Source organism: Pectobacterium sp. S5 (assembly GCF_051707265.1).
GTDB lineage: Bacteria > Pseudomonadota > Gammaproteobacteria > Enterobacterales > Enterobacteriaceae > Pectobacterium > Pectobacterium polare.
The window spans coordinates 1-229,394 of the sequence record NZ_JAULSZ010000006.1 but is presented as its reverse complement, the minus strand read 5'-3'; the positions used below and the strand labels follow the sequence as shown (position 1 = coordinate 229,394).

202 protein-coding genes, 1 tRNA gene, 3 rRNA genes and 1 pseudogene are annotated in these 229,394 nt (G+C 51.8%); 109 read left to right on the top strand and 98 right to left on the bottom strand.

The window, feature by feature from the left end; all coding sequences use genetic code 11:
* Together QWJ20_RS19590 and rrf are read left to right on the top strand one after the other, a co-directional pair.
* Positions 1 to 184 (top strand): 23S ribosomal RNA (locus QWJ20_RS19590); the annotation flags it as partial.
* Between the two features lie 120 nt (positions 185 to 304).
* A 5S ribosomal RNA gene (gene rrf, locus QWJ20_RS19585) occupies positions 305 to 420 on the top strand.
* 189 nt (positions 421 to 609) lie between these two features.
* Here rrf and mobB read toward each other — a convergent pair.
* Complete coding sequence (mobB, locus tag QWJ20_RS19580; RefSeq protein WP_109413027.1) at positions 610 to 1,134, bottom strand: molybdopterin-guanine dinucleotide biosynthesis protein MobB; 525 nt, start codon at positions 1,132 to 1,134, stop codon at positions 610 to 612.
* Positions 1,124 to 1,702, bottom strand: a complete 579-nt coding sequence (gene mobA / locus QWJ20_RS19575) for a molybdenum cofactor guanylyltransferase MobA (protein ID WP_433993283.1) — start codon at positions 1,700 to 1,702, stop codon at positions 1,124 to 1,126. The genes mobB and mobA overlap by 11 nt, the downstream gene beginning before the upstream one ends.
* A gap of 212 nt (positions 1,703 to 1,914) precedes the next feature.
* Here mobA and QWJ20_RS19570 point away from each other — a divergent pair, with 212 nt between their 5' ends.
* The 5 genes from QWJ20_RS19570 to QWJ20_RS19550 all read left to right on the top strand — a co-directional run bounded on the left by QWJ20_RS19570 (position 1,915) and on the right by QWJ20_RS19550 (position 7,400).
* Positions 1,915 to 2,184 carry a YihD family protein gene (locus QWJ20_RS19570; protein ID WP_005968263.1) on the top strand — a complete coding sequence of 90 codons (270 nt, stop codon included), beginning with the start codon at positions 1,915 to 1,917 and terminating at the stop codon, positions 2,182 to 2,184.
* Positions 2,185 to 2,262: 78 nt separating this feature from the next.
* A complete protein-coding gene (locus tag QWJ20_RS19565; protein WP_433993277.1) occupies positions 2,263 to 3,249 on the top strand; it encodes a serine/threonine protein kinase in 987 nt (328 codons plus the stop codon).
* Between the two features lie 24 nt (positions 3,250 to 3,273).
* Positions 3,274 to 3,897 (top strand): thiol:disulfide interchange protein DsbA, encoded by a 624-nt coding sequence (gene dsbA / locus QWJ20_RS19560; RefSeq protein WP_095701095.1) that lies wholly within the window; start codon positions 3,274 to 3,276, stop codon positions 3,895 to 3,897.
* A 503-nt stretch (positions 3,898 to 4,400) separates the two neighbouring features.
* Positions 4,401 to 7,190: a DNA polymerase I gene (gene polA, locus QWJ20_RS19555; RefSeq protein ID WP_433993276.1), complete on the top strand. Its 2,790-nt coding sequence runs from the start codon at positions 4,401 to 4,403 to the stop codon at positions 7,188 to 7,190.
* Positions 7,191 to 7,352: 162 nt separating this feature from the next.
* The gene (locus QWJ20_RS19550; protein ID WP_071892919.1) at positions 7,353 to 7,400 is read left to right on the top strand and encodes a spot 42 RNA, inhibition of DNA synthesis; all 48 of its coding nucleotides are present in this window, start codon (positions 7,353 to 7,355) and stop codon (positions 7,398 to 7,400) included.
* Positions 7,401 to 7,605: 205 nt separating this feature from the next.
* Here the strand turns inward: QWJ20_RS19550 and yihA are convergent, their stop codons facing one another.
* Complete coding sequence (gene yihA / locus QWJ20_RS19545; RefSeq protein ID WP_072012453.1) at positions 7,606 to 8,241, bottom strand: ribosome biogenesis GTP-binding protein YihA/YsxC; 636 nt, start codon at positions 8,239 to 8,241, stop codon at positions 7,606 to 7,608.
* 203 nt (positions 8,242 to 8,444) lie between these two features.
* Here yihA and yihI point away from each other — a divergent pair, with 203 nt between their 5' ends.
* From yihI to QWJ20_RS19525, 4 genes are all read left to right on the top strand, one after another.
* Positions 8,445 to 8,999 carry a Der GTPase-activating protein YihI gene (gene yihI / locus QWJ20_RS19540; RefSeq protein WP_109413031.1) on the top strand — a complete coding sequence of 185 codons (555 nt, stop codon included), beginning with the start codon at positions 8,445 to 8,447 and terminating at the stop codon, positions 8,997 to 8,999.
* A 3-nt stretch (positions 9,000 to 9,002) separates the two neighbouring features.
* Entirely contained in the window at positions 9,003 to 9,179 is a 177-nt protein-coding gene (locus QWJ20_RS19535) for a hypothetical protein (protein ID WP_162847971.1), read from the top strand.
* Between the two features lie 146 nt (positions 9,180 to 9,325).
* Complete coding sequence (hemN, locus tag QWJ20_RS19530; protein WP_433993275.1) at positions 9,326 to 10,699, top strand: oxygen-independent coproporphyrinogen III oxidase; 1,374 nt, start codon at positions 9,326 to 9,328, stop codon at positions 10,697 to 10,699.
* 74 nt (positions 10,700 to 10,773) lie between these two features.
* Positions 10,774 to 11,022: a hypothetical protein gene (locus QWJ20_RS19525; protein WP_433993274.1), complete on the top strand. Its 249-nt coding sequence runs from the start codon at positions 10,774 to 10,776 to the stop codon at positions 11,020 to 11,022.
* 53 nt (positions 11,023 to 11,075) lie between these two features.
* Here QWJ20_RS19525 and QWJ20_RS19520 read toward each other — a convergent pair whose 3' ends face one another.
* The 4 genes from QWJ20_RS19520 to glnA all read right to left on the bottom strand — a co-directional run bounded on the left by QWJ20_RS19520 (position 11,076) and on the right by glnA (position 15,453).
* Positions 11,076 to 11,198 carry a YshB family small membrane protein gene (locus QWJ20_RS19520; protein WP_010298130.1) on the bottom strand — a complete coding sequence of 41 codons (123 nt, stop codon included), beginning with the start codon at positions 11,196 to 11,198 and terminating at the stop codon, positions 11,076 to 11,078.
* A 143-nt stretch (positions 11,199 to 11,341) separates the two neighbouring features.
* Positions 11,342 to 12,754 carry a nitrogen regulation protein NR(I) gene (gene glnG / locus QWJ20_RS19515; RefSeq protein WP_039487448.1) on the bottom strand — a complete coding sequence of 471 codons (1,413 nt, stop codon included), beginning with the start codon at positions 12,752 to 12,754 and terminating at the stop codon, positions 11,342 to 11,344.
* An 8-nt stretch (positions 12,755 to 12,762) separates the two neighbouring features.
* On the bottom strand, positions 12,763 to 13,812 hold the full coding sequence (gene glnL, locus QWJ20_RS19510) for a nitrogen regulation protein NR(II) (RefSeq protein WP_010298136.1): 1,050 nt from the start codon (positions 13,810 to 13,812) through the stop codon (positions 12,763 to 12,765).
* A gap of 231 nt (positions 13,813 to 14,043) precedes the next feature.
* Entirely contained in the window at positions 14,044 to 15,453 is a 1,410-nt protein-coding gene (gene glnA / locus QWJ20_RS19505) for a glutamate--ammonia ligase (protein ID WP_119888944.1), read from the bottom strand.
* A gap of 369 nt (positions 15,454 to 15,822) precedes the next feature.
* Between glnA and typA the strand changes: the two genes are divergently transcribed.
* The 4 genes from typA to fabY all read left to right on the top strand — a co-directional run bounded on the left by typA (position 15,823) and on the right by fabY (position 20,002).
* On the top strand, positions 15,823 to 17,646 hold the full coding sequence (typA, locus tag QWJ20_RS19500) for a ribosome-dependent GTPase TypA (protein WP_095701099.1): 1,824 nt from the start codon (positions 15,823 to 15,825) through the stop codon (positions 17,644 to 17,646).
* A 162-nt stretch (positions 17,647 to 17,808) separates the two neighbouring features.
* Positions 17,809 to 18,420 (top strand): glucose-1-phosphatase, encoded by a 612-nt coding sequence (yihX, locus tag QWJ20_RS19495; RefSeq protein ID WP_433993273.1) that lies wholly within the window; start codon positions 17,809 to 17,811, stop codon positions 18,418 to 18,420.
* Between the two features lie 64 nt (positions 18,421 to 18,484).
* Positions 18,485 to 18,922 carry a D-aminoacyl-tRNA deacylase gene (dtd, locus tag QWJ20_RS19490; RefSeq protein ID WP_010281657.1) on the top strand — a complete coding sequence of 146 codons (438 nt, stop codon included), beginning with the start codon at positions 18,485 to 18,487 and terminating at the stop codon, positions 18,920 to 18,922.
* A gap of 138 nt (positions 18,923 to 19,060) precedes the next feature.
* A complete protein-coding gene (fabY, locus tag QWJ20_RS19485; RefSeq protein ID WP_095993243.1) occupies positions 19,061 to 20,002 on the top strand; it encodes a fatty acid biosynthesis protein FabY in 942 nt (313 codons plus the stop codon).
* 98 nt (positions 20,003 to 20,100) lie between these two features.
* Here the strand turns inward: fabY and QWJ20_RS19480 are convergent, their stop codons facing one another.
* The 7 genes from QWJ20_RS19480 to gmk all read right to left on the bottom strand — a co-directional run bounded on the left by QWJ20_RS19480 (position 20,101) and on the right by gmk (position 29,349).
* Positions 20,101 to 21,792: an AsmA family protein gene (locus QWJ20_RS19480; RefSeq protein WP_433993272.1), complete on the bottom strand. Its 1,692-nt coding sequence runs from the start codon at positions 21,790 to 21,792 to the stop codon at positions 20,101 to 20,103.
* A gap of 152 nt (positions 21,793 to 21,944) precedes the next feature.
* Positions 21,945 to 23,333 (bottom strand): nucleobase:cation symporter-2 family protein, encoded by a 1,389-nt coding sequence (locus QWJ20_RS19475; protein ID WP_433993271.1) that lies wholly within the window; start codon positions 23,331 to 23,333, stop codon positions 21,945 to 21,947.
* Between the two features lie 166 nt (positions 23,334 to 23,499).
* Positions 23,500 to 25,581 (bottom strand): ATP-dependent DNA helicase RecG, encoded by a 2,082-nt coding sequence (gene recG / locus QWJ20_RS19470; RefSeq protein WP_174870204.1) that lies wholly within the window; start codon positions 25,579 to 25,581, stop codon positions 23,500 to 23,502.
* Entirely contained in the window at positions 25,581 to 26,273 is a 693-nt protein-coding gene (trmH, locus tag QWJ20_RS19465; RefSeq protein WP_095993239.1) for a tRNA (guanosine(18)-2'-O)-methyltransferase TrmH, read from the bottom strand. The genes recG and trmH overlap by 1 nt, the downstream gene beginning before the upstream one ends.
* Positions 26,274 to 26,278: 5 nt before the next feature.
* Entirely contained in the window at positions 26,279 to 28,378 is a 2,100-nt protein-coding gene (gene spoT / locus QWJ20_RS19460) for a bifunctional GTP diphosphokinase/guanosine-3',5'-bis pyrophosphate 3'-pyrophosphohydrolase (RefSeq protein WP_095701104.1), read from the bottom strand.
* Positions 28,379 to 28,396: 18 nt separating this feature from the next.
* Complete coding sequence (rpoZ, locus tag QWJ20_RS19455) at positions 28,397 to 28,672, bottom strand: DNA-directed RNA polymerase subunit omega (protein ID WP_005968230.1); 276 nt, start codon at positions 28,670 to 28,672, stop codon at positions 28,397 to 28,399.
* 53 nt (positions 28,673 to 28,725) lie between these two features.
* A complete protein-coding gene (gene gmk, locus QWJ20_RS19450) occupies positions 28,726 to 29,349 on the bottom strand; it encodes a guanylate kinase (RefSeq protein ID WP_095701105.1) in 624 nt (207 codons plus the stop codon).
* A 321-nt stretch (positions 29,350 to 29,670) separates the two neighbouring features.
* Here gmk and ligB point away from each other — a divergent pair, with 321 nt between their 5' ends.
* The 4 genes from ligB to QWJ20_RS19430 all read left to right on the top strand — a co-directional run bounded on the left by ligB (position 29,671) and on the right by QWJ20_RS19430 (position 34,479).
* A complete protein-coding gene (ligB, locus tag QWJ20_RS19445; RefSeq protein ID WP_433993270.1) occupies positions 29,671 to 31,362 on the top strand; it encodes an NAD-dependent DNA ligase LigB in 1,692 nt (563 codons plus the stop codon).
* 255 nt (positions 31,363 to 31,617) lie between these two features.
* Positions 31,618 to 33,297 (top strand): kdo(2)-lipid A phosphoethanolamine 7''-transferase, encoded by a 1,680-nt coding sequence (eptB, locus tag QWJ20_RS19440; RefSeq protein WP_433993269.1) that lies wholly within the window; start codon positions 31,618 to 31,620, stop codon positions 33,295 to 33,297.
* Between the two features lie 131 nt (positions 33,298 to 33,428).
* Positions 33,429 to 33,505, top strand: a tRNA-Pro gene (locus QWJ20_RS19435).
* Between the two features lie 449 nt (positions 33,506 to 33,954).
* Complete coding sequence (locus QWJ20_RS19430; RefSeq protein ID WP_095701108.1) at positions 33,955 to 34,479, top strand: Ail/Lom family outer membrane beta-barrel protein; 525 nt, start codon at positions 33,955 to 33,957, stop codon at positions 34,477 to 34,479.
* Between the two features lie 43 nt (positions 34,480 to 34,522).
* On the opposite strand, the gene QWJ20_RS19425 is transcribed toward QWJ20_RS19430, so the two are convergent.
* From QWJ20_RS19425 to QWJ20_RS19405, 5 genes are all read right to left on the bottom strand, one after another.
* Positions 34,523 to 36,127 (bottom strand): EAL domain-containing protein, encoded by a 1,605-nt coding sequence (locus QWJ20_RS19425; RefSeq protein ID WP_433993268.1) that lies wholly within the window; start codon positions 36,125 to 36,127, stop codon positions 34,523 to 34,525.
* A 211-nt stretch (positions 36,128 to 36,338) separates the two neighbouring features.
* Positions 36,339 to 37,121: a carboxymuconolactone decarboxylase family protein gene (locus QWJ20_RS19420; RefSeq protein WP_219679054.1), complete on the bottom strand. Its 783-nt coding sequence runs from the start codon at positions 37,119 to 37,121 to the stop codon at positions 36,339 to 36,341.
* 10 nt (positions 37,122 to 37,131) lie between these two features.
* Positions 37,132 to 37,617, bottom strand: a complete 486-nt coding sequence (locus tag QWJ20_RS19415; RefSeq protein WP_433993267.1) for a (R)-mandelonitrile lyase — start codon at positions 37,615 to 37,617, stop codon at positions 37,132 to 37,134.
* A gap of 185 nt (positions 37,618 to 37,802) precedes the next feature.
* A complete protein-coding gene (locus QWJ20_RS19410; protein WP_433993266.1) occupies positions 37,803 to 37,961 on the bottom strand; it encodes a hypothetical protein in 159 nt (52 codons plus the stop codon).
* Between the two features lie 42 nt (positions 37,962 to 38,003).
* Entirely contained in the window at positions 38,004 to 39,206 is a 1,203-nt protein-coding gene (locus tag QWJ20_RS19405) for an NAD(P)/FAD-dependent oxidoreductase (protein WP_433993265.1), read from the bottom strand.
* A 278-nt stretch (positions 39,207 to 39,484) separates the two neighbouring features.
* On the opposite strand from QWJ20_RS19405, the gene pitA reads away from it, so the two are divergent.
* On the top strand, positions 39,485 to 40,990 hold the full coding sequence (pitA, locus tag QWJ20_RS19400; RefSeq protein WP_039487480.1) for an inorganic phosphate transporter PitA: 1,506 nt from the start codon (positions 39,485 to 39,487) through the stop codon (positions 40,988 to 40,990).
* Between the two features lie 186 nt (positions 40,991 to 41,176).
* Here the strand turns inward: pitA and uspB are convergent, their stop codons facing one another.
* Entirely contained in the window at positions 41,177 to 41,512 is a 336-nt protein-coding gene (uspB, locus tag QWJ20_RS19395; RefSeq protein WP_010281678.1) for a universal stress protein UspB, read from the bottom strand.
* 557 nt (positions 41,513 to 42,069) lie between these two features.
* On the opposite strand from uspB, the gene uspA reads away from it, so the two are divergent.
* The 3 genes from uspA to QWJ20_RS19380 all read left to right on the top strand — a co-directional run bounded on the left by uspA (position 42,070) and on the right by QWJ20_RS19380 (position 45,630).
* On the top strand, positions 42,070 to 42,507 hold the full coding sequence (uspA, locus tag QWJ20_RS19390; RefSeq protein ID WP_095701112.1) for a universal stress protein UspA: 438 nt from the start codon (positions 42,070 to 42,072) through the stop codon (positions 42,505 to 42,507).
* A 291-nt stretch (positions 42,508 to 42,798) separates the two neighbouring features.
* Positions 42,799 to 44,142, top strand: coding sequence for an NADP-specific glutamate dehydrogenase (gene gdhA / locus QWJ20_RS19385; protein WP_014913653.1), 1,344 nt, complete (start codon positions 42,799 to 42,801; stop codon positions 44,140 to 44,142).
* Between the two features lie 174 nt (positions 44,143 to 44,316).
* Positions 44,317 to 45,630 (top strand): NAD(P)/FAD-dependent oxidoreductase, encoded by a 1,314-nt coding sequence (locus QWJ20_RS19380; protein WP_433993264.1) that lies wholly within the window; start codon positions 44,317 to 44,319, stop codon positions 45,628 to 45,630.
* Positions 45,631 to 45,719: 89 nt separating this feature from the next.
* Here QWJ20_RS19380 and QWJ20_RS19375 read toward each other — a convergent pair whose 3' ends face one another.
* From QWJ20_RS19375 to prlC, 3 genes are all read right to left on the bottom strand, one after another.
* Positions 45,720 to 47,615, bottom strand: a complete 1,896-nt coding sequence (locus QWJ20_RS19375) for a bifunctional metallophosphatase/5'-nucleotidase (protein ID WP_433993263.1) — start codon at positions 47,613 to 47,615, stop codon at positions 45,720 to 45,722.
* Between the two features lie 150 nt (positions 47,616 to 47,765).
* Positions 47,766 to 48,512, bottom strand: coding sequence for a 16S rRNA (guanine(1516)-N(2))-methyltransferase RsmJ (rsmJ, locus tag QWJ20_RS19370; protein ID WP_433993262.1), 747 nt, complete (start codon positions 48,510 to 48,512; stop codon positions 47,766 to 47,768).
* Positions 48,509 to 50,551 (bottom strand): oligopeptidase A, encoded by a 2,043-nt coding sequence (gene prlC / locus QWJ20_RS19365; protein ID WP_095993229.1) that lies wholly within the window; start codon positions 50,549 to 50,551, stop codon positions 48,509 to 48,511. The genes rsmJ and prlC overlap by 4 nt, the downstream gene beginning before the upstream one ends.
* Before the next feature lie 323 nt (positions 50,552 to 50,874).
* Here prlC and QWJ20_RS19360 point away from each other — a divergent pair, with 323 nt between their 5' ends.
* The 4 genes from QWJ20_RS19360 (at position 50,875) to QWJ20_RS19345 (ending at position 56,250) form a co-directional block, all read left to right on the top strand.
* A complete protein-coding gene (locus QWJ20_RS19360) occupies positions 50,875 to 53,424 on the top strand; it encodes a TonB-dependent hemoglobin/transferrin/lactoferrin family receptor (protein ID WP_433993261.1) in 2,550 nt (849 codons plus the stop codon).
* A 179-nt stretch (positions 53,425 to 53,603) separates the two neighbouring features.
* Positions 53,604 to 54,116 carry a sigma-70 family RNA polymerase sigma factor gene (locus QWJ20_RS19355; RefSeq protein ID WP_010296516.1) on the top strand — a complete coding sequence of 171 codons (513 nt, stop codon included), beginning with the start codon at positions 53,604 to 53,606 and terminating at the stop codon, positions 54,114 to 54,116.
* Complete coding sequence (locus QWJ20_RS19350; protein WP_224072822.1) at positions 54,113 to 55,102, top strand: FecR domain-containing protein; 990 nt, start codon at positions 54,113 to 54,115, stop codon at positions 55,100 to 55,102. Before QWJ20_RS19355 ends, QWJ20_RS19350 begins: the two co-directional genes overlap by 4 nt.
* A gap of 326 nt (positions 55,103 to 55,428) precedes the next feature.
* Complete coding sequence (locus tag QWJ20_RS19345; RefSeq protein WP_433993260.1) at positions 55,429 to 56,250, top strand: TonB family protein; 822 nt, start codon at positions 55,429 to 55,431, stop codon at positions 56,248 to 56,250.
* 10 nt (positions 56,251 to 56,260) lie between these two features.
* On the opposite strand, the gene QWJ20_RS19340 is transcribed toward QWJ20_RS19345, so the two are convergent.
* Positions 56,261 to 56,554 carry a DUF2623 domain-containing protein gene (locus tag QWJ20_RS19340; protein ID WP_005968196.1) on the bottom strand — a complete coding sequence of 98 codons (294 nt, stop codon included), beginning with the start codon at positions 56,552 to 56,554 and terminating at the stop codon, positions 56,261 to 56,263.
* Between the two features lie 219 nt (positions 56,555 to 56,773).
* On the opposite strand from QWJ20_RS19340, the gene QWJ20_RS19335 reads away from it, so the two are divergent.
* A complete protein-coding gene (locus QWJ20_RS19335; protein ID WP_433993259.1) occupies positions 56,774 to 58,465 on the top strand; it encodes an Hsp70 family protein in 1,692 nt (563 codons plus the stop codon).
* 39 nt (positions 58,466 to 58,504) lie between these two features.
* Here the strand turns inward: QWJ20_RS19335 and QWJ20_RS19330 are convergent, their stop codons facing one another.
* Complete coding sequence (locus QWJ20_RS19330) at positions 58,505 to 61,228, bottom strand: molecular chaperone DnaJ (RefSeq protein WP_433993258.1); 2,724 nt, start codon at positions 61,226 to 61,228, stop codon at positions 58,505 to 58,507.
* Complete coding sequence (locus QWJ20_RS19325; RefSeq protein WP_433993257.1) at positions 61,228 to 61,956, bottom strand: DUF1266 domain-containing protein; 729 nt, start codon at positions 61,954 to 61,956, stop codon at positions 61,228 to 61,230. The genes QWJ20_RS19330 and QWJ20_RS19325 overlap by 1 nt, the downstream gene beginning before the upstream one ends.
* Before the next feature lie 383 nt (positions 61,957 to 62,339).
* Here QWJ20_RS19325 and QWJ20_RS19320 point away from each other — a divergent pair, with 383 nt between their 5' ends.
* The 5 genes from QWJ20_RS19320 to QWJ20_RS19300 all read left to right on the top strand — a co-directional run bounded on the left by QWJ20_RS19320 (position 62,340) and on the right by QWJ20_RS19300 (position 68,039).
* Complete coding sequence (locus QWJ20_RS19320) at positions 62,340 to 63,695, top strand: alkyl sulfatase dimerization domain-containing protein (protein ID WP_433993256.1); 1,356 nt, start codon at positions 62,340 to 62,342, stop codon at positions 63,693 to 63,695.
* Positions 63,696 to 63,816: 121 nt separating this feature from the next.
* Positions 63,817 to 64,200, top strand: coding sequence for a TfoX/Sxy family protein (locus QWJ20_RS19315; protein WP_433993255.1), 384 nt, complete (start codon positions 63,817 to 63,819; stop codon positions 64,198 to 64,200).
* Between the two features lie 278 nt (positions 64,201 to 64,478).
* A complete protein-coding gene (locus tag QWJ20_RS19310) occupies positions 64,479 to 65,321 on the top strand; it encodes a 23S rRNA (adenine(2030)-N(6))-methyltransferase RlmJ (protein WP_433993254.1) in 843 nt (280 codons plus the stop codon).
* Positions 65,322 to 65,449: 128 nt separating this feature from the next.
* On the top strand, positions 65,450 to 66,802 hold the full coding sequence (gorA, locus tag QWJ20_RS19305; protein ID WP_010296544.1) for a glutathione-disulfide reductase: 1,353 nt from the start codon (positions 65,450 to 65,452) through the stop codon (positions 66,800 to 66,802).
* A 331-nt stretch (positions 66,803 to 67,133) separates the two neighbouring features.
* Positions 67,134 to 68,039, top strand: a complete 906-nt coding sequence (locus tag QWJ20_RS19300; RefSeq protein WP_433993253.1) for a siderophore-interacting protein — start codon at positions 67,134 to 67,136, stop codon at positions 68,037 to 68,039.
* A gap of 33 nt (positions 68,040 to 68,072) precedes the next feature.
* Here the strand turns inward: QWJ20_RS19300 and dsbG are convergent, their stop codons facing one another.
* A complete protein-coding gene (gene dsbG / locus QWJ20_RS19295; RefSeq protein ID WP_433993252.1) occupies positions 68,073 to 68,828 on the bottom strand; it encodes a thiol:disulfide interchange protein DsbG in 756 nt (251 codons plus the stop codon).
* 266 nt (positions 68,829 to 69,094) lie between these two features.
* On the opposite strand from dsbG, the gene QWJ20_RS19290 reads away from it, so the two are divergent.
* Positions 69,095 to 69,718, top strand: coding sequence for a LysE family translocator (locus QWJ20_RS19290; RefSeq protein WP_349926308.1), 624 nt, complete (start codon positions 69,095 to 69,097; stop codon positions 69,716 to 69,718).
* A 43-nt stretch (positions 69,719 to 69,761) separates the two neighbouring features.
* On the opposite strand, the gene QWJ20_RS19285 is transcribed toward QWJ20_RS19290, so the two are convergent.
* From QWJ20_RS19285 to QWJ20_RS19250, 8 genes are all read right to left on the bottom strand, one after another.
* Positions 69,762 to 70,073: a LysR substrate-binding domain-containing protein gene (locus tag QWJ20_RS19285; protein ID WP_433993251.1), complete on the bottom strand. Its 312-nt coding sequence runs from the start codon at positions 70,071 to 70,073 to the stop codon at positions 69,762 to 69,764.
* 119 nt (positions 70,074 to 70,192) lie between these two features.
* Positions 70,193 to 70,630: an RICIN domain-containing protein gene (locus tag QWJ20_RS19280; RefSeq protein ID WP_233968216.1), complete on the bottom strand. Its 438-nt coding sequence runs from the start codon at positions 70,628 to 70,630 to the stop codon at positions 70,193 to 70,195.
* 407 nt (positions 70,631 to 71,037) lie between these two features.
* Positions 71,038 to 72,171 (bottom strand): alkylhydroperoxidase domain protein, encoded by a 1,134-nt coding sequence (locus QWJ20_RS19275; protein ID WP_433993250.1) that lies wholly within the window; start codon positions 72,169 to 72,171, stop codon positions 71,038 to 71,040.
* Positions 72,168 to 73,202 (bottom strand): putative FMN-dependent luciferase-like monooxygenase, encoded by a 1,035-nt coding sequence (locus QWJ20_RS19270; protein ID WP_224072812.1) that lies wholly within the window; start codon positions 73,200 to 73,202, stop codon positions 72,168 to 72,170. The genes QWJ20_RS19275 and QWJ20_RS19270 overlap by 4 nt, the downstream gene beginning before the upstream one ends.
* A 32-nt stretch (positions 73,203 to 73,234) precedes the next feature.
* Complete coding sequence (locus QWJ20_RS19265; RefSeq protein ID WP_224072811.1) at positions 73,235 to 74,923, bottom strand: dipeptide ABC transporter ATP-binding protein; 1,689 nt, start codon at positions 74,921 to 74,923, stop codon at positions 73,235 to 73,237.
* Entirely contained in the window at positions 74,920 to 75,780 is an 861-nt protein-coding gene (locus tag QWJ20_RS19260) for an ABC transporter permease (protein WP_174866987.1), read from the bottom strand. The genes QWJ20_RS19265 and QWJ20_RS19260 overlap by 4 nt, the downstream gene beginning before the upstream one ends.
* Entirely contained in the window at positions 75,777 to 76,721 is a 945-nt protein-coding gene (locus QWJ20_RS19255) for an ABC transporter permease (RefSeq protein WP_014913681.1), read from the bottom strand. The genes QWJ20_RS19260 and QWJ20_RS19255 overlap by 4 nt, the downstream gene beginning before the upstream one ends.
* A gap of 27 nt (positions 76,722 to 76,748) precedes the next feature.
* Positions 76,749 to 78,386, bottom strand: coding sequence for a TIGR04028 family ABC transporter substrate-binding protein (locus QWJ20_RS19250; RefSeq protein WP_433993249.1), 1,638 nt, complete (start codon positions 78,384 to 78,386; stop codon positions 76,749 to 76,751).
* A 321-nt stretch (positions 78,387 to 78,707) separates the two neighbouring features.
* On the opposite strand from QWJ20_RS19250, the gene QWJ20_RS19245 reads away from it, so the two are divergent.
* Complete coding sequence (locus tag QWJ20_RS19245; protein ID WP_433993248.1) at positions 78,708 to 79,910, top strand: serine hydrolase; 1,203 nt, start codon at positions 78,708 to 78,710, stop codon at positions 79,908 to 79,910.
* Between the two features lie 117 nt (positions 79,911 to 80,027).
* Here QWJ20_RS19245 and ghrB read toward each other — a convergent pair whose 3' ends face one another.
* Positions 80,028 to 80,990 (bottom strand): glyoxylate/hydroxypyruvate reductase GhrB, encoded by a 963-nt coding sequence (ghrB, locus tag QWJ20_RS19240; protein WP_433993282.1) that lies wholly within the window; start codon positions 80,988 to 80,990, stop codon positions 80,028 to 80,030.
* 340 nt (positions 80,991 to 81,330) lie between these two features.
* On the opposite strand from ghrB, the gene QWJ20_RS19235 reads away from it, so the two are divergent.
* A complete protein-coding gene (locus tag QWJ20_RS19235; protein WP_174870687.1) occupies positions 81,331 to 83,292 on the top strand; it encodes a methyl-accepting chemotaxis protein in 1,962 nt (653 codons plus the stop codon).
* Between the two features lie 20 nt (positions 83,293 to 83,312).
* Here QWJ20_RS19235 and QWJ20_RS19230 read toward each other — a convergent pair whose 3' ends face one another.
* The gene (locus QWJ20_RS19230; protein WP_174870152.1) at positions 83,313 to 83,786 is read right to left on the bottom strand and encodes an N-acetyltransferase; all 474 of its coding nucleotides are present in this window, start codon (positions 83,784 to 83,786) and stop codon (positions 83,313 to 83,315) included.
* A complete protein-coding gene (locus QWJ20_RS19225) occupies positions 83,783 to 84,346 on the bottom strand; it encodes a DNA-3-methyladenine glycosylase I (protein ID WP_127156571.1) in 564 nt (187 codons plus the stop codon). The genes QWJ20_RS19230 and QWJ20_RS19225 overlap by 4 nt, the downstream gene beginning before the upstream one ends.
* Before the next feature lie 242 nt (positions 84,347 to 84,588).
* On the opposite strand from QWJ20_RS19225, the gene QWJ20_RS19220 reads away from it, so the two are divergent.
* The 8 genes from QWJ20_RS19220 (at position 84,589) to QWJ20_RS19185 (ending at position 94,377) form a co-directional block, all read left to right on the top strand.
* Positions 84,589 to 85,395, top strand: a complete 807-nt coding sequence (locus QWJ20_RS19220; RefSeq protein ID WP_433993247.1) for a sulfite exporter TauE/SafE family protein — start codon at positions 84,589 to 84,591, stop codon at positions 85,393 to 85,395.
* Between the two features lie 126 nt (positions 85,396 to 85,521).
* On the top strand, positions 85,522 to 86,436 hold the full coding sequence (glyQ, locus tag QWJ20_RS19215; protein WP_010296573.1) for a glycine--tRNA ligase subunit alpha: 915 nt from the start codon (positions 85,522 to 85,524) through the stop codon (positions 86,434 to 86,436).
* 9 nt (positions 86,437 to 86,445) lie between these two features.
* Positions 86,446 to 88,515, top strand: coding sequence for a glycine--tRNA ligase subunit beta (gene glyS / locus QWJ20_RS19210; protein WP_433993246.1), 2,070 nt, complete (start codon positions 86,446 to 86,448; stop codon positions 88,513 to 88,515).
* Between the two features lie 328 nt (positions 88,516 to 88,843).
* Positions 88,844 to 89,560 (top strand): DUF3053 domain-containing protein, encoded by a 717-nt coding sequence (locus QWJ20_RS19205; protein WP_226301072.1) that lies wholly within the window; start codon positions 88,844 to 88,846, stop codon positions 89,558 to 89,560.
* A 435-nt stretch (positions 89,561 to 89,995) separates the two neighbouring features.
* Positions 89,996 to 91,906, top strand: a complete 1,911-nt coding sequence (locus QWJ20_RS19200; protein ID WP_174877814.1) for a PTS mannitol transporter subunit IICBA — start codon at positions 89,996 to 89,998, stop codon at positions 91,904 to 91,906.
* Positions 91,907 to 91,967: 61 nt separating this feature from the next.
* The gene (locus QWJ20_RS19195; protein ID WP_174877813.1) at positions 91,968 to 93,116 is read left to right on the top strand and encodes a mannitol-1-phosphate 5-dehydrogenase; all 1,149 of its coding nucleotides are present in this window, start codon (positions 91,968 to 91,970) and stop codon (positions 93,114 to 93,116) included.
* A 117-nt stretch (positions 93,117 to 93,233) separates the two neighbouring features.
* Positions 93,234 to 93,800, top strand: a complete 567-nt coding sequence (locus tag QWJ20_RS19190) for an MltR family transcriptional regulator (RefSeq protein ID WP_141210017.1) — start codon at positions 93,234 to 93,236, stop codon at positions 93,798 to 93,800.
* A gap of 214 nt (positions 93,801 to 94,014) precedes the next feature.
* The gene (locus tag QWJ20_RS19185; RefSeq protein ID WP_039483242.1) at positions 94,015 to 94,377 is read left to right on the top strand and encodes a YibL family ribosome-associated protein; all 363 of its coding nucleotides are present in this window, start codon (positions 94,015 to 94,017) and stop codon (positions 94,375 to 94,377) included.
* A gap of 99 nt (positions 94,378 to 94,476) precedes the next feature.
* On the opposite strand, the gene QWJ20_RS19180 is transcribed toward QWJ20_RS19185, so the two are convergent.
* The 3 genes from QWJ20_RS19180 to fdhD all read right to left on the bottom strand — a co-directional run bounded on the left by QWJ20_RS19180 (position 94,477) and on the right by fdhD (position 98,443).
* Positions 94,477 to 96,369, bottom strand: a complete 1,893-nt coding sequence (locus QWJ20_RS19180) for a methyl-accepting chemotaxis protein (protein WP_433993245.1) — start codon at positions 96,367 to 96,369, stop codon at positions 94,477 to 94,479.
* 378 nt (positions 96,370 to 96,747) lie between these two features.
* Positions 96,748 to 97,374: a superoxide dismutase [Mn] gene (gene sodA, locus QWJ20_RS19175; protein ID WP_095993198.1), complete on the bottom strand. Its 627-nt coding sequence runs from the start codon at positions 97,372 to 97,374 to the stop codon at positions 96,748 to 96,750.
* 235 nt (positions 97,375 to 97,609) lie between these two features.
* Entirely contained in the window at positions 97,610 to 98,443 is an 834-nt protein-coding gene (gene fdhD / locus QWJ20_RS19170; protein ID WP_174866974.1) for a formate dehydrogenase accessory sulfurtransferase FdhD, read from the bottom strand.
* 346 nt (positions 98,444 to 98,789) lie between these two features.
* Here fdhD and exaC point away from each other — a divergent pair, with 346 nt between their 5' ends.
* The gene (gene exaC, locus QWJ20_RS19165; RefSeq protein WP_433993244.1) at positions 98,790 to 100,325 is read left to right on the top strand and encodes an acetaldehyde dehydrogenase ExaC; all 1,536 of its coding nucleotides are present in this window, start codon (positions 98,790 to 98,792) and stop codon (positions 100,323 to 100,325) included.
* A 219-nt stretch (positions 100,326 to 100,544) separates the two neighbouring features.
* Complete coding sequence (locus tag QWJ20_RS19160) at positions 100,545 to 101,537, top strand: acyltransferase (RefSeq protein ID WP_174870679.1); 993 nt, start codon at positions 100,545 to 100,547, stop codon at positions 101,535 to 101,537.
* Positions 101,538 to 101,694: 157 nt separating this feature from the next.
* Here the strand turns inward: QWJ20_RS19160 and xylB are convergent, their stop codons facing one another.
* Together xylB and xylA are read right to left on the bottom strand one after the other, a co-directional pair.
* Complete coding sequence (gene xylB / locus QWJ20_RS19155; RefSeq protein ID WP_433993243.1) at positions 101,695 to 103,149, bottom strand: xylulokinase; 1,455 nt, start codon at positions 103,147 to 103,149, stop codon at positions 101,695 to 101,697.
* A gap of 73 nt (positions 103,150 to 103,222) precedes the next feature.
* A complete protein-coding gene (xylA, locus tag QWJ20_RS19150) occupies positions 103,223 to 104,542 on the bottom strand; it encodes a xylose isomerase (RefSeq protein ID WP_433993242.1) in 1,320 nt (439 codons plus the stop codon).
* 352 nt (positions 104,543 to 104,894) lie between these two features.
* Here xylA and xylF point away from each other — a divergent pair, with 352 nt between their 5' ends.
* From xylF to xylR, 4 genes are all read left to right on the top strand, one after another.
* Complete coding sequence (xylF, locus tag QWJ20_RS19145; protein WP_039483224.1) at positions 104,895 to 105,890, top strand: D-xylose ABC transporter substrate-binding protein; 996 nt, start codon at positions 104,895 to 104,897, stop codon at positions 105,888 to 105,890.
* A 136-nt stretch (positions 105,891 to 106,026) separates the two neighbouring features.
* Positions 106,027 to 107,568, top strand: coding sequence for a xylose ABC transporter ATP-binding protein (locus QWJ20_RS19140; protein ID WP_433993281.1), 1,542 nt, complete (start codon positions 106,027 to 106,029; stop codon positions 107,566 to 107,568).
* A 28-nt stretch (positions 107,569 to 107,596) separates the two neighbouring features.
* Positions 107,597 to 108,727 (top strand): xylose ABC transporter permease XylH, encoded by a 1,131-nt coding sequence (xylH, locus tag QWJ20_RS19135; protein ID WP_433993280.1) that lies wholly within the window; start codon positions 107,597 to 107,599, stop codon positions 108,725 to 108,727.
* Between the two features lie 136 nt (positions 108,728 to 108,863).
* Entirely contained in the window at positions 108,864 to 110,042 is a 1,179-nt protein-coding gene (gene xylR, locus QWJ20_RS19130) for a D-xylose utilization transcriptional activator XylR (protein WP_039483217.1), read from the top strand.
* 83 nt (positions 110,043 to 110,125) lie between these two features.
* On the opposite strand, the gene QWJ20_RS19125 is transcribed toward xylR, so the two are convergent.
* Entirely contained in the window at positions 110,126 to 110,701 is a 576-nt protein-coding gene (locus QWJ20_RS19125) for a DJ-1/PfpI family protein (RefSeq protein WP_109410903.1), read from the bottom strand.
* Between the two features lie 412 nt (positions 110,702 to 111,113).
* On the opposite strand from QWJ20_RS19125, the gene argG reads away from it, so the two are divergent.
* Both argG and QWJ20_RS19115 read left to right on the top strand, forming a co-directional pair.
* Positions 111,114 to 112,460, top strand: coding sequence for an argininosuccinate synthase (argG, locus tag QWJ20_RS19120; RefSeq protein WP_433993241.1), 1,347 nt, complete (start codon positions 111,114 to 111,116; stop codon positions 112,458 to 112,460).
* 267 nt (positions 112,461 to 112,727) lie between these two features.
* The gene (locus tag QWJ20_RS19115; protein WP_095993188.1) at positions 112,728 to 113,381 is read left to right on the top strand and encodes an acyl-homoserine-lactone synthase; all 654 of its coding nucleotides are present in this window, start codon (positions 112,728 to 112,730) and stop codon (positions 113,379 to 113,381) included.
* On the opposite strand, the gene QWJ20_RS19110 is transcribed toward QWJ20_RS19115, so the two are convergent.
* From QWJ20_RS19110 to ftrA, 3 genes are all read right to left on the bottom strand, one after another.
* Positions 113,359 to 114,096, bottom strand: a complete 738-nt coding sequence (locus tag QWJ20_RS19110) for a helix-turn-helix transcriptional regulator (protein ID WP_095993187.1) — start codon at positions 114,094 to 114,096, stop codon at positions 113,359 to 113,361. The two genes, QWJ20_RS19115 and QWJ20_RS19110, sit on opposite strands and share 23 nt — an antisense overlap.
* 379 nt (positions 114,097 to 114,475) lie before the next feature.
* The gene (pemB, locus tag QWJ20_RS19105; RefSeq protein WP_433993240.1) at positions 114,476 to 115,678 is read right to left on the bottom strand and encodes a pectinesterase PemB; all 1,203 of its coding nucleotides are present in this window, start codon (positions 115,676 to 115,678) and stop codon (positions 114,476 to 114,478) included.
* 4 nt (positions 115,679 to 115,682) lie between these two features.
* On the bottom strand, positions 115,683 to 116,678 hold the full coding sequence (gene ftrA / locus QWJ20_RS19100) for a transcriptional regulator FtrA (protein ID WP_433993239.1): 996 nt from the start codon (positions 116,676 to 116,678) through the stop codon (positions 115,683 to 115,685).
* 119 nt (positions 116,679 to 116,797) lie between these two features.
* On the opposite strand from ftrA, the gene QWJ20_RS19095 reads away from it, so the two are divergent.
* On the top strand, positions 116,798 to 117,187 hold the full coding sequence (locus tag QWJ20_RS19095; RefSeq protein WP_039483193.1) for a rhodanese-like domain-containing protein: 390 nt from the start codon (positions 116,798 to 116,800) through the stop codon (positions 117,185 to 117,187).
* Positions 117,188 to 117,231: 44 nt separating this feature from the next.
* Here the strand turns inward: QWJ20_RS19095 and QWJ20_RS19090 are convergent, their stop codons facing one another.
* Entirely contained in the window at positions 117,232 to 117,573 is a 342-nt protein-coding gene (locus QWJ20_RS19090) for a GlpM family protein (protein ID WP_010284221.1), read from the bottom strand.
* A gap of 201 nt (positions 117,574 to 117,774) precedes the next feature.
* Here QWJ20_RS19090 and QWJ20_RS19085 point away from each other — a divergent pair, with 201 nt between their 5' ends.
* The 13 genes from QWJ20_RS19085 (at position 117,775) to QWJ20_RS19025 (ending at position 131,749) form a co-directional block, all read left to right on the top strand.
* Positions 117,775 to 118,788 (top strand): ketoacyl-ACP synthase III, encoded by a 1,014-nt coding sequence (locus tag QWJ20_RS19085; protein WP_039483187.1) that lies wholly within the window; start codon positions 117,775 to 117,777, stop codon positions 118,786 to 118,788.
* A complete protein-coding gene (locus QWJ20_RS19080) occupies positions 118,785 to 119,813 on the top strand; it encodes an NAD-dependent epimerase/dehydratase family protein (protein WP_433993238.1) in 1,029 nt (342 codons plus the stop codon). Before QWJ20_RS19085 ends, QWJ20_RS19080 begins: the two co-directional genes overlap by 4 nt.
* On the top strand, positions 119,806 to 120,612 hold the full coding sequence (locus QWJ20_RS19075) for an MBL fold metallo-hydrolase (protein WP_095993183.1): 807 nt from the start codon (positions 119,806 to 119,808) through the stop codon (positions 120,610 to 120,612). Before QWJ20_RS19080 ends, QWJ20_RS19075 begins: the two co-directional genes overlap by 8 nt.
* Positions 120,609 to 121,895 (top strand): F390 synthetase-related protein, encoded by a 1,287-nt coding sequence (locus QWJ20_RS19070; protein ID WP_433993237.1) that lies wholly within the window; start codon positions 120,609 to 120,611, stop codon positions 121,893 to 121,895. The genes QWJ20_RS19075 and QWJ20_RS19070 overlap by 4 nt, the downstream gene beginning before the upstream one ends.
* Complete coding sequence (locus QWJ20_RS19065) at positions 121,892 to 122,548, top strand: phosphatase PAP2 family protein (RefSeq protein ID WP_433993236.1); 657 nt, start codon at positions 121,892 to 121,894, stop codon at positions 122,546 to 122,548. Before QWJ20_RS19070 ends, QWJ20_RS19065 begins: the two co-directional genes overlap by 4 nt.
* A 4-nt stretch (positions 122,549 to 122,552) precedes the next feature.
* Positions 122,553 to 123,677, top strand: coding sequence for a sterol desaturase family protein (locus QWJ20_RS19060; RefSeq protein WP_433993235.1), 1,125 nt, complete (start codon positions 122,553 to 122,555; stop codon positions 123,675 to 123,677).
* The gene (locus tag QWJ20_RS19055; protein ID WP_433993234.1) at positions 123,670 to 124,809 is read left to right on the top strand and encodes a fatty acid desaturase family protein; all 1,140 of its coding nucleotides are present in this window, start codon (positions 123,670 to 123,672) and stop codon (positions 124,807 to 124,809) included. Before QWJ20_RS19060 ends, QWJ20_RS19055 begins: the two co-directional genes overlap by 8 nt.
* A complete protein-coding gene (locus QWJ20_RS19050) occupies positions 124,806 to 125,906 on the top strand; it encodes a fatty acid desaturase family protein (RefSeq protein ID WP_433993233.1) in 1,101 nt (366 codons plus the stop codon). Before QWJ20_RS19055 ends, QWJ20_RS19050 begins: the two co-directional genes overlap by 4 nt.
* Positions 125,907 to 125,965: 59 nt before the next feature.
* On the top strand, positions 125,966 to 126,895 hold the full coding sequence (locus QWJ20_RS19045) for a lysozyme inhibitor LprI family protein (RefSeq protein WP_174866961.1): 930 nt from the start codon (positions 125,966 to 125,968) through the stop codon (positions 126,893 to 126,895).
* Between the two features lie 284 nt (positions 126,896 to 127,179).
* Positions 127,180 to 128,619: an aldehyde dehydrogenase gene (gene aldA / locus QWJ20_RS19040; RefSeq protein ID WP_174870664.1), complete on the top strand. Its 1,440-nt coding sequence runs from the start codon at positions 127,180 to 127,182 to the stop codon at positions 128,617 to 128,619.
* Positions 128,620 to 128,706: 87 nt separating this feature from the next.
* Positions 128,707 to 129,867: an FMN-dependent L-lactate dehydrogenase LldD gene (lldD, locus tag QWJ20_RS19035; RefSeq protein WP_039285051.1), complete on the top strand. Its 1,161-nt coding sequence runs from the start codon at positions 128,707 to 128,709 to the stop codon at positions 129,865 to 129,867.
* A 103-nt stretch (positions 129,868 to 129,970) separates the two neighbouring features.
* Positions 129,971 to 130,471: a GrpB family protein gene (locus QWJ20_RS19030; protein ID WP_433993232.1), complete on the top strand. Its 501-nt coding sequence runs from the start codon at positions 129,971 to 129,973 to the stop codon at positions 130,469 to 130,471.
* Between the two features lie 93 nt (positions 130,472 to 130,564).
* Complete coding sequence (locus QWJ20_RS19025) at positions 130,565 to 131,749, top strand: AI-2E family transporter (RefSeq protein ID WP_174870127.1); 1,185 nt, start codon at positions 130,565 to 130,567, stop codon at positions 131,747 to 131,749.
* A 69-nt stretch (positions 131,750 to 131,818) separates the two neighbouring features.
* Here the strand turns inward: QWJ20_RS19025 and QWJ20_RS19020 are convergent, their stop codons facing one another.
* Together QWJ20_RS19020 and QWJ20_RS19015 are read right to left on the bottom strand one after the other, a co-directional pair.
* The gene (locus QWJ20_RS19020) at positions 131,819 to 132,181 is read right to left on the bottom strand and encodes a DUF596 domain-containing protein (RefSeq protein WP_433993231.1); all 363 of its coding nucleotides are present in this window, start codon (positions 132,179 to 132,181) and stop codon (positions 131,819 to 131,821) included.
* A 31-nt stretch (positions 132,182 to 132,212) separates the two neighbouring features.
* Positions 132,213 to 132,599: a hypothetical protein gene (locus QWJ20_RS19015; protein WP_433993230.1), complete on the bottom strand. Its 387-nt coding sequence runs from the start codon at positions 132,597 to 132,599 to the stop codon at positions 132,213 to 132,215.
* Between the two features lie 126 nt (positions 132,600 to 132,725).
* On the opposite strand from QWJ20_RS19015, the gene QWJ20_RS19010 reads away from it, so the two are divergent.
* Positions 132,726 to 133,271 (top strand): hypothetical protein, encoded by a 546-nt coding sequence (locus QWJ20_RS19010; RefSeq protein ID WP_120358227.1) that lies wholly within the window; start codon positions 132,726 to 132,728, stop codon positions 133,269 to 133,271.
* A 42-nt stretch (positions 133,272 to 133,313) separates the two neighbouring features.
* On the opposite strand, the gene QWJ20_RS19005 is transcribed toward QWJ20_RS19010, so the two are convergent.
* From QWJ20_RS19005 to QWJ20_RS18990, 4 genes and pseudogenes are all read right to left on the bottom strand, one after another.
* Positions 133,314 to 133,871 (bottom strand): hypothetical protein, encoded by a 558-nt coding sequence (locus tag QWJ20_RS19005; RefSeq protein ID WP_433993229.1) that lies wholly within the window; start codon positions 133,869 to 133,871, stop codon positions 133,314 to 133,316.
* A gap of 329 nt (positions 133,872 to 134,200) precedes the next feature.
* A complete protein-coding gene (locus tag QWJ20_RS19000; RefSeq protein ID WP_433993228.1) occupies positions 134,201 to 135,616 on the bottom strand; it encodes a Fic family protein in 1,416 nt (471 codons plus the stop codon).
* 119 nt (positions 135,617 to 135,735) lie between these two features.
* Positions 135,736 to 136,038 (bottom strand): hypothetical protein, encoded by a 303-nt coding sequence (locus QWJ20_RS18995; protein ID WP_249683810.1) that lies wholly within the window; start codon positions 136,036 to 136,038, stop codon positions 135,736 to 135,738.
* A gap of 610 nt (positions 136,039 to 136,648) precedes the next feature.
* A pseudogene (locus QWJ20_RS18990) lies at positions 136,649 to 136,933 on the bottom strand (endoribonuclease YicC domain-containing protein); the annotation flags it as partial.
* Between the two features lie 56 nt (positions 136,934 to 136,989).
* Here QWJ20_RS18990 and abiEi point away from each other — a divergent pair.
* Positions 136,990 to 137,514, top strand: coding sequence for a type IV toxin-antitoxin system AbiEi family antitoxin (abiEi, locus tag QWJ20_RS18985; RefSeq protein WP_433993227.1), 525 nt, complete (start codon positions 136,990 to 136,992; stop codon positions 137,512 to 137,514).
* 28 nt (positions 137,515 to 137,542) lie between these two features.
* Positions 137,543 to 138,430, top strand: a complete 888-nt coding sequence (locus tag QWJ20_RS18980; RefSeq protein WP_205557395.1) for a nucleotidyl transferase AbiEii/AbiGii toxin family protein — start codon at positions 137,543 to 137,545, stop codon at positions 138,428 to 138,430.
* A gap of 104 nt (positions 138,431 to 138,534) precedes the next feature.
* On the opposite strand, the gene QWJ20_RS18975 is transcribed toward QWJ20_RS18980, so the two are convergent.
* The 10 genes from QWJ20_RS18975 to ycjG form a co-directional block, all read right to left on the bottom strand.
* A complete protein-coding gene (locus tag QWJ20_RS18975) occupies positions 138,535 to 139,398 on the bottom strand; it encodes a YicC/YloC family endoribonuclease (protein ID WP_219679604.1) in 864 nt (287 codons plus the stop codon).
* A gap of 98 nt (positions 139,399 to 139,496) precedes the next feature.
* Positions 139,497 to 140,405: a LysR family transcriptional regulator gene (locus QWJ20_RS18970; RefSeq protein ID WP_127156606.1), complete on the bottom strand. Its 909-nt coding sequence runs from the start codon at positions 140,403 to 140,405 to the stop codon at positions 139,497 to 139,499.
* A gap of 213 nt (positions 140,406 to 140,618) precedes the next feature.
* On the bottom strand, positions 140,619 to 141,566 hold the full coding sequence (locus QWJ20_RS18965; protein WP_039483119.1) for an isoaspartyl peptidase/L-asparaginase family protein: 948 nt from the start codon (positions 141,564 to 141,566) through the stop codon (positions 140,619 to 140,621).
* 59 nt (positions 141,567 to 141,625) lie between these two features.
* Positions 141,626 to 142,447: a M55 family metallopeptidase gene (locus QWJ20_RS18960; protein WP_174870725.1), complete on the bottom strand. Its 822-nt coding sequence runs from the start codon at positions 142,445 to 142,447 to the stop codon at positions 141,626 to 141,628.
* A 26-nt stretch (positions 142,448 to 142,473) separates the two neighbouring features.
* Entirely contained in the window at positions 142,474 to 143,550 is a 1,077-nt protein-coding gene (locus QWJ20_RS18955) for a P1 family peptidase (RefSeq protein WP_433993226.1), read from the bottom strand.
* 8 nt (positions 143,551 to 143,558) lie between these two features.
* A complete protein-coding gene (locus QWJ20_RS18950; protein ID WP_433993225.1) occupies positions 143,559 to 144,458 on the bottom strand; it encodes an ABC transporter permease subunit in 900 nt (299 codons plus the stop codon).
* A gap of 8 nt (positions 144,459 to 144,466) precedes the next feature.
* Positions 144,467 to 145,387: an ABC transporter permease gene (locus tag QWJ20_RS18945; protein ID WP_014913740.1), complete on the bottom strand. Its 921-nt coding sequence runs from the start codon at positions 145,385 to 145,387 to the stop codon at positions 144,467 to 144,469.
* An 18-nt stretch (positions 145,388 to 145,405) separates the two neighbouring features.
* Positions 145,406 to 146,947, bottom strand: coding sequence for a glutathione ABC transporter substrate-binding protein (locus QWJ20_RS18940; RefSeq protein ID WP_039513385.1), 1,542 nt, complete (start codon positions 146,945 to 146,947; stop codon positions 145,406 to 145,408).
* An 83-nt stretch (positions 146,948 to 147,030) separates the two neighbouring features.
* Positions 147,031 to 148,902, bottom strand: a complete 1,872-nt coding sequence (locus tag QWJ20_RS18935) for an ABC transporter ATP-binding protein (RefSeq protein ID WP_433993224.1) — start codon at positions 148,900 to 148,902, stop codon at positions 147,031 to 147,033.
* A 44-nt stretch (positions 148,903 to 148,946) separates the two neighbouring features.
* Entirely contained in the window at positions 148,947 to 149,912 is a 966-nt protein-coding gene (gene ycjG, locus QWJ20_RS18930) for an L-Ala-D/L-Glu epimerase (protein ID WP_433993279.1), read from the bottom strand.
* Positions 149,913 to 150,116: 204 nt separating this feature from the next.
* On the opposite strand from ycjG, the gene rph reads away from it, so the two are divergent.
* Entirely contained in the window at positions 150,117 to 150,833 is a 717-nt protein-coding gene (gene rph / locus QWJ20_RS18925) for a ribonuclease PH (protein WP_014913743.1), read from the top strand.
* 57 nt (positions 150,834 to 150,890) lie between these two features.
* Positions 150,891 to 151,532: an orotate phosphoribosyltransferase gene (gene pyrE / locus QWJ20_RS18920; RefSeq protein ID WP_095993161.1), complete on the top strand. Its 642-nt coding sequence runs from the start codon at positions 150,891 to 150,893 to the stop codon at positions 151,530 to 151,532.
* Between the two features lie 227 nt (positions 151,533 to 151,759).
* On the opposite strand, the gene slmA is transcribed toward pyrE, so the two are convergent.
* The 3 genes from slmA to coaBC all read right to left on the bottom strand — a co-directional run bounded on the left by slmA (position 151,760) and on the right by coaBC (position 154,198).
* Positions 151,760 to 152,356: a nucleoid occlusion factor SlmA gene (gene slmA, locus QWJ20_RS18915; RefSeq protein ID WP_005967978.1), complete on the bottom strand. Its 597-nt coding sequence runs from the start codon at positions 152,354 to 152,356 to the stop codon at positions 151,760 to 151,762.
* Between the two features lie 128 nt (positions 152,357 to 152,484).
* Entirely contained in the window at positions 152,485 to 152,943 is a 459-nt protein-coding gene (gene dut, locus QWJ20_RS18910) for a dUTP diphosphatase (protein WP_010285710.1), read from the bottom strand.
* On the bottom strand, positions 152,921 to 154,198 hold the full coding sequence (gene coaBC / locus QWJ20_RS18905) for a bifunctional phosphopantothenoylcysteine decarboxylase/phosphopantothenate--cysteine ligase CoaBC (RefSeq protein ID WP_433993223.1): 1,278 nt from the start codon (positions 154,196 to 154,198) through the stop codon (positions 152,921 to 152,923). Before coaBC ends, dut begins: the two co-directional genes overlap by 23 nt.
* A gap of 153 nt (positions 154,199 to 154,351) precedes the next feature.
* Here coaBC and radC point away from each other — a divergent pair, with 153 nt between their 5' ends.
* From radC to QWJ20_RS18880, 5 genes are all read left to right on the top strand, one after another.
* A complete protein-coding gene (radC, locus tag QWJ20_RS18900) occupies positions 154,352 to 155,017 on the top strand; it encodes a RadC family protein (RefSeq protein ID WP_095701190.1) in 666 nt (221 codons plus the stop codon).
* Positions 155,018 to 155,254: 237 nt separating this feature from the next.
* Positions 155,255 to 155,491 (top strand): 50S ribosomal protein L28, encoded by a 237-nt coding sequence (gene rpmB, locus QWJ20_RS18895; protein ID WP_039278630.1) that lies wholly within the window; start codon positions 155,255 to 155,257, stop codon positions 155,489 to 155,491.
* A gap of 11 nt (positions 155,492 to 155,502) precedes the next feature.
* The gene (gene rpmG / locus QWJ20_RS18890) at positions 155,503 to 155,670 is read left to right on the top strand and encodes a 50S ribosomal protein L33 (protein WP_002208990.1); all 168 of its coding nucleotides are present in this window, start codon (positions 155,503 to 155,505) and stop codon (positions 155,668 to 155,670) included.
* A gap of 213 nt (positions 155,671 to 155,883) precedes the next feature.
* On the top strand, positions 155,884 to 156,693 hold the full coding sequence (gene mutM, locus QWJ20_RS18885; protein ID WP_433993222.1) for a bifunctional DNA-formamidopyrimidine glycosylase/DNA-(apurinic or apyrimidinic site) lyase: 810 nt from the start codon (positions 155,884 to 155,886) through the stop codon (positions 156,691 to 156,693).
* A 67-nt stretch (positions 156,694 to 156,760) separates the two neighbouring features.
* The gene (locus tag QWJ20_RS18880; RefSeq protein WP_433993221.1) at positions 156,761 to 157,735 is read left to right on the top strand and encodes a glycosyltransferase family 9 protein; all 975 of its coding nucleotides are present in this window, start codon (positions 156,761 to 156,763) and stop codon (positions 157,733 to 157,735) included.
* A gap of 8 nt (positions 157,736 to 157,743) precedes the next feature.
* Here the strand turns inward: QWJ20_RS18880 and coaD are convergent, their stop codons facing one another.
* The 19 genes from coaD to rfaD all read right to left on the bottom strand — a co-directional run bounded on the left by coaD (position 157,744) and on the right by rfaD (position 175,986).
* The gene (gene coaD / locus QWJ20_RS18875) at positions 157,744 to 158,223 is read right to left on the bottom strand and encodes a pantetheine-phosphate adenylyltransferase (protein WP_125233303.1); all 480 of its coding nucleotides are present in this window, start codon (positions 158,221 to 158,223) and stop codon (positions 157,744 to 157,746) included.
* Positions 158,224 to 158,251: 28 nt separating this feature from the next.
* Entirely contained in the window at positions 158,252 to 159,529 is a 1,278-nt protein-coding gene (gene waaA / locus QWJ20_RS18870; RefSeq protein WP_127156613.1) for a lipid IV(A) 3-deoxy-D-manno-octulosonic acid transferase, read from the bottom strand.
* A gap of 227 nt (positions 159,530 to 159,756) precedes the next feature.
* A complete protein-coding gene (locus QWJ20_RS18865) occupies positions 159,757 to 160,617 on the bottom strand; it encodes a glycosyltransferase family 32 protein (RefSeq protein WP_433993278.1) in 861 nt (286 codons plus the stop codon).
* A gap of 71 nt (positions 160,618 to 160,688) precedes the next feature.
* A complete protein-coding gene (locus QWJ20_RS18860; protein WP_433993220.1) occupies positions 160,689 to 161,459 on the bottom strand; it encodes a glycosyltransferase family 2 protein in 771 nt (256 codons plus the stop codon).
* A gap of 73 nt (positions 161,460 to 161,532) precedes the next feature.
* Entirely contained in the window at positions 161,533 to 161,952 is a 420-nt protein-coding gene (locus QWJ20_RS18855; RefSeq protein WP_433993219.1) for a cupin domain-containing protein, read from the bottom strand.
* Positions 161,921 to 162,655: a glycosyltransferase family 2 protein gene (locus QWJ20_RS18850; protein WP_205557416.1), complete on the bottom strand. Its 735-nt coding sequence runs from the start codon at positions 162,653 to 162,655 to the stop codon at positions 161,921 to 161,923. The genes QWJ20_RS18855 and QWJ20_RS18850 overlap by 32 nt, the downstream gene beginning before the upstream one ends.
* 12 nt (positions 162,656 to 162,667) lie before the next feature.
* Positions 162,668 to 163,288, bottom strand: a complete 621-nt coding sequence (locus tag QWJ20_RS18845) for an HAD family hydrolase (RefSeq protein WP_433993218.1) — start codon at positions 163,286 to 163,288, stop codon at positions 162,668 to 162,670.
* Positions 163,275 to 163,904, bottom strand: a complete 630-nt coding sequence (locus QWJ20_RS18840) for a phosphodiesterase (RefSeq protein WP_433993217.1) — start codon at positions 163,902 to 163,904, stop codon at positions 163,275 to 163,277. Before QWJ20_RS18840 ends, QWJ20_RS18845 begins: the two co-directional genes overlap by 14 nt.
* A gap of 4 nt (positions 163,905 to 163,908) precedes the next feature.
* A complete protein-coding gene (locus QWJ20_RS18835; RefSeq protein WP_205557422.1) occupies positions 163,909 to 164,667 on the bottom strand; it encodes a glycosyltransferase family 2 protein in 759 nt (252 codons plus the stop codon).
* A gap of 29 nt (positions 164,668 to 164,696) precedes the next feature.
* Entirely contained in the window at positions 164,697 to 165,635 is a 939-nt protein-coding gene (locus QWJ20_RS18830) for a hypothetical protein (RefSeq protein WP_433993216.1), read from the bottom strand.
* A gap of 284 nt (positions 165,636 to 165,919) precedes the next feature.
* Entirely contained in the window at positions 165,920 to 167,005 is a 1,086-nt protein-coding gene (locus QWJ20_RS18825) for a WavE lipopolysaccharide synthesis family protein (RefSeq protein WP_433993215.1), read from the bottom strand.
* A gap of 177 nt (positions 167,006 to 167,182) precedes the next feature.
* Positions 167,183 to 168,151, bottom strand: coding sequence for a hypothetical protein (locus tag QWJ20_RS18820; RefSeq protein ID WP_433993214.1), 969 nt, complete (start codon positions 168,149 to 168,151; stop codon positions 167,183 to 167,185).
* Between the two features lie 56 nt (positions 168,152 to 168,207).
* Complete coding sequence (gene waaO, locus QWJ20_RS18815; protein ID WP_433993213.1) at positions 168,208 to 169,227, bottom strand: lipopolysaccharide 3-alpha-galactosyltransferase; 1,020 nt, start codon at positions 169,225 to 169,227, stop codon at positions 168,208 to 168,210.
* 74 nt (positions 169,228 to 169,301) lie between these two features.
* Entirely contained in the window at positions 169,302 to 170,426 is a 1,125-nt protein-coding gene (locus tag QWJ20_RS18810) for a glycosyltransferase family 4 protein (RefSeq protein ID WP_433993212.1), read from the bottom strand.
* Complete coding sequence (rfaQ, locus tag QWJ20_RS18805) at positions 170,423 to 171,493, bottom strand: lipopolysaccharide core heptosyltransferase RfaQ (protein ID WP_433993211.1); 1,071 nt, start codon at positions 171,491 to 171,493, stop codon at positions 170,423 to 170,425. The genes QWJ20_RS18810 and rfaQ overlap by 4 nt, the downstream gene beginning before the upstream one ends.
* Positions 171,494 to 171,684: 191 nt before the next feature.
* Positions 171,685 to 172,938: an O-antigen ligase family protein gene (locus QWJ20_RS18800; protein WP_433993210.1), complete on the bottom strand. Its 1,254-nt coding sequence runs from the start codon at positions 172,936 to 172,938 to the stop codon at positions 171,685 to 171,687.
* Positions 172,939 to 172,964: 26 nt separating this feature from the next.
* Positions 172,965 to 173,948 (bottom strand): lipopolysaccharide heptosyltransferase RfaC, encoded by a 984-nt coding sequence (gene rfaC, locus QWJ20_RS18795; protein ID WP_433993209.1) that lies wholly within the window; start codon positions 173,946 to 173,948, stop codon positions 172,965 to 172,967.
* Positions 173,945 to 175,030, bottom strand: coding sequence for an ADP-heptose--LPS heptosyltransferase RfaF (gene rfaF, locus QWJ20_RS18790; RefSeq protein ID WP_433993208.1), 1,086 nt, complete (start codon positions 175,028 to 175,030; stop codon positions 173,945 to 173,947). The genes rfaC and rfaF overlap by 4 nt, the downstream gene beginning before the upstream one ends.
* Positions 175,031 to 175,053: 23 nt before the next feature.
* Positions 175,054 to 175,986: an ADP-glyceromanno-heptose 6-epimerase gene (gene rfaD, locus QWJ20_RS18785; RefSeq protein ID WP_039513415.1), complete on the bottom strand. Its 933-nt coding sequence runs from the start codon at positions 175,984 to 175,986 to the stop codon at positions 175,054 to 175,056.
* A 242-nt stretch (positions 175,987 to 176,228) separates the two neighbouring features.
* Between rfaD and QWJ20_RS18780 the strand changes: the two genes are divergently transcribed.
* Both QWJ20_RS18780 and tdh read left to right on the top strand, forming a co-directional pair.
* Positions 176,229 to 177,425 (top strand): glycine C-acetyltransferase, encoded by a 1,197-nt coding sequence (locus tag QWJ20_RS18780; protein WP_433993207.1) that lies wholly within the window; start codon positions 176,229 to 176,231, stop codon positions 177,423 to 177,425.
* Between the two features lie 10 nt (positions 177,426 to 177,435).
* The gene (gene tdh, locus QWJ20_RS18775; protein WP_433993206.1) at positions 177,436 to 178,467 is read left to right on the top strand and encodes an L-threonine 3-dehydrogenase; all 1,032 of its coding nucleotides are present in this window, start codon (positions 177,436 to 177,438) and stop codon (positions 178,465 to 178,467) included.
* 51 nt (positions 178,468 to 178,518) lie between these two features.
* On the opposite strand, the gene QWJ20_RS18770 is transcribed toward tdh, so the two are convergent.
* Both QWJ20_RS18770 and envC read right to left on the bottom strand, forming a co-directional pair.
* Positions 178,519 to 179,466 carry a divergent polysaccharide deacetylase family protein gene (locus QWJ20_RS18770; RefSeq protein ID WP_433993205.1) on the bottom strand — a complete coding sequence of 316 codons (948 nt, stop codon included), beginning with the start codon at positions 179,464 to 179,466 and terminating at the stop codon, positions 178,519 to 178,521.
* A 2-nt stretch (positions 179,467 to 179,468) separates the two neighbouring features.
* Complete coding sequence (envC, locus tag QWJ20_RS18765; protein WP_039483037.1) at positions 179,469 to 180,770, bottom strand: murein hydrolase activator EnvC; 1,302 nt, start codon at positions 180,768 to 180,770, stop codon at positions 179,469 to 179,471.
* Between the two features lie 245 nt (positions 180,771 to 181,015).
* On the opposite strand from envC, the gene QWJ20_RS18760 reads away from it, so the two are divergent.
* The 5 genes from QWJ20_RS18760 (at position 181,016) to pagP (ending at position 185,098) form a co-directional block, all read left to right on the top strand.
* Complete coding sequence (locus tag QWJ20_RS18760; protein ID WP_039310321.1) at positions 181,016 to 181,447, top strand: rhodanese-like domain-containing protein; 432 nt, start codon at positions 181,016 to 181,018, stop codon at positions 181,445 to 181,447.
* A gap of 238 nt (positions 181,448 to 181,685) precedes the next feature.
* Entirely contained in the window at positions 181,686 to 182,156 is a 471-nt protein-coding gene (gene secB, locus QWJ20_RS18755; RefSeq protein WP_010283737.1) for a protein-export chaperone SecB, read from the top strand.
* Entirely contained in the window at positions 182,156 to 183,175 is a 1,020-nt protein-coding gene (gpsA, locus tag QWJ20_RS18750; protein ID WP_433993204.1) for an NAD(P)H-dependent glycerol-3-phosphate dehydrogenase, read from the top strand. Before secB ends, gpsA begins: the two co-directional genes overlap by 1 nt.
* 142 nt (positions 183,176 to 183,317) lie before the next feature.
* On the top strand, positions 183,318 to 184,139 hold the full coding sequence (gene cysE, locus QWJ20_RS18745; RefSeq protein WP_095701205.1) for a serine O-acetyltransferase: 822 nt from the start codon (positions 183,318 to 183,320) through the stop codon (positions 184,137 to 184,139).
* Positions 184,140 to 184,444: 305 nt separating this feature from the next.
* The gene (gene pagP, locus QWJ20_RS18740) at positions 184,445 to 185,098 is read left to right on the top strand and encodes a lipid IV(A) palmitoyltransferase PagP (RefSeq protein WP_433993203.1); all 654 of its coding nucleotides are present in this window, start codon (positions 184,445 to 184,447) and stop codon (positions 185,096 to 185,098) included.
* A 232-nt stretch (positions 185,099 to 185,330) separates the two neighbouring features.
* Here pagP and QWJ20_RS18735 read toward each other — a convergent pair whose 3' ends face one another.
* Positions 185,331 to 185,789 (bottom strand): hypothetical protein, encoded by a 459-nt coding sequence (locus tag QWJ20_RS18735; RefSeq protein WP_174870102.1) that lies wholly within the window; start codon positions 185,787 to 185,789, stop codon positions 185,331 to 185,333.
* A 294-nt stretch (positions 185,790 to 186,083) separates the two neighbouring features.
* Here QWJ20_RS18735 and QWJ20_RS18730 point away from each other — a divergent pair, with 294 nt between their 5' ends.
* Positions 186,084 to 186,983, top strand: a complete 900-nt coding sequence (locus QWJ20_RS18730; RefSeq protein WP_174870101.1) for a carboxylate/amino acid/amine transporter — start codon at positions 186,084 to 186,086, stop codon at positions 186,981 to 186,983.
* Here the strand turns inward: QWJ20_RS18730 and metR are convergent.
* Positions 186,889 to 187,824: an HTH-type transcriptional regulator MetR gene (metR, locus tag QWJ20_RS18725; protein WP_095701211.1), complete on the bottom strand. Its 936-nt coding sequence runs from the start codon at positions 187,822 to 187,824 to the stop codon at positions 186,889 to 186,891. The genes QWJ20_RS18730 and metR overlap by 95 nt on opposite strands.
* A 104-nt stretch (positions 187,825 to 187,928) precedes the next feature.
* On the opposite strand from metR, the gene metE reads away from it, so the two are divergent.
* The 3 genes from metE (at position 187,929) to QWJ20_RS18710 (ending at position 194,893) form a co-directional block, all read left to right on the top strand.
* Entirely contained in the window at positions 187,929 to 190,193 is a 2,265-nt protein-coding gene (metE, locus tag QWJ20_RS18720) for a 5-methyltetrahydropteroyltriglutamate--homocysteine S-methyltransferase (RefSeq protein WP_095993142.1), read from the top strand.
* Positions 190,194 to 190,928: 735 nt separating this feature from the next.
* A complete protein-coding gene (locus tag QWJ20_RS18715; RefSeq protein ID WP_323636365.1) occupies positions 190,929 to 192,551 on the top strand; it encodes a methyl-accepting chemotaxis protein in 1,623 nt (540 codons plus the stop codon).
* A gap of 680 nt (positions 192,552 to 193,231) precedes the next feature.
* On the top strand, positions 193,232 to 194,893 hold the full coding sequence (locus QWJ20_RS18710; protein ID WP_433993202.1) for a methyl-accepting chemotaxis protein: 1,662 nt from the start codon (positions 193,232 to 193,234) through the stop codon (positions 194,891 to 194,893).
* Positions 194,894 to 194,995: 102 nt separating this feature from the next.
* On the opposite strand, the gene QWJ20_RS18705 is transcribed toward QWJ20_RS18710, so the two are convergent.
* Positions 194,996 to 195,823: a dienelactone hydrolase family protein gene (locus QWJ20_RS18705; RefSeq protein WP_249687857.1), complete on the bottom strand. Its 828-nt coding sequence runs from the start codon at positions 195,821 to 195,823 to the stop codon at positions 194,996 to 194,998.
* A gap of 326 nt (positions 195,824 to 196,149) precedes the next feature.
* Between QWJ20_RS18705 and udp the strand changes: the two genes are divergently transcribed.
* The gene (udp, locus tag QWJ20_RS18700; RefSeq protein ID WP_010283777.1) at positions 196,150 to 196,920 is read left to right on the top strand and encodes a uridine phosphorylase; all 771 of its coding nucleotides are present in this window, start codon (positions 196,150 to 196,152) and stop codon (positions 196,918 to 196,920) included.
* Between the two features lie 236 nt (positions 196,921 to 197,156).
* Entirely contained in the window at positions 197,157 to 197,939 is a 783-nt protein-coding gene (locus tag QWJ20_RS18695; RefSeq protein ID WP_433993201.1) for a tyrosine-protein phosphatase, read from the top strand.
* 156 nt (positions 197,940 to 198,095) lie between these two features.
* On the opposite strand, the gene ppc is transcribed toward QWJ20_RS18695, so the two are convergent.
* Positions 198,096 to 200,735 carry a phosphoenolpyruvate carboxylase gene (gene ppc / locus QWJ20_RS18690; protein ID WP_095701218.1) on the bottom strand — a complete coding sequence of 880 codons (2,640 nt, stop codon included), beginning with the start codon at positions 200,733 to 200,735 and terminating at the stop codon, positions 198,096 to 198,098.
* A 240-nt stretch (positions 200,736 to 200,975) separates the two neighbouring features.
* A complete protein-coding gene (locus QWJ20_RS18685) occupies positions 200,976 to 202,364 on the bottom strand; it encodes a PTS transporter subunit EIIC (protein WP_039482998.1) in 1,389 nt (462 codons plus the stop codon).
* Positions 202,365 to 202,686: 322 nt separating this feature from the next.
* Between QWJ20_RS18685 and QWJ20_RS18680 the strand changes: the two genes are divergently transcribed.
* Positions 202,687 to 203,886 carry a starvation-sensing protein RspA gene (locus QWJ20_RS18680; RefSeq protein WP_433993200.1) on the top strand — a complete coding sequence of 400 codons (1,200 nt, stop codon included), beginning with the start codon at positions 202,687 to 202,689 and terminating at the stop codon, positions 203,884 to 203,886.
* Positions 203,887 to 203,892: 6 nt separating this feature from the next.
* Here the strand turns inward: QWJ20_RS18680 and QWJ20_RS18675 are convergent, their stop codons facing one another.
* Positions 203,893 to 204,606, bottom strand: a complete 714-nt coding sequence (locus tag QWJ20_RS18675; RefSeq protein WP_095701220.1) for a GntR family transcriptional regulator — start codon at positions 204,604 to 204,606, stop codon at positions 203,893 to 203,895.
* 54 nt (positions 204,607 to 204,660) lie between these two features.
* Positions 204,661 to 205,812, bottom strand: a complete 1,152-nt coding sequence (gene argE, locus QWJ20_RS18670) for an acetylornithine deacetylase (RefSeq protein ID WP_433993199.1) — start codon at positions 205,810 to 205,812, stop codon at positions 204,661 to 204,663.
* A 202-nt stretch (positions 205,813 to 206,014) separates the two neighbouring features.
* On the opposite strand from argE, the gene argC reads away from it, so the two are divergent.
* From argC to hemB, 12 genes are all read left to right on the top strand, one after another.
* Complete coding sequence (gene argC / locus QWJ20_RS18665) at positions 206,015 to 207,019, top strand: N-acetyl-gamma-glutamyl-phosphate reductase (RefSeq protein WP_015842152.1); 1,005 nt, start codon at positions 206,015 to 206,017, stop codon at positions 207,017 to 207,019.
* Between the two features lie 37 nt (positions 207,020 to 207,056).
* Positions 207,057 to 207,830 carry an acetylglutamate kinase gene (gene argB / locus QWJ20_RS18660; protein WP_039278775.1) on the top strand — a complete coding sequence of 258 codons (774 nt, stop codon included), beginning with the start codon at positions 207,057 to 207,059 and terminating at the stop codon, positions 207,828 to 207,830.
* 61 nt (positions 207,831 to 207,891) lie between these two features.
* Positions 207,892 to 209,265 carry an argininosuccinate lyase gene (argH, locus tag QWJ20_RS18655; RefSeq protein ID WP_103158410.1) on the top strand — a complete coding sequence of 458 codons (1,374 nt, stop codon included), beginning with the start codon at positions 207,892 to 207,894 and terminating at the stop codon, positions 209,263 to 209,265.
* A 220-nt stretch (positions 209,266 to 209,485) separates the two neighbouring features.
* Positions 209,486 to 211,048, top strand: coding sequence for a DNA recombination protein RmuC (gene rmuC / locus QWJ20_RS18650; protein ID WP_433993198.1), 1,563 nt, complete (start codon positions 209,486 to 209,488; stop codon positions 211,046 to 211,048).
* 132 nt (positions 211,049 to 211,180) lie between these two features.
* Positions 211,181 to 211,936, top strand: coding sequence for a bifunctional demethylmenaquinone methyltransferase/2-methoxy-6-polyprenyl-1,4-benzoquinol methylase UbiE (gene ubiE, locus QWJ20_RS18645; RefSeq protein WP_010283801.1), 756 nt, complete (start codon positions 211,181 to 211,183; stop codon positions 211,934 to 211,936).
* Positions 211,937 to 211,948: 12 nt separating this feature from the next.
* Positions 211,949 to 212,572: a ubiquinone biosynthesis protein UbiJ gene (gene ubiJ / locus QWJ20_RS18640; protein WP_433993197.1), complete on the top strand. Its 624-nt coding sequence runs from the start codon at positions 211,949 to 211,951 to the stop codon at positions 212,570 to 212,572.
* Complete coding sequence (ubiB, locus tag QWJ20_RS18635) at positions 212,569 to 214,209, top strand: ubiquinone biosynthesis regulatory protein kinase UbiB (protein WP_433993196.1); 1,641 nt, start codon at positions 212,569 to 212,571, stop codon at positions 214,207 to 214,209. Before ubiJ ends, ubiB begins: the two co-directional genes overlap by 4 nt.
* Positions 214,210 to 214,291: 82 nt before the next feature.
* Positions 214,292 to 214,552 carry a Sec-independent protein translocase subunit TatA gene (gene tatA / locus QWJ20_RS18630; protein ID WP_039364213.1) on the top strand — a complete coding sequence of 87 codons (261 nt, stop codon included), beginning with the start codon at positions 214,292 to 214,294 and terminating at the stop codon, positions 214,550 to 214,552.
* 3 nt (positions 214,553 to 214,555) lie between these two features.
* The gene (tatB, locus tag QWJ20_RS18625; protein WP_095701227.1) at positions 214,556 to 215,146 is read left to right on the top strand and encodes a Sec-independent protein translocase protein TatB; all 591 of its coding nucleotides are present in this window, start codon (positions 214,556 to 214,558) and stop codon (positions 215,144 to 215,146) included.
* Between the two features lie 3 nt (positions 215,147 to 215,149).
* Positions 215,150 to 215,902: a Sec-independent protein translocase subunit TatC gene (gene tatC, locus QWJ20_RS18620; RefSeq protein ID WP_095701228.1), complete on the top strand. Its 753-nt coding sequence runs from the start codon at positions 215,150 to 215,152 to the stop codon at positions 215,900 to 215,902.
* Positions 215,903 to 216,008: 106 nt separating this feature from the next.
* On the top strand, positions 216,009 to 216,791 hold the full coding sequence (gene tatD, locus QWJ20_RS18615; RefSeq protein ID WP_433993195.1) for a 3'-5' ssDNA/RNA exonuclease TatD: 783 nt from the start codon (positions 216,009 to 216,011) through the stop codon (positions 216,789 to 216,791).
* A gap of 17 nt (positions 216,792 to 216,808) precedes the next feature.
* On the top strand, positions 216,809 to 217,831 hold the full coding sequence (gene hemB / locus QWJ20_RS18610; RefSeq protein WP_010283816.1) for a porphobilinogen synthase: 1,023 nt from the start codon (positions 216,809 to 216,811) through the stop codon (positions 217,829 to 217,831).
* Positions 217,832 to 217,974: 143 nt separating this feature from the next.
* On the opposite strand, the gene rfaH is transcribed toward hemB, so the two are convergent.
* Positions 217,975 to 218,463: a transcription/translation regulatory transformer protein RfaH gene (gene rfaH, locus QWJ20_RS18605; protein ID WP_039364226.1), complete on the bottom strand. Its 489-nt coding sequence runs from the start codon at positions 218,461 to 218,463 to the stop codon at positions 217,975 to 217,977.
* A 200-nt stretch (positions 218,464 to 218,663) separates the two neighbouring features.
* Between rfaH and ubiD the strand changes: the two genes are divergently transcribed.
* Together ubiD and fre are read left to right on the top strand one after the other, a co-directional pair.
* A complete protein-coding gene (gene ubiD / locus QWJ20_RS18600) occupies positions 218,664 to 220,160 on the top strand; it encodes a 4-hydroxy-3-polyprenylbenzoate decarboxylase (RefSeq protein WP_039482959.1) in 1,497 nt (498 codons plus the stop codon).
* Positions 220,161 to 220,212: 52 nt separating this feature from the next.
* Entirely contained in the window at positions 220,213 to 220,914 is a 702-nt protein-coding gene (gene fre, locus QWJ20_RS18595) for an NAD(P)H-flavin reductase (protein WP_095701230.1), read from the top strand.
* Between the two features lie 97 nt (positions 220,915 to 221,011).
* On the opposite strand, the gene fadA is transcribed toward fre, so the two are convergent.
* On the bottom strand, positions 221,012 to 222,175 hold the full coding sequence (gene fadA / locus QWJ20_RS18590) for an acetyl-CoA C-acyltransferase FadA (protein ID WP_433993194.1): 1,164 nt from the start codon (positions 222,173 to 222,175) through the stop codon (positions 221,012 to 221,014).
* Positions 222,176 to 222,186: 11 nt separating this feature from the next.
* Positions 222,187 to 224,376: a fatty acid oxidation complex subunit alpha FadB gene (fadB, locus tag QWJ20_RS18585; protein ID WP_433993193.1), complete on the bottom strand. Its 2,190-nt coding sequence runs from the start codon at positions 224,374 to 224,376 to the stop codon at positions 222,187 to 222,189.
* Positions 224,377 to 224,561: 185 nt separating this feature from the next.
* On the opposite strand from fadB, the gene pepQ reads away from it, so the two are divergent.
* The 5 genes from pepQ to QWJ20_RS18560 all read left to right on the top strand — a co-directional run.
* On the top strand, positions 224,562 to 225,893 hold the full coding sequence (pepQ, locus tag QWJ20_RS18580) for a Xaa-Pro dipeptidase (protein WP_433993192.1): 1,332 nt from the start codon (positions 224,562 to 224,564) through the stop codon (positions 225,891 to 225,893).
* A complete protein-coding gene (locus QWJ20_RS18575; protein WP_014913789.1) occupies positions 225,893 to 226,504 on the top strand; it encodes an IMPACT family protein in 612 nt (203 codons plus the stop codon). Before pepQ ends, QWJ20_RS18575 begins: the two co-directional genes overlap by 1 nt.
* A gap of 42 nt (positions 226,505 to 226,546) precedes the next feature.
* Positions 226,547 to 227,998 (top strand): Trk system potassium transporter TrkH, encoded by a 1,452-nt coding sequence (gene trkH / locus QWJ20_RS18570; protein WP_010298674.1) that lies wholly within the window; start codon positions 226,547 to 226,549, stop codon positions 227,996 to 227,998.
* A gap of 21 nt (positions 227,999 to 228,019) precedes the next feature.
* On the top strand, positions 228,020 to 228,559 hold the full coding sequence (gene hemG, locus QWJ20_RS18565) for a menaquinone-dependent protoporphyrinogen IX dehydrogenase (RefSeq protein ID WP_095993123.1): 540 nt from the start codon (positions 228,020 to 228,022) through the stop codon (positions 228,557 to 228,559).
* Between the two features lie 544 nt (positions 228,560 to 229,103).
* Positions 229,104 to 229,394: ribosomal RNA gene (locus tag QWJ20_RS18560) — 16S ribosomal RNA — on the top strand; the annotation flags it as partial.

Here is a 229,394-nt window from a genome sequence, read left to right as displayed (position 1 = left end):
TAGCTAAGTGCGGAAGAGATAACCGCTGAAAGCATCTAAGCGGGAAACTTGCCTCGAGATGAGTCTCCCTGGGCACTAGATGCCCCTGAAGGGCCGTTGAAGACGACGACGTAGATAGGCTGGGTGTGTAAGCGTAGCGATACGTTGAGCTAACCAGTACTAATGACCCGAGAGGCTTAACCTTACAACACCGAAGGTGTTTTGAGACGACTCAAAAAACAATACTCAGCTTGTTCAAAGATTGGTTCTGATGGTTGTGCGAACGCGTAAGCAACGCATAACGGTTAGAATGAAACAGAATTTGCCTGGCGGCGATAGCGCGGTGGTCCCACCTGACCCCATGCCGAACTCAGAAGTGAAACGCCGTAGCGCCGATGGTAGTGTGGGGCTTCCCCATGTGAGAGTAGGGAACTGCCAGGCATCAAATAAGTGGAAAGCCCCTGTCGAAAGACAGGGGCTTTTTGCTATGCGAATTTTGGGTGGATTTACAAAAGCCTGCAGATCGCATGATGGATACAGCGCATGGGAAAGTTTGGTTTTTGGGTTCAGAAGCCCATTTTCTACCAGACATTACCTAATGGATCAGCGTGAACGGTAGCCTATTCCGCACTACCGACGGTTATTTTTGAGCCATTGGTGGATAAAAGTAGCAACCTGCTCTGGTTGATTGATATCAAGCACTGGAAGCATGGTGTCGATCTCACCATCTGCTGCAATCGCGATGACATACTCATCGAGCAAATCACTTAATTCTCTACCCAACGATTGGCGAAATAAGGCTATTTTAGCGATCTTCTCATGTTTGAACCCCTCAACCAGCACCAGATCGAGAGCTGATGCATCCATTTTCTCTGCTAGATGGTAAATATTGGGTTCTTCCTGTTCAGGAGTCTCCGTCATTAGCGCCCACCTTTGGCTGCTGGCGACAATCGTTTGTGCTGCGCCAGCCTTACGGAGCTCATAGCTATCTTTACCTGGCGTATCAATATCCATCTGATGATGCGTATGTTTAATGAGTCCGACTCGAACACCATGATGAGTCAGTAGCAGCGGGATGACGTGTTTAAGTAATGTCGTTTTACCTGTACCGCTATAAGCAGCAATAGCGAGCAAGGGGACACGATTAGGATTCACGGTGTTGATCCTCCCAATTGGATAAATCTTCAGGCGAATTCATATTGCGAAAGGCTTTAGGCTGATCGCTAAATGAAACTGCGTTTGCTCCAACCTGTTCCATAAATAGCATCAGCTTACGGTTTCCAAGATGCAGATAAGCTTCCAGCGTCTCAATAAGGTTTCTATTGATTAGGAGTAATGTGGGATGTGGACGTTCTCCGTCTGTGGCATAAGTCGCATTTGCTTCCCCACGTGCTTGCCATAAGCGGTGCACCAGATCGAGGGGGAGTGCGGGGACATCGCAAGGGACAAATACGACCCATTCGGATGGAGAAGCATGTAACCCACTCAGAATGCCCGCCAACGGGCCTGGAAAGCTTGCATCAAAGTCACCAATAATGCGGCAGCCACTTTGTGCATACACAGCCTGATTGCGATTAGCGCTGATCATGACCTCATCGACCTGTGCTTTAAGCCGAGACAGAACGTGCTGGTATAGCGGTACTCCGTTCAGTGTTATCAGACCTTTATCGTGCCCGCCCATGCGTGTTGCCCGTCCGCCTGCGAGAATAACGCCAGTAATCATTTTACTTTCCAAGTATCTATGCTCACTTTCTTCTGTTCTGAATGCTTTGAGGGATAAACCATGCGTTATTCTCTAAAAACTTTCGCTGAAGACCAAGTTCTTTCCTCATGTGCACAAGGCTGTTATTTTTATCACTATATGCTCAATATCGTTCAAACGGCTTCCGGCATATTGAAATTTATTGAGTACAAATCGTTTTTAAGGAGAAAAAAATGAAATGCCATCGCGTTAATGAGCTGATTGAACTGCTGCATCCAGCCTGGCAAAAAGAACCCGATTTAAATCTGGTGCAATTTTTACAAAACCTTGCACAGGAGGCGGGGTTCGAGGGGCAGTTAAATGAACTGACTGATGATATCCTTATTTACCATCTAAAAATGCGTGATGCAGATAAAGAACAAGTCATCCCCGGTTTGAAGAAGGACTACGAAGAAGATTTTAAGACAGCTTTGCTTCGTGCCCGGGGAGTTATTAAAGACTAGTGGAAAGGAATAACACGTTCATGATGCTAACTATTGCACGCATATCTCTTATGTCGCCTCTAACCATTTGTGGCCGTGATGAATAGTTCGATATTTAATTTCCAGACGCTATTCCCCGATCTGATCGTGGATGCCTTGCTGGATGTTGGGCTGCGCGTTGATTCTGGTTTGACGGCATTAAACAGTTATGAGAATCGGGTGTACCAGTTTGCGGATGAAGATCGTAAACGATTCGTGGTGAAATTTTATCGCCCGGAACGGTGGAGCGCGGCACAGATTCAGGAAGAGCATATTTTTGCCCAGCAATTGGCAGAAGATGAAGTCCCTATTGTCGCGCCCGTCTCGCTTAATGGGCAGACGTTGAATGTCTATGAAGGATTTCATTTTGCCGTATTCCCCAGCGTGGGCGGGCGACAGTATGAAATGGATAATGAAGACCAGCTAGAGTGGGTTGGTCGTTTTCTCGGCCGGATTCACCAGACGGGTCAGAAATCGTTATTCACCGAGCGTCCTACGATCGGGGTAAATGAATATCTGCATGAACCTTATCGGCTGTTGGAGACATGTCCGCTAATACCGAAAATACATCGACATGATTTTTTACAGGCGATCCGTCAACTGATTGATACAGTTGAAACTTATTGGCATAACGACTGGCGACCACTGCGTCTGCATGGGGATTGTCATCCAGGCAATATTTTGTGGCGTGATGGCCCGATCTTTGTGGATTTGGATGATGCCCGCAATGGTCCAGCAATTCAGGATTTATGGATGCTGTTGCATGGTGATCGTCGTGAACAACGTATTCAACTGGATATCTTGTTAGAAGCCTATAGCGAATTTGCGGAATTTCAGGAGAAAGAGCTCGCGCTGATTGAGCCTCTTCGTGCGATGCGGCAGGTTTATTATCTAGCCTGGGTTGCTCGTCGCTGGGAAGATCCTGCTTTTCCAAAAAATTTCCCCTGGATGACGGATGCTGATTTCTGGTTGAAGCAAACGGCAATATTTATTGGGCAAACTCAGCTGTTGCAGGAACCTCCTCTACAGCTAATGCCAATGTACTGAAATTAAATGGAGAGAGTGAAATTTATGAAAAGATTATGGCTTGCGCTGATTGGCGTTGTTCTGGCATTTAGTGCTTCTGCTGCAGAGTTTTCTGACGGCAAGCAATATGTAGAATTAGATAAACCTGCAACCCAAGAGCCCCAGGTTCTTGAGTTCTTCTCATTCTATTGCCCACACTGCTATCAATTTGAACAGGTTTACCACGTTCCAGATGCAGTAAAAAAAGCGTTGCCAGAGGGTACGAAGATGACACGTTATCACGTGGACTTCTTGGGCCCGTTGGGTAAAAACCTGACGCAGGCATGGGCTGTCGCTATGGCGCTGGGCGTTGAAGATAAAATTACCCCGCTGATGTTTGATGCCGTTCAGAAAACACAGACTGTACAAAAACCGGATGATATTCGCGAAGTCTTTGTGAAAGCTGGCGTGAGTGCGGAAGAATTTGATGGTGCTCTGAATAGCTTTGTTGTGAAATCTCTGGTTGCTCAGCAGGAAAAAGCGGCGGCAGATTTACAATTACGCGGTGTTCCAGCCATGTTCGTTAACGGTAAATATATGATCAAGAATGATGGTCTTGATACCAGTTCAATGGATGGATATGTAAAACAGTACGCTGACGTGGTGAAGTTCCTCATTACCAAGAAGTAATTATTTAATAAGTCATGCGGGTAAAACCGCATGACTTTATATACCCGTCATATTTCAAGTTGCCTGTGCGTTGGCTGCGTTCACTCACCCGAATCACTTACTCAAGTAAGCTCATCGGGATTCCTTCCCTTGCCGCCTGCCTGAAACTCGAATTATTTAGGGTATACCTTCCCGTTTTTCATCTTCTTATCTTTTATATCTCATCAGTTCGCAATATCTATTTATCTTTTTGTTTATATCCACAAATTGGATGACGGTTTTTCATGCCTTAAAAACAAACAGGTTATATTATAACTTCATGAAATTAATGAATATAAAAAAATAGCTTAAGATAATAGGAAAAATTAGCAATTAAGCGGGGGAAACTATTCACAAAGTTATCCACAGGAAGATCTTGCGAGGATCCATGCAAAATCAGCCAATATCTCACGTTAAGGATCGTCTCTTTCCCTGACCTATGGCATGCTTAGCGCTATGACAGACAACAACGATCACGGCAGGCTATGGCTCAGATTGCAGAAAACCCTTTAATACTGGTAGACGGTTCATCCTATTTGTATCGTGCTTATCACGCTTTCCCTCCGTTAACAAACAGCGCGGGAGAAGCAACTGGTGCAATGTATGGCGTACTGAATATGCTACGCAGTTTGCTGTTGCAATATCAGCCCAGCCACGTTGCCGTTGTTTTTGATGCGAAAGGGAAAACGTTTCGCGACGAGCTGTTCGAAAACTATAAAGCTCACCGTCCACCTATGCCGGAGGATCTACGCGAACAGATAGAGCCTCTGCATAAGATGGTGAAAGCGATGGGACTACCGCTTCTGGCGGTTTCCGGCGTAGAAGCGGACGATGTGATCGGTACGCTCGCCGTTCAGGCGGAAAAAGTGGGTAAGCCAGTGCTGATTAGTACCGGCGATAAAGATATGGCGCAGCTAGTGACGCCAAGCGTGACGCTCATTAATACCATGAATAACTCGATTCTTGGCCCACAGGAAGTGTGTGATAAGTACGGTATCCCCCCTGAGCTGATTATCGATTTTCTTGCGCTGATGGGAGATGCATCGGATAACATTCCCGGTGTACCAGGCGTGGGTGAAAAAACGGCTCAAGCGCTATTGCAAGGGCTCGGCGGGCTGGACTCGCTATATGCCAATCTTGATAAAATTGCCGGGCTTTCCTTCCGTGGTGCGAAAACCATGGCGCCGAAGCTTGAACAGCACAAAGACGTGGCCTACCTCTCTTATCAGCTCGCGACAATTAAAACGGATGTCGAGCTGGAACTTAGCTGCGATCAGCTCACCGTTAACGAGTTGGATGTGGATGAGTTGCATCGTCTTTTTTCCCGTTATGAATTTAAGCGCTGGTTATCAGATATTGAATCAGGCACTTGGATGCAGGGTAAAAAGAGTAGCCAGCCTGTTCAGGCGGCGAGTAACGCGGTGGTTGAGAAAGTTGCTGAAGAAAACAACGCACCTACGCTTTCTGCTGACGGTTATGTCACGATTCTTGATGAAAAAACGCTGCTCGATTGGGTTGAGCGTTTAAAACAGGCTGAGGTTTTCGCTTTTGATACGGAAACCGACGGGCTGGATACACTCACGGCTAATCTGATTGGTTTGTCATTTGCGATTAAGCCGGGTGAAGCGGCTTATTTGCCATTGGCCCATGACTATCTGGACGCGCCGGAACAGTTGGATCGCACCAAGATATTGGCCTTGTTCAAACCGCTGCTGGAAGATGAGAAGCTGCTTAAGATTGGCCAGAATCTCAAATTTGATAAAGGCGTGATGCAGCGGTATGACATCGATTTACGCGGCATCGCGTTTGATACCATGCTGGAATCTTATGTGCTCGACAGCGTGGCGGGCCGCCATGATATGGATAGCCTGGCCGAACGCTATTTGAATCATAAAACCATTACCTTTGAAGAGATCGCGGGTAAGGGTAAAAATCAGCTGACGTTTAATCAGATTGCGCTGGAACAGGCTGGGCCTTATGCCGCCGAGGATGCGGACGTTACGCTGCATCTGCACCAGAAGCTCTGGGGGAAACTCCAGCCGCATGCCGATCTGTGTCAGGTCTTCCAGACTATCGATATGCCGCTGGTGCCGGTTTTATCCCGCATCGAGCGTACAGGCGTACTGATCGATCCCGTCATTCTGGCTGAACACTCAAAAGAGCTCACAGCACGCCTGGCGGAGCTGGAAATCCAAGCGTATGAGCTGGCGGGTGAAGAATTCAATCTCTCATCGACCAAGCAGCTACAGGGCATTCTGTATGAAAAGCAAAAGCTGCCGATTCTGAAGAAAACGCCAAAAGGCGCGCCATCAACCAATGAGGAAGTGCTGGCTGAGCTGGCGCTGGATTACCCTCTGCCGAAGCTGATCCTGGAATATCGTGGCTTAGCCAAGCTGAAATCTACTTACACCGATAAGCTGCCGCTGATGATCAATCCGGCGACGAAGCGTGTTCATACGTCTTATCATCAGGCTGTTACTGCGACCGGGCGTTTGTCTTCCAGCGATCCGAACCTGCAAAATATCCCGGTGCGTAATGACGAAGGGCGCCGTATTCGTCAGGCATTCATTGCGCCTAAGGGCTACAGCATTGTTGCGGCTGACTACTCGCAGATCGAACTGCGCATCATGGCGCACTTATCGGGTGATAAAGGGCTGTTGAACGCATTCGCGAACGGGCTGGATATCCACCGGGCAACGGCGTCAGAAGTGTTTGGTATCGCGCTGGATAAGGTGACATCCGAACAGCGTCGCAGTGCTAAAGCGATCAACTTCGGCCTGATCTACGGCATGAGCGCGTTTGGCCTGTCGCGTCAGTTGAATATTCCGCGTAGCGAATCGCAGAAATACATGAACCTGTATTTTGAGCGTTACCCTGGTGTGCAGGATTACATGGAGCGGACGCGCCAACAGGCTGCTGAGCATGGCTATGTGTCCACGCTTGACGGTCGCCGTCTCTATCTGCCCGATATCCATTCTCGTAATGCGATGGCGCGTAAAGGCGCAGAACGTGCGGCGATTAACGCCCCAATGCAGGGCACTGCTGCTGATATTATTAAGAAAGCGATGATCGCAATTGACGATTGGCTACAGAAAGACACGCCGAAGGTGAAGATGATCATGCAGGTTCACGATGAGTTGGTTTTCGAGATTCATGATTCGGTTATTGAGGAATCCATTAGTAAAATCAAAGCATTAATGGAAGGTTGTATGCAATTGAATGTTCCGTTACAGGTAGACATCGGTACAGGCATGAACTGGGATGAAGCACATTAATGGCCGATTTTTATGCTATTTCTGTAATTAAATAACAGTATTGTGTGACCTGGTTTAACTTTGTGTAATCGATAACCATTTTCTATGAAAGTAAACAACAAAAAAGCCTTTGTTCCCGTGAAAAAATAGGGTAGAGTTAAAGACGTAGGGTACAGAGGTAAGATGTTCTATCTTTCAGACCTTTTACTTCACGTAATCGGATTTGGCTGAATATTAGCCGCCCCGCTCAGTTTTGAGCGGGGCGTTTTTTATGGGCTTTATCCAGGATTTTTGCCCTTAAAACGCGAGTAACTGCCTGATCGATAGCTGTGAGTCATCACGGTTTCGCGTGTGAAGAGAACGTCTCTGGTGGGCGATCATTGCGGGAAAGTGGGGGCGTGATGCGAGTGATGATACACTGCACCACGTGAAAGGATTATTCTGCTTCTTGTTCTTCTTCAGCGTGTGGCAGCGTGCTGAACCAGTTGTCCAATTTCTGCTGTAGTTTATCGACGCCGAGTTTTTTCAGTGACGAAAATGCTTCGACCTGAATATCACCCATAAATGGCAAGACAGCCTCGCGAACCATATTCAACTGTGTCTTACGTGCGCCTGAAGCCAACTTATCGGCTTTGGTCAGCAGCACTAAGACTGGAAGTTCAACATCGACAGCCCACTGAATCATTTGCTGATCGAGATCTTTCAGCGGATGGCGAATATCCATCAGTACAACCAGACCTTTAAGGCTGTTACGCTTTTGCAGGTATTCACCGAGCGCACGTTGCCATTTGATCTTCATTTGCTCCGGCACTTCGGCATAGCCATAGCCGGGAAGGTCGACCAAACGTACGCCGTCTACCACCTGGAACAGGTTAATCAACTGAGTACGGCCTGGTGTTTTACTGGTTCGTGCCAGGTTTTTCTGGTTGGTCAGCGTGTTCAGTGCGCTGGATTTTCCGGCATTAGAGCGCCCAGCAAAGGCCACTTCAATACCGCTATCTGTTGCCAGATGGCGAATATCCGGGGCGCTGATGATAAAACGCGTCATGTGGTAGTTATATTGCTGGGTCACGGTGGTTATCTCTATCTGGATCTCTGTCTGGTTGGGGATTATACCTGTAACTGACAATAAAGGCGGCTTTATCTGTCTCGAAATGCAGCAGACTGATGCGAAAAGAAAAGCCCAGCTGTCTGATGTGGACGCTTTTTTATTCGCGGGCTTTCTGCTAGATTCCGCCGCACTTCCCTTATATCTGTGTACCTGAGAACAATATTATGAACCGACCTGTCAAAGGGGCTGCCGATCAGGCAGGGAAACCCAAAGTAAAAAGAAAGACCCGCGAAGAGCTGGAGCGTGAAGCGCGCGAGCGCAAAAAAGATAAAAAGCATCGTGGCCACGCATCAGGCAGCCGAACTCAGGAAAAAGCATCCGCCGATCAGCGTTCTGGTCAGCGTAAAGTCGCCGATCCGCGTATCGGCAGCAAAAAGCCTGTACAGCTTGGCGTGTTGGATAGCGATATCGCTAAACCGAAGCCTAAGTCAAAGCCTTCTGAGCCTGTGGAGAAAGTCGTTGCTGCCAAGCCGACGATGTCACCGGAAGAAGAGCTGGAAATGTTAGAAAACGATACGCGCCTGGATGCCTTGTTGGATCGTCTGGATAGCGGCGAGACGCTGAGCGCCAAAGAACAATCATGGGTTGATGAAACGCTGGATCGTATCGACATCCTGATGGAAGAGCTTGGAATCGAGCTGGGTGATGATGACGAAGAAGAGCAGCAGGAAGATATGCTGCAGCTTTTGAAACGTAATAACCCGAAAGACACGTTCTAATCAATGAAATGGCTGTTTCTGTTCCTGATATTGCTGGTTGCGTTTTATCTGCTCTGTCTGTTCAGTAAACTATGGCTATTGTCTAAGCGTAAGCACCGGCTGCATCGCGCCCTGTTTAACGGGCGCGTGAATCAGGTTCGACGCCTACGCCCGAGACAAAAACGCCGGGAGCGTTTTTGAACGCCACAACGTGACGGCCCTTAGGGCGAGTCTCAGGGATGAGACGAGTAACAAAACGCCGGGAGCGTTTTTGAACGCCATTTTTTGGTGATCTGAAGGAGGGGAAGGATAACCCACCGAGTAAAAACTGGAAGGAGTGAGCGAATATGTCGATACCGTCCGTTGACTGGGATCTGGCCCTGATTCAAAAATATAACTATTCTGGGCCGCGTTATACGTCTTATCCCACAGCGTTAGAATTCAGTGAAGCTTACGATGAGCCTGCGTTTCAGCATGCCATTGCCCGTTATCCGCAGCGACCGCTGTCGCTGTATATCCACATCCCTTTTTGCCATCGGCTGTGCTATTTCTGCGGCTGCAATAAGCTGGTTACGCGTCAGCAGCATAAAGCGGATGAATACCTTGATGTGCTGGAGCTGGAGATTCGCCAGCGTGCGCCGCTATTCGTTGGACGAACGGTGACGCAATTGCATTGGGGTGGCGGTACACCAACCTACCTGAATAAAGTACAAATCAGTCGGCTAATGTCGCTGCTGCGTGAGCTGTTCTCTTTTTCCGATCAGGCTGAGCTGTCGCTTGAAGTCGATCCGCGAGAAATTGAGCTGGACGTCCTCGATCATCTGCGGGCTGAAGGATTCAACCGCCTTAGCATGGGCGTGCAGGATTTTAATAAAGACGTTCAGAAGCTGGTCAATCGTGAGCAGGATGAAGACTTTATTTTTGCTCTTATTGAGCGGGCAAAAGTGCTTGGCTTCACTTCAACCAATATTGATTTGATTTACGGCCTGCCGAAACAAACGCCGGAAAGCTTCGCCTTTACGCTACAGCGCGTTGCGGAATTAAACCCGCACCGGCTTAGCGTCTTTAACTATGCGCATTTACCCAGCCTGTTCGCCGCGCAGCGCAAGATTAAAGAAGCGGATTTACCGAGCGCGGAGCAAAAGCTGGATATTCTGCAACAGACGATTGGATCGCTGACGCAGTCGGGCTATCAGTTTATCGGGATGGATCACTTTGCTCGGCCGGACGATGAACTGGCGGTGGCACAGCGAGAAGGGAAACTGCATCGCAATTTCCAGGGCTATACGACACAGGGCGATAGCGATCTTCTCGGTATGGGTGTGTCGGCGATTAGTATGATCGGTGATAGCTATGCTCAGAACCAGAAAGAGCTGAAGCAGTATTATGCGCAGGTCAAAAATCAAGGGAATGGTTTGTGGCGTGGGTTACAGCTGATGCGTGATGACTGCCTCCGCCGCGATGTGATTAAGACGCTCATTTGTAATTTCCAGCTCAGCTATGCGCCCATTGAAGCGGAATACGCTATCGATTTTAAAACCTACTTTGAGCAGGATTTAGCGCTGCTGGCACCGCTGGTGGCCGATGGACTGGTCGATAGTCAGGAGGACGGGCTGGTGGTGACGCCGAAGGGACGGTTGCTGATCCGCAATATCTGTATGTGCTTTGATGTCTATCTACGTAGCAAGCTCAGAACGCAGCAATTTTCCCGCGTGATTTAGCTTCCTGAAGGCACCTTGCTGGAAATATGTGGCTATTCTGGGAGGAAAAAAGACTTTAATGACAAGGATATCGCATGTTTTCAGATAAAGAGATTGCCAGAGAATATCGGGATAAGGCGCTTAACCTCGTTAACCTCATGTACAACGAGGTAAGAACATTACAGGGGAAAGTGCCTGAAGACGAGCACAAGAAATTTCGCGGCATTGTTGGGAATGGCATCGTGGACGTATTCGATAAGCTGATTAAAGAAATTGAAGCGATGCATCCTGACCTGAAAGTGGCTGACATGCCAGCCTATGCGGACGCTGAAAAGCGTAAATAAAAAACAGCCAGTCGATGCAAACATCGACTGGCTGTTCTCGAACATTTATTGGATTAACTAAAGAAGTTAATCAGTGCAGCACACAAAACGGCGGCAATAGCAGCCTGCGGCGAATGGCTTGCCGCGGAGCCAATTTCAGCGCCATGTGTTGCCGCGGAAATCAATGAGTCCAGCATGGTGTTCCTCCCGAATCAGCGACACGATCATACTGCTGACTCGAGGCAAGTAAAGTACAAATTAATGACAATTTCGTGCGCCAGATTGTATTTTTTATCACCAAATTACTTGTTAACAATTGAGCAATAAAAAAGCAATCCCGCTACTCCATTCCCAGCTCTTTTAATTTACGCGTCAGGGTATTTCTGCCCCATCCGAGTAATCTTGCCGCTTCCTGTTTATGCCCCTGCGTGTGCCGCAGTGCCGTCGTCAGCAATGTCCTTTCCATTTCCGGTTGGGCTTCTGCCAACAGGTTTTGATGACCGGAACGCAGCGCGCGATCGGCCCATTGTGCCAATAGCGTGGCCCAACTGTCCGGCAGAATATGCACGGTGGAATCCGGTGCGGTGGTCTCGAACAATTCAGGCGGCAGATCCTGAATCAGCACTTCCTGACCGGCGGCCATGACTGTCAACCAGCGACAGGTGTTTTCCAATTGGCGCACGTTGCCGGGCCACGGTAAACGGGTTAGCGCTGTTTCCGCTTCTGAATGTAGATTCTTCGGCTCGACGCCCAGTTCTTTGGCCGTAGCCTGCAAGAAATAACGTGCCAGGCGAGGGATATCTTCCCGACGTTCACGTAGCGGTGGCAGATGAACGCGGATTACATTCAGGCGGTGAAACAGGTCATCGCGGAATTTGCCTTCCTGCACGCGTTGTTCAAGATTTTGGTGCGTTGCCGCGATAATACGAACATCCACTTTTACCGCGGCATAACCGCCAACGCGATAAAACTGCCCGTCTGCCAATACGCGTAACAGACGTGTTTGTACGTCTAGCGGCATATCGCCGATTTCATCCAGAAACAGCGTACCGCCATCGGCTTGCTCAAAGCGGCCCTGACGAATCTGGTTTGCGCCCGTAAACGCGCCTTTTTCATGGCCGAACAGTTCTGATTCGATCAGATCCTTGGGAATGGCTGCCATATTCAGCGCGATAAAAGGGGCTTTGGTACGTGGGCTGTGGCGATGCAGGGCATGTGCCACCAGCTCTTTACCGGTTCCCGATTCGCCATTAATCAGCACGCTGATCGACGAGCGAGACAGGCGGCCGATGATGCGGAAAACATCCTGCATCGCGGGGGCTTCGCCAATAATATCCGTTGTCGGGCCATTGATCGGCTGGTTGCGTACCGGCTGCTGCTGTTCCAGATAATGGCTGATCGCGCGCTCAACCAGCGCAACGGCTTCATCAATATCGAACGGCTTCGGCAAATAGTCGAACGCACCCTGTTGATAAGCGCTGACGGCGGCATCCAGATCGGAATGTGCCGTCATAATGATGACCGGGAGCATTGGGTGGCGCTGTTTGATTTGCTGTAAGAGCGCTAATCCATCCATCCCTGGCATACGGATGTCGGACAGCAGAACGTCGGGCGTTTGTGTCGCCAGCGCATGCAGTACCTGATTTCCGTTCTCAAACGTTGCGCAGGTTAAACCCGCACCAGCAAGCGCGCGCTCAAGCACCCAACGGATGGAGCTATCGTCATCGACAATCCAGACTATCCCTCGTTGCATTGTGAACCTCACTGGCGAATGGGCAGGTAAACCGAGAATTCGGTGTGTCCTGGCCAACTGTTAAATTCAATTTTACCGGAGTGTTGGTCGATAAGACTGCGGGCGATGGAAAGCCCTAAACCGGTTCCCCCTTCGCGTCCGCTCACCATCGGGTAAAACAGTGTGTCCTGTAGTTGAGCAGGTACGCCGGGGCCGTCATCTTCCACGTCAATACGAGCGGCGAGACGATAGCGCACACCGTGTAACGTGAGCTGAAAAGCCGTGCGGGTACGTATCGTAATCGTTCCGCCTTCCTCGCCCAGCGCCTGTAGCGCGTTGCGGGTGATATTCAGCAGTACCTGTTCAATCTGATCGGGGTCGTGCGTCAGCTCTGGCAGGCTGGGGTCATAGTCTTTCACCAGCGTTACGTTATCCGGCTTCTCCAGTGAGACAAGCTGGCAAACGCGTTCAGCGACCTGATGGATACTTTGGGTGACGTGCAGGCCGGGCTGCTGTGGCCCGAGCAGGCGATCAACCAGATTACGCAGGCGATCCGCCTGTTCGATAATGACCTTGGTGTATTCCGTCAACGCTGGGTCAGGCAGTGCTTTAGCAAGCAACTGCGCGGCACCGCGCAATCCGCCAAGCGGATTTTTTATCTCATGCGCCAGACCTCGGACCAAATCACGGGCGGCCTGCTGTTGTGCATGTTGAAGCTGTTCCTGACTGAGACGGCGCTGGTTATCCATCGGTGCCATTTCCAGTAGGATAAAATCGTTCTGTACCCGCTGAGCGGTGAGCGACATGATGTGCGCTTTGCCATCTACGACGATGGTGACTTCGTTATCCGTAAAACCTTGCCCTGAATCCAGACTTTCACGCAGTAAATCGATATTCAGAGAAAAATATCCCAACAAATCGGGCAGCGGCGTGCCGGATAGTTTACGCGAACTTTGTGCCAGTAATTGCTGTGCTGCCGGGTTGGAATAGTGAATCGCCAGATCGTTATCCAGCAATAAGATGCTGTTTATCAGGGAATTTAGGATCTGCCCAGCATCGGGCAGCGTGCCTGTTGCCATAACGCAGACTCCCGCACCGTCGTGGTGCATTGTAGTGTGGATGATGGATGTTACGTCGCAACGGCCAATGCCGGTGGTGAAAAAAGCCCATCCGAAGATGGGCTGAAGCGTTTCCACGGCAACAAAACAAACTTCTTAGTATTCTGTTGTTTATCGGTCATGGTCGGGTATCAGCACACCCAACCACGCCGAGGTAGAGATTAGACGCTGTAGTTATTAGACGCTTAGCTATTAAACGCTGTAGTACAGTTCGAACTCAACTGGGTGCGGAGTCATACGAACGCGGTCGATCTCTGGTTTACGCAGTTCGATATACGCTTCGATAGCGTCATCAGTGAACACACCACCACGGGTCAGGAACTCGCGGTCTTCGTTCAGTGCAGCCAGGGCCTCGTCCAGAGAACCAGCAACTTTTGGAATCTCTGCTTCTTCTTCCGGCGGCAGGTCGTACAGGTTTTTGTCCATCGCATCGCCAGGGTGGATTTTGTTGATGATGCCGTCGAGGCCAGCCATCAGCAGTGCAGCGAAGCACAGGTACGGGTTAGCTGCTGGATCTGGGAAGCGCGCTTCGATACGACGTGCTTTCGGGCTAGCAACCACTGGGATACGGATTGAAGCAGAACGGTTACGGGCAGAGTAAGCCAGCATAACAGGGGCTTCGTAGCCTGGGACCAGACGCTTGTAGGAGTTGGTGGTCGGGTTCGCCAAGGCGTTGATGGCTTTAGCGTGCTTGATAACACCGCCGATGTAGAACAGCGCCATTTCAGACAGGCCGCCGTATTTGTCGCCAGCGAACAGGTTAGTGCCGTCTTTAGACAGAGACATGTGGCAGTGCATACCAGAACCGTTATCACCGAACATAGGTTTTGGCATAAAGGTCGCGGTTTTACCGTAGGCGTGAGCCACGTTGTGCACGACATATTTGTAGATCTGAATTTCGTCAGCTTTTTTGGTCATGGTGTTGAAGCGGGTAGCCACTTCGTTCTGACCAGCGGTAGCCACTTCGTGGTGGTGAGCTTCAACAACTAGACCCATTTGCTCCATGGTCAGACACATAGCAGAACGGATGTCCTGTGATGAATCGACTGGCGGAACTGGGAAGTAGCCGCCTTTCAGACCTGGACGGTGACCTTTGTTACCGCCTTCGTATGCTTTACCTGAGTTCCAGTAAGCTTCGATATCATCGATAGCTACGTGGGAACCGGAAGTGCTGCTGCCGAAACGGATATCATCGAACAGGAAGAATTCTGGCTCAGGCCCGAACAGGACGGTATCGGCAATGCCGGAAGAACGCAGGAAATCTTCCGCACGTTTCGCGATAGAACGCGGGTCGCGGTCATAACCTTGCATCGTGCCTGGCTCGAGGATGTCGCAACGAATGATCAGTGTAGAATCTTCGAAGAACGGATCGATCATTGCGGTGCTGGCATCGGGCATCAGAACCATGTCTGACTCGTTAATACCTTTCCAGCCGCCAATCGAAGAACCATCAAACATTTTACCTTCTTCGAAGAAGTCGGCATTGACTTGATGAGCCGGAATGGTGACGTGCTGCTCTTTACCTTTAGTATCAGTGAAGCGTAAATCAACAAACTTCACTTCGTGCTCATTCAGCATCGTCAAAACATGTTCTGCGGACATACTTGGTTCTCCCGATTGGTCATTTATCGTCGTGGAACGAATATCGTTGTGGATTGATGTTGTTGCCGTGAGTAGACTAAAGCTAAAAGTGTGCCAACTTTTTAAATGTGTGCAATGTGTTGCTCCTTGGGGCTTTCTCACGTAAACCCACTGCACCATTATAGTCTAAAGCACCAAAATGGTGCTCCATATGTGAATTATTGCACTTATTTGGTGCATTCATGTTCGCTTGTAGCGCTTTTGCACCGTGAAAGGGATCACAAAGCAGGCAGCTCTAGGTTGTTTATCATAGATGCTTGTGATCTTGTTTAGTCCCTCGATTAATACGTGTACAATAGCGCGCTATTTCTAAATGCCTGAGGCAAAGCTGTGATCGAAAATTTGCGTAACATCGCCATTATTGCGCACGTTGACCATGGGAAAACCACCCTGGTTGACAAGCTGTTGCAACAATCCGGAACGTTCGGTGAACGTGTCGAAGCAACCGAGCGTGTAATGGACTCCAACGATTTGGAGAAAGAGCGTGGAATTACCATCCTCGCAAAAAATACCGCCATTAATTGGAAAGACTACCGTATTAACATCGTAGATACCCCGGGACACGCCGACTTCGGCGGCGAGGTTGAGCGTGTAATGTCGATGGTTGACTCGGTACTGCTGGTTGTTGATGCGATGGATGGCCCGATGCCGCAAACGCGTTTCGTGACCAAAAAAGCATTTGCCAACGGTCTGAAGCCAATTGTGGTTATCAACAAAGTTGACCGTCCTGGTGCGCGTCCTGACTGGGTTGTCGATCAGGTATTCGACCTGTTCGTGAACCTGGATGCGACTGACGAGCAACTGGATTTCCCGATCATTTATGCTTCTGCGCTGAATGGTATCGCGGGTCTTGACCATGCTGACATGGCGGAAGATATGACTCCGCTGTATCAGGCGATTGTCGATCACGTTTCTCCGCCTCAAGTTGAGATGGATGCGCCGTTCCAGATGCAGATCTCTCAGCTGGACTACAACAACTATGTTGGCGTTATCGGTATCGGCCGTATCAAGCGCGGTAAAGTTAAGCCTAACCAACAAGTCACTATTGTTGATAGCGAAGGCAAAACCCGTAACGCTAAAGTCGGTAAAGTCCTGACTCACCTGGGTCTGGAGCGTATCGACGCGACTGAAGCGGAAGCAGGCGATATCATCGCGATCACCGGTCTGGGCGAGCTGAACATTTCCGACACCATCTGCGATCCGCAGAATGTCGAAGCGTTGCCAGCACTGAGCGTCGATGAACCTACCGTTACTATGTTCTTCAACGTTAATACTTCACCATTCTGCGGTAAAGAAGGTAAGTATGTTACGTCGCGCCAGATTCTGGAGCGTCTGAACAAAGAGCTGGTGCACAACGTTGCCCTACGCGTTGACGAAACCGAAGACGCTGATGCGTTCCGCGTTTCTGGCCGTGGTGAATTGCACCTGTCAGTTCTGATCGAAAACATGCGTCGTGAAGGCTTTGAACTGGCCGTATCACGTCCGAAAGTTATCAACCGCGTTATCGACGGTCGTAACCAAGAGCCGTTTGAAAACGTGACGCTGGACATCGAAGAACAGCACCAGGGTTCAGTCATGCAAGCCATGGGTGAGCGTAAAGGTGATGTGAAAGACATGATCCCAGATGGCAAGGGTCGTATCCGTCTGGATTACCTGATCCCTGCTCGTGGCCTGATCGGTTTCCGTACCGAATTCATGACCATGACGTCTGGTACTGGTCTGCTGTACTCCACGTTCAGCCACTACGATGACGTGCGTCCAGGTGAAATCGGTCAACGTCAGAACGGCGTGCTGGTTTCCAACGGTCAAGGTAAAGCAGTCGCGTTTGCACTGTTCAGCCTGCAAGATCGCGGTAAACTGTTCCTCGGACACGGTGCAGAAGTGTATGAAGGCCAGATCATCGGTATTCACTCACGTTCTAACGATCTGACAGTAAACTGTCTGACCGGTAAGAAACTGACCAACATGCGTGCATCGGGTACTGATGAAGCAACCACACTGGTTCCGGCGATCAAAATGTCTCTGGAACAAGCGCTGGAATTCATTGATGACGACGAATTGGTTGAAGTTACGCCACAGTCTGTCCGTATTCGTAAGCGTCACCTGACCGAAAACGATCGTAAACGCGCTAGCCGCGGCAGCAAAGACGTCTAATTTCAGACGGATTTGTCTTGTTACGCAACAGGGCACCTTCGGGTGCCCTGAATTTTATGCGCTTTCTTCCACTTTAACCTTTCCTTTATATTTCCTCTCTGTTCAGTTTCTCCATTTCCCGCTACAGTGAAAATCCTACGATTACGTCAGGAGGTCACTGCCATGCTGTATATCTTTGATTTAGGCAATGTCGTCATAGATATTGATTTCAATAGAGTATTGGGTGTCTGGAGTAATCTGAGCAGCGCGCCGCTCGCGACGTTGCAAGAGCGTTTTGTCATGGGCGAAGCGTTTGAACAGCATGAGCGGGGTGAGATCAGCGACGAGGAATTTGCCACCAGACTGTGCCAGGAAATGGGCATCGCTCTGAGCTTCGAACAATTCACCGCTGGCTGGCTGGCTATTTTTGTCGCGTTGCGTCCTGAGGTTATCGACATCATGCAACGCCTGCGTCAGGAAGGGCACCGCGTGGTGATTCTGTCGAATACCAATTGTCTCCACTGTTCACACTGGCCTGCGCTATTCCCTGAAGTGGCGACGGCGGCCGACAAGCTCTACCTGTCGCAAGATATTGGATTACGTAAGCCGGAGCTGGCGATTTACCAATATGTCCTGACAGAGGAAGGCGTTCCGCCTGCGCAAGCCGTCTTTTTTGACGATAATGCCGCGAACGTCGATGCGGCACAAAGCCTAGGCATTCACAGCATTCTGGTGACCGATCGTCTGGTGGTGCCGGATTTTTTCGCCATGCAGGCGACGACGGCTAAAGCATGATTTATATCGTAGGGGCGGGCACAGCCCCTATTGGGAATGATAACATCAGGAGTAGTTGGGTTTTATGATTGCGCTAATTCAACGAGTATCCAGCGCCAGCGTTACGGTAGAAGGCAGTGTGGTTGGGGAAATCGATAAAGGTTTACTGATCTTGCTGGGCGTTGAGCAGGGCGATGACGAACAAAAAGCCACGCGACTCTGTGAACGCGTGTTGGGTTACCGCATATTCGGCGACGATGACGGAAAAATGAATCTCAATGTTCGTCAGGCAGGCGGCAATGTGCTGGTGGTTTCGCAGTTTACGCTAGTTGCCGATACGCAGCGTGGCATGCGGCCTGGTTTTTCTCGCGGTGCGCATCCCTCAGAGGCCGATCGCCTCTATCAATATTTTGTCGGACAGTGTCGTGAGCAAGGCGTTCACACGGAAACGGGGCAGTTTGCGGCAGATATGAAAGTGGCATTGGTTAATGACGGCCCGGTGACGTTCTGGCTACAGACATAGCGTTGTCGCGTCATAGGTCTGTAATGTCATGGTGTTGTAACATGCTATTACCGTTGCCATTCCGCGTATAAATTTGCTTCAACAGTCTGATTTCATGAACCCTGATGCAATGAGGCATCTCGGTATAGAGGAAGGGTTATGTATCATTTGAGAGTACCTGAAAGCGCTGAAGAACTGGATGCGTACTATCAATTTCGCTGGGAAATGCTGCGTAAACCTCTGCACCAACCGCTGGGCTCCGAACGTGATGCCTATGATGCTCTGGCACATCACCAAACTGTGGTGGATGAACAGGGAAGGCTGGTTGCGATTGGGCGTCTTTCTATCAATGCGGATAATGAAGCGGCAATCCGTTTTTTAGCTGTTCACCCCGACGTCCGAGGGAAAGGGTTAGGCACGCTGCTTGCGATTACCCTGGAGTCAGTCGCGCGTCAGGAAAGCGTCAAGCGCGTGGTCTGTAGCGCCCGTGAAGACGCAATAGATTTCTTCTCCAAGCTGGGTTTTGTGAATCAGGGAGAGATCACCGCGCCACAAACCACACCTGTGCGGCACTTCCTGATGATTAAACCGGTGGCGACGCTGGATGACATTTTGCATCGTCCTGATTGGTGCGGACAGTTGCAGCAGGCGTGGTACGAGCACATTCCCCTGAGTGAAAAAATGGGTGTGCGGATAAGCCAGTACACTGGAAAGCAATTTATTACCACCATGCCTGAAACGGGCAACCAGAACCCGCATCACACGCTTTTTGCTGGCAGCATGTTTTCTCTCGCTACGCTCACCGGGTGGGGATTAATCTGGCTGTTGCTGCGTGAACGACACCTCGGTGGAACGATCATTCTGGCGGATGCGCACATTCGTTACAGTACGCCGGTGAGTGGCCGCCCGAACGCCATCGCTGATTTAGGGTCGCTCAGTGGCGATCTGGATCGTCTTGCGCGCGGTCGCAAGGCGCGTGTGCAGCTCAATGTTGAGCTCTTCGGTGATGACAATAAAGGGGCGTTGTTCGAAGGGGTTTATATCGTGCTGCCTGCTCAACCGGATGCGCCGCTGGAAGAAGGTGGCTCAGTAGTGGATTAACCCTAATCTCGATCGCTTAAAGATCGAGATACCGGGGGCTACCACGGTGCGAGGCATCCCTGCGGAAGCCTCATCACCGTGTTTTGAAAACGTAATAATTACGGCGTTTCTGTCACGGTTCCCTGATGCATTTGCTGTCTGATGGGATGATCATTGCTATCTACACCTTGCAGCGTGCCGTTTAGTGTCGGCTTCAGTGGCGTATCTGCGGCAAGTCGCCCATTCAACTGCAATTGCAGATTCGTATTACCCGTCGGTGCGGTTGCGGGTTCTGGCCATCCCCAACGCGTCAGAACATCCAGCGGTACAGCGCGTCCTGTCAGTGACAGGGAGAAATTGCGAGTAGGTTGCTGGTTGATCGTTGCCTTGGCATCCATCATGCCATTTTGCGTAAATGCGCTGAGTTCGTTAATGGAGATCTGATTATCGTCGGCTACCAGTGCCATCGAAGGACGGCGCACATCGGCTTTATTAAACGTCGCGTCGCTGGCATTAAGATTCAACGATCCTGTCCACATTCCCCACTGGTGGTTGCGAGCCAGCAGCAAATCGCTGCCGTAGCCATCCAATGCGGTTAGCTGGAAGGGGAAATCTGGGTTGATATCGATCAGCAGATTGCGGTTCGCCGTGAATTTTCGCACATTCACTTCTGCTAGCCATGATGGCAGAGTCGCTTGCCAGCGCTGACGCCAATCGCCGGGGAGGGTGTACTCCATCCCTGCGACAACAAATTCATTCAGCTGTAAACGGTGGTTACTGCGCTGCCAACTGCCGTTTGTTCGCAGTAAACCGCCTTCCCAGCGCGTAGAGAACTGCTTGATGTTAATGCCTGCCGGTGACAAATCCAGATTCACGATAGGGTCGATAAGGTGCATGTTGCCGTTCACAATGTCGGTCGCATTGAATGACAGCGTTCCCCCTTCGCTCTGCCAGTCATTCTGCTTGAACGTGACATTTTGCAGGGCAACATCAAGGTCGATAAACGCCCATCCCGGCCCTTCAATACGGGCATCAATCAGATCAAAGCGGTCAACGGTAACAGAAGGCAGTTCGGTAACGGGCTCCCAGAAGGCCTCCGGCGTTCTCTGCGTTTGCAAACGGACATTGCTGAGTCGCAGGCTACCGATCTGCCAGCTGCCGTCTTCTGCGCGGCTGGCGTTGCCTGTTAGCTGCCCTTGAGCAACATCCGCGCCGAAATTGCTCAGAATCAGCTGGTTGTGATTGATTTCGCCCTGAACCAATACCTGACTGGCGGGAATATCGTTGAGTTCGAGTGAACGTGCGCTGAGCTGGAACTGTCCCTGTTTACCCAGCAGGTAGCCGGCTTCGGGCTGCCACGGCATCATTCCGCCGTTGATCTGTTGACCATTCAGACGCCAATCGCCGTCCTTTGCCTGCAACGCCATGGTACGCAGCTGTAGCACATCGGCTTCGATAGGGAGTGTGGCGGCCTGTGAGGAAAGGTTTAGCGTGCCGCCTTCCAGTTCAAGACTGGCGAAATGGCGCGGCTCGGTAATTTGACGGGCGCTAAACCCAGCTGAAATCTGCTTTGCAGTGAGTGTCGGCGGCTGATTTTTCTGGCCAAAACTGACATCGGTGAGTTGGATATGATCGGCTGTTGACCAGTCATGATTAATTTTGCCCAGTGACAACTGGTAGTCGGTATTCTGGTTTACCCAATTGCTTACCCAGCCAGCTGCCCAACTGGTTTGCAGCAATACATATACGACCACCAGCGCTAAAAAGGCCAGCAGCAGTAGGGTCAGCAATAATTTCCCGATAAATTTCATCGTGTCAGTCCATGCCAATCGTCAGGGAGAACTGTTCTTATGCCGCAATTTCCCTGAAGGCTCAATAGGTAATGCTGTTACAGACAGTAAAAAGCGAGCGGTGTTGCATCACCGCTCGCTTTTACATGAACTGAAATTATTGCGGGCTGGCGCTATTTTTCTTCGTGTGGGAAGACGATATTCAGCACGATTGCGGTAATCCCGCCAGCGGCGATACCGGAAGACAGTAATGTTTTAATCCAATCCGGCGCGAATTGCAGAATCAGCGGCTGCTGCGATACGCCAAGACCAACAGCCAGCGACAGCGCAATAATCATGATCGCACGACGATTCAGCGGCTCACGGGACACAATGCGCACACCAGAAGCGGCGATCGTACCAAACATCACGATAGTGGCACCGCCCAGAACTGGTTCTGGAATATGCTGCACAAATCCACTAACGGCAGGGAACAGCCCCAGCGCGATCAGCATCAGTGAAACCACGAAGCCTACATAGCGGCTGGCAACACCGGTAAGCTGGATGACGCCGTTATTCTGGCCGAAGCAAGAGTTAGGGAAAGTATTGAATACGGCAGAAAGGCAAGAGTTCAAGCCGTTTGCCAGCACGCCGCCTTTTAAGCGTTTCATGTACAGCGGGCCTCTGACTGGCTGCTCAGAAACGTCGGAGGTTGCGGTGATGTCACCGATGGTTTCTAACGATGTCACCATGAAGACCAGCATCAGCGGAATCAACAGGTTCCAGTCAAAGCCTAGACCGTAATGCAGCGGCGTAGGCACCATAATAATCGTCTCATTTTGAGCAGGGGCGCTTTCCGGCAGCATTCCCATCAACCAGGCACCCAGGTAACCCACCGCCATGGCAATCACCAGCGAGGCGACGCGCAGGTAAGGATTACGTTGGCGGTTAAGCAGAATAATAACCAGCAGCACTGCACCCGCTAATAGTAAGTTCTTGGGCGCGCCGAAGGTGTTATTACCCATTGCGGCATAGCCGCCGCCGATGGAGGTCAGGCCGACCTGAATCAGTGATAGACCAATGATCATCACCACAATGCCGGAAACCAGCGGGGTAATGATGCGGCGGGTTAAATGCAGGAAGCGTGAAAGAATGATTTCGGTGAAGGAAGCGACCATCAGCGTACCGAACAGTGCTGCCATCATCGTGGGAACATCCGCTCCGCCGTTTTTCAGCGCCAGTCCACCCATAATCAGCGGCGTCACGAAGTTAAAGCTGGTGCCTTGAATAGACAGCAGACCAGAACCAACAGGGCCCCAGGTTTTAATTTGTAGAATAGAGGCCAGACCGGAAGCGAAAAGCGACATGCTGATGATGCGCTGCGTATCCTCAGCGGGTAAACCTAATGCCTGGCAGATCAGTAGCGCGGGGGTAATCACCGCAACAAACATGGCAAGCAGGTGCTGACTGGCGGCGAACAGCGTTTGCGGCAGCGGCGGTCTGTCTTCAAGATGATAGATGAGTTCACTGCGCTGAGGTGCGGCAGCGGCTTCTGTTTGGGACGTTTCCGTGGTGGTAGTCATGATGTAAGTTGGCGTTCCTGAAACGACAAAGAGCGCATTTTAATGATCTCTTTGCTGAAAGCAAACGTTTGCTAACTCATCTTTTCGATATGAATTTTGTCTGGCAAGCAAGGCCTTATTATTTAAAGGGATACTTTTAAGAAAAATGAAGAATGCGCTGCTGTGATTAGGCGTTGGTGTACCGTGCGCGCTCTGGTAGCCAGCGTTCGATTAGCGCGATGGCATGCTCGGGATAGTGCTCATGAAGATGGCGAGCAACGCGCTGCACCTGTGGGATCAGTTCCTGATCGCGCAGGAGGTCGGCCACTTTAAACTCGGCATTGCCCGTCTGGCGCGTACCTAATAATTCACCGGGTCCGCGAATTTCTAGATCGCGCTGCGCGATAACAAAGCCATCGTTGCTGTCGCGTAGAACCTGAAGCCGTTTTTGTGCGGTCTTGCTCATTGGCGTTTTGTAGAGCAGCACACAGTGAGATGCCACCGCGCCGCGACCTACGCGCCCACGTAACTGGTGCAGCTGCGCCAGACCCAGACGCTCCGGGTTTTCAATGATCATCAGGCTGGCATTGGGTACATCTACACCCACCTCGATGACGGTAGTCGCCACCAGCAGTTGCAGCTCGCCCTGTTTGAAGGCCTGCATTACTGCCTGCTTTTCCTGTGCTTTCATGCGACCGTGGACCAATCCGACCTTGAGATTCGGCAGGGCTGCCTTCAGTTCTTCGCTGGTGGCTTCTGCTGCCTGTGCTTCCAGAAGGTCGGATTCTTCGATCAGCGTACACACCCAATAGGCCTGCCGTCCTTCCTGCTGGCAAGCATTGCTCACGCGCTCGATAATGTCGCTGCGGCGTGAATCCGGTATCGCGACCGTAGTGACTGGCGTTCTGCCCGGCGGCAGTTCATCAATGACGGACGTATCCAGATCGGCATAGGCCGTCATCGCCAGCGTACGGGGAATCGGTGTCGCGGTCATAATCAATTGATGGGCATGAAAGCCCTGTTCTTCGCCTTTTTCCCACAGCGCAAGGCGTTGATGCACGCCAAAGCGGTGCTGTTCGTCAATGATGACCAATGCCAGCCCGTTGAATTTCACCTGCTGCTGAAAAATAGCGTGCGTCCCGACAACCATGGAAACCTGACCGTTGGCGATGGCATCCTGCTGCGCCTGACGCGCTTTCCCTTTTTGTTTGCCAGCTAGCCAGCCCACTTCAAGCCCTAGCGGTTCAAACCACTGACGGAAATTATGGGCGTGCTGTTCGGCCAATAGCTCTGTTGGCGCCATCAACGCAACCTGTTTGCCGTTGGCAATGGCACGTAATGCTGCCAGCGCAGCGACCAGCGTTTTCCCTGAACCGACATCGCCCTGCACCAGACGCATCATCGGGAAGTCTTTCGCCATATCCGTTTCAATTTCGGCTACAACACGTTCTTGCGCCTGTGTGGGTTTGAACGGCAGGGCAGCGAGCAACTGTTGCTTTAAGCCGTCTTGCGCCTGTAGCGGCGAGGCTTTATGCCGCTGCTCCCCCGCTCGCACGGCGAGCATACTCAGGTTATGCGCTAACAGTTCTTCCATAATCAGCCGCTGTTGCGCCGGGTGTTTCCCGTGCTCAAGCTCGCTGAGCTGCATATCCGGCGGAGGACGATGTAACGTGCGCAGCGCATCCGGCAGGCTAATGAGCGATCGGCTTAGAGATTCAGGTAGCAGCTCATCGATGTGGTTTGCATCGAGCAATGCCAGCGCCTGATCGGTCAGTTTGCGGAGCGTCGCCTGACGAACGCCCTCTGTGGAGGGGTAAACCGGCGTGAGCGATTCTTGTAACTCGACCTGCGTACTATCTCCCTGAACACGATATTCAGGATGGATGATTTCCGCACCGATTTTGCCACGCTTGATTTCGCCATAAGCGGTAACGCGCTGTCCCGGTGCGAGGCTGTTTTTCATCGCGGCGCTGAAATTGAAGAAGCGCATGGTCAGCATGCCGCTGCCATCGCTGATTTGGCAGGTCAACATGCGACGGCTGCCAAAGGTGATGTCGTTGCGTAGGATTTCACCTTCCACGGTGGCATACATACCGGGGAGGAGGTCGCCAATCGGGTAAAGATGCGTGCGGTCTTCGTAGCGCAGAGGTAAGTGCAGCAGGAGGTCCTGCACGGTTTCCAGCCCAAGTCGTGCGAGCTTCGCTGCCTGACTTGCACCCACGCCGGTAAGTGTACTCAGCGGTTGGGTGTTCAGCAGGCGGCCTTTCATCAGCACTCCGACGATTGCATCGCGGCCCACCACGGGGTATCCGCTACAATCTGACCCTGATGGTCAATATAAGGGCGAGGCAGCCCTTTACGTTTTGCGACGCGCGCCAGTACCGGGTAGCCCCCTTCAAAAAGCAGGCGCTGCTGCTCTTCTTCATCAAGCGGGCTGTCTTCACGCTGGTACATACCGGCGATTTGACGTTGGCGCTGGGCTTCATACAGGATCAACGCCGAGGCTACAGACACATTCAGCGACTGCACCATGCCAGTCATCGGAATGATGATATCCCGATCGGCCAGTTTGAGCGCTTCGGCTGTAATACCGGTTTTTTCTTGTCCGAGCAGAATACAGGTCGGGCGGGTGTAATCAATTTCCCGAAAATCGACCGCGTGCTCAGACAAATTGGTCGCCAGAACCTGCATGCCTTCGGCCTTCAGGTGGCCAACCGCATCACCTATGTTGCGATGGGTTTTAACCTGCACCCAGCTATTGCTGCCTGCGGCGGAGGAGACCAGCGTTTTCATCCGGCTGGTGGGCCAAATCGCATGGACTTCATGCACTCCGACGGCATCCGCCGTACGGATAACCGCAGAAACGTTATGAGGCTTATGCACCTGCTCCATGCAAATCGTCAGATCGGGCTGACGACAGTTGAGCATTTCTTTTATGCGTGCATAACGTTGAGGAGTCATGACGATTAATTTCGGTTACGGTTAACTTTGATGACATCCGGCATCACGCGAATTTTACGCATAATATTGGCCAGATGAACGCGATCGAGGGTAGTGAGGCGGATGAAGACGCTGTATACGCGGCCGTCTCTCTCTTCCGTGTTTATGCTCTGAATATTGGAGTTTGCAGCGTTGATCGCGGCCGTCAGATTCGCCAGTGCGCCCTGATGGTTGAACATATCCACTTTTATTTCGGCGATGAACTCTTGTTCCGTCACCTTATCCCACTCTACCGCCATGAATTTTTCAGGTTCTTTCTGATAGCCGCGAATGTTGCGGCAGGATTCATGGTGAATAACGAGCCCTTTACCGGGGCTGACGTGGGCAATAATCGGGTCGCCAGGGATAGGGCGGCAGCATTTGGCAAATGAGATCATGACGCCATCTGCGCCCTTGATCGGCAACTTGCGCAGCCCGGTTGTGCCTAGTTCAGATTGTTCGTTCAGCAGATTTTTCGCTACAACGACGCTCATGGCATTACCCATACCAATTTCCGCCATCAGATCGTCCAGCGTGGCGAGCTTCATGCGCTCAAGCTCAAGCTGAATCGACTTTTCAGGGATGTCGGAGAGTTTGCGGCCATTGCCTAATGCATGGTTCAGCAAGCGGCGGCCGAGACTCACGGAATCATCACGCTTGAGGTTTTTCAGCATCTGGCGAATTTTGGAGCGCGCTCTGGAGCTAACCACAAAGTTAAGCCACGCGGCATTCGGTCTGGCGCCAGGTGCGGTAATGATTTCAACGGTTTGACCGCTGGTGAGCGACTGTGACAGCGGGTAAGGCTGGCGGTCGACGCGTGCGCCGACGCAGGCGTGGCCAATATCGGTGTGTACTGCGTAGGCGAAATCGACGGGCGTCGCGCCTGCGGGGAGTTCCACAATACGGCCTTCTGGCGTAAAGACGTACATCTCGTCAGGGAAGAGATCGGACTTAACGCTTTCGATAAATTCAAACGAGCTACCGGCACTTTGCTGGAGTTCTAGCAGGCTTTGCATCCAGCGTTGGGCGCGTACCTGTGCGGTGGTGCTACTTTCACCTTCTTTATAGGCCCAGTGCGCGGCGACACCCATTTCCGCCATTTGATCCATATCATCGGTGCGAATCTGCACTTCGACTGGCACGCCGTGCGGGCCAATTAGAGAAGTATGCAGTGATTGATAGCCGTTGGCTTTGGGAATGGCTATATAGTCTTTTACCCGGCCCGGGCGGGGTTTATACAGGCTGTGAACCTGACCGAGCACGCGATAACAGGTGTCCTGCTCTTTCACGATGACCCGAAACGCGTAAATATCCATGATGGAATGAAAACGCTGCTCTTTCAGGTGCATTTTGCAGTAGATGGAGTACAGGTGTTTTTCGCGACCGCTCACGCGGCAGGCAATCCCGGCTTCAGTCAAACGTCCTTCGATTTCCGACAGGATTTTCTGAATCATTTCCTTGCGGTTACCGCGTGCGGCCTTGACGACCTCTTTAATGACGCGATAACGGTTCGGATACAGCGCCTCAAAACCCAGCTCTTCCAGCTCGGTTTTGAGGTGATGGATACCCAACCGGTGTGCCAGCGGGCTGTATATTTCCAGCGTTTCGCGGGCAATGCGGCGGCGCTTGTCCGGGCGCAATGAGCCCAGCGTGCGCATGTTATGGGTACGGTCTGCGAGTTTGATCAGGATGACGCGAATATCCTGCACCATCGCCATGATCATTTTGCGAAAGTTTTCAGCCTGCGCTTCTTTCTTATCGCGGAACTTCAGCTTGTCCAGCTTGGACACGCCCTCTACCAGTTCAGCAACGCTTTTACCGAAAAGCTGTTCCATGTCCTGATAGGTGGCGGGGGTGTCTTCTATGACATCATGCAGCAATGCTGCCATCAGCGTTTCGTAATCGAGACGCATCTCCGCCAGAATACAGGCGACGGCAACGGGGTGCGTGATATAGGGTTCACCGCTGGAGCGAGTCTGCCCCTCGTGAGCATCACGTGCAACTAAGTAAGCCTGCTGTAAACGTTTGATCTGATCTTCTGGCAGATAACGTTGAATCAGCAGATTAAGGCTTTCGAAAATGTACAAGGGCGACTCGTGGTGTGATTAACGACGGCCTTCAGCAATTGCGGTAACCGCCTGAATCTCTGCGGCTTCCTGCTCTTGCTGTTCCTGACGGTCACGAACATCCAGAATCTGGTTGTTGATCAGACCTTCTTCGATTTCACGCAGTGCGATCACGGTGTACTTATCGTTTTCTTCAGGAACCAGCGGATCTTTGCCGCCAGTCTGGATTTGACGGGCGCGACGAGCAGCCACCAACACCAGATCAAAACGGTTACCAATTTTCTCTACAGCGTCTTGAACAGTTACGCGTGCCATAATGTGCTACTCCACAGGAAATAAAATGACTGGGCATCATACTGAAAGAGGCGTCAGTCTGCCAATAGTTTGGTGATTAATGCATCATGCCGAACCTTTTGTCTGCTCAAACGCAGACGTTCGGCGCGAATAATGGTTTTTAGATCGAGCAGCGCCAGATCAAAATCATCATTCACAATCAGGTAATCATACTCGCCGTAGTGCGTCATTTCAGCCACAGCCTGAGACATACGACGGGCAATGACTTCATCGCTGTCCTGTCCACGGCCACGCAGGCGGCGAGCCAGTTCTTCTTTTGACGGCGGCAGAATGAAAATACTGCGCGCGTGCGGCATTTGGGCGCGGATTTGCTTGGCACCTTGCCAGTCGATATCCAGAAAAACATCAACGCCAGTCGCTAATACCTGCTCAATTGCTGGCCGAGATGTACCGTAGTAATTACCGAAGACTTCAGCGTGTTCCAGAAATTCACTGTTCTGAATCATACGCTTGAATTCATCGACTTCGACGAAGAAATAGTGTTCGCCGTGGTTTTCTCCCGGTCGTTTAGCTCGCGTGGTATGCGAAATCGATACCTGAGTGTCGTAAAGCGGCTGAGTTTTTAATAACGCCTGAATCAGGCTGGATTTCCCAGCTCCACTGGGAGCAGAAACGATATATAACGTGCCTTGAGCCATAATGAAGTTTTATTAACGGTTACGGTGGTGAATGGTGATATGCAGCAGAAAAATGTGCATTTCCCCGCATTATACACGCCTATATGTCATCAGTCGCGCTGCGATAAATTCTCCGGTGACTGTTTTTTCGTTATGCCATCGGGAAAACTTTTTGCCAACGTTTCTTTTTTAGATTGCGAAGCGCGTTCCCGTCTTTTTTATTGCTGCTGCAAACGATGAATCATCTTGCGGCGCGTTTGGCATTTCTCCTTTTTCCACCTCGTATTTTTCTCTCCGTTGCTATGTACTGCGGCCATTCGCTAATGGATGGCAGGAGGTTCTATGTGGCTCAGGATCCGCACATTTTTGATCATCATCGTCGTTGGGGGTATCAGCAGTTTCCCAACTGTGGCTGCGGTGTGCCCTGATTGGGATAACACACGGGCTGGCAAAGAAATTGATGCATTGCGTCATCAGTTAGAACAGTGGGATGACGTGTATTACACCGAAGGGAAAAGCCCGATAGAAGATGACGTTTATGATCAGCTGCGGGACCAGTTAAACCAGTGGTTAGGCTGTTTTCAGTCCCAAAACTCGATTCCCGTACGGTTACCCGATAATGGCAAGCAGCCTCATCCTGTTGCTCATACGGGACTGAAAAAGTTGTCCGATCGTCGGCAACTGGTGCAATGGATCGCACTGCGTGAGGATTTATGGATTCAGCCAAAAGTTGATGGAGTGGCTGTCACGCTCGTCTATCAGCACGGCAAGCTCATGTCCGCAGTTAGCCGAGGTAACGGTCTGCAAGGTGAAGACTGGACGGAAAAAGTCCGCCAGATTCCGGGAATTCCTCATCTATTAACCGATGCGCCTTCCTCATTAGTATTACAAGGGGAACTATTCCTGAAGATGACCGATCATCGTCAGCGTACTCAGGGCGGTGTTAATGCCCGCTCGGTCGTGGCCGGTGAGATGCGTCGTCATCAGCCATCTCCTGTGTTGCCGCAGATTGGTCTATTTGTCTGGGAATGGCCGGATGGACCAAAGACGATGCCCGAGCGTCTGGAGAAATTGAAGGAAATGGGGTTTGCGATGACGGCGGACTATACCCATGCTATTGGGTCATTCGCTGATGCGGAGAAATGGCGTCATCACTGGTACCACAACCCACTGCCTTTTGTGACGGATGGTGTGGTTATCCGCCAGACTAAAGAGCCGCAGGGGCGCTATTGGCGTAATACATCGGCCGACTGGGCGATCGCATGGAAATATCCGCCTGTTAATCAGGTTGCGGAAGTGGCTGATGTAGCGTTTTCTGTCGGACGAACGGGTAAGATCGCCGTGGTGTTAAAACTCAATCCTCTTAAATTGGATGACAAATCGGTCAGCCGGGTGAATGTGGGCTCGCTGTCTCGTTGGAAACAGTGGGACGTGTTGCCTGGCGATCGGGTGAGCGTCAGCCTGGCGGGGCAGGGGATTCCACGTCTGGATAATGTGGTATGGCGTGGCACTGAGCGGCCAGCCATCGTTTTTCCCAGTGAACATGATTTCCATGCTTTTAGCTGTTTTCGGTATAGCGTGGTTTGCCAGCAGCAATTTCTGGCGCGCTTAGTCTGGTTGAGTGGCGAGCATGGATTAAATCTGGCGGGAGTGCGTGAAGGGATGTGGCTGCGCCTGATACAACATGATTTACTGGAGGATGTGCTGTCATGGCTATCTCTGACGGAGGCACAGCTTAATGCGGTCAATGGCATGGGCGATAAGCGGGCACGAGATATCTATGATAGCTTACAGTCGGCACGGCAGATGCCGTTATCCCGCTGGCTACTTGCGCTGGGTATTCCTGTTCCTCGCTCCGCCATTAGCGCATTGGATGATGTGGATTGGCTGGCGTTACAGCAGTGGACGGCGCAACAGTGGCGACAGTTCTCCGGTATTGGAGAGCGACGTGCAGAAGAGATTATGGCGTTCCTGAAGCACCCTATCGTGGTGGGATTAATGACCCGATTAGATCGTGAAGGCATACAGAGATAAGCGGTGATGATTTTTCAGAATAGGTTGGGAGCGCATCTTTTATTTTTTCGTGGATTCATTCACATAAAAGGACAATTTTTTTCTGTTCTCTCTACTTAATCATAAGTAAGATTTATCAATTAAAGATCTACGCCTATTTGCTGTTTTGCGATATAGAAATGCCTGATAGTCTGATTATTTCCGTTGAACTCAGGCATACGGATGTTGTCGTATAGCTTCAGATAATAAGAAAGGTTTGTTGGAGCACTTGTCATAATGAAGTTTGTAGCATCTTTTTCGCAACCCAGATTATCGTTTGTCCTGGCAGTCTATATTGGTCTTTTTCTCAATATCTCAGTGTATTATCGCCGGTTTGATTATTTTTCACTCTCTGCTGGTAGCCAGGTTCCAACGTTTATTCCCGCTCTTGTCGAATTGACCGCGAGTATCTTATTTACCTTTTTCCTGATGAGGATTATTTCACTCGGGGGACGTCGTTTTTATCGGATAGTCGCTTCTCTCTTGGTGCTGATTTCCGTTGCCGCCAGCTATTACATGACGTTTTTTAATGTCGTAATTGGCTATGGCATTATTGCGGCGGTCATGACTACGGATATTGATCTTTCTAAAGAAGTTATTGGTTTTCGTTTTTTCCTGTGGATGCTGGTGGTGAGTGCGCTGCCGCTGTTTTTGATCTGGAAAAATTCGCTGCGTCATACGCTGATCGAACAGCTTAAATCACCGGGAAAGCGTTTAGTTCCTCTTCTGGTTCTTGTCGCCGTCGTTGCACTGGTTTGGATGCCGCTTCGCTATATGGACAACGTTCAGTCAGTGTCCGAGCGAGAATCCAATGTGGATTTGCCCAGCTATGGGGGTGTAGTGGCGCACTCGTATCTTCCGTCTAACTGGTTGTCTGCATTAGGATTATTTGCATATACCAAGTATGACGAGAACCAGGATTCCTCCAATCTTTTCGATCCGGCTCAGCATTTTACCTATGTCCCGCCGAAAGGCATTGACGATACCTACGTGGTTTTCATTATCGGCGAAACAACCCGCTGGGATCATATGGGGCTGTTAGGCTACGAGCGAGACACGACGCCGAAGCTATCAAAAGAAAAAAACCTGGTCGCATTCCGTGGTCAGTCGTGTGATACCTCAACCAAGCTTTCCATGCGCTGTATGTTTGTGCGAGAAGGCGGTACGGAAGACAACCCGCAGCGAACGCTGAAAGAACGGAATATCTTTTCCGTACTGAAAGAGCTGGGCTTTACCTCTGAGCTGTTTGCTATGCAAAGTGAGGTATGGTTTTACAATAGCATCGAGGCAAACAACTATTCTTTCCGTGAAATGATTGCGTCAGAGAAACACAATGACGGTAAGTCGGTGCAGGATATGTTGCTGGTCGATGAAGTTAAGGAATCGCTGGCACGCTACCCCAAAGGTAAACACTTGATTGTGCTGCATACCAAAGGTTCTCACTACCTGTATTCCATGCGATATCCCCGCAGCTATGCGCGCTATCAGCCAGAATGTATGGGCGTTGATGCCTCTTGTACGCGTGAGCAACTGATTAATGCTTTCGATAATAGCGTGCTCTATACCGATAGCTTTATTGATAGCGTGATCGACCAGGTGAGGGATAAGAAAGCGATTGTATTTTATGCCTCCGATCACGGTGAATCCATCGATGATAACTATCATCTGCACGGCACGCCGCGTCAGATGGCACCGCCTGAACAGTTCCGTTCACCGATGATGGTTTGGACATCGGATAAGTTTCTGGCTGACGCCGATAATCAGCATGCGTTCGAGCAGTTGAAGGCTCAGCAGCGCGTTGGCAAAACACATCGCCATGAAGAGCTGTTTGATACGATTCTTGGATGTGTGGGATACACATCGCCTGACGGTGGTATTAACCCTAAAAATAACTGGTGTCAGAAACCAGCTAATTGATATGAATCACGGACAAGGACGTCGGTTTCAGGCTGTAAATACAAGAGATGGACACTTTAACGGCAGCTGAAATCCTTTTGCTAAAAAGGTATTGACGCTCTAATAAGGTAGCAGTAATATGCGCCCGCATTCGGCGAGTAGCGCAGCTTGGTAGCGCAACTGGTTTGGGACCAGTGGGTCGGAGGTTCGAATCCTCTCTCGCCGACCACCACCCTCCTTCAGTGAATCATTCTCAGCTTTTCTCCTGTTTTAATTATCGTCTGCTCACACTATCTGTTTAAAAAAACACTATCTGTTTAAAAAATAGTCTCACTTAAAAAACGTTTCGTTTAAAAAATAGCCGCTTGTAAGAAACCTTTATAAACTTAGGGTTTATTTCAATATTCTTTGGCGTCGAAAATTTCCATATTCCCTCTATATTCAGTTCAGAATCCTCCCAAAAACATCGGGAAAAATCGCGCGTTAATTATCAAAAATAATGTCTATATTTTTGTTTTTTAATGATTTATTTGAAATAAATCTCAGTTGTTTAAAAATAAGACTGACTTTACCTCTCTGTATTTAAATGTAAGTTTGTGTGCGGCCAACATTCGCGATACTTATATATTCGCTTTGTTGAAACCGTCTTTTTATTCAAATATGGAAGATGTTTCGATCATGAAAAAAACAACACTGCTACTCTCCACTTTGATTGCTTGTGCCATGGGAATGTCTGCTGCTCAGGCGACACAAACGGTGTCTTTGGGTTATGCTCAGGCGAAAGTCGATGGCTTTAAAGATCCAAAAGGGATTACGGCCAAATATCATTATCAGGGCGATTCTGCACTTGGTATTATCGGCTCTTTCACTTATGTGAGCGCGGAACAAACTGAGTATTATCAGAATTCAAGCAGTGATGTTTATAAGCTGAAATACTCTTCACTAATGGCTGGTCCGTCTTACCGTTTTAACGAATATGTCAGCGTTTACGGCTTAGCGGGTATTGGATACGGAAAAACCAGTTGGGAAGAAGGGGATGCCTTCCGCCAATCTGGTAGTGAAAGTAAATCTAGCTTCGCCTATGGTGCCGGTATTCAAATTACGCCAGTAGCTAACTGGGCGATTGATATTGGTTACGAAGGCACGAAGATTTATGAAACGCGTGTAGACGGCTTTAATATTGGCGTCGGTTACCGTTTCTGATTTGCCGATTATTGAATACCGGTGGACAAGTTTCTGCCGGTTATTACTGCTTTTTCCCTTCTTTTTTTTTATTTATAAAGCTCTCAATCGATTTATTGCCATTATAGTGAAGCCAGACCAGCAACGATTCATTGTCCATTGGCTTGGCATAAAGGAATCCCTGTATATATTTGACGCCGCGCCGTTGTAAATACATGAGCTGTTGTTCGGTTTCCACACCTTCCGCTACGGATTGAAGCTTGATGCGATGGCTCAAAGTAATAATGGCATCAAGAATAGGGGCTTCTTCATCCGGTGATGAAACCGCGCCGACGAATCCCTGATCTATTTTCAGGCAATCCAGCGGAAAATTTTGCAGATAAGAAAGTGAACAGTGGCCGGTGCCGAAGTCATCAATGGCAATCATAAAGCCATCTTCACGCAGCTGATGCAGGCGCTGTATGATTTCAGGACCGTTGCTGATGAGGTTACGTTCTGTCAGTTCCAGCGTAATGCTTAATGAATGAGCGGCGACTTTCTCTGCGAAGCGGTGTACATCTGATACGAAACTCGGGTGATGCAAATGCTCTGCTGCAACGTTGAGCCCCAGATGAAATCCCGGTTTTACCTGCCAACTGGCGATATCTGACGCCACCAAATCAAATAAATGTCGAGTGATGGGAATGATCATACTTTCTGCTTCGGCGGCAGAGATAAATATATCGGGTCTAATCCACTGGCCATCGCTGCGTCGCCAGCGCAGTAGCGTTTCTACTCCAGTACAGGCTTGTGATTCCGTGTCATAGATCGGTTGGTAATAGACGGAAAACTCGCCGTTAGCGATGCCCTTACGGATTTCTTCGCGGAAGAATAACTTACGTTTTTGCCAGTACCACATCGCCGTAGTGAAAAGCAGAGAGAGAATAATGGCCAGTGGCAGAAACGTGAAAAATGCCTGCTTCCAGTTGGTGATTTCTTGGGTGGCAGGGGCGGTAACATTGAGGGTAAGCGGAAAGCGGCTCGACTTGATTTCAAGCGCAGAGGTAGAAAACAGGCTCCTGTGCGGCGTAATGGTTGGGCCCGTTTGAATCGGGTGACCGTTATCCATTTGCAGGATAAGTTGATAGCCGCGAATCTTGCTAATCGCAGTCATGAGGTCGATCAGATATTGCGCATCGACCATGGCGTAAGCGCCGTATCCCGTAGGAGGCATCTGGACGAAGATCAGCGCCGGGCGTTCTTTCACGTTGTCTGAACCGGAAATCGATAGGCTCCAGCGTTCAGAATAGGTCTCCGGTAGCGGCTGTTGAATGACGCGGCTGAGTGGCGTCAGCGTGCTGCCAAATGTTGAAGAGCAATAGACGTCGGTATTATGGATAACGCCGATAGCGCGGAAGTAAGAAAAGACCGAACCAAGACGTTGCAGTTCATCGCCGATGACGTCGCAGGGCTGACCATGAAAGCGCTGGAGGCGATCTACCATCTGCCATGCCTGTGTCGAAATATTCTCGGCATGATTCATTGCGATTTGCGCAGTGGATTCCAAATCGCGCTTTACCATTAATCTGGACTCAACAAAAGTGAACAATAATCCAAGCAGCAGTGGCAGCATGCCTGCAACCAGTAGCAGCAATATGTTGATTTTATGTTCACTACGTCTGGGGCTCATTCACATCTCCTGTCTGGCAGCAGAGGCCTATGTAGAGACGTCCTTTTCTCCATGAATCAAAGGAGAGTGCTGAATAGAGATTATTATAGTGGTTATTTGCTGAAAGAGATTCGGCGACAATAAAGTTTGTAACCTGAATAAGCGGGGGTTGGATTACTGTTCACACGAGCTGAATGTTGCCCTGTGCATTACACAGGGCATCTTGCGATCGTCAGCTTCCGTTACGGGACGTGACGACCTCTTTAAATACCGGCAGCGCGGCAAATACTTTTGGCCAACCAGCAATAAAGGCCAACTGGGTAAGCGTTTCGGAAGCCTGCTCTTTGGTGAGCCCGCTATCCATTGCCCGGTTCAGGTGGTAAGGCAGTTGGGCTGACTGGCCCTCAGTGATGAGTGAGCTGACCGTGATCAGGCTGCGGTCTCGCGGAGCCAGCCCCGGCCGCAGCCACAGATCGCGGAAAAGAGCCTCAGTGGTGTACTTCTCCACGCCAGGCGCCAGATTGCCCAGGCTTTCTGATGCGAGTTTGACGCGTCGAGCTTCGGCAGCTTCATCAATTTGAAGCAATTTGACGTCAACACTTGGAAGCTGCTCTGAGCGGATCCCCCGGCTGGCAAACACGCTGCTTGTGACCACCGCAGCTGAGGATGCGTTAGGCCAGCCAGCATAAAACGCCAGATGCGTAAGCAGCTCTGAAATTTCGGACGGCTTCACGCCATTATCCAGCGCCACATTCAGGTAATGAGGCAGAAGGGTGGTATTGTCGCGGGTAACAAGCGCGGCGAGAGTGACCAGACTACGGTCACGGGCGGAGAGCTGCTGTCGCTGCCAAAGTTCGCCATCGGTCAGCTTTTGTGTATAAGCGCTCATGGCGGGTGCCGCTGTGCGAACGGCAGTATTAACGTCTGGTTGAGCAGGGAAATTATGCTGCCCTTGTGTCGCGCAACCAGACAGGAAAAACGCGGCGGCGATCAGTGAAAGGGATGTTTTTTTCATCGCGTTCTCCTTAATGTCCGTACTGCTCGTCGGAAACTTTCTCCATCCACTGAACGTTTTTCCCTTCAGCGTCGCTTTCCTGAATCGCAAGATGCACCATTCCGGTTGTTGCGGTCGCGCCGTGCCAGTGCTTCACGCCCGGTGGGCAGGAAACCACGTCACCTGCGTTGATCACTTTTTTCTCCCCGCCCCACTGTTGAATCCAGCCGGTTCCAGAAGTGACCACCAGCGTCTGGCCTAGAGGATGAGTATGCCAAGCCGCGCGTGCGCCGGGCTCAAAGGATACGTAAGCGCCTGTCGTGCGCTGAGGCGACTGCGCTTTGATGAACAGCGGATCAATCCAGGCTCTGCCGGTGAAGTTTGCTTCCGGGGCGCGGATAAACTCCCGGCTTCCACTTTCAGAAATTGTCATTTGGGCGTCTGCCGCCAGAGCCGTTGGTACAGCAAAGGCTGAGAACAGAAATGCACCAGCGATCGAAGAGGTTTTAAAATTCATTACTAACTCCGTTAGAGGGAAAAGAAATAATGGGGCGGATATTTATGAAATTAAGTTTTGTACTACCCCAGTGATATTTAGCAGAGTTGGTATGAAAGATAATTAATGAAAATCGATAGCCTTTATGAGTTTATCTCATCAATCAGGCTGGTCTGTGCGAACGTTTTGGTGAGGATTGGTTTAAGTTATGACCGCATACCCGATGGGGAAGTCTGCTTGCGCAGGGCGGTAATCTCTTTCTTGGCTGGAACGCCGAACAAACGGCGGTATTCGCGGCTGAATGGCGAAGGGCTGTCATAACCCACTTTGGAAGGATGACTGCTGTTGAGGCTCGCAAGGTACATTGAACCGTTTGCCTTGCTCGCCTTATATCAATTCTATGTCTATCAGCTTTCTACAAAAGGCAGCGCCTGCGCACATGCCCATGCAGAGCTCCACGCCCATTGGAAGTTATAGCCGCCGAGCCAGCCGGTCACATCGACCACTTCACCGATGAAATACAGCCCCGGCACCGCGCTGGCTTCCATGGTTTTGGAGGATAGCGCGCGGGTGTCAACGCCGCCGATGGTGACTTCGGCCGTGCGATAACCTTCCGTACCGTTTGGCTGCACGCGCCACTGTTGCAGGCTCTGTTCAATCTGCGTTTGCTGTGCGCTGTTGAGCTGTTTCAACGTGACGTCCGGCAGTTGTCCTAACTCCTGTAGGCATTCAACCAGTCGTTTAGGTAGCCACTGTGCCAGCGTGTTTTTCAGGCTTTGGTTCGGGTGAGCGGTGCGCTCGTCATTAATAAGCTGGGTAAGATCGCGGTCAGGCAGCAGATTGATGGTGACGAATTCACCCGCTTGCCAGTAGCTGGAGATCTGCAAAATAGCCGGGCCAGACAGCCCGCGATGCGTAAACAGAATGTTTTCACGGAACGTCACGCCGTTTTCTGCGGTGACGACAGTCGGCACCGAGACGCCGGAGAGCGTTTGCAGCTGTTCGAGCAGCGGCTTGTGCAGCGTAAAGGGCACCAGTGCAGCGCGAGTTGGGAGCACGTTGATACCGAACTGTGCGGCAAGCTGGTAGCCAAACGGCGTCGCGCCCAGGCCGGGCATCGACAGGCCGCCACAGGCAACGACTAACGATGCGCTCTGGAATGATGTGCCGTTGCTTAGCTGGACGGTGAACAAATCGTCTGATTTCTCCACCGAGGTCACTTCGCTGCGCAGACGCAGGGTGACGTTCGCCCGCTCGCACTCTGTGACTAGCATGTCCACGATTTGCTGTGCGGAATCATCGCAGAATAGCTGACCGAGCGTTTTCTCGTGATAAGCGATGCGGTGGCTGTTGACCAGGCTGATGAAATCCCATTGGGTATAACGCGCCAGTGCCGATTTACAAAAGTGAGGATTGTGAGACAGATAGGCCGCTGGCTCTGCATACATATTGGTAAAGTTGCAGCGTCCGCCGCCGGACATCAATATTTTCCGGCCAGCCTTCTTGCCGTTATCGAGCAGTAGAACACGCAGTCCGCGTTGTCCTGCCTGTGCTGCACAAAACATGCCTGCTGCACCGGCACCGATAATGACAGCGTCAAACTGTTCCACAATGCATTTCTCCGATGAGTGATTTTATCTTCTTGGATTGCCGCAGGCCGATAAGCCGTAGGGCGGCAAATTGTAGTGTTGGTTTTTGTTCGATACCAGCGTAACAATTTGCATATTTTAGTAAAAATATATAATTATTTGATTTTTATTGATTAAGTGCTTTGTTCATCGATCGTTGTCACATATTAAGTCAAAAAAATGTCATATTTCGCTTTTCCAGACCCCTGCTTGTCGCCGATAATGCGCCGCGTTCATGACCACTAAATGGCCTAACGTTTATGCTACATTTATTTGCCGGTTTGGATTACTACACTGGCCTGATGTTGATATTGGCTTTGTTGTTTGTACTGATGTATGAAGCCATCAACGGTTTTCACGATACTGCGAATGCCGTTGCCACTGTTATTTATACCCGAGCTATGCGCGCCGAGTTTGCCGTTGTTATGGCGGGTGTCTTTAATTTCTTCGGTGTATTGCTGGGCGGCCTGAGCGTGGCCTATGCAATTGTTCACCTTCTCCCCACTGATTTATTGCTGAACGTGAGTTCGGCGCACGGTCTGGCGATGGTCTTTTCCATGCTGCTGGCTGCCATTATCTGGAATCTGGGTACCTGGTATTTCGGTATTCCTGCCTCCAGTTCTCACACGCTGATCGGCTCCATTATCGGTATTGGTTTGACCAACGCGCTGTTGACGGATACCTCCGTCGTGGATGCGTTGAACGTGCCGAAAATGATCAGCATTTTCCTGTCGCTGTTGCTCTCGCCGATTGTGGGGATGGTGGTTGCAGGCCTGCTGGTGCTGGTGCTGCGTCGGTTCTGGAACGACAGTAAAAAACGCAAACGCGTGCATCTGACGCCTGTCGATCGCGAAAAGCAGGACGGCAAACGTAAGCCGCCGTTCTGGACGCGTACCGCGCTGATTTTATCGGCGATTGGGGTGAGTTTCTCTCACGGTGCAAACGACGGTCAGAAAGGTATCGGCTTGATTATGCTGGTGCTGATTGGCGTCGCGCCAGCCGGGTTTATTGTCAACATGAACGCGTCTGGCTATGACATCAGCCGTACCCGTGATGCTGTTGTCAATTTGCAGGAATACTACAAGCAGCACGGCGACGCGTTGACGCACGTTATCGACCTGTCTCCGCCAGTGATACCTACGCCAGAAAGCACGATACCTGGCAACGGTCAGAAAGAGTTTCACTGTGACAGTTCACGCGTGATGATTGCGATTGACCGTACACAGGGCCTGCTGAATAACCTGAAAAGTTACGACCAGTTGAACCCTGACGATCGTAGCAGAGTACGTCGTTTGCTGATGTGTATCTCTGATACGATGGATCGGGTGATCAAGCTGCCAGAAACGTCAGGCGAAGATAAGCGCTACCTGAGCAACCTGCGTAAAGACATGCTGCAGACGGTTGAGTATGCGCCTCTTTGGATTATCGTCGCTGTCGCATTGGCGCTGTCTCTGGGCACCATGGTGGGCTGGAAACGCGTGGCTGTGACCATCGGTGAGAAGATTGGTAAGAAAGGCATGACCTACGCACAGGGCGTTTCGGCGCAGGTGACGGCGGCCCTGTCGATTGGCGTTGCCAGCTATACCGGTATGCCGGTTTCCACCACGCACGTATTGTCCTCGGCGGTTGCCGGGACGATGATTGCGGACGGTGGTGGCGTACAGGGCAAAACGATCAGAAGTATTCTGCTTGCCTGGGTGTTGACGCTGCCGGTCTCAATGCTGATGTCCGGTACGCTGTACTGGCTGGCGTTGAAGCTGATCTAACGGCGGTAACTCATCACGCATCAAAAAACGTAGGGAACGTTTTTCAACGTCGCTTACGTTATAAAAAAGGCGATTCTGTGGGGAATCGCCTTTTTACTTTTTATCGACGTTCATGGTTGTCATACCAATGAGGGTGTTAATAACAATAGCTATGTTAATGCCAGAGAATTGTGTCAGTACCCGCGTTTAATACCATATCGTCATTGCAAACAGACTGATGACGATAAGGCCACACAGGGCGGTCGTAAGTAGAAACTGTCCCCGCACTCGCTCGCAACGGCGAATAAACTCAGGGTCGTGATGATCAAGATAGCGTTGCGCGTAGATATAGCGTACCAGCCGGATTTGTTTACTTGGCTGGCCGTGCGATGTAAAGAAGCCACCCCCGTCAACGTATTGGTAAAGCAGCGGGTCACAATCACGCAAAATCAGCAGTAACACGCGTAATGAAGAGTAGTACCTCGCCATATTGATGATGCAGACGATACATAAAGCCCAGAAAAGCGCAAATGTACTAATCATGCTTCCCTCCCGGTCGTTCTATTCGTCAGATACGATGGCCATGCCTTCCGATTGCCCACCTGTCACCGATGATAAGCGCTACTCTTTATTTATCCGCGACGCTTATCGACGACGTTTGTCTGTGACATTTTTCTACGAATAGTTATGCCACGCGCTTGCGCACGATTTTATTGTCATTTTGGATAGCCAACGGCATCACGGCTAGCCCCATTCTCGTTTTCCATCCCAGGGTGCAGCGGACAGGCTCGCCGCTCCCTACTTCTAGTGTAGAAGAAGAATGTTCGTTTGTGCCAGAGAGGCTGGCGCAAACGGCATGAAGGACGATTTTCGACGAGATAACGCCCTTTCTGAAAGGAGAAGCTGCGCGATTTAACTGTGAAAAGGAGCAGTTTCTACTACACTTATCAATAGAATTAACAGGTTTGAAAACAGGTTGTGATCGACTGAACATACCGATAGCGCGGACGAGTGCTATCCTATAATCCGCTGTTAAGTATCAGATTGGCAGGAGAAATATCTGCTAACCCTTAATTAGTCTTTACGGAAGGAGTCTTATTATGGCTTACAAACACATCCTTATTGCTGTTGACCTTTCTCCAGAAAGCAAAGTGTTAGTGGAAAAAGCGGTTTCAATGGCAAGACCGTACAATGCGAAAGTGTCGTTAATCCACGTCGATGTGAACTACTCCGATCTCTACACCGGGCTGATTGACGTCAATCTGGGTGACATGCAACAGCGTATCTCCGAAGAAACCCAGAACGCGTTGGCTGAGCTGTCCGAGAATGCGGGCTACCCTATCAGCGAAACGCTGAGCGGCAGCGGCGATTTAGGGCAGGTGCTGGTTGATGCGATTAAGAAATACGATGTCGATCTCGTGCTGTGCGGTCACCATCAGGACTTCTGGAGCAAACTGATGTCTTCTGCTCGCCAGCTGATTAATACCGTACATGTCGACATGCTCATCGTGCCGTTGCGCGATGAGGAAGACGAATAAAAATTAGCTTTTTTTGCATTTTTTTTCAGTGACGAAAGGCACGGCTTCTTAGCTGTGCCTTTTGTTATATAACAAAAACTTATAGCAAATTTCTCTTCTCAAATCGCCAAAAAACCCTTCCTATCCCATTGGATTATAACGTTTATCTGAAAAGAAAACGCTTGCTTAAATATCCATCGCCAGTGTTATAGTCCAGAGGACACAACATCATTTTCACCGATCCCACAAGCTTCTGCGTGTCTAAAAATAAAGAAGCAGACGGGAACTTATTCGTTCAATCAGGAGCTGTTCATGGCACAAATCGTATCTCTGGCAAGTTTTCTTGATTCTGTTCAACAACGCGATCCGCATCAGCCTGAGTTTCTACAGGCCGTTAATGAAGTCCTTTCCACTCTGTGGCCTTTTCTGGAACAGAACCCTCACTATGCGGATTACAGCCTGCTGGAACGATTGGTAGAACCGGAACGCGTGATTCAGTTCCGCGTCGCATGGACGGACGACAAAGGTCAGGTACAGGTGAACCGCGCCTGGCGTGTTCAGTTCAGCTCTGCGATCGGTCCGTACAAAGGCGGCATGCGTTTCCATCCGTCCGTTAACCTGTCGATTCTGAAATTCCTCGGATTCGAGCAGACCTTCAAAAATGCGCTGACGACGCTGCCAATGGGCGGCGGCAAAGGCGGCTCGGACTTTAACCCGAAAGGGAAAAGCCAGGGCGAAGTCATGCGCTTCTGTCAGGCGCTGATGACGGAGCTGTATCGTCATCTGGGTGCGGACACAGACGTTCCGGCGGGCGACATCGGCGTGGGCGGCCGTGAAGTCGGTTTCATGACTGGCATGATGAAGAAACTGACCAACAACACCGCGTGTGTCTTCACTGGTAAAGGATTATCGTTCGGCGGCAGTCTGATTCGTCCTGAAGCGACGGGCTACGGCCTGATCTACTTCACGGAAGCGATGCTGAAACGCCACGGTCTGGGCTTTGAAGGCATGCGTGTCGCGGTGTCCGGTTCCGGTAATGTGGCGCAGTACGCGATTGAAAAAGCGATGGAACTGGGTGCACGCGTGGTTACGGCATCGGATTCTAACGGCACGGTGGTGGATGAGAGCGGGTTTACCCCAGAGAAACTGGCGCTGCTGGAAGAGATTAAAAACAAACGCTATGGCCGCGTGGAAGATTACGCGCGCGAAGCGAAGCTGACCTACCTCGCAGGCAAAACGCCGTGGGAAGTACCGGTAGACATCGCGCTGCCGTGTGCGACGCAGAATGAGCTGGATCTGCCTGCGGCGCAGACGCTGATTGCTAACGGTGTGAAAGCCGTGGCAGAAGGTGCCAACATGCCAACCACGATCCCAGCAACCGACGCGTTCCTGGATGCTGGCGTGCTATTTGCGCCGGGCAAAGCGGCTAACGCGGGCGGCGTGGCGACATCCGGTCTGGAAATGGCGCAGAACGCAGCACGTTTGGGCTGGAAAGCAGAGAAGGTGGATGCGCGTCTGCACCACATCATGCTGGATATTCACAATGCCTGTGTGCAGTACGGCGGTGAAAACAGCCAGACTAACTACGTGCGCGGTGCCAACGTGGCGGGCTTTGTAAAAGTGGCCGACGCGATGCTGGCGCAGGGCGTCGTGTAACGCCTTAGTCCTTCTGAGCGCCTGTATTCGCAGGCGCTTTGATTTCTCACTTATTTCTCTAAGTTTTAGCGACATTTCTTGCTGGACACCGCTTCCCGCCTTTCTTTATCTTAATCAGCATTACGTATCGTCAGTCTTCTGGTACAACCCGTTCTCTTCAAGGCTTACACCACTGTGAAAATCAAACATCTTCCTTTCGATCAGAATCGTAATGGCTGGTCGGCAGATCTTATCGATAAACCGAATTACCCGCAGCAGCGTGGAAAAACAACGGCAGACTGGCTGGTGATCGGCGCTGGCTATGCGGGGATCGCCTTTGCACAGCGTCTGGCTGAGCTGCGCCCGGATAAACACATTATCCTGCTGGATGCGGGCGAGATTGGCGACAATGCCTCCGGGCGTAACTCCGGTTTCGTTATCGATTTGCCGCACAACATCGGTAGCTCGACGGCCGAACTGGAAAAAGCGGCGGCGTATCGTCGCCTGTTGCAGTCCGGCGTGGCGCATCTGAAAGAGAAGGTGGATCGCCATGCGATTGCGTGCGACTGGAGCGTGGCGGGGAAATATCACTGCGCCGTCAGTTCAACGTTTAACGGCCTGATCGATACCTATGTCCGTGAATTGAACGATCTGGGTGAACCCTATCAGGTGGTGGAAAAAGACGAGCTTGCTCGCCGCCTCGGCACGTCTTTCTATCATCGCGCCGTGTATACCCCCAATTGCATTCTGCTAAACCCAGCGGCGCTGGTGATCGGGTTGGTGGCGAATCTGCCGAAGAACGTGACGGTTTACGCCCATTCACCTGCGCTGAATATCGAAACCGGATCGCGCATTCGCGTGGAAACGCCGTACGGCGAGATTCAGGCAGATAAGCTGATGATGGCGATTAACGGCGCGGCGCGCGGCCTGCCGCTGTTCAATGGCCGGGTGTTTGCCGTGGCGACCTTCGCGACGCTGACAGAACCGCTGAACGCAGAGCAGATAGCACGCATGGGTGACATGCCGGACTGGGGGCTGACGCCGGTCAATGCGCTGGCCAGTGCGACGCTGCGCTATACGCGCGACCATCGCTTCCTGATTCGGGAGCATGTGAAATTTACCCCGGAGCTGGTCAATAGCGCGGTAGAAACCGGACGCCACGCGCGTCGTCACGCGGCTATTTTTGCCCGGATGTTCCCGCAGTTGAGCGATGTGAAGATGGCGCATACCTGGTCAGGTTTGATTAGCGTAACGCGCAACGGCGCGCCAATTTGGGGGCAGTTAAGCGACAATGTGTACGCGTCCGCAGGCTGTAACGGGGCGGGGCTGTCGAAGCAAACCGCTGCCGGACATATTCTGGCGGATTTGGCGCTGGGTGAAGACAACCCGCTGATCGCCGATATGCAATCGCTCGGACAGGCTAACTACCTACCGCCGCGTCCTTTCCTGGATGTGGGCGTGAACGGCTACCTGACGAGCGAACGCTGGAAAGCCCGCAGCGAGAGATAACACAGCCTGCCAATGGCAGGCTGTGATCTATCCATTATCACTGCTCGACGCACGTTGTCAGCGGTCTTGGATTCCCGCTGAGGCGTCGGTTAGTTAATGGCTGCGATAATCGTCAGCTGATCGTTCAGCCGCTGTTTGGTCAACGCGTTGGTGGCGCTGTCGCGCTGTTGCGTCAATTCCGCCACGCGTTTCTCCTTCTGCGCGGCATCCGGCAGCAATAATGCTTTCACGTTGATGGATTGCACGTTGCTGTAGCGGCCATCGTCTGAGGTCAGTACGCTGATTTTTCCGCTGTTGAGCAGCGATTCAACGATGTGGCGTTCGCGCTCATAGCCCTGCAATCCCGCCAGCTTCCAGCGCTGCGGCACCGTACCCTCGTATTGGCCTTTTTTCACCTCGGTCAGATAACGGATGGTCAGGTTACGAATCGTGCCGGCCTCTTCGCCATATTTTGCTTTGGTATCCGACAGCACTGGGAACTGCATCCCTTCCAGCACGCCGCCTTTCTGCGTCAGGTGGCCCATGCGGTAACTGTTCATACCCAGACGAATTGGCATGTCGTCGGTAACGGGCATGCCGTTATTCATTTTCAGGTCGGTGATGCGCTGCCCGGCGGGTTTCGTCAGGTCGATGGTGTACGTCACGCCGTCGAAGAAATCGTTAGTGGAATACTTGGACGCGCGGCGCTGCGGATTGAAGCTGTAAGTCACATCGCCGTCCTGTAGTTGGTTGAAGTAACCCGCTGACCATTCCATGTATTTCTTCAGCTCTTTACCGGTGAGCTGATAAACCGTGATCTCGCCGCCAGCGTATTGATAGTTAAAGGCAATGTCCTTCGCGGCGATGGTGCCGACGTTCAGCTTGGGCCGATCGTTATCAATTTGCAGTGCGATAACCTGCGCTTTAGGAGCGTAATAGCGGCTGGCCTCCTGGAACAGGGCGCTGATACCGGTGTCCTGAACGTGTACCTGAGGAATGCCTTTCACGGCATCTTGCGGCACCAGATCGTGCCCGAGGAGTTGCGCAATCGGGCGGTTAGCGTTGGCGCGCAGAGTATTATGATAAGGCTCGTAGATGTCTTCCATCTTGCGGTCAGAATCCACGTCCTTGATCGAATAGGTATAGCTGTCTTTGTTGATCAGCACGTACTTGCCGTTCTGCTGCTCAAACTGCAAATCGATGCGCGACAGTGCACGGCCATATCTGTCCGGTTCGGTGACGATCACGCCATTAATCACCTCTTTATCCACTTTTACGTGCATATGGCCCGCGACGATGGCGGCTAATTCAGGATTTGCGCGAGCGATATCACCAACGCCGGTGCCCGGTCGCTGGTTCTCGTTATCGATTCCCATATGGGCGACCAGCACAATGGCATCCACTTTGCCGTGGAGTTGCTGTATAACGGTTTTTACTGCTCCGACAGGATCGGTAAAGTTCAGCCCTTTCACACGGTCAGTGCCTTTGGCGAATTCCGCGGTCATCGGCGTATCCATACCGATGATGCCAATCTTCACGCCCTGCCGTTCGACAATTTTATAGGCGGGTAAGTAAGGTTTACCGCTTTCCCAAAAAATGTTGCCCGCTAGCGCGGTGCCTTTGAATTGGTCAAGCGAGGTGGAAAGCACGTTCAGGCCGAAATCGAACTCGTGGTTGCCCAGTACCCAGACATCATAATTCAGGGCGTTAAAACCGAGGATCATCGGGCTGGTGTTGTCATTCTTAAAGGTTTCGACAAAGTTGCCCTGAATGGTATCGCCCGCATCAACCAGAATCACATTCGGCTGCTGTGCGCGAACTTTATGCACCTGTGTTGCGATTTGACTCAGGCTGCCAGCCATGTTGGCGGTGTCGGTAGCGTAATCCCAGGGAACAAAGGTGCCATGCAGATCGGATGTCCCCAGAATCGTAATATTGACGGGTTCTTGAGCGGCCATAGCAGAAGTACTCAAACAAAGCAGAAGTGACAGAAGCGTTTTTTTCATTATGTCATCTTAGTGTCATAAATGGTGATAGCGCGGAATTATGCGATTTGCTTCCCATTTGTGCTATAGACTTTGCAAAAACAGCATAGAAAATGCGAAGCAGGGTAAGTTTTTAGCCGCCGATGCGCTTAGCGGCGCAGCGGCGAGGGGTCAGGCGGGGAGATAGAAATCGAAGCGGTGGCTTTTGGTTTCCAGCATAGACTGTGCCGGTACGCCAGCCAGCGGCGGTGCATAGTCTGGTCGCTTCACCACGACGCGTTTTTTCGCCAGCGCACGGGCGGGTTCCAGCAGCGCATCGGCATCGTCATCTGCACCCACCAGCGACTGAAACACCCGCATTTCTTTCTTCACCAGCGCGCTCTTTTGTTTGTGCGGAAACATCGGATCGAGATAAACCACATCCGGTGGCGGCGTGATATCGCGCAGCGCAGTCATGCTTGACGCGTGCAGCAGCGTCAACCGCTCCCGTAGCCACGGGCCAATTTCTGCGTCCTGATAGCCACGCTGTAGCCCGTCATCCAGCAGTGCCGCAACCACCGGATTGCGCTCCACCATACGTACGTGGCAGCCTAATGCGGCCAGCACAAAAGCATCGCGACCTAGCCCGGCCGTCGCATCCACGACATCCGGCAGGTAATCTTTTTTGATACCAACCGCTTTAGCGACGGCCTCGCCGCGTCCGCCGCCAAAGCGACGACGATGCGCCATCGCCCCACCAACGAAATCGACGAAGATAGCGCCAAGCTTCGGTTCGTTCTGCTTGCGCAGTTCCAGACGTTCCGCAGTCAGCACCAGCGCCATGACCGCATCGGGATCGGAAACCAGCCCCCAGCGTGCGGCCAGAGAAGATAAGGCGCCACTATCGGCGCCTTCTTCTGCGATTAAGCAGATGCTCATCCTTTGATGCCGTAATGCGCGAGCATGGCATCCAACTGCGGTTCACGGCCACGGAAGCGTTTGAACAGCTCCATCGGCTCTTCGGAACCGCCGCGGGTCAGGATGTTATCCAGGAATGACTGACCAGTTTCACGGTTGAAGATACCTTCTTGCTCGAAGCGGGAGTAAGCATCCGCCGCCAGCACGTCCGCCCACAGATAGCTGTAGTAGCCTGCGGCATAACCGCCAGCGAAGATGTGGCTGAACGCGTGCGGGAAGCGACCCCAGCTTGGGCTTGGCACCACGGCCACCTGCGCTTTGATTTCAGCCAGCGTTGGCAGAATCTGTGCGCCTTTCGCAGGATCAAACTCGGCATGCAGGCGGAAATCGAACAGGCCGAATTCCAACTGACGCAGAATGAACAGTGCAGCCTGATAGTTCTTCGCCGCCAGCATTTTATCCAGCAGTTCCTGTGGCAGCGGTTCACCGGTTTCGTGGTGGCCGGAGATAAAGGCCAGCGCTTCCGGTTCCCAGCACCAGTTTTCCATGAACTGACTCGGCAGTTCGACTGCATCCCACGGTACACCGTTGATGCCCGCGACACCGGCGGTATCGATCTGGGTCAGCATGTGGTGCAGGCCGTGACCGAATTCGTGGAACAGCGTGGTGACTTCGTCGTGGGTGAACAGCGCTGGTTTGCCGTTGACCGGACGGTTGAAGTTACAGACCAGATAAGCGACCGGTTTTTGCAGTTCGCCGTTGCCTTTACGCAGTTTACCCGCACAGTCGTCCATCCAGGCACCGCCGCGTTTGTGTTCACGGGCGTACAAATCGAGGTAGAAGCTACCGCGCAGCTCACCGCTTTCATCGAACAGATCGAAGAAGCGAACGTCCGGGTGCCAGACATCGACGTCTTTACGCTCTTTGGCGGTGATGCCGTAGATGCGTTTGACGACTTCGAACAGGCCGTTCACCGCGCGTTCTTCCGGGAAGTACGGACGAAGCTGCTCATCGCTGATGGAATACAGATGTTGCTTCTGCTGTTCGCTGTAGTAGGTGATATCCCAAGCCTGCAATTCATCTACACCGTAGTGTTCTTTGGCGAAGGCACGCAGCTGCGCGAGTTCTTCTTCAGCCTGTGGACGGGCGCGTTTAGCCAGATCGGTCAGGAAATCGAGCACCTGCTGCGGGTTTTCCGCCATTTTGGTCGCCAGCGACTTGTGCGCATAGCTGTCGAAGCCTAGTAGCTGTGCCAGCTCGTGACGCAGTGCCAGCTCTTCTGCCATCACCTCACTGTTGTCCCACTTGCCCGCGTTCGGCCCCTGATCGGACGCGCGGGTGCCGTAGGCGCGGTACATCTCTTCGCGCAGCGCCTGATTGGTGCAGTAGGTCATCACTGGCAAATAGCTTGGGATATCCAGCGTCAGCAGCCAGCCGTCTTGTTCTTTCGCTTCGGCCTGCGCTTTGGCCGCTGCCAGCGCGCTTTCCGGCATGCCATCCAGCTCGGCGACGTCGGTAATCAGCTTGCTCCAGCCCATAGTGGCATCCAGCACGTTGTTGCTGTATTGCGAACCGAGTTCGGACAGACGAGCGGAGATTTCACCGTAGCGTTTCTGTTTTTCTGGCGACAGGCCGATACCGGACAGTTCAAAATCGCGCAGCGCGTTATCAACGGATTTCTTCTGCGCCACGCTCAGTGCGGTGTAGTGCTCGCCGTCACGCAGGCTGCGGTAAGCCTGATACAGCCCGGCATGTTGGCCGACCCAGGTGCTGTGCTCGGACAGCAGCGGCAGACATTCTTCATAAACCGCACGCAGCTCTGGGCTGTTCTTCACCGCATTCAGATGGCTGATGGGTGAAAAGATGCGGCCAAGACGATCGTCGCTGTCTGCCAGCGGTTGGCACAGATTATCCCATGTAAACGGCCCCGCTTGCGCCACCACGCGTTCTACTGTCTCGCGGCATTCATCCAGTGCGGACTTCACCGCAGGGACAATATCTTCCGTTTTGATACTGGAGAACGGGGGCAGGGTAAATGAGGTCAGTAATGGATTCGTCATGGTGCCGTCCTGATAATTGTGGGTGATCTCGTTGCCGGTAAGTGAAATCCGTTGCAGAGAGAAACCGGCAAGGCGGATATCTATTGCGGATTAATCACTAAGATGAGGTCAAGCGCCGTGAAAATCAATGGCGGAGGGGATGCCGTTCGTGACCGAAGGTGCGTTTTTCGGCCGAAGAGAAGCCCCGTTTGTCACCTGAACACGGCTGCTTACATCGCATTGAAGAGGTTTTCCTGAAAATTTTTGCACTTTTTCTGCCCGATTTGGTTTTTCGCGTGACCTACCTGATGTGTCTTTTTTTTCAATACTTCAGGGGAATGACAATGGCGATAAATAATCATAATGGCGGGCGCTTCGCGCACAAACCCGCCTTGACGGTGGCGCGGGCAGTGCATCTGGCACTGTCTGGCGTGTTGATCTTGGGTGCCGGAACGGTCGGCTCGGCGCTGGCGGCGGAAACGACCGCTTCTGCCACAGCACCGACAGTGGCGTTTTCCATTCCGGCGGGGCCGCTCGGCACCACGCTACAGGCCGTTGCCAGCCGCGCCAATGTCATTCTCACGTTTTCTCCCGATCAAACACAGAATAAAACCAGCGGGAGCGTACAGGGAACCTACACCGTTCAGGCCGCGTTTGCGGCTGCACTGGCCGGAACGGGGCTGAGTGCGGTCCAGACGGCCACGGGCTATCGGCTGGAATCTGCGCTTGCCGCTGAGGGACGCGACGGTAGCCTGATGATCCCGACGCTTTCGGTTGTTGGCGGCACATCGGACAGCGCTGCCGCCGGACGTTCCGTGCTACGTCAGGCCGATGTTGACCGCGTGCAGGCCGATAATATTGCCAGCCTGCTCGATAAACTCCCCGGCGTGTCGATGGCGGGGTCACCCCGTCCGGGTGGGCAGAGCCTGAATATCTGGGGCATGGGCGATATGGAAGACGTCAAAGTCGTGCTGGACGGCGCGCCGAAAGGCTTTGAGAAATACCGTCAGGGCTCGGTATTTATTGAGCCTGAGCTGATTAAACGTATTGATGTTGATAAAGGGCCGCATGATATTCGCAGCGGCAACGGCGGCTTCGGCGGCACCATTCACGTTGATACCAAAGACGCCAGCGATCTGCTGATGCCGGGAGAAAATTTCGGTGGGATGGTCAAATACAGCTATCACACCAACGATCGGCAAAATATCTACAGCGGCGCGCTGTATGGCCGCACGGAAGAGGGAATGGCTGACGGCCTGCTCTACATGAGCAAGCGCGATGGCGACAACATCGAACGCCCTGACGGCACACGCTTTGTCTACTCGACCAGCGACATGGCGTCCTACTTACTGAAGACCAACATCTATCTAACGGATGCTCAGACGCTGACGCTCTCTGCGATGCGCTCCGAATCTGACGGCTGGCAGCCGTTTGCCGCTAAGCGTGACGACATGGCGTCGCCCACACAAGCGGAAATTACTCGCTACGGCTGGGAAGAGGCCTGGCGGCGTAAGCTGGTTTACCGCGATCAGGTGGATAAGAACTACTCGTTGAAATGGAATATTGCACCGGAGGATCAGCCGTGGCTGAATCTGACGGCGTCATTTGCCACCTCAAAAACCGAACAGCATGACCGACGCCCTGATTCAGCTTCACAGAGTAGCTATCTGGGCTCGCTGGGGAACGAAAGCTGGGTGAGCTACAAGGATCAGCTTGCGGAGGTCAGTAATGAAAGTCTGTTCACTACCGGCCCGCTCGATCATAAGCTGCTGGTGGGTATGCGCTGGCATCAGCATAAGCGCGACACGCTGATCTACTATCCATCCGGTAAGAATAACGCCGAGTATAACTACGGCTATTTCCAGCCTTACTATATGCCGGCTGGGGAACAGGAAACCCGCAGCCTGTATGTACAGGATGCGGTGACGCTGGGTAGCGTGACGATCACGCCGGGCGTACGTTATGACCACGTGACGAACACGGGGAAACCCAACGCGGCACCACGTTATAACAGCAGCATTCCGGCTGCAGGGCATGACTACAGCAGTGTGACCTACACCGGCTGGTCGCCGCGTATTGGTGCGCTGTGGAAGGCGACGGACAATCTGTCGCTGTTTGCCGATGCCAGCCGTACCTGGCGCGCGCCTGTCGTCGATGAACAGTATGAAGTGCAGTCTGCCGCGTCCAGCGTGCCGGGAACCAGCCGTAATCTGCAAGTGGAAAGCATCAAAGCATTTCGTCTGGGCGCGATTCTGGACTTCAACAACCTGATGCTGGAAGAAGACAGTCTGCAAATCCGCACCACGCTGTTCCGTAACCGCGGTAAAAACGAAATTTTCTACCGTCGCGGTATCTTGTGTGAAGCGCAGACGCAGAGCGGTACGTCATCATCTTGTGGGCAGCCGCTCTCTAACTACCGTAATCTGCCGGGTTATACGATTGAAGGGGTAGAGATTGAATCCTTCTACGACAGCCGCTGGCTGTTTGGCAGCCTGTCCTTCTCCTCAATTCGTGGCGAGCGCGATGCGTCACCGCGTAATCCGTGGGGCAATAAAACCTGGATCGCCGAGATTCCACCGACGACAGCACACGCCACGCTGGGCACCAAAATCCCAAGTCTGGATATGGCGGTAGGCTGGACGGGTGATTTTGTGCGTAAGCAGGATCGTTCACCTGCCGATGGCGATCCACAGGCCGATATTTGGGCGTTGCCGAAGAGTAAGGGATACGTGCTGCATGGCCTATTCGCCAGCTGGCAGCCGCAGGCGATAAAAGGATTTGAAGCACGTGTGACGGTCGATAACCTGCTGAATACCGATTATTACCCGTATCTGGGCGAATCCGTATCTGGCGTAGGACGTAACGTAAAAATCAGCGTGTTACAGCGTTTCTGATTGCGATGCTCGGGGCGGCTAGGAACGCCGCCCCGTTAGCGGATGATGTTGCATGGGCGTAATGCAAATTCAGCAAATTTGAATAATTTTCGTTTCGGAACTTGACAGTCAGAGGGAAAAAACATAAATAAGAACGATTATCATTCTTATGTTTAAATAGTGCTCTGGGGTAAAGTTCGATGGTGAGGAAAGCGACGGCCAGCGTTAATGACTTTGCCCAGCAGCTCTATTTCGATCACCACCGCTGGTTGTGTAACTGGCTGCGCCATAAACTGGACTGCGCCCAGCATGCGGAAGATCTGGCACAGGACACATTCCTGAGCGTGCTGATGAACCCAGAACTGCTCACGATTCGCCAGCCGCGCCCGTTTCTGGCTACCGTGGCCCGCCGTTTGGTCGCCAATCATTATCGTCGTAAAAAGATTGAAGATGCCTATCTGGATGTGTTGAGCACGCAGCCGGATGCCTGTATGCCATCCCCGGAAACGCGTCTGCTTACCCTCGAAATTCTTGAACAGCTTGATGCCGCATTGGACGGCCTGCCAGCACCGGTCAGGGAAGCGTTTCTGCTCGCACATCTCCACGGCATGCGCTACAGCGATATTGCCGAACGCTTGCGGGTTTCCAGCAGTTCGGTGAAACAGTATCTGCAACGCGCCAACCTCCAGTGTTTCTTTGCGCTACCGCTATGAACGATCGCACTTTTTATCGTGACAGACAGGGTCAGCCGATTCAGCCGGACAGCGCTCGTGAAGCCGTGGCGTGGCTGACGCAACTGATGTCCGACAGCGTTACGGAACAGGATCGCCGCGAGTGGCAGCGTTGGCGGGACGCTTCGCCGGATAACGAACAGGCGTGGCAGCATATCGAATCCGTGTGTGCCAATCTGGGTCAGCTTAATGCACGGGCGGCACACCAGAGCCTATCAACACTTAACGGTATGCAGCGCCGTAGCGTACTCAAAGCGTTGGCGATTCTCTGTCTGACCGGAGGCGCTGGCATGGCGGGATCGCGTACCGACCTCTGGCAGTCGTTGACGGCGGATTACCAGACGCAGGTGGGCGAACAGCGCCATGCGCTATTGGACGATGGCACGACGCTGTTGCTGAATACGCAGACGGCGCTGAATGTGGCCTACGGTGACGATCTACGCCAGCTCACGCTGATTCGTGGTGAAGTCATGATCGAAACCGGCCAGGCGGAGAAGGCCGCGTTGTATCCACGTCCTTTCATTGTGACGACGGCACAGGGAAAAGTGCAGGCGCTGGGGACGCGCTTTAGTCTGCGAGTGCAGGATGAACACACACAGGTAGCGGTGTATGACGGCGCGGTGAGGCTGCATCCGCAGCAGAACGGTCAGGATGTACAGGTGGTGAAAAGCGGACAAATTGCGACGTTCACTACGCAGCGCTGCGGCCAGATCGAGACGGCGAAGGCCGAGCCTGTGTGGGTGAAAGGACAGCTGCTGGCGGATAATCAGCGTCTGGTGGATTTTGTTGATGAACTGAGCCGCTATCGCAGCGGTGTCATTCGTTGCCAGCCCGAGGTGGCGAGTCTGCGGTTTTCCGGCGTCTTCCCGCTATCGGATACCGATAATATTTTAGCGGCGCTGGTGGAGGCGCTGCCTGTACAGGTGCGTTATTTCTCTCGCTACTGGGTTCAGATTGCTGCGCGATAAAATATCCTGCTAAAACGTAATAACATTACTTTTTATGCTGTTTTCACTTTTTTTCTGCCCGATCCTCGTAGCTGGACGACCTACTATTATCAGCTGCCCATTTTATACTCGTCATACTTCAAGTTGCTTGTGCGTTGGCTGCGTTCAGTCACCCGAATCACTTACTTGAGTAAGCTCATCGGGACTCCTTCGCTTGCCGCCTGCCTGAAACTTGAATTATTTAGAGTATGTACCTAACGATGTGATGAAGAACGTATGATGATCTCCTCGGAACCCCATTCATTGAGAGTGCAGCCCCTGTCTCCACGGCGAGGGGCGGTAGATTAATGGCTGCACAGACGCTGCAATACAATACGGTTCGGCCCGCCACGACGGTTCGTTGGGGGAGTGGCTGGCTGTTGGCATTGGCGCTACATGCGGGACTGATTGTCTGGGTTAGTTACCATGCGCTTGATTCCTCCATTGAAGCACCGCCGCCCGCCATGATGTTAATGGTGGCGGATAGCGTGCAATCGACTCCCAGCCCTCAGGATGCGCCAGTCGGCCCGCAGCAGACGCTGTCCACGCCGCAAGAAGCGACGGCTCAACCGGAAAAAATGATGCAGGATGCGCCGCCGCTCACGCCTGCACCGAAGCCAGTTATTACTACGGCGCAAAAGGAAAAGCCGCAGCCGCAGAAAAAAGTGCAGAAAAAAATGGAAAAGCCGGTGCTGGAGACGACACCACAGGAAGAGATTGCGCCATCGGAAAAACCGCCTGCTCCCGTTACCAGCGCGCCGCTGCCGGGCAGCAGCCAGCAAGTTGCTGCGCCGTATAACAGCGATGCCGCGCAGATGCGTAAAGGGGTGGCGGACTGGAGCAGCCAGCTACTGGCACACCTGAGCCGCTATAAGCGTTACCCGGCGCAGGCGGTGCGGCAGCGATTGCAGGGCGTCGCCCAGATTCGCGTGACGTTGGATCGGGCTGGGAATGTGCTGGCCGTCTCGTTAGCCAGCAGCAGCGGCGTGATGCCGCTGGATAAGGAGTCTGTCGCCTTGCCGCAGCGTGCTCAGCCGCTTCCTGCTCCACCAGCAGAGGTGATTGGGGATAATGCGCAGCTCACCATCACAATCCCCATTAGCTTCGATTTACGCGACGTGCGCCGCTAGCGGGTATCTACTAGCGCGGCGTGTGCGCATCATAGCCCGCATAAAAAAACCGAATCGCGTACGGGTTACCTTGTTCGGTAAAGAACTCTGCGACTCTCTCCCGCTCCAGCCCATAGCGGCGTGACAACAATCCTGCCTCGAAGGCGGCCTGTTGGCGGTCGCCTTTAGTTTCCGCCAGATTGTGGGCATAGCCACAGATATAGCCGCGCCGATAGTCGTAGCAGTAGGGATTAATGTCGTTGGTGGATTTTGGATTGGCCGATCTCAGCCCCGCGAGGACGCCCCGCTCAAAATGGTTTCCCATGATAATGCTCCGTGAATGATCGTTATGTAGTAAATAATATAGCGCTTATTTATCACTCACCAGATCTGTTGAAAAATATTCCTGAATCCGTCGTGCGAGGTCTTTCCCGATCAGTATGTATATACTGTTGCCCTGCTCGCCGAACAGGCTAGCGATCTGCGCCTGATGGGCACTCTGGGAATAGTTAGTGTACGGAATGGTTAAATAAGGAATAACAGCATGACGCACCCGCAAGACGCTTCTCTGGCGATTGGTATCGATCTGGGCACGACGAACAGCCTGATTAGCGTTTGGCAAAATGGCGAGGCCCGCCTGATACCGAATGCGCTGAATGACAACTTCACTCCCTCGGCCGTCAGTATTGATGAAGACGGCAGCATTCTGGTCGGCAAACCCGCGATTTCCCGTTTGACTACGCACCCGCAGGTGTCGGCGTCGCTGTTTAAGCGCTACATGGGGAGCAAGAAAGCCTTCCGGCTCGGGGATAAAACGTTCTCTCCCGCCGAACTGTCAGCCATGGTGTTGAAATCGCTCAAAGCCGATGCGGAAAGTTACCTCGGGCACCTCATCAAGGACGTGGTGATCTCGGTGCCAGCCTATTTCAGCGATGAGCAGCGTAAGCAGACGCGTTTTGCGGCAGAACTGGCAGAGCTGAATGCGGTTCGCTTAATCAATGAACCTACCGCTGCCTCTATGGCCTACGGCTTACACACGCAGGAACTGGGGCGTACGCTGGTCTTCGATTTAGGCGGCGGCACCTTCGACGTCAGCGTGTTGGAATACGCGTTTCCGCTAATCGAAGTGCACAGCTCGGCGGGCGACAACTATCTGGGTGGAGAAGACTTCACGCAGGCGATGGTGAAAACCTGTCTGAATGCGTGGAAACTTGAGGATTCGGCGATTCCTGCGACGGATCTGGCGCGTCTTTACAGCCATGCAGAAGCGCTGAAATGTCAGCCCGGCTTTCCTTCCCAATCGAATGAGCTGGTATGGCACTGGCGCGAGGAAGAATGGCGCCTCGTACTGGATAATGAAGACATCGAAGCGGCCTGGCTGCCGTTGATGAACCGCATTCGCGCGCCGATAGAACAGGCGTTGCACGATGCCCGCCTGAAACCGGAGCAGCTAGACCACGTGGTGCTGGTCGGCGGGGCATCAAAGATGTCGATTATCCAGAAGCTGGTGGTCAGGCTGTTTGGCAAATTACCTTATCAGCATCTGGATGCAGATACCGTTGTCGCCAAAGGCGCGGCGGTGCAGGCCGCTTGTCGGCTGCGCGAGCAGGATATCGAAGAAGTGATCCTGACGGACGTTTGTCCGTACACCCTCGGGATTAAGACTGCCAACGATAAGCAAAATGGCCTGTTTTCCCCGATACTGGAGCGCAATACGGTGGTGCCGACCTCGCGGGTCGAGACGTTTTCCACGGGTTCCGCTGGGCAGGACAATATCTGCATCGCGATCTATCAGGGGGAAAGCCCTTACGTCGATAACAACGTGTTTATCGATGAATTCACCATGCCGATAAAAGCGAAAACGTATAAGCAATCCATTGAGGTGCGTTTCAGCTATGACATCAATGGCCTGCTGGAAGTGGATGTTAATCTGCCGGACAGCGGCGATAACTTCACGAAAGTGATCGATCGCAGCCCGACGGGACTAAGTGCTGAACAGCAGCAGAAAAGCCACCAAAAGCTGCAAGCGATGAAGATTCACCCCAGAGATAACCTGATGAACCGCAACCTGCTGGCGCGGCTGGAAAAAGCCTGGGCGCAGACGCGTCTGGAAGAGCGGGAGCAGATCGGTTTCTGGCTGCGGGATTTTGAACAGGTGCTGGCGGGGCAATACGCTCCGGCGATTGACGAAACGCGGCAGCGTATTGAGCAGTATCTGGATGAGGTATCTCGTTGATATTCGGGCGGTACGCGCGGTGCCGCCCGAATATTGCTGTCAGACAGACGTGGTGTAGGTTTTCTTACCGTGTGGCGGCGGCCCGAATTGATTCCAGCGATTAAGGCTGGATGATAACAGGGGAATCAGCATGAGTATCGGTATCAGCATGCTGAAAAAACTCATTCCCCAAGGGGCACGAGCGCCGATGTCGTTATAGCGGCGACGCGTCGCACTCAGCAGATTACACGCCATCAGTACCATTAGCAGTCCTTCAATGTAGGGCGGTGGCGACCCGAGCCAGTCGCCCGCGCGATAGAGAAAGTAACTTCCCAGCCCACCTTGCATCAGGAAACCGAGACGGCCGATGCGAGCGTTCGTGCGCCATAGCTGCCACCAGTAGCTCTTTTTAGCCTGTGATGCTTTGAACTGGCGTTCGCGCCGATCGACACATTGAAGCAGTATTTTTGCTATCAATCTCAGCGTGACGTCTTCGTGTGGAGAGGACTGATGTGTCGTTAGAAAGTCCTCATCGCTGTTATCCAGAAGAGACGTATCGCTCTGCGCACAGCTCTGAATAAGCTTGCCGATGAGCGTGACCCGTTTGTCGTCGGAGAGCTGTTTTAGCTGTTTCTCCAGTTCATCCGATCCTTCGGTAAAGGCGGTACGGATTGCATCTTCCTGCTCCGTTTCTACGGGAATCGCCGCCAGCCGCTCAAGGTGTTGCTCAGCCTGTCCTTCCTCTCCTACAAGGGCATAAAACGCGTGGAAAAATATCTGGTAGATGATGGGCGATTTCGCCAGTTCCGTCTGCCAATGCTCGTCGGTGAGATAAAAATGGCTCGCAGCGGATTCGCTGTAAGTTTCCCTGCTGCCGAGATATTCCTCAATAGAAACGGGGAAGTTCATCCAGCAGTGATAGTGCAGCGGATCGGTGAGTTCCAACTGTTTTTTCAACGGCGTCACCGCATCACCATCGTGGCATTCCGCCTTGCGGAAGAATCGAGAGAGCGAATGCGCAGGGTGGCTTAAGGCCAGTTCGGGCAGCACCGATTGACGCGGTAAACCCAGACAAGACGCTGGATCGGTCATCATTAATGCGATCAGAATAGCCTGTCTCAGTTCCTCTTTAGCGCTGAGATCCTGCGGTTTCTCCACCCCTTGCGGCACCAGAGACACATCGCACCGGTAGCGTGCGGACAGCTCGACCAGACAATCGTTGATCGGGTCGATTTCCTCCGTATGTATGCCGCTGCTATACAGCTTGTTAAGCTGATTCAGCGACAGCGGACGCCATTGCCGCAACCAGGTTTGCGCTTGCAGCCAGGCGGACGATTTCTGGTTAGTGAATATGCTGGGCAACGCGTCTTCTGACAGCGAATACAGCCATTCCGTGAAGGCGTGAATCGCGCCGGAGGTGTCCAGCCAGGAGAGACGCTGTGTCGCCTGAAACTGTAATCCCTGTAAGATCAACGCATACAGCGGTTCCTCGGGCAACGGCTGCGCCAGAATGTCCTGCAACAGACGTTCATTACCCACGGTTAACATGCTGGCGTGCCAATACAGGCGATCCTGAATCGCGTCCCCGCTGTGTAGTAGCAGGTGTCGGTAGATGTCCTGCAAATCCTGTTTGCCCAGCTTCCAACAGGCATAGCTTTCCGCCATAGGCGAGAGCGACAGCTTCAGCGCTTCTCCCCAGCGTATCAACATTTGGGTGTTGTGCTGAGAAATGAAGAAACGCTGGCGCGGATCGTCCAGCGCTAATCCTGTCAGGTCCGGCGCTGGCGTGTGGTTGAACGACTGAATCAGTAAGGGAAGCGCATCCGGCTGATGCTGTTTGCACCAGTTAATCAGCCAGTGTTCCGCTTGTGCATGGCGGGTTTGCTGATAAAGCGTCAGCCACAGCGTGAAGGCCTGCTCGTTTTCTCCGGTAAGCGAACAGAGGTTGGCGCTGAGTTCGAGCCATTCTGCGTCGTTCGGAGCCCCATCCAACTGTTGTAGACAGTAATCGCGCAGGATGGCGTTGGGCACACCGGCGTGGCTGTGCCAGCGCGCGAGCTTTTGCATCAGCGTCGGGCTGTCGGGCCAATAAATCGCGGCCGGGGTGCGCAGCAGCGTGCCCAACATAAATGCGGGTCGATTCCAGTACATTCCGTTGGCCTGCTGGAAATAGAAGATGGTTTCCAGCTGTGCGGGCAGATTCAGGTGCGATAGCAGGGAAAAATCGAACAGATCCTCATAGCCGAGCGAGTCGAGGAAGTGGCGGACATCTTCCACTCCGTCGCCGGACAGTTCCCCTTGTCGCTGCTGCCAGCGCAGGCGTTCGGCCAGTATGCGGACACAGAGGATTGATATGCAAGATTCGCGCATCAGGCGCTTAAGCAGCGGCCAGCGAAGGCGATCGATCACCTCGAAATCCTGCTGATTCAACAACTGAATGTAGCGCTCCCAGTGCAGCGGAACGAAACGTTCAACTGGGTTGCTTAACAGCTGCTCAAACGCGTTAACCAGCGCTTCTGACTGGGGATCGGCCTGCTCGGCGGAGGCATTCTCGGTTGCCGAAGTGGCGTTTTGTGATTCGGCAGGAGTCTGCTCTTCTTCATCCGACGGCACGGGATTTTTCGCCAGCTTACAGGCGGTATCGTACGCGTCGCGCAGCTGTTTAAAGCCCTCGGGGTCGGTTTCCGGGTGAAACTGTGGCACTTTCTGACGATAAGCCTGACGGATAACATCCAGATCCTGAGTCGGCTCAATGCCTAATCGCTGCCAGCACAGTGTGTCCATTATATTTCCGCTTCTGGTAAGGACTCGGGCTTATCCATTTCTATCGGATCAACATCCCAGTCGAGGTCATGAATCGGGCAGTCTGGGTGGGTATAGAGCGTGCCGATCTGGTCAATGTAGTCAGGAATCTGGCTACAGTTGCTGAAAATGTAGCGCTGGCATTCTGGATCTTCCTCATCCGAGCCGAGCCAGTAGGTGCGGCCGATCAGGAATGCGGCGTAATAATTTTCCCAACTGCGGTAATAGTAACGCGCTCTGTCAGCCAGCCGGGTGTGAATCCACAGGTTCTCTTTTTCGCTAATCCAGCCGTTGAGTAATCCGATGCGGCTCAGGAAACTCATGCGCCCCAGATCCCAGGCGCGGATCCCGCCTTCACCGCACAGCGCGGCCGTTTCGGTCACCAGCGCGAGTGCACCCTGTACGTCTTCAGATTGATTGGCGCAGTGCCGCTGCCATTCGGATGCCGTCAGGTGGTGCCAAAGGTGATAGTAATACGCCAGACGCTCGGCGTGACCGCCGTCTGTCATATCGTTAATCATTGCGATCAGGCCTTCGCGGGAGGTGATACCCCAGCTGTTGCTCAGACTGATGGGTTCACCGGGCTCATAAAAGGTCGGCTCGCAGAAGCGGGCGCCGTACTTGATATTGAGTGCGACCATCGGGGCGGAAAGCGCCATCAGCCAGCGCTGATATTCAGGTTCCATCAGAATAACGTCCAATTCCATCATGGTTAGCGTGCGATCGTACTGTATGTGGCCCGTCTGGGAAACGAAAAATATCCCACGCTAAAGCGGTTTTTTATACAGATTGGATTTTTATACAAGTTGAAATCAGCCGCGCAATGGGCACGTTTTCCAGACCCCAGGGTAAGGTGATGACGCCTGTCAGGCGAAGGCTCGAAACGGAACGCTCCCTTTCACTAAACCCTCTCACTTATGAGAAGTGGACTGTCATTTATGACTATACCCTTTTGGCTCTGCTGCTTTTATGCTGCGGGGATTACGGAACCCTGCCAATTCGCTAGGTTCTGTGCGGGTTTTGTTCCTGTCCCTCCCGTTTTTGATACATGAATCAGAAATGGGACTCAGAGTCGTGAATTGACGGAGAAAAGATGACACAGTATTTCGACGGAAAACTGAGGAAAGCGACATTGTTGCTCACAACGGTTATGGCACTGACGGCGGCAGGCTACGCAGGCGCGCATGAAGAAACGGCGGGTGCAAAAACGCTGCTCGCACATAATGCCGATTTTCAGAAGCAGATAGTGGGAGTCGCAAAAGGCGTTTATGTGGCTGTTGGGTATTCGGCTGCAAACGTGACCCTGATTCAGGGAAAAGATGGCGCGATTATCGTGGATACGTCGGCGAATCCTGTGGATGCAAAAGCGATCATTGAAGCATTCGGCAGCCGTATGGTTCGGCCTGTGCAAGCCATCATTTATACACATAACCACCCCGACCACTCCGGCGGCGCGACGGTTTTTGCCGGTAATGACAAGCCAGAAATTATCAGCCACCGTCTTTTGGTTACAGCAAAACCGGATACCGGCCGTGGAAAGCGTGAGGGCGGTGATGCCTTCGGGACTTCCTTGCCTGATGACCAATTTATCAATGCGGGCACGCAGCTTGAATACGGTCGTAAAACGCCACACACCCGTGAAGGTTTTCTGCCACCGACCCAAACATTTGACGGTGACAGCAAGAACCTGACCCTTTCAGGCGTAAAAATGGAACTGCTCCATACGCCGGGTGAGTCTGATGAAAACACCGCTGTCTGGCTGCCTGAGCAGAAGGTCTTGCTGGCGGGTGATAATTTTCTGAAAACCTTTCCGAACATCGCCCCGCTGCGTGGTCTGCCAACTCGCAAGATTGATGAATGGATTGCCAGTCTGGACAAAATAATTGCACTGAACGCAGAGCACCTCATTCCTGGGCACATGCAGCCAGTCAGCGGTGCCGCCGAAGTTAAGGCAGCACTGACCGCTTACCGCGACGGCATAAAAAGCGTCTGGGATCAGACGATGGCCGGTATCGCCAAAGGAATGACGCCGGATGAACTGGTACAGACGGTGAAACTGCCGCCGGAACTGGCAAAAAATCCTTATCTACAGGAATATTACGGCAGCGTAGCGTTTACCGTACGTGGTATTTATGTGCAGCAGGCGGGCTGGTTTGATGGCAATGCTACACACATCTATCCGCTGACTGAGAAAGATCGTGCCACACGGTTACTGGCTATGACCGGAGGTCAGGCGAACATGCTGAAAAGCGCGGAGAAAGCCCTGTCGTCCGGCGATTTCCAGTGGGCTGCCGAACAGGCGGATTACGTGCTGGCCGTTGAACCCCATCATTCAGAAGCCAGAAAGATTAAAGCGGATGCGCTGACCGAGTTGGGCGAACGTCAAGATAACGCGACTGCGCGTAATTATTATCTGACCGCGGCGCAGTATCTGAAGAAAAATCCCTAACCTGCTACCCTTGCTTTAATTCGCTTATCGAATGCCGGATTTATCCGGCATTCTGCTTTCATCCATACCTGTTTAGGTGTCTGTAAAACTCGGCCAGCGTACCGCGTAAAAGGAGACTGATATGAATATTTCCGGAGAGTTGACCGCGTTCATCATGGATCAGCTCTCACCGCTCAGTCGTTTTGTTCCGCGTAAGATGTTTGGCTGTCTGGCGATTTTTCACGATGGCTTAATGGTTTTACTTATCAACAATCAGGGTGAGATTTTCGTTAAAACAGACGACCAGAATCGCAGTCTTTTTGATAAGGCAGGGTGCCAGCCGTTCACCTACACCCGCCGTGGAGAGGATGGCAAGCTCAAAACCATTTGCCTGTCTTTCTCACAGCTGCCGGATGACGCGATGGAAGAGCAGGAAACGTTTGTCCGTTGGGTGGCATCTGGCATTGAGGCCGCACGACGCACTGCGCTCCTGAAAGGTAAATCTACCCACGCGCCAACCCCGTGAATGTTTTTAGCTGTCCATAAGAGGTTACCGCTCTGGCGTGGTTGATTTTCCGAGTGCTACGTTGCCCCCTTTATCTGCCTGAATATCGGTAGCTTTCAATCGAATGAAAAACGGCCATGTTTCTCAATTTACTGATTTAAGACGATAAAAATGGCCGGTTTGCGGGGCGGCTCGCAGGGTGAGGTGTTGTTTCGGTATTGAGGGGATATTTTCCGTCGCAGACGGTTATACTGTCGGTTAATCGACGTTATTTATAAAAACTTCACCGGAAAGCAAGCATGCTAAGTTACCGCCACAGTTTCCATGCCGGCAATCACGCCGACGTGCTGAAACACACCGTTCAGAGCCTGATCATCACTGCCCTGAAAGAGAAAGATAAACCTTTCCTGTATCTGGATACCCACGCGGGTGCCGGTCGCTATCAGCTCAGCGGCGAACATGCCGAGCGCACAGGCGAGTATCTGGATGGCATCGCGAAAATCTGGCAGCGTGACGACATTCCGGCTGAACTCGAACCCTACATGCAGGCTGTGCACACCTATAACCACAATGGGCGGCTGCGCTATTACCCCGGCTCCCCGCTGATTGCCCGCCAGCTGCTGCGCGAACACGACAAGCTCCACTTAACCGAGCTGCACCCCAGCGATTTCCCGCTGCTGCGTAATGAATTCCAGAAAGATTCGCGTACCAAAGTGCTGCGTGACGATGGCTACCAGCAGTTGAAATCACAGTTGCCGCCGCTTTCTCGTCGGGGATTTGTGCTGATCGACCCACCTTATGAGCTGAAAACGGACTATCAGGCCGTGGTGAAAGGCATTCAGGAAGGGCATAAACGTTTTGGCACTGGCGTATTTGCGCTGTGGTATCCGGTGGTGCTGCGTCAGCACATCAAGCGCATGCTGAAAGAGCTGCAAGCCACGGGCATTCGCAACATTCTGCAAATTGAACTGGCGGTGCGGCCGGACAGCGATCGCTACGGCATGACGGCGTCTGGCATGATTGTGATTAACCCGCCGTGGAAGCTGGCATCTCAGATGAAGAGTGTGCTGCCGTGGTTGCATAGCGTGCTGGTACCGGAAGGCATCGGACATACGCTGGTGGAGCAAATCGTACCGGAGTAATACGCATGGTTGCGGTGGGCGACGCGGTCGGTTTTTCCTATCGCAACCATAGGCATAACCTTTATTCGGCGTATGGCTCTGGCGTTACACTCTAGGCAAATTTTATTCACTTAAGCATGGATACACTGATGACCAAACACTATGACTACCTTGCTATTGGCGGCGGCAGCGGCGGTATCGCGTCTATCAACCGCGCGGCGATGTATGGACAAAAATGTGCGTTGATCGAAGCAAAATATCTGGGCGGCACCTGCGTCAACGTCGGCTGTGTGCCGAAGAAAGTGATGTGGCATGCGGCGCAGATTGCCGAAGCGATCCATCAGTACGGGCCGGATTACGGGTTCGATACCACGGTAAACCAGTTTAACTGGGGCACGCTGGTTAAGAACCGTAGCGCCTATATCGATCGCATCCACCAGTCGTACGACAACGTGCTGGGTAAGAATAAGGTCGATGTTATCCACGGTTTTGCCCGCTTTGTCGATGCGCATACGGTGGAAGTGAACGGCGAGAAAATTACGGCTGATCATATCCTGATCGCGACAGGTGGTCGTCCGGTTCATCCTGCTATTCCCGGTGCGGAATACGGTATCGATTCCGACGGTTTCTTTGAGCTGGATGCGCTGCCGAAGCGTACGGCTATCGTCGGTGCTGGCTATATCGCGGTAGAGATTGCCGGGGTGCTGAACGGGCTGGGCTCTGAAACCCACCTGTTTGTACGCAAACACGCGCCGCTGCGCAGCTTCGATCCGCTGATTGTCGATACGCTGGTGGAAGTGATGAACACCGAAGGGCCGACGCTGCATACCGAGTCGATCCCGAAAGCGATTGTGAAGAATGCCGATGGCAGCCTGACGCTGGAACTGGAAAACGGTCAGTCACAGACTGTTGACTGCCTGATTTGGGCGATTGGTCGTGAACCCGCGACGGATAACCTGAACCTGAGCGTCACTGGCGTAGAGCTGAACGACAAAGGTTATATCAACGTCGATAAATTCCAGAACACCAATGTTCCTGGCATTTATGCCGTAGGTGATAATACCGGTGCCGTCGAGCTTACGCCGGTTGCTGTCGCGGCAGGGCGTCGTTTGTCCGAGCGTCTGTTTAACAACAAGCCGGACGAACATCTGGATTACAGTAACATCCCGACCGTCGTCTTCAGCCACCCGCCGATTGGCACTGTCGGGTTGACCGAACCGCAGGCACGTGAGCAGTACGGCGACGATCAGGTGAAAGTGTATAAATCTGCCTTCACCGCGATGTACACCGCCGTCACGCAGCACCGCCAGCCGTGCCGCATGAAGCTGGTCTGCGTGGGCAAAGAAGAAAAAATCGTCGGCATCCATGGCATCGGTTTTGGTATGGATGAGATGCTGCAAGGCTTCGCGGTCGCTGTCAAAATGGGCGCAACCAAGAAAGACTTCGACAACACCGTCGCCATTCACCCGACTGCGTCAGAAGAGTTTGTGACGATGCGTTAATGGTGTAGGGAAGCGGGTCTTACTGCTTTTCTGAAACACGAAACATGCTGGTCGAATAGTTAACTATTTGGCCAGCATTTTTTATGACAGATATCCTTGTCTGTCACCCTGTAGGTCGTCGCAAGCAACGTTGCAAAACGCTCTCTGCGTTTTTTATGCCCGCTCCGAATGGCTTCCTGCCAACGAGATGAAGAAAATGCTGCTTTTATCACGGCATTCACCTGAATGGTGATAATGATTATCGTTAGTGTTTTGTTTATGGTAAGTTGCGGTGAATGGGTTTTATCCCGCTGGTTGACTTTTCCCTTACAAAACATGCGGTTTTCTCACTATGTCTTTAGCTACCCGTACGACGTCTTCCGCCTATCGGCTGTTCAACTTACGCTTAGAGAGTAAGACGCTACTCTCGCCTTCATTGGTTCGCTGTGTGTTCACCGGCCCGGAAGTGCGCCAGATGAAACTGGACGCGCCGGATCAGCGCATCAAGCTGCTGCTCGCCAGTGAAAGCGGGGAGCTGACCCCAATGGCCGTGAGCGATACCTGGTATCAGGACTATCTGGCGCTGCCGCGTGAGCGTCGTCCAACTTTGCGCACCTATACGCTGCGTTCCGTCTCACAGGAATCACAGCAGGCGGCGATCGATTTTGTGCTGCACGGCGATACCGGGCCTGCCTCAAGCTGGGCGAATCACGCTAAGCCGGGCGATACGTTACAGATTGTCGCGCCCAATGCAGAGGCCGATGGCGACAGCGGCGGCTATGAATGGGCACCGCACGAAGGCGTTGAACAAGTGCTGCTGATTGCGGATGAAACGGCGCTGCCTGCGGCAATGGGAATTCTTGAGCAACTGGCTACCCAGCCTTCTCCGCCGTCGGTGCAGGCTTTTTTTGAAGTACCAAAAGTGGCTGACTGCGTGACACCGGGCGACTTCCCGTTTGCGCAGATTCACTGGCTGCCGCGTGAGGAAACGGGCAGCACAGTATGGGGCGAACGCCTGCTGGCCGCGGTACAACAGGACGTGAAGATTCCCGCCAGTGCTTGCACAAAGAGTGATGAAATCGCACAGGAAGCGCCGGAAGACGAGCTATTGTGGGAACGGGCAACGGCACATCACCCGTTTTACGCGTGGGCGGCGGGAGAGTCTTCCGCCATCAAACGGCTGCGCCGCTATCTGCTCGACGAGCGGCACCTCGATAAAGAGACGATCAACTTTATGGCGTACTGGTCGCATCGCTAAGAGAAACGTCAGGAGGGAGATGCCCTCCTGTGTCTATTTCCCCATCATCTCCGCTAGCTGCTTTTCATCCGGCAGCCCGACGACCTGCTGTAGATCATTCTTATCGTTCAGGTAATAGATGGCAGGCGTGACGTTTGCACCCAGTTCATCCATTAGCCGCTGATTATGCTGAATATTATTCCAGATATCGCGTGATGAGTCCTTGGGGAACGGGGGCACTGTTTTGCCGTTCGACAGTTCATATTCATGCCAGGCTTTGGCCGGATCGCTGGCGGCAAGAATCGCGGCGGCATAGCGTCCGCTTTCCGGTTTAATGACGCCTACCAGCAGTGTTTGCAGTTGGACTTTTCCTGCTTTCACCCACGGCTGTGCCTGCTGCCAGAACTGTTTGCAGTACGGGCAGAATGGGTCGGCAAAGACGATGATTTTACGCGGCGCATCCTTCGCCCCTTCGGTGATAAACGACGCCTTCTGTAATTTCTGCCACATCTCCCGACCAGCAGGTACATACACTTCCTGCTGAATCAGTGCTTCACTCAGGTTGTTGCCGTGTTCGTCATACATATAGCCCGAAATGGCATGCTTACCGTCTGGCGTTAAGTAGATGGTCACGCCCACGCCTTGATAACTACCCAGCCAGCCTTGCACGCCGCCGGGTGCAGTGAACGGCTTGATGATCGTAATACCTTGTTTTTCGATGCTCTTCACTGCATCTGGCAGAGCATCTTGCGCCAGTGAAGACGCGGAAAGCGTCAATAAAGAAAGCATGAGGAAAAAGCGTTTTATCATGGTGTTGCGCCTGTATCGTGAGTCATTGCCTGCCGGATAGCGTAGCGGAAGGTAACCAATCGGGGGAGTTTATTTACGCTTTCTGAATCTGGGTCTGATGTGAGCTGTTGCTATGCAATCTGGCTGAAGAGAGGTGTTGGGTAGGGTCAGGCTCTGTCGTATATTACGTGGCGCGTAATTAGGATAGCTTGTCGGTTATCTTGCACCATCCTTCTCGCAGAGAAGGGTGATTTTTGTGGTTTTCCCTGCTGGAGTGATGAATTACCGTGACGTTGACCGAATCGCTGATTGCTTTTACGTTTGCCGCAACGCTGCTGACCCTGACGCCGGGTTTGGACACGGCGCTGATTTTACGCACCGCTACCGTTGAAGGCAGTAAGAAAGCCTTCCATGCCGCGTTTGGTATTCAAGTGGGCTGCCTGATTTGGGGCGCGATGGTGGCGTTTGGTCTGGGGACGTTGATTGCCGCGTCGGAGCTGGCCTATAACATCCTGAAATGGTGCGGTGCGGCGTATCTCTGCTGGTTGGGTCTGCAAATGATCCTGAAACCCAGAACTGAAGTGGTGATGGCGGCCCCACAAGATGCACCGAAGCAGCAGAACTGGTTTCTCCGTGGCATGCTGGGCAACGTGTTAAACCCAAAAATCGGCGTGTTTTACGTTTCATTCCTGCCGCAGTTTATCCCTGCCGGCCATTCGGTCGTGCTATGGACTTACCTGCTTGTTCTTATTCACGTCTTTATCGGCACGCTGTGGTCGTCCACGCTGATTGCCGCCACGCGCCCGCTGTCGCGTTTTTTGCGTCGTGGTTCCGTAGTGAAGTGGATGGACCGAACAACAGGCGTTCTCTTTCTGGCATTCGCCGCGCGTCTGGTCTTGTCCCGGCGGTAAGGTGGCATTGGCATCGATATTATCGATAAATGCCTCTCATACCTCAGAGCCTGCCGAACAGTAGCGCGATGAGCGTCAGAATCTCTTTGCTGAGCGGCTGCCCTTTCTCTTCGGCTAACAGATAGAGTGGGGTGGTACGCTTTCCCCTTTGCTGTAACGGCAGGACTTGTAATTCACCCCGCATAATGTGTTCTGAAATCCGTGCATCTGGTAGCCAGCCGTAGGCTACCTGATGCAAAACGGCCTGCGTGGCCGCTTCAAACGTGGTGAATGTCCAGCCCTCGGCAGAGGAGACTGCGTATGTGGCGTTGTGCGCGTCACGATCTCTGCGAGACAGCGCCTTGCTCGTTTTCAACTGCTTCGGCGTTTCATTATCAACTCATACTTATGAGCAGATTATAAAAACCAAAAACCATCTTATTTTAATAAGATGGTTTTTAAACTGATGTAGCGTGCTATATATGTCAGTTGATTTTATTCGCTAGCTAATGCAGAGATTCTATCAAGAGGGACGAATTTCCATTGTTGAGCGATTGAACCATTGAATTCATATAGCTGAACACGTGTTCCTGCACCACCACGCGTATCGTCGTCGATAACATAGGATTTATTCGCCTGGCTCAAAATAAATCCAGGTTTGCTTGCAAAATCCCATTTTTGAGTTGGTTCATTCTGATTGGTTACCTGTAAAACGATATCTGTACCGCTAGCAATAGCTTTGTTTTTAATTGCCAGCGCTAGATTTCCGTCACTCGCCGCCAGTGAAATTACCCCTGTGCTAGTATTCAGATCCCATAGGATTTTATCGAGAGAAGAGTCTGCACGGAGAAGAACGGCTTTGGCATCTTTTATCTGATCGGAGACACCTAATGCCAGTGTTTTATCTGCTGCATATTTCAAAATACCAATCATAGTAATTCCCTTGCTATTAATATTAGTCGATGGTTTCTGACTTGCTACATTTAGTCAGTGCTTAAACTGTAGTTGTCTTTATTTTTTCTTCCACTGGTTAAATTGAAGAAATGAGTTAAATAAAAATTAATTACTTTTATTTAACTTGTAGGTGGTGGATGTTTTTATTTTTTAATGGGTTATCCGAAACATGAGTGGGCGGGTGATATTTTTTATATTCAGCAATGATGTATTTAATTATGTGAGCGCTAATTGTAATGGTGTTAAATAAACTTACGGTGATATATATTAATTAAAAATAATTTAGTCTATTCCGTTATTGATGTAGCATGAATATGAGCGGGATCAGAATTGACCCCGAATGGCTCGGTCTGTTTACTAAGATAGTGAAACAGACCGCGTGAGTATTAATGCTCCGGCCAGAACGGTTCGCCTAGCGTGAGCATCAGTCGGTTAGCCCATGAGAAGAAGGCGGCTGACTGCACCACATCGACAATCTCCAGCGTATCCAATCCCTGTTCTTGCAGCAGTTTCAGGTCGTTTGCGTTGACCTGCGCGGGCGTGGCGGAAAGGCGTGCCGAAAAATCGATAATCGCCTGCCAGCGGGGGCTTTGGCCGATGCTTAAATCCCCGCCGGGGACAACGTCCAGAAGCCGTTGTACGTCGCTGTCCTGTTTGGAGAGCTGGCTGGCTTTACGCGCGTGCACCGAGGCGCAATAGATGCAGCCGTTGACCTTACTGGTGACGGCGGCAATCAGTTCGCGCTCTTTGCGTGGCAGGCCGCCAGCGGTATAGAAAATCCCTTTATCTGTCAGCGTGCGCTGTTCCAGTACTGGAAGGTTGCGTCCTAACAGACGGAAATAGTCCGAATCCGTGTGGCCGAAGCGTGCCAGAATCGCCTGCTCATCCGCATTGAAGGCGGCCAGCGGTTTGGGTGCGATCCACGGTTCCCAATCCAGTTCTGCCTGAGTGAACGCCTGCGGTGCAGACTTGCCGCTGTGCGTCTGCGGTTGGGTATGCCACTGACCTGCGACAGCGGCCTGCGAATGCGGTTGGCTGACGCGATGACCGGCAATCAGGCGATAGCCGCGCAGCAATCGGCTTTGAAAATTCACAAATGCAATGAGCTGCGACAGCGTCACGATGTCGTCTACCGACCAGCCCGCCTGCTCCAGCGCGTTGACGTGTGACGCCGAGGCTTGCACGGGCGTTTTCGTCAGGCGTTCGGCATGATCCAGCGCCAGCTGTAGCGCGGGTGTCAGCGCGGGCTCCGGGAAGTCCGTCAGTCGCTCGGCATAAAAATGCTGTAGCTGCTCGTCCTGCTGCCAGCCGCTGATTTTGGTCGCAAACCAGAAGCGCAGCGATAACGGTAATGTCGCGCTGTCTGCGGCGTCGGCGTTAAACAGCGCGTCGTAGCTGCCTTGGGTGTGGCGGGTTGCCGCATCACGGGTTTTTCTGGCGACGGCGAGGGTGGAATCCGGGCTGATTTCAGCCAGCGCATCCAGTACGTCATGGGTGTGTAACGTGTTAGCGTGCGTCATGCAATCTCCTGCCCGATCGGGCTTTTCTGTTTGACGGCGGGCTTCCAGCCCAAAGCGGGGGCAACCTGAGTGGCTATCAGTTCAAGTGAACGCAGAATCAACTCATGCGGTGGATCGATGGAATGCACCTGGAATGTCACATCGGTCGCACGCTCCAGCGAACTGTCTGCCCGCAGTGACGCGATGACATCCTGCGCGGTGCCAACATGGCTATCGAAGGAGGCGATCAGCGCCTCTACCGAGTCGTGAGGAATTGGGCGGAATGTGCCGGAACGGGCGGCGGAGCGATTAAGCCCTTTCTCTGCCAGACTCAGCGCTACTTGACGATCGTCAGCCACGAAAACGCTGCGTGAACTGAGGATGCGCGGTGCGACGCCAGCGGGCAGCGCGGCCAGATAGGCGTCAATCATCGGATTTTGCAGATCGGCGAGCGTGGCATCTGGGAAATGTTCCGGGCGCGGCTGGGTGCGAGAGAGCATCAGGCCATCGCCTGCTTTACCGGCACGCTCCGCGCCTTCAAGAGAAAACGTGGCCTGCCAGACGCGTTTATCCAAATGCGGCGCGGCAGGGTAGAGCTGATTACCGTCTTCACTCAATGCCTCTCCCCGCCACGCGGCACGCAGTTTTTCCAGATAGCGCCCGAGGATCTGCCCGCGCTGGGTGCTGTCATGACCGAACGCGGCAAATGAGGACGGTGTGCCACCGGAACCGACACCGACTTCCAGCCTGCCGTTGCTGAGTAAATCGAGCACGGCGGTGTCTTCCGCCACGCGCAACGGCTCTTCCATCGGCAGCGTAATCACGCCGGTACCGAGTTGGATACGCTGAGTGCGGGCGGCGACCAGCGCCAGAAACACCAGCGGTGAAGGCAGCCCGCCTTCATCGGCGTGAAAGTGGTGCTGCGCGACCCAGGCGCTGTCGAATCCGAGTTGTTCAGCTTTGACGATCTGTTCCGTCGCCAGCCGATAGCGCTGCTGGGCGGATACGTCATCCAGCAATCGCGTGAAAAATCCCAGCCGTTTCGTTGTCATTCTACAGTCCTTGGTTTAGTGCGACTTTTGTTTCAAAGTGAATGTGTTTCAGTGTGAATGTGAGCGTGGTGCGAGCGGGCAAAAGCCGGGTGTTGTTGCCCGGGGATGGCCTCGATGAGTTCACGGGTGTAGCGATGTTCGGGTTGGGCGAAGATCTGCTCCACTGGGCCGGATTCAAGCTGCTTGCCGTGGTACAACACGGACACGGTGTCGGCGATTTGGCGTACCACCGCTAAATCGTGCGAAATGAACAGGTATGTCAGCCCGAGTGATTCCTGTAGCTCGGCCAGCAAACGCAGAATCTGCGCCTGCACGGTGACGTCCAGTGCCGAAACGGCTTCGTCCAGCACCAGCACCTGCGGTTCCAGCACCAGCGCGCGGGCAATGGCGACACGCTGGCGCTGGCCACCGGATAGTTCACGCGGCTTTCGTGACAGCAGCGCGACCGGTAGGGCGACGCGTTCGAACATCTCGTGAATTTTTTGCTCCCGCTGCGCGGCGGTATGGCGATTAAAATTGCGCAGCGGTTCCTCGACGATGTCGTATAGACGCTGCGATGGATCGAGCGAGCTAAAAGGGTTTTGGTAGACCAGTTGGATTTTTTGCCGGAACTGACGCAGCGCCTCACCTTTCAGGTGGGTGATGTCGGTGCCGTCGATCAGAATGCGCCCCGCGCTAGGATGATGGAATCCGAGCAGGCTACGCGCCGTGGTGGTTTTACCGGAACCAGACTCGCCAACAATCGCGTGCGTTGTGCCGCGTGCCACGCTGAAAGAGACGTCATCCACGGCCCGAAAATGTTCCCCTTTACGGCCCGACAGAGGGAAGATCTGCACCAGATTTTCGACCGAGACGATAATGTCAGGATCAGATGTATTGGCACGCTGTGGTCGCGGGGTGGCGTTAAGCGACGGAACATTCGCCAGCAGCGTGCGGGCATAATGGCTTGAGGGCGCGCTGAGCACCTCAAGCGTTGGGCCCTGTTCCTGAATGTAGCCGTTCTGGAACACCAGCAGTCGATCGGCGCGTTCGGCTGCCACCCCCAGATCGTGCGTGACGAACAGCACCGCCGTTCCATTTTCGCGCCGCAGTTCATCGAGCAGATCGAGAATACGTTTCTGCACCGTGACGTCCAGCGCGCTGGTGGGTTCATCGGCAATAATCAGCGCGGGTTTTAGCGCAATCGCAATCGCGATCAGGACACGCTGTTTCATGCCGCCGGACAGCTCGTGCGGATACTGCTTCGCCCGCAGCTCCGGCTGGTTTAGCCCCACGCGCTCCAGCAGCGCCAGCGTTTTCTGGCGGGTCGTCTGGCGATCTTCCCGCTGATGAATACGCAGAATCTCGTCCACCTGCTCGCCGATGGTTTGCACTGGATTCAGGGAACTGGTGGGATCCTGTGGGATCAGACTGATCTGTGCACCGCGCACGCTATCCAATCGCTTCTGCGACCAGCCGCTGATATCCACGCCGTTTAGCCGAATGGCGCCGCGCGTGAGCCTACCATTCTCGGAGAGTAAACCGATGACGGCCTGCGCAGTGGTCGTCTTTCCTGAACCAGACTCCCCCACCAGCGCCACCACTTCACCGGGCTGAATATGGAAAGAGACGCCTTCGACCACGGTCTGCTCGCGGTCATCGCTGCGGTAGGCAATCGTGACATTCTCCAGAGCCAGTACGGGCACGGCCGCGCTGGTTTGTAAGCTGGCTGACAGGCTCATCGTTCCGTTCTCCTGATCGACTGGCTGATACGATTAGCGGACAGCACAACGAATACGACAATCAAGCCGGGGAAGGTGGTTAACCACCAGGCCGTTGCGATGTAGTTGCGGCCCTCGGCGATCAGCAGCCCCCATTCCGGCGTGGGCGGTGGTGCGCCGTAGCCGAGGAAGCTCAGCGTGGAGATAGCCAGAATCGCGCTGCCGAATTGCAGGGCGGCAAAGGCGAAAACGGTGGTCAGCGAGTTCGGCAGAATGTGCCGCCACAGCACGCTAAAAAAGGTGCCGCCGCTGCCGTAGGCAGCTTCGACGTAGTCGCTGTGGCGCACGCGCAGCACTTCTGAACGCACCAGTCGGGTGAAACTGGCGACGGAGGTGACGCCCACGGCAATCGCGGCGTTAACCGTGCCGAAACCCAGCAGGATGATGACGCTCAGCGCTAACAGCAGGCCGGGAATGGCCAGCAACACATCGATGCTGCGCATCACAACGCTATCCAGCCAGCCGCCAACGGCACCCGCCAATAGGCCGAACAGGCTGCCGAGAATCAGACCCAGCCCGACGGCGATAACCGCGCCCGAAAGCGAGTGCACCGCGCCATAAACGATGCGCGCATAGAGATCGCGCCCCAGTTGGTCGGTGCCGAGCCAGTAGTCGGCGTCAGGTGCCAGCCGCTGTGCGCCTGCGATGCCTTCCGTCGGGCTATAGCCAGTAAACCAGCCGGGAAACAGCGCCCAGAGTGCGACGGTCAGCATGACCAGCCAGGCCAACGCCAGCCCCGGCTGAAAGGCGTAGCGACGTAGAAGCGGCCGCTTGCGCAGAAGAGGAAACGTGATTTTTTCCAGCGGTACGGTAGTCATAGCGTGGCTCCTGGCGTGCTTTTCAGGCGCGGATCGAGAAGGGGATAGAGCAGGTCGACGGCCAGATTGACGACAACAAAGGCGGCGGCAGAAATCAGCACGATCGCCTGCAATACGCTGCTGTCTTGATAGTTCACGGCTTCCTGCGTCAATTGGCCGAGCCCGTTACGGCCAAACACGGTTTCGGTAATCAGTGCCCCTGCAATCAGTTCGCCCAGCAGTAAACCAGCGATGGTCAGCGTGGGCAGCATCGCGTTACGGGCGATATGTCGCCAGAGCACGCCGCTGCGGCTGGCTCCTTTGGCGCGAGCGACGGCAACAAACGGCTGGGTTTGCACCTGATCGATGCTGCGCATCAGCACCTGAGCAAGCGGGGCAGAAATCGGCAGCGCCAGCGTGAGAACCGGCAGAATCAGTCCTTCCCATTCGCCGGGGTTAATCACCGGAATCAGCCCAAGGCGGAAAGAGAAAATCTGAATCAGCACGATGCCCAGCCAGAAGGTCGGCACGGAAATGAACAGCGACGGCAGCGATTGCAGCGCGGTTCGCAGCCACTGGAACGGCGTTAACGTTGATAAGAACGCGAGGGCAAACGCCAACAGACCGGCAGCAATAAAACCCAGCACCGCGAGCAGCAGCGTAGGCGGCAGATTTGCGGCAATCAGTTCAGTGACTGGCACGCCCGCCTGAAGAGAGAGGCCGAGATCGCCACGCAGTATCTGGGCTATCGCATGAAAATATTGCGTGAGTACCGGCGTATCGGCACCGTAGGACAACCGCAGCTGCGCGATCTGCTCGGCGCTCAGGCCGAGCTCTGGGTTTTGGAACTTGATCAGTACCGCATCACCCGGCATCGCCTGAAGCAGGATAAAAGACAGGGTAAATGCCGCCCACAGGACGAGCAGTGCCTGACCGATGCGCAATGCCAGATATCGGTTCATGATGACCTCCTCCTTCTTTCTTCTGTGTTACTTATCCAGCCAGGTGTTGTAGAAGCTGGGGCGACCAACGGCTTCAAACGCGATGCCTTTTGTGGTGGGGGCGCCCGCAAACACCTGCGGTTCTTCAAAAATAGGAATGACGTAGGCCTGATCGATCAGGTAGCTCTGTACCTCTCCAACCAGCGCCAACCGCTTGTTGCGGTCGGTTTCCGCCGCGATGCCATCCAGCAGCGTATTCAGATGTGAATCTACAAAGGTGTTCACTTTGTCGCTGGAACCGCCTTTTTGCAGCAGGACGTTACGTACCGTCGGGTAATACTGGCTTTTCAGCACATCCGGGTCGGCACGGCCTACCATCGCGGGAGCCACGCCGGTTTTCAGCGGATCGAGGCTATCGACGGTCTTGCTGCCCGCGTCGCCTGCCAGCACGTTCAGCTTCACGCCGACTTTTGCCCACTGTTGAGAAACCAGCTGTAAGGTTTCTTTATTCTGTGGCTGCGGCAGTGATTCATAGGCGGTCAGCTCCAGCGTTTTGCCGTCCTTTTGCCGTAATCCCTGCGAACCGGTTTTCCAGCCTGCGTCATCTAACAGCTTGTTGGCCTGCGCGGGATCGAACGTGAGCTTGCTGGAGAGATCGACATAGCCTGCGGCGGTTTTAGCCAGCGGTGATGTGGCCTGCGGGTAGTTGTCAGAGAACAGCGTATCGATGATCTCTTTGGTGTTGGTGGCGTGCAGCAGCGCTTGGCGCACGCGGATATCGGCGACCAGTGGGTTATCCGGGCGGAAAACCACGCTGTTATTGACGCCGCGCGTCGGTGGCGCATAAAGACTGAAGCCCTGACTCTGCACTCGCTTCTCATCATAAGCCTGAATCTGACGAATGAAGTCAGCCTGACCAGAGACCAACGCGCCAATACGCACGCTGTCTTCCGGGGTGACCAGATAGGTAATGCCGTCCAGATAGGCGCGTCCCTGATGCTTCGATTTAACCGGAGCCCAGTTGTAATCCTTACGAGCTGTCAGTTTCAGTTCGCGTCCCAGTTTCTCGCTGCTCACGACGAACGGGCCGGAGCCAATAATGTTTTTCGCATTGCCTAACTGATTGAAATTGCGCTCCAGCGTACTGAGAGAAACCAGACCGGAACCGATGGTCGCAGTACCTTGCAGAAAGCCCGGAGACGGCTTCTTAAAGTAAAACTTCACCGTGAGCGGATCGATAACTTCACTACGTAGGTAGTTATTGATGACCTCTGAAATCGGCTGGTTGAGCGCTGTATTCCCTAATCCGTAGGTATCGAAGTTTTTCGCTACTGCGTTGGCATCCAGCGGCGTGCCGTCAGAGAAGCTGACGCCGGGACGAATCTTGAACGTGTATTCGGTGTTATCCGCGTTAATGGTCCAGGATTCTGCAATCCACGGCTCGACCTCCAACGTTTCGGGATTCTGGTACGTCAGTTTATCGGTGATCTGGTTGAGGATGCCGCCGTTCGGGTAAAACCCGCCCGCAGGCGTATAGAGATTGGTGTGCGCCTGCTGCTCCAGATAAATCAGCGTGCCGCCGATTTTCGGCGCGTCGTTCGCTGCCTGTGCGCTTAACGCCCCACCCAGAAGGAGCAATGAGGCAAAAATAGTGAGTTTCTGATGAGGATGCAAAAAAGTCGCCACGATGGTTTTCCCTACAGGTAATGGTTTTTATTAAATTTGTTTTTTATCAGGTGAATATGCGTATCGATTACGTCCTGAAACGGGGGAATACAGCAGAAGACGTTAACCGCTCGTTACAGCCGATACTTCCATAGGAGGTAGGAAACAGCAAAGAACAATACCGGTATTGGTTATCCAGTTTTAGGTAGAAAGAAAGGGAATAACGCGAATAAATTGGAACAGAGTGAAGTGGGGGGAAATATATTAATAGTGCTTTTTGAATGAACCTTTTAAGATCGAAAAAATTCAACGCCCATATAGTCAATTTAAGATATTTTTATTATGCGTTTACGCTTTCGATTTACGCTGTGCATGGCAGCATTATTGATGCTTTCAGGGTGTGGTGCATTATCAAATATGTCTATTGATGAATCGGATGCCGATGTTCTGCGGCTTGCCTGCTATCAGGATTTAACCGCCGAGGTCGATCGTCTGGCCGTTCCTTTCCTTAAACAAAAAGCGATACCGGGCTTGGTTGTTGGGGTGCTAACTGCGGATGGAACGATGCGTAGTTGGGGATATGGCTTTACGGATAGCGATCACCGTTATCCCATTACGGGCGATACCCTGTTTGCCGTGGGGTCGGTGAGTAAAGGATTTATGGCGGAAACCACGGGCATTCTGGTAAAGCGAGGCGTATTACGCTGGGATAATACGCTTGAAGAACTCCTGCCTGGTCATATTCTCTTAAGCGACAGCGCAAAAAAGATCACGTTACTACAGTTGGTTACCCACACTTCGGGCTTACCTCGCCAGATGATGGATATGCAGATGCTGGGGCTTTTTGCCGAGTATCTATTTACCGGGAATAACTTCTATACGCTATTGGATGACGATCGGGTATTGGATTATTTGGCTGACTTTACGGTACCGACGAATCCAACGCCGACGTATTCAAATCTTGGCTATGCCATTCTGGGGTATGTCCTACAGCTGAAAACTGGGGAATCCATTGATCGGTTGGTGAATGAAAATATCATCGAACCTCTCAGACTGGAAAACACCAGTTTTACCCCACAAAAATTAACGCGCTTTCCCTACCGAGCGATTGGTCACGCTGGCGATCAGCCCAAATTTATTATGCGCGGTAAGCCGATACCTGACTGGCACTTTTCTTCCAATATGGTAGGCGCTGCCAGTTTGTACACCAGTGCCAATGACCTGTTGAAATTTTCCCGTGCACATATTTATCCGACGGGTTATTACGCGCTGGACGAAGCTATAAACGATTCAATGAAGACCTATTACAACCGCACCAAACAGGCTGCCAATATTGCCTGGATTACTGATGAGGTCGGCACGCAGCATATTACCTATCAGGTGGGATATATTGGCGGTTATTCAAGTTATATCGGGTTAGATCGCCAGAATCGTATTGCCGTGGTTGTTCTGCAAAACAGCTTCAATTGGGATAATAACCTCGGCCATACTCTTATCTCGCGTATGGGTCAGGCAATGCATTATCAGGGCGTGTGTAAGATTTAAAAAATCGGTTTTCTACATAAGTTCCGACCCGCACGTCTCCAGAAACGCAGCAAACATCGTGACTGGAGCGTGAAGGGCGTTTTGCAAGCAAACGCTTATGTCATATACGACTTAAGGCTATTTCAACACCTGCGGATTAACGCAGTTTTCTTTTACCTGACCGCTCAGGGCGGCAATCAGGTTGTCAACGGCGCAGGCGGCCATGCCGTAACGGGTTTCGTGCGTGGCAGAACCGATGTGTGGCAGTGCCACCACGTTAGGTAAATCCAGCAGCGGAGAATCGACGGGCAGCGGTTCTTTGACAAAAACATCCAGCCCTGCGGCCTGAATTGTTCCTTTCACCAAAGCTTCCGTCAGCGCGTCTTCATCCACAACGGCACCACGACCGATATTAATCAAAATGGCGCTGGGTTTCATTTTTGCCAGCTGTTCGTGGCCAATGAGATGGTGAGTTTCTGCCGTGAGCGGCAGCGTGATACAAAGGAAATCAGACTCGGCCAAGAGCGTATCGAGATCGCAGTGACGGGCATTAAAGCGCTGCTCCGCTTCGGCATGATGGCGGCGTGCGTTGTACAGAACCGGCATGCTGAAACCAAAGTGGGCGCGCTGCGCGACGGCCAGACCAATGCGACCCATCCCCAGAATACCGATGGTTTTATGGTGAACGTCGGTGCCAAACCAGTCGCTGCCGACTCCTTCTTTCCATTCGCCTGCTTTGACCCGTTCGGCCACTTCCACGACCCGGCGGGCGCTGGCGAGCATCAGTGCCAGAACGGTATCCGCCACCGTTTCCGTCAGCACAGTCGGGGTGTGCATGAGAATCACCCCTTTTTCATTCAACGCGTCGACGTTAAAGGTGTCATAACCGACAGAAATGGTGGAGGCTGCGCGTAAACGCGGGGCGTGTTGCAGGAAGTCTTTATCGACTTTACCGCCGGAACCAATGATGCCTTCAGCGGTTGCCAGAGCAGGGTGGTCGAGTGAGGGAAAGGCGTCAAGTTCAGTGACGGTGAAGTGTTGGTCTAAACGAGCGCGTAGGTCGTCAGCAATTTTTTTATACAGGATAACGCTAGGTTTCATCACAAACTCCAGCAGATTAAGGAAGTTAACGTAGAAATAGCTCATCGAATAATCGCGTAGCTGGCGAGAGACTGCAAGCGATACTGCCCCCGCATCTGCCCAAGGTTAACCGTGATTAATGGGGGATTTGCACGATTGCGATGATGAACGATCGCATACAGACGCGCCACCGCCGCATGTGGGGTGCCCCGCGAGCGGCGCGAGGCTTCTTTATGGCTAATTGATTAATATATTTCCTTTGTGATTATTATCACTCGTTTTCAGGTAAAGCATTACCGTAAAAAACCGATAACCCTATCTACGGGGATGTTTTAGGCATGGTTTTTTAATGGGGGCGGAAATGCATTTTTTTACCAGAATTATGAGTAACCTCAAGGTTTCTCATAAGCTGTACGGCGGTTTCGGGATTGTCCTGTTGTTGGTCATGATCGCGTCTGGCGTTGGCGCTGTACGATTTTTTATCATCCACGATCTGTATGTTAAAACGACAATTTTGAATGAAATGAATCACTATCTCGATCAGTCAAAAATGGCGAGGGTAAAATATTCATTCACCTTTGCGGATGACAATATCAAGAATCTCAATACCTACATTAGTCAGGCAAGCCAGCAAAAAGAAAAAGCGAAAGCACTCACGTGGGAAACAGAGTACCTGTCTGATTTTAATAAACTTGATCAAGATTTCGCAGATTATGATACCGATCTGAATACCATGAAAACGGCCGCAAACGCGGTGGTCGAGACGGCAAAGAAAATCAGCCAGATGAATGCCTCCGATGCGTTAACGGCATTTATGACCAATCTCTCTGTCGGCGCGGATGAAAATGCGTTGTCTATGCAGAAGGAAGCCCTCTCGCTGCTGTTCCTGAAACTGGTCAACAGCACCTACACCTTACAAAGAGAGAATAGTGAAGCGGCGTTTAACGCGCAGAAGCAGGTCTATGCCGAATCTAAGACATCCTACGATGCATTAGCCTCGTCGGTCAGCGACGATCGCCGTCGCGTAGTGGATTCATTTTGGCAAGCATTTGAAAACTACCATCAAACGGCAGAACAGTACTACGCGCGGTTGGGGCAGTTGAAAACGACAGATGTTAAATTCCGGGCAACCGGAGACAGAATGACGAGCGATATCGGCAGTATTCTGCAAAAGCTCGGTGCGAAGAATGATGACATTATCAATAGCTCCGTACTGCAAACGCTGATTTTAGGGGCGATTGCCATCGTATTCGGTTTATTGATCGCATGGTCTGTTACTCGACAAATTACCCGACCGATTATCACCAACCTGAAACTGGCGGAACGGATTGCGGGTGGCGATCTTTCAGCGAATGTCACGGTGGAACGTCATGATGAGCTGGGGCAATTAACGACAGCTATGATGGTCATGACGGAGAAATTACGTCATTTAATGACTGATATTCGTCAGAGCGTGTACAGCGTTGAGAGCGCTTCCTCTGACATCGCATCGGGTAATAATGATTTGTCATCGCGTACCGAGCAGCAATCAGCGGCGATTGTAGAAACGGCAGCCAGCATGGAAGAGTTAACGGCTACCGTGAAGAACAACGCCGATAATGCCCGACATGCTAGTCAGATTGCCGGAGAAGCCTCAACCAACGCCAACCGCGGCGGGGATATTATTAACCGCGTGATTAACACCATGAGCGATATTTCAGGGAGTTCGAAAAAGATCTCTGATATCACGACGGTCATTAATAGCATCGCGTTCCAGACCAATATTCTGGCATTGAACGCGGCGGTGGAAGCGGCCCGAGCCGGTGAACAAGGGCGAGGTTTCGCGGTAGTCGCTAGTGAAGTTCGTAGCCTTGCTCAGCGCAGTTCACAGGCAGCAAAAGAGATTGAAAGCCTGATCTCAGAATCGGTTTCGCGCGTCGATACCGGAACTGAGCTGGTTTCTCAGGCGGGAACGACGATGGATGACATTGTGGCTTCCGTGAGCCGCGTGAATGACATCATGGGCGAAATTTCCTCCGCATCGGATGAACAGAGCCGCGGTATTGCGCAAATCGGCAGCGCGGTGGCCGAAATGGATACCACTATCCAACAGAATGCCTCTATGGTGAGCGAATCCTCTGCCGCAGCGAATTCGTTGCAGGAACAGGCCTCGAAGCTGGCAAAACTGATGTCGGTTTTCCGCATATCCGATTCGGATGTTGCCGGTCTGCCAAGGTTGCAAGGTTCGAACACCGGCAACGGGAATTCGGGCAACAAAGCTGCGCCTCGCCTGCCGACGCTCGCGTCGCGGGATAACGGGAACGATAACTGGACAACGTTCTGATATCACGCTGAGTCGATGGCTCAGAGATGATCGATTGAACCAGAGGGAGTGGCATTGGCTGCTCCCTCGTTTGTCCACTGCATGATCAGCGCGGTGGCCTGTGTATCCTGATTGACGTTTTCCTCAACGATGACAAACCCCTGCTTATGGTAGAACCGGCAGGCGCGCGTATTCTGCTGATACACTTCCAGACTGAGTAAGGGGTACTGTGCCTGAACATGCTGGATCAGCGCTGTGCCAATCTGCTTTCCATAATAGGCTTGTTCCACAAACAGCGCGCCAATGAACCGTTCCTCCAGCACGCTGATAAAGCCGATGAGGCTTCCCTGCTCCTCATAAACCCAAGTCTGCGACTGGGGAATATAGATCTCACGTACCGCGCTGGCACTTTCTTGCCAATAATCTTCACGAATAAACGGATGCGCCAGCGTGGTGCTCTTTAGCCAAAGCTGCATCAGCGGGGCAAGATCGGGGTCGCGGTAAGGTCGAATCATGAGGTGCTTTCCTGATGACAAAAGCAGTCGGTGACATGGTCATTGACCAATCCACCCGCCTGCATGAAGGCATAACAGATGGTTGAGCCGATAAATTTGAAGCCGCGTTTCTTCAGGGCCTTGGACATGGCATCCGAAACGTCTGTTTTAGCTGGCACCTCGGCGAGTGAAGCGGGGTGATTGAGACGCGGTTGGTGTTCGACGAAAGACCAAATGAAGTGCGAGAAACTCTCACCCTGACTTTCCATCGCCACCCACACTTTTGCATTGGTGATAATCGCCTCGATTTTCCCGCGATGGCGGATAATGCTGCTGTCCTGCACCAGCCGATCCACGTCATCCTGCGTCATCTGTGCCACTTGCTCAGGATCGAACTGGTGGAAGCAACGACGATAGTGTTCGCGTTTTTTCAGGACGGTGATCCAGGAAAGACCTGCCTGCTGGCCCTCCAGACACAGTAACTCAAACAGCTTCTGGCTGTCTGTGCAGGGCTTCCCCCACTCGTTATCGTGGTAATCCTGATATAAGGTGTCTTGTGTAACCCAGCCGCAGCGTTGCATACCTTTCTCCTGATTAGGGTGAGCCGTTCATTGTAAGGCGGTCTGTCGCAAGTAGGATTCGATCATGGCACTTATGTCGCTGTATATGCAACCAGTGTTTTGCGGGCGTGCTCGCAGATATGAAAGGTCGTTTGCGGATGGGGCAGAAAGTCGTCGCGGAATCATGAATAATGTTTTGCCAACAGCTAAAGGCTGTTCAATCGATCATAAGAAAAGCATAGACAGAGACAGGGGTACAGGGAATGGCAGTAGAGTGGGTAGCGGCCTATCTGGCATTAGGCGCGGTGGTAGGTTTTATGGCGGGGTTATTGGGCATTGGCGGCGGTGGCATTATGGTGCCAGTGCTGACGGCGCTGTTTGCCGCGCAGGGTGTGGATAATACGCATTTGGTGCATCTGGCGTTGGGAACGTCCATGGCGGCCATCGTCGTCACAGCAATTTCCAGCCTACGTACCCATCATCAACATCAGGCGGTGCTTTGGCCTGTGGTAGTGCGGATTACGCCTGCCATCCTGATAGGGACATTCGCGGCCACCTGGCTGGCGACGCTGCTGCCGACGCGGACGCTGGCGATCTTTTTCTCCTGTTTTATGGCCTACGTTGCGCTGCAAATGGTGCTGAATATCAAACCAAAACCGCAGCGCCAGTTGCCCGGTACGGCAGGCGTTTCGATGGCAGGATTGGTGATTGGCAGTATTTCGGCGCTGGTGGCTATCGGCGGCGGGTCACTCACTGTGCCATTCCTGACGTGGTGTAACGTCCGTATTCAGCAGGCGATTGGCACATCGGCGGCGGTCGGGTTACCCATTGCCCTTTCCGGCGCGCTGGGCTACATGATTAACGGCTGGTCATCGACTGGGTTGCCTGACTACAGCGTCGGCTATGTCTCTCTGCCCGCTGTTCTCTTGATTTCTGCTGTCAGCTTCTTCACTGCGCCCGTTGGGGCTCGTCTGGCACACCGTCTGCCTGTGGCGACGTTGAAAAAGGCCTTTGCCGCGCTGCTGTTGCTGCTGAGCCTGAAGATGTTGCAGACCGTTTTTTCAGGCTGATCCTGAAATTTGAAAGATGATGGCGGGGATTTGCACTTGTTGCCGCATTCTGGCTGTATATCTTGCGGTCAGAGGGTATACTGGCGAATTCCTTATAAATCCACTTGTATCGCGCGCGAATCCAACATGCAAAAGTTTGATACCAAGACCTTCCAGGGCCTGATCCTGACGTTACAGGATTATTGGGCTCGCCAGGGCTGCACCATTGTTCAACCATTGGACATGGAAGTCGGCGCAGGCACTTCACACCCTATGACCTGCCTGCGGGCACTGGGACCGGAGCCGATGGCTGCCGCCTACGTGCAGCCTTCTCGTCGTCCGACCGATGGGCGCTACGGCGAAAACCCGAACCGCTTACAGCACTATTACCAGTTTCAGGTCGTCATTAAGCCATCACCGGAAAATATTCAGGAGCTGTATCTCGGTTCTCTGAAAGAACTGGGCATGGATCCGACCATTCACGATATCCGCTTCGTGGAAGACAACTGGGAAAACCCAACGCTGGGCGCATGGGGCCTGGGCTGGGAAGTCTGGTTGAACGGTATGGAAGTCACGCAGTTTACCTACTTCCAGCAGGTTGGCGGTTTGGAGTGTAAACCAGTGACCGGTGAGATCACCTACGGTCTGGAACGTCTGGCGATGTACATTCAGGGCGTTGATAGCGTTTACGATCTGGTCTGGAGCGATGGCCCGTTAGGGAAAACCACCTACGGCGACGTGTTCCATCAAAATGAAGTCGAGCAATCGACCTACAACTTTGAACACGCCGATGTCGATTTCCTGTTCAGCTGCTTCGAGCAATATGAGAAAGAAGCGCAGCACCTGCTGGCGCTGGAAAAACCTCTGCCTTTACCGGCTTACGAACGCATTCTGAAAGCGGCGCACAGCTTTAACCTGCTGGATGCGCGTAAAGCGATCTCGGTTACCGAACGCCAGCGCTACATTTTGCGTATTCGTACCCTGACCAAAGCGGTTGCGGAAGCCTACTATGCCTCGCGTGAGGCGCTAGGTTTCCCGATGTGTAATAAGAAAGAGAGCTAAGAGGCAGCCATGACTGACAAGACTTTTCTGGTGGAAATTGGCACGGAAGAGCTGCCGCCGAAGGCTCTCCGTAATCTGGCAGAATCCTTTGCCGCTAATTTCACGGCGGAGCTGGATGCCGCCAATCTGGCACACGGTGACGTAAGCTGGTTTGCTGCACCGCGCCGTCTGGCGCTGAAAGTGGCACGCTTAAGCGCTTCTCAGCCCGATCGTGAAGTAGAAAAACGTGGTCCGGCGATTTCACAAGCGTTTGATGCTGAAGGCAAACCAACCAAAGCGGCAGAAGGCTGGGCGCGTGGCTGTGGTATCACCGTTGAGCAAGCTGAACGTTTGACGACCGACAAAGGCGAATGGCTGCTGTATCGTGCCCACGCGAAAGGCGAACAGGCACAGGCGCTGCTGGCTGGCATGGTAAGCACCGCATTATCGAAGCTGCCGATTCCAAAATTGATGCGCTGGAGCGACAAAGAAACGCAGTTTGTGCGTCCGGTGCACACGGTAACCATGCTGCTGGGTGAAGAACTGATCCCCGGTCAGGTATTGGGTATCAATTCTGCTCGTACTATTCGCGGTCACCGTTTTATGGGCGAATCTGAATTTACGATCGATAACGCCGAACAGTATCCGCAGATTTTGCTGGAGCGCGGTAAAGTCGTCGCCGACTACGATACGCGTAAAGCTAAAATCAAAGCTGATGCAGAAGAAGCTGCACGCAAGATTGGCGGCAATGCCGATCTGAGCGAGAGCCTGCTGGAAGAAGTCACTTCGCTGGTGGAATGGCCAGTGGTGCTGACTGCGAAATTTGAAGAAAAATTCCTCGCTGTGCCGTCCGAAGCGCTGGTTTACACCATGAAAGGTGACCAGAAGTATTTCCCGGTTTACGACAACAGCGGCAATCTGCTACCAAACTTCATCTTTGTTGCCAATATCGAATCCAAAGATCCACAGCAGATTATTTCCGGTAACGAAAAAGTGGTGCGCCCGCGTCTGGCTGACGCCGAATTCTTCTTCAATACCGACCGTAAGAAGCGTTTGGAAGATCATCTGCCGCGTCTGGAAACCGTCTTGTTCCAGCAGCAGTTAGGTTCATTGCGCGACAAAACTGATCGTATTCAGGCGTTGGCTGGCTGGGTTGCTGGTCAGATTGGTGCTGATGTGAATCACGCGACGCGTGCGGGTCTGCTGTCCAAGTGTGACCTGATGACCAACATGGTGTTCGAATTCACCGACACGCAGGGCGTGATGGGGATGCACTATGCGCGTCATGATGGCGAAGCGGAAGATGTTGCCGTTGCGCTGAATGAGCAGTATCAGCCGCGCTTTGCGGGTGATGAACTGCCGTCTTCTGCGGTGGCGTGTGCGCTGGCGATTGCCGACAAAATGGATTCGCTGGCAGGGATTTTTGGTATCGGCCAACATCCTAAAGGCGACAAAGACCCGTTTGCGCTGCGTCGTGCCGCCCTCGGTGTGCTGCGCATCATCGTCGAAAAACGTCTGCCGCTGGATTTGCAGACGCTGGCCGAAGAAGCGGTGCGTTTGTATGGCGATAAGCTGTCTAATGCCAAGGTTGTGGATGACGTGATTGAGTTTATGCTCGGTCGTTTCCGTGCCTGGTATCAGGAAGAGGGCCACAGCGTGGATACCATTCAGGCGGTATTGGCGCGTCGTCCTACCCGTCCGGCTGATTTCGATGCCCGCGTGAAAGCCGTCAGCCACTTCCGTTCGCTGGATGCCGCAGCGGCGCTGGCAGCGGCTAACAAGCGCGTTTCCAACATTCTGGCGAAGTCTACCGATACGCTGAATGAGAGCGTCAATGCTGCCGTATTGAAAGACGCGGCAGAAATTACGCTGGCTACGCACCTTGTCGTGCTGCGCGACAAACTGACGCCGCTGTTCGCTGAAGGTCGCTATCAGGAAGCGTTGGTTGAGCTGGCCTCACTGCGTGAGCCTGTCGATGCGTTCTTCGATCAGGTGATGGTCATGGCGGAAGATGAGCAGGTTCGAGTGAACCGCCTGACGCTGCTGAGCCAACTGCGTGAGCTGTTCTTGCAGGTTGCAGATATCTCCGTCCTGCAATAACGACAATAGCATTACGTAATCCCAACCCCCGAGTCGGTTCGCCCGTTCGGGGGTTATTTTTTTCCGCGTCGCAAAACGTCCCGCCTTACCCTACGGTTTCGATCCGTATCGACTGACTACCCCGTTGGTAAAATCCGATGGTCGTCCCGCGTCTCTCGATGCTTAAACAATCGGTATTCGTTGTCAGACCTGGCCTTTTTCTGCACAGCCAGCCTGATTCGACTATGCTTATGTCGTAGAAAATCTTGTCATGGAAAATCCGTCGTCAGCGTGTTTTTGTCTGAGTAAAGCACGGCTGGCGGGGCAGTAAGCATAACAGGAGTAGGGAATGAGAAGGCTGATGACGTACCGTTCACGCTGGCTATTGCCAGTTCTGGTTATTCTGGCGGCATTGCAGTTGGCTGCCTGTGGTGACAGCGAAGCCGATCAGCGGAAGGCATTCGTTGCGTTCCTGCAAAGCGTGCAGTCGCAGCAGGATGGGAAATTACCGACATTGACGGAAGAGCAGAAGAAGAGTTTTGGCAATTTCACCAACGATTACGCGATTTTAACCACCTTTTCTCAGCAGTTTAATCAGGCGGTGTCCGGCAGTTTGACGCCGATGCTGGGGCAAATTTCCCGCATTCGCGTCCCTAAAGACTATCTGACGCAGCGTGACGACCTTCGCCAATCCATCGGGGCAATGAACCTGTTGAGCCAGCATGTGCAGGCGGCGAAAGTGCAGGCGGACAACGCCCACCGGCTGCTAAAACAGCCCGAAGAGGTGCAGATACCCTATGAGCGGTTGTATGCACGCACGGTAATACAGCCCACCAACGCGCTGTTACCCGCCATTCCGAATGCGATTGCCTTCGCACAAAGCCTGATTCAGATCGGCGATTTCCTTCAGGCTCAGGGCGATCAGGCTGTGTTTAATGGCGCGTCTGTGCAATTCCGTACGCCGCAACAGGTGGCGCAATATAACAGCATGGTGGCAGCGCTACCTCTACAGCAGCAGAATTTAATGAATGCGCTCAGAGGAATAACTGGCGTGAATTATCCCTAGCCGTGTCGGCCCCGACGCTTTAGCGATGCGATAGGGCAGAGAGGCATTCTGGATAAGATGTGTGTGGCTGGTGAGAAGGCAAAAATAAATTGTGATTAACATCACATAAATAAAACAAATACAGGGCTTTAAAGTGTGATTCAAGTCACATATAAGGCGCGGTGTTTGTCTAAAAATCTGTTTAGTTTTTCATTTTTAACGGTTTTTTGTGAAGTAAATCACCTATTTGTATCGTTGATGTAGGGTGGTTGTGTGATTTTTGTCACGTTACCGCCATGGAGTTGCGGTATGAAAACAGCGTGTTAGAGTCCGCGCTGCATACAGTAATAATGACGGAAGTCTTCTTGTGGTAATCGGTGTTTTTATTGCCACGCCGTCTCACGATAATTACCACGCGCTCTTATTGTCAGCGCGTTTCAATAGGGGTGTGTTTTTATGCTTTCACCAGATATTAAGATCAAGGTGCAAAACTTTGGTCGCTTCCTCAGTAATATGGTGATGCCCAACATTGGCGCATTTATCGCCTGGGGTATTATTACCGCGCTGTTTATCCCTACCGGCTGGTTCCCCAATGAAACATTGGCGAAGCTCGTCGGTCCGATGATTACCTATTTGCTGCCATTGCTGATTGGTTATACCGGCGGACGTCTGGTATTCGGTGAGCGTGGCGGTGTGGTGGGTGCCATTACGACGATGGGTGTGATCGTCGGGACGGATATCCCGATGTTCCTCGGTGCCATGATTGTGGGCCCGTTGGGCGGCTGGACGATCAAACGTTTTGACCGCATGGTCGACGGTAAAATCAAGAGCGGCTTTGAAATGCTGGTCAACAACTTCTCTGCCGGTATCATCGGTATGTTGTTGGCAATTCTGTCGTTTTTGGCAATTGGTCCGCTGGTTGAAGTCTTCTCTCAGGTGCTGGCTTCCGGCGTTAACCTGATGGTACAGAACAACCTGCTGCCGCTTACGTCCATCTTCGTTGAACCGGCGAAAATCCTGTTCCTGAACAACGCCATTAACCACGGTATCTTCTCACCGCTGGGCATTCAGCAGGCGACGGAAACCGGCAAGTCTATTTTCTTCTTGATCGAAGCGAACCCAGGCCCGGGTATGGGCGTGCTGATGGCTTACATGTTCTTCGGTCGTGGTAACGCGAAAGAGTCAGCACCAGGTGCGGCGATTATCCACTTCCTGGGCGGGATTCACGAAATCTACTTCCCTTATGTGCTGATGAATCCGCGTCTGATTATTGCGGTGATTCTGGGTGGGATGACCGGCGTGTTTACGCTGAGCGTGCTGGGCGGCGGTTTGGTTTCTCCTGCGTCTCCAGGTTCCATTCTGGCGGTGCTGGCGATGACGCCAAAAGGCGCTTACTTCGCTAACCTCGCGGCCATCGCAGCGGCTTTCGCGGTGTCCTTCCTTGTGTCGGCGATTCTGCTGAAAAGCACCAAGCAAAAAGAAGAAGACCTGGGCGATGCAACGCGCCGCATGCAGGAAATGAAAGCGTCTTCTAAAGGCACGGCGACTAACGCTGGTGTCAGCGGTGATATGAGCACCGTGCGTAAAATCATCGTAGCGTGTGACGCCGGTATGGGTTCCAGCGCGATGGGTGCGGGTGTGCTGCGCAAGAAAGTTCAGGATGCCGGGCTGACCAACATTTCGGTGACTAACAGCGCGATCAATAGTCTGCCGGACGATGTCGATCTGGTGATTACGCACCGAGATCTGACCGAACGTGCGATGCGTCATGCGCCGCAGGCACAGCACATTTCTCTGACTAACTTCCTTGATAGCGGTCTGTATAGCGATCTGGTAGCACGTCTTACCGCAGCACAGGGTGCCGTGAAGTCTGAAGCCGTCGTGACGCCAGCACCTGCTGCTGTAGCCGACGCACCGACTAACCTGTTCCAACTGGGTGCAGGCAATGTGTTCCTGAATCAGCATGCGACAGACAAAGAGCAGGCAATCCGTTTCGCCGGTGAGCAACTGGTGAAAGGCGGCTATGTCGAGCCTGCGTATGTTGAAGCGATGTTGGAACGTGAAAAGCTGACCTCCACCTATCTGGGCGAGTCGATTGCTGTGCCGCACGGCACGATTGAAGCGAAAGACCGCGTGCTGAAAACGGGCGTTGTCTTCTGCCAATATCCTGAAGGCGTTCGCTTTGGCGATGAAGAAGATGAGGTTGCGCGTCTGGTTATCGGTATTGCCGCTCGCAACAACGAACATATTCAGGTCATCACCAGTCTGACCAACGCGCTGGATGATGATGCCGTCATTGAACGTCTGGCACAAACCCAGGATGTTCAGGAAGTACTCGACTTACTCTCCGGTAAAAAGAGTGCCTAATTGATGTGGCTAGGGCCGCCTGCGGGCGGCCTCTTTTTATGTTTTTTTAAGGTTATGTCTCATGAAAGCATTACACTTTGGCGCGGGTAATATTGGCCGTGGGTTTATTGGAAAATTGTTGGCTGATGCCAACGTCGAACTGACATTCGCTGACGTCAATCAACCGCTGTTGGATGCCCTGAACAGCCGTACAAGCTATACGGTGCGGATTGTCGGTGATAACACGCAGGTTGATACCGTTAGCAACGTTAGCGCCGTTCACAGCGGCAGCCAGGATGCTGTCGCGCTGATTGCCGTGGCCGACCTGGTGACGACCGCTGTGGGGCCGCAGATTCTGGAAAAAATCGCCGGAACTATCGCTCAGGGGCTGGTTAAGCGTCATAACGACGGCAATACCCGGCCGTTGAACATTATTGCCTGTGAAAATATGGTGCGTGGCACCAGCCAGTTAAAACAGCATGTGTTGAAACTGCTGCCGGAAGGCCATCAGGAATGGGTTGTTGAGCATGTCGGATTCGTGGATTCCGCCGTGGATCGCATTGTTCCCCCTTCCGAAGCGGGTAGCGATGATGTGCTGGCGGTGACGGTAGAAACCTTCAGCGAATGGATTGTCGATAAAACCCAGTTCTGCGGTGAACCGCCAGCGATTCCCGGTATGGAACTGACCGACAACCTGATGGCGTTTGTCGAGCGTAAGCTCTTCACGCTGAACACTGGCCATGCGATTACGGCCTACCTCGGCCAGCAGGCGCGTCATCAAACGATTCGTGATGCGATTCTCGACCCGAAAGTCAGAGCCGTGGTTAAAGGCGCAATGGAAGAGAGCGGTGCGGTACTCATCAAACGCTACGGTTTTGATGCAGAGAAGCACGCTGCCTATATCAACAAGATTCTCAGCCGCTTTGAAAACCCGCATCTGCACGATGACGTAGAGCGCGTTGGCCGTCAGCCGCTGCGCAAGCTGAGTGCGGGCGACCGTCTGATCAAGCCGCTGCTCGGCACGCTGGAATACCAGTTGCCGCATGACAACCTGATTACCGGCATTGCCGCCGCGATGCATTATCGCAGTGAACAGGATCCGCAGGCGCTGGAACTGGCTGAATTAATCCGTACTCTGGGGCCGCAGGCGGCGCTGGTGCAGATTTCTGGTCTGGATGCTGACAGCGAGGTTGTCGCGCAAGCAGTGAATGTGTATAACGCCATGCAGTAATCGGCGTGTCTCGTCATCAGGCAGGTGTGGTCTTTTCGACACGGTGTAAGGTATACGGGCGACGTCGGGGATAGGATGTCGCCACACCTGCCGGTAAGCATGCTGCCGAGATGGGGGATGCTGTGGGCGGGGTTAAAAGGTCGAGAAGTGACGATGGAAGAAACACAGGCGTTTGAAAACCGGGTTCTGGAAGCGCTGAACTCAGGGAAGACCGTGCGCGATTTTATGCTCTGCGCCGTCGAATTGCTGGCTGAAGCGGTCAGTATCCTGATGTTGCAGGTGTTCCGTAAGGATGATTATGCGGTGAAATATGCCGTTGAACCCCTGATGACGGGAACGGGCCCGCTGGGCGACCTTTCCGTGCGCCTGAAACTGATTTATGGCTTGGGAATGATCAGCCGTAAAGAGTATGAAGATGCGGAACTGTTAATGGCGCTGGGCGAAGAGCTAGCACATGACGATCGGCATTACCGTTTTACCGATGATGAAATTCTGGGGCCTATCGGCGAGCTGCACTGCGTGGCGGCGTTGCCTACAGAGCCTGCCTTGCCGCCGGGGGCAGACGCTGCCGATCCGCTTTTGGTGAGTATGCAGCGGCAGCGTTATCAGCAGATGGTGCGTTCCACGCTGGTGCTATCCCTGACCACATTGATTGCGCAAATCAGTCTGAAAAAGGCGTTTTAATCCCACTCTGTTTTATTACGTCACTGCATCATGTCAGGCGTTTATACTTGCTATCCTTCACGCGGCATAGGTGTGGCTGGTCTTACTCAACGCAGTCACTTACCCGAGTAAGCTCCGGGGGGCGTGCGGTTCCCGCCTTCACGCAACTCGAATTATTTAGCGTATAGTGTATGCTGTGCCCCGCATTATTCTCCCGTTATATAGGTTATCTTTTATGAAAGAGCAGGAAAAAGCAGAGATCAAACGCCTTAGCGACCAATTGGATAAGCTGACGCATAAGCAGACCACGCTGCTGGAACAAGGTGATGCTGAAGCAATCGCCCTCAATCTGGAGGCCTGCGAGAAGCTAACGGCTGAAATTGAGCGCCTGCGTAACGTGAGAGAACAGAAGCTCAGCAAAGAAGCGCAGAAACTGGCGAACCTGCCTTTCAAACGTGCGATTACTAAAAAAGAGCAAGCTGATATGGGGACGTTGAAGAAAAGCGTTCGCGGTTTGGTGGTAGTGCACCCGATGACGGCTCTGGGGCGCGAGATGGATTTAAAAGAGATGACAGGCTTCGCGCCGAAACCGTTCTAAGGTTTCTTCTCTGCGCAGACCGATGCTGGTGATAGATTCGTTGATGAAGCCCCTGTTTAACAGGGGCTTTGTCGTTTTTAGTACGTTGTAGTGGTGATATTAGCGCGGCGCGTGCAGACGATGCGTTTGGTCGGCAAACGCGATACCCGCTGGGGTGTCATCATGCTGCGAGTTTGCCAGACGGAAGACGGAAACCGCCTGCTTCAGCAGTCTTGCCTGCTCTTCCAGCGAGTCGGCAGCGGCAGAGGATTGTTCAACCAGCGCGGCGTTCTGCTGCGTGGTGCTGTCCATCTCAACAATCGCCTGGCTAACCTGGCTAATTCCGCGGCTTTGCTCATCCGATGCGGTAGCAATTTCACCCATGATGTCATGCACCTGCGTGATAGAGGTGACGATATCATTCATCGTTTTACCGGCATTGCCAACCAGCGTCGCTCCGCGTGATACCTGAGTAACTGATTCAGAGATCAGGCCTTCAATTTCCTTCGCGGCCTGCGAACTGCGTTGGGCAAGACTGCGGACTTCGCTGGCGACAACAGCAAAACCACGGCCTTGTTCACCAGCACGAGCGGCTTCCACCGCAGCGTTCAATGCCAGAATGTTGGTCTGGAAGGCGATGCTGTTGATGACGGACGTGATTTCCGCGATACGCTTAGAGCTGCTCTCAATCGCGGTCATGGTTTGCACCACGTTATTCACCTGCTCGCCACCTTGTTTGGCGGTCTGGGACGCGCTGATTGCCAGCTTGTTGGCGTGGTGTGCGTTGTCTGCGTTTTGCTTAACTGTCGCAGTGAGCTGCTCCATGCTGGCGGCAGTTTGTTCAACGGCGGCTGCCTGTTGCTCGGTACGTGATGACAGGTCCGTGTTGCCTGCGACGATCTCGCTGGATGCGTTAGAAATCTGGCTGACGCCGACGCGAATGTCATCGATCATATTGTGCAGGTTGTCATTCATTTTCGACATTGCACTCATCAACTGACCCAGCTCATCCTTACGAGTTGTGTTGATGGACATGGTGAGATCGCCTGTCGCGATTTTCTCAGCCATGCTCAATGTGTTGCCAAGCGGTGTCGTGATCTGACGTGAAATAAACCAGGAAATCAGCAGACCAAGCAGTAGCGTAATCAGCGCCGTGATGCCCATTTGCAGTGTGGCGCTACGAATATCTTCCTGTGAAGCGGCTAACTGATCGCTGAGTAGTGATGCGATAACGCTGCTCAACTGATCGGCAACCACCCGCATTTGCCTCGCTTGCGCCATTTCTTCCTCATAGGCCGGCATATAGGCCAACACCTGCTCTTCGTAGTTGTTTACGATTGTCAGAACTGGGGCCAGCGTTTCACGTTGTTCGGCAGACAAGCTCTGATACAGGAAGGTTAATGACGTTTGTGCCGCATTAATGGAATCCGTCAGTTTTTCTTCGGACTCTTTGTTGGTCGAGAGTAATAAACCGCGAACATGGTAGCGAACAGCAATTAATTTTTGGTTCAGGTCAGAAAGTAATAATTGAAGATTCGTGCTGTTGTTGTCCGTCTTTAATTGGTCATTGAGCTGTTGCAGGGGAGCTTCTGTTGTTGAAATATTCCAGCTTTTTCTAACGTCATCTTTGGTACTGACTGCATTAATATAATTTTTTTGTTTTTCTTGATAACTAGCAATCAATGTAGGAATGCTGGCTATTTTCTTTGCGTCGTTTTCAGACCAGGTAAATTCTTTTGCTTTTTCTGCGAGTTTATTGACGTTGGCAATATGCTCAACGTTCTTTTTTATATTATCAGAATCATAGGTGGTACCATATAATGCACGGTAATATTTAGCCTGATTAATTTCATCATTGATATTGTTACTTAGATTCACTTTATCAATACTGTCTTTTAGTGAGCCTATATGCATAATACCCGCACCGGCAATCACCATGGTCATCAGCAGAATCAGGAAAAAGCCTAATCCTAATTTTTTACCGACTTTTAGATTATCAAAATTTATAGCCATCCCATTCCACCACTATATCGTATTAAGCCAAATTCACTATCCTGATGCACACTTGACTAGCGGTGTTAGCATCTCGGATTACCGCGTGCCAAGCCAATCCCTGCAAAACAACATGATAAAAACCCGCAGTAGATATCGGCACTCTACTCCGAAACTTTACGCGTCGCCCGCTTTTCGGGCTTGGCGCCTGCGCACGAGCAGATATGAGTAAACAAGGTGATATCACCGCTATTCAACCGGGAGTGCTGATGGGGAATCATGAGGGAAGAGGAACAGAAGATTCGGGGTTAATGTAATAAAAAACTGGAATAACAGACTGTTATTCCAGTTTATACTCAAACGCAGAAGAGGCCTGATGGTATCAGGCAATCAACGGTTTTATTTTTTCGCGCTAGCGAAACGAGCAGCGGCTTCGTCCCAGTTCAACACGTTCCAGAATGCTTTAGCATAAGCTGGACGAAGGTTCTGATATTTCAGGTAGTAAGCGTGCTCCCATACGTCCAGACCGACGATTGGGTAGCCAGACGCACCAGAAACGGCTTCACCCATCAGCGGGCTGTCTTGGTTTGCAGTAGACACGACGGCCAGTTTGCCGTCGTCTTTCAGTACCAGCCACGCCCAGCCAGAACCGAAGCGGGTTGCTGCTGCTTGCTCAAATTTCTCTTTAAACGCATCAACGCTGCCGAAATCACGTTCGATGGCGGCTTTCAGATCGCCAGTCAGCGTCGTGCCTACTTTCAGGCCTTTCCAGAACAGGCTGTGGTTAACGTGGCCACCGGCGTTGTTACGCAGTGCTGTTCTTTTTTCCGCAGGAACTTTATCCAGTTGAGCGATCAGCTCTTCAGCAGACAATGCAGCCAGTTCAGGCAGAGATTCCAGCGCGGCGTTAGCATTATTGACGTAAGCCTGATGGTGTTTGGAATGGTGAATTTCCATCGTTTCTTTGTCGAAATGCGGTTCCAGTGCGTCATAAGCATAAGGCAGCGATGGCAGTGAATAACTCATGTTTAGCATCTCCATGGTAAAAAAAATGTTACGGCACTGTGTTGTTAGTACCGCGTAAGCAATACCTTCATTATAGTTAATTAAATGATATTGAAAATGATTATTCTCGAACGGGTGGCATGAATCAGATTGCTTTACTTCATGATAACAAACGCTTATGTCGTTATTGCACTATGTAAAAACAAATTAATCTATACCCGCCGCCTGCAAAACGCCGCTGCGCTGGCGGTGTCTCTTACGTGCTCAGACGCTGTGGATGCGTGTAGATAGTCGCATGTCCCGGCCGACAAAAACCGACCAGCGTCAGGTTACAGCGCTGTGCGACCTCTACGGCCAGCGAGGTCGCCGCTGAGACAGCAAACAGGATTTCCACGCCACACATGGCGGATTTTTGGACCATCTCATAGCTGGCTCGGCTGGAAACCAGCGCTGCGCCTTGCTGCCACCCCTGTTTCGCTCGGGTACCCAGCAGCTTATCCAGCGCGACATGGCGGCCGACGTCCTCACTCCCCCCGGACAGCGTGCCGTCTGGCGCGACCCAGCTTGCGGCGTGGGTGCAACCCGTCACTTGACCGATCTTCTGCACATCGCGCAGCCGCACCAGTGCATTTTCAAGTTTGCTAATGGAAAATGTCTGCGTGAAGGGCAGAGGCGCGATCGGTTTGCCGATTTCCGCAAGTTGCTCTACGCCACATACGCCGCAGCCTGTGCGGCCATCCATCGCCCGGCGGCGTTCTTTTAGCCCAGCGAAGCGTCGGCTCGAAAGCTCAATCTGTACTTCGATGCCGTTACAGGCGGTCTGTACATCAATGCCGTAGATATCAGCCGGTGATTGAATAATGCCTTCAGATAAGGAAAACCCGAGAGCGAACTCCTCCAGTTCCTTCGGTGAGGCCATCATAACGACATGCGATATGCCGTTATAAACCAACGCAACGGGCACCTCTTCCGCCAGCCAGTCAGACTGTGGCTGATGCAGCGAATCGGGATGATAGACTGAATGTTGCGTTGCGCCTTCAAGGGCGGCATCCGCTGGTAAATGAACCCCTTCCACCTGAAATACCTGCATGTTAGTAACCCTGGAAATTAAAAGTATTATACCCGTCATACTTCAAGTTGCATGTGCGTTGGCTGCGCTAAGTCACCCGAATCACTTACCTGAGTAAGCTCATCGGGATGCCTTCTCTTGCCGCCTGCCTGAAACTCGAATTATTTAGGGTATAACTCACTGTGCCTGAAGGGATGCGACTTTTTCTCGCAAGAAACTGTGCGTTAACTCGAAGAGTTGCCTTCTTCTCTGGCCGAATCCTGTCGCTAACCCCATACCCCGTATAGGCTTAATTTAACTGCTTACTGTTTGCCTCTTTTTTTCACTGCGGCATGGCCGCTCACCCAGAAATGAAAAGGAGACTGAAATGGCGCACGATAATCTCGAAGGCCGATCCGCATCTGGCGAATATGGCTCTCTCAATCTGAAAAAACGCTATGACAATTTTATCGGCGGAGCTTGGGTACCACCTGATGCTGGTCAGTATTTTGTCAATTTGACGCCAGTAACTGGCCAACCGCTGTGTGAAGTGGCCAGTTCGTCAACGCGAGATATTGACCACGCGCTGGATGCCGCTCACAAGGCAAAAGCAGAATGGGGTGGCCTGTCGGTGCAGGAACGCGCGTTGGTGCTTAACCGAATCGCTGACCGGATGGAGCAAAATCTTGAGCTGCTGGCGCAGGTGGAAACTTGGGATAACGGTAAACCGATACGCGAAACCAGCGGGGCAGACGTACCGCTGGCGATTGACCACTTTCGCTATTTCGCGGCCTGTATCCGTGCGCAAGAAGGAGGGATTAGCGAAATTGATGGCGATACCGTGGCCTATCATTTTCATGAGCCGCTCGGCGTTGTCGGGCAAATCATTCCCTGGAACTTCCCGCTGCTAATGGCCTGTTGGAAGATGGCACCAGCGCTGGCTGCCGGTAACTGTATTGTGCTGAAACCCGCCAAACTGACACCGATGTCAGTGCTGATTTTGATGGAGCTGATTCAGGATCTGCTGCCACCAGGTGTCATCAATGTCGTTAATGGATCGGGCAGCGAAATTGGTGAATATCTGGCGACATCGAAACGCGTTGCGAAAGTGGCATTCACCGGATCGACCGAGGTGGGCCAGCAGATCATGAGCTATGCGGCGCAGAACGTGACGCCGGTAACGCTGGAACTGGGCGGCAAATCGCCGAACATCTTCTTTGCCGATGTGATGGACAAGGAAGACAGCTTCTTTGACAAAGTGCTCGAAGGCTTCACGCTGTTTGCCTTCAATCAGGGCGAGGTCTGTACCTGCCCGAGCCGCGCGCTGGTGCAGGAATCTATCTACGATCGCTTTATGGAACGGGCAATCAAGCGCGTTGAGGCTATCCGCATCGGTAACCCACTGGATAGCAAAACGATGATGGGGGCGCAGGTGTCCGCAGGCCAGCTTGACACCATCCTTAACTACATTGATATCGGTAAGAAAGAGGGCGCACGCGTGCTCACGGGCGGCCAGCGCAAAGCGATGCCGAGTGGGCTGGCGGAAGGATACTATCTGGAGCCGACGATCCTGTTCGGTAAAAACAGTATGCGCGTCTTCCAGGAGGAAATTTTCGGACCGGTGCTGGCAGTCACGACCTTTAAAACGATGGATGACGCACTGGAGATAGCCAACGATACGGAATACGGTCTGGGAGCTGGCGTATGGAGCCGCAACGGCAATATCGCCTACCGGATGGGGCGCGGTATTCAGGCTGGGCGCGTTTGGACCAACTGCTATCATGCCTATCCGGCGCATGCGGCGTTCGGAGGTTACAAGCAGTCCGGTATCGGGCGTGAAAACCATAAAATGATGCTGGAACACTATCAGCAAACCAAGTGCCTGTTGGTGAGTTACTCTGATAAGTCGATGGGGCTGTTCTAACACCATACTCCGTAAGATCCTGCGCGCTTGCCATCGGGGTGAGCGCGCATCGCTTTAAATTCATGCGGGTTTTCCGTATGAACCTGCCCTTATCACTCAGACTTTCCCGATTGTTGAGCGCTGGTTGTGGATAGTTGCTGGTTGTTAATAATCGATTGTGTCAGCGCTTAACAACGGCTACGCTGTTTTGAATAGCGCTTTGCTTTCAAGAGGTTGTGCATGACGGATAAGATCGGCTGGATTGATAACCTGCGGGCGCTGGCCTGCATGATGGTCGTTCTGATTCATAGCACAACGTACTATATTACGGCGGGTGGCACGCCGGGCGACGGGCACTGGGATGTGGCGAATATCCTGAATTCTGCCTCGCGCGTCTGCGTTCCGCTGTTTTTCATGATCTCGGGCTATTTATTCTTTGGTGAACGTCGAGCGGGGAAGAAGCATTTTCTGCGTATCGGCTTATGTCTGCTTTTCTACAGTACGGTCGCGCTGATCTATATTGCGACGCTCACGCCGATTAATGGCCTGAATTCACTGCATCATGCGCTGCAAAAACCGATCTTTTATCACTTGTGGTTTTTCTACGCGATTATCGTGATTTATCTGCTTTCCCCACTTATTACCATCAAGCCGGTATCGGGAAAATATTTAGCCGTCTTGATTATCTTGCTGGCCGTTGTCGCTAACCCCAATACGGGGCGAGTGGAATTTGAAGGGTTTAAATTACTGCCCGTGAATCTCTATATTTACGGCGATACGTTTTACTATGTGCTGTACGCCGCGCTGGGGCGTGCGTTGGGCGTGCTGGAAGTACCAAAGAAAGTCGTGCTAGCGGCTATCCCCTTCTTCATTGCGTGTGTCGCGTTGATTGCGATGGGAACGAAGCACCACACATTACTGAACGATACATTCACCCAGACGTTTTACATCTACTGTGGCCCGCTGGTGTTTCTGGCTGCGGTCAGCCTTCTGGTGGTGTTTAAGCATTACGGTAGCCAGCGGATTTTACCGGGCTTTGCCACTATTTCGCGCCACTCGCTGGCGATTTACGGTTTCCACGCGCTGATCATTCATTATCTGCGCACGCATGATGTGATGTTGCCAACTCATCCGGTTCTCAACATCTTCTCTGTTTTCGCCATCGCGCTGGGGGCCAGCCTGCTGCTTTCGATGGCGCTACAGAAAATCGATGTGCGTCGTTGGGTGAGTTGACGATTTGTCCGGCGTACCGGACAAACGGTGCTACATCAGCGGACTATACTCGTCATACTTCAAGTTGCATGTGCGTTGGCTTCAGTCAGTCACCCGAATCACTTACCTGAGTAAGCTCATCGGGATTCCTTCCCTTGCCGCCTGCCTGAAACTCGAATTATTTAGAGTATAAGCTTTGGTAGAGTGCTCTAAATGTACGCCTCCGTTCGGCATAGTCGGCGTGACGCTGGGGATCCGGTTGATGGGTCTGTTCCAGTGGTAGCGGTGGTAGAAGGTCTGCCAGTGGCGTGTGTGGATGCATGGCGATTTGCGCCAGACGTGCGGCACCCAGTGCAGGACCGACATCCCCTCCTGTGCGGTACTCCAGTGTTTGACCACTGATATCTGCCAGCATTTGCCGCCAGTAGGCGCTGCGTGCGCCGCCGCCAATCAGCGTAATGCTATCGGGTTTGAGCCCCGTCATATGCAGTGCATCCATGCCGTCAGCAAGCGCAAATCCCACGCCTTCCAGTACCGCTTTTGCCAGTTCCGGGCGTCCGTGCTGATGGGTGAGTCCCCAGAATGCGCCTTTGGCATCGGGATTATTGTGCGGCGTGCGTTCTCCGGAAAGATAAGGCAAGAACCACACTGGCGTTATAGTGTCATCTGCCGGCTTTGAGGCGATTTCCTGCAACAGCGCGGGAACGCTCTCCGCGTGCGTCAGGCGGGCGACCCAGTCGAGGCAGGATGCGGCGCTTAGCATTACGGACATCAGGTGCCAGGTATTCGGCAATGCGTGGCAGAAACTGTGGACGGCATGCTGCGGGTTGCTGAGAAAGCCGTCGCTGACGGCGAAGTAAACGCCGGATGTGCCGAGAGACAGCATCGCCTGACCGGTTTGATACAGCCCGACGCCAATCGCGCCTGCTGCGTTATCCCCACCGCCAGCAATGACGGGGACGGGCTCCATACCCCAGCGGCTGGCGATGTCAGCTCGCAGATAACCGGTAATCTGGCTGCCTTCATACAGCGTGGGCATATGTTTGCGGCTCAGCGAGCAGGCTTCCAGCAGGGTATCGCTCCAGTCTCTTTTGGCAACGTCTAGCCAAAGCGTTCCAGCCGCATCGGACATATCGCTGGCAAATTCCCCTGTCAGACGCCAGCGGAGATAGTCTTTCGGCAGCAGAACTTTGTCGATTTGGCGAAAGATATCACTTTCATTTTCTTGCACCCATTTCAGCTTGGGCGCGGTAAAGCCCGGCATCATCAGGTTGCCGGTAATCTGACGTGATGTTGGTACCAACTGTTCCAGCGTTCGGCATTGAGCCGCGCTGCGTCCGTCATTCCAGAGAATCGCGGGCCGCAGTACGTTCTGGCGAGCGTCTAGCAAGGTCGCTCCGTGCATTTGCCCGGTCAACCCCAGCGCTTTCGCGGCACGAAGGCTATGTGCTGCCGCCAACCCGTGTAATGCCTGGTCGGTTGCCTGCCACCAGTCTTCAGGCGCTTGCTCCGACCAGAGCGGATGCGGGCGGGAAATGCTCAGCGTGGCGCTATGGCTGGCAACCACCTCGCCTGCTTCATCCAGCAGGATGGCTTTCACACCGGAAGTACCCAGATCAATACCGATATACATAGTGGCTCCTGATAAGCCTCTGCGACAGGGTTTAGTCTGTCGCAGTAGGTGTGGCGTAGATGAGCGTACCGTTTTAGCCAAATAGATGGCGGTTAACCAGATTTTCCAGCAATTCCTGCTGACCACTCTGGTGCTGCGGTGCCAGTTGGTGGCTTTCCGCATAGCGGGTAAGCGATTCCAGCGAGGCCTTACCTTGCAGGATTTGCTGACCCAGTTCCCCGTTCCAGCCCGCATAGCGTTTAGCGACCAACTGATTGAGCTTATCATCTTCAATCATTCTGGCGGCAGCCTTGAGCGCCAGTGCCATCGTATCCATTGCACCGATGTGCGCGTGGAAAAGGTCATAGCGATCGGTGCTCTGACGGCGAACTTTGGCATCAAAGTTCAGGCCACCCGTTGTGAAACCACCCGCTTTGAGAATTTCGTACATGATCAGCGCGTTCTCTTCCACGCTGTTAGGGAACTGATCGGTGTCCCAGCCAAGCTGTGGGTCGCCACGGTTTGCATCGACGGATCCGAAAACGCCCAGCGCGACAGCGGTGGCGATTTCATGGTGGAAGGAATGGCCTGCCAGCGTAGCGTGGTTGGCTTCCACGTTGACTTTAATCTCTTTTTCCAGCCCAAACTGCTTCAGGAAGCCATAAACGGTGGCAACATCATAATCGTATTGGTGTTTGGTCGGTTCCTGCGGCTTTGGTTCGATGAGCAGCGTGCCCTGAAAGCCGATTTTGTGTTTATGCTCGACGACCATCTGCATGAAGCGGCCAATCTGTTCACGTTCCTGACGCAGGTCGGTATTGAGTAGGGTTTCATATCCCTCACGCCCGCCCCACAGCACATAGTTTTCGCCACCCAGTTTTTGGGTCGCGTTCATGGCGGTGAACACCTGCGTGGCGGCCCAGGCAAAGACGTCTGGGTCAGGATTGGTGGCTGCGCCTGCGCCGTAGCGGGGATGGGTGAAACAGTTAGCGGTGCCCCACAGCAGCTTCACACCGCTATCCTGTTGTTTTTCCGCCAGTACATCAGTAATGGCCGCAAAGTTATGCAGATACTCTTTCAGTGAGTTCCCTTCAGGCGCAACATCGACGTCATGAAAGCAGTAGTAAGGCACGCTGAGCTTTTGAAAAAATTCGAATGCGATATCCGCCTTGCGCTTCGCCAGCTCCAGCGCGTCGCCCGACTGCTGCCACGGCCGGGAAAAAGAGCCAACACCGAACATATCCGCGCCGTTCCAGCAGAACGTGTGCCAATACGCGACGGCAAAACGTAAGTGGTCCGCCATACGTTTACCGAGTATTTCCTGATCGGGGTTGTAGTGACGAAAGGCGAAGGAATTGTTGCTTTGGCTACCTTCATAACGGACTTTGTCGATCTGTTCAAAATAGGCTTGCATCGTTAACTCCTTAGAAACCACCCAGACGGAAGAGACGGGAATGTGATTAATTTTCGGAGTGGATGAGTGTTTCCTCAATTACGTTATTTCACACTGAAATTCAGAGAATTATTAAATGTGCGCTGTGTCGCAAAAATAACGGTGTTTTACTCTGAATACGCTTCGCAATAGGTAACAAAATGAAAATGTGACACGACAATAAAATATGACCCGTATCAAAAAACGGAAATTAAACCAAAAAACATAATTGGAGGATAAAAATCTGTAATTGATGGAGGGATGTTTAGCGACAATACTTTGCTGGCGATTGGAGTCTTAGGCCCTGCATCTTAAATAAAAAAGGTACTCTATGATGAAAGTTAACCATTTTTTACTCTCAGCTTGTGCCGTATTCATTCTTGCTTGTCAGCCCGGATTCGCTAAGGACGTTAAAATAGGCATGGCGATTGATGATTTGCGTCTCGAACGCTGGCAGAAAGATCGCGATCTTTTTGTTGAGCAAGCCAAAAAGCAGGGGGCTGATGTTTTTGTTCAATCAGCAAACGGCAATGAAGCGACACAAATTTCTCAAATAGAAAACATGATTAATCGCGGCGTCGATGTATTAGTGATTATTCCTTATAACGGTCAGGTACTTGGTAATGTTATTGCGGAAGCAAAACGTGAGGGAATAAAAGTGCTTGCTTACGATCGCATGATTAATAATGCGGACGTGGATTTTTATATTTCATTTGATAATGAGAAGGTTGGCGAACTACAGGCGAAATATCTCGTCGATAAAGTGCCTGGCGGGAACTATTTCTTAATGGGGGGCTCACCGGTCGATAATAATGCGAAACTGTTTCGTCAGGGGCAAATGAAAGTCCTCACGCCGCTGATCGAGAGTGGGAAAATAAAAGTGGTCGGCGATCAGTGGGTTGATGCCTGGCTACCAGAGAACGCGCTGAAAATTATGGAAAATGCGCTAACGGCGAACAGCAATAAGATTGATGCTGTTGTGGCGTCGAACGATGCCACGGCGGGCGGGGCGATTCAGGCGCTTGCCGCACAGGGATTGGCAGGGAAAGTGGCGATTTCCGGTCAGGATGCCGATCTGGCGGCAATCAAACGTATTGTGGCAGGCACGCAAACCATGACGGTCTATAAGCCGATCAGCAAGCTGGCGAAAGACGCCGCAGATATTGCCGTGGCACTCGGTTCCGATAAAGCCCCGGAATCCAACGCTAAATTAAACAATGGGTTGAAAGACATTCCTTCCTTCTTACTGACCCCGATTCCCGTCGATAAATCCAATATCGATTCCACCGTCATTGCCGATGGCTTCCACAAAAAAGCGGACGTGTATTAACGCACTCCACCGCCAATATACCCTAAATAATTCGAGTTTCAGGATGTAGGAAAGAGGATTACCGAGCCACGACATAACGTTGTGGCTCGCCACTGTCGCAGGCGAGGCCTGAGACACCTGAATCACGGAGGCCATGATGCCGCATCTGTTGGAAATGAAAAACATCACCAAGGCGTTTGGCGCGGTGAAAGCCGTAGACAACGTTAGCCTGATGCTGGACGCGGGTCAGGTCCTGTCGCTGTGTGGCGAGAATGGCTCAGGGAAATCCACCTTAATGAAGGTGCTGTGTGGCATTTACCCGTATGGCAGCTATGACGGGCAGATCGTGTTCTCTGGCGACGAGCTGCGCGCCAACCATATTCGCGATACGGAGCAAAAAGGCATCGCGATCATTCATCAGGAACTGGCGCTGGTGAAAGAGATGACGGTGCTGGAGAACCTCTTTTTGGGCAACGAGTGGACGCGTTTTGGCGTGATGGATTACGACAATATGTACCTCCGCTGCCAGCGCATGCTGGAGCAGGTCAAGCTGGCCGTCGACCCGAATACCAAAGTGGGTGAGCTTGGATTAGGTCAGCAGCAACTGGTTGAAATCGCCAAAGCGCTGAACAAGCAGGTGCGTCTGCTGGTGCTGGATGAACCAACGGCCTCATTGACCGAGCGGGAAACCGCTATCCTGCTGGAGATCATTAAGGATCTGCGCGATCACGGTATTGCCTGCATCTACATCTCGCACAAGCTCAACGAAGTTAAAGCCATTTCCGATGTGATTTGTGTGATTCGCGACGGGAAGCCGATTGGTACGCGTCCGGCTGCTGAGCTGAGCGAAGACCAGATCATCGCCATGATGGTGGGGCGGGAACTGACGGAGCTTTATCCCAATGAACCGCATGTCGTTGGTGCAGAAGTGCTGCGCGTAGAACACCTGACCGCCTGGCACCCTGTGAATCGCCACATTCGTCGGGTGGATGATGTCTCGTTTGCTCTGCACCGAGGTGAAATTCTCGGCATTGCCGGGCTGGTTGGGTCAGGGCGTACCGAGACGGTGCAGTGCCTGTTTGGTGCCTATCACGGCCATTGGCAGGGCGATATCTTCATTGACGGTAAGCCAGTGACCATCAGCAATTGCCAACAGGCGATGGCACTGGGTATTGCGATGGTGCCGGAGGATCGTAAGAAGGACGGTATCGTCCCGGTGATGAGCGTGGCACAGAACATGACGCTGGCGGCACTCGACCAATTTACAGGGGCGTTTTTCATGCTGGATGATGCCCGTGAGCAGGACATCATCCGGCAGTCGCTAGCGAACCTGAAAGTGAAAACCTCCAGCCCGGAACTGGCGATTGCCCGACTAAGCGGCGGCAACCAGCAAAAAGCGGTGCTGGCGAAATGTCTGCTGTTGAACCCCCGCATTCTGATTCTCGATGAACCCACGCGCGGCATCGATATCGGTGCCAAATATGAAATCTATAAGCTCATTAATGCGCTGGTAAAACAGCACATTGCCGTCATTGTTATTTCTTCTGAATTGCCCGAAGTGCTGGGATTGAGCGATCGGGTATTGGTGATGCATCAGGGGCGGATCAAAGCGGATTTGGTCAATCGTGATTTAACCCAGGAACATGTTATGGAAGCTGCATTGAGGAGTGAATATCGTGCTGAAAACATCGCAGTCTGAACAACGACATATCGCCGGCTCTGCCTCGATGCTGCAACGGTTGAAAAGCATCAATCTTCAGGTCTACGTGATGATTGCCGCCATCATCGCCATCATGCTCTTTTTCACCTACATGACCGATGGGGCGTATCTCAGCGCGCGTAACCTCTCCAACCTGCTGAGGCAAACGGCGATCACCGGCATTCTGGCGGTCGGTATGGTGTTTGTCATTATCTCCGCTGAAATCGATCTGTCGGTCGGCTCGATGATGGGGTTGCTGGGCGGTGCGGCGGCGATTTTTGATGTCTGGTTTGGCTGGCCCTTGCCGTTGATCATCGTTGTTACGCTCGCGCTGGGACTATTGCTGGGCGCGTGGAATGGCTGGTGGGTCGCCTACCGGAAAGTCCCTTCTTTTATCGTAACGCTGGCGGGGATGCTGGCTTTTCGCGGCATTCTGATCGGCATCACCAACGGGACCACGGTTTCCCCGACCAGTGAGGCAATGTCGCAGATTGGGCAAAGCTATCTGCCTTCCGGCATGGGTTTTATGTTCGGTGCCATCGGACTAATGGTGTTTATTGCCTGGCAGTGGCGTCGGCGCAGCAGTCGCGCCCGATTAGGGTTACCGGTAAATCCACCCGCAGGTGATATTGGCCGTCAGACATTTACGGCACTGGTAGTGCTAGGCGCGATTTATCTGCTGAATGACTATCGCGGTGTGCCAACGCCGGTTCTGGTGCTGACGCTGTTGATGTTGGGCGGTATTTTTCTGGCGACGCGAACCGCATTTGGCCGCCGCATCTATGCCGTGGGCGGAAATATCGATGCCGCTCGCCTATCGGGCGTAAATGTCGAGCGCACCAAAATGGCGGTGTTCGCGATTAACGGCCTGATGGTTGCGGTTGCCGGGCTGATTCTCAGTTCACGATTGGGGGCCGGGTCGCCATCTGCCGGGAATATTGCCGAGCTGGATGCGATTGCCGCTTGCGTGATTGGCGGCACCAGTCTGGCGGGCGGCATTGGTAGTGTCGCGGGCGCGGTGATGGGGGCATTTATCATGGCGTCGCTGGATAACGGGATGAGCATGCTGGATGTGCCGACGTTCTGGCAATACGTCGTTAAAGGCGGAATCCTGCTGTTGGCGGTGTGGATGGATACCGCAACAAAGCGGCGCGTATGACGCAACGTCGAGTCTGCTAAGGAAATACGTGGCGGCTCGCAATAATCAGCAATTTATTTTGGCCTCTTGGGGCGCTGTGCTATTCAAGGAAGAAGACTTTATTCAAGGAACTTGCGATTAATGAGCGCCAACTGCCATGTTTGAAAAACGCTATCGCATCACGCTGCTGTTCAACGCCAATAAAGTGTATGACCGTCAGGTGGTTGAAGGCGTTGGTGAGTATTTACAAGCTTCCCAGTGTGACTGGGACATCTTCATTGAAGAGGATTTCCGTTGCCGCATTGATAACATCAAAGAATGGCTGGGCGACGGCGTGATTGCCGATTTTGACGATGGCGAGATCAAGCGGCTGCTACAGGATGTGAATGTTCCGCTGGTGGGTGTGGGCGGTTCTTACCATCAGCCCGAAGATTATCCGCCTGTGCATTATATCGCGACAGATAATTATGCACTGGTGGAAAGCGCGTTTATGCACCTCAAAGAGAAAGGGCTGAACCGCTTTGCGTTTTATGGCCTGCCGGCATCGGGCGGGAAAGGCTGGGCGCAGGAACGGGAGCATGCTTTCCGGCAGTTGGTTGCGGCAGAAAAGTATCAGGGCGTGGTGTATCAGGGAATGGAAACCTCGCCGGATAACTGGCAATACGCGCAAAATCGGCTGGCTGACTGGGTGCAGGGGTTACCGCCGCAGACGGGGATTATCGCGGTGACGGATTCTCGTGCGCGCCATCTGCTGCAAGTCTGCGAGCACCTGAATATTGCCGTACCAGAAAAGCTGTGCGTCATCGGGATCGATAACGAAGATCTGATTCGCTACCTTTCTCGCGTTGCGCTCTCGTCGGTAGCGCAGGGCACGCGCCAAATGGGGTATCGTGCAGCGAAGTTGCTGCACCAGCTGCTGTTGAATCAGTCTGATGTACCGCTACAGCGTATTTTGGTGCCGCCAGTTCGGGTGGTTGAACGTCGCTCAACGGATTATCGCTCCGTGCACGATCCTGCTGTGATTCAGGCGATGCATTTTATCCGCTATCACGCCTGCAAAGGGATTAAGGTTGAGCAGGTGCTGGATGCGGTGGGGATTTCCCGCTCGAATCTGGAAAAACGCTTCAAAGACGAAGTCGGCCAGACCATTCACGGTATGATTCATGAGGAGAAGCTGGATCGGGCGCGTAACTTGCTAATATCGACTTCGCTCTCGATTGGTGAGATCTCATTGATGTGTGGCTACCCTTCGCTGCCCTATTTTTATGCCGTCTTTAAGAAAGGGTATGACATCACGCCGAAAGAGTACCGCGAGCGTTATGGGGAAGGTTATTAAGGCTATTCATAAAAGAAGGTCATGCTGGAAGGTCACACAGGAAGGCGCGACGGTGCGCGCCTTATCATTAGGTTGGTGAACGGTTACGCTGGCACGCGCCAGTAATCGTAATCGATGTGCTCAACCTGGAAGTTGGCGTTTTCTTTGTCACCGGTCAGACGGCTGGCGATGGTAAAGGCAAAGTCGAATGTGACCCCCAGCCCCTTGCCGCTGATCAGATTGCCGTCTTCCACGACTTTCTCGTCAACATAAACGCCATCGGTCACGTCCTGCCATAAATTCCCGGAGCAAACGTAGCGGCGGCCTTTCAGCAGTTTGTTACCCCCCAGCACGCGAGCGGCTGCGGAGCACAGTGGGCAAATCAGTTTCCCCGCGTCGTCATGGCGACGGATAAACTCGACGACCATCGGGTTTGCGGCCAGATTTACCGTTCCCTGTGGGCCGCCAGGAATGACTACGGCATCAAACAGCGTGTCCTGATTTCTTTCCAACAGAGCATCGGCAAACATGCGAATATTGTGATAACTGTGCAGCTCCAGTCTGTCATAGCATGACAGCATGGTGACTTCTATCTTCATACGGTGCAGTACATCAATCACCATAATCGCTTCTGCTTCTTCAAACCCAGGAGCCAGCAGAACGGCGACTTTCTTAGACATAGCATCTCCAGCAATATGCAAGGGAAGGTGTTAACCGCAAGAGAATAGCAAAGAAATATCGCCAAAATGAAACGATGTTTTATTAATGTCGAGTGGGTCGCGTAAACGATTTTTGCTGCTTAGCTTGAAGAGAAGATAGCGCTATACTTGCTAACTTGGTCGTGAATTGGCCACGAATTTTTTTGCATGAAAGTATGACTCTTCTCTTCCTGTCCCGCCAAAAAGATGTTTAAATTATCACTCACTTATTTTGCATAAATATGCATTTGTGAGTGTGTCGATGTTGGTCATCGACCGGTCCGTTTGATGCAGGATGTGCACAGGGCCCGAACGCTCATGAATGTATGGCGTAACATAATGGTGTGGGCGACTCAGCTTATATCCAGAGATCTTTCGAGCAGGGATTATATATATGACAACGATTCTCAAGCATCTTCCGGTTGGTCAGCGTATTGGTATTGCGTTCTCGGGTGGTCTGGATACCAGCGCTGCACTGCTTTGGATGCGTCAAAAAGGCGCGGTGCCTTATGCGTATACCGCGAACCTGGGGCAGCCAGACGAGGATGACTACGAGGAAATCCCACGTCGGGCTATGGAATACGGCGCAGAAAATGCTCGCCTGATCGACTGCCGTAAGCAACTGGTTGCTGAAGGTATCGCTGCGATTCAGTGTGGCGCATTCCACAACACGACGGCGGGCGTGACCTATTTCAACACCACGCCATTGGGCCGTGCGGTTACCGGTACGATGCTGGTTGCTGCAATGAAAGAAGACGGCGTAAACATCTGGGGCGACGGCAGCACCTATAAAGGCAACGATATTGAGCGTTTCTATCGTTACGGCCTGCTGACTAATGCTGAACTGAAGATTTACAAGCCGTGGCTGGATACCGATTTCATTGATGAACTGGGCGGCCGTCAGGAAATGTCCGAGTTTATGTCACAGGCAGGGTTCGGCTATAAAATGTCGGCTGAGAAAGCCTATTCCACCGATTCCAACATTCTGGGTGCAACCCATGAAGCGAAGGATCTGGAATTCCTGAATTCCAGCGTCAAAATCGTTAACCCGATTATGGGCGTGAAGTTCTGGGACGAAAACATCAAAGTGCCAGCAGAAGAAGTGACCATCCGTTTTGAACGTGGTCACCCAGTAGCGTTGAACGGCAAGACCTTTGCCGATGACGTTGAACTGATGCTGGAAGCGAACCGCATCGGCGGTCGTCACGGTCTGGGCATGAGCGATCAGATCGAAAACCGCATCATTGAAGCGAAAAGCCGCGGCATCTATGAAGCGCCGGGAATGGCACTGCTGCACATTGCCTATGAGCGTCTGGTTACCGGTATCCACAACGAAGACACCATCGAGCAATACCACGCCAATGGCCGTCAACTGGGTCGTTTCCTGTATCAGGGACGCTGGTTCGATTCTCAGGCTCTGATGCTGCGTGATTCTTCTCAGCGTTGGATCGCCAGCGCCATCACGGGTGAGGTTACGCTGGAGCTGCGTCGTGGCAATGATTATTCCATCATGAACACCGTGTCTGACAATCTGACCTATAAGCCAGAACGTCTGACTATGGAGAAAGGCGACTCGGTCTTCTCGCCAGATGATCGTATCGGCCAACTGACCATGCGCAATCTGGATATTACCGACACGCGTGAAAAACTGTTTAATTATGCTGAAACGGGCTTGCTCTCTTCCTCCGCCAGCACGGGTTTGCCGCAGGTAGGGCAACTGCAGGATAAAGCAGAGAAATAACGCACAGATTGAGTAATATAAAAATCCGGAATCGTCTCGCGTTTCCGGATTTTTTTTATCTGTTTATCATATGTTTATATTGGATTTTCTCGCGGTGTTTTTTTGTTTATGAACTCTTGCTGACAATGCAGGTTGCATCTGTACAACCGCCGTGGAAAGCGACAGAATACAATGACAATAAGCCGAGGATTTTAAAAGGCAAAAGAACGTATTGGATGGTGTATCTGTTTTTGTGATGTCTAGCTGCAAATTTTTAATGGAGGAAAAATGTTAGAGATATTCGATGTAAGTTACACACTATTGTCGGAAAAAAAATCGGAAGAATTGTTTACGCTCAGAAAAGAAACGTTTAAGGACCGGCTAAATTGGGCGGTAAAATGTATTAATGGGATGGAGTTCGATCAATATGATGATGATAACGCGACCTATCTTTTCGGCGTAGAAGATAATCAGGTCATTTGCAGTTCCCGGTTAATCGAAACAAAATACCCTAATATGATTACCGGCACATTTTTTCCCTATTTTGATAAAGTAGATATTCCCGAAGGAAACTATATTGAGTCGAGTCGCTTTTTTGTAGATAAAGCTCGGTCGAAAACTATTTTAGGTAATACTTATCCCGTTAGCACGATGTTCTTTTTGGCAACGGTGAATTACTCAAGAAGTAAAGGATATGATGGTGTTTACACAATCGTCAGCCATCCTATGCTCACAATATTAAAGCGTTCTGGCTGGAAAATTTCTGTTGTTGAACAAGGATTGTCAGAAAAGCAGGAAAGGGTTTATCTACTGTTTTTACCTGTCGACAAAGAAAGCCAGGATGTGTTAGTTCGTCGTATAAATAACAATCAAGAGTTCGTTGAAAGTAAGCTACGAGAGTGGCCACTGTCTTTCGAGCCTATGACTGAACCGGTCGGATAAGTTGTAATTCGATGCCAAGTCTGATGGCATGTTTGGCATTTAATACACCGAGTTTTTTTACAACATTGCCGATGTGGAATTTAACGGTTCCTGTTTTAATACCTAATATCAGTGCGATTTCCTGATAGGTTTTTCCCATGCTGGCCCAGTAAAGAATTTCATTTTCTCGTTGAGAAAAAATATCTTTATCATTTGACCTTTCATCCTCTTTGTTTCTGATCATCTCTCTGTAAAGAGAGATGGTTTCTGAATGGATGTTCATCAACGTCATTTGTAATTTATCTTTATTACTCTCGATGACCTCATCAATGTTACTCACATTAGATTCATCAATCATGATAGATAACATAACCAGATTGTTAGTGTGGTCATGAAGCACGAAAGTATAGCCGTTGGTGATGTTATGCTCTTTGGATAAGTTGAAGATCTTTGACATCTTCAGTTGTGTGCTTACAAGTAAATCTTCGTCCCAAGGGAAAGGTGTGATTTTATTAAGTGCAGCAATGACTACAGGATCGATGTGTTGATAGTTATTGGCTCGGTATATCTCTCTCCACTCGTCATGGTGATTTGAAATGATAAGAATTTCTGTAGGTTTTTTCTTATTTAATACCATATAGGAATATTTGATGTCGCCATAGTGACTTAATGCTGTATCGAATTGATTTTTTATTACTCTGCTTATAGTTTCATTGTTGGAGAATAATTGCGACATCTCATGACCTCAACCTGAAAACTCAACATCCTGTAGTAGAAAAAGTATATACCTATACCTATAGGTATATCTATAGGAACCTATACCGATAGCCTAACCTATACCTTAGTATAGCTTTTCTTTGAGGTGGAAAAACATACAATTATACGACAATGTTAAGGGCGTAAAGTAAAAGAAACAAACACCGCTCAGGATAAGCGTGATGATTGGCTAACATCAGGGAATGCTAATTAAGCGAGATTTATCAATAGTATAATAAAAATAGCTTTTTCTCCTCTATGGCCTGTATTGTTTTACAGGCCCATCAGGTCTCAATTACATTAATTGTCTTCATGAGTTGCATCCGCCTTTCATATTTTGTTATCCCTTTCGCTGTACCTCACGTCTCGTCGATATTGTGGTATTCCCACAGCCGATTGAAATGCACATCGTCGAGATTGCGGGCTGAATCCGCGTTACCCGCAAAGGGCCGTGCGGTGGTTGCCGCCGCGCCCCATGGCTGTTCTCTGTCATAGCTGGCGTCAATCGTGCTGTCGCGAATTACTAACTGGCCGTTTGCCGTCTGGCCCGGCTGATATCCCGTCTGCCTTGCTCCCTGATCCCAGGCGCGCCCCAGTTTGGCCTTTTTTCCTCCGCTGAAGCCTTCGTCTCCCGTGAAACGACACGCCACTGCCAGAAAGCCGTATTGCACCCACGGCATGCTGTCAGGCGCGAAGACGTGAATATCTTTCGCCCCACGGCTGGAAACTGTATGAAAGCGGACACGCTCGAATACCGCAGTTGCGCGCCCAAAAACGTAATCGACATCACCCTCAATGTAGCTGTCTTTAATGTAGGCTCGGCTGTAGCGGTCCGTGACGTACTCATTCTGGAGGTTGCTGGTATTGACGAAAAACGTGTCCTGACGACCGATGAGGTGAACCTTTTCAAGCTGAACCTTGTCGCCGTCGGTGCGCAGCGCGACAGCCTGATGTGCTCGGCCGTCTACTGAATCCAGCAAGGTATTCACCACCGTCAGGTTCTTCATCTGGAAATTGTCACTTTGCGACCAGACCACGGCGGCACAAATGGTATCAATCGTCGCGTTCTGCTTTGATGCACAGAGATCGTACAGGTACCAGGCGGGGTCACCGGGCTGATATTCGCCGTGCGAATTTACCGTTTCCCGATAGATCGCGGGTGAAAACATCGAATCCAGCGCGAGTTGAATCACTACGTCATCCGGCTTTTCTCCCGCCCCACATAGCGTGAGCGGTGGGGCATCAGCAGGGATATAGACCGTACCGGTATAGGTGCCCGGCAGCAGTTTAATCTCAATCCGCGCTCGACCATTCTGCGCCCGCAGCGCGGCGTTCACCGCCTGTTGAACATGGGTGTGCGTTGCGCCATCCACCCCGACCTGTGGCCCGACAACCCAGGGCGTCGCCGGATCGACCTCAATCGGTGCAGGCAGCCAGATGTCAGCTTCTGTCTGATCATCGTGTCCAGGCCGCGTGAAATAGTGCGGGAGCGTGAAGCGTTCGGCTTCCTGCGAGGAGAGAATGGGGCGATGAATCGTGCCGGGGTACGTCGTTTTTGTCATGATCTTATCCTATCTTCGCGGCAAGATTCTCTGAGATATCATCGGCTCTCTGCCCGAAGCGCAACCGATAGGTTGAGGGCGTGAGATCGAGCTGCTGGCGAAAATGGTGGCGTAACGAGGCTGCGGTACCGAATCCTACCGTTTCGGCGATTTTCTCGATCGATAAGCGCGTGTTTTCCAGTAAATCGCGAGCGGTATTCAGCCGTTCGGCCAGTAGCCAGCGCGCTGGTGTCGTACCCGTAGCGGCAGAAAAACGGCGAAGGAACGTGCGTGGGCTCATACAAGAAATTGCCGCCAGCTTCGTAACGGAATACTCTTCCGCGAGGTTGGCTCGGACATGATCGATAAGCGGTCCGAGTCGCGAGCGTTCGTAGTCTACAGGTACTGCTTTTTCAATATACTGTGCTTGCCCACCATCACGATGCGGTGCGACCACCAATCGGCGAGCCACTTGATTGGCCGCTTTGCTGCCGTAATCCCGACGGATGAGATGCAGCCCCAGATCGATACCCGCCGCACTTCCGGCTGACGTAAGAATCGTTCCTTCATCAATATAAAGCACGTCTGGCTCGATGTTGATATCAGGATATTGCATTTTTAACGTGTCGCTGTAGCGCCAGTGTGTCGTGGCGCGTCGCCCGGAAAGCAGGCCTGTCGCCGCGAGGACAAAAACGCCAGAACAGATAGAGAGTAGCCTGGCACCCTGCTGGTGTGCCTGGCGTAATGCATCGACCAGATGTTCAGGGACGGGCACATCACTGCCTTTCCAGCCGGGAATGATAATCGTCCCTGCCTGTGTTAACAGCTCAAGGCCACCATCGGCAACCACATGGATTCCACCCGTTGCCCGCATTGCGCCACTGTCTAAACCCGCAACGGCAAACTGATACCAATTTTCACCCATTTCGGGGCGTGGAAGGCCGAAGACTTCAACAGCGATACCAAATTCGAATGTACACAGGCCATCATAAGCGAGTACGACAACAAGCGGATTGAACATCGGTTTCCTCACCTCAATAACTTGTCATGATATTGACGATATATGGCAATAATGCCATCTGCCAGCCTTTATGTATCCGTTTTATAGTCGAGCCTCATTCCAATCAATGAGAAAAATCGATGAGTTACGTGACTGAATATCCCTTTGCTGCTTCTGATATCGCCCTATCCCATTTTTCACGTCGTCTGTCTGTGGAAACGGACTGTGCGGATGTTGCGGGATCGCTCTCTGACACTCAGCAGGACTTTGTGTTACTGCATGTGGTGGGATCGACGAAGCACTTTAGCGCGCGCCATATACCGGGGGCGATTCACCTTCCGCATCGTGAAATTACACCTGAGCGTATGGCCGAGTGGCCTGATGACACGCGGTTTGTCGTCTATTGTGCGGGACCACACTGCAATGGTGCCGATCAGGCGGCATTGAAGCTGGCACAACTCGGTCGCCCGGTAAAAATTATGATAGGGGGAATCACGGGATGGGAAGATGAAGGCTTCGCCTTCGCCTAATCTCACCTGCCTATGGCAGAGGGGGCCAGCCCTTCTGCCAACACCTAATTCCCTTGATACCACGTCCAGATTTTGACTAGCAGTGCCGCTGATACACTCCAACACACGACTGCCGCGAGTAGCGCCTGGGGCAATTTCATCCACGCGGTAAAGTAATAAAGTGAGATGAGATAAACCAGATAAGGAATCACGGACCAGATGCCAAACAGGATGGTGGCGCGCAGCGCTTCCAGTCCACGTTCGGTGCCAACGATATAATGTGCGATCAGTGCGAACGTGGGGAATAACGGTACCAGCCCGGCAATATAATAGTTTCGGCTTTTCGCCAGTACGCTGATGAGCAATACGATTAGCGCGCCAATAACTGATTTGATAAACAATGACATAAGTATAACTTCTGGCTTAATTAAGCATCGCGAATGGACAGAGAATAGCGAAAAAGTGTCGGGATGGAATAGGGCGACCGCACAGCTTAAGATTTCAATTCGCGGTGATTTCGTTATTCTTAGCAGCAGAATGAATAAATACCGTACGTGATGACCTGCTCAGTACGGGTAAAACGATAATAAATCTGGAAAGGATTGAAGTTGAAGACGCAAAGTCATGCAGTCACTCAGGGATTGGTTCCACTCAAGATTATTTCTACCGGCAGCGCGCTTCCTGCGCAGCGGGTGACGTCGGCTGAATTAGATGTGCGGCTCAATAAGCCCGCTGGTTATGTCGAAAGCCGTTCAGGCATTATTTATCGCCACCATGCGGATAATCATGCCAGCCAGGCGGAACTCGGTGTGGCGGCGTTAAATGACGCGCTGGCGCGGGGCGTTATTCCGCCAGCGTCCATCGATCTGCTGTTGTTTGCTTCTGCGATTCCGATTCAGGCGCTGCCTTATAGCGCCAGCCACTTATTAAAGGCCTCGTCCCTGCCAAAAGGGACGGCCAGTTTCGATATTAACAGCAGCTGCGTCAGCTTTATTTCCGCGCTTCAGGTGGCGGCCGGGTTGTTAAATACCGGCGCTTATCGACGCATTGCCATCGTCTCTACCGAACTGGCTTCGCGCGGTATCGATTGGGATGACGAAGAGTCGTCGCTGATTTTTGGCGATGGTGCCGCGTGTGCGATTGTCGAACGCGGCGATGGGCGCAGCGGTATTGCGGCGTGTCTGCTGGAAACCTACCCGAAGGGCAACGAACTGTGCCAGATCCGCGCAGGCGGTACCTTGCGTAACCCGCGTGCGGGGATGGAACTGCATGATTTTCTGTTCCATATGCAGGGAAAACGGCTATTCAGGCAGGCTTCTGCCCTGATTGAGGGCTATCTGCAACGGCTGCTGGATGCCAGCGGTTATTCGCTGGATCAGATGGCGGCGGTGGTTCCGCATCAGGCCAGTCACCTGTCGCTGGAGCATATGCGTAAGCGGCTGGCGATCCCGACCGAAAGGCTGATTGATATTTACCGCTATCACGGTAATCAGGTGGCGGCCTCGATTCCGACGGCGCTGCATCATGCCATCGTGACGCAGCGTCTGCCTGAGGGGGAACCCGCGATGCTGGTCGGTACGGCCGCCGGGTTGACGCTGGGCGGCATGGTATTGATCCCATGAGAGTCTTCGTCACGGGCGCAACCAGCGGATTGGGGCGTAATGCGGTGGAGTGGCTGCTTCAGGCTGGGCATCAGGTGCTGGCCTGCGGGCGCGATCGCTCGGTGGGGCAACAGCTTGAAGCGCTGGGCGCGCAGTTTGTCGGTATCGATTTGGTGGAAACCTCGGTAGACCAGTTTCGAACGCTGATGGCGGGCTGCGACGTGGTCTGGCACTGCGCCGCGAAATCATCACCGTGGGGCCAATATAATGATTTTTATCAGAATAATACTGAGGTGACGGCACGGCTGGCTGACGCCGCTGGTCAGTTGGGTATCTCGCGCTTTGTACATATCTCCACGCCCGCGATTTACTTCGATTTCCAGCACCACCTGAATATCGATGAAAGCTACCGCGCGGCGCGTTTTGCCAATCACTATGCGCAGACTAAATTTCTGGCGGAAGAACGCCTTCAGGCGCTGACGTCGCGCTACCCGCAAACTACCTACGTGATTCTGCGCCCGCGTGGCCTGTTTGGCCCGCACGACCGCGTGATTCTGCCGCGAGTTCTGGAACAGATCGCAGTGGGCGGCGGCGTGTTGCGGCTCCCGCGCGGTGGCGAGGCGTTGCTGGATCTGACGTTTGTCGGCAACGTGGTGGAAGCGATGGCGCTTGCCAGCCAGCGCACGGGGTTAGTGTCTGGTTCGGCGTACAACATCACCAATCATGAACCCGCACGCCTTGTAGACATGCTTCAACAACTGCTGGCTGGGCAACTAGGGATGAACTATCGCGTCAGGGCGGTGCCGTATCCGCTGCTGCACGCGGTGGCGGGTGGCATGGAGCTGTTCTCGTGGTTTAGCCGGAAAGAGCCGCTGTTGACGCGCTACAGTGCGGGAGCGGTGAATTTCGATATGACGCTCAGCGCGGAGAAAGCCAAACAGGAGCTGGGGTATCAGCCGCGTTTCTCCCTTCAGCAGGGCATCGAGCTAACGGGTAACTGGTTCAACGCGCATCTTGCACAGCGGAGCACTGACCGACATGGCTAATATTTCAACGTTTGAAGTCGGGTACTGCCTGCATCCCGGCTGCATGGCGCTGCGTGGTGCGGGATGGAAAGTATGCCGTTTTCCGGCGCGCGTCTGGATGTTGGAAAGTCAGGGTAAGCGCTGGCTGTGGGACACCGGCTATGCCCAGCATTTTACCGATGCCACGCAATCCGGCCTGTTCCAGCTGTACCGCAGAATGACACCGGTGCATTTCGAGACGAAAGACGCGCTGATTCACCAGCTACATGGGCAGGGGATTCAACCTGCGGACATTGATGGCCTGATTATTTCTCATTTTCATGGCGACCATATCGCGGGGCTGCGGGATTTCCCTAACGTACCGTTTATCTGTTCGGCGCTGGGCTGGCAGCAGACGCGGAATCTGCGCGGTTTCGCGGCCTTGAAGCGGGCATTTGTGCCCGCGCTGATCCCTGAACATTTTGAGCAGGCGCTTCAGTTTGTCGAAAACTTCCCGCTTACCGATCTGCCAGCCGAGCTGGCGCCGTTTACGCAAGGCTATGCGCTGCCGGGTAGCGATAAAGAGATCGTGCTGGTGCCGTTGCCCGGCCATGCCGCCGGACACCTCGGCGCGTTTGTGCTGACGGAAAACGGCTGGGTACTGCTGGCAAGCGATGCCGCTTGGTCGCCGCACAGTTATCGCGAAGGGCGTGGGCCGTCGCGCTTGGCGAATCTGGTGATGGACGATCCAAAAGCCTATTACCACACGCTGGATCAACTGCACCAGTTGCACCTGAACGGGCAAGTCGAGATTCGGCTGTGTCACGAGGGTGACCTATGATTCCGCTGATGACGATCTGGCACTATTTCCGCGCCAGACGCCTGACCTTTTCTACTCGTCAGGCGCTTGAACGCCATCAGCAGCGCCAGCTTTCTCGTTTTGCTCGGCGCGTGCTGGCGCGTAGTCCCTATTTTCGTCCTTACTGCCAGCTACCCATGACATCCTGGCCGATGATGGATAAAGCCGTGATGATGGCCGAATTCGATCGGATGAACACCGCCGGGCTTAAGCGGGATGAACTGCTCGCCTGCGCGCGCCGTAGTGAAGAAGATCGCGACTTCACACCGAATGTGGGCGGGTTTAGCGTTGGGCTGTCGTCCGGCACCTCTGGGCAGCGTGGCCTGTTTGTCGTCAGCCCGCGTGAACAACAGGTGTGGGCGGGAGGTATGCTGGCGAAAATGCTGCCGGACGGCTTACGTGTCGGTGAGCGGGTGGCGTTGTTCCTGCGGGCGGATAACAATCTGTATCACAGCGTGGATAACCGTTGGCTCAGCCTGTCGTTTTACGATCTCTTCGCGCCATTTTCTGAGCATTTTTCGCGGCTGGAAGCGTGGTCGCCGTCGATTATCGTCGCCCCCGCACAGGTGCTGCGCGAACTGGCGCTGGCGGTACAGCGTGGTGAGCTGCGCCTGTCGGTCAAAAAGGTGATTTCTGTAGCCGAGGTGCTGGAACCGCAGGACAAGCAATTGTTGCAGCAGGTCTTCGGGCAGGTTGGGGAGGTGTATCAGGCGACGGAAGGCTTTCTGGCATCGACCTGCGAACACGGTACGCTGCATCTCAACGAAGAATTTATTCACATCGAGCCGCAGTGGCTGGATGACGAACGCTTTACGCCCATCATCACCGATTTTACTCGCAGTACGCAGCCGATTGTGCGCTATCGACTGGACGATGTGTTGGTGAAGCAAAAAACGCCCTGCGCGTGTGGCCGAGTGACGATGGCGATTGCCCGCATTGAAGGGCGCAGCGATGATAGCCTGCGATTGCCGGACAGTAACGGCGAGCCTCAGACTGTGTTTGCGGATCTCTGTAGCCGGATTATTGCCAATGCGCTGCCGCTGCATGCCGACTATCGGCTAGTGCAGCAGGGCGATGCGACGCTGCATTTATCTGCCGCGTGCAGCCTGCCGGAGCTGGAAGCCTGTCGGGATAGTCTGTCGCAGCAGTTTGCGTTGCAGGGTATTGATGCGTCGCGGCTACGGTGGCATCTCACCGCCGGTGAGATTGCGCCAGAATTTACGCAAAAGCGCAGACGGATTACCCGTTTGAAGGAGAGTGCATGAGGCTATTTCCTCAAGAAACGCTGCTGTTGCGACTGAAAGCGCTGCTCTTCGGTTGGGGAACGGTCGGGCTGGTATATCAACTGAGTGCGCAGTTTCAGGGGCAGGGAACGGTACTGCCAACGTCGTTTGTTGATGAGTGGATTCCTTTTAGCGCCTCGGCGATCTGGCTGTATCTCTCGTTTTTTATCATCGTGCCGCTGTCTTACTTATCTTGCCCGATTACGCGTCTGGCGGGGTTACGTCGAGCAACGCAGCTGACTGCCTTGATCGCGGGCGTGGTGTACCTGATTTTTCCGACCACGATGGTGTATCCACAGGTCGTCGGGGACGATCTCTCTACCCATGTGCTACAGCTTTTGCTGCATATCGACTCGCCGCAGAATTGCCTGCCGTCGCTGCATATTGCGCTAACGGTGCTGGCGGTGTGGGCGATGAGTGATGGCCAGCAGAAGGTGAAAACCGGTTTGTACCTTCTGTGGGGAGCGGCGATAGCCCTTTCTATCCTGCAACTGCGCCGACACCTGTTCATCGATCTGGTGACCGGCGCGATGCTGGCGGGGATCGTCGGCTGGGTCTTTCTGCGTAGCCGGGAGATGGTGAAGGCCATTTCCCCAGCGGCTCCGCTGCCTAACGATAAGCGCCATCAGGAATGACATCATGATTGATTTAGCACTCCCGATTGTCTTTATGCTGGTTGTGGTGATTGGCGAAGCGCTGGTTTTACAGTGGATGCAGCGTGAGACGGTGAACTGGCATGACGTGGTTTTCAACCTGAATTCAGGGCATATCATGCTGTGGCTTTTTCGCAGCGTGGAAATTTTTTGCTATGGCTATGTTGCGGCGCATTTCAGTTTTGGCTGGGTGGACACCTGGCCGCCGGTGCTGATGTGGCTGTTCGCGCTGCTCGCCTGGGATTTCGGTTTCTATTGGCTACATCGCCTGCACCATACCTTCGGCGTGCTGTGGGCGGTGCACGTGGTGCATCATCAGGGTGAACATTTTAATCTGTCGCTGGGCGTGCGTAATTCCTGGTATTCCTCGCTGACCTCGATTCCGTTCTTCCTGATTTTGGCGTTGCTCGGCGTTCCACTGTACGTGTTCGTTACCGTTTCCATCCTGCATTACAGCGTTCAGCTCTTTAACCATAATGCGATGACGCCCAAGCTGGGCTGGCTGGAAAAGGTTCTGGTGACGCCCGCACACCATCGCGTACATCACGTGAACGACCGTGCGTACGCCGATAAGAACTTCGGCGGCACCTTCATTTTTTGGGACAAGCTGTTTGGCAGCTTTTGTCCGCAGCTGCCCGACACGCCTTTTCGCTACGGCGCAGGCAAAGAAACGCCATCGAACAATCCATTTTGGGCTAGTAACCTGCCTTTTCTGTCGTACCTCAAACTGTCGGTGAGTCGCACGCGTCAGGCGACGTTTCATTGTACGCCAATGGCGTTGATTGCTGGGGCGATGCTGCTGTTTGCGCTGGTGGTGGGCTATGTTTATCTGTATGGCTACGGCTATGATTCCGCCGATCTGTCGCAGGCGGCGCTCTTCCTGCTGCTGGTGGCCGGTGCGGTCGCGCTGGGCGGGATTTCCGAAGGACAACGCTGGGCCATTTACGTTTGGCTCGTGGTGGTGTTGCTATTCCCTGCCGTGTTTCTTGTCTATCTCGGCTGGGAAGCGCTCTACTGGAAGATTGCGATGCTGATGCTGGTGCTGCACGGGTTGGCAATGGCTGTCGGCTGGGGCCGACGCCCCCTGACCAAGGAGCCTGAGAATGTCTAGTGTGCTTCCCGCCAAACCCTATCCCGCCAAGGGCGAACAGGCTTTTCATCGGGCATTACAGCGGGAAACGTCAGCCTATCTTCGCGCTAATCACGATCATCGTTTTGCCGATGGCGGGCAGTTCGTTAAGGCTGGATTACTCTTTTTATGCTGCATCGCCTGTTATGCTGTTTGCTTAGTGCAGCAGACGGCGTGGACGTTTTTCCTGAGCTATTTTGCTTTCATCATGCTGTCGATGTTATTGAATATCATCGTTAATCATGACGCCTCCCATAATACCTTTTTCCGCAATCGAACACTGAATCGCGTGGTCGGGCGCATCGTCACGTTACCGTTAGGCATCGATCCCGATTACTGGCGTTTGCGTCATGTGGACTTCCACCACATCTATCCGAATGTGGAACATTACGATCTGGATACGGAAGAGAATGGGGTTTTCCGCCAAACGCCTTTTCAGCGCCACCGTTCCTACATGCGTTATCAGCATCTTTACTGGCCGCTGGTGGCTGCGTTCTCGCTCCCTTATATCGCCTGGATTTTTGATTGGGCCGATCGCTTGGGTAAAACCCCCGTCAATGCCCGTTCAGTACAGTTAGGCTACCGCGGATGGATGATTTTTATCGGCAGTAAAATCGGCCATGTCCTTCTGTTACTGGTGATTCCCATTATGGTGGGAGCGGTACACAGCATTAGCCCGGGCATCGTGCTATTGAGCTATTTGTTGGGGCAGATGCTGGCCTCGTTGCTGGTGGTATTTTTGCTGCTGGGCACGCACTGGGCGGAGGCTGAGTTCTATACCGTTACCGATACGGAAACAATGCCTCAGGGCTGGTATCAGCACAACTTTGCGACAGCCTGTGACTGGCTACCGACGCCGCGCTGGCTTGAGCGCTGGACGGGAGGGCTACACTTACATCTGACGCATCATCTTTTTCCGGGATGGCATCATCGTCATTATCCTGCGTTAGCCGATATCTTACGGCGCGTGGCCGCCGAGCATGGCATGAACTACCGCTGTATTACCTATCGTGAGTTACTGGCCAGTCAGCGCCGGTTTTTAAAATTGATGGGCGAAGGTAACGATCAGCGGACTGCGCAACGTGTCGTGAAAGCGGGAGCGGAGGAAGAATGACGCTCGCCCCGCTAAAGCCGCTCCGCTATGAACAAGGTCGCGATCTGGCGTTGCATCGGGCGTTGATGAAGGCCGCGAATGACTATCTGGCAGAAACGGGTGACCACCGTTTTGCCAATGCCGGATTTATCGGCAAGATGCTGTTTCTGGTGGCGTTGTGTCTGACATTTTATGGTTTCAGCCTCCGGCAGACGACGCTGTGGGGCTTTGCGGGCTGCTACTTTGCCTTTATTTTCACCGCCATGTTTCTGGCGGTGAACGTGGTGCATGATGCCTCGCATAACGTCTTTTTCCGGCGGCCGTGGGCGAATCGCCTGCTCAATATCGTGGTGAGTATTCCGCTCGGTATGGATTCCGACTGCTGGCGGGTGCGCCATGTGATTTTTCATCATGCGCACGTCAACGTGCAGCACTACGATCTGGATATCGAAGAGAACGGCGTTTTGCGGCAATCGCCCTATCATCGGTTTCGCTTTTTTATGCGCGCCCAGCGCTACTACTGGCCGATGGTGGCGTCGCTGACATTCCCCTGCATCATCTGGTTTTTTGACTGGCTCGATCGTGCGGGGAAAACGCAGGTGACGCGCAATATGACGCTTCAGGGTGCTAAGGGCTGGGGTATTTTTCTGTTATCAAAAGTGCTGCATGCCCTGCTGGCGCTGGCGATCCCTTATTGGCTGTTGTCGCCGACACCCGTCAGCGCTGGTGCGCTGTTGCTGGTTTATCTGCTGAGCCAAATGCTGTCATCGCTGATTTTTGTCGTCCTGATTCTGGGGTCGCACTGGGCAAAAGGCACGTTCTATCAGGCACCGGACGATGGCCTATTTAGGCATGGTCGCTATCAGCACGTCTTTTCCACCACGGTGGACTGGGCGACTCGTCCCGCCTGGCTTGGCTACTGGCTGGGGCAGCTTAATATGCACCTGACTCACCATATTTTCCCCAACTGGAATCATCGACATTACCCTGCGTTATCGAAAATTATTGCAGACGTCGCTCCACGTTACGGCATTGATTATCAATGTATTACGTTGAAAGCGATTTTGGTTGAGCAGCAGCGTTTTCTTAAAAAGATGGGAAATGGCAGCAAGCAATAGCCCGTTATCCGTTTTATCAATCAGTTAGGTTTCATCTGTTTTTCAAGGAGCGATACTTCATGCGTTATTTATCTCTGGCCGCTTCATCCCTGCTGTTCTTTTGCACCTCGTCCGTTTGGGCAATAGATTGCAGCAAGGCCAGCACAGACACTGAGAAAATGATTTGTGCCAGCAGCCATTTACAGCAGCTTGATACGGTATTAAACAAGGCCTATCAGGGGTACGCGAAAAAAGAGGGCAAAGCGCAGGCGCTCCTGACGCAGCGCGCGTGGCTGGCTGAGCGTGACCGCTGTAAGGATGACGTTTGTCTGGGGAATGAGATGGTTTCCCGTATTCAGGCGCTTTCCGGCAGTGAAAATATCTCTCTGATTACTCAGGCATCAGACCAGTGGGACTTCGTTCTCAGCGTGGCGACGTGCACGCTCGATCCTTCTTACTCAACCTGTGAAGGCCCCGGCACGCTGGATATCTTTAAGAAAGGGCGTGGTGACCTGTTCCAGCGTATCACGATGGAAAATATGTTCATCGAGCTGAACAATAAGGGCGAAGTGACAGCGAATCTGGTCGAGGTCTATGGTGAGAACAACAGCGGGCTGGTGATTGATGATGCTAACTTCGATCACCACGCGGATATCATGCTGCGTAATGGCAATAACGGCGCTTACGGCGGGCCGTCTTACGATGTGTACCTGTTTGATGTGGAAAAGCAGCAGTTTACCCAGAACGCGCCGCTGACCGAGTTAGCCAGCTCCAACCTCGGCCTGTTCGAGATTGATGAGAAGAGTAAGACCATCACGACCTTTACCAAAAGCGGCTGCTGCTGGCACCAATGGTCTACCTACCAGATAGCCAATAATAACCCTGTCCTGATTGTCGAAAGCACGGAAGCCTACTCCGAAGAGAAGCAGGCGATGGTTGCCACCACCCGCGAATTAGTGGGCGGCAAGTGGAAGGTGAAGGAAGAGATCGTGAAAGTCGACGAACCGTAAAACTCCCCTGTTCAACAGACAGACGCTGTAGGCTGGCGTCTGTCACCGCCTCGCTCTCGCCACACTCTCGTTATTCCCCCGCCAGTTTCCGATACTTTGCAAAAGTGTTACGTCAGACGTTCCTATCATGACTTTTTTGCCACTTACCAGACCGAAATGGCAGCGATGAAAAGGTAAATACCGTGCAGAACGCGCAGCATGGCAAAACTTCACAAAAAAAACGTGTTTTGTTAACAACTCGTTTATGCGTTGTATTCTCTAACCCTACCTTGGAGACGCCTGACATGAGCACCACCCAGAAACGTATGTACATCAACGGTGAGTTTGTTGAAAACAGAAGCGGGAAGTGGATTGATGTGGTGAACCCAGCCACAGAGCAGGTCATTTCACAGATCCCAGAAGGCTCCGCTGACGATGCGAAAAGCGCGATAGAGGCGGCAGAAGCCGCACAGCCGGGCTGGGAAGCGCTGCCTGCGGTTGAGCGTGGCGTCTGGCTGCACAAGATTGCCGATGGTATCCGTGAGCGCGAAGCCGAACTGACCGATACGATTATCGCGGAAGGCGGCAAGACGCACGGCCTGGCACAGACGGAAGTGCTGTTCACCGCTGACTACCTCGACTACATGGCGGAGTGGGCGCGCCGTTACGAAGGCGAAATCATTCAGAGCGACCGCCCGAATGAAAATATCTTCGTCTTCCGTAAAGCGATTGGCGTGACGACGGGTATTCTGCCGTGGAACTTCCCCTTCTTCCTGATTGCGCGTAAAGCGGCACCGGCACTGATTACGGGCAACACCATCGTTATCAAACCGAGCGAAATCACGCCCAATAATGCGGTGATTTTCGCCGAAATTATTCACAAAATCGGTCTGCCGAAAGGCGTCATCAATTTTGTTACCGGCTATGGCCCAACGGTCGGGCAAGAGCTGGCCGCGAACCCGAAAGTCGGCATGGTCAGCCTGACCGGCAGCGTGGCTGCGGGCATTGCAACCATGACAGCAGCAGCGCAGAACGTCACGAAGGTGTCGCTGGAACTGGGCGGCAAAGCGCCCGCTATCGTGATGGACGACGCCGATCTCGATCTAGCAGTGAAAGCGATTGTCAGTTCCCGTGTCATCAACAGCGGGCAGGTGTGTAACTGCGCCGAGCGCGTTTACGTGCAGAAAGGCATTTACGACGAGTTTATCTCCCGTATTAAAACCGCGATGGAGCAGGTGACCTTCGGTAATACGGCGGAGAAAAAGGCGCTGGATATGGGGCCGCTGATCAGTGCGGCGGCGCGACAGCGCGTAGAAGACAAAGTGGCGAAAGCGGTATCGCAGGGCGCGAAAGTGTTGCTCGGTGGCCAGCGCGCAAGCGGTACGGGCTATTTCTATCCGCCTACGCTGCTGGTGGACGTCAAACAGGACATGCCGATCATGCACGAAGAAGTGTTTGGTCCGGTGCTGCCGGTCGCGACCTTCGACACGCTGGAAGAGGCGATTGCGATGGCGAACGACAGCGAATATGGCCTGACGTCGTCGATCTATACTCAAAACATCAACACCGCGATGAAGGCGCTGAAAGGGCTGAAATTCGGCGAAACCTACATCAACCGTGAGAACTTTGAGGCAATGCAGGGCTTCCATGCGGGCTGGCGTAAATCCGGTGTGGGTGGGGCGGACGGCAAGCACGGCTTGCAGGAATATTTGCAAACGCATGTCGCGTACCTTCAATTTCACTAAAAGCAGTTCCACTAAAGGCAGCTTCACTCACGGTCATTCCACTTACCGTAACAGTGGCACAAACAAGAAGAAGGATGGGAAAGGACGATGATCATCTCTGCTTCAACGGACTACCGAGCGGCGGCGCAGCGTAAGCTGCCGCCGTTTCTTTTCCACTACGCCGATGGCGGTGCGTATGGCGAGCACACGCTCCGGCGTAATACCGCCGATCTGGCGGATATCGCGCTGCGCCAGCGTATCCTGAAAAATGTCTCCGACCTGAGTCTGGAAACGCAGCTGTTTGGCGAAAAACTGGCGATGCCGGTGGTGCTGGCACCCGTTGGCCTGACTGGTATGTACGCCCGGCGCGGCGAGGTACAGGCTGCTCGTGCGGCGGCGCAGAAGGGCATTCCCTTTACGCTGTCTACCGTCTCCGTCTGCCCGATTGAGGAGGTTGCACCTACTATCGATCGGCCGCTGTGGTTCCAGCTCTACGTGTTAAAAGATCGCGGCTTTATGCGCAATGTGCTGGAACGTGCACAGGCTGCAGGGATCAAGACGCTGGTGTTTACCGTAGATATGCCGACGCCGGGGGCGCGCTATCGTGATGCCCATTCCGGCATGAGCGGCCCGAATGCGGCAATACGCCGTGTGTTGCAGGCGATGGTGCATCCACAGTGGGCATGGGACGTTGGCCTGAACGGTAAACCGCACGATTTGGGGAATGTTTCCGCCTATCGTGGCACGCCGACAACGCTGGAGAACTATATCGGCTGGCTGGCGGAGAATTTCGATTCCTCCATTTCGTGGCAGGATTTGGCGTGGATCCGCGAGATGTGGAAAGGGCCGATGATCATCAAAGGCATCCTCGACCCAGAGGATGCCAAAGAGGCGGTGAAATTCGGTGCGGACGGCATCGTGGTTTCCAATCACGGCGGTCGCCAACTGGACGGCGTGCTATCGACGGCACATGCGCTGCCTGCCATCGCCGATGCGGTGAAAGGCGATATCACCATTCTGGCAGATTCTGGTATTCGTACCGGGCTGGACGTGGTGCGCATGATCGCGCTGGGTGCGGACGGCGTGATGCTCGGGCGCGCGTTTGTCTACGCGTTAGCGGCAGCGGGCGAGGCTGGCGTGGTTAACCTGCTGAACCTGATCGAAAAAGAGATGCGTGTAGCGATGACGCTCACGGGTGCCAAGTCCATTGCTGATATCACCACGGACTCACTGGTGCAGGCGACCCAGCGGCGATTGGATGGCCTGTAAGCACGAATCACGCGGTGAGAGGCATTTACCGCGTGATGGCTTTGAACCTTCCCCTGAACGTTGGTAGCCTTTGCACGATAAAGCTGCGTTGGGGGATAGGTGAATGGGTGGGCGAACAATTACTGTGGTGGATTACGATCCACAGTGGGCAACGAAGTATGAAACGGCGGCGTGTGCGATAGCACAGGCGCTTGGTGAGGTTGCGGTGAGGCTTCATCATATCGGTAGCACGGCCGTGCCGGGATTACCCGCCAAACCAGTGATTGATATGCTGCTGGAAGTGATTTCGCTGTCCGATTTGGACCGATTGGATCATGTCATGGTCGATTTGGGCTATCGTCCCCGTGGAGAAAATGGGATCGCGGGGCGTCGTTACTATACTAAGGGCGGCGATGATCGTACGCATCACCTGCACGCCTTCGTGGTGGGTGACGGGCATATTCAACGGCACTTGGCTTTCCGTGATTATCTGCGTGCAAACCCTTCTGTATGTACAGAATATGCGGCAATAAAGCGTGCTGCCGCACGGGCTTGTGACAACGATGCCGCACGATATAGTCAGTTAAAAGATGACTTTATCGCGACGCATGAGGCGCTTGCGTAGGCATTTCCGCCGAATCCGGCGTTTTTTCCTGTATTGCAAACGCCCCACTTCGTTCTATATTTCGAGAGCAGATTGAACGAAGGGGAAATCGTTGTGAATATTAAAGGGCTTACGAAGGGATTCTTCATCCTTATCTTATTTATCGTCACGCTGGCGTTTTTTGACATCCTGGCACCGTATTATTCCGCCATCTTATGGGCGGCGGTGCTGGCCATTATCTTCCATCCGCTGAAAAGCAAAATTCGGCAAAAATTGAACGATCGCAACGGCATTGCCTCGTTGCTGACCGTCCTGATCATCTTCCTGCTCGTCTTCATTCCGTTGGGAATCATTGTTTCCTCGCTGGTGGTTGAAATTAACGGGGTTTACACCCGATTGCAGGACAGTAATACGCAATTCCCGGTGGTGCTGGCGGAGCTGATTCAGCATCTGCCGAAGTGGGCGCGACATTTCCTCGCGGAACACAATCTGGATAACGCCGCCAAAATACAGCAAGAGCTTTCTCAGGTTGTGCTGAAAGGTGGGCAATATCTGGCGGGAAGCGTGCTGCTGATCGGCAAAGGGACATTCACCTTCTTCATTGGTTTCGGGGTGATGCTCTACCTGCTTTTCTTCCTCCTGAAAGACGGCGCTTATCTGGTCAACCTGATTCTGGAATCGCTACCGCTTTCTACCCATGTTAAGCATCACCTGCTGGTGAAGTTTGCCGCTGTATCTCGGGCGACCGTGAAAGGCACCGTGGTTGTGGCGATTGTGCAGGGGACACTGGGCGGTATTGCGTTCTCCATCGCAGGAATAGAAGGCAGCCTGCTGTGGGGCTCGCTGATGGCGTTCCTGTCGCTTATTCCCGCTGTGGGGTCGGCGATTATCTGGGTGCCTGCTGCTATCTTCCTGTTCGCGACGGATATGCTCTGGCAAGCCATCTTCATTGTCGCGTTCTTCGTGCTGGTGATTGGGCTGGTGGACAACATTTTGCGCCCGCTGCTGGTGGGGAAAGACACCAAAATGCCGGATTACCTGATTCTGATCGCCACGCTGGGCGGCATGGAAATCTATGGCATCAACGGTTTTGTGATTGGCCCGCTGATTGCTGCGCTATTCATCGCCTGTTGGAACATTCTCTCCGGTCGCGATAATCAGGAGAATATTGAAGGCATCGACGAAGATTTTATCGAGGAAGGTCGGCAGCATCCGAGTATGGCGAAGCCGGAACAGAATGAGGTGCTAGAAAATCAGGCAGCGGAAGGTCAGGAGGTTGAACGTAAGACCTCGGAGTAAGTTCGCTGCTCGTGTTAGTGATATTCGGTCGTGAGTAAGAGGAATTGGCTCTGGTTTGGCTGATTCCTCTTACGTCCAACTCTCTTGCCCTTCGGACGTGATCCACACGACGCCTGCGGGCGCTTTGGCTAAGAACCACAGGCCACATTCGTCGACATCATCAAATTCATCATCGGACATTTCAGGTGGAAAGGCATTGCGGAGCCGATCGACCTGATGTTTCGGATCGTCTTGCAGATAGTCTCCCTGACTGGCAAGCCTGATTCTGCCTTCCTCGATTAGCTGCTCCAGCAGCGTAAAAAACAGCGCCTGACGCTGGGCGTAGGTTCTGGGATTGCCCCGACACTCCACCGCAATATGTTGCCATATCGCACCCATCGACAGCCCGTATGCGCTGGTGGTGACAGCATCGTAGATGTCGTTGTCGTCCATACTCGCTTCTCTCCTCAGCATTCTCGCTGGCTCAGCGCGTTGGATCATAAGCTTTTGCCTCGACGTCCCACGGTATGCCGCGATCCTCAACCGCGACGTGCCATTCACAGTGTGTCAGGGCGGTGCGGATTTCGGATAAACACTGGCACCAGTGCTGTACGCCAATCCAGGTGGCTTCTTCATCGCTATCGGGGAGTTTGGTCGAGCCGGAGAACACGATTCCTTTTCTGAAAACGTTACCGATTTTCACGTTGAGGGCGAAATTAAATGATTCCCAGTTTATGCCTTCGCCGGTCGTCAGATATTTATCAATGTGTTCATTAACGGAATGGCGTTGGACAATCTCCTTCACGGCAGATATCTCTTTTGGGCTCAGGGATTTTTTACGTCGTGCGGTGTAATAGAGAGAAATTGCCACGTTGCCTCGTTTATCATTAGTGTTTAAGGTGAGGTAATGCTTTAAGGTAATACAACATAAATTTTCGAATAAAAAGCGGCGTAAAATAATCAGGATGTTCTGATTTTATAAAGGTAAGGGATGGTTATGTTTGGGAAAATGCTTCTGATAGGAATCAGTGCGGTATTACTCAGTGGATGTTCGGTTGCGACCTATAGTCATAAACTGGAGGATTATCAGGGCGCTGACCGCGTGGGTATGACGTTCGATAACCGAAACCTCGACTATGTTCGCGTTTATCCGACGACCGACAGATGTATTAATATTGATGCACCAGAAAATGGCTATACCAATAATGCGTTTGGGTTCCAAACTAAACTCAATAATAAAGAACTCGGCTTCCCTGAAATCCCAGAAACGCCAACGATGATTCGTGAATTCTGGGTCAGCGCGCAACACAATATTGCGGTCAGAATGATTGCGGCCAATGGTGGATTTAGTACCGTCACGTTTAAACCTGTGGTCGGGAATTACTATTATGTCACTGGCGAGTTTGCCGGTGCTTATTCGCCACGCCGCCTCGAAGTCTACGAGGTGTTCAAGACCGAAAAAGGCTACTACGACCGCCGACCCGTCAAAGATTTGATGCTGAAGAACTGCGGCCAATTTTCTTCCAGAATGCAGCATTTTTAATGCTTGGCCAGACAGTGACGCTGTCTGGCCGTCTCACCGAACTTACGTTAGCTGTTTTCCAGAAAACGTGCCGGCATACCAGGCATCCATCACCGATAGCAGGTTTTTCACTTCATCCACGGTCAGGCCATACGAGTCGGCGTTTTCATGGGGTTTAACGACGAGTAGCTGAACATCGGCACGCGTATGCAGATAATCGAACTGATATTGCACTTCTCTGTTGTCGTACAGACTCCCGCCAACGTTTCCGGCTTTGCGTAACTGAGTGATCTGTTTATCTTTCGCGGCCGGATCTTCCGCCCAAATCAGGAAATCACGCAGCGGCTGTGTCTGCCGGGCAAAATCATCACGCGTGAAGCCAAAATAGGCGTAACGCTCTCTGACCACTAACGCGATTTTGCTCTTATCGTCGGATATCTTGACGTCAAAAGATCGCTTACCCACGGTACAGTCGCGGAATTTAGGCTTGTAGTCACAGGCGGAAAGATTCTCGGCTTCATAAACTTCGTAGAGACGCAGCGTGGCATATTTATCGAAGGTGGTTACCGCCTGACAGCCAGTTAAGGCAAGAAGGATAAAGGAGAGGACGAGATAACGCATGTCGGTTGTTTTTCCCTATTTTGTTGCGGGTGTGAATGTTCCTGAGATGGTGTTTAGTGGCGGTTTTTGGCACCAGCCTGTGCTGCGATAATGGGACTATATTCCCATTCTTGATGGGATTGTAGGAATACAGTCCTATTTTGTTGCACTTATCATCGGTCATGCAGTGCTTCGATGGTATGACCGTGGCGCTGCATGATGAGAGCAAATTCGGCGTCTAGTTTGGCATTTTGGTGATCTTTGGATACCGTTTTTCCGCTCGCCACTATTACGTTTCTGTCCTGACGAGTAATTCCTATCGATTCGCTGCGATTCTTCCGCTTATTCAATTATTTTTTCCACTCAATAAACATTTTTTCTGTAATGCCAAGTCCAACGATTGATCCAACATGAAGTTGAGCTAAATCACTGAGTGTCATGGCAATAAATTTATCGGCAGAAGGAATGTCATTTTCTGCACAATATTTCTCAAGATATTGTTCTGCAAGCTGTTCATTAAGATTTTCCCGGATAATATTCCCCATCGCCACTTTTCGTGCCACACGATGTTGTATGCGATAAATATCAATTTCGCCAATCGATTCTTTTACTACATCATATTGTTCGCAAGATCTCGTATAGGCCCATTTGAACAGCTCCAAAGCGGGCAGGAGCTCATTGGTTTCATAGAAGTACAGCAATGCTTTAAAGTAATCCTCTTGCGGTACATCAATAAAACTTAACGGGCAAAAATTGTGCTTAATAAAAGGGATATTGCAGGATAATCGAGCAGTTCGCTTGTTTACGTCTTCAAAGGCTTGTAGATACGATAAATGAATGAATAAAAAAAAGCTTTGTTCAAATGGGTCGTGGATTTGTTCTGCTTTGCGTAGCAATAGAGAGAAGTATTCTTCGAGTTGATGGGGGTTGTTTAGCGGCAAATAGGCCGATTTTCCAATAGAGACTTCTATCTGCCTGATGTTACCGTATGCGTTGGGATTGGCGAGTAAATCTTGCGAAAGCAGGGCGTGAATATTTCTGATTGTGAAGGGATTAATTATTATCTCTTCGGCATTTTCAATTAAAAATTCAATCGCTTCTTTGTGGTTCATGATCATGATGGTTTCTTCATGAACTTTACCATCGGCTGTCAGCCCCTGCTCTATGAGTTTTTGTGTATCAAGCTTGGAGTAGGTATTACCTTCTAGTCGACTAGAGTTATAAGACAAATCAATAAGTAGACGTTGACTAATATTCCTCGCATAAGTCCCTGCTGCCAGTGTGTCATCAAATCGTTTCCCCATTTTCGCCAGCGTCGTTTGTATCTGATTCGGCAGGTACTGAGTTACGTTGGGTAAATAATTATCCAAAATATCAAATTGATAGCTGGATTTTTTACGTGCATATGAAGGCGTATCTAAATAGGCGAGCTGTGAGATAGCCTCTTTGGAAAAGATGGGGTGATTGTCCTCATCTGCACGTATTGTCCTTATGTTGTTATCGATAGTGTCCTTATCGAATGACTTAAGGACACGCAATGAAGATGAGTTGTCCTTATTTGCATAATATTTAGTATTGCGTTTTTCCCCTACCGTCACGATCTGCCCGTCGTCGTAGAGCTCTTTAAGTCGGCGCTGTAGTGTTTTCTTATTTATTGAAAATAATAAAAATTCTTCAATTTCGCCCAGGCTTTTTGCTTCATCGAACTGAAGCATTGCTTTCAAAATTGATGTTTTTTCTTGCTGTATACGATTGTCTTGGCTCATTTTTATAAGGACAGAATAGTAGTCGGTGTCTCTAAACGTAGTAGAGATAAGGACAAAATTCAAGCCAATAAGGACAGTTTATAGAAGGTTTGTCCTTATTAGGATCGGATAGAGACAGTTTAGGTGAGGTTTGCGGTGCGAATTGATGCCGCCTGTTCGCTGAGTGCCATCAGCGCAGGGATCAGGTGCGCACAAGTACTGAGGTAGGCGCTGAGGTGTTGAAGGTGTTCTGTGGTGGTTTCTTCAGTCAGCGATTCGCTAACATATTGTAAACCGTGGCACAGTCCTTCAACCGACTCCGCAGCGATTGCGCTGAGATCGTCGCGTTGAGCACGACTAAGGTGCTCAACGGGTAGCGAAGTGATCAGGTCGCGGAAAACGGTAATGGAACTATCGGTAGCGGCGGCATTTATGGTGCTCATTGGCGATCCTCCTTGAAAGTCAGTACCGCCAATTGTCGATACTTTTTATAGATTCGGATACTACGAGTTTCGTAGCGTGTTGCTGTAACGAAAAGAAAAGCGAGTCGTGACATTATCCGTTTGATTATTAATAACGGTGGAAGAACAGAGTGAGTTTATGTTCATACGAAAACAAGCATGCTTTGGTATGTCGCCTACTAATAATTAAGGCCAATTTATTTTTCGCCTAATTTTTTGAAAAGAATTTCACGTCAACATAAATAATAATGACAATGGTAAGAATAGTCAGTTTTCCCCAATGCTCAGGAATGAATTCGTAGAATAAAAATCCTAAACCAATCGTTAATGCCATCGTGATATATGTGTTAATAAATTCCTTAACAGCATAATACAGTGTTTTCTTTAAGCCCATTCTTTATAATTCCGTTTATTGTTTCTATGATTTAAATATGATGATGCGCTTCCAGCTATTATGTACACGTCTATGTACACACGAAACATGCGCTGTAGTGATACAGCATGAGACTATATAAAACAAAAAAGGCCATGATTTACAATGGCCTTTTGTCCTGATGCGACTTAGTGAGACAACGCGAGATCGCGTGAAATCTTACTCAATATTCTGAATCTGTTCCCGCATTTGCTCGATCAGCACTTTCAATTCAATGGCTGAAGCGGTGACGTCGGCGTTGATGGATTTCGAGGCCAGCGTGTTCGATTCGCGGTTGAATTCCTGCATCATGAAGTCGGGGGGGCGGCCGACGGCTTCTTCTTTTTTCAAGATTTTGTAGGTTTCTTTGACGTGAGCGTCGAGGCGGTCGAGTTCTTCCGAGACGTCGACGCGCTGTGCCATCAGAACCAGTTCCTGTTCCAGACGGTTATTTTCCAGCTGTACCTACGCATCCATCAGGTCTACACTACATTACTTATTTGGTAATGTAGTGTAGACCTATGGCTAAATCTGATGAGCTATTAACCGCGTTGGCTAAAGCAGTGAACGCCGGCGGCGGCATTCACAGTGTAACAGAGCTGGCTTTTATGCAGGGTGTGCCTTGTGACTCAGCCTTTAGAAAATTCTTGGCAGATTGCGTAAAGAAGGGGTTGCTAAGACGAGTGGTGAAAGGCTTCTATGAAAGTGTTATTACACCACCTGAGCCTGAGACTGCCATTTATAAAATCATCAAAAAGTTGCGTAGTGGCGTATTGAACTACATCAGCTTAGAAAGTCAGCTCAGTCATACCGGTGATATTTCACAAGTTGTGATGGGTAGAGTCACTGTGGTGACTAAAGGTCGAAGTGGTTGTTTTGATACGCCTTATGGCGTGATCGAGTTTACCCATACTAAAAAGCCAGTCGAGCAAATTGCACCTAATTTGTATTATGACCCCGACATCAAAATGTATCGCGCATACAAGGAACAAGCGATAGCAGATCTAAAACACTGCCAGCGCAATCTACATATGTTGGAGAGCTAAGCATGGGGGAGTGTATGGGAGATAACGTATGCTGAAGCAACAAATTCGCCAAATTGTCCAGTCAAACCCTGACTATGCCGCAGTGACACCCGTCATAGAAAAAGAGATCTTGCATCATGACATTATGGATGTGCTGATCAAACAGGGCGTCATGCAGCGGTTAACGTTCATTGGCGGCACCTCATTACGAATGTGTTACAACAGCAGCAGGCTATCAGAAGATCTTGATTTCAATGGTGGTCATGATTTCAAGCCCTCAGCGTTTGAGGGGCTGGAGTCCGAAATCCAAACCTATATTCAGAACAAGTATGAAACCGAGGTTTGGGTAAACAAACCTTCTGGCGAGCAGCAAGGGGATACCGTTTCTTGGAAAATTAGTATCGTAAAAGAAGCTAATCGTCCTGATTTGCCACGGCAAAAAATGCATATTGACGTCTGTGCTATCCCGTCATTTGATATTGAAAAGCGCCCGCTAATCAATCATTACGACATTGTTGTTCCGACTGAAGGAATTTTGGTTCCGGTACAGTCGTTACAAGAAACATTGGCCGATAAGTTGATCGCGTTAGCGTATCGGGCAAGACGTATTAAACCTCGTGATATCTGGGATATTATTTGGATTAAGCAGCGCGGTATTGATTTATCCAAGACACTGGTTGAAAAGAAGCTCACCGCCAGACAGAAGCAAACAGAAGACTTTCGACAGGCGCTGTCTATTCAGTTAGCCAAGCTGATGTCGGAAGATGAAGTCCGTGACGACTTCAATATGGAAATGAGCCGCTTTATCCCTAAGCCAATTAAAGAGAGAACTCTCGATAATCCTGAATATTGGGCTTATGTTCAGGGCGAGGTGCATGCCATCGCGTCTGAGTTACTGAATGACGGAGCACCAAAAAATCCATTTGATATGGGTTAGCCCCATGTTTTTCTCCCTCCATCATAAAACAAAAAAGGCCATGATTTACAATGGCCTTTTGTCCTGATGCGACTTAGTGAGACAACACGAGATCGCGCGAAACCTTATTCGATATTCTGAATCTGTTCTCGCATTTGCTCGATCAGCACTTTCAATTCAATCGCTGACGCGGTGACGTCGGCGTTGATGGATTTCGAGGCCAGCGTGTTCGATTCGCGGTTGAATTCCTGCATCATGAAGTCGAGGCGGCGGCCGACGGCTTCTTCTTTTTTCAGGATTTTGTAGGTTTCTTTGACGTGAGCGTCGAGGCGGTCGAGTTCTTCCGAGACGTCGACGCGCTGTGCCATCAGAACCAGTTCCTGTTCCAGACGGTTATTTTCCAGCTGTACCTGCGCATCTTCCAGCTTGTTTTGCAGGCGTTCGCGCTGCCATAGCAGGATGTTCGGCATCTGAGCGCGCACTTTGACAACTTCAGCGCTGACGCCAGCCAGACGCTGTTCGATCATCCCTTTCAGCGCATCACCTTCGCTTTCACGGGCGGCGATGAAATCATCCAGCGCGCCTTCCAGTGCTGTCAGCAGTTCGGCGCTGATGGCGTCCAGATCCTGCTCTTCCGCCGACATCACGCCGGGCCAGCGCAGGATATCAACCGGGTTGATTTCCCCTTCGTCGCTCTGCATCTTGACCCAGTTGGCGGCATTAACCAGCTGTTTAGCCAGCTTTTCGTTCAGGATCAGCGCACTTTGCGCACTCGGGTCGAGCTCAAAACGCAGGTTGCATTCGATTTTGCCACGGGTTAAACGGGCGCGGATGCGCTCACGCGCAACAGGTTCGAGGCTGCGGAATTGTTCCGGTAAACGAAGATAGGTTTCCAGATAGCGCTGGTTAACGGAACGCAGTTCCCAGGCTGCGCTTCCCCAGTTGCCCTTGATCTCTCGGCGGGCGTAAGCGGTCATGCTGCGAATCATTGGTGCATACCTGTAAAGCAAATGATGAGAAGGATTATAGCGTTGAGTCCCGTGCAGGGGATAGGAAAAACCGTTTGCCCAGTGCCACCCGTCGAGAATCAGGCGGCGTAAAGTAAGGCTTCGTTCTGTCTGGCGATGTCGCGACAGCGGTTTTTCATCATCTGTTTCAGTTGCAGCGTCGCCTGTGACTGTGGGTTATCACGGCGGCTGATCAGCGTGACTTCAAAAGGCAGCGGCTGGTCGATAGGGACGATCTTGAGCTGGTCGGCATAGCGACAGGCGGTAAAAAGATCGACGATGCCCGTACCGCCACCCGCCAGCACCATGTCGGCAATCACCGAGTAGGTTTTGATGTAGAGCGAAGCCGCTGGCTGTAGCGCTCTGTCGCGCAGCGCGCGGTGTAGCACCTGACCGAGCGGATCCTTATGCTGCATCATCAGCAGATTGTTGTTGCACAGCCATTCCAACGAGACAGGGCCGTTTATCGGGCTGTCTTTCGGCAACAGGGCGACCATCGTGGACTGGAACAGCGGCTCTGCCAGCAGCTCGGACGGCACCTGCTGACCAAAGATCAGCGCGAAATCGAGCTGGTTTTGCAGGATGTTCTGGCACAGCGTGCTGAAGTGTTCGGTGACGAGTTCAACGTTAACCGAGGCTGCCTGCTTATGAAATTCCACCAGCGTTGGAGCCACGATCATTTGCCCGAACGCATGCGCTGCGCCCAGCCGTACGGAGTGGGCTTTGCTGGTTTTGATTTGTTCGGTGAGTGAACTGATGCTTTGCAGATGGCTGAAAAGCTCCTGCACTTTTGGTATCAGGCGCAGCCCTTCTTCGGTGGCGATCATTCCCTGTGTGCGACGTTCAAACAGGGAAAAACCGAGCTGCTGTTCTGCGTGATTCAATACCCGGCTGACGTTCGGCTGCGAGACGTTGAGCAAGCGGGCAGCGCCGCTGATGGTGCCTGCCTGAACAATGGCCTGGAAGATTTCAATATGGCGTAATCGCATGAGTGCAGGCTCCGGCTGATACTTTCTAATGAGTATCGTATGAGTAATAACCAAAATGCCTGCAATTATTACGCCAGTTTCTAATTTTTTTCCTGCGCGGCCTGCGGCGTTTCCTAATGATTAGACTGCACAATTATGGTGCGTAATGCTCCATAATTGTGCGTCATGGTCGAAGATGGTGCAATTCGACCTGTGTATGATAGCGCGACAGATTTAGCGATAAATATCGGCGACGGGTTCTTCACCCACATAGCCATAGCCGCGGTACATGCCTTCGCTGTTAAACGGCAGGGCGATGTTGCCGGCTTTATCGACGGCAATCAGTCCGCCGCTACCGTCCATTTGCAGTAATTTTTCCATGACTACGCGATCGCTGGCCTGCTGTAGCGTCAGTCCGGCGTATTCCATCAGCGCCGAGACATCATAGGCGGCGACGGCGCGCATAAAGACTTCGCCCGTGCCGGTGCAGGAAACCGCCACCGTCTGGTTATTGGCGTAGCAGCCTGCGCCGATGATTGGGCTGTCACCCACGCGTCCGGCCTGTTTGTTGGTCATGCCGCCCGTCGAGGTTGCTGCCGCGAGATTCCCTGCGCTGTCCAGTGCTACCGCGCCGACGGTGCCGAATTTACGGTCGGGATCGATAGGGTCGTTCTGGCCGTCGTGATCGAGGATGACGCGGCCTGAACCTGCCTGCGCATTATGGAGTTGCTGGCGGCGTTCGTCGGTGGAGAAAAACGCCGGATCAACCATTTCCAGATCGTGCTGCTGCGCAAAGGCTTCCGCGCCGTCGGCAGTAAACATTACATGCTGGCTGGCTTCGAGTACGGTACGCGCGGCCAGAATTGGGTTACGGATATGGCTGACACAGCTTACCGCACCGGCATCCAGCGAACGCCCGTCCATAATGCTGGCGTCCAGTTCGTGGGTTTCCGCGTGGGTGAAGACCGAACCGTGTCCGGCATTGAATAACGGACACTCTTCCAACAGGCGAACGGCTTCCGTTACGGCATCCAGCGCGCTGCCGTTTTCAGCCAGAATGCGTTGTCCGCTGGCGACAATCTCGGACAATGCGGCCAGATAGCGTTGCTCTTTTTCAGCACTCATAGCTGAGCGGGTCAGCGCACCTGCGCCACCGTGGATCACAATCACGGGCTTTGTCATGCGATAAATTCTCTTTTCAATCGGTTTACGCCCCGGAATACGGGGCGGATAAACTGGAATCAGTTTTGCGTCGTCGCCAGATAGGAAAAGGCGCCCAGCAGGCTGGTGATTTCCCGCATGTTCTGCGCCGTATAACCTACGGTTATGGCATCCAAACGTTCAACATTCGGCAGCAGACAGAATAGATCGGCCAGTACCGGTTTTGCCACCATCAGTTCGAGGCGGTAGGGGGCCTGAATCCGCGAGTTCAGCGTCCGGTGTGCTTTTTCCACCGCCGCTTTTGCCGCGTCACGAATCACCTGACGTGCCTGTTCGGTGCTGAGGGATTCGGCCGCGTGCTGCGAGATGGCGCGTTTGACGCAGGCGTAGTCTGTTGCAGGGTAGTAGTGGGCGATCCAGCTCTGGAGCGTGTCGTCACCGCTGACCAGCCAGAGCGGTGTCTTCTGTTCCACGCCGGCGGCAGCGTAGATGTCGCTCTCGCCCATGATTTCACCGTTGATGCGCACGCGGTAGAACGCACGGCCGTTGATGGTATGCGACAGCACGCCAAACTCGCCTGCCGCGCTGTGGTAGCCGATGAACATTAGGCCGTCGAACTGCTGTTGCTCTAATCCTTCGACCATCGAATAGCCGCGCGGTTTGCCCTGTACCAGTCGGGCGCGAGCGTCGATGTTCTCCGCGCGCAGGTTGACCATTGCCGCGTGGCTGTCGGCGACCACCACCTCTGTTGCGCCACCCGCGAACGCACCGTCAATGGCGGCGTTCACTTCCTGTTCCATCAGGCCGCGTGCCAGCTGATATTCCGCGGTGCCGGGGCTGCACTGTTCTGGGCGCATCACGCCAGCGATCCCTTCGATATCAGCAGAGATAAACACTTTCATCATCAGTTTCCTACGGGAGAATTTGCTTATGGATAAAGAGTCGCAGCCAACCGATCCAACGCCTGTGGCAGCGCCGGGCGATGATGGCCGCGAAAACCGGTCACGGCGTCTGCCTGAAGCATGGCGTCGAGCACTGCGTGTTCAGTCGCGTCGGCGGCGGCGCTTAACAGCGATTCAAGCTGTGCATCCTCCGGCGGTTGCGGCTGTGGGCAGGTCGAGAACGCGACGGCGATATCGCCGGAACCGTGTCCCCAATAGCTGCCGAGCCGGCCTAATCCTGCACCAGCACGTTTGGCGATGCGTTTGAGCTGGCGGGCATCGAGCGGGGCATCCGTCGCCATGATAATGATGATCGATCCGGCATCCTGCTGCGGCGCGAGCTCGGGCAGGATAGGTGCGATAGCGTCGCCCATCTGTATGCCGTCCAGCGTCAGCGAAGAAAGCGTGCCGAAGTTTGCCAGCACCAGTACACCGAGCGTGGCGTTCAATTCGGGAATCAGGCGCGATGCGGTGCCGATGCCGCCTTTCAGGCTAAAGCAGCTCATGCCGCGTCCGGCACCCACGCTGCCGCGTGTGAAGCTGTCTGCGGCATTGTCCAGTGCCTGTCGTGCCATGTGTTCCGTTACGGCCAGCGCCTGAATGTCGTTCAGCCAGCCGTCGTTGCACTCCAGCGCCAGCGGGTTCACCGTCGGCAGCGTGCGACCCAGTTCAGGATTGCGGGCAATGGCATCGCGCACCAGCGTGGTAAACAGCGTGCCGGTTGCCAGCGTGTTGCTGAGCAGGATGGGCGTTTGCAGTAATCCCAATTCTTCGATCTGTACCAGTCCTACGGGTTTGGCGAAGCCGTTCAGCACGGCCGCGCCGCAGGGCAGGGGCTGGGTGAACAGGTTCTCGCCGGGCGGCACAATTGCCGTGACGCCAGTTTGCACTTCGCCTGCCGCCAGCGTGCAGTGGCCGACGCGTACGCCCGCCACATCACTGATACTGTTATGCGGTCCGCTGGCCGAGCGCGGCGTACCCAACTGCCGCGTCGTTTTCCAGCGTTTTAGCAACAGCGCCTGCTGCTGTTGGTGATAGTCGTTCATCTGGTGATCGCCGTGCATCGCCTTCCTCAGCTTTTCAGTTTGGGATCGAGCGTATCACGCAGCGCATCCCCAAGCAGGTTAAACGCCAGCACGGTGAAGAAGATCGCCAGACCTGGGAACACGCTGACGTGCCAGGCGCCAGCCATCATCAGGCTGCGGCTCATCGCCAGAATATTGCCCCATTCCGGTACATCCGGCTCTGGGCCAAGGCCGATGAAGCTCAGGCCTGCCGCAGTCAGGATGCTGGTGCCGATACGCATGGTGAAATAAACGATCACGTTAGGCAGCGTGCCGGGCAGGATGTGGCGCATCAGCACGATGCGATCCGGCGCACCCGCGCAGCGTACCGCCTCCACATAGGCCGCCTGTTTCAGCGACAGCGTAGAAGCACGCACGATGCGGGCGAAGACCGGTACGCTGAAGACCGCGACGGCGATAATCACGTTATTCAGGCCGGGGCCGAGGATCGCGACGACCGCAATCGCCAGCAGCATGCCGGGGAAAGCGAACAGCACGTCTGAACCACGCATGATTAGCGTATCTACCCAGCGGCCGTAGTATCCCGCCAGCAGGCCGAGCACGATGCCGACCAGCATGCCCAGCGTGACGGAAAAGATGCCGATATATAACGAGATGCGAGCGCCGTAGATGATGCGGCTCATCACATCGCGCCCGAGATCGTCGGTACCCATCCAGTGCGCCGCTGAAGGCGGTGAAGCCAGCGATGCCCAGTCAGGCTCCATCGGGTTCCACGGTGCCAGCCAGGGGGCGAAAATGGCGACCAGTACCAGCAGTAGGACAAAGCCGCTGGAAACCAGCGCCATCGGATTACGGATAAAGACCTGAACGAAGTCGCGCCACGGCGAACGTATCGTCTCTTCATCAAGCGTGGCAACGGCCACGACGGGTTCGGGAGGAAGCTTCATCGTGTCTCCTAACGTAGGCGAATCGCCGGATTGACCACCGCGTACAGCAGGTCCACCAACAGGTTAATGACAATAAATTCAAACACGAACAGCATTACCAGCGCCTGAATGACCGGCTGATCCTGCGTCTTGATCGATTCAATCAGCAGCCAGCCCAGACCCGGCCAGCTAAACACGCTTTCAACTACGATGGAGCCACCGAGCAGGAAGCCGAATTGCAGCCCCAGCATGGTGATGACCGGAATCAGCGCGTTACGCATCACGTGCTTCCAGGTGACTAGCCGATTGCGCAGCCCTTTGGAGCGAGCGGTACGGACGTAGTCTTCCTGTGCAACTTCCAGAAACGCGGAGCGGGTAAAGCGTGCCATGACGGCAGCCACCGATGCCCCGAGCGTCAGCGCGGGCAGAATGATGTCGCTGGGCTGATTGAAGCCGCTGACGGAAAAGACGCCGAACGGCATGGCGACAAACTGAATCAGCAACAGACCGAGCCAGAACGGCGGCATGGAAATCCCGCCGACCGCGAAGCTCATCAGCGTCCAGTCCTGCCATTTGCCCCGCTTGAGCGCGGAAACCACACCAATCAGCAGACCGAGCAGCACTGACCAGACAAAGCCTGCCAGCGCCAGCCACATGGTGGGCATAAAGCTCTTGCTGATGACGTCGATAACCGGCTGCTGCGTGCGGTACGTCACACCCAGATCGCCGCTGAACAGGCCGCCGAGCCAGTGGACATACTGCTGCGGCAGCGGGTCGTTCAATCCTAACTGCTGACGGGCGGCTTCCACCGCCTCAATGGTCGCGTCAGCACCGGCGTAAATACGTGCCGGGTCACCCGGCAACAGTTTTATAAAACCGAACACTAACAGGGAGACCACCAGCAGAACCGGGATCATTTCCAGCAAACGTCGGACGATATAAGCAAACATGGCGTTCTCCCTGACCGATTACTTAAATTCAGCCTGATCGAAGATCAGTGAGCCATCAGCCAGCATGTACACGCCGTTGAGGTTCTTGGTTTTGCCGACAACGTTATCCGGCGAGCCCAGGAAGACCACCGGTGCATCCTGCCAAATCTGACGCTGTGCATCAGCATAAGCCGCAGCACGTTTGTCGGTATCGGCCGTCGCCAACCCAGCGGTAATCGCTTTATCCGTTACCGGATTGCTGTAGTAGGAAACGTTATACGCAACCGGAACCCAGGACTCAGTTGCGAACAGCGGACGCAGTGCCCAGTCAGCATCACCGGTAGATGGAGACCAGCCGTTGTAGAACAGGTCAAATTCGGCGTCTTTCGGATCTTTTACGCCAAACAGCTTGGCGTTACGCATCCCGGAATCCATCGGGGTGACGGTGACCTTGATGCCGACCTGCTCTAACTGCTGTTTGAAGAACTGCGCGCTACGGATGTAGTCGGTGCGGTTCGTTGTCCACAGCTTCAGGCTCAGGCCATTGGCGTAGCCCGCTTCTTTCAGCAGCGCCTTGGCTTTTTCTGGGTTATAGGTGTAGTTCGGTGAGCTTTGGCGTGCGAAGAACTGCACGTCCGGAGCCATCGCAGAGGAGGCAGGAACGCCCATGCCGGCAAAGCCGACTTTCAGCCAGATGTCGCGGTTGATGGCGTAGTTGAGCGCCTGACGCACGCGGATATCGTTCAGCGGCGGACGCAGGTTGTTCATCGCCAGCCAGAATTGATAAATACTCGGGTCGCGCTGAATCGCCAGCTTGCTGTCGTTTTGTACGGTGCCGATCAGATCGGAAGGCAGTGGATAAACGGCATCCACCTGACCGGATTTCAGTGACGCCACGCGGGTGGAATCTTCCGGCGTCGGGTAGAAGGTCACGCTGTCGACTTTTGGCCAGCCTTTCTGCCAGTAGTTGTCGAATTTCACCAGCTTCACGTCTTTACCCTGCTGCCATTCGGTGAATTTGAACGGGCCAGTACCGACTGGGTTCACGCGCAACTGTGCTTCGTCTGGGTATTTCTTCAGTGCTTCCGGGCTGTGCATAACGGCAGACGGGTGCGCCAGCGTGTTCACAAAGGCACCGAAAGATTTGTTCAGCTCGATTTTGACCTGCGTCGGCGACAGCACGGTGACGGTTTGCACCATGTTAAACAGGCTGTTGCGCTTTAAGCCCTTGCTCTGATCGGCCAGACGGTCGAGGTTAGCTTTAACGGCGTCGGCGTTGAACGGCGCGCCGTCCTGGAAGGTGATGCCTTCGCGCAGCGTCACGACGAACTCGGTGGCGGTGTCATTACTGGTGTAGCCTGTTGCCAGACGCGGCACCAGCTTCATTTTATTATCGAACTGGAACAGACGCTCGAAGATGCCGCTCTGAATGGAGTAGCTCAGCGTGTCCGAGGTATCGTGCGGGTCGAGCCCGGTGATATCGGCATAGATAGAAATGCGAAGGTCTTGCGCCTGGGCTACAGCCGCCAGACACAGTGAGAGCCCGAGGGCAACGGCAGAGCGGCGAACGAATGGCTTCATGGTTTCTCTCCTGGTCAGTATTGAACGTGTGTTGTGTTTTATGGCTATTTTTTGTGGCTATTTTTTTGTCATGACGTCGTGTTTCAGGCTGCCGATTCGTTGTCGGCGACCCAGTGCTGCGGCGCAACCTCTCGGTAGCGCGTTTTGGCGACGGCCTCGCCTGCTTTACGCAAGGGGGAGGGGATTTCGCTGTCGTCAAACTGGCGTGTGCCGCGACGGGTTGGATCGGCAATCGGAACCGAAGCCAACAGGCGGCGGGTATACGGATGCTGCGGGTCGTTAAACACCGACTGGCGCGGGCCGATCTCCACAATCTGGCCGAGGTACATCACCGCGACGCGGTTGGCGATACGCTCGACAACCGCCATATCGTGCGAGATGAAAATCCACGACACGCCGGTTTTCTTCTGGAGATCCATCATCAGGTTGACGACCTGTGCCTGAATCGACACATCGAGCGCCGAAACGGCTTCGTCAGCAATGATGACCTGTGGCTGTAGCGCCATCGCGCGGGCAATCGCGATACGCTGACGCTGCCCGCCGGAAAACTCGTGCGGATAACGGCGCGCGTGCTCTGGCAGTAGACCGACGCTTTTTAACAGCGCCTGCACCTGCGGTGTCGCTTCTTCCAGCGATTTCACTAACCCGTGCAGCAGCAGCGGTTCGGCGATGGTGAAGCCGACCGTCAGGCGCGGGTTGAGCGAGGCGTACGGGTCTTGAAACACCATCTGCATTTCCCGGCGCAGCGGCTGGAATTCCCGCTCTTTCATCTGGGAAATTTCGTTACCCTGAAAATGAATGCTTTCGGCTTGGCTCTGTACCAGACGCAGCAGGGCACGTCCGGTGGTGGATTTACCACAGCCGCTTTCCCCCACGATAGCCAGCGTTTCACCTGGCCAGACGTTGAAATCAATCTGCTCTACCGCATGAACGTGGTGAGTGATGGTGGATAAAATCCCGCTGCGAATGGGGTAATAAACCCGCAGCCCGCGAATATCCAACAGCGGCTCGGCGTCATAGCGGGCGGTAACCTGCTCACTATTTTCTGGATCGGCAGCCTGCCCTAGTAAAGGAAAGCGCTTTGGCCAGAGGCTATCGCGCATGTCGCCCAGCTTCGGTACAGCGGCCAGCAGCGATTGGGTATAAGGGTGCTGCGGTGCGGCAAAAATCTGTTCGACGGTGCCTTGCTCCACGATCTCGCCGCGGTACATCACCACCACGCGATCGGCGATTTCCGCCACCACGCCCATGTCGTGCGTGATAAACAGCACCGACATGTCGCTCTGCTGTTGCAGGTCGCGCAGGATTTGCAGAATGCGTGCCTGCACGGTGACGTCCAGCGCAGTGGTCGGTTCATCGGCAATCAACAGTTGCGGATCGCAGGCCAGCGCCTGTGCAATCATCACACGCTGGCGCATTCCGCCGGACAGCGAGTGCGGATAGCTTTTCATCACGCGATCGACGTCTGCGATGCGCACCTTGTGCAGCAGCTCACGGGCTTTTTTGTCCGCGCTAGCCGCATCGCAGATTTTGTGGTCAAGCAGCGCTTCCGTGAGCTGATCGCCGACTTTCAGTACCGGATTAAGTGAGGTCATCGGCTCCTGAAAAATCATGGCGAGATCGCGACCGCGCAGCTTACGACGCGCTTCCGCTTTCATGCTCAGCAGGTCATGCTGCTGGCCGTCGCGTGCGGTGAAACGGAGCGCACCGCGTTCGATGTTGGCAGAGTCCGCCAGCAGCCCCATCACGGCGAGCGAAGTCACGGACTTGCCTGAACCACTTTCGCCGACCACGGCGACCACTTCCCCTTTATTCACGGTAAAGGAAATGCCTTTTAGCGCCTGATGCGTGCCGGAACGGCCGCTAAAGCTGACGCTCAGATCGTCGATTTCCAGTACAGGCCTGGGGGCGTTACCGGGTGCTGTGGCGGCACCCGCGTGCATGATATCCGTCATGGTCACTCCGGTTGATGATTTGATGGTTACGGCGGTTGATGGCGTCATAGCCAAATTCGGCCAAGGTTATAGGTCAGATAAGGCGAACTGTCGGCGGCCAGCCAAATAGGGCCGTCGAGATCGACGTGTTCGGCATCGGCGGCGACGGGCAGGGCGGCTTCCATCGCCATTGACGAGCCCAGCGTGCAGCCGACCATAATGCGTAAGCCGTGAAAGTGGGCTTCGCGCACCATCGCCAGCGCTTCAGTCAGTCCGCCACACTTGTCCAGTTTGATGTTGATCATGTCGTAACGACGGCGTAGCCCGACGATGTCTCCGCTGTGGCGGCAGCTTTCGTCCGCACAGATCGGAATCGGGTGAGAAAATCGCTGTAAATCCTCGTCTTTACCGACAGGGAGCGGTTGCTCAATCATGGCGATCTGATAAGGCAGCAGAGCGGTGGACAGGCTATGTAAATCCAGCCCGCTCCAGCTTGCTCTCGCGTCGACAATCAATCTGGCGTTAGGCGCGGCAGCACGAATGGCGGCAACCTTCTCCAGAATCAATTCGCGATCCAGTTTGATTTTCAGCAGCAGGGCACCGTGGGAAACGGCATTGGAGGCGGCAGCGGCCATTCTCTCCACGCTGTCGAGCGCCAACGTTTGCGCACAGACCACGGACGTAGGGGGATGAATGCCGATGCGCTGCCATAGCGTCTTTTTTTCCAATGCGGTGTTGAGCCGCCACAGGGCGCAGTCCAGCGCATTTCTGGCCGCACCCGGCGATAAATCTTTCTGGAGCTGTTCGATGGTCAGGCCGTGTTCTATTGCCTCACGGACCGCAGAGAGCTGGCGACATACGCTGTCGGCGGACTCGCCATAATGGGCGACTGGCGTACATTCGCCTTGTCCAATAAATCCTTTTTCTTCCAACGCGACGCGGATAACGGTGACCGCACGACGCGTCCCGTTTTCAGCCGCCATAGGACGGGCTAGTGGCAGATTGACCGTTTCAATTTGCATATGCCGCATCATGATTTTTTCTCATCAACGCTCAGGGGATGAACGGACTATTTCATGATGCATCATCACTGACGAATACTTGTTCATCAGTAGGGTATAACCTCAGGTTATACCATAAGTTCAAGGTATGGCTTTCTGATGCCGCTTTCCCGCAACGCGAGTGATTTCGTGTATAATACGCGGCAGTTTTCATTGACCCACCGGAGATGAGCCATGCGCCCAACAGGCCGAAGTGCACAGCAAGTACGCCCCCTTACATTCACCCGTCATTACACGAAACACGCTGAAGGTTCCGTTTTAGTCGAATTTGGCGATACCAAAGTGTTATGCAATGCCACGGTAGAAGAGGGTGTTCCGCGCTTTCTGAAAGGCCAGGGACAAGGATGGGTCACCGCCGAATACGGCATGCTGCCGCGTGCGACGCACAGCCGTAACTCGCGTGAAGCCGCCAAAGGTAAGCAGGGCGGTCGGACGCTGGAGATTCAGCGCCTGATTGCACGTTCCCTGCGTGCGGCAATCGACCTGAAAGTGCTCGGTGAGTACACTATTACGCTCGACTGCGATGTCTTGCAGGCGGACGGCGGCACGCGTACGGCGTCCATCACCGGTGCCTGCGTGGCGCTGGCCGATGCGCTGAACCAGATGGTTGCCAAAGGTAAGCTGAAAAAGAACCCGATGAAAGGCATGATCGCCGCCGTTTCCGTCGGCATCGTGAACGGCGAAGCGCTGTGCGATCTGGAATACGTGGAAGATTCCGCTGCGGAAACCGACATGAATGTGGTCATGACCGAAGACGGCCGCATGATTGAAGTGCAAGGGACGGCCGAAGGCGAGCCGTTCAGCCACGAAGAATTGCTCACCCTGCTGGCGCTAGCCCGAGGGGGAATTGATACCATCGTTCAGGCGCAGAAAGCCGCCTTAATCGATTGATTTTATAAGCGACCAATTGGTCGCTTTTTTTATATCTGAAGACGAGGAGATGCAGTAATGAAAGCCTACCAGCGCCAGTTTATTGAGTTTGCACTCAGCAAGCAGGTATTGAAGTTCGGCGAGTTCACCCTGAAATCCGGGCGCATTAGCCCCTATTTCTTTAACGCCGGGCTGTTTAATACCGGGCGTGACCTGGCCTTACTGGGGCGTTTTTATGCGGCAGCGCTGGTGGATTCTGGCGTGGAGTTCGATTTGCTGTTCGGACCGGCTTACAAAGGTATTCCGATTGCGACTACCGCTGCGGTCGCGCTGGCAGAACATCACGATCGTGACCTGCCGTACTGCTTCAACCGCAAAGAAGCTAAAGACCACGGTGAGGGCGGCAGTCTGGTTGGTAGTCCGTTACAGGGCCGCGTGATGCTGGTGGATGACGTGATTACAGCCGGTACGGCGATTCGCGAATCGATGGAAATCATCGGTGCGCACGGGGCGACGCTGGCGGGGGTGATGATTGCGCTGGATCGTCAGGAACGTGGCCGCGCCGAGCTGTCCGCGATTCAGGAAGTGGAACGCGACTATCAGTGCAAGGTGATTTCGATTATTACGCTGACGGATTTGATCGCCTATCTGGCAGAAAAACCAGAGATGGCAGCGCATCTGGATGCAGTAAAAGCCTATCGTGAGCAGTACGGGATTTAACGTTGTGAGTCAGGAGCCCGAGGTTGCTGACAAAGCCTGTAGAGCGGGAGTAACGGATAGATCGTAAAGACGCTACAAGTACGTCCCTGTAAGCTCGGATTGCGCCATCCCTGGCGCAAACGCTTTACTCTTCTATTCCGTTACCCCGTTTCCGTTTGGCAAATAGGTTTGTCAACGGTCGGACCCGGCAGGAATATCTGGCGGGTTTTAATATCTAAGAGCGGCGTTTAGTTCAGCTGTGCAGCCAGCAGCGGCCAACGGGTGTCGAATTCTTGCGTTGGACGATAGCGGAATTCAGAGCGAATGAAGCGCGACAGCATCCCTTCGCAAAACGCTAACAGCTGGCTAGCCAACAGCGTTTCATCATGCTGGAAACCTTTGCCATCGCGTAGCTTATGCTCGCGCAACACCTGACGCAGCTGCGATTCAATACGTTCAAACAGCTGGTTAATACGCCCTTGCAAGCGATCCTGTTCAAACATCAGCGCGTGACCGGTCATGATGCGAGTCAGCCCTGGGTTCCGTTCCGCAAACCCTAAAATAAGCAGCAAAATCAGACGAAGACGATTAAACGTTTCTTTTTCGTCTTGCAGAATCAGGTTAATGCGGGTGGTCAGGCTGTCCTCAATAAATTCAATCAGGCTATCAAACATCCGCGTTTTACTGGGGAAATGCCGGTAGAGCGCTGCTTCGGATACGCCGACGTTCGCCGCCAGTTTTGCCGTGGTAATGCGTTGGCTACCGTCGCTGGATTCCAGCATCTGCGCCAGCGCCTGCAAAATTTCCTCGCGGCGATTCCTTTTCGTATTTTCTTTTTCTGCCATGTCTGAAAAGACCCTTGCTAAATATTTGACTGACAAGCACCCGTTAGCGCCACAGTAGCCATTTCTTTTTGGATAGATAGGCGCTGTGGCTTATAGGAATTTTTTACACTATGGGTGGCTGGATCGCGTTAGCTACGGCCGGAGTGGCCGAAGCCGCCTTCTCCACGTTCGCTGCCGACAAAATCTTCGACCAGATTGAATTCGGCCTGAACGACGGGCACAAAAACCATCTGTGCGATGCGCTCGCCCGGCTCAACCGTAAACGTTTGTTGACCACGGTTCCAGACGGAAACCATCAGTTGTCCCTGATAGTCCGAATCAATCAGCCCCACCAGATTCCCCAGCACCACGCCGTGCTTATGGCCCAGCCCGGAGCGAGGCAGGATCACCGCCGCCAGTCCGGTATCGGCAATGTGAATCGCCAGTCCGGTTGGAATCAGCGTGGTTTCCCCTGCTTTGAGTTCAATCGCCTGATCCAGACAGGCACGCAGATCGAGCCCAGCAGAACCCGGTGTGGCATAGGTTGGTAACGGGAATTGTTGCCCAACGCGTGGGTCAACAATCTTAACGTCGATTTTTTTCATCATAACGGCTGATAATCTCGTCGATTAATTTTTGGCCAAGAAGACGCTTGTCGCACTGCGGCAACGGCGTGTCACCACCTTGCCAGAAAAGGTGTAACGCATTGGTTTCACTGTTAAAACCATGCCCGGAAAGAGAGACATTGTTCGCGCAAATCAGATCCAGCTTTTTACGCGCCAGTTTTTGTCGGGCGTATTCTTCCACATTCTGGGTTTCGGCAGCAAACCCGACAACATAAGGACGATTTTTCGTCATGGCTGCGACACCGGCGATAATATCTGGATTTTTGACCAGAGTGAGAGTCATTTCATCGCCCTGCTGGTTCTGTTTTTTAATCTTCTCATCGGCGATGTGTTTGGCACGGTAGTCGGCAACCGCCGCACAGCCAATCACAATGTGCTGCTGGGCCGCGTGTTCCATCACCGCGTGCTCCATCTCCAATGCGCTGCCAACGTCAATGCGTGTGACGCCCTTCGGTGTGGCGAGCGAAACGGGGCCGCTGACCAGTGTGACATTCGCACCACGGGCGGCTGTGGCCTGTGCGATAGCAAAGCCCATTTTCCCGGAGCTGTGATTGGTAACAAAGCGAACGGGATCCAGCGCTTCCCTCGTCGGCCCAGCGGTGACCAGAATGTTCAGATGTTGCAGATCGTTGATGGCAGAAAAATGACGCTGCGCCAGCCCGACAATCTCCATTGGGTCGATCATGCGGCCTGGTCCAATGTCGCCACATGCCTGACTGCCGCTATCTGGCCCCCAGATCGGTAAACCGCGCGTGGCCAGCGTACGCAGGTTGTCCTGCGTGGGCTCTGCGCGATACATCTGCTGGTTCATCGCAGGGACAACAGCGATAGGGGCGGATGTCGCCAGACAGATCGTGGTCAGCAGGTCATTCGCCATGCCAGCAGCGACTCGAGCGATCAGATCGGCAGTCGCCGGGGCGAGAATGACTAAATCAGCCCATTTTCCTAACTCGATGTGGCCCATTGAGGCTTCAGCCGCAGGGTCGAGCAGGTCGTCTGATACCGGGTAGCCGGAGACGGCTTGCAGCGTCAGTGGCGTGATGAAAGCTTTAGCGGCAGAGGTCATGACAACTCGTACGTCGGCTCCGCCATCGCGCAGGCGTCGCACCAGTTCCGGGCACTTATACGCGGCGATGCCGCCGCTGATACCCAGCACGATTCGTTTGCCGGAGAGTGCATTCAGGCTGGAAAATTCCGTCATCATCATGGTCCGATTGAAAGTCAGAAGATGCGCCATTTTACCATAACCTTGCGGGCAGATAGGAATCTTAAGGTGGTTACCGTGGTTTCCCTAAGAAGATTGCGAAGCGCTTCGCAGCCTTTTACCGCCGGTGTCGTCCTGTTTTTACGGGCGTGACATGATGCCGTTGAGCGGTATAGGGAGAAGGTGATGGGCTGGGAAAAAGGATTGGCACCGCGTGAAAAACTGGTGCGCTTAGGGGCTGAATCACTGACGGATGTTGAATTGCTGGCGATTTTTTTGCGCACGGGGCTACCGGGCGTGCATGTGATGCAGCTGGCAGAAGACTTATTGGCGCATTTTGGCTCGCTCTATCAACTGATGGCGGCCGACCAGGCAGCGTTTCATCATGCCAGAGGCGTGGGGATATCAAAATATACGCAGCTCAAGGCGATCGCAGAGCTGTCGCGGCGGCTATTTTTCTCTCGCCTGGCGAAAGAGGATGCCATGCTGAACCCGGAAGCGACCGGTCAATATTTGCAGCTACTGCTGTCCCGACGTGAGCGTGAAGTTTTTTTAGTTCTATTTTTGGACAATCAGCACCACGTTATTCGCCATCAGGAGATGTTTGTTGGTACGATTAACAGTGTGGAAGTCCACCCGCGTGAGATTGTGCGCGAAGCGCTAAAAGCAAATGCTGCCGCGCTAATACTGGCGCATAATCACCCGTCTGGAAAAGCGGAGCCGAGTCAGGCTGACCGTGCGATAACCGAACAGATTGTCAAAGCCTGTCTGTTAATGGAGATCCGCGTGCTCGATCATTTGGTTATTGGGCATGGCGAATACGTTTCTTTTGCCGAGCGCGGCTGGATTTGACAGATATTTCCGCGATCCAATGGGATCTTTAGCTGTTCGGGACTTGAGCACTTACGCTTCAGAGCGTATACTACGCCACCTTTGAGAATCTTGGGTGTGGCGTTAAGAGCCTATCTCAGCAGGTTTATCCTGATGACAGAGTCTTTTCAGTGAAGTTGCTGAGATGGGCTCTAAAGCCTGACGAGGCGGCCAAACCCTATACGAAGCTCGAGCTGATTTGATTTTTGGAGAATAGACATGTCCCGAGTCTGCCAAGTTACTGGCAAGCGTCCGGTGGCCGGTAATAACCGTTCCCACGCAATGAATGCGACCAAACGCCGTTTTCTGCCGAACCTGCACTCACACCGTTTTTGGGTTGAAGGTGAAAAACGCTTTGTAACGCTGCGCGTATCTGCGAAAGGTATGCGTGTTATCGATAAGAAGGGTATTGAGACGGTTTTGGCCGATCTGCGTGCCCGTGGTGAAAAGTATTAAGGAACTGAATCATGGCTAAGGGTGTTCGCGAGAAGATCAAGCTTGTTTCTTCTGCTGGTACTGGTCACTTCTATACCACTACGAAGAACAAACGTACTAAGCCGGAAAAATTGGAATTGAAGAAATTCGATCCAGTTGTCCGTCAGCACGTTCTCTACAAAGAAGCTAAAATTAAGTAATTTCTGCTTCTTGATAAAACCCGGCCTTGGTCGGGTTTTTTTTCGCCATATGCCAGCCAGATGTCGATTTTTTTTAACTGCTTTGTGTTAAATACTGCGGATAAAATAGGCTAGCCGTTGCCCTGTTTCCCGCTGCATCCCCTGTCTTGCGGGCTGTCACAGATGGTATCCTGCTGTTTATGCTAATGTAGCCACCTTTATCAGGAGACGCACATGCCTGAATTACCTGAGGTTGAAACCAGCCGTCGTGGGATTTCACCGTATCTTATCGGCCACACCATTCTTTATGCTGAAGTGAGAAACTCACGCCTGCGCTGGCCGGTATCGGCTGAGATTCTTTCGCTGAGCGATGAGCCGGTGCTCAGCGTGCGTCGGCGGGCAAAATATCTGCTGATTGAGCTGACTCGCGGCTGGATTATTGTGCATCTTGGCATGTCTGGCAGCCTGCGGGTGTTACCGGAATATAGCGAGCCGGAAAAACACGATCACGTTGATTTGGTGATGGACAGCGGTAAGGTGCTGCGTTACACCGATCCTCGGCGCTTTGGTGCCTGGCTGTGGACGGATAATCCGGAGACTTGTTCGGTATTGGCGCATCTCGGGCCAGAACCGTTAGAGGCAGAATTCTCTGCAGATTACCTTTATCAGACTTCACGCGGTAAAAAGACGGTAATCAAACAGTGGATTATGGATAACAAGGTCGTCGTCGGCGTAGGCAATATTTACGCGAGCGAATCGCTGTTTGCGGCGGGTATCCATCCTGACAGAACGGCTGGATCGCTAAATGAAAACGACGCAGCCATATTGGTGGGCGTGATTAAACAGGTGCTACAGCTTTCGATTGAGCAGGGTGGCACGACACTGCGTGACTTCTTGCAATCAGACGGTAAACCCGGTTATTTCGCGCAGGAGCTACGCGTCTATGGCCGCAACGGTGAACCTTGTCGGACATGCGGAACGCCGATAGAAATCGCGAAGCATGGGCAGCGCAGCACGTTTTTCTGTCGCCGCTGCCAGAAGTAATCGGTATTGTGGATAAAAATTCAGATAAGTAACAAATGGCGATAATGCTTATTAAGGGAAAAGAAGTATGCAGCGCATTTTGTTGATAAGAATCGATTTTCTGGGTGATATGGTATGCACTACAGCGTTGATTCATTCTCTGAAAAGAAAATGGCCGGCTGCTGAAATCCATGTATTAGCGAACAAGTATAATTCATACGCGCTTGAAGATAACCCAGACATAAAAGAAGTGCATCATTATGTTTACAGCAAAAGTCGAGAGAGAAATAACCGCAGTGGTTTAATCAGTTCATTAATCGATAAGTTTCTGTTGATTACTCGCTTAAAGCGTTTGAATTTCGATTTGTTGATTATTCCTAATGGTGGGATGAATAAGAATGCGATTCAGTTCGCTAGATGGATGAATATTCCTGATAAGCGTTGGCACACGGCTGAGACAGAGTTTGACGATCGCAACATCAAGCATATTGCTAACCGGCCAATAAAGCATGAAATATTAGCGGGATATGATTTGGTGCCCGAGCTTGGTGTAACGAACACTGACGATCTAAAGCTTTATATTTATCCTAATCCTGAATTAAAAAAGCAATGGTCAGAAAAATTAGAAAATAACGGTAAAGCGAATATCGGATTTTTTATATCAAATAAAGCACATGAACGTCGCTGGCCGTGGGAAAACTGGTACTCACTTGCTAAGTTAATTGGCAATAATTTCAATATCATTATTTTCTCTAGTCCAGGTGAGAAGCCGGAGCAAGATGCGCTTAATGGCATTACGGTTCAGTGTATCGATACTGAAACAGTGCCTGACCTTATCGCAGCGATGAGCCAATTAGATTTGGTGGTTTCGGCTGATAGTGCACCAGTTCACCTTGGTGCGGCGTTGCAGATACCCGTTGTCGGTTTATTTGAAGCAAGACCAGAAAAATATTTGCGTTGGTATCCGATCGGTGTAAATCACGTCTTGCTGCATTCAGGAAAATGCATCGATAGTATCAGTGTGGCTGATGTCAAAGAGGCTGTCATTTCTCTAATCCCGTAAACGGATGATCAGCGGAGCTTTTCCATTAAGGCACTAACGATGGCATCGGGTAAGAAATGCGATACGTCACCGTCGTGACGAGCCACTTCTTTGACCAGAGAAGATGAAATAAACGACCACTCTTCTGATGGCATCAGGAAGACGCTTTCGAGAGTCGGCATCAGGTGGTGATTCATTTTTGCGAGCTGGAGTTCATATTCGAAATCGGCAACGGCTCGCAAACCACGCACAAGAATATTGGCTTTTTGCTGTTGTGCGAAGTGCACCATGAGATCGCTGAAACCGACCACTTCGACGTTCGATAAATGCTGCGTCGCACCCTTTGCCAGCGCCACACGTTCATCCAGAGTGAAAAGCGTATGCTTGCTCGGGCTGGCCGCGATGGCTAGCACCACATGGTCGAACAGGCGTGATGCACGCGTCAGCAGATCCAAATGACCATTGGTTAATGGATCGAACGTTCCAGGATAAATCGCTTTGGTTGTCATCACGTCAGCCCTTTATTCACTGTTTCGGTCACTGTGTCCGCTGGGGCAAATAAGGTTCCAGTAGCGTAAGCAGCATCTGTAGTGCGCCCTGGTTTTGGTGTAACACTTCCACGGCATGTCGACCATAGTAAAGACGATAATCTTCGTCAGCGAGCAGTTTCCCGACTTCTTTCCCCAGTGAGTCTGCATCGGTCACGGTAATCAGCCCGTCGGCCTGATCGAGTTTGTTGCAGATATCTTTGAAATTGAACGTGTGTGGCCCCATCAATACTGGGATCGCATGAGCTGCCGCTTCTAGCGGATTATGCCCGCCTCGTTCAACCAAGCTTCCACCGACAAAAGCCAGATCGGCGATACCGTATAACAGCATCAGCTCGCCCATGGTGTCCCCAATAACGACCTGCGTGTTTGCAGGAGGCTGGTCACCGCTGCTGCGCAGCGTGTAGGTGAATCCCAGATTTTCTGCCAGCGCCTGCGTGGTGGAGAAACGTTCTGGATGGCGAGGCACAAGAATGAGTAGTAAGTCAGGGTAGGTGGCAAGCAGCTGTCGGTGAGCGGCTAGAACGATCGCTTCTTCACCTTCGTGCGTACTGGTGGCTATCCATACTGGACGGTGTGGCGCCCATTGTCGACGTAATGTAATAGCTCTGGCCGCCAGTTCTGGCGTCACGGAAATATCAAATTTGAGGCTGCCGGTCACTTTCAGGCTGGAGCGCTTCAGACCAAGATCGATAAATCGATTACCATCTTCCTGATTCTGTGCGGCGACGAGGGTAATGCGCTGCAAGATATGGCGCATGAGTTTCCCGATCTTTTTATAACCCGCAGCAGAGCGTTCTGACAGCCGGGCATTCGCAATGACCAGCGGAATTTCGCGTTTATGCAGCTCTGCGATCAGATTTGGCCACAGCTCAGTTTCCATAATGATGACGATTTTCGGACGAACCTGGTCAAAAAAGCGCTTCAGAGCACAAGGCAAATCATAAGGCAGGTAAACGTGATAGACCGTGTCGCCAAACGCTGAACGCACGCGCTCGGAACCGGTTGGCGTCATGGTTGTTACTGTGATCGGCAGATTGGGATAACGATGGCGCAATGCTCTCACTAAGGGAATAGCGGCCAGCGTTTCACCCACCGACACCGAATGCAGCATGATGCCATCTGGCTTGACCTTCTCTGCACAAAAACCGTAGCGTTCACCCCAGCGTCGACGATAGGCCGGAGCCTTACGGCCACGAAGCCACAGGCGAAGCCAAATCAACGGTTGGATGAGGTACAGGATAATGGTGTAGAGAGTTTGTAGCATAAGGTTTACTGTTATCGGTTATCGCTGGGATGATTTTATCGGGTTAGTGAGGATAAGGCTATTTGTAAAACGAATGTCGTTTATTCCTCAGCCGATTTTCCTAAAAATCGCTGGTAGATGCGCGCAGTGGCCGCAATCGTTGAATTTGGTACGGGATAAACAGACAACTGAACGAACAAGAGGATCTAACTATATCCACACGCACCTTACTTATGAGACGTTTGTATCTATTTTGAGCTTTTAAGGAAGGTACATTTCATTTTTCTTATGATGCCTTTGCTTTCATTAATAATATTTTTCTTTAGTCGCTGCAGAGGATAAAGAAAAAACAACCATAATCGATAATATAATCTATCTTTTCCTTCTAGCATAACAATAGAGTCTTTGAGCTTACTGTAGTGATGTCTGTTAAGCTCTCTTAGCGTCTCTTCGGTAACATTGCGGTATTTTAACCCTATGTTACGATGATTTTCTTCATGATGGAAAAACTCAGTTTTATTGATTTTTTCAATACCAACAGAAAATGGTACTGGGCCTGTAGTATTTAATACACCTTTCATCCCTACACCATAAATCCAAGGTTTGTAGCGTTTTAATCTATGCACAACTTCGTCTATAGCGGATTTAATGTAAGGAGATCTTGGTACTGAAATTATGTTCCATTGTTGGTATTCTCCACACGTTAAGAAATCTAACTCTTTGTGTAATCCCATATTTCTATCGCAGCCACATTCCTTATTATCCCAACTGCATAGCAATATTTCACAATCTTCTTTAATGGCTTCATCGAGTGGGATTGAACATGAACTTTTAATATCCAAATAAACGCCACCCTCGATGTAAATCAAAAGATAACGAAATAAATCAGCTCTGGCTGCACCATAATTTGGATCTATACTTAAATAGATACTCAGCATTTCTTTTCCGTAATATTTGTCTATATATTCAATTATGCTCTTTTCATCGTAGAAACAATGCTCCCACCCCGGATTCATCTCTTTTAATTTTTCGATGGACTCTAAAATTCCTTTAGGTAATCCATGTATGCCTTTGGTATATATTTGATGGATTTTATTAGGTACTTTCATCACTGTGTCGTCCCTGGTGAAAATTAATTTAATAGTAGTAATGTTTTGTTTTTATATTAAAAATGTAACTTTTATTTATTGATTTTATTACTAAGTGACCATAACTCAGTGTACTTGTTAAATGTATATTGAGCGTTAACAAGTGCGAGCAGCAATCCTTGTTTCCCATCCAAAAAACCTGCCCTGAAGATCCATGTTTTTAAGAATGAAAATATGGAATGAGTAAATATCTCAGAGTAGCGGCAAGATATTCCTTTCTCATGACGTTCTCTTGCCCACGCAACAGCATAGCGCAACTGCTTTTCCTGGAATACTGAGAAATCACGGCAGGTTAAATGCTTAAGATCTCCATATAAATATTGAACAGGGGCATCGCCGCAATTCAATGATTCATGCACTTTGTTGTCATTGTACTGGTAGTGTTTACTTGCATAGAGTCGTAACACCTTATCGGGATACCAACCGCTATATTTCATAAAACGACCAAGAAAAAGATTCCGTCTCGCACAGGAGTAGACAACTCTATCATCTAGATTGGATTTGAGTAATGTGCTTTCAATTGATTGACGTAGTTCAGGCGTTATTCTTTCATCGGCATCAATAAAGAAGATATATTCTCCGCTAGCATAACTCTGCGCACGCTGCCTTTGTTTACCATACCCCGGCCAGTCATTGTGTTGATAGACTTTTGCGCCATATCGATGAGCTATTTCTACCGTAGAATCGGTGCTGCCAGAATCTACGACAATGATTTCATCGGCCCAACTAACAGATTGCAGGCACTCTTCTATTAATTCTGATTCATTTTTTGTGATTATTATGATAGATAGATTTTTTTTCACAGTGCTACCTTATGAAAATTGTATATCTCGATGTGATTTTTCTATCTTTAAGTAATGTTGTAAGAATTAATCATTAAGATAAGTGATCCTTTGATGTGGCTGTTTTTGTTGAATACTTATCGTTGTTTGCTCCTGGGATTTTCACAACTACATTCGTTGTACCGTCTTCAAGGCACTCAAAATCGGTGCTTTCATTTGGCTCCATAATAATTATGTCACCAGCGTTATATTCTATTCCATTCATTTTCACACGACCACTAATTATGATTGTGTATTCGGTTGCGATCTTATGGTAGTGAGATTCTTCATAATCTCCTTTTTTATATGATTTTACTGCGACTTCGCAATCATTAGTTTTTAATAATGATGGCTCGAAGTTTCCAATAAACCATCCACCTTTCATGTTTGATAAATTATCCAGTTTCATTCTTATTACCTTGTTTTCTGTTTGACTATTTTTATTACTTGCTTGCTTTTTTTTCTTTATATTCATAAATGTATTCTGCAAGCTGAGCTTCTGTTTTCAATGGATGAAATTTTTCATTATTAATTTTATGTATGGATATTTTTTTTTGTTTCAATATCATCTCATTTAATGTTTGAGAAATATAAAAATTTCCATTCACAGCGTTGTCTTTTCGAATAACTTCTTTCGCACACTCAACAAAATCACTACCATGCTTAAAATAATAGAATGATACTAGGGCATTTTTACTGATAGGGTTTTTCTCCGAAAACTCAATTGGTGTGCCTTCTTCATCCAATTTTGCAAATGAGTAACGAGGGTGGACTGAGTTAAATGAAACAACCCCTGCGTCTGCTCCTACTTTGCGGAATTCTTCAATAACTTTACCACTATCATTTTCCATAAAGTCATCGATTGCCATCAGGATTAACTCTTGGTCACTATCTATAAATTCAACACCCAGAAGGGCAGTGCATATAGCCCCTTTTGTTTGAGCATGAATCGGGATAATTTTTGCAGTAGGCTCAATCTGTTGTATAACGGCATCTGTATGAAATTGTTTTATCTCAGTATCTTTGACACAGAATAATAGCTGACGGGGTTGAACTTGCTGTGTATATTTTATTTGCTGTTCTAATATCGTACCTTCACTGACTTCGGTAAGATAAAGTGGATATTTTTCTTTGTTTGTATCGATATTAGGTATTCCCATCATAAACATTATGTTCATTTCAGTTCGCCTTCAATTGCAATGATTCTTTTTTTTTATGTTGTAGTAGTTTACCTCATTAACATCTTTCACTGTCATTAAATGACCGCCAGATGCTAACGCCGCTTTTATTCCATTTTCATTATCCTCGACAATCAAACATTCACTCGGTTTTAATCCCATCTTTTCCATAGCCTTTAGATAAATCTCGGGAGATGGTTTTGGCATCTTTACATCTTGATTAGAAATAATAAATTCTAAATAATTCTTTAACTTTGAGTGGTCCATCATCATTTCAATTGTCATTCTAATTGAATTTGAACAGCAAGCAATGCGATATCCTTCTGCTTTCAATTTTGAAAGTGCAAACTCGTGATTAAAATGAGGGCGACATTGGTTATGAATTATTTCTACTGTATATTGTTGCTTCATTTCATTTATGAAGTCGTGTAATTTTTCGGGCAAACCTTTCTCTATACTTAATTTTTTAAGCTTTGTTGAGGTTGGTAAACCATCATAACTAGATAAATGCTCTGTTCGCATGATTTCATACCCAAATAGAGCTAGGGCTTTGTTTAATGCTTCGTAGTGCCAATCCTTGGCATCGATTAGCACGCCATCCATATCAAATAAAACAGCTTTAATTTTTTCCATGAAAAAATTCCTCTGCGTCTTCGGGATAATCGGTACAGAGCATTAAATGATCATCCTTAATGCTTTTGCAGTTTTTGATTACTTCCCACTGTTTGCTTGTCTCTCGCTTGTGTAAGTCTGCTGACACAATACAGACGGCCTTCCCGTTGATAATTAGACGGTCAATCACTTCGGCTTCATACCAATCACTATTGAAGCTATCGAGCCAGATACCAGCTGCAGCGTTCTGCATGACAGGGGTTGGTAATATATCTGAAAGCCCTGTAAATACGCGTAGTCCGTGCCGTATTTGGACTCGCATATCGGGGATAGACATATCAAATGTGAAATAATTGCTGTGATTGTATTTTTCAAGTAATTCTAGCGTTTTCTCTGCAATTCCGTCTGCCTTTATATTTAACGCCAATGGTAGGTTGCGGCCATTCATTATTTTTAAAACATCTTCGAATAATATTTCTCCGCCTATTGGCATATCATGTGAAATTACTATTTCCCCTAGGCTATCACGTAAATCTGTTTCCGTACCAAATCCTAGTTCAAATGATCGTTCAAAAGCGATTATTTGATTACGTTCTGATGGTTTCTTCCAATATCCACGATGAGATAGTATTATCATTTTTTTAACCGTTAGTTTTTTTTATTTTTTCTGAAATAGGATTTTTTAGAAATAAATCTAGGTCTGCAGGTATTCCTAAACCGTACATACCATTATATTCTTCGCCAATTGGGTAAATACCAATTTTCTTTCCTTCTTTAATAAGGTAGTTGTATGCAGGGCAAGTGTAAAATTCGTTATTTACACGAATGTTCTCAGCGATCATCTGTTCTGCTGAGCGAACTAAATCACTTCCTTTCTTGAAGTTAAAAATACCAACTGTCGCATCAGAAGAAATGACTTCCTTTTCTGCTGTTTCAATAACTAAACCGTTTTCATTTGTTTTTGCATAGGACCATTTTTTGTCTTGTGATTTCATAGTCATAATCATCCCGTCCAAATTACGAGATTGCATTGCATCTAAATATTCATTTATATCAAAGTCAATGTATTGATCGCTATTTGCATTCATTAAAGGTTCATTGCTGTTGAAAAATTTTTTGGCAACTAGAGCTGTGCAAACTTGCCCTTCGGTAATTCCATTGATTCCAATTATTTCAACATTTTTTGCATAAGATTTTAATTTAGGAAATAAATTATACTGATCAATATGTGATTGCTGGGCTACAAAAATAAATCGATGTTCTACTTTCGGTGTAAGATTGTCTACAACGATTTTTATCATGGGAACACCATGTACGGGTATCATAGGTTTAGGTAAAGCATAACCTGCATCTGCAAATCGGCTTCCTTTTCCAGCCATTGGTAATACTATGTTTAACATTCTCATGCTCCTTTAATGTCTATATTTTTCTATTTTTTCGGTGTTCCGATGGAAATATTAAATTCAAAATTTAATATAGATAGTTGTAGTTGAAATAATTGCAACATGCACAATTGAAATAAATATATTCGAATGTGATTCTTACGAATATGCATCCTTATAATCTGTTTCCGAAATTTAAAACCAGAGCCTTCAAAAGATACTTTTCTGTAAATCTCTAGATAGCGTTCTTGGCGTGTACATATGTGTGGTGTCCAACCACGATCTCGTATAAGTCTTATGAATTCGTATTCAGGACAATAAGTTATACTTTTAACTTCTCTAAGGCGTTCCGATATGGGGGGGGTATTATTTACAACATCAGACATAACCTCTGGTGTTGCAAAAAACAAACAATCTGTCCCGCCCATAGATTCAAATCCGCGTATAAACTCCGATGCTTCACCTGCAAAGGTGAAAAAACCTTTATCAATATCTTGTGTGGGGAGTTTATTCAGAATATTGCTTATATCCAGATTTTTTTTGAGCCAAATATCTGGACGAATACATAAAACAAGATCATATTTTATCTTGTTTTTCGTAGCATATTCTTCTCGAAGTTGATTTGATTTCCTTATACTGTAATACATTGAATGAATGCCAAATATACTCATCTTGGTTTCATCGCTATCGTGACTTTTTTTTATTTTTACAACACCCCAGTCCTGCGGTTTTTGTTCTTCTATTTCTATTTCTCTAAATTCACCGTAGGCTTTTATTATATCAGACTTGTCACTTTTCCCTTTGGATGATGTTGAATTATGCCAAGTGATAGTATTATGATCGAGTGTTGACCACGTGTGCATAAATAAATCACAATCATATTTATTTATTAAGTTTTTTTTCAAGAAAGGTGCACATCTATCATATGTTCGTAGGTGTCCAAAAAAACAGATGGCTATTTTAAAGTTAGACAGTTTTTTCTCCATAGGGAAATTTCTCTATAGTTTTAAATTTAAAGGTTATTTAAAATTAACTTGGCGTGCGTGTTTTATTTTTCCGTACAATCGAAATGTCTTCGAAATGCATTTCCCCTAAAAATAAAACAAATATTTTACACACATTCTCTAATGTCTATTTAATTAATTATTGAATTTTTATTTTTTAAGGTCAGGTTGGTTGTTGTAATTGACGATTTTTTTGTATAAATGACAATTTTACTACATTGCTATAAGTGCTTTCTATTTAATACTAGGCAGGTTATATAAATGTTTTATTTAGGAAAAAATATGTTTCTCGTGAAATACTGTAGCAGTTTTTTCCTTTTTTCTTTTCTTAGTTTTTGAAGCGACTTTCCACCAAAGAAAAAAATGGTACATAATTTGGCTAAGAAAGTATAGAATTTTAAATGTAGGATTTTTTTATTGATGGAATCACGAGTGACGTCTTTGCTAGGTACTGTTAGTGACGGTTCTAAATATCTTTGATAGAGCTGTTGCCATTCAATATGAGTAATGACATCCCGAAAGTCATTTCTTGTAAATGCTCTTAAGTGATTTGGCGGCATCAGACTAAATTGTTCCCATTCTAAATAAATGAAATTAGAAACTGTATACTTCTCAGTGTCACTAGCTGTTTTTTCATTTACGTCTCTTTGATGTTTGAAATTTATCTCTTTGCCATTTTTCAACAAACAATTCACCCAGATGTGCTGTTCGGGAGTATATCTTGGAAGTGTTTTTTCCTTCTCTTTATAAAAAAGAGATTCATCTTTGGTCATTAATGGTACATCAAAGAGTTTTAGTAAATCTTCACGGAACCCAAAGAAAGCAATATCTGATGGGTGAAAAGACAACGGTTTTTCTTTTCGAGGATTACGAGCGAAAAAAGCACATGACAGGATTTTATGTTCAAAAATTTTATATTCTTGATCTGCTTCTGAGAACGTATCGAAAAAATATAAAAATTCTTTACCCGTTAAAATAAAGTCAGTACGTATCTTGAATGCGTATTTTTTGCTTGATGTTTTTAAGCCAGCGAACGTAGTTTGTATCTGGCGATTTAAATTATGCTCTTTGGGTTTCTCTCTACCATCATTCTCTTCACTATCGTAGTAGTAGTAACAACCAGGGTCTTCTATCAGGGCTATCTTATCGTAATCAAGTCCTGCTACATCTGCTCCAATATAAGTACTTAGTACTATTTCTGCTTTCGGGAAGAATTTCCGAATACTCTGTATTGTTTTAGGTGTAATTTCATGATTGACATTACCCTGTATGATAAACGAGATATCCTCATCTTCGATTATTTTGATATCCGAGCGGTCTTCGGATTTTTTCAGTTGGACTGTATTTTTCATTTTCTTCGCTATCAGACAAAGATAAATCATGAATGTATTTATCTTTCTGCATGAGTGATTAATTGGTCATGTTCAAGATGGTTTTTTTCTTGATTTTATTAAACTCATTCTCTCTAATTACTGTGCGGCGTATTAAATTTTATATACTACACAGTATTACTGCTATCTTCGAGAATGTTAGGAAATATGACTTCTCGGTGAATTTATCTTTTCATCAAGAGTCAGTGTTTTTCCTGTGTGGTTATATAAATATCTGTTTTTAGGTGGATGCCCATCTCTACAAAATTTAGTTACCGCTGATATTGATGTGAATGTCGACATGTTCGTGCCGATAAATATATTGCTGCGTGCTGCAATTTCAAAATCAATGATCGATGCTTCTAATGCATTTTTAGGGCTGAACTCATTCTCGGTAGTTGTATTTTTCTCTTTTAGTTTTAATCCAAATTCATCTCTTGCTAAATTTTCTATATCCTCGAATGAGCAGGTTAGAGCACTTTTATCATAAGTAATATAAAGTGTTTTTAGAGAGGGTAAGGTTTTTTTTATTTTACGAAATATGTGATTGCAACGTTCTAATGGTGTTGAGTTAACCTCATTGGGTTTTTTCTCCCATGAGTCTTCAATGTCTAACGGCCAATCACTCTCTATTCGTAATTGGCAAACGGCATCATATGGGCGCGCGTGCGAAATAAAATACTCTATCTTGTCTTCCATGTATTTAGATGGTGTCAAATATTTAAAAAAATCTATTACTATATCTCTATGTTCATAGTTCTGATTTTTTATAAATTCGTTGACGATAGATTCGCCTTTGAAAAATAGTTTGTCAGGATTGAGTTTTTCCCCTGTATATCGAGAAGTAATATAGTTGTTTATTTTTATATTGTACTTTGCGAAGAAAACATCCATTGATTTCTTATCGAATACGGTGAATAGATCTATATCTCTATGAAAGAATTTATATATATAAGAGAAATAAATTTTATCTCTCAGGTTTTTTTTGCTTTTATTAGCAATAAAATTAATGAAGTAGGGCAGAGCTATAGAAGAGTTTTTTTCTATGGCTTCAATTAATAGGGCAAGGAAAATCATTTTTTGATTATTCAGCCCACCACCTGTTCTTTTTAGAAACAATGTTCTCATTGTTTATATTCCTGATTTTACAAAATTTTTATTTTTAATGGTGCGATAGTGTGGCCCTACTTTGACAGGACTTTTCTATAGAAATACTTAAGGTAGCTAATTACACCTAATAGAATATAACCACTATGGAATTGATGTTTAGCGCAATATCTTATATTGCTCGTGGTTGTTGCTTGCAGTAAGGGAGACTGATTCCACGGTGATGCTCTTTTGGCATCTAGAAAATACTCCGTGCAAGCGTAATTTTCAGCCCATTTATGCCAGGGTTTTGTCGGCCCGATATAATGAATCATAACCGTGTCATTCTTTATAGGATTGACTGGCTTAGGCTTATTAAGTTCATAATTAATGCTATATTGTGTGTTGTATTTTTTATCAAGCCATATTGTTTTATCTATAAGTAAGATGTTCAATATGTCTTGATCGAGATAAGATATTTTTGCCTTTATTTTCTCGTCGGCAAGAAGCGACATAGCCAGTGAACTTATATCGTTTTTTTGCCATTGTGCGAGATTGATGTATAAGAATCCAGCATTAAAATATCCGGAATTGATTCCCGGTTCATCAAGCGCCTTTGCTCGTTTTTCCCACCAAACCTTGTCTTCTTCTGCTACTACTGCCGCAATGTTGTTGTTGAATTCGATTCCTAACAGCTCGTGTAATGAGCCTTTGCAAACAATGTCAGCATCGATATAAAGAAGCGTTTCAATTTCTGGGTAAAGTAAATCGGCAATCACAAAGCGAAAATAGGTGGCATAAGACCAGTTTTTGGTGCTGGGAAGCGATTTCAGTTCATCGCAATTTACAATGTAAAGACTAATATCTGCATTATATTGAGTGCTGAGGTTTTGAAACTTTTTCTCTTCATCATCACTTAATGAGTCAGTGAATATATGAAATGAAAATTTTATGTCAGGATTGTGGATCAAAATTGATGCTGCTGAAATGGCGCAGCCAAACATAAAATTTTTATCAATACCGTAAGCGATATTTAGCGCATCGGATTCTGAATTTTCCGCTAAGGGGCGAGTAAATGAAACTTTTCTTTTTATAACACCTTGCGATGAAAAATACATAGTGAACTCGGTTATGGCTCTTAAAAATAAATGGGGATCAACGCGTTATTTTGGCAGCAATATACTGCATTAGTTTAACGATCGTTTGTGCTGGTAATCAACTGTGCCGCTTTTTCTGGCAGACTATAAATATCTTCTGTATCGGCAAAATGGCGGGCATTTTCTGCCCACTGTTTAAGCATTTCTGGCTGATTGAGCGCGTGTGATAACGCGTGATTCAGTGCTGTCTGGCTAAAAGGCTCAGGGATGACCAGCCCGGCCTGTGAGCGCTCAATGTAAAAAGCATAACCGCACGCATCGGTGACAAGTATCGGTAATCCAGCTGCGATAGCCTCAAGTAAAACGATGCCTGCGGCTTCCTGATGAGCCGGATGAAGCAACAAATCTGCGGCTGCCATGAAGTCAGGAATGTCGTCTCGGCCAGAAAAGAAGCGTATTTGTTTACCGATACCAAGCTGCTCTGCCTGCTGTTGAAACGGTTTTGGATCGTCCTGGCCGACAACCAGCAGCGTTACGCGTTGACGCAGTTCCTGTGGCAGGCTGGCGATAGCGGTCAGACTGCGGCCAACGCCTTTGCGTTTGAAGTCGGAACCGACTTGTAATAGAACAAATCCGTTTTCATCCAGATGGTGCTGTTGACGAAACCGAGAGCGCGTATCTGGAGATCGCGTGCTGTATTTTCTGTCCCGCGAAATACCCGGCGGCAGCATAAAAAAGCGTTCATCTTGTGTGCCGTAATGCTTCTGAAAATGAGCGATTTGCCGTGGTGTCAGCATCAGCATGCGCGCGTGGCTATTTTTATCGAACACGTCTCGTTCAAGTGCTGCGTAGCCGCGGTAGCGGGGTGTTAGTCGATAAAAGAAGCCTTTTTCCTGAACCGCCTTTTCTGCCGTACATCCTTCTGCGGCATAGTAGAAGTCCAGTCCTGGCATTTTGCTAAATCCGACAACGCGGTCGACTGGGTGTTGTTGTAAATGGCGTTGTATCCAATCTGAAAAACGGCGATGGCGGGTATGATTACCCAGCCCTGAGATAGGTACGAGAACGATGTCGAACCCTTCAGGTTTGTCGCCTTGCCATTCACTCGTGTAAACACGAATGTCGTGGCCTTGTTTTTGACACGTTAGTGCAATGCTCAGAAAATCCCGCTGTAGCCCGCCGAAAGGAAAGAATTTATAGACGCAGAATGCGATTTTCATTTGGTGTTCTCTTCCTGCGCCTCTTGTAGCATGTGTTCTGATGCCTGAATAACCGCTTGTGCAGGAATGCAGGACAAATATTTAACCGTCTGATCGTAATTCTGTTGGGCTGGCATCTGCTGATATTCGCCTGCCCAAATCTGCTTATAGCGATCGCACCACGGGCGCCATAATTTGTAGTCTGTTGGGCCAAACAGGCACACTAGCGGCGTATTCAATGCGGCAGCCATATGCATAGGGGCGGAATCTACACCGATATACAACACCGCGTTGTCAATTAACGCCGCCAGTTCCAGAAAACTCGTTTTACCCGCAAAGGTCATATCGGGTTTATGCGTGCACTGTGAGTGAATGTCGCGCACCACGTTTAAATCGTCTTCTGAAGGACCACAGGTTAAAACGACTTCCAGATTTTTTGTTTTAAGGTAGTCGATGACCTGAGCGAATTTGTCGTTGTCCCAGTATTTGTAATATTGGCGAGTCGTGGGTTGGATGACGACGTAGCGTTGCGTTAAAAGTGTAGGGCGTTGATCAGCGATACTTTGGGCGTCTTCCTGACGATAATGCAGTGATAATCTAGAACGTATATTTGACGCTGGCAGGTTGAGCGGGGTGAGGAGATGAAGATTTTGCTCAACAATATGCGCGCCTATTGGCGGAACGCAGGTGATGAAAAATGAGCGCCAAATTTTTCCCTTCAGATTATCGCCCCGATCGAGAGCAATGCTGTGACATCCCAATGATTTTACCAATAAGGCGATGGGCCACTGGTCAGCTAAATTGACGATCAGATCGTAATTGTTTTGCTTAAGCTCTTGCCTGACGTCTTGGAAATTACGGATCTTTTCCAAAAGCGTGCCCGTTTTTCTTTTGATCCCATAAAGCTGATGTATCTCTGGATTGGCGGAGAGAATTGGCATCGTATCCTGATACAGCAATACGTCAATTTTGGCGTCAGGGTAATTGGCTTTCAGCGTGCTGATGAGCGGAGTGGTCAGCAGCATATCGCCATGATATCTGAGCTTCACCACGAGAATCCGGCGATAAGAGATGATGCGTTGACTCACTCGTTTTCCTTCATGTAATCAAAAGTTATGATTTTTACAGGTACGCTACCGCCTTGGCTCAACAGCTACCAAAAGACTGATCCTATCCATGTGGCACGACAGCATGAATAGCTAATTTTGCGCTATGGTACTAAAACCCATCCTCCTCTCACAGAGGTAAATGCTACTGCCACACGCTAATTATAACAGGGCTAATTCTTTATCCATTTTCCGGTCAGCGTTGTGCCGAGGCAAAACGCCATAAGCCACGCGATAAGCATGTCTCGTGAATAGAGAATGACATCGCTAAGTCCATACATCAGCAGGGCAAAAAGTAGCGCAGCAGAGAGGTGGCTGCGTAGAACAAAAAATGAAAAATAAAATAAAGAGGCATAAAGCAACACAAGCAATATTGCGCCCGGTAATCCCTTAAGGGAAAAGGCATCAACCACTTCGTTATGCAGATGGACATCCAGGTATTCCACCGCACCCGCTAAGTTCGGCTTTTGTTCTGCTTGTGCAACGATTCGCTCTGCGCGCTGTTCGGCAGACTGCCCCAATAATGCGTCTTCCCCGGCTTCGATACCTGATTGATACATCGCGATTCGTGCACCAACCGAGGTTCTGCTGTTATTCATGCTATAGCTGTGTACGTCATTAATCAGATCGTTAACACGCTGATGAATCGTTTCCTGGAAAAGGAATAAACACAGGAGAAGCGTGGCCGATGAGCCGACTAATGCTTTTATAAATAGCGGCTTACTGTGCCTGACTTCTGACAATAAAATGGTTGCGCCAACAATAGGATAGACGAAGATGGCCGCCCGGGTTTCTGTCAGCAGAATAGCGACAGTCACTAATAGGAAATGCCCCAGATAGAGATAATACTTATAGGTTGAATCGAGCTTAAGCAGCGCCTGTGCGCTTAAGGCACCGATGAAGGTAAGAAAATAGGCCGCGCTCGTTGCGGTACCAAATACTAATCCAATACGGTGCATGCCGCTGAATAATGACTGATAGAACGCGTAGCCTAGTGTGAGAATACAGATTGCGATGATGTAGAAGCGTAGCTGTTGCCGATTTTTTTGCGAGATATGCAGGGCTGTCAGCAGGATGAATGCCCCCAGAATACCGGCATGTGCGGATGTCCTGTAGGCGTTATACACATAAGGTAACAGGCTATCGGGTTGATAATAGTGGTGATACCAAATGAGATTGGTTAAGCCGATAGCCAGCAGGCAAAGCGGAATCAGTAACAGCCGCTTAGCCGCTATTACTGTTTTTAAATGTGTCGCCACATAAAAAACAGATAGCGAACCCGTGAGATAAAAAAGCCACCCGGCAATAATGCTGCTAAATGGCATAATGGCTAATGTGAGTAAACAGCCGGGGAAAACCGCTTTAAGCGCGACAGCCGAACTGATGCTGGGCGTTTTTCCCAGTTCGTACCTTAATTCATTGAGCATGTATTTGTTCACAGTCGGGAGCGATATCACTCGCCTGATGCAGGTAATTCTATCAGCTTCTCTAATTTCTGATGGATGAGGCTAGCGGGAATAGTCTCCATTTTCTGGCTTTCAGACATTTCCACCACCTGATTCATCCCGTAGCCGCCAATCAGTCCTGGGTCGGTTGGTCCGTATAGGGTGATATTTGGACGATCCAGTGCTGCCGTCAGGTGGCTAAGTCCGGTATCGACGGAAACGACGCCTTTGGCCCCAGCTAATACCTCGGCAACCTGTTGCAGCGTGAGGCGTGGTAAGACTTCAACGTGTGGAAAGCCTTCAGCCAGTCGTAATGCACGCTGGTGCTCATGCTCCGCTCCCCAGGGAAGTTTGATGTGTAATCCACTCGGGGCTAATAGAGCAATCAGTTCACGCCAGTGTGCTTCCGGCCAGTGTTTTTCATCACGCGTCGTGGCGTGGAGAAACACCAGATAGCGGTTGGCGTCTACGGGCTGCTGGGAAAGAAAGCGTGAGGCAATGGCATAGTCGCCGCGCTCGGTGGGTTTCCGATAGTTCAGACTGGCGGCAAACAGCTCCCGTACGCGCTCGACGGCATGTTGTTGACGACTGATCGGGTGGCGATAGTTATAGAACCAGCTTGCCAGCGGTTCACGCGCACTTTTGCAATCCAATCCGTGCTTCTTCCCGTTGGCGAGTCGTGTAACCAGCAGCGCGCTTTTAATCAGCCCTTGCGCGTCGATAACCGCATCGTAGCGATACTGGCGTAGCTGGCGTGTAAATTCCGCACGTTCCTGACGTACTGGAGCACTGAACCAACTTTTGCGCCAGCGGCGTATTGCTACCGGAATGACGCGGGAAACCGCCGGGTGCCAACTGGGAACTTGCGCAAAGCCTTCTTCAACTACCCAGTCGAACTGGATACCGGGAATAGCCTGCATTGCGTCGGTCAAAGCTGGCAAGGTGTGCAGCACATCGCCCATCGACGACGTTTTTACGATCAGCACTCTCATGCATCTGCTCCCGGTACCCGGTTTTCTCCTGGAATGAGACTTTCTTTTGAGATTAGATACTTATCCAGAGCGCTGAGCACACGTTCGGGCTGAATGTCGATCAAACTCTGGTGATAACCCTGTTCGGCATCCCCTTTGCGCACCCGGTGATAGCCGGTAATCAGGCGAATTACCTCGGCCTGATGGGACAGAGGCGGAGTAAAATCGGGGCTACTTGGGCCATAAAGCGCAACGAGCGGACGGTGGAGTGCTGCCGCAACGTGCATCAGCCCAGAATCGTTGCTGACGACGGCGTGGCAGGCGGCAATCAGCACCACCGCCTGTTCCAGCGAGGTTTCCCCTGCCAGATTAGCGCAATGCTGTCGCGCGTCTTCCGTCAACCCTTGAAGGATATCGTCACAGGCCGAACGGTCATTGGCCGAACCGAACAGTGCTATCTGGTAGCCGCGTTCAATCAGTGTTTGCGCCAATGCTGCATAGTGATAATGCGGCCAGCGTTTGGCGGGGCCGAATTCGGCTCCGGGGCAAAAACCGATGATGGGGCGTGCCTCGCTGAGGTCAAACGTCTGCGTCATGTCCGCAATCTCGGCCTGATTGACCTGTAACTGTGGCCACAGTAACGGCTGCGGTAAATCTTCGGCACGACGGATACGGCTACGATCATAGGCTAACGCGGCGTAGCGCTGAACCATCAGCGGAAATGCGGCTTTATCCAGCACACGTAAGTCGTTCAGCAGCCCGTAACGCATTTCGCCACGCCAGCCTGTACGCTGCGGAATGTTGGCAAAGAAAGGGACCAGCGCAGATTTAAAGGAGTTGGGCAGCACGTAAGCGCGGTCATAGCACGCATCGCGCAGCGATACGCCAAGACGGCGACGCTCGCTCAGCTCCAGTGCGCCGTGGCCTAGCGGCATGGCTAACGCCTGATTGACTTCCGGCATCCGTGCCAGCAGCGGACGGCACCAGGCTGGTGCCATCACGTCAATGACCGCTTCCGGGTGTTCAGCCTTCAAAGTGCGATAAAGGCTGTGCGACATCATCATATCGCCGACCCAGGAAGGGCCGATGACCAAAATTTTCATACCGCTTATGAATCCTTATCCGATTAAACGGTACGGTTCAGCCAGGCCATATATTCCGCCACGCCTTCGGCGACGGTTTTGAACGGCTTGTCATAGCCTGCTGCACGCAAATTGGTGAGGTCGGCTTGTGTATAAGCCTGATAGCGGCCTTTCAGTTTCTCTGGGAACTCGATGTATTCCACGCTGCCTTTTTGATGGAAGGCGAGGGTGGCGTCCGCGACAGCCTGGAAGGATTCGGCGCGACCGGTACCGCAGTTGAAGATGCCGGAAACCCCGTTTTGCCAGAACCACAGGTTGACGGCGGCGACATCACCGACGTAGATGAAGTCACGTTGGAAGTTCTCACTGCCGGAGAACAGCTTCGGATTTTCACCCTGATTAATCTGGTTATTCAGGTGGAATGCGACGCTCGCCATGCTGCCTTTGTGGCCTTCGCGCGGTCCGTAGACGTTGAAATAGCGGAAACCACAGATCTGTGATTCAGCTTCTGGAAGAATTTCACGCACGTACTGGTCGAACAGGAATTTAGAGTAGCCATAGACGTTCAGCGGCTGCTCGTATTGGCGCTCTTCGATAAAGTTATCATTGCGACCGCCGTAGGTTGCGGCAGAAGAGGCGTACAGGAACGGAATGTTGCGATCGAGGCAGTAATGCAGGATATCTTTAGAATACTGATAGTTGTTATCCATCATGTATTTGCCATCCCACTCGGTGGTGGAAGAACAAGCGCCTTCATGGAATACGGCATCGATATCACCCAGATCGTCGCCTGCAACGATGCTGGCGATGAAATCTTCTTTATCCACGTAATCTGCGATATCCAGATCGACCAGATTGGCGAACTTGGTGCCGTCTTTCAGGTTATCGACAACCAGAATGTCCCGATAGCCGATGTCATTCAGAGATTTTACGATATTGCTGCCGATAAAACCGGCACCGCCAGTAACGATAATCATGGGCGCGACCTTTATTAATCTTGCCGGTGAGGCACCGCGCCCCACACTGTTTATGACCGCTATAATAGCATTTCATTTTACCGCAAGCAGCCAGAGCTTAATTTATCCCGTGTTGCTCCCGCGTTTTTAAGATGATTCAGGCCGTGACGAAGCCAGCATTTTCAGACTGTTTACCCCGCATTTCTGCCCACATCCGCTAGCTTAAAAACCATAACGCAATCTTTTTATGGGAGAGTGACGCTATGCCTGCCGCGTTTTATCAACAACTTACTACACAAATCATGGCTGCACGCACCGAAGGGGTGTTCAAGGAGGAACGCATCATTACCTCTGCGCAGCAGGCTGAAATCGAGGTGATGGATAGTGACCATCTGCTCAATTTCTGTGCCAATAATTATCTTGGCTTGGCGGATAGTCCTGAGCTGATTGCCGCTGCAAAAGCTGGATTGGACAGCCACGGTTTTGGTATGGCGTCGGTGCGCTTCATCTGTGGAACGCAGGATATCCACAAACCGCTGGAGCGTAAGCTGGCGGATTTTCTGGGCATGGACGACGCGATTCTCTATTCCTCCTGTTTTGATGCTAACGGTGGACTGTTTGAAACGCTGATGGGGTCGGAGGATGCGATTATTTCCGATGCGCTCAATCATGCCTCAATCATCGACGGTATTCGGCTATCGAAGGCGCGGCGCTACCGCTATGCCAATAACGATATGAGCCAGTTGGAAGCACAGCTGCAACTGGCCAGAGCGGAAGGGGCGAGACACGTCATGATCGCCACCGACGGCGTTTTCTCGATGGATGGTGTGATTGCCGATTTGCAGGGGATTTGCGATCTGGCGGATCGTTATGATGCGCTAGTGATGGTGGATGATTCCCACGCGGTAGGATTTGTCGGTGAACAAGGGCGTGGAACGCATGAACACTGCGGGGTAATGGATCGCGTCGATATCATCACTGGGACGTTAGGCAAGGCGCTGGGTGGCGCATCGGGCGGTTATACGGCGGGCAAGCATGAGGTGATCGACTGGCTGCGTCAGCGCTCTCGACCCTATCTTTTTTCCAACTCGCTCGCCCCTGCTATTGTCACCGCGTCGCTCAGGGTATTAGACCTGCTGGAACAGGGCGGAGAGCGGCGTGAGCGTCTGTGGGCAAATGCTCGTCTGTTCCGTGAAAAGATGACAGCCGCAGGGTTCACGCTGGCGGGAGCCGATCACGCCATTATTCCCGTCATGTTGGGTGAAGCGCAGCTGGCACAGGATTTTGCGCAAGGGCTACAGCGGGAAGGCGTGTACGTCGCAGGCTTCTTCTATCCCGTTGTCCCCCTCGGTCAGGCGCGTATTCGCACCCAAATGTCGGCCGCCCATACGCCGCAGCAAATCGAATTCGCCGTCGAGGCTTTTATCCGCGTGGGTAAACGTCTGGGTGTGATCATCTGAGGAAATCGTTATGAAAGCATTGGCAAAACTGCTGCCGGAAGAAGGCATCTGGATGGTGGACTCGCCCACGCCGGAACTCGGGCATAACGACATCATGATTAAAATCCGTAAAAGTGCGATCTGCGGAACGGATGTACATATCTATAACTGGGACGAATGGTCGCAGAAGACCATTCCCGTTCCGATGGTCGTCGGGCATGAATATGTGGGTGAGATTATCGCTATCGGTCAGGAGGTTAACGGCTTTCATATTGGCGATCGGGTCTCTGGCGAAGGGCATATTACCTGCGGCTACTGTCGTAACTGCCGTGCCGGGCGACGTCATTTATGCCGCAATGCCATCGGCGTTGGAGTAAACCGTCCCGGTTCATTCGCGGAGTATCTGGTGATTCCCGCCTACAACGCGTTTCGCATTCCTGACAATATTTCTGACGAGCTGGCCGCCATTTTCGATCCCTTCGGTAACGCGGTGCATACCGCACTGTCCTTCGATCTCGTGGGGGAAGATGTGTTGATTGCCGGCGCAGGGCCGATAGGTATGATGGCGGCGGCGGTATGCCGTCATGTGGGTGCAAGGAATGTCGTGATTACTGATGTGAATGCGTACCGTCTGGATCTTGCCAGTAAAATGGGGGCGACGCGCGCCGTCAATGTGGCGCAGGAAAATCTGGCGGACGTGATGATAGATCTGGGCATGACTGAGGGGTTTGATATTGGCCTGGAGATGTCGGGCGCGCCATCGGCCTTTCGTGCCATGCTGAAAGCGATGAATCACGGTGGGCGCATCGCCATGCTGGGTATTCCGCATGAACCGATGTCGATTGATTGGGGAGAGGTGATTTTTAAAGGTTTGTTTATCAAAGGTATCTACGGACGGGAAATGTTCGAAACCTGGTACAAGATGTCGGCGCTGATTCAGTCTGGACTGGATTTATCTCCGATTATCACCCACCGCTTTCACATTGATGAGTTTCAAAAAGGGTTCGATGCCATGCGTTCGGGTCAGTCGGGCAAGGTTATCCTCAATTGGGATGAGTCATAACCCTGCCGTGGCGAGTTCGTGCGATAGCAAAAGGAAAACGCGCACTTGGTGTTACGGCTGTTTGTGCGTTTTGGCCTCGGCTGGCGCAACCCAGGTTTGCCAACGGTGCTTGATAAACATCACTGGTGCGCTTTCCCTAATGCTGCTGCTTACCAGTTTGAAGAACACATCGTTCTTCACCGGATCCGGCGGCTGCTTAACCTGACACTGTTGTATACCGCGGAACGGATTACGCGGTTTGGTTGGCTGCTGCGGCTGAGGTTCATACTGCCGCGTCGGCTCATTCAGCAACTGGCTGGGGCGGACTAAGACAATATCGGCATCCAGCGTCGGCAACATCTGCTGTAAGACGCGGATGGTTGAAGGATGTGGATGTCCGATAGCAATGGCGGAACCACTACGGCGGGCGATTTGCACCGCGCGGGTAAACTGTTTGCGAATATCGGCTTCGTTTTGCGAATCATCCAGAAAGACTTTGCGTTTGATGACTTTGACGTTCGTTCCTGCCGCGGCTTGGCTCGATTGGCTGCTGCCAATGGTCATGCTATCGAGGAAATAGAGCTGGTAGGCGCTCAGCGCCTGCATGACTTTTTGCATGCCGGGTAGACTGGCGGTCATCGCGCTGCCCATATGGTTATTCAGCCCCACGGCGTAAGGCACGTTATTGACGGATTGGCGGATAATGCGCTGAATTTCTTCGCTGCTCATGTCCGGGCGTAACGTATCACGCTCTAGCGGCTGCTTGCTCATCGGTGCCATCGGCAGATGGATCAGCACTTCTCGCCCTTGCTGGTGGGCTTTGGTTGCCATTTCACGGGCGTACGGCGCGTTGGGTAACACCGCGATGGAAATCGCCGTCGGCATTGCCAGAATCTGGTTCTCATTATGCGGGCGATAGCCGAAATCATCGATGACGATAGAAAGTTTTCCGGCCAGAGCCAAAGGAGACAGGGCGAGCAGACTCAACGCCAGTAATGGTGTTTTGGTTAAATAAGACAAGACTATCTTCCCAGCCAAGGTTGTGGATTGACCGCCTGACCCTGGCGACGGATTTCAAAATACAGCCCGGGCTGACTCTGCCCGCCGCTGGTGCCGACCAGCGCGATGGGTTGGCCTGCCTTGACCTGAGCGCCAACGGAAACCAATGCGCTCTGGTTATAACCGTACAGACTCATGTCACCTTTACCATGCTGCACAACAACGACCAGCCCGTAGCCCTGTAGCCAGTCGGCCATCAGTACTGTTCCATCGGCGATCGCCTTCACTTCTGTCCCTTCCGGTGCGGTAATCACCATGCCCTTCCAGCGCAGTTCGCCCTGTAACGGTTCACCGAAGCGGTGCTCTATGCGACCATTAACAGGCCAGATGGCTTGACCAGAAGGTCGCCCTAAACCGCCGGTTCGGGCCATAAGTGAGCGTTCACCTTCGGTCGGTTTGTAGCTGCTGCCGCTGCGTTTGGCCTGTTCTTCTTTAGCGCGAACCTTGGCAGCTTCGCGTGCTTCCCTCTCCGCACGGGCTTTCGCTTCTCGCTCAGCGCGGGCGATCTGATCGCGCAACCGAGTTTCATTCTGGCGCAGTTCCGTCAACTGCTGCTGATCTTTTTCCAGCGAACTTTCCAGCGTTGACAGCGTTTTCTTTCGGTCGGACTGTGCTTGCTCCAGCGTCTGCTGTTGCTGCTGTTGGTCGCCCAGCAGCGTTTTTTGCTGTGCCTGTTTTTGTTCCAACTGACGCTTTTGGTCAGCCAGCTCTACGCGAGTTTGCTGCAATTCGTTGATGGATTTCTGCCGCGCTTCATTCAGGTAACCAAAGTAGGCGAGGATGCGCTCGTTGCGCTGGCTTTCTTCTCCGCTCAGCATTAATTGCAGTGCGCTGTGCTGACCTTGCCGGAAGGCGGCGTCAAGCTGACGGGAAAGTAGCGTTTGTTGCTTATCCTGCTGAGATTGCAGTTTTGCGATAGAGGCGCTGAGGCTGGTTAATTCTTTATTGAGCGTGGACAGCGTATTGCGCGTTTCATGCAGTTGACGACTGGCCTGAGAGATGGACTGCTCCTGCTTTTTCAACTGCTGAACTAAGGTACTGCGCTGTTTTTGTTGTTCTTGAACGCTTTTTTCTTTCGCGGCGATATCTTGTTGCAGAGTCTTAAGCTGTGCCTGATTATCTTCAGCCTGGCTGAGCGCGGGCAACAGCAAAACGCCAACGCAGAGTGCGCTGACGCAGCGGGTGAGTAGCCTTTGTAATGCGGATAAATGGCGATCGGCGCTACATGCCACTCGACTCTGTACCAATAACGCGTTTTTACTCATAGCGGTGAATTATTCCACGATGAACAGCGGCTTACCAGTTGTCTCTTGTCTGATTTCTATTTCCAGACGTGACAAGCATGGCACAAAGGTGGGTGTCTGGGCGCATCAATATATAGATAAATGGAAAGCTCGCCGCAGATTCGATACGCTATATTGGCTTACTGGCTGTAATTGCCGTATCGCGCAGGTATACTCAGGAACCTTATATTTTTGTTGCTTAACTGATCCGGGAGTCGTTACACCCCATGCAAGAGATTATGCCATTCGTTAGCAAGAACCCTATTTTGAGCATCGCCTGGGTTGCGCTGTTGGTTGCGGTAATTGTACTTACTGTGAAGAGTAAACTGTCGAACGTAAAAGAAGTGGTTCGCGGTGAAGCGATCCGACTGATTAATAAAGAAGATGCTGTCATCGTTGATATCCGTAACCGTGACGACTATCGCCGTGGCCATATTGCCAACGCATTTAACCTGTTGCCGAACGACATTAAAAACGGCAGCGTAGGTGAACTTGAAAAACATAAGTCGCAGCCGATTATCGTGGTATGCGCCAACGGTCTCTCTTCACGTGAAGTGGCCGAGAATTTGCACAAAGCCGGTTTTGAGCGTGTGCAGGTACTGAAAGACGGCCTGGCTGGCTGGAGCGGTGAGAATCTGCCTTTAGTCCGCGGCAAATAAAACGGTTTGTGGTAAAACTATCCTCATCGTGCCATGTGTGGTTAGTCATCATGTGATGAACCATACACAGCGAAAATGGCGACGATTTTGCAGGATAATCGACAGGCTGATTGCAGTACTAAATTGATTGCAAATACTGCAGTGATTGCAGTATGACAATGACAGAAATGTACTGACGTCCGCCCACTTATGACGACGGAAGACGTCAAGAAAATCTAACAAAAGGGTATTACTTAACATGTCTGAACAAAACAACACAGAAATGGCTTTCCAAATCCAGCGTATCTACACCAAAGATATCTCTTTTGAAGCGCCGAATGCGCCTCAGGTGTTCCAGCAGGAATGGCAGCCAGAAGTAAAACTGGATCTGGATACGGCTTCTAGCCAACTGGCTGATGACATCTATGAAGTCGTACTGCGTGTGACCGTAACGGCTTCTCTGGGTGAAGAAACTGCATTTCTGTGTGAAGTTCAACAAGGTGGTATCTTTACCGTTGGCGGTATCGAAGGAACTCAACTGGCGCATTGCCTGGGTGCATATTGCCCGAACATTCTGTTCCCTTACGCGCGTGAGTGCATCACCAGCCTGGTTTCTCGCGGTACCTTCCCGCAACTGAACCTGGCGCCAGTTAACTTTGATGCACTGTTCATGAATTACCTGCAGCAGCAGACCGAAGGTGAAGGTGCTGCGCAGCCTCAGGATGCCTGATGAACGCGTCTGACGCTTCAATGACTGTTATCGGTGCCGGCTCGTACGGCACCGCGTTAGCCATTACGCTGGCGCGTAATGGCCATCGAGTTGTGCTGTGGGGCCATAACCCTACGCACATTCAGGCGTTACAGGCCGTTCGCTGTAATCAGGCATTCCTGCCTGATGTGCCTTTCCCCGATTCGCTACAGCTGGAAACCAATCTGGCGCAGGCGCTTGCTGCCAGTAGAAACGTGCTGGTCGTTGTGCCGAGCCATGTGTTCGGTGATGTTCTGCGTCAGTTGAAACCTCATTTGCGTGCCGATGCGCGTATCGTGTGGGCGACTAAAGGGCTGGAAGCGGAAACGGGACGCTTGTTGCAGGATGTCGCACGCGAAGCATTGGGCGAAACTATCCCGCTTGCGGTGGTCTCTGGCCCGACATTTGCCAAAGAATTAGCCGCTGGCATGCCGACGGCGATTGCTCTGGCATCAACAGACAGTGAATTTGCTGACGACCTGCAACGATTGCTGCACTGTGGGAAGAGCTTCCGCGTTTACAGCAACCCCGATTTTATCGGCGTGCAGCTGGGCGGCGCGGTGAAAAACGTCATTGCTATCGGTGCCGGGATGTCTGACGGCATTGGATTTGGTGCGAATGCACGTACTGCGCTGATCACCCGCGGGCTGGCGGAAATGACCCGGCTTGGCGCGGCGTTGGGTGCAGACCCCACTACCTTCATGGGGATGGCAGGGCTTGGCGATCTGGTGCTGACCTGTACTGATAATCAGTCCCGTAACCGGCGCTTCGGCATGATGCTGGGACAGGGAATGGATGTACAGAGCGCGCAGGATAGCATTGGTCAGGTTGTTGAAGGGTACCGCAATACGAAAGAGGTTCTGGCATTAGCGCAGCGCTACGGCGTTGAAATGCCGATTACTGAGCAACTCTGGCAGGTGCTGTATTGTGGGAAAGACGCCCGAGAGGCGGCGCTGAGCCTGTTGGGCCGTACGCGTAAAGACGAAACCGCCAAGTTATAAAACACGTCGTTCCATACTGAGCTTCCTAATCTGGGAGGCTCATAGTATCTTCATTTTCTTGTATACGAGCGGTGGTGCTAATAAGCCTGCCGTTTGAGAACAGATATACGTTGTGGTGTGTGGTATCTCGGAGAGTAAGGCGATGTCGACAGAAGAACTGGAACTGGTGTGGACCAATATCAAGGCAGAAGCGCGCAGTCTTGCGGACTGTGAGCCGATGCTGGCCAGCTTTTTTCATGCCACATTGCTAAAGCACGAGAATTTGGGCAGCGCACTGAGCTATATGCTGGCAAACAAGCTGGCAAATTCGATCATGCCCGCGATCGCCATTCGAGAGGTGGTGGAAGAAGCCTATCGTGCCGATCCGCAGATGATCGTTTCTGCCGCGCGCGATATTCAGGCCGTCTGCCTGCGCGATCCGGCGGTGGATAAATATTCTACGCCGCTGCTCTACCTGAAAGGGTTTCATGCATTGCAGGCCTATCGTATTGGTCACTGGCTTTGGTCGCAGGATCGTAAAGCGCTGGCGGTCTATTTCCAGAACCAGATCTCGGTTTCTTTCGGTGTCGATATTCACCCTGCGGCGAGAATCGGCTGCGGGATCATGCTCGATCATGCAACGGGCATTGTGATCGGCGAAACCGCTGTTGTCGAAAATGACGTCTCTATTCTGCAATCCGTGACGCTGGGCGGTACGGGTAAAACGAGTGGCGATCGTCACCCTAAAATTCGTGAAGGCGTGATGATTGGCGCAGGCGCAAAAATTCTGGGGAATATTGAGGTTGGCTGTGGCGCGAAAATCGGTGCCGGTTCTGTCGTGTTGCAATCGGTGCCTCCACATACAACGGCGGCAGGTGTTCCAGCTCGTATCGTCGGTCGCCCGGAAAGTGACAAACCGGCTATGGATATGGATCAGTATTTCAACGGGGTCAATCGCGGCTTCGAATATGGCGATGGTATCTAATCCCACAGCATAGGCGATTCGCCATCTTGCTATCTATTTGGATCGGGCCTCGGACAGAATATAAACCACCGATAAATAAGGTGGTTTTTTGTTATTTCGGCTAAGAAACGTCTGAAAGCACCTCTGAACCCACTATCTATTTAAGTACAGTTGCTCTTTATCCCTTCATAATAGGCTGCTTTAGTTTCCCGTCTATATGGGCAGATTACGTAAACTGAACTATATATTTTGGTAACAACCAAAATAGTTTTGTTTGGATCACCTTTGTTTGAATGGAATCGTGACTCTGTTACAGAGAACCTTATATGTATTTTAAGCGAATTTTAATCACGTTAAGTTTGATTACACTACCTATTGTTCCTTTTTTGAGCTACGCGGCAGAAAACATAAATAATGTAGGGACAAATAATACGAGTAGCACGGCAAATCTCGCACCTGTCGAGGTTGATTCCAGTGAGTCAGCATCGGATAAGCAGGATGAAAGTTGGTGGCAGAGAAGTAAAAATAATCTGTCTACGACCTGGAATTCGCCGCAGAGTCACGATATTTATATCCCGACGATCACCTGGCATAACCGCTGGACGTACGATAAAGAAAAGACCGACAAATATAATGAAAGGCCGTGGGGTGCGGGCTACGGTGTTTCCCGTCTGGATAAGGATGGGGATTGGCACGGGCTCTATATCATGGCGTTCAAAGACTCCTATAACAAATGGGAGCCTATCGGTGGCTATGGCTATGAAAAACGCTGGCGGCCAACTAGCGATCAGGATTTTCAACTGGGTCTGGGTTTTACGGCTGGCGTAACGATGCGTGATAACTGGAACTACATTCCGATTCCAGTCTTGTTGCCTATGGCATCAATAAGTTACAGCAAGCTCTCTTTCCAGGCGACTTACATTCCCGGAACATACAACAACGGTAATGTTTTCTTTGCCTGGTTTAGATGGCAGATTTAATGGGTTTCTTGGAATATTTTGAGAAAAAGATGACATCTACACTCGGAATAATTTGGGTAGCATAGTCAACGCACAAGTTACTTGGAGCATGAAGAATACGTGCTATCAGCTTTAACGACCTCGAATGTTGAGGTCATTAAAGCTGTGTTGGTTATTAGTATAATACTGGAGTTATCTGTTAATACGGAATTTTACATCATAGTCTATGATATAATGAGGTTCATTTTTGGTGTTATTCCGGCCAATTAAGTCCTGAACCACGGATGTCAACATTTTCATCACTACATTCAGAATGGTCGCTGTATTCACATCTGTGAACAAAAAGTATTGTTAATTTTGGGTTTTTTCCACATGATCCGCCTAATGCTAGATTCGTTGAGACATTATATTCGTTGGGCTGTATTGGGTTTTTATAGTTGATATGACCAGCATCACATCTGAATAGTCTCTCGTCATTCTTAATAACAATTGAAGCCGTAAAATTTTTTAGTGGGCTGCTTGCCAGGTTTTTTATTGTATAACTACAATCACATCCTTCATTAGAATCAGTGAGTTTAGCGTTTACAATGGCTACTTTTATAGTTTCTTGAACAGCAACTTCATTTTCTGGAGCCGTTTTCGTTTCCTCAGCATTAACCCATGAGGAGAAAAAAAGTGATGAAGCAAGGGTTGCCAATAAAATATTTTTCATAAATCCTTCCCTGTTAAAATATATAATGGTATAGCCGTGTTAATTATAGGGATGTCGGCGTTGATATTAAATTTATAAAATAGAATATTTATTAATATGGTTTTTTGTACTGATAATTTTGTTTTGTAGGATAGATTTTACTTTTCCTAGGGTTCCCTTCTTCATCATGAGAGTGGTATGAAAACGGAGCGCTCTCATTTGTTTATTATTCACCCTGATGTAAACCATATTGACTGAAATTCATTCAGTCATCTCCGTTACAATGGCGATACTTTTTCCTAAGCGGATGTTGTCGTGCCATTACTTACTATCACCACTATTTTGTGGGCATTTTCATTCAGCCTGATTGGCGAATATCTGGCGGGTCAGGTTGATAGCTGGTTTTCTGCGATGTTCCGTCTGACGGCCGCAGCCGTGGTGTTTTTGCCGTTCTTACGCCTGCGGGGCTATACGCCGCGCGTCATTTTCTTGTACATGTTAGTGGGTGCTTGCCAACTGGGTATCATGTACCTGTTCGTATTCCAGGCTTACCTGTACCTGACCGTACCTGAGTTCTTACTCTTTACGGTGATGACGCCGCTGTACGTGACGCTGATTTACGATCTGCTTGCCCGACAGCGCCTGCGCTGGGGTTACGTGATGAGCGCGCTGCTGGCGGTATTCGGGGCGGCGGTGATCCACTATCACGGCGTGAGTGAACATTTCTGGTGGGGATTCCTGCTGGTTCAGGCGGCGAATGTGTGTTTTGCCGCGGGTCAGGTGGGTTATAAGCGCCTGATGGAGCTCCATCCTGTGCCGCAGCATTGCGCGTTTTCCTGGTTTTATCTGGGGGCGGCGATTGTGACGATAGTTGCGTGGCTGCTCTTCGGTAATCTGGATAAATTACCCACTACAACCTTGCAGTGGGGCGTGCTGGTCTGGTTGGGGATTGGCGCTTCTGGCCTGGGTTATTTTATGTGGAACTACGGCGCAACTCAGGTCGATGCCGGAACGCTTAGCATAATGAACAACTTTCACGTGCCGGCCGGACTCTTGGTTAACTTCGCTATCTGGCATAAAACGCCAGACTGGCTGAGCTTTATCGTGGGGACGATAATTATTACGTCCTCACTGTGGGTACACCAGCGTTGGGTCGTGAAGCGTCCTTTACAAACGGTAAGTGCTCACAAGCGTGCTGACGCGCCGAACGAATAAACGCATCAATCACCGGTTGGCGCTGCTCTCCGTCACGGACGGCGGCGTACAACCGGCTCCACAGCCCATCACCCAGCGATTTAGTCACGATCAACCCCTGACGCTCGAAGCTTTCCACCACCCAGTGCGGCAGCGCAGCGATGCCCATACGGGCGGCGACCATCTGAATCAACAGCAGCGTATTGTCCACGCTTTTCAGCGTAGGACTGACGCCTGCCGGTTGTAAAAAGTGACGCCAGACGTCCAGCCGTTGCCGCTGTACCGGATAAATCATCAGAGTTTCGGCGGTGAAATCCTCCGGTTCGATTTTCTCTTTTTCTGCCAGCGGATGGTCAGGAGCCAGCACCAGTCGGACTTCAAAATCAAACAGAGGCGAATAGTGCAGACCGCTGCGCGGCATGATGTCGGAGGTCATAACCAGATCCAGTTCGCCTTGCTGGAGCGCGGGTTGAGGATCGAACGTCACGCCCGATTTAAAGTCCATCGCAACCTGCGGCCAGTGCTGATGGAACTCGTCTAGCGCAGGCGTCAGCCACTGAATACAGCTATGACACTCAATAGCCAGACGCAGCGTGGTTTGGTGCGGCTCATGGCACGACTGCAACGCCTGCTGGATTTGCGGTAACACCTGCTCTGCCAACTGCAACAGAATTTCTCCCTGAGGCGTAAAGCGCAGCGGCTGGCTTTTACGCACGAATAGCCTGAACCCAAGGCGCTGTTCCAGATCGCTGAACTGGTGAGATAACGCCGATTGGGTTTGGTGAAGTGCAGCGGCAGCGGCGGCTAACGATCCAGTATTGCGCAGTGCTTGCAGCGTTCGCAGGTGTTTAAATTCGATCATGAGAGTCCTTCACAGTGACAGTGAATAAATTGCGCTTGTGATTACTACAGTACCTGCGGATTATGGATGTGTAAACATCTGGACGGCTAAATGAGGAATTAACGATGGCGATTGTGAATCACACACTGGGTTTTCCGCGCGTTGGATTACGCCGTGAACTGAAAAAAGCGCAGGAAAGCTACTGGGCAGGTAATGCAACACAGGAAGCGTTGCTGACCGTTGGCCGCGAGCTACGTGCGCGTCATTGGCAACAACAGAAGGATGCTGGCGTTGATCTGCTGCCAGTGGGTGATTTCGCCTGGTACGACCATGTGCTGACCACGAGTCTGCTGCTGGGTAACGTACCTGCTCGCCATCAGAATGAAGACGGCTCGGTCGATCTGGATACGCTGTTCCGCATTGGCCGTGGACGTGCGCCAACCGGTCAACCTGCCGCGGCGGCAGAAATGACCAAGTGGTTTAACACTAACTATCACTACATGGTGCCGGAATTCACCAAAGGGCAGCAGTTCAAGCTGACTTGGACACAGCTGCTGGATGAAGTCGATGAAGCACTGGCGCTGGGCCATAACGTGAAACCTGTCCTGTTAGGCCCGGTGACCTACCTGTGGCTGGGCAAAGTGAAAGGTGAGCAGTTTGACCGTCTGTCTCTGCTGCAGGACATTCTGCCAGTTTACCAGCAGGTGCTGGCTGAGCTGGCGAAGCGCGGTATTGAGTGGGTGCAGATTGATGAACCTGCACTGGCGCTGGAACTGCCGCAAGAATGGCTGGCCGCATTTAAACCCGCTTACGATGCACTGCAAGGTCAAGTGAAACTGCTGCTGACGACCTACTTCGATAGCGTTAGCCAGAATTTGGAAACGATCAAAACGTTGCCGGTTCAGGGGCTGCATATCGATCTGGTTCACGGTAAGGATGATGCCGCGACGTTGAGCGCCCAACTGCCTGCTAACTGGGTCCTGTCTCTGGGTGTGATTAACGGTCGTAACGTATGGCGTGCAGACCTGAGCAGCTGGTTCGAGCGTCTACAACCGCTGGTGGGGACGCGCGATCTGTGGCTGGGCAGTTCATGTTCACTGCTGCATAGCCCTATCGATCTGAGCGTGGAAGTACGTCTGGATGATGAAGTGAAGAGCTGGTTTGCCTTTGCCATTCAGAAATGTGCGGAGCTGTCACTGTTGTCTCAGGCACTGAACAGCGGCAACGGGCAGGCACTGGAAGCCTACAGCGCGCCGATTCGCGCTCGCCGTACCTCGACGCGTGTGAATAACGCGGCTGTGACACAGCGTCTTGCGGCGATTACCGCACAGGACAGTCAGCGTCAGAACGTGTATTCGGTTCGTGCTGATGCTCAGCGTGAGCGCTTTAATCTGCCAGCATGGCCGACGACTACGATTGGTTCTTTCCCGCAAACCACCGAAATCCGTGGCCTGCGTCTGGATTTCAAACAGGGTCGTCTGGATGGCAATAACTATCGCACCGGCATTTCCGAGCACATCAAGCAGGCCGTGGCTGAGCAAGAGCGTCTGGGTCTGGACGTACTGGTGCACGGTGAAGCCGAGCGTAACGACATGGTGGAGTACTTCGGTGAGCATCTGGATGGGTTCGTCTTTACCCAGAACGGCTGGGTGCAGAGCTACGGTTCTCGCTGCGTGAAACCGCCAGTCATCATTGGCGATGTGAGCCGTCCAGAAGCGATCACCGTTGAGTGGGCGAAATACGCACAGTCTCTGACCGACAAGCCGATGAAAGGCATGCTGACCGGTCCGGTGACGATCCTGTGCTGGTCTTTCCCACGTGAAGACGTCACGCGTGAAACCATCGCTAAGCAGATTGCACTGGCGCTGCGTGATGAAGTGGCAGATTTGGAAGCCGCAGGCATCGGTATCATCCAGATTGACGAGCCGGCGCTGCGTGAAGGTCTGCCGCTGCACCGCTCTGACTGGGATGCTTATCTGGCCTGGGCGGTGGATGCCTTCCGTCTGAACGCCGCGGTGGCAAAAGATGATACGCAAATCCATACCCACATGTGTTATTGCGAGTTCAACGACATCATGGATTCCATCGCTGCGCTGGATGCCGACGTGATTACGATTGAAACCTCTCGCTCCGATATGGAATTGCTGGAGTCGTTTGAAGAGTTCGAATACCCGAATGAAATCGGCCCGGGCGTTTATGATATTCACTCCCCGAACGTACCGAGCGTGGAATGGATGGAAGCCCTGCTGAAGAAAGCGGCGCAGCGTATCCCCGCTGAACGCCTGTGGGTGAACCCGGACTGCGGTCTGAAAACCCGTGGCTGGCCTGAAACGCGTCAGGCTCTGGCGAATATGGTTCAGGCAGCACAACGTCTGCGTGAAACCCAGTAATCGTTAATGGCTGATGCAATCAGGGAGGCGATGGCCTCCCTGATTTATTATATACCCGTCATACTTCAAGTTGCATGTGCGTTGGCTGCGCTCACTCACCCGAATCACTTACCAGTGTAAGCTCATCGGGATGAAATGAGAGACGTCCTGTCTCTCACCGGAGGCCAGCCTTTGGCTGTTCAAATTCGTTCCCGACGAATTTGTCCTTCCCTTGCCGCCTTCCTGAAACTCGAATTATTTAGGGTATAGCTAACTGAGTAGATAAAAATACGTACTATTTTTCGTCGCATCTCGACTGTTTATTATTTCTACCCTACAAATCTTCTTCCTTTCCGAAAATTAAATATATTGTCTTTCCTTTAATAAAATCGCCGCGCTATCCCCCTTGTTTTTCTGCATCGACTGGTAGGTTATTTCTCGAAAAGGATTATTTATCCGCTATCAATATATTTATTGTTCGGTGGGGTTAATCGATACCGTCATAAAGCTAGGGAATATTGTGCCGATAAGGTAGACGGCATGGAGGCAGCTCTGGATGTACCAATAGAGTGAGGTTGTTTGTATTTTTTAACGTTTTACTTATGTTGAAAGTGCACCTGCAATTACTCATTTATGGGTATTAATATACACCCATAAAGCATATTTATTTTCCCGAAAAAAACGATAATTCCCCACTCTGCGGCGTTATTAGACGAGCAGTAGTCATTATTATGTATTACCTAAAAGGAGTGAGACATGAGTTTAGCGAATTGGCGAATTGGCTATCGATTAGGAGGCGGGTTTGCCATCTTGATTCTGATGCTATTTACCGTGAGTATTTTTTCTTTGTCTAAATTGTCATCCTTTCAGGATGGTGCCAGAGATATCGTCAAAGAGGTTTATCCGCAAACGGTAGATGCTAATGATCTCATCGATAACGTGAATGGGCATTTTGTCGCTTATTTACAGATGCTGCTGGTATCCGGTCAGGAACAGCGTCAGGGATATGTCGATCGGATTATGGCGTACCGCAAGGAAATTAGCCGTCTGCTCGACAATCTGGAAAACAATGCCTCAGGCGAGCTTGCCCGCAAGCAGGTGGCGGTTGTTCGTGGGTTTCGTGCCGAGTTCATCAAGTCTGGCGATAAAATTATTAGTGATGCGCTGGCGGGTAATAACGACGTCGCTGTCTCGGAATTCAATAACACCCTGAACGTGATTCAGCGCAATTACCGTGACTCGGTGAAGCAGCTGGTGAATTACCAAAATGATGCGATGGATAACTCTGTCGATACCATGGCTGCGGTATACAACAATACCCGCATTATTTTACTGATTATTTTGGCGCTGGGTGCCGTGTTTGGGGCGCTGATTGCCTGGGCGATCACGCGCAGCGTAACCCGCCCAATAGAGCAGGCTTTGCAAGTCGCAGACAGAGTGGCGCAGGGCGATCTGACTTCACACATCACGGTGACCAGCAAGGATGAAACCGGATTGCTGCTGCAATCGTTGGATCGCATGAATACCAGCCTGAGCTCGATTGTCGGCCAGGTGCGTGATGGCGCGGAAACGATCTCGACAGCGGCGTCACAAATCACGGCCGGTAACCAGGATCTGTCATCGCGTACCGAAGAACAGGCCAGCTCGCTGGAAGAAACCGCTGCCTCAATGGAGCAACTGGCATCCACCATTAAAAACACCGCAGAAAACACCCAACAGGCGACGGAGATTGCCAATAAGGCGACCGGTGCTGCGAAACAAAGCGGTGATGTCATGCTTTCCGTGACGCAAAAAATGCGCGGCATTCGTGATTCATCCCAGCGTATGGCGGAAATCATCGGTGTGATCGACGGTATCGCTTTCCAGACCAATATTCTGGCGCTGAACGCCGCCGTTGAAGCCGCGCGTGCGGGTGAGCAAGGGCGTGGTTTTGCGGTGGTGGCAGGGGAAGTTCGTTCACTGGCACAGCGCAGTGCGACCGCTGCGCGGGAGATCAAGGATTTGATCGACGATTCCGTGAGCAAAATTCGTGAAGGCATGGAGCTTGTTGATACCGCTGAAGAAACGATGGGTGGATTAACGGCCCATGTGAAGGACGTACACGACATTATCAGCGAGATTTCGCAGGCCAGTCGTGAACAGAGCGACGGGATTAACCAGATGAATCTGGCGATTGGACAGATTGATACCACGACCCAGCAGAATGCGGCTCTGGTTGAAGAGTCGGCCTCTGCGGCGCTGTCTCTGCAATCACAGGCTTCCGTTCTGGCAGAAGCGGTGAGCGCGTTTAAAATACAGTCGTACAGCAGTCACGCTGGGTCTTATGCGCCGATGTCGATGAGCACACCCGCGCTGTCTCTGGCGTTGGCAAGAAAATAGTAAAGTTACTGCCATCGTTTGACGGCGTTGTAACGTAGCGCCTATTCCCACAGGGAGGCGAGAGCCTCCCTGATTCTTTTCATGTGCTACGTAGCGTAAATACGTTTTTTACCCTTATTATTCAGTTTGTTATCCTTTACTAAGAAATATTCTCACCTCTTTATTTTTAATATCAAATATATCTGACTATCCTTTTATGTAATTGGCGCGTTATTTCTGTTAATGGCTCGTAGATTAATATGTGTTTTTTCCGATCGAAATTAACTACTTGATAGTCGGTGACTATTTATTATTTACTTTTGAATGATTTAAACGATCAAATGATAAAGATCATGGGCGGTGTGCCGATAAGATGGATAACACAGGAGCGGCCATGTCTGCATGAGTTCGGAGAGGGAAGGCCATTATTATCACCTCAATAACGTCTCTGCGGTCTTATCCGTTGTATTTGTAGCATTGTTAGATTTATTTCCACTTTTGCACCTCAACACCTGAGGGAAACGACTTGATAGCGCCTCTCATGTTGAGAGCGTGCGTAAAAATGCCTGCCTTAAGGTATCTCTGGTGCGTCAGAAGGCTCGTTCCCTTCGGATCGCCAACCATTCTCCGCCCTGTGGTTCCATCAATCTGCGACGTGTGCGCAATTGACATTGCTATGCATTACCTAAAAGGAGTGAGACATGAATTTAGCGAATTGGCGTATCGGCTATCGACTGGGGGCTGGGTTTGCTGTCCTGATTTTGATGTTGTTTGTCGTGAGTATATTTTCCCTGTCTAAGCTATCCGGTTTCCAGGATGGCGCCAGAGACATTGTGAAAGAGGTTTATCCACAAACGGTTGATTCAAATAGCCTTATCGATAATGTAAACAGCATTCTGGTGGCGTATCAGCGGCTGATGCTGGTTTCGGGCGAGGATAAAATCAAGGAAAACGTCGATCGTGTAAATGGATTCCGCCAGGAAATCGGCCGCCTGCTGGATAAGCTGGAAAGCCAGACGGTCGAAGAGCGTTCAATCTCTCAGCTGCGTGCGATCCGCGCGATCCGTACCGAGTTTTTGAAATCCGGTGACAAAATTATCAGCGAAGTGGTGGCTGGCAATCGGGACGCGGCGATTGAGGAGTTCAACAACAACCTGAATGTTGTCCAACGTCAGTACCGTGATGCGGTAAGGCAATTGGTTAACTATCAAGATGATGCCATGGATACCTCCGTTGAGGCGATGGCTGAGGTATACAGCAGTACTCGCATGATTTTGTTGCTTATTTTAGCGCTGAGTGCCGTATTTGGTGCGCTGATTGCCTGGTCAATTACGCGTAGCGTAACCCGACCGATACAGCAGGCTTTGCAAGTGGCAGACAGAGTGGCACAGGGTGACCTGACCTCACGTATCACTGTTACCAGCAAAGATGAAACCGGATTGCTGCTGCAATCGTTGGATCACATGAACACCAGTCTGAGCACGATTGTTGGGCAGGTACGTGACGGGGCGGAAACGATCTCGACGGCGGCCTCGCAAATCGCCGCCGGTAATCAGGATTTATCATCACGCACCGAAGAGCAGGCCAGCTCGCTGGAAGAAACGGCGGCATCGATGGAGCAGCTGACGTCTACTATTAAGAACACGGCGGAAAACACCCAGCAGGCCACAGACATTGCAAATAAAGCCTCTGGTGCGGCGAAGCAAAGCGGCGAGGTTATGGTTTCCGTGACGCAGAAAATGCGTGGCATTCGCGATTCATCCCAGCGTATGGCGGAAATCATTGGCGTGATTGACGGCATTGCGTTCCAGACCAATATTCTGGCGCTGAACGCTGCGGTTGAAGCCGCGCGTGCGGGCGAGCAAGGGCGTGGGTTTGCAGTGGTGGCAGGGGAAGTGCGTTCTCTGGCACAGCGCAGTGCGACCGCCGCGCGTGAGATCAAGGATTTGATCGATGACTCCGTGAGCAAAATTCAGGAAGGTATGTCGCTGGTGGATACCGCCGAAGAAACGATGAGCGGATTAACGGGTTATGTGCGGGATGTGAATGAGATCATCAGCGAAATCTCGCAGGCCAGCCGTGAACAGAGCGATGGGATTAACCAGATGAATCTGGCGGTTGGACAGATTGATACCACGACCCAGCAGAATGCGGCTCTGGTTGAAGAGTCGGCCTCTGCGGCACTGTCTCTGCAATCACAGGCCTCTGTGCTGGCGGAAGCGGTAAGCGCGTTTAAGTTGCAGTCGTATGGCAACGGCAAAACCGCTTCTTATGCATCGGCACCAACGCGTACGCCAACGCTGTCTTTGGCGCCTGCGGCGGCGAAAAATAAGGGCAATGACGGCGACTGGACGACGTTCTAAGGCTGTCTGTCTCTGTAAAATCGTCAAAAGGTAAAACACCAACGCCACCGTTTTTCGGTGGCGTTTTAGATCGTGGAATAAGACGCAAGACGTGTGACGGTGTTATGCCACGCCGTTTTTCTGGAACCATGCCAGCATACGCTGCCAGCCGTCGCGTGCAGATTCCTCATGGTAGCTGGGGCGGTAATCGGCATGGAAAGCATGCCCAACATCGGGGTAGACGATGATGTCTGCCGCCGCGTTGGCCGCACGCAGCGCCTGCCGCATGGTATCGACCTGTTCCAACGGAATCCCTTCGTCTTTCGCGCCGTACAACCCCAGTACCGGGGCTTCTAATTCCGTTGCGATATCGACCGGATGTTTAGGGCTATTCAGCGTTTTCTCACCCGTACACTTGCCGTACCAGGCAACGGCCGCCTTGAGCTGTGGGTTGTGTGCAGCGTACAACCAGGTGATGCGTCCGCCCCAACAGAAACCCGTTATCGCTAGCTTACTGGCGTCACCGCCCTGTTTAATCGCCCAGTTGGCCGTGTGATCAAGGTCGGACAGCACCTGCGTATCGGGCACCTTATACACCAGCTCGGTCAGGATTCGCTGAATATTGTCATATTGGCTGGGGTCGCCCTGACGAAAGTACAGCTCTGGCGCAATGGCCATGTAGCCCTGCTTGGCTAGCCTACGGCAAACATCCTGAATGTGTTGATGAACGCCGAAAATCTCCTGCACCACCAGAACGATAGGGAGCGGCCCGTCGTGGTTTGCCGGTCTGGCGATATACGCGGGTAGCTGCTCACCCTGAGAAGAAATGGTGGTTTCGCTGGCAATGATACCGACAGAATCCGTGGTAATGATGGAGGCGGTCTGCGGTTCTACTGCCGGGGTTAGCCCCTGTGGAAGATGTTTGAAGGTCGTCTGTTCATCAGTCTTCATTACGCGCTCTCCTGTTATCGGCCAGCCGGTTTTCATGTGAAAGAGGGGTTTCAAAATCGCTATGATAAATACTATCAATGATTAAAGAATCTACACTAGAAGACAATTAATCGGCAAAAATGAATTCCCCACCCAATAAATAGTGATTTAAGTCACATTTTTTATGTATGTTGATGTTTGTTTCTTTTTCATCGGTGACTCTCGTCACTTAAAAAAACGTAATGATGCGCTAGAGTCTTTTTATTGAACGGACGCTTACAGACTGCGTTGATGAGGCGTTCGGCGTGATTTCTCTGAATACCCAATTGATTGCCCGGGAGGCAGTTATGTCTACATCTGATGTGTTCCATCTTGGTCTGGTCAAGAACGATTTACAGGGCGCGACGTTGGCTATCGTCCCCGGCGATCCTGAGCGTGTTGAAAAAATTGCTCGCCTGATGGATAACCCAGTACATCTGGCATCACACCGTGAATTTACGTCCTGGCGTGCAGAGTTAGACGGCAAGGCGGTGATTGTTTGCTCGACCGGTATCGGCGGCCCGTCAACATCAATCGCGGTAGAAGAATTGGCACAGCTCGGCATCCGTACTTTCCTGCGTGTCGGCACGACGGGGGCGATTCAATCCGGCATCAATGTCGGCGATGTGTTGGTGACCACCGCAGCTGTCCGCCTTGATGGAGCGAGCCTGCACTTCGCGCCAATGGAATTCCCGGCCGTTGCTGATTTCGGCTGTACCACCGCGCTGGTGGAAGCGGCGAAGGCATCGGGTGCGGCGTTGCACGTGGGCATCACCGCGTCTTCCGATACGTTCTATCCCGGTCAAGAGCGCTATGACACCTTCTCTGGACGCGTTGTCCGTCGCTTCCGCGGCTCGATGGAAGAATGGCAGAGCATGGGCGTGCTGAACTATGAAATGGAATCCGCCACGCTGCTGACCATGTGCGCCAGCCAAGGGTTAAAAGCGGGCATGATCGCGGGCGTGATCGTAAACCGTACCCAGCAGGAAATCCCAGATGCGGCGACCATGAAACTGGCCGAAACCACCGTCATCAAGGTGTTGCTGGACGCGACTCGTCGTTTGTTAGCCGCTGAATAAGCACAAAAATTGATGGTATTTTGGGCTGGTCATCGCAGAGGCCAGCCCTTATCCTAATATACCCGTCATTCTTCAAGCTGCATGTGCGTTGGCTGCGTTCACTCACCCGAATCACTTACTTGAGTAAGCTCATCGGGATTCCCTCGCTTGCCGCCTTCCTGCAACTCGAATTATTTAGGGTATACACTGAATAACTCAAGTTGCCTTGCTCGCCTTTCAACCTCGCAAGGAGATGTATGACCGAACCAACGTTGCTTCATCCCTCTTTATTACCGCTGGACGGCGGAATCAACTTCCGCGATTTAGGCGGTAACCGCGCTGCTGATGGGCGGCTTATCCGACACGGTAAACTTTTTCGCTCCGGCTCGCTGGATCTACTGAGTCAGGCTGACTGCGAGCACCTTGCTGGCGTGCCGATTTCTCACGTGGTGGATTATCGGGATGCCGATGAAATTGCGCAGAAGCCCGATATATTGTGGACCGGAGCCAACTACCACGCCTATCCGGCCAATCCATTACGCCACGAAGTGACGGCTAATCTGGATTCATTGGGATCCGATGTGTTGGCCGCGTTTGATTCTCGTGCGTTTATGCTAGAACTCTACCGCCGTCTGCCTTTCAATAACTCGGCCTATAAACAGCTGGTATCGCTGCTATTGCGGCCGGATGAGGGCGGGCTGGTGCAGCACTGCGCCGTGGGCAAAGATCGCACGGGCATCGGTTCGGCGCTGGTAATGTTTGCGCTGGGTGCGGATGAACAGACGGTGATGGAAGATTACCTGCTCACCGAGACGACGCTGACGCCATTCCGCCAGCAGCTACTGGCGCATTTATCAAAAACGCTGAATGAGAAAGCGCTGGGACAGTTCTCTTATGTGCTGTCGGTGCAGGAAGAGTTCATCGTGACGGCATTGCAGGCCATCTACGAACGACACGGTTCGATCGATAGCTGGCTTGAAGCGGAATACGGTCTGGATAATCGCGCGCGGAATTATTTGCAGGATAAATATCTGGCGTAAGGTATTCACAGCGGATTTACGATCTATCCATTATCACCGCGTGACTGATTTTTCCGCAAAAGAGGCCGGTCAATTGACCGGCCCTTGTTTTTGATGACGGTATAGTTTTTCTAACGGTATCGTTTTGATAACGGTATAGTTTTACTGCTTGCGCAATTAACCCGTATTACGCATACCTGCCGCGACACCGGCGATCGTCACCATCAGCGCCAGTTCCAGATCGGCATCCGGTTCTTCCTGCTGACGTGAGCGATGCAGCAACTCAGCCTGCAACACGTTCAGAGGATCGGTATAGACGTTACGCAATGCGATCGACTCGGCGATCCACGGCAGATCCGCCATCAGGTGATCGTCATTGGAGATCGCCAGCACGACGTTAATATCGGCGGCCAGCTGATCGCGCAGCTGTTTCCCTAACGGCCACAGCTTCTCTTCTACCAGACGCTGATCGTAATACTCCGCCAACCACAGGTCGGCTTTGGCGAACACCATCTCCAGCATACCGATACGTGTCGAGAAGAACGGCCAGTCGCGACACATGGCTTCCAGCTGTTCCTGCTTGCCGTCATCTACGACTTTCTGCAACGCGGCACCGGCACCCAGCCAGGCTGGCAGCATCAGGCGGTTCTGCGTCCAGGCGAAAATCCACGGGATAGCACGCAGGCTTTCCACGCCGCCGTTCGGACGACGCTTGGCCGGACGTGACCCTAGCGGCAGTTTACCCAGCTCCAGCTCCGGCGTAGCGGCGCGGAAGTAAGGCACGAAATCTGGGTTCTCACGCACGTAGCCACGGTACATATCGCAGGACACGCGAGAAAGATCGTCCATTACCTCGTGCCATTCCTGTTTTGGTTCCGGCGGCGGCAGCAGGTTCGCTTCCAGAATCGCACCGGTATACAGCGCCAGACTGCTGATGGTGACTTCCGGCAGGCCGTATTTAAAGCGGATCATCTCGCCCTGTTCCGTCACGCGCAGGCCACCTTTCAGGCTACCCGGCGGTTGTGACAACAGAGCCGCATGAGCCGGTGCGCCACCGCGACCGATGGAACCACCGCGTCCGTGGAACAGCGTCAGTGCGATACCCGCTTTCTCACAGGTTTTGATCAGCGCGTCCTGTGCACGGTACTGCGCCCAAGAGGCGGCCATCACGCCCGCGTCTTTTGCGGAGTCAGAATAGCCAATCATGACCATCTGCTTGCCCTGAATAAAGCCGCGATACCAGTCGATGCTCAGCAATTGCGTCATGACATCATCAGCGTTGTTCAGGTCGTCCAGCGTTTCAAACAGTGGCGCGACCGGCAAGGCAAACGGGCAACCCGCTTCTTTAAGCAGCAGGTGAACGGCCAGCACGTCGGAAGGCGTGCGTGCCATTGAAATGACATAGGCTGCGACTGAACCGACTGGCGCTTTGGCAACGACACGACAGGTATCCAGCACTTCTTTGGTATCCGCACTCGGCTCCCAGTAGCGCGGCAGGAGCGGGCGCTTGGAGCTAAGTTCACGGATCAGGAAGGCTTGCTTATCGGATTCAGACCAGCTTTCGTAGTCGCCCAGACCCAGATAGCGGGTAATCTCGGCCAGTGCTTCGGTGTGGCGGGTACTTTCCTGACGAACATCGATGCGTACCAAAGGCACGCCGAAGCAGCGCACGCGACGCAGCGTATCCAGCAGGCGACCATCGGCGATGATGCCCATGCCACAGGTTTTCAGTGATTGGTAGCAGGCGTGGAGTGGTTCCCAAAGTTGTTCATTGGTGATCAGCAGATCTTTAGGCGGCAGACGCTCCTCACCCGTCAGGCGTGCTTCCAGATAGCTCAGCGTACTGCTCAACTGCGAACGCAGCGACTTCATGATGGCGCGGTACGGTTCCTGTACTTCGCTGCCGCCGGCCAGTTCCAGCAGTTCCGGCGTACATTCGGACATCGACAGCTCGGAAACCAGCACCTGAATATCACGCAGGAACAGATCGGCAGCTTTCCAGCGGCTGAGTAACAGCACGTGGCGAGTGACTTCCGCTGTGACGTTCGGGTTACCGTCGCGGTCGCCACCCATCCAGGACGTAAAGCGCACCGGAACGGCGTCAACGGGCAGACGATAGCCGAAAGCCTGTTCCAGCTGTTCATCCAGCTCGCGTAAAAACGCAGGCACACCTTCCCACAGGCTGTTTTCCACCACGGCGAAGCCCCATTTGGCTTCATCTACCGGAGTAGGGCGAATTTTACGGATTTCATCGGTATGCCAGGACTGTGCGATCAGCTGGCGCAGGCGGCGCATGATCTGATTGCGTTCATAATCAGCCAGATCGTTGTGGTCGAGCTGCTTGAGGCAGGTATTCACTTCTACCAGTTTGTGGATCAGCGTCCGACGGGTAATTTCGGTCGGGTGCGCGGTCAGCACCAGCTCGATCGACAAGGATTCTACCGCGTCACGGATATCGCGTTCGGTCAGATCTTTATTTTCCTTCAGGCGCTCAAACGCGTGGGAAAGTTGTGCCGGGTTACTCGCGGCTTCACCGTGCGGTGAAATCGTATGATATTGCTCAGCGGTATTGGTCAGGTTAAGGAACTGGCTGAATGCGCGGGCAACAGGCAACAGTTCATCGTTAGACAGGTTTTGCAGCGTGGTCAGCAGCTCCTGACGATGTTTTTCATTACCTGCGCGGGAAGACTTTGACAGCTTGCGGATTGTTTCGACTTTATCAAGGATGTTTTCACCCAGCGCTTCCTTGATGGTATCGCCGAGAAGCTTGCCGAGCATACTGACGTTACTGCGCATTGCGGAATATTGTTCGTTCATAGTTACCCTGACCATCCCTACCATTTTTGTAAGTTTATTTCACTTGACATATTTTGACGCACTGCCTCCATCTAGCCACGATAAGGCGGGTTCGTCAATTGACGATTCTTTCTTCTCCTTATTCTTTGTACTTGCATTGAGGTGGGCTTGGCAATTTGTGAAATTTAATTACAGAGGCGCGGATATTAGGGTTGCTAATTAGCGAGGGGATGGCGGGGCGCAAAGGCCCCGCGAGTGCGGTTACGCCTGTTTGGACGCTCTGACGACCAGAATATAAGTCAGCGTGAAAGAAAGCACGATGGCGATGGCCATGCCGGATACCGCGTAGCTAAAGTACGGGCCGATATAGGCTGGCAGGCTGAAAATACTCGACAAGATGTAGCCATACAGCCGGACACCGAAGTACGCGATAAAGGCCGAGGCGATGGAGCTGGCAATAGTCGCGGAGATAAACGCTTTTTTATACTTGGTCAGTACGCCGAAGAGTGCAGGTTCGGTAATACCGAGCAGCGCGGAAACCCCAGCAGACAGCACGACAGATTTGTCCTGACGGGTTTTGGCATGGAAGTAGATGGCAAATGTGGAACCCGCAATCGCCATGTTCGCCATACACATCATTGGCATCAGCATATCAAAGCCCTGATTGCTGAAATTTTGCAGCGCAATGGGCGTCATGGCGTGATGCATGCCAGTCAGAATCGCGACAGGCCGAATCGCACCGACCACGAAACCAGCAAAGATAGACGACACATCGAACAGGCTCTGAATAAACAGTGCCAGCAGTTTACCGAGGTAGATCCCGAATGGCCCGATAACGGTGAGCGACACCAGTGCGGCGATAAACAGCGTCAGCGTTGGGGTAAACACGGTTTTCAGTACCGAAGGCATGATGCGGTCGACCCAACGATGGATATAGCTCAGTGCCAGCACGGAGAAAATCACCGGTATGACGCTGGCAGCATAGTTAAACACCGGAATGGGTAGCACACCGATGAAGTAAAAGGCGCTGACCGCATTAGGGCTATTGCTGGCTAGTGCCTTCGCCGCTTCTATCAACGACGGGTACATCAGGCAGGCTGCAACAGCCGCTGCCAGATATTCGCTTGTTTTAAATATCCTGGCTGCGGAGATAGCGAGGAAGAAAGGTAAGAAATAGAACACACCGCTGGCGATCAGATCGAGGACGATCACGGTATCGGTTTTGGCAGAGACCACTTTCAAGGCGATCAGCCCTGCCAGCAGCCCTTTGATCATCCCGGCACCCGCGATGGCAGGGACGATCGGGCCAAATACGCCGGAAACGGTATCCATGAACAGCGAAATCAGCCCCTTCTTCTGCTTCTGCACGTCTGGCTGCGATGTCGCTGTAGGCGAAAGCGTTGTGGAGGAAAGCTGGGCGTTCAGCAGTTCGTAATACTCATTGACCTGCGGCCCGATAATAATCTGAAACTGTTCACTCTGATGTTGCGCACCTAATATACCGGGCAGATTCTTGATCGCCTCGGTTTGCACTTTACTTTCATCAATTAAATCAAACCGAAGCCGCGTCATGCAGTGCCAGGCTTTATTAATGTTTTCGCTTCCACCAACCAGTTTAATGATTGACTGAATAACGTCATTTTTTCCCATGAAATAAACTCCCCGCATAGCCTTATGTTATTTTTGGCCGAATTATTTCCACCGATAGTAAAAACTTAAAGAAGAAAAAACAAACCAATAAAACATGAAGTTCGTCACATGGTTAGCCTGTAAGGGGATGTTTGTTGCCATTATTCTATAATTGGTCTGGTTTTTTAATCAATTAGATGGCTTTTCCAAACCAAAATAAATCTTTTAAATAAGAGGTTTACAATAAAAGAAAAAATAAGTAGAAAACAAAAAAAGAAACTGATTTTAGACTGTGTTTTTGCCGGGTAGCGCTATTCCGGTAAATGCTCTGGAGGATATTTTTGTGTTGCCGACAATCATTACTGACATTGAATGTCTTGTTACTCGCCCCGACCGCCATAATTTAGTGACGGTGGTGGTTCACACGGATAAAGGTGTGACGGGTTATGGATGTGCGACCTTCCAGCAGCGACCGCTGGCCGTCAAAGCGATGATGGACGAATACCTCAAACCGCTGCTGCTAGGACGAGATGCTAACCACATTGAAGATCTGTGGCACATGATGATGGTCAACGCCTATTGGCGTAACGGACCGGTGATCAACAATGCGGTGGCGGGCGTTGATATGGCGCTGTGGGACATCAAGGGCAAGCTGGCAGATATGCCGCTCTATCACCTGTTTGGTGGGAAATCCCGTGATGCCATTGCCGCATACAGCCATGCAGCTAGCGATACGCTGGACGGACTGTATCAGGAAGTGGATCGGCTGTATGCGCAGGGCTATCGCCATATCCGCTGCCAGCTAGGATTTTATGGCGGTAATCCCGATGCGCTGCACAGCACGCGGCAGCCAACGGAAGGTGCCTATTACGATCAGGATCAGTACATGGCCAACACACTCGCCATGTTCCGTGCGCTGCGTGAGAAATACGGCGATCGCTTCCACATTCTGCATGATGTTCATGAGCGCCTGTTCCCGAATCAGGCAGTGCAGTTCGCCAAAGCGGTAGAAGTGTATCGTCCCTATTTTATCGAAGACATTTTGCCGCCTGCGCAAAATGAGTGGCTGGCGCAGATCCGCAGCCAGAGTGCGGTGCCGCTGGCGACCGGAGAGCTGTTTAATAACCCTGCCGAGTGGCAGAATCTGGTGATTAATCGTCAGGTTGATTTCATCCGCTGCCATGTCTCACAGATTGGCGGGATCACACCAGCGCTGAAGCTGGGCGCGTTCTGTCAGAACTTTGGTGTGCGGCTAGCGTGGCACTGCCCGCCGGATATGACGCCTATCGGCGCGGCGGTCAACATTCACCTGAATATCCATTTGCACAATGCCGCCATTCAGGAATTTGTCGCTTACCCAGAAAATACCCGCAAGGTCTTCCCGCAGGCGGTGGAGCCGGAGAAGGGCTATCTGTATCCGATTGAACGCCCCGGTATCGGCGTTGGGATCGATCTGGATGCGGCACGGGAATTTCCCGTCGTCTATCGTCCGCACGAGTGGACGCAAAGCCGCCTGCCGGATGGCACGATGCATACGCCTTAAGCCGCATTACGGCGACTGGCGGAAGGTTAAGTTATCGAGGTTTAAGGGGATGACGTAGGTACAGGTGTAGTTGATGTCGATGATATCGCTCGATTCGTATACGCGACCGCCCTGTAAAATACCGCGATTAAGAATATGCATCGCCGCCGTGCCTTTCTTGCAGCCCAGTAGCTCAGCCTGTGCTTTCGTGACGTTAACCGCCTGATAATGCGTCAGATAGTGTGAAATCGCATAGCCCTTGCTGAGCACATACTGCTGAATAGAACCTTCAATAATCTTCTGGCTCATGTCTGGGAAGTCTGCGGCAGGCATTTTCGAGATCTCGATCTGTACTTTGCGGTTATCGACATAACGTAACCGACTGAATTCCCAGATGAACGCATTTTCGCCGATCGCAAATACCTGCTGCTCCTCTCGGTTCGGTAGCCGTTTATGTAGGCTAAGCAGGCGAGATGAAATCTGAGTGAATTTCTTTTCGGTAATCGAGTTATACACCAGCGGATTGCTGCGTACGCCCTGATTAATGAAGTTACCCGAGCCTTGTACCATATGGATCGCACCGATGCTGGCGAGCTTTTCCAGCGCCTGACGGATGGTAAAGCGTGACACGCCGTATTCTTCCGCCAGTTGGCGTTCCGGCGGCAGCTTTTCCGGCAGCGGATCGGTGTGCTGATAGATTTTGCTCAGTAAATCCTGCGCGATGAAATCTTTCTTTTTCATGAGCTGTCTCAAAATAGCCTTGCCAGCGTGACTGACAAGGCCGCTTGCGTCGGATCAGTGGTGACAGAAGTGATGAATAACCTGTGAAATCAGTTCCCGCGTCGGTTTGATAAACGCGGTATCAATATATTCATCCGGCTGGTGCGCCTGTTCGATCGATCCCGGCCCCAGAACCAGCGTCGGGCACAGCGTCTGAATAAACGGTGCTTCGGTACAGTAGTTCACGATTTCCGTTTTTGTCCCCAGCAGCTTCTCTACGACGGACACCAGACGGTGATCGGGTGGGCATTCATAGCCGGGAATCGGCGGATGCAGTTCGCTGATGGTCAATCGGCCCGGCCAGCGCTGGCTGACGGGCTCAAGCACTTCTGACAGCAGTCCGTCCAGATCGTTAAGCGTAATGCCCGGCAGCGGACGGATATCCATATGCAGCTCACAGCAGCCGCAGATGCGGTTAGCGGCATCGCCGCCGTGAATGTGGCCGAGGTTCATGGTCGGGTGAGGAATGTGGAAAATCGGATTGTGATAGCGCTCCTGTAGCGTGTTACGTAATACCAGCAGGTGAGAAATGGCTTCGTGCATCAGCTCGATCGCGTTCACGCCGCGCGACGGATCGCTGGAGTGACCAGACTGCCCCTGAATACGGATCGCGTTGGACATGTGGCCCTTGTGGGCGCGCACCGGTTGCAGCGACGTCGGCTCGCCGATGATGGCGCAGTCCGGGCGAATCTGCGTGGATTCGGAGAAATACTTGGCACCGGCCATCGTCGTCTCTTCATCTGCTGTTGCCAGTACATAGAGCGGCTTCGTCAGCTTGGTCGGATCGATATCACGTAAAGCATCCAGAATAAAGGCAAAGAAGCCTTTCATATCCGCCGTACCCAGGCCGTACAGCTTGTTGTCATGTTCGGTCAGCGTGAACGGGTCGCGCGTCCAGCGGCCGTCGTCGAACGGGACGGTGTCGGTGTGGCCTGCCAACAATAAGCCACCTTTTCCTTCACCAATCCGCGCCAGCATATTAAATTTATTGAGGGTGCCGGGGACGGGTTGGACTTCCACGTGGAAGCCGAGATCGCCGAACCAGCCGGCCAGCAGGTTGATTAAGGTATGATTACTTTGATCGAGCGCGCTGTCGGTGGCACTGATGGACGGTGTGGCTATCAATGCCCGATATAGCTCAATAAAAGGGGGTAAATTCATCTTCACTGTTGACAGCCTCTGGTTAGGATAGTATCAATATTCATGCATTTATTTTGAATAAAAATACAATAATGCTCGGCGAAAGGAAACCCAAAGGTACGGCGATGACGATTCGTCACTTTCACTGAGTTTCGCGGGTGAACAGCGTACCGACGCTGGTGAGCCCTGTTACCTGTTCCATAGATAAGTAAGAAGGTATACGGATCCCATGCTGAATACGCTGATTGTTGGTGCAAGTGGTTATACCGGCGCTGAGCTTGCGCTCTACCTGAACCGTCACCCACAGATGAACATAACCGCTTTGATGGTTTCTGCGCAAAGTGTCGATGCAGGAAAATTGATTTCTGATTTACATCCGCAGCTCAAAGGCATCATCGATGTTCCGGTAAAACCGCTGACCGATGCGGAAGAAGCGGCGAAAGGCGTGGATGTCGTTTTTCTGGCGACCGACCACAAAGTCAGCCACGATCTGGCCCCTGTTTTTCTGGCGGCAGGCTGCACCGTTTTTGATTTATCCGGCGCGTTCCGCGTACAGGATGCCGAGTTTTATCGTCGCTATTATGGCTTTGAGCATCAGCACCCTGACTGGCTGGCAAAAGCGGTTTACGGGCTGGCCGAATGGCGTGCTGAAAGCGTAAAACAGGCGCAGCTGATTGCCGTGCCGGGCTGTTATCCAACGGCTGCGCAGCTGGCGCTGAAGCCGTTGCTGGATGCCCAACTGCTGAACCCGGCTCAGTGGCCAGTGATTAATGCCGTGAGCGGCGTGAGTGGGGCAGGGCGTAAAGCGTCTATGACCAACAGCTTCTGCGAAGTCAGCTTTCAACCGTACGGTATTTTCAACCATCGCCATGAGCCTGAAATTTCAACGCACCTCGGCACGCCGGTCATCTTCACGCCGCATTTAGGCAACTTCGCTCGCGGTATTCTGGAAACCATCACTTGCCGCCTGCAACCGGGCGTCACCCAGCAGGATGTTGCCGAAGCCTACCACAATGCCTATCACGATAAGCCGTTGGTTCGCCTGTATGATAAGGGTGTTCCGGCGCTGAAATCCGTTGTCGGCCTGCCGTTCTGCGATATCGGTTTCTCCGTCGATGGCGAGCACCTGATCGTGGTGGCAACCGAAGATAACCTGCTGAAAGGCGCGGCGGCACAGGCTGTGCAATGCATGAACATTCGTTTTGGTTTCCCTGAAACCCAATCGTTAATTTAATGACTACTGGTCCCGACATTTCGAGGCGCGAAGCATAATGAATCCGTTAATTATCAAACTAGGTGGCGTTTTACTGGATAGCGAAGAAGCACTGGAGCGTCTGTTCACCGCGCTGGTGGCTTACCGTCAGGAACATCAGCGTCCGCTGGTGATTGTGCACGGCGGCGGCTGTCTGGTGGATGAGCTGATGAAGAAGCTGGCGCTGCCTGTCGTGAAGAAAAACGGCCTGCGCGTCACGCCTGCCGACCAGATCGACATCATCACGGGTGCGCTGGCGGGTTCCGCCAACAAGACGCTGCTGTCATGGGCGAAGAAGCATGATATCAACGCAGTCGGCCTGTGCCTGGGCGATGGCGGCAGCACGACGGTCACGCAGCTCGATGAGTCTCTGGGCTTTGTGGGTAAAGCGGAAGCGGGATCGCCTGCGCTGCTGAACACGCTGCTGTCTGCGGGCTACCTGCCTGTCGTCAGCTCTATTGGTATTACGGCGCAGGGCGACCTGATGAACGTCAACGCCGATCAGGCGGCGACGGCACTGGCGCAAACGCTGGGCGCAGATTTAATCCTGCTGTCTGACGTGAGCGGCATTCTGGACGGTAAAGGCCAGCGTATTGCCGAAATGACGGCAGAGAAAGCCGAGCAGCTGATTGCTCAGGGCATTATTACCGACGGCATGATTGTTAAGGTCAACGCCGCGCTGGATGCTGCTCGTGCACTGGGGCGTCCGGTTGATATCGCCAGCTGGCGTCATGCTGAGCAGCTACCTGCGCTGTTCAACGGCGTGGCGATTGGTACACGTATTCTGGCGTAAGTCGTTTCTGGGTATGGCATGATGCGATACCAACATGAATTAAATTCTGGGAGTAATCGTTATGGCTTTGTGGGGCGGTCGGTTTAGTCAGGCAGCAGATCAGCGTTTTAAACAATTTAATGACTCACTGCGGTTTGATTACCGTCTGGCGGAACAGGACATCGTTGGCTCGATCGGCTGGTCGAAAGCGCTGGTGACGGTCAATGTGCTCAGCGAGCAGGAGCAGCAGCAGCTGGAACAGGCGCTGAATGCGCTGCTGGTTGAGGTTCAAGCTGATCCTGAGATGATCCTGCAAAGCGATGCAGAAGACATTCATAGCTGGGTTGAACTGCGTCTGATTGAGAAAGTCGGCGATTTAGGTAAAAAGCTGCATACCGGTCGTAGCCGTAACGATCAGGTCGCGACTGACCTGAAACTGTGGTGCAAGGCGCAGATTGCAGAACTGCTGCTGTCGGTACGCCAGCTGCGTCAGGCGCTGGTCACGACGGCGGAAGCGAATCAGGATGCGGTGATGCCGGGTTACACCCACTTGCAGCGTGCGCAGCCGGTGACGTTTGCACACTGGTGCTTGGCTTACCATGAAATGCTGGCACGTGATGAAAGCCGTCTGGAAGATACGCTGAAGCGTCTGGATGTCAGCCCGTTGGGCTGTGGTGCGCTGGCAGGAACCGCTTATCCGATTGACCGTGAGCAACTGGCGGGCTGGCTGGGATTTGCCTCGGCCACGCGTAACAGTCTGGACACGGTTTCCGATCGCGATCATGTACTGGAACTGCTGTCTGATGCCTCGATCGGCATGATCCACCTGTCGCGTTTTGCCGAAGATCTGATCTTCTTCAACAGCGGTGAAGCGGCGTTCGTTGAGCTGTCTGACCGTGTGACATCCGGTTCTTCCCTGATGCCGCAGAAGAAAAATCCGGATGCGCTGGAGCTGATTCGCGGTAAATGCGGTCGCGTACAGGGCGCGTTAACCGGCATGATGATGACGCTTAAAGGCCTGCCGCTGGCGTATAACAAAGACATGCAGGAAGACAAAGAAGGGCTGTTTGACGCGCTGGATACCTGGCACGATTGCCTGATGATGGCGGGTCTGGTGCTGGAAGGCATTCAGGTTAAGCGTCCGCGCTGTAAAGAAGCGGCCGAGCAAGGCTACGCGAACTCGACAGAGCTGGCGGATTACCTGGTCGCGAAAGGCGTTCCGTTCCGTGAAGCGCACCATATCGTGGGTGAAGCGGTGGTTGAAGCCATTCGTCAGGGCAAAGCATTGGAAGCATTGCCGTTGGCCGATCTGCAAAAATTCAGCGCCGTGATTGGCGAGGATGTGTACCCGATTCTGGCGTTACAATCCTGCTTGGATAAGCGTGCTGCACAAGGTGGTGTGTCACCGCAGCAGGTTGCTAAAGCGATTAGCGATGCGAAGCAGCGCTTAGGCTAAGTTGCCCTTTTCTGTTTCAGTTCCCCCGACGTGGTGTTTCGCGTTGGGGGGATTTCTGCGTTACCGATCTGATTCTTCTGCAAATTATCATCTATCCATTTTCATATGGAATGCGGCTCGCATTTTTCTGCTCAGCGTCTTCCCCACCGGAATTGTTTCTGGACATCCATACAGTATCATTTTACCTTGACCGACAGCGTGAAAGGCCTGCGGAGGCAAAGTGGATATCAGCATATTTTATGGTCTGGGCGGCAGTGCAGTGGGCCTGTTGGTCGGGTGGTTAATTGCCAGCCTGATTCATCAGCAGAAGCTGTCGCGGCATGACACCGAACAGCAGTTGCTGGCGCAGACATTGCAGCAGACTCAGCAGTCGCTCAGCGAACAGCAGCAGGCAAAGCAGCAGGACGAACAGCGGCTACGGCAAAACGAGCTGGAGCTGCGCACGGTCCACGCTCAGCTCTCTGCCAGCCATGAAAAGCTGCAACAGCTTGCTGAACTCCGCGAGGAGTGCGTGCAGTTAAATCAAGAACTGCGAACGCTGCGTGAAATAAATAGCGCACAGGAAGCGGAGCTGCGGGAAGTCACCATTCGGCTGGAAGAAACCCGTATGGCGGCAGAAGAGAAGCAGCGTCTGCTGGCAAATAGCGAACAGCGGTTGACGACGCAGTTTGAGAATCTGGCGAACCGGATTTTTGAACACAGTGGCCGCAAAGTGGATGAACAAAATAAACAGAGTCTGGATAAGTTGCTGATGCCGTTGCGTGAGCAACTTGATGGGTTCCGCCGTCAGGTGCAGGACAGCTTTGGCGCGGAAGCGCGCGAGCGTCACACGCTGGCGCATGAAATCCGCAATCTGCAACAGCTGAATGCGCAGATGGCACATGAAGCCATCAATCTGACGAAAGCACTGAAGGGCGACAATAAAACGCAGGGTAATTGGGGCGAAGTGGTGTTAAGCCGCGTGCTGGAAGCCTCCGGCCTGCGTGAAGGATATGAATATCAAACACAGGTCAGCGTGCAGACGGGGGCAAATAGCCGCCTGCAACCAGATGTCATCGTGCGCTTACCGCAGGGCAAAGATGTCGTGATCGATGCCAAAATGTCGCTGGTGGCCTACGAGCGACATTTTAATAGTGACGATGACGCAGAACGCAGTGTGGCGTTGAACGAGCATTTGCTCTCGGTTCGCAGCCATATTCGGCAGTTGAGCAGCAAAGATTATCAGCAGCTTCCCGGCCTACGTTCGCTAGACTACGTGCTGATGTTTATTCCGGTCGAGCCTGCTTTTCTGGTTGCTATCGATCGCCAGCCCGAATTGATCAACGAGGCGCTAAAGCACAATATTATGCTGGTCAGCCCGACCACGCTGCTGGTGGCATTACGCACTATCAACAATTTATGGCGCTATGAACAACAGAGCCGCAACGCACAGCAGATCGCCGAGAAAGCCTCGCGGCTGTACGATAAACTGCGATTGTTTGTCGACGACATGGAAGCGCTGGGGCTGAGCCTAGATAAAGCGCAGGGCACTTATCGTCAGGCGATGAATAAACTTTCCTCTGGGCGTGGTAACCTTATTGGCCAGGCTGAGGGGTTCCGTGCGCTGGGTGTAGAAATCAAACGCACGATCAGCCCGTCATTAGCAGAAAAAGCAACGGCCCATGAGCACGCTGAACGCGATGAATTACCGGATTCCGTAGCACCCGACGCTGTTTCGCCAACCGTGAAAACGGAGGGCGAAGAAGGGGAAATCCCTTTCGCTACCCGTACTGATTCGTACTAAATAGGTATGGATTTCGTGGGCTTGGGCACCATGCTATGCGAAATTAGTGCAGTGGGGTTTTTATACGGGTCTGGTACACTCTCACCATTAATGGGTAGACCCGAAATTTGACTGAAATAGTAGGCGGATAAGATGGCAAGTGAGCAGGAGAAAACGGCCGACTTTGGTTTTCGGACTGTCGCCAGAGATGAAAAAGAAGTCATGGTGGCTGAGGTTTTTCATTCTGTAGCAGCAAAGTATGACTTGATGAACGACCTGATGTCCTTTGGTATCCACCGTGTCTGGAAGCGTTTCACTATCGAATGTAGTGGAGTAAGACGTAACCAGCGAGTTCTGGATCTTGCCGGAGGCACAGGGGATTTAACCGCCAAATTCTCCCGCATGGTTGGCGAAGGTGGTGAGGTCATTCTGGCGGACATCAATGCATCAATGCTGAAAGTGGGCCGCGAGAAACTGCGTAACAAAGGCATTATCGACAACATCAACTACGTGCAGGCCAATGCTGAAGCGCTGCCGTTCCCTGATGACTTCTTCGACTGCATTACTATCTCCTTTGGTCTGCGCAACGTGACGGACAAAAACAAAGCGCTGCGCTCAATGTACCGCGTGCTGAAGCCGGGTGGTCGCTTGCTGGTACTGGAGTTTTCCAAGCCGATCATTAAACAGCTGAGCACCGTTTACGATGCGTATTCATTCCATATCCTGCCGAGGATTGGCGAAGCCGTGGCGAGTGATGCCGGGAGCTACCGCTATCTGGCGGAATCTATCCGCATGCACCCCGATCAGGAAACGCTGAAAGGGATGATGATCGATGCCGGTTTTGACAGTGTTAACTATTTCAACCTCACTGGTGGAATCGTTGCGCTGCATCGTGGGTTTAAATTCTGATTGGAAACGCCAATGCTGATAACGTCTTTTCTGACAGCTACGCTGGAAACCGCGCTGAATCAGCTGCTTTTTCACGATACGGTTTCTTGCGATCGAAGCATGAAGTCTGCTCGCCAGCGCTTACAGGGAAAAACACTCCAGATCGAGCTGGCTGAACTGGATATGCCTTTGGTGCTGGTGTTTAACGAACAGCGGCTGGACGTGATCAGCCAGTGGGGCGAGCCAGCGGATTGTTGCCTGAAGACACGCGTTCCGGTTCTGATGAAATTACGCGATCGTCAGCAGCTCTCGTCGCTGATGCGCAGCGGCGAGCTGGTGATAGAAGGCGATATTCAAGTTGTTCAACAGTTCATCGTGCTGGTTGATCTGGCGGAGTTCGATCCGGCGGAGTGGTTTTCCCCCTATCTGGGCGATATTGTTGCTCAGGGGCTTACCCAAACGGCACAGAAGACCCTGAGTTTCCTGAGACGCTCATTATATCAGCAGCAACATTTCTTGTCTGAGACGCTAACGGAAGAGTGGCGACTGGCGCCGGGAAAACTGGAAAACGCCTGGTTCCATGAGGAAATTGTTGCGCTGGATAAATCCGCCGATACGTTGTCCGAACGGCTGTCGAAGCTGGAGGCTTTACGATGACGCCCAGTGAATTACGCCGCCTTTACAGCATTGTGCGTGTGCTGTTGAGCTATGGTCTGGACGAACTTATTCCTAAAATGCGTCTGACGCTTCCGCTACGTGCGGGTCGTCGTCTGCTGTTCTGGTTACCCAATCGTCACCGCAATAAGCCTTTAGGGGAACGCCTGCGTTTGGCGCTTCAGGAACTGGGGCCAGTGTGGATCAAGTTCGGACAAATGATGTCTACACGCCGCGATCTGTTCCCACCGGCTATCGCCGATCAACTGGCGATGTTGCAGGATAAGGTTGAGCCGTTTGATGGCAAATTGGCGCGCGAGCAAATTGAGCTGTCGATGGGTGGAATCCCCCTTGAAGAGTGGTTTGATGATTTTGACATTAAACCACTGGCCTCAGCCTCGATTGCACAGGTGCATACCGCATGCCTGAAAAGCACGGGGAAAGAGATCGTTATCAAGGTTATTCGCCCAGATATTTTGCCTGTCATCAAGGCGGATATGCGCCTGATGAAACGTCTGGCGGGGTGGTTGCCCCACCTGTTGCCGGATGGTCGCCGTCTGCGTCCGCGCGAAGTGGTACTGGAATATGAAAAAACGCTGCTTGATGAGCTGAACTTGCTGCGAGAAGCGGCAAACGCTATCCAACTGCGGCGTAATTTTGAGAACAGCCCGATGCTGTATGTGCCGGAAGTGTATTCGGATTACTGCAGCGAAGGCATGTTGGTGATGGAACGAATCTACGGTATTCCGGTTTCTGATGTCGATGCGCTGACAGCCAATGGCACGGATATGAAGCTACTGGCAGAACGCGGCGTTCAGGTTTTCTTCACGCAGGTGTTCCGCGACAGTTTCTTCCACGCAGATATGCATCCCGGCAATATCTTTATCAGCTACGAGCACCCGGAAGACCCGCAATACATTGGTATTGATTGCGGTATCGTCGGTTCGTTGAATAAAGAAGATAAGCGCTATCTGGCTGAGAATTTCATTGCCTTCTTCAACCGCGATTATCGTAAAGTTGCCGAACTGCATGTGGATTCGGGTTGGGTGCCTGCGGACACGAATGTTGCAGATTTTGAGTTTGCTATTCGTACGGTCTGTGAGCCGATCTTCGAGAAGCCGTTGGCGGAAATTTCGTTCGGCCATGTATTATTGAATTTGTTTAATACGGCGCGTCGCTTCAATATGGAAGTACAGCCGCAGTTAGTGCTACTGCAAAAAACGCTGCTGTATGTTGAAGGCGTGGGTCGGCAGCTTTATCCGCAGCTCGATCTGTGGAAAACCGCCAAGCCGTTTCTGGAAAACTGGCTGAAACAACAGGTCGGTTTGCCTGCGGTTTTCCGTGCGCTCAAAGAAAAGGCACCGTTCTGGGCTGAAAAATTGCCGGAAGTCCCTGAACTGTTTTATGACGGGCTACGTCAACATAAGATGTTAAAGCAAAGCGTCGATAAGCTGGCCTATGAGTTGAAGACGCAGCAGTCTCGGCAAGGACAGTCACGATATCTTTTGGGTATTGGCGCAACGCTGCTAATCAGTGGTACGTTGTTACTGATCAGCCGTGTTGAAGTCGATATGGTTCCCTCAGGGTTGATGGCCGCAGGAATTGTTGCCTGGATTATCGGCTGGCGTCGAACTCGTTGAAGCAGATCATGATGCACGCCAGAATTACCCGATATAATTACGGGAATTCTGTCGTTCCCCTTTTTGAAAAGAGGTAAATGTTATGGGTGGTATTAGTCTCTGGAACCTGTTGATTATCGCAGTCATCGTCATCTTACTGTTCGGAACCAACAAGCTGAGAACGCTGGGTTCAGATCTGGGTGCATCCATCAAAGGTTTTAAGAAAGCGATGGGTGACGATCAACCGTCCACTAGCGCAGACAAAACGCAGCCAGATGCCGATTTCTCTACCAAGTCTATCGCTGACAACCAATCAGACGTCAAGCCGGGCGAAACGAAGAGCCAGCATAAAGAGCAGGTGTAATCTGTGTTCGATATCGGTTTTGGTGAATTGCTATTGGTGATGGTTCTCGGCCTGATTGTTCTCGGGCCGGAGCGTTTGCCTGTGGCAGTCAGAACGGTTGCAAGCTGGATCAGGACGCTGCGTTCGCTGGCGTCTACGGTTCAGAATGAACTGTCGCAGGAGCTGAAACTCCAGGAGTTTCAGGAAAGCCTGAAGAAAGTCGAAAAAGCCAGTTTGCAGAATTTGTCGCCTGAGTTGAAAGCCTCAATGGATGAACTCAAAGAAGCGGCGGAAGCGATGAAACGCGGCTATACCGAGACAGTGTCGCTGCAAAAGACAGAGCACCAAACGCCAGAGGGTCATAGCCCGACGGTGGAACCGCAGCACAACATCCCGCTGAGCGATCCTGAAGCAGCCTACGATGGGGTTATTGAAGCGGAAACCGCAGTACGTCCGGCAGTCAGTCAGCCTAAACCTGAAAGCGCTGCTGTGGCTGAACATCATCATGATGATCGCAACGCCACGAGTGATAACGCTGTCGGCAACGATAATGTCAAACCTGAGCAGTCCCAGTCTTCTGCTGTTTCTGCCCGCCAACCGAGTGATAGTCGTTAGTTTATGGCCGATGAAGAGACTCAACCGCTAATTAGCCACCTGATTGAGCTACGTAAGCGGCTACTGAACAGCATTATCTGTGTGCTGGCGGTATTTATTGCGCTGGTGTACTTTGCCAACGACATTTATCAACTGGTTTCTGCTCCGCTCATTGAGCAATTACCTGCGGGTGCCAGCATGATCGCGACCGATGTCGCCTCGCCTTTTTTTGCGCCGATAAAACTGACGATGATTGTCTCAGTGTTTGTCGCTGCTCCGCTGGTGCTGTATCAGGTGTGGGCATTTGTCGCTCCAGCCCTGTATAAACACGAGCGTCGCCTAATGATGCCGTTGCTGGTCTCCAGCAGTTTGCTGTTTTATATGGGCATGGCGTTTGCGTACTTTGTTGTGTTCCCGCTGGCGTTTGGCTTTTTTGCGAAAACCGCGCCTGTTGGCGTGCTGATTGCGACGGACATCAATAACTACCTCGATTTTGTTATGGCGCTGTTCATGGCGTTCGGGATATCGTTTGAAGTGCCAGTTGCCATTGTGCTGCTCTGCTGGAGTGGCGTGGTGACGCCGGAAGAGCTGAAAAGAAAGCGCCCTTATATTTTGGTCGGCGCGTTCGTTGTCGGTATGTTGTTAACGCCGCCGGATGTTTTCTCGCAGACGCTGCTGGCGATTCCCATGTATCTGCTGTTTGAAATCGGCGTCTTCTTCTCGCGGTTTTATGTTGGCAAAGGCCGACGCGCTGAAACCGAAGAGCCATCGCAGTAACGCACGGTTTCCTGCGGTAGGACGGTAAAATGACCTCTCTTTGAGAGGTCTTATTTTTTTATTCGCCGGCGTGAAATCGGCGAACGGTCACGGGCAGGTGAGAGTCATGTTTGATATCGGTGTCAACCTAACCAGTTCCCAGTTTGAAAAAGACAGGGAGCAGGTCGTCATCCGGGCAAAGGAAGCGGGTGTCAGCGGCATCTTGATCACAGGAACAAACGCTCAGGAAAGCCATCAGGCCATGTTACTGGCGCAAGCCTACCCCGATTACTGTTGGTCAACGGCAGGTGTTCATCCGCATGATGCCAGCCAATGGAATGACACTATTGCCGAACAGATTCATCACATGGCAAGCGCCGACTGCGTGGTTGCCATCGGCGAATGCGGGTTGGATTTCAACCGTAACTTTTCGACGCCAGAAGAGCAGGAACGGGCATTCAGTGCGCAGCTAGCGATAGCGGCCGAACTGTCTATGCCGGTTTTCCTTCACTGTCGTGATGCCCATCCCCGATTTATCTCTCTGCTGACGCCGTGGTTGGGTCAGTTACCTGCCGCCATCGTTCACTGCTTTACTGGCAATCGTCATGAGTTGGATGAGTGTCTGGCTGCGGGGCTGATGGTCGGCATTACCGGCTGGGTTTGCGATGAGCGTCGCGGGCTTGAGCTGCGCGCCTTACTGCCGCATATTCCTGCCGATCGGCTGTTGGTGGAAACCGACGCACCTTATCTGTTACCGCGGGATTTACGCCCTAAACCGGCCTCCCGCCGTAACGAACCCTGTTATCTGCCTCATATTATTCGCCAGATTGCGGAGTGGCGTGGAGAAGATGCCACATGGTTGGGACAGACAACAGATGAAAATGCCCGCCGGGTTTTCCGGCTGGCTTGATTCAGGAGAATAATGACATGAGCACTGCTTTTCCCGGCACTTTCCCCGGCCGACGTATGCGTCGCATTCGCCGCCATGATTTCAGCCGTCGCCTTGTTGCTGAAAATCAACTGACGGTGAATGATTTGATTTATCCCGTTTTCGTGATGGAAGGGACAAATCATCGTCAGGAAGTTCCCTCAATGCCGGGGGTATACCGGATGACTATCGACGTGCTTCTGAAAGAAGCCGAAGAGATCGCTAAGCTCGGCGTTCCGGTGCTGTCGCTGTTCCCCGTTATTGAAGCGGATAAGAAATCGTTATATGCCGAAGAAGCCTATAACCCGGATGGCCTGGTTCCTCGCACAATCCGCGCGTTGAAAGACGCCGTCCCAGAGCTGGGTTTGCTAACGGATGTGGCGCTCGATCCCTATACCACGCACGGGCAGGACGGGATTATCGATGCGGATGGTTACGTGATTAACGATGTCACCAAGGAGATTTTGGTGCGTCAGGCGCTGTCCCACGCTGAAGCTGGAGCCGAAATTATTGCACCTAGCGACATGATGGACGGTCGCATCGGCGCGATTCGCGACACCCTTGAAGCGCAAAACCTGATCAATACCCAGATCATGGCGTACTCGGCTAAGTATGCATCGTGCTATTACGGGCCTTTCCGTGACGCCGTGGGCTCAGCGGGTAACCTGAAAGGTGGCAACAAGAAAACCTACCAGATGGATCCGGCCAACAGCGATGAAGCTTTGCAGGAAATTGCGCAGGATTTGCAGGAAGGTGCGGATATGGTAATGGTCAAACCAGGGATGCCTTATCTGGACGTGGTGCGTCGTGTTAAAGATACTTTCGGTGTGCCGACGTTTGCTTATCAGGTATCTGGTGAGTACGCGATGCACATGGCGGCGATTCAGAATGGCTGGTTGCAAGAACAACCGGTAGTGATGGAGTCTCTGCTGTGCTTTAAACGCGCGGGTGCAGATGGTGTGCTGACCTATTTTGCCAAACGTGTCGCACAGTGGCTGCACGATCAGCACATGCAACGCTAAGCCTGTTCTCATCCGGCGCGCTGTAAACGCGCCGGGTAGGGCAAACAGACAAAGAATGTCGGACTACGTTTTTCGAAGGGCTATTTTTTCAAAGGACGATGTTTTCAAAAGACTATCTTTTAAAGGACTATGTTTTCAAAGGATTAGGCTTTGCGAAACTCGCGGTTATCGATGCTCTGTCTGACCTGCTTGTTCAACATATTCAGCAACAGCATCGAGCGGGCTTCGCCGTCAGGTTCGGTGTAAATAGCCTGAAGACCAGAGAAAATACCGTCGGTAATGACCACGCTATCGCCGGGCTGTGGCGTCAGTGGGTCAATGATTCCCTGAATAGGGCGAAGTGACAATTCATCGATAACCTGCTGCGGAATGGTCGCAGGCAGTGCACCGAATCGCACAAAGTTGCTCACCCCACGCGTCGCGCTGATGGTGGTGGTGTGGATGCGTTCGGGGTCGAACTCCACAAACAGGTAGTTCGGGAACAGCGGTTCACACACTTCCGTTCGTTTACCACGAACGATCTTATCTAGCGTGATCATCGGGCTCACGCAGGTGACATCCTGACGTTCCAGATGCTCTTTCGCTCGCAGCAGTTGACCACGTTTACAATACAGTAAGTACCAGGCTTCCATAATTTCGCAGACTTATGATTCCGACGAGCAAGCATAACAAAAGCGAGCACGGATAAAAAATTTTCGGCAGATATTTTTGTTACCACATTTTGGCGATCGGATTCTTGATAGTGAGCAGATTCTTACCATAAATAGGCGCTGCGGGAAGCGACAGGTTGGCGAAGAGACTTTATAATAGCCAGAACGATAGACTGCCCCCGATGAATAGCATGAAATACCGTGACTTACGCGAATTCCTCTCACTGCTGGAAGAGAGAGGGGAGTTAAAACGCATTACCCAGCCCATCGATCCCTACCTTGAAATGACGGAAATTGCCGACCGAACGCTGCGTGCAGAAGGTCCTGCGCTCCTGTTTGAAAATCCCAAAGGCTATGACATGCCAGTGCTGTGCAATTTATTTGGCACGCCGAAACGTGTTGCATTGGGAATGGGGCAGGAAGACGTCAGCGCATTGCGCGAGGTGGGCAAGCTGCTGGCGTTTCTGAAAGAGCCGGAGCCGCCCAAAGGGTTCCGCGATCTGGTGGATAAAATGCCGAAGTTCCGTCAGGTATTGAATATGCCGACAAAGCGTCTGTCTTCTGCGCCGTGTCAGGAACAGATTTGGCAGGGGGATGACGTTGACCTGCGCCGGATTCCGGTGATGCAGTGCTGGCCGGAAGATGCCGCGCCGCTGATTACCTGGGGGCTCACTGTGACGCGCGGGCCGCATAAAGAACGGCAGAATCTGGGGATCTATCGCCAGCAGGTGCTGGGAAAAAACAAACTGATCATGCGCTGGCTATCTCATCGCGGCGGCGCGCTGGATTTTCAGGAGTGGTGTCAGGAAAATCCCGGTCAGCGTTTTCCGGTGTCTGTCGCATTGGGCGCTGATCCTGCGACGATTCTCGGTGCGGTGACGCCTGTCCCTGATACGCTATCAGAATATGCTTTTGCGGGTTTGCTGCGCGGTCATAAGACCGAGGTGGTGAAGTGTCTGTCGAACGATTTGGAAGTGCCCGCCAGTGCGGAAATTGTTCTGGAAGGCTATATTGAACCGGGAGAAATGGCAGCAGAAGGCCCTTACGGCGACCATACCGGCTATTACAATGAAGTCGATCATTTCCCAGTCTTCACCGTCACGCATATTACTCAGCGTCAGAATGCCATTTATCACTCGACTTACACTGGCCGGCCGCCGGATGAGCCTGCTGTGCTGGGCGTGGCGTTGAACGAAGTTTTCGTGCCGATCCTGCAAAAGCAGTTTCCTGAGATTGTCGATTTTTATTTGCCACCGGAGGGTTGCTCTTACCGTCTGGCGGTCGTTACCATGAAGAAACAGTACCCGGGCCATGCTAAACGCGTCATGATGGGTGTTTGGTCTTTTTTACGCCAGTTCATGTATACGAAATTTGTCATTGTCTGCGATGATGACGTTAATGCGCGTGACTGGAACGACGTCATATGGGCGATCACGACGCGTATGGATCCGGCGCGCGATACGGTATTAGTAGAAAATACGCCGATAGATTACCTTGATTTTGCCTCGCCGATTTCTGGTCTGGGCTCCAAAATGGGTCTGGACGCCACCAATAAATGGTCTGGCGAGACGCAGCGCGAGTGGGGTCGCCCCATCAAGAAGGATCCACAGGTTTGTGCCCGCATTGATGAAATATGGGACGAACTGGCCATTTTTAGTGACAGAGAGCCTCGGCGTTAAGGGCTGCTGCTCTGTTCTCAGTTTTGCTTTTATGACCCTATAGAGGGAATGCATGACAACATTGAGCTGTAAAGTGACTTCGGTCGAAGCCATAACCGATACGGTTTATCGCGTTCGTTTGTTACCTGAAGCGCCGTTTTCCTTTCGGGCTGGCCAGTATTTGATGGTGGTGATGGGCGATCGAGATAAACGTCCTTTTTCACTGGCATCGACCCCGATGGATAAAAACTTTATTGAATTGCACATTGGGGCGTCCGAACTGAATCTTTACGCGATGGCTGTGATGGAACGCATTCACAAGGAAAAAACCCTGACGGTCGATATCCCGCATGGCGAAGCCTGGCTGCGGGAAGAGAGTACGCGCCCGCTTGTGTTGATTGCGGGGGGAACCGGATTTTCGTATGTGCGTTCTATTCTGCTGACCGCGCTGGCGCAGCAACCCGAGCGTGATATCGCCATTTACTGGGGCGGACGTGAATCCCAGCATTTGTATGACTTAACCGAACTTGAAGGCTTTGCGGCCAAGCACTCCAATCTGCGCGTAGTGCCGGTAGTCGAACAGCCGGAAGCAGGATGGGATGGTAGAACGGGGACGGTTCTGAGTGCGGTATTACAGGATTACGGCTCACTGGCAGAGCAGGATATCTATATTGCCGGTCGCTTTGAAATGGCGAAAATTGCACGTGAGCGTTTTTGTAACGAGCGCGGTGCGCTGACAGCGCATATGTTCAGCGATGCGTTTTCGTTTATTTAAAGCAGTCGATAGCAGTCATACATTAGCAGTAAAATAAAAATCCCACGGCTGTGGGATTTTTGGTTTCTAGTCTTGCTCTGGCAGAGCTTTCCTGTGTTTAGACGCGCTCAAATACCGTCGCAATGCCTTGTCCCAGCCCGATGCACATCGTCGCCACGCCAAATTGAGCGTCGCGACTTTCCATCAGGTTAATCAATGTGGTAGAGATACGTGCGCCTGAGCAGCCGAGCGGGTGACCCAGCGCAATCGCACCGCCATTGAGATTGACCTTTTCATCCAACTGTTCCAGCAGCCCCAGATCTTTAATGCAGGGTAACGTCTGGGCGGCGAATGCTTCATTCAGTTCAAAGATGCCGATATCTGCCAGACTGAGCCCTGCCCGTTTCAACGCCAGTTTGGTCGCCGGGACGGGGCCGTAACCCATAATCGAAGGATCGCAGCCAACGACGGCCATCGCCCGAATGCGAGCTCGTACGGGTAAGCCTAATGATGCCGCGCGGGATTCGCTCATGATCAACATGGCTGCGGCACCATCGGACAGCGCCGAGGATGACGCGGCTGTCACTGTACCGTTAACCGGATCGAATGCCGGCTTGAGCGCGGCAAGGCTATCGACGGTGGTGTCTGGGCGAATGACCTCATCATAATCGAAGCGTTGCAGCGCGCCGTCTGCATCATGGCCCGCCGTGGGGACGATTTCATTACGGAATGCCCCTGACTGGGTAGCGCTGTGGGCGCGCTGGTGTGAACGTGCGGCGAACTGATCCTGCATCTCTCGACCAACATTGTGCATACGCGCCAGCATCTCAGCCGTGAGTCCCATCATACCCGCCGCCTTCGCCGTGGTGCGGCTTAGTCCCGGATGAAAATCGACGCCATGATTCATCGGCACATGCCCCATGTGCTCGACGCCGCCAATTAAGCAGACATTGGCGTCACCCACCATAATGGCACGGGCGGCATCGTGGAGCGCCTGCATGGAGGAACCGCACAGCCGGTTAACCGTGGTCGCAGGGACACTCATCGGAATTTCTGCCAGTAAAGCGGCATTGCGGGCGACGTTGAAGCCTTGCTCCAGCGTCTGTTGCACACATCCCCAATAGATATCGTCGATCTCGCGGGCGTCCAGTGCCGCGTTACGGCTCAATAGGCTACGCATCAGGTGTGCGGACAGGTCTTCGGCTCTCACCTGACGGAAGGCACCACCTTTGGATCGTCCCATCGGCGTGCGTACGGCATCAACAATCACTACCTTTTCCATATTTCCTGTCCTCATGCCGGTTGACCGTAAGAAACGTCCGCGTGTGGCGCGACCGATGGGTAATAGCCTTCATTGCTTTTGGCTTTTTGCTGCAAGCCGTCTGGCACCTGATAGATGGCGCCGAGGTGAGCCAACTGCTGTGCCATCTCGACATAGCGTTCGCTGCCCAAGGTATCCAGATAGCGGCAGGCTCCGCCGTGGAAGGGAGGGAAACCTAGCCCGTATACCAGCGCCATGTCTGCTTCGGCGGGGCTGGCGACGATACCTTCTTCCAGACAGCGCGCAACTTCATTAATCATTGGGATCATCATACGAGCGATAATCTCTTCTGCGCTGAACGTTTTTTTCGGCTGGCTGATGTCCTGAAGGATCGCATCTACAGCCTCATCCTGTTCTTTACGCAGCTTCCCCTTGCTATCGGTTTGATAACGGTAGAAGCCGTGGCCATTTTTCTGCCCGAAACGCTGGTGTTCAAACAGAGCATCAATCGCATCGCGATAGTCTTTCGCCATGCGTTGTGGGAAGCCCTCAGCCATCACGGCTTGAGCATGGTGAGCGGTATCAATACCGACAACGTCCAGCAGATAGGCCGGGCCCATCGGCCAACCGAATTTTTTCTCCATGACGTTATCGATATCGCGGAAATCGGCACCGTCTCTGAGCAATAGGCTGAACGCAGCAAAGTAGGGGAACAGCACCCGATTCACGAAGAATCCAGGGCAGTCATTCACGACAATTGGCGTTTTGCCCATCTTGCTGGCGTAAGCCACCACGCTGGCGATGGTGCTGTCGCTGGTTTGAGGGCCGCGAATAATTTCGACCAACGGCATGCGGTGTACCGGGTTGAAGAAGTGCATACCACAGAAGTTTTGCGGTCGTTTTAGCGACGCAGCCAGCGAAGCAATCGGGATCGTTGAGGTATTCGAGGCCAGAATCGTATTCTCACTCACGTGCGATTCGGTTTCTGCCAGCACGCTGGCTTTGATTTTCGGGTTCTCAACCACGGCCTCAACGACGATGTCGATGCGCTCGAACCCGGCGTAATCCAGCGTTGGCTGAATACTCGCCAGAATCGTCGCTATTTTCATTCCGTCCAACTTGCCACGTTCCATTTGTTTATTCAGGAGCTTGGCTGCTTCATTCATCCCCAGCGCGAGCGGCTTCTCGTTGATATCTTTCATCCGAATCGGCACGCCTTTGAACGCGGACTGATAGGCAATGCCGCCGCCCATAATGCCTGCCCCTAGCACGGCGGCCTGCTTCGGTACGGGTGTCTCGCCAATCAGCTTTTTCGCTTTGCCTTTAACATATTGATCGTTGAGGAAAATGCCGACGAGTGCGCGAGCTTCATTTGAACGTGCCAGTTGAACGAAGTGCTGCGTCTCAAGCTGCAATGCGTCATCACGCGTCATGGTCGCGGCTGCTTCGATGGTTTTTACCGCTAGCATCGGTGCCGGATAGTGTTTGCCCGCAGTTTGTAGCACCATCGCTTTGGCGGTGGTAAAGCTCATCATGGCTTCGATCTTATTGAGCTTCAGCGGTTCAAGTTTCGGACGTCGGTAAGCCTGCCAGTCCAGTGAGCCGTTAATCGCCTGTTTCAACATCTTAATGGCGGCGGGAACTAGCTTGTCATTGGCGACAACGGCCTGCACCAGCCCCACTTTTAAGGCATCGGCTGCACCGATGTCTTTGCCTGCGGCGATAATCTCCAGCGCGCTGTCTGCACCCAGCAGGCGTGGTAGCCTGACCGTACCGCCAAAGCCCGGCATGATCCCCAGTTTGGTCTCAGGCAGCCCTATGCGTGCATCTGTCGTTGCCAGCCGAAAATCAGTCGCCAGCACACATTCACAACCGCCGCCCAACGCATAGCTATTGATCGCGGACAGCGTGGGAACGGGTAAATCCTCAAGGCGGCTGAAAATACGGTTGGCGAAGACAAGCCATTCATGCAGCTTTTCGGCCGGTGCAGCAAAAAGAGAAAGGAATTCTGTGATATCGGCACCGACAATAAATGCCGGTTTATCAGAACGTAGCAGTAAGCCCTTCAGGTTCGGCTGTTCCGCCAGAACGTCCAGCGCCTTACCCAGGCTGGCAACCGTGCGGGTATCTAGCTTGTTTACGGAGCCAGGGGCAGAAAATACCAGCTCGGCAATGCCGTCCTCAAGCCAGTTAAGGTCGAGGGATTCACCTTGATAAAGCATGTTTATCTCCGCTGTTTGTGTGAGTGATCTGGTATGACCAGATAATCGAATTGTGGTTTTAATGTTAACGTTTTGCAAACGAGAGATTAATTTTTTGCCGAATCGATCACAAAGCACCGGACGCTGCCCTTGGGGAATGCCTGTGTTAAAATGGAGAGATCATGTCGTGACGTACAAGGATACTCATGGAAAAGCTGGCTTCTTTATATCATCACCATCTGGCTACGCTGCAAGCGCGTGCTCAGGCGGTTTTAGCGCGCCATCAGCTTGACGCATTACTGATTCACTCTGGTGAGCTGTTGACCGTTTTTCTGGACGATCACGACTATCCTTTTAAAGTTAACCCGCAATTTAAAGCTTGGGTGCCCGTTACGCAGGTGCCGAACTGTTGGCTATGGGTTGACGGCGTTAATCCGCCGAAGCTGTGGTTCTACTCGCCGGTGGATTACTGGCATAACGTTGCACCGGTTCCCGAGAGTTTTTGGACTGAAGAGATCGATATTACCGTGCTACGGAATGCTGATGATATTGGACAACTGCTTCCCTCACAGCGCGAGCGTGTTGCTTATATCGGCTACGCCTCGCAGCGTGCGCAGGATTTGGGGATTCGTGCAGACAACATTAACCCTCAGGGTGTGCTGGATTATCTGCACTACCATCGGGCTTATAAAACCGATTACGAGCTGGCCTGCATGCGTGAAGCGCAGAAGACTGCCGTTATCGGTCACCGGGCGGCGCATGAAGCGTTCCTGTCCGGCATGAGCGAATTTGATATTAATCTGGCGTATCTGACGGCCACCGGTCATCGCGATATCGATGTTCCTTACGGTAATATCATTGCGTTAAATGAGCACGCTGCGGTGTTGCACTATACCCAGCTCGATCATCAGGTGCCTTCCGATGTCCGCAGCTTTCTGATTGATGCGGGTGCGGAATATAACGGCTATGCCGCCGATCTTACGCGTACCTATTCCGCACAGAGCGATGGTGCATTTGCCCTGCTGATTAAAGATCTCAATCAGGAAATGCTTTCATTGATTGATACCGTTCAGGCGGGAGTGCGTTATACCGATTACCATATTCAGATGCATCAGCGGATTGCGAAGCTGCTTAAATCACATCAGCTGGTGCGGGATATCAGTGAAGAGGCTATGGTGGATCAGGGGCTTACGTCGCCTTTCCTGCCGCACGGTCTTGGCCATCCGCTGGGCTTGCAGGTGCATGATGTCGCCGGATTTATGCAAGACGATCGCGGCACACATCTGGCGGCACCGTCGCAGCATCCTTACCTGCGTTGTACTCGCGTGCTTGAACCCGGCATGGTCATGACGATCGAACCGGGCATCTATTTCATCGAATCCTTGCTCGCTCCGTGGCGTGAGGGCAAATTGAGTCAGCACTTTGACTGGCAAAAAATCGATGCGTTGAAACCGTTTGGCGGTATCCGTATCGAGGATAATATTGTCATTCATGAAGGGCGCGTGGAGAACATGACGCGCGACCTGAATCTGGCCTGATGCAAGCGTATCCCATTCCTGCTGCGCCAGTGAGCTTCAGCGAGGAAATCAAGAAAAGCCGCTTTACTACGATCCTGGCGGCAACGCCGGGAATCGACGCGGCAAAAGCGTTTATTCAGCACGTCAGGGAAGAGCATGCTTCGGCGGGTCACCACTGCTGGGCGTTTGTTGCGGGTGCGCCTGACGATTCCCAACAGCTTGGTTTTTCTGACGATGGCGAGCCTTCCGGCACGGCGGGTAAGCCTATGCTGTCGCAGCTGATGGGAAGCGGTATCGGTGAGATTACGGCCGTGGTCGTACGCTACTATGGCGGAATCCCACTGGGCACGGGTGGACTCGTGAAGGCTTATGGCGGTGGCGTTCAGCAAGCGCTGAAGCTGCTATCGCTGCAAGAGAAAGTATTGCAAAAAGAGTATGGCTTACAATGTGACTATGCACTGTTGCCCCAGGTGGAATCCCTGATCTTCCAGCTTGGTGGAAAAGTTCTGCATAGTGAGTATGGCGTGGAAGTCGTATTGCGGTTCTCTATCCCCGTTAGGGGAACCGAGGAGGCGGCAATGAAATTGCGTGATTTAAGCCGCGGCGCGTTGCATTTATTGCCGATTCCATAATAATCCCAGCGCTTTTTATGAATCATTAAGGAATTCCCTGCGATGCACTTGCGCGCCATAACTCGTATTGTCGGCCAGTTGGTTATCCTGTTTTCGGGGACGATGGTTATTCCTGGACTGGTGGCGTTAATTTACCGCGATGGCGCAGGCCGGGCGTTTACGCAGACATTTATTGTCGCGCTGGCGATTGGCATCATGCTGTGGTTACCAAACCGCAAACAGAAGCATGAACTGAAATCTCGTGAAGGTTTCCTGATCGTTGTCCTCTTCTGGACGGTGCTGGGAAGCGTCGGTGCGCTGCCTTTCCTATTTGCGGAACATCCTAATCTGGGCGTAACGGATGCTTTTTTCGAATCGTTCTCTGGGTTAACGACAACGGGTGCGACTACGCTGGTCGGGCTGGATTCACTGCCTAAAGCCATCTTGTTTTATCGACAAATGCTGCAATGGTTTGGTGGGATGGGGATCATCGTACTCGCCGTTGCCATCCTGCCGATTCTTGGTGTCGGTGGGATGCAGCTTTATCGCGCGGAGATGCCGGGGCCGCTGAAGGAAAACAAAATGCGCCCGCGTATTGCCGATACGGCAAAAACGCTGTGGCTGATTTATCTCTTACTGACGATTGCCTGTGCCGTCGCGCTTTGGCTGGCTGGCATGCCGGTATTCGATGCGATTGGTCACAGCTTCTCTACGGTGTCCGTCGGAGGGTTCTCTACCCACGACGCCAGTATCGGCTACTTCAACAGCCCAACAATCAACACCATCATCGCGATATTCCTGCTGATTTCCGGCTGTAACTTTGGTTTGCACTTTGCCCTGCTGAGCGGCCGCAGCCTGAAGGTATACTGGCGTGACCCGGAATTCCGCATGTTCATCTTTGTTCAGTTGTCGCTGGTGGCCGTGTGTACGATTGTCCTGTGGTTTCACCACGTTTATGACAGCGGAATGCAGACGATCAATCAAGCGTTCTTCCAGGTTGTCTCTATGGCGACAACGGCAGGGTTTACCACGGATAGCATTGCATCGTGGCCGCTTTTCCTGCCGGTTTTGCTTCTGTGCTCTGCATTTATTGGCGGTTGTGCGGGCTCAACCGGGGGGGGCTTGAAAGTGATTCGTATCCTGCTGCTTTTCCTGCAGGGATCGCGTGAGCTTAAGCGTTTAGTGCATCCGAATGCGGTTTACACCATTAAGCTGGGTCATCGGGCGTTGCCAGAACGCATCCTGGAAGCTGTGTGGGGATTCTTTTCCGCATATGCGCTGGTTTTTATTGTCAGCATGCTGGCCGTCATTGCGACAGGCGTTGATGATTTCTCTGCGTTTGCTGCGGTTGCGGCTACATTGAATAACCTGGGGCCAGGACTGGGCGTCGTCGCTGAGAATTTTACGTCGATGAATGATACGGCGAAATGGATTCTGATACTGACGATGTTGTTTGGTCGTTTGGAAGTCTTCACGCTTTTAGTGCTGTTTACGCCAACCTTCTGGCGGGAATAGTCCCCATAAGGATAAAGAACAATGAAAGCTTTGATCGTGTTTTCGAGTCGGGATGGGCAAACAAGAGCGATTGCCTCCTATATTGCAAATACGCTGAAAGGAACCCTGGAGTGTGATGTTGTTAACGTACTCAATGCGAATGATATCGATCTGAGCCAATACGATCGGGTTGCGATTGGGGCATCGATTCGATATGGGCGCTTTCATCCGGCGGTAAATCAATTTATCCGTAAGCATCTGACTTCTCTACAGCAGCGACCCAGCGCATTCTTCTCCGTGAACCTCACTGCGCGTAAGCCAGAAAAGCGCACAATACAAACCAATGCCTATACGCGTAAGTTCCTGCTGAATTCCCCTTGGCAGCCAGATTTGTGCTGTGTGTTCGCTGGTGCCCTACGCTACCCACGCTACCGCTGGTTTGATCGGGTAATGATTCAACTTATTATGCGTATAACGGGTGGGGAAACGGATAGCACTAAAGAGATTGAATACACTGACTGGCAGCAGGTTGCCCGTTTTGCTCAGGATTTCGCTCAATTAGCGGCGAAAAATCCGGCATAACGGCGTCTTTTAATTCGCTTTGCTGAAAAAAAAATCACTCGGTAACTTTTTTGCATTTAGCGCTTGTCAGCGTGCGAGAAGTCCCTATAATGCGCATCCACTGACACGGCAACAGCGACACGCAGTTGTGGTGACAGCAAAAAGATTCAACGAAGCAGTCAGTAATGACTTGACTTCACAGCGGAAAAGCATAGTATATGCAGCCCGCGCCACCGATGAAGTGGCACTGCTCTTTAACAATTTAATCAGACAATCTGTGTGGGCACTCACAAGNGTTGTGGTGACAGCAAAAAGATTCAACGAAGCAGTCAGTAATGACTTGACTTCACAGCGGAAAAGCATAGTATATGCAGCCCGCGCCACCGATGAAGTGGCACTGCTCTTTAACAATTTAATCAGACAATCTGTGTGGGCACTCACAAGACCGTATCTTAAACGATATAAAAAGTCTTGAAGAGTGAACAGCAGTAAAATTCATTACGAATGAACAGTTACTAATTCTTTGAGCATCGCTTCTCGAGTAGAAGCAAATCAAACAAATCTTAAATTGAAGAGTTTGATCATGGCTCAGATTGAACGCTGGCGGCAGGCCTAACACATGCAAGTCGAGCGGTAGCACAGGAGAGCTTGCTCTCTGGGTGACGAGCGGCGGACGGGTGAGTAATGTCTGGGAAACTGCCTGATGGAGGGGGATAACTACTGGAAACGGTAGCTAATACCGCATAACCTCGCAAGAGCAAAGAGGGGGACCTTCGGGCCTCTCGCCATCAGATGTGCCCAGATGGGATTAGCTAGTAGGTGAGGTAATGGCTCACCTAGGCGACGATCCCTAGCT

Excerpts from the sequence above, each read along its gene's own strand:
- QWJ20_RS19260 (WP_174866987.1), bottom strand. The coding sequence starts at position 75,780 with ATGACTACCGTACCGCTGGAAAAAATCACGTTTCCTCTTCTGCGCAAG.
- QWJ20_RS19095 (WP_039483193.1), top strand. The coding sequence starts at position 116,798 with ATGAGTTACGTGACTGAATATCCCTTTGCTGCTTCTGATATCGCCCTA.
- QWJ20_RS18880 (WP_433993221.1), top strand. The coding sequence starts at position 156,761 with ATGCAGCGCATTTTGTTGATAAGAATCGATTTTCTGGGTGATATGGTA.
- QWJ20_RS18735 (WP_174870102.1), bottom strand. The coding sequence starts at position 185,789 with ATGAAAAATATTTTATTGGCAACCCTTGCTTCATCACTTTTTTTCTCC.
- QWJ20_RS19535 (WP_162847971.1), top strand. The coding sequence starts at position 9,003 with ATGAAATGGCTGTTTCTGTTCCTGATATTGCTGGTTGCGTTTTATCTG.
- hemN (WP_433993275.1), top strand. The coding sequence starts at position 9,326 with ATGTCGATACCGTCCGTTGACTGGGATCTGGCCCTGATTCAAAAATAT.
- xylB (WP_433993243.1), bottom strand. The coding sequence starts at position 103,149 with ATGTATATCGGTATTGATCTGGGTACTTCCGGTGTGAAAGCCATCCTG.
- uspB (WP_010281678.1), bottom strand. The coding sequence starts at position 41,512 with ATGATTAGTACATTTGCGCTTTTCTGGGCTTTATGTATCGTCTGCATC.
- xylR (WP_039483217.1), top strand. The coding sequence starts at position 108,864 with ATGTTTGAAAAACGCTATCGCATCACGCTGCTGTTCAACGCCAATAAA.
- QWJ20_RS19005 (WP_433993229.1), bottom strand. The coding sequence starts at position 133,871 with ATGCGTTATCTCGTCCTCTCCTTTATCCTTCTTGCCTTAACTGGCTGT.
- QWJ20_RS19180 (WP_433993245.1), bottom strand. The coding sequence starts at position 96,369 with ATGGCTATAAATTTTGATAATCTAAAAGTCGGTAAAAAATTAGGATTA.
- pagP (WP_433993203.1), top strand. The coding sequence starts at position 184,445 with ATGTATTTTAAGCGAATTTTAATCACGTTAAGTTTGATTACACTACCT.
- ubiD (WP_039482959.1), top strand. The coding sequence starts at position 218,664 with ATGAATAGCATGAAATACCGTGACTTACGCGAATTCCTCTCACTGCTG.
- QWJ20_RS18975 (WP_219679604.1), bottom strand. The coding sequence starts at position 139,398 with ATGATTCGCAGCATGACCGCTTACGCCCGCCGAGAGATCAAGGGCAAC.
- tatA (WP_039364213.1), top strand. The coding sequence starts at position 214,292 with ATGGGTGGTATTAGTCTCTGGAACCTGTTGATTATCGCAGTCATCGTC.
- QWJ20_RS18685 (WP_039482998.1), bottom strand. The coding sequence starts at position 202,364 with ATGGGAAAAAATGACGTTATTCAGTCAATCATTAAACTGGTTGGTGGA.
- trkH (WP_010298674.1), top strand. The coding sequence starts at position 226,547 with ATGCACTTGCGCGCCATAACTCGTATTGTCGGCCAGTTGGTTATCCTG.
- ppc (WP_095701218.1), bottom strand. The coding sequence starts at position 200,735 with ATGAACGAACAATATTCCGCAATGCGCAGTAACGTCAGTATGCTCGGC.
- QWJ20_RS18935 (WP_433993224.1), bottom strand. The coding sequence starts at position 148,902 with ATGACGGATATCATGCACGCGGGTGCCGCCACAGCACCCGGTAACGCC.
- fre (WP_095701230.1), top strand. The coding sequence starts at position 220,213 with ATGACAACATTGAGCTGTAAAGTGACTTCGGTCGAAGCCATAACCGAT.
- QWJ20_RS18825 (WP_433993215.1), bottom strand. The coding sequence starts at position 167,005 with ATGAAAAATACAGTCCAACTGAAAAAATCCGAAGACCGCTCGGATATC.
- QWJ20_RS18830 (WP_433993216.1), bottom strand. The coding sequence starts at position 165,635 with ATGGAGAAAAAACTGTCTAACTTTAAAATAGCCATCTGTTTTTTTGGA.
- yihX (WP_433993273.1), top strand. The coding sequence starts at position 17,809 with ATGCTGTATATCTTTGATTTAGGCAATGTCGTCATAGATATTGATTTC.
- rfaF (WP_433993208.1), bottom strand. The coding sequence starts at position 175,030 with ATGAAAATTTTGGTCATCGGCCCTTCCTGGGTCGGCGATATGATGATG.
- QWJ20_RS19110 (WP_095993187.1), bottom strand. The coding sequence starts at position 114,096 with ATGTCGCAATTATTCTCCAACAATGAAACTATAAGCAGAGTAATAAAA.
- argC (WP_015842152.1), top strand. The coding sequence starts at position 206,015 with ATGCTGAATACGCTGATTGTTGGTGCAAGTGGTTATACCGGCGCTGAG.
- QWJ20_RS19190 (WP_141210017.1), top strand. The coding sequence starts at position 93,234 with ATGCTGTGGGCGGGGTTAAAAGGTCGAGAAGTGACGATGGAAGAAACA.
- QWJ20_RS19320 (WP_433993256.1), top strand. The coding sequence starts at position 62,340 with ATGACACAGTATTTCGACGGAAAACTGAGGAAAGCGACATTGTTGCTC.
- QWJ20_RS18835 (WP_205557422.1), bottom strand. The coding sequence starts at position 164,667 with ATGTTAAACATAGTATTACCAATGGCTGGAAAAGGAAGCCGATTTGCA.
- ycjG (WP_433993279.1), bottom strand. The coding sequence starts at position 149,912 with ATGCGGCATATGCAAATTGAAACGGTCAATCTGCCACTAGCCCGTCCT.
- argB (WP_039278775.1), top strand. The coding sequence starts at position 207,057 with ATGAATCCGTTAATTATCAAACTAGGTGGCGTTTTACTGGATAGCGAA.
- waaO (WP_433993213.1), bottom strand. The coding sequence starts at position 169,227 with ATGTATTTTTCATCGCAAGGTGTTATAAAAAGAAAAGTTTCATTTACT.
- QWJ20_RS19420 (WP_219679054.1), bottom strand. The coding sequence starts at position 37,121 with ATGAAAAAAACATCCCTTTCACTGATCGCCGCCGCGTTTTTCCTGTCT.
- QWJ20_RS18675 (WP_095701220.1), bottom strand. The coding sequence starts at position 204,606 with ATGAAAAAGAAAGATTTCATCGCGCAGGATTTACTGAGCAAAATCTAT.
- ubiE (WP_010283801.1), top strand. The coding sequence starts at position 211,181 with ATGGCAAGTGAGCAGGAGAAAACGGCCGACTTTGGTTTTCGGACTGTC.
- fabY (WP_095993243.1), top strand. The coding sequence starts at position 19,061 with ATGTATCATTTGAGAGTACCTGAAAGCGCTGAAGAACTGGATGCGTAC.
- pemB (WP_433993240.1), bottom strand. The coding sequence starts at position 115,678 with ATGACAAAAACGACGTACCCCGGCACGATTCATCGCCCCATTCTCTCC.
- QWJ20_RS18945 (WP_014913740.1), bottom strand. The coding sequence starts at position 145,387 with ATGTTTGCTTATATCGTCCGACGTTTGCTGGAAATGATCCCGGTTCTG.
- rfaC (WP_433993209.1), bottom strand. The coding sequence starts at position 173,948 with ATGAGAGTGCTGATCGTAAAAACGTCGTCGATGGGCGATGTGCTGCAC.
- QWJ20_RS19065 (WP_433993236.1), top strand. The coding sequence starts at position 121,892 with ATGAGGCTATTTCCTCAAGAAACGCTGCTGTTGCGACTGAAAGCGCTG.
- cysE (WP_095701205.1), top strand. The coding sequence starts at position 183,318 with ATGTCGACAGAAGAACTGGAACTGGTGTGGACCAATATCAAGGCAGAA.
- glnG (WP_039487448.1), bottom strand. The coding sequence starts at position 12,754 with ATGCAACGAGGGATAGTCTGGATTGTCGATGACGATAGCTCCATCCGT.
- prlC (WP_095993229.1), bottom strand. The coding sequence starts at position 50,551 with ATGACGAATCCATTACTGACCTCATTTACCCTGCCCCCGTTCTCCAGT.
- QWJ20_RS19340 (WP_005968196.1), bottom strand. The coding sequence starts at position 56,554 with ATGGGAAACCATTTTGAGCGGGGCGTCCTCGCGGGGCTGAGATCGGCC.
- QWJ20_RS18960 (WP_174870725.1), bottom strand. The coding sequence starts at position 142,447 with ATGAAAGTGTTTATCTCTGCTGATATCGAAGGGATCGCTGGCGTGATG.
- QWJ20_RS18800 (WP_433993210.1), bottom strand. The coding sequence starts at position 172,938 with ATGCTCAATGAATTAAGGTACGAACTGGGAAAAACGCCCAGCATCAGT.
- QWJ20_RS18820 (WP_433993214.1), bottom strand. The coding sequence starts at position 168,151 with ATGAGAACATTGTTTCTAAAAAGAACAGGTGGTGGGCTGAATAATCAA.
- QWJ20_RS19350 (WP_224072822.1), top strand. The coding sequence starts at position 54,113 with ATGAACGATCGCACTTTTTATCGTGACAGACAGGGTCAGCCGATTCAG.
- QWJ20_RS18695 (WP_433993201.1), top strand. The coding sequence starts at position 197,157 with ATGACCGAACCAACGTTGCTTCATCCCTCTTTATTACCGCTGGACGGC.
- rpmG (WP_002208990.1), top strand. The coding sequence starts at position 155,503 with ATGGCTAAGGGTGTTCGCGAGAAGATCAAGCTTGTTTCTTCTGCTGGT.
- QWJ20_RS19220 (WP_433993247.1), top strand. The coding sequence starts at position 84,589 with ATGGCAGTAGAGTGGGTAGCGGCCTATCTGGCATTAGGCGCGGTGGTA.
- QWJ20_RS19335 (WP_433993259.1), top strand. The coding sequence starts at position 56,774 with ATGACGCACCCGCAAGACGCTTCTCTGGCGATTGGTATCGATCTGGGC.
- QWJ20_RS19570 (WP_005968263.1), top strand. The coding sequence starts at position 1,915 with ATGAAATGCCATCGCGTTAATGAGCTGATTGAACTGCTGCATCCAGCC.
- pitA (WP_039487480.1), top strand. The coding sequence starts at position 39,485 with ATGCTACATTTATTTGCCGGTTTGGATTACTACACTGGCCTGATGTTG.
- QWJ20_RS18850 (WP_205557416.1), bottom strand. The coding sequence starts at position 162,655 with ATGAACATAATGTTTATGATGGGAATACCTAATATCGATACAAACAAA.
- QWJ20_RS18845 (WP_433993218.1), bottom strand. The coding sequence starts at position 163,288 with ATGGAAAAAATTAAAGCTGTTTTATTTGATATGGATGGCGTGCTAATC.
- glnA (WP_119888944.1), bottom strand. The coding sequence starts at position 15,453 with ATGTCCGCAGAACATGTTTTGACGATGCTGAATGAGCACGAAGTGAAG.
- QWJ20_RS19200 (WP_174877814.1), top strand. The coding sequence starts at position 89,996 with ATGCTTTCACCAGATATTAAGATCAAGGTGCAAAACTTTGGTCGCTTC.
- QWJ20_RS19430 (WP_095701108.1), top strand. The coding sequence starts at position 33,955 with ATGAAAAAAACAACACTGCTACTCTCCACTTTGATTGCTTGTGCCATG.
- pyrE (WP_095993161.1), top strand. The coding sequence starts at position 150,891 with ATGAAAGCCTACCAGCGCCAGTTTATTGAGTTTGCACTCAGCAAGCAG.
- argH (WP_103158410.1), top strand. The coding sequence starts at position 207,892 with ATGGCTTTGTGGGGCGGTCGGTTTAGTCAGGCAGCAGATCAGCGTTTT.
- QWJ20_RS19070 (WP_433993237.1), top strand. The coding sequence starts at position 120,609 with ATGATTCCGCTGATGACGATCTGGCACTATTTCCGCGCCAGACGCCTG.
- coaBC (WP_433993223.1), bottom strand. The coding sequence starts at position 154,198 with ATGGCGCATCTTCTGACTTTCAATCGGACCATGATGATGACGGAATTT.
- QWJ20_RS19270 (WP_224072812.1), bottom strand. The coding sequence starts at position 73,202 with ATGACAACGAAACGGCTGGGATTTTTCACGCGATTGCTGGATGACGTA.
- QWJ20_RS18810 (WP_433993212.1), bottom strand. The coding sequence starts at position 170,426 with ATGAAAATCGCATTCTGCGTCTATAAATTCTTTCCTTTCGGCGGGCTA.
- ubiB (WP_433993196.1), top strand. The coding sequence starts at position 212,569 with ATGACGCCCAGTGAATTACGCCGCCTTTACAGCATTGTGCGTGTGCTG.
- aldA (WP_174870664.1), top strand. The coding sequence starts at position 127,180 with ATGAGCACCACCCAGAAACGTATGTACATCAACGGTGAGTTTGTTGAA.
- glnL (WP_010298136.1), bottom strand. The coding sequence starts at position 13,812 with ATGGCAACAGGCACGCTGCCCGATGCTGGGCAGATCCTAAATTCCCTG.
- hemB (WP_010283816.1), top strand. The coding sequence starts at position 216,809 with ATGAGCACTGCTTTTCCCGGCACTTTCCCCGGCCGACGTATGCGTCGC.
- QWJ20_RS19480 (WP_433993272.1), bottom strand. The coding sequence starts at position 21,792 with ATGAAATTTATCGGGAAATTATTGCTGACCCTACTGCTGCTGGCCTTT.
- rfaH (WP_039364226.1), bottom strand. The coding sequence starts at position 218,463 with ATGGAAGCCTGGTACTTACTGTATTGTAAACGTGGTCAACTGCTGCGA.
- hemG (WP_095993123.1), top strand. The coding sequence starts at position 228,020 with ATGAAAGCTTTGATCGTGTTTTCGAGTCGGGATGGGCAAACAAGAGCG.
- QWJ20_RS19125 (WP_109410903.1), bottom strand. The coding sequence starts at position 110,701 with ATGTCTAAGAAAGTCGCCGTTCTGCTGGCTCCTGGGTTTGAAGAAGCA.
- gdhA (WP_014913653.1), top strand. The coding sequence starts at position 42,799 with ATGGCACAAATCGTATCTCTGGCAAGTTTTCTTGATTCTGTTCAACAA.
- QWJ20_RS19225 (WP_127156571.1), bottom strand. The coding sequence starts at position 84,346 with ATGCAACGCTGCGGCTGGGTTACACAAGACACCTTATATCAGGATTAC.
- QWJ20_RS19060 (WP_433993235.1), top strand. The coding sequence starts at position 122,553 with ATGATTGATTTAGCACTCCCGATTGTCTTTATGCTGGTTGTGGTGATT.
- mutM (WP_433993222.1), top strand. The coding sequence starts at position 155,884 with ATGCCTGAATTACCTGAGGTTGAAACCAGCCGTCGTGGGATTTCACCG.
- QWJ20_RS19415 (WP_433993267.1), bottom strand. The coding sequence starts at position 37,617 with ATGAATTTTAAAACCTCTTCGATCGCTGGTGCATTTCTGTTCTCAGCC.
- radC (WP_095701190.1), top strand. The coding sequence starts at position 154,352 with ATGGGCTGGGAAAAAGGATTGGCACCGCGTGAAAAACTGGTGCGCTTA.
- rfaD (WP_039513415.1), bottom strand. The coding sequence starts at position 175,986 with ATGATTATCGTTACTGGCGGTGCCGGTTTTATCGGCAGCAATATCGTA.
- xylH (WP_433993280.1), top strand. The coding sequence starts at position 107,597 with ATGCTGCAACGGTTGAAAAGCATCAATCTTCAGGTCTACGTGATGATT.
- QWJ20_RS19055 (WP_433993234.1), top strand. The coding sequence starts at position 123,670 with ATGTCTAGTGTGCTTCCCGCCAAACCCTATCCCGCCAAGGGCGAACAG.
- pepQ (WP_433993192.1), top strand. The coding sequence starts at position 224,562 with ATGGAAAAGCTGGCTTCTTTATATCATCACCATCTGGCTACGCTGCAA.
- fadB (WP_433993193.1), bottom strand. The coding sequence starts at position 224,376 with ATGCTTTATCAAGGTGAATCCCTCGACCTTAACTGGCTTGAGGACGGC.
- udp (WP_010283777.1), top strand. The coding sequence starts at position 196,150 with ATGTCTACATCTGATGTGTTCCATCTTGGTCTGGTCAAGAACGATTTA.
- QWJ20_RS19275 (WP_433993250.1), bottom strand. The coding sequence starts at position 72,171 with ATGACGCACGCTAACACGTTACACACCCATGACGTACTGGATGCGCTG.
- gpsA (WP_433993204.1), top strand. The coding sequence starts at position 182,156 with ATGAACGCGTCTGACGCTTCAATGACTGTTATCGGTGCCGGCTCGTAC.
- QWJ20_RS19010 (WP_120358227.1), top strand. The coding sequence starts at position 132,726 with ATGTTTGGGAAAATGCTTCTGATAGGAATCAGTGCGGTATTACTCAGT.
- argG (WP_433993241.1), top strand. The coding sequence starts at position 111,114 with ATGACAACGATTCTCAAGCATCTTCCGGTTGGTCAGCGTATTGGTATT.
- trmH (WP_095993239.1), bottom strand. The coding sequence starts at position 26,273 with ATGACTCCTCAACGTTATGCACGCATAAAAGAAATGCTCAACTGTCGT.
- rph (WP_014913743.1), top strand. The coding sequence starts at position 150,117 with ATGCGCCCAACAGGCCGAAGTGCACAGCAAGTACGCCCCCTTACATTC.
- QWJ20_RS19080 (WP_433993238.1), top strand. The coding sequence starts at position 118,785 with ATGAGAGTCTTCGTCACGGGCGCAACCAGCGGATTGGGGCGTAATGCG.
- gmk (WP_095701105.1), bottom strand. The coding sequence starts at position 29,349 with ATGGCTCAAGGCACGTTATATATCGTTTCTGCTCCCAGTGGAGCTGGG.
- fadA (WP_433993194.1), bottom strand. The coding sequence starts at position 222,175 with ATGGAAAAGGTAGTGATTGTTGATGCCGTACGCACGCCGATGGGACGA.
- QWJ20_RS19330 (WP_433993258.1), bottom strand. The coding sequence starts at position 61,228 with ATGGACACACTGTGCTGGCAGCGATTAGGCATTGAGCCGACTCAGGAT.
- QWJ20_RS18710 (WP_433993202.1), top strand. The coding sequence starts at position 193,232 with ATGAATTTAGCGAATTGGCGTATCGGCTATCGACTGGGGGCTGGGTTT.
- QWJ20_RS19020 (WP_433993231.1), bottom strand. The coding sequence starts at position 132,181 with ATGGACGACAACGACATCTACGATGCTGTCACCACCAGCGCATACGGG.
- QWJ20_RS19375 (WP_433993263.1), bottom strand. The coding sequence starts at position 47,615 with ATGAAAAAAACGCTTCTGTCACTTCTGCTTTGTTTGAGTACTTCTGCT.
- dtd (WP_010281657.1), top strand. The coding sequence starts at position 18,485 with ATGATTGCGCTAATTCAACGAGTATCCAGCGCCAGCGTTACGGTAGAA.
- QWJ20_RS18965 (WP_039483119.1), bottom strand. The coding sequence starts at position 141,566 with ATGACAAAGCCCGTGATTGTGATCCACGGTGGCGCAGGTGCGCTGACC.
- QWJ20_RS19410 (WP_433993266.1), bottom strand. The coding sequence starts at position 37,961 with ATGTACCTTGCGAGCCTCAACAGCAGTCATCCTTCCAAAGTGGGTTAT.
- QWJ20_RS19045 (WP_174866961.1), top strand. The coding sequence starts at position 125,966 with ATGCGTTATTTATCTCTGGCCGCTTCATCCCTGCTGTTCTTTTGCACC.
- fdhD (WP_174866974.1), bottom strand. The coding sequence starts at position 98,443 with ATGCAGGTATTTCAGGTGGAAGGGGTTCATTTACCAGCGGATGCCGCC.
- rsmJ (WP_433993262.1), bottom strand. The coding sequence starts at position 48,512 with ATGAGCATCTGCTTAATCGCAGAAGAAGGCGCCGATAGTGGCGCCTTA.
- QWJ20_RS18970 (WP_127156606.1), bottom strand. The coding sequence starts at position 140,405 with ATGCGATTACGCCATATTGAAATCTTCCAGGCCATTGTTCAGGCAGGC.
- ftrA (WP_433993239.1), bottom strand. The coding sequence starts at position 116,678 with ATGTTCAATCCGCTTGTTGTCGTACTCGCTTATGATGGCCTGTGTACA.
- xylA (WP_433993242.1), bottom strand. The coding sequence starts at position 104,542 with ATGCAAGCCTATTTTGAACAGATCGACAAAGTCCGTTATGAAGGTAGC.
- QWJ20_RS19245 (WP_433993248.1), top strand. The coding sequence starts at position 78,708 with ATGCGTTTACGCTTTCGATTTACGCTGTGCATGGCAGCATTATTGATG.
- QWJ20_RS19475 (WP_433993271.1), bottom strand. The coding sequence starts at position 23,333 with ATGACTACCACCACGGAAACGTCCCAAACAGAAGCCGCTGCCGCACCT.
- QWJ20_RS19205 (WP_226301072.1), top strand. The coding sequence starts at position 88,844 with ATGAGAAGGCTGATGACGTACCGTTCACGCTGGCTATTGCCAGTTCTG.
- QWJ20_RS18855 (WP_433993219.1), bottom strand. The coding sequence starts at position 161,952 with ATGAATATAAAGAAAAAAAAGCAAGCAAGTAATAAAAATAGTCAAACA.
- QWJ20_RS19160 (WP_174870679.1), top strand. The coding sequence starts at position 100,545 with ATGACGGATAAGATCGGCTGGATTGATAACCTGCGGGCGCTGGCCTGC.
- QWJ20_RS19300 (WP_433993253.1), top strand. The coding sequence starts at position 67,134 with ATGTCTTTAGCTACCCGTACGACGTCTTCCGCCTATCGGCTGTTCAAC.
- QWJ20_RS19310 (WP_433993254.1), top strand. The coding sequence starts at position 64,479 with ATGCTAAGTTACCGCCACAGTTTCCATGCCGGCAATCACGCCGACGTG.
- tdh (WP_433993206.1), top strand. The coding sequence starts at position 177,436 with ATGAAAGCATTGGCAAAACTGCTGCCGGAAGAAGGCATCTGGATGGTG.
- QWJ20_RS19345 (WP_433993260.1), top strand. The coding sequence starts at position 55,429 with ATGGCTGCACAGACGCTGCAATACAATACGGTTCGGCCCGCCACGACG.
- glyS (WP_433993246.1), top strand. The coding sequence starts at position 86,446 with ATGACTGACAAGACTTTTCTGGTGGAAATTGGCACGGAAGAGCTGCCG.
- QWJ20_RS19265 (WP_224072811.1), bottom strand. The coding sequence starts at position 74,923 with ATGAGCCTGTCAGCCAGCTTACAAACCAGCGCGGCCGTGCCCGTACTG.
- eptB (WP_433993269.1), top strand. The coding sequence starts at position 31,618 with ATGAAGTTTGTAGCATCTTTTTCGCAACCCAGATTATCGTTTGTCCTG.
- abiEi (WP_433993227.1), top strand. The coding sequence starts at position 136,990 with ATGGCTAAATCTGATGAGCTATTAACCGCGTTGGCTAAAGCAGTGAAC.
- QWJ20_RS19565 (WP_433993277.1), top strand. The coding sequence starts at position 2,263 with ATGAATAGTTCGATATTTAATTTCCAGACGCTATTCCCCGATCTGATC.
- QWJ20_RS19195 (WP_174877813.1), top strand. The coding sequence starts at position 91,968 with ATGAAAGCATTACACTTTGGCGCGGGTAATATTGGCCGTGGGTTTATT.
- QWJ20_RS18575 (WP_014913789.1), top strand. The coding sequence starts at position 225,893 with ATGCAAGCGTATCCCATTCCTGCTGCGCCAGTGAGCTTCAGCGAGGAA.
- slmA (WP_005967978.1), bottom strand. The coding sequence starts at position 152,356 with ATGGCAGAAAAAGAAAATACGAAAAGGAATCGCCGCGAGGAAATTTTG.
- QWJ20_RS19140 (WP_433993281.1), top strand. The coding sequence starts at position 106,027 with ATGCCGCATCTGTTGGAAATGAAAAACATCACCAAGGCGTTTGGCGCG.
- QWJ20_RS19115 (WP_095993188.1), top strand. The coding sequence starts at position 112,728 with ATGTTAGAGATATTCGATGTAAGTTACACACTATTGTCGGAAAAAAAA.
- rpoZ (WP_005968230.1), bottom strand. The coding sequence starts at position 28,672 with ATGGCACGCGTAACTGTTCAAGACGCTGTAGAGAAAATTGGTAACCGT.
- QWJ20_RS19235 (WP_174870687.1), top strand. The coding sequence starts at position 81,331 with ATGCATTTTTTTACCAGAATTATGAGTAACCTCAAGGTTTCTCATAAG.
- envC (WP_039483037.1), bottom strand. The coding sequence starts at position 180,770 with ATGAGTAAAAACGCGTTATTGGTACAGAGTCGAGTGGCATGTAGCGCC.
- dsbA (WP_095701095.1), top strand. The coding sequence starts at position 3,274 with ATGAAAAGATTATGGCTTGCGCTGATTGGCGTTGTTCTGGCATTTAGT.
- dsbG (WP_433993252.1), bottom strand. The coding sequence starts at position 68,828 with ATGATAAAACGCTTTTTCCTCATGCTTTCTTTATTGACGCTTTCCGCG.
- QWJ20_RS19090 (WP_010284221.1), bottom strand. The coding sequence starts at position 117,573 with ATGTCATTGTTTATCAAATCAGTTATTGGCGCGCTAATCGTATTGCTC.
- QWJ20_RS19325 (WP_433993257.1), bottom strand. The coding sequence starts at position 61,956 with ATGATGGAATTGGACGTTATTCTGATGGAACCTGAATATCAGCGCTGG.
- coaD (WP_125233303.1), bottom strand. The coding sequence starts at position 158,223 with ATGACAACCAAAGCGATTTATCCTGGAACGTTCGATCCATTAACCAAT.
- QWJ20_RS19000 (WP_433993228.1), bottom strand. The coding sequence starts at position 135,616 with ATGAGCCAAGACAATCGTATACAGCAAGAAAAAACATCAATTTTGAAA.
- lldD (WP_039285051.1), top strand. The coding sequence starts at position 128,707 with ATGATCATCTCTGCTTCAACGGACTACCGAGCGGCGGCGCAGCGTAAG.
- exaC (WP_433993244.1), top strand. The coding sequence starts at position 98,790 with ATGGCGCACGATAATCTCGAAGGCCGATCCGCATCTGGCGAATATGGC.
- QWJ20_RS18955 (WP_433993226.1), bottom strand. The coding sequence starts at position 143,550 with ATGCACGGCGATCACCAGATGAACGACTATCACCAACAGCAGCAGGCG.
- QWJ20_RS19030 (WP_433993232.1), top strand. The coding sequence starts at position 129,971 with ATGGGTGGGCGAACAATTACTGTGGTGGATTACGATCCACAGTGGGCA.
- QWJ20_RS19520 (WP_010298130.1), bottom strand. The coding sequence starts at position 11,198 with ATGCTGGACTCATTGATTTCCGCGGCAACACATGGCGCTGAAATTGGC.
- QWJ20_RS19355 (WP_010296516.1), top strand. The coding sequence starts at position 53,604 with ATGGTGAGGAAAGCGACGGCCAGCGTTAATGACTTTGCCCAGCAGCTC.
- polA (WP_433993276.1), top strand. The coding sequence starts at position 4,401 with ATGGCTCAGATTGCAGAAAACCCTTTAATACTGGTAGACGGTTCATCC.
- QWJ20_RS18995 (WP_249683810.1), bottom strand. The coding sequence starts at position 136,038 with ATGAGCACCATAAATGCCGCCGCTACCGATAGTTCCATTACCGTTTTC.
- QWJ20_RS18780 (WP_433993207.1), top strand. The coding sequence starts at position 176,229 with ATGCCTGCCGCGTTTTATCAACAACTTACTACACAAATCATGGCTGCA.
- QWJ20_RS18980 (WP_205557395.1), top strand. The coding sequence starts at position 137,543 with ATGCTGAAGCAACAAATTCGCCAAATTGTCCAGTCAAACCCTGACTAT.
- gorA (WP_010296544.1), top strand. The coding sequence starts at position 65,450 with ATGACCAAACACTATGACTACCTTGCTATTGGCGGCGGCAGCGGCGGT.
- tatD (WP_433993195.1), top strand. The coding sequence starts at position 216,009 with ATGTTTGATATCGGTGTCAACCTAACCAGTTCCCAGTTTGAAAAAGAC.
- QWJ20_RS18705 (WP_249687857.1), bottom strand. The coding sequence starts at position 195,823 with ATGAAGACTGATGAACAGACGACCTTCAAACATCTTCCACAGGGGCTA.
- QWJ20_RS19185 (WP_039483242.1), top strand. The coding sequence starts at position 94,015 with ATGAAAGAGCAGGAAAAAGCAGAGATCAAACGCCTTAGCGACCAATTG.
- QWJ20_RS18865 (WP_433993278.1), bottom strand. The coding sequence starts at position 160,617 with ATGAAAGTACCTAATAAAATCCATCAAATATATACCAAAGGCATACAT.
- uspA (WP_095701112.1), top strand. The coding sequence starts at position 42,070 with ATGGCTTACAAACACATCCTTATTGCTGTTGACCTTTCTCCAGAAAGC.
- QWJ20_RS19255 (WP_014913681.1), bottom strand. The coding sequence starts at position 76,721 with ATGAACCGATATCTGGCATTGCGCATCGGTCAGGCACTGCTCGTCCTG.
- QWJ20_RS19525 (WP_433993274.1), top strand. The coding sequence starts at position 10,774 with ATGTTTTCAGATAAAGAGATTGCCAGAGAATATCGGGATAAGGCGCTT.
- QWJ20_RS19360 (WP_433993261.1), top strand. The coding sequence starts at position 50,875 with ATGGCGATAAATAATCATAATGGCGGGCGCTTCGCGCACAAACCCGCC.
- QWJ20_RS18950 (WP_433993225.1), bottom strand. The coding sequence starts at position 144,458 with ATGAAGCTTCCTCCCGAACCCGTCGTGGCCGTTGCCACGCTTGATGAA.
- tatC (WP_095701228.1), top strand. The coding sequence starts at position 215,150 with ATGGCCGATGAAGAGACTCAACCGCTAATTAGCCACCTGATTGAGCTA.
- metR (WP_095701211.1), bottom strand. The coding sequence starts at position 187,824 with ATGATCGAATTTAAACACCTGCGAACGCTGCAAGCACTGCGCAATACT.
- secB (WP_010283737.1), top strand. The coding sequence starts at position 181,686 with ATGTCTGAACAAAACAACACAGAAATGGCTTTCCAAATCCAGCGTATC.
- ghrB (WP_433993282.1), bottom strand. The coding sequence starts at position 80,990 with ATGAAACCTAGCGTTATCCTGTATAAAAAAATTGCTGACGACCTACGC.
- QWJ20_RS18715 (WP_323636365.1), top strand. The coding sequence starts at position 190,929 with ATGAGTTTAGCGAATTGGCGAATTGGCTATCGATTAGGAGGCGGGTTT.
- QWJ20_RS19050 (WP_433993233.1), top strand. The coding sequence starts at position 124,806 with ATGACGCTCGCCCCGCTAAAGCCGCTCCGCTATGAACAAGGTCGCGAT.
- metE (WP_095993142.1), top strand. The coding sequence starts at position 187,929 with ATGGCGATTGTGAATCACACACTGGGTTTTCCGCGCGTTGGATTACGC.
- QWJ20_RS19075 (WP_095993183.1), top strand. The coding sequence starts at position 119,806 with ATGGCTAATATTTCAACGTTTGAAGTCGGGTACTGCCTGCATCCCGGC.
- ligB (WP_433993270.1), top strand. The coding sequence starts at position 29,671 with ATGTGGCTCAGGATCCGCACATTTTTGATCATCATCGTCGTTGGGGGT.
- QWJ20_RS19280 (WP_233968216.1), bottom strand. The coding sequence starts at position 70,630 with ATGATTGGTATTTTGAAATATGCAGCAGATAAAACACTGGCATTAGGT.
- dut (WP_010285710.1), bottom strand. The coding sequence starts at position 152,943 with ATGATGAAAAAAATCGACGTTAAGATTGTTGACCCACGCGTTGGGCAA.
- recG (WP_174870204.1), bottom strand. The coding sequence starts at position 25,581 with ATGAAAGGCCGCCTGCTGAACACCCAACCGCTGAGTACACTTACCGGC.
- mobA (WP_433993283.1), bottom strand. The coding sequence starts at position 1,702 with ATGATTACTGGCGTTATTCTCGCAGGCGGACGGGCAACACGCATGGGC.
- waaA (WP_127156613.1), bottom strand. The coding sequence starts at position 159,529 with ATGCTACAAACTCTCTACACCATTATCCTGTACCTCATCCAACCGTTG.
- sodA (WP_095993198.1), bottom strand. The coding sequence starts at position 97,374 with ATGAGTTATTCACTGCCATCGCTGCCTTATGCTTATGACGCACTGGAA.
- rpmB (WP_039278630.1), top strand. The coding sequence starts at position 155,255 with ATGTCCCGAGTCTGCCAAGTTACTGGCAAGCGTCCGGTGGCCGGTAAT.
- QWJ20_RS18760 (WP_039310321.1), top strand. The coding sequence starts at position 181,016 with ATGCAAGAGATTATGCCATTCGTTAGCAAGAACCCTATTTTGAGCATC.
- ubiJ (WP_433993197.1), top strand. The coding sequence starts at position 211,949 with ATGCTGATAACGTCTTTTCTGACAGCTACGCTGGAAACCGCGCTGAAT.
- yihI (WP_109413031.1), top strand. The coding sequence starts at position 8,445 with ATGAACCGACCTGTCAAAGGGGCTGCCGATCAGGCAGGGAAACCCAAA.
- QWJ20_RS18840 (WP_433993217.1), bottom strand. The coding sequence starts at position 163,904 with ATGATAATACTATCTCATCGTGGATATTGGAAGAAACCATCAGAACGT.
- QWJ20_RS19230 (WP_174870152.1), bottom strand. The coding sequence starts at position 83,786 with ATGATTCGACCTTACCGCGACCCCGATCTTGCCCCGCTGATGCAGCTT.
- QWJ20_RS18940 (WP_039513385.1), bottom strand. The coding sequence starts at position 146,947 with ATGAAGCCATTCGTTCGCCGCTCTGCCGTTGCCCTCGGGCTCTCACTG.
- xylF (WP_039483224.1), top strand. The coding sequence starts at position 104,895 with ATGAAAGTTAACCATTTTTTACTCTCAGCTTGTGCCGTATTCATTCTT.
- QWJ20_RS19425 (WP_433993268.1), bottom strand. The coding sequence starts at position 36,127 with ATGAGCCCCAGACGTAGTGAACATAAAATCAACATATTGCTGCTACTG.
- QWJ20_RS19315 (WP_433993255.1), top strand. The coding sequence starts at position 63,817 with ATGAATATTTCCGGAGAGTTGACCGCGTTCATCATGGATCAGCTCTCA.
- glyQ (WP_010296573.1), top strand. The coding sequence starts at position 85,522 with ATGCAAAAGTTTGATACCAAGACCTTCCAGGGCCTGATCCTGACGTTA.